Origin of the sequence: Acinetobacter sp. V110_1, from assembly GCF_031798975.1 — a bacterium.
In the GTDB taxonomy this organism is placed as follows: domain Bacteria; phylum Pseudomonadota; class Gammaproteobacteria; order Pseudomonadales; family Moraxellaceae; genus Acinetobacter; species Acinetobacter nosocomialis_A.
The window spans coordinates 980414-1211099 of the sequence record NZ_JAVQNN010000030.1 but is presented as its reverse complement, the minus strand read 5'-3'; the positions used below and the strand labels follow the sequence as shown (position 1 = coordinate 1211099).

Genomic DNA, 230686 nt, shown 5'->3' with positions numbered 1-230686 from the left:
GAGTACCAGATCGGGAATGAATGTTGCCTCACAATAATTTTTCCAATAATAAAAATTTTTTAGTTGCTGATTTCCTAAGTTATTCTGTCCCAATTGTGGGTGTAAATAAGAGAAATAATCTAGGATTGCTGAGGTTTCGGCCAAAATTGAAGATTGCTCGTGTTCAATAATTTCGAGGGTTGGAAATTTTGATAACTGATGCGGGGAGTTATTATTTTTGTCTTCGTCCGAATGATATTTAGTGATGAGCTCATAGTTGAGTCCTAATTCTTCTAAAAACCAAATAATGCGTTGAGAGCGTGAATTTTGTAAATGAAATAATCGAATTTGCATGTCATGTTCAAATTATAGTTTTGATCTAATTTTAGTATAGGGTAGAAAAGAGTTTAAGTATAATAAAATATTTATAAATCATAAATTTATAATATTTTATATGAGAAAATAAAAGCCACTGTATTTTTAGACAGTGGCTTTCTTAATGACCGCTATCCCTAGTGAGATCTTACACGGTAAAAGGCTGATGTTTGGTTCTTTTAATTTAGAACGTATAGCTTATACCTAATTGAACAGTACGTGATTCACCAGAATAGGCATATAAATTAAAAGCACTTTCATTATAAACTCTGTCAAAAATGTTCTTCACATCTAAGTTAAGGCGTAATTTTGGCGTTGCCTGATAATAAGACACGAGGTCGGTAACTGCATAGCCTTTCATGGTGTAGGTACTATTAGCTGTTTGACCTGCACGTTTATCAATATATTTTTGATTGATACCTAAGCCCCACCCTTGTAAAGGCCCATCCTGAAATTCATAGATATTTAAAAGATTAAAACTATTTTTTGGAATGTTGGCTAGAGCTGTTCCTTTTTGCAAAGTATTGTCTTTAGTTACTTCCGCATCTGTATAAGCATACCCACCAATAATTTTCCAGGCTGGTGTAATTTGACCAGCAATATTTAACTCAATGCCACGGCTACGAACTTTACCTGCTGCTACTTTATAGGCTGAATCAACAGGATCTAGGGTTAAGACATTTTCTTTATTGGCATAAAAAATAGCGGAATCAATCGATAACATATTATCAAGTGCTTGCCATTTAAAGCCTAACTCGTAAGCTAAACCTTCTTCAGGATCAAACCCGTCTCCATTACGGCTAGCACCAGTGTTTGGCTTAAAAGATTTTGCAGTATTACTGTAGATGGAAAGATCGCCACTGGCTTTATAGACTAAACCTAAACGTGGAATAAACGCGTTATGACTGGTATTCCAATTTGCGGTATTAGGTAATAAGTTCTTATAGTCATGCTCATAATGTTCAAAACGTAAGCCTAATAGTGCGCTTAAACGCTCATTTAAATCGACTTGGTCTTGTAAAAAAAGGGCAGTGGTTTTTAAATTTTCACGGTCATGTGTGGTTACACGATAAAGCTCAGGTAGAGGTTGCCCTAAAACAGGGTTGTAGATATTAATAGGGTAGCTACCGACATCTCCACTTGAACGAATAATGTATGACTTATAATCATAGTTTTCATATTCAAGCCCAGTAACTAAGGTGTTTGCTAAACCCAAAAACTGGAATTTACCTGTTAGATTAATTTGAGCATCGGTATCTTGCCACTTTAGTTCACGGTAGTTGTAATTTCGACCTAGCGTTTCCCCGTCTTTTTGAATTCCATTTGCTTCTACTGCATAGCCATGTAACTTGCCATTTAAATATTGCACACCAGCATTGAGCTTCCAGTCATTTCCAAGCTCGTGTTCAACTCTTAATTGAGCCATATTGTTATCATTATAAAGTCGGTTGTTGTCTTTACCCGTTTCCCATAAATAAGTGTCTGGTGAACTGATAAAAGACTTCTGACCTGCATAGCGTGTTTGGCCACGGTCAAGCGGATGTTGGTTTCTTAAAATATCGGCTTCAAATGTAAGTTTTGTTGTGTCAGAAGCCTGCCATTGAATGACTGGAGCAATGCCATAACGTTTAGATTCAACATGATCACGATAACTATCACCACCTTCTGCAATCACATTGAGGCGATAGCCAACGTTTTCCGCATTAGGTACAGTTCCTGTCGTGTCTACAGTGGTGCGATATAAACCTTCACTGTTGAGCTGGGCACCCAAAGTGGTTTGTTGTTCAGACTTTGGTGTTTTAGAAATTAAGTTAAAAGTACCGCCTGGGTCACCACGGCCATATAAGCTAGAAGAGGGACCACGTAAAACATCTATGCGTTCAATGGTATTACTATCTGGGACATTTGGATAACCACGGTTAATTGGGAATCCGTTTCGATAAAACTCGCCACTGGTAAAGCCACGGAGGTTAAAACCTGTTAAACCTTGACCACCAAAGTTATTAGCACGAGTCACGCCGCCAGCTAAATCAAGCGCGTCAATTAAACGAGTAGCGCCAATATCTTCAATTACTTTTTGGGTGACCACACTGACCGACTGAGGGGTATCTTTTAAAGCAATTTCACTGCGTGTTGCACTACTCGAGCTATCAACTTTATAAGTTTGATCTGATGCCTGTTGGGCTTTAATTTTAATAGTGGCAAGAGTAGTTGAAGAAGTGTCTGTATCTGCAAAAGCAGAGGAGATACAGCATAGTTGAGCAATGCTCAGGGAGAGGAGGCGAAGCTTAAGATCCATTTAAAACCTTGTTGATAATAAATATCAGTATAAAAATAAGAATTATTATAATGTAACTGTGTGTAAAAGGAATATGGAATCAGTGATAAATTTGCACAAGTGTATTTTATTTGGAAATATCAATGATAAAAATTAAAAACAAAAAAGATAGGGTTAAAAAATTATAAATTACAGCCTAAAATAGAGCATTAGATACATAGAACAATAGCTTTTAAAATCAAATAAATAATTTATAGCTAGCCGTTTTTAATTGTATTTTTAAAATCAAAATAGTTTTTATATTTATTTAGGGGAAATTCGATGTTTGCGATAGTTGGCATATTTTTAATAGCCATAATGATATTGGCGATTTTAAGTGTTTTAAAGAAAGGGGAAAGCAAGAATAGAAATGCAAAACGTAACCCAATCAAGGGAAAGCGTATCATTACTATGAATGAACAACCTACTTTTATGAAACTAAAGGAAGCTTTGCCGGAACATATTATTTTGGCGCAAGTTGCTTTCAGTGCTTTTATGACAGCGCAAGGATACGCGACGCGTAATTTATTTAATCGCAAAGTTGCTGATTTTGTTGTGTTAGATAAAGCATTTAATATCGTTGCTATTGTTGAACTAGACGATTCTAGTCATAAAGGGAAAGAAAAGTTTGATGCAGAGCGAGATACTTTAATTCAAGAAGCAGGTTTTAAAGTTATACGCTATAAACGAACACCAGAACTGGCACAAATACATCGTGATTTTAATATTGCATCGAGTTCATTAGCTCAAGTCCCAATAGAACCAGATTTAACAAAAACAAAGTTAATTGCTGATGCAATAATTATTGAGAGAGATGAGCCAACTATGCAACCTGCACAGCATATTAATGAAGTAAAGTTGAAATCTTGATTTTGAAAATATGGAACTTATCTCATGGATAAAATTTGAAGTGAGATAAAATAATTTGAAGCGATGATTCTTTGTAGAAAGAATATGGCGTCCCTACGGGGATTCGAACCCCGGTTACCGCCGTGAAAGGGCGATGTCCTAGGCCTCTAGACGATAGGGACGTTGAGGATGGCGGTATCTTAAGAAGCCGCCACCAAACTGTCAAGGAGGTAAGGTGACAGTTTGTTCAAAATATAGCAAAACAGTTCAGCAGTCTTCTGAGTATCGTATAAAGCAGAGTGTGCTTCTTTACCATCGAACTCGATTCCAGCTTGAATACAAGCTTTCGCAAGCACAGTTTGTCCAAACATAACGGCACTTAGCGTAACCGTATCCATGACTGAAAAACTATGGAATGGATTTTGGTTTTTCGTGCTTGTACGTGCAATTGCTGCTTGTAAAAAACCAAGATCAAAATGCGCGTTATGGCCTACAAGTACTGCATGAGTACAATGTTGTTGTTTACGAACTTCATTGACCGATTTAAAAATGCGACGTAAGGCAGTTCGTTCATCTTCAGCCATTGCTATACGCATTGGATTGAATGGATCAATACCAATAAAGTCGAGCGAACGGCGATCGAGGTTAGCCCCTTCAAAAGGGTTAATATGTGCATGAAATGCAGGACCAGGGACAAATTGTCCCTGAGCATCATACACAATTGGAATGCACGCGATTTCTAGCAATGCATCTGTCTGGGCATTAAAACCTGCCGTTTCAACATCGACAACAACAGGTAAGAAGCCACGAAAACGTTGGCCAATGACCGGGACAGAGGTTTCTTGTGTCACACTTTTCTCCATTGCAGCGTTTTCCCGGCATGCAGCGGGATAATTTTTTGATCATCTAAATAATCAAAAGATTCTGGAACGAGGTTATCTTCTTTAACCAAAGTAATGGTAGAAGTATTACGCGGTAGACCGTAGAAGTCTGCACCAAAGTGGCTAGCAAAACCTTCTAGGCGCTCTAATTTACCGACTTGGTCAAATGCTTGTGCATAAAGCTCAATTGCATTTGGTGCACTATAGCAGCCTGCACAGCCACAAGCATTCTCTTTTGCATTTTGTGCATGAGGGGCGCTGTCTGTACCTAAGAAAAACTTAGGATTACCGCTTGTCGCCACTTCAAGTAAAGTCGTTTGGTGTGTTTGACGTTTTAAAATTGGCAAACAGTAGAAGTGCGGTTTAATACCACCAACCAACATATCATTACGGTTAAATAATAAATGCTGAGGAGTGATTGTTGCTGCAACATTACGGTCTTGTTCTAAAACAAAGTGCGCAGCATCACTTGTTGTGATGTGTTCAAGCACAACTTTAAGTTTCGGGAACTGTTTCAATAATGGTGATAATACCTCATCTAGGAAGCGTTTTTCACGATCAAAAATATCTACATGATTGTGAGTCACTTCACCATGAAGCAATAACGGCACTTGATGCTCTTCTAATTGCTCAATAACTGCATAAACTTTGCGAATATCACTCACACCATTGTCTGAGTTTGTAGTCGCACCCGCAGGGTAAAGTTTAATTGCATTTACATGTTCTGATTCTTTAATTTTACGAACTTCATCTGGTGAAGTGTGATCAGTAAAATAAAGCACCATACGAGGGTCAAAATTATTGCCTTCTGGAACATGAGCAAGAATGCGTTCGCGATAAGCTAAAGCTTCTTCTACTGTTTTTACAGGCGGCACAAGGTTAGGCATACAGATCGCGCGAGCGAATTGTTTAGCCAAATCTGGAACAGTACGTTTTAATGCTAAACCATCACGTAAATGTGCATGCCAATCATCTGGCTGGAGCAGGGTAATAGAGTTCAAGGCAGTTCAAACTTCGAAATAAAACAAATGATAATCGATAAAGTGTGAAAATGGTAACGAGAATTACGGACAAATGGCAAAATAAAGCGCAGGGAGCTTTAAAAATTAATGTTATATTTTGTTAACGCGAAATATGTAGGAATCGACTAGTGGCGAATAGGGGAAATGTCCATCAATTACTCAAATCTAAAGAAGAAATCGAGTACTTGGTCACTCTACATACCCATCGTTACGCCAATATGCCTTTACCAACACAACTAGAAAAAAAATTCTGGTGTTTAAATCTTGATCGTACTCGGCAAAATATTTCGAAGTTTCTGGCAAGTGGTGTGCTCACTTATTTAATTTTTATTTTGTTAGCCCTTCCAACCGACTACTTAGTGATAGGCAAGCCTTATATTACTTTGGACTTTGTCCATTGTGTATTAAGTGCTATGAATATTGCATTCGCACTTTTACTATTTTGGATTTTTGCCAGATTCAAAAAACTTTCTGAGCACTTTTATTTTGCGGCCTGCGGCATCGTTTTCTTTAGCATTATTACGAGTGCTATGTTGTTGCTGAGTGTTGGAAATATGGCACTTAAAAATCAGTCGATGTTGCTTCTTTCTTTTTTATATATGCTTGGGTTTATCTTAAGCGGGATCAAACCACTCCATATGCTGTATGTAGGTTTATCCGCAGCAATACTGGTTTTTGTTTTTCTTAATTTATTAAACGTAAATTGTGATTATATCGCGCTGGGTCGTGCTTTATTTGGTACTTGTATTTTAGGTTTTTCAATTAGCACGATGCTCATCTCAAGAGAGCGAAGTCTTTTTTTAAATAACCAACTTGCTGAAATTAATGAGCAGATTTTACGGATAGAAGCATCTGAACTACTGCATTTAAGTCAGCAAGATGCGCTGACTCAAATTTCAAACCGTCGTACCTTTGATGAAATGTTTGATTTCTTCTATTACCGAGCAAATCAAGAGAAACGTCCTTTAGCTGTTTTATTTATTGATATTGATTTTTTTAAAAACTATAACGATTTTTATGGGCATCAGATGGGGGATAAAGTCATCTCATCTATTGCTTCTGCAATTAAAAATTCGATTCGTCATGTCGATTTTGTTGCGCGTTATGGGGGTGAAGAGTTTGTCGTACTATTACCTGAAACACCTGCACAGGGTGCTTATTCAGTGGCAGCAAATATTTATAAAGCCATTGAACGGCAAGCTATTCCTCATGCCGCTTCGTTAGTGTCGAAGTATGTCACTATCAGTTTAGGGTTCACCGTATATACGGGCGGATTAAAGATGGGACAAGATAACTTAATTCATGCAGCGGATCAGGCGTTATATCGGGCAAAGCAACTTGGCCGTAATCAAATTTACTATCAACCGTTACAAGTTGCAGAAATTGCCTAACTTAACTTTAAATATAAAAAAGCCACCTATAGAGGTGGCTTTTTTGACATTATAAGAAAATTATTTTTTCTTACTGTCTAATTGAGGGATTGCAGAACCTTGACCGATTGAAAGCAAGCCAGCATCTGTATAGATACCAAGTTTTGCACGTGTATCGGTAATGTCGAGGTTACGCATAGTCAACTGACCAATACGGTCCATTGGTGTAAACATTGAATCACCTTTTTCCATAGTTAAACGTTCAGCTTCGTACGTTAAGTTTGGAGATTCAGTGTTCATAATGGTGTAGTCATTACCACGACGAAGTTCAAGCGTCACTTCACCAGTAATGGCTTTAGCAACCCAACGCTGTGCAGTTTCACGAAGCATAAGCGCTTGAGAGTCGAACCAACGACCTTGGTAAAGTAAGCGACCTAAACGTAAACCATTAATGCGGTACTGTTCGATCGTATCTTCGTTATGAATACCAGTAACCAAACGCTCGTAAGCAATATGAAGAAGGGCCATACCTGGTGCTTCATAAATACCGCGAGATTTCGCTTCGATAATACGGTTTTCGATTTGGTCAGACATACCTAAACCATGACGACCACCAATACGGTTTGCTTCAAGAATAAGTTCAACCGGATTGTTAAAAGTTTGACCGTTTAACGCAACAGGGACACCTTCTTCAAAACGTACAGTGACTTCTTCTGGTTTGATTTCAACTTCTTCTTTCCAGAAAGCAACGCCCATAATTGGGTCAACGATTTTGATACCAGCATTTAGGTATTCAAGATCTTTTGCTTCGTGAGTCGCGCCCAACATGTTTGAGTCAGTTGAGTACGCTTTTTCTTTTGACATTTTGTAGTCAAAACCGTTGTCGATGAGGAACTGTGACATTTCTGCACGGCCACCAAGCTCATCAATAAAGTTTTGATCTAACCAAGGCTTATAAATTTTAAGATTTGGGTTAGTCAACAAACCATAACGATAGAAACGTTCAATATCGTTACCTTTATAAGTTGAACCGTCACCCCAGATGTTTACGTCATCTTCTTTCATAGCAGTAACGAGCATAGTACCTGTTACTGCACGACCGAGTGGAGTCGTATTGAAATAAGGAACGCCACCTGTACTGATATGGAATGCACCACACTGAATTGCAGCAATACCTTCAAGCGCCAATTGTAAGCGGCAGTCAATTAAGCGAGCTTTTACAGCGCCGTATTGTTCTGCTTTTTTTGGAATTGCATCGTAGTCATCTTCATCTGGCTGGCCTAAGTTTGCAGTATATGCATAAGGCTCAGCGCCTTTTTGTTTCATCCACAATAAAGCAGCTGAAGTGTCTAGACCACCGGAGAAGGCAATCCCAACTTTTTTGCCTACTGGTACATGCTGCAAGATAGTTGCATTATCAGTCATTGCTAATCCTAACATTTATGAAAAAGACCCCGTTGAGGTGGTCTCGAGAATTCTGAATGGCGGCTATTGTAGCACTATTCATGGTGCTTTTTTTGGCAAAAAAAGCATTAATTCACTTGTTATGATTGGTATTTATTATTTGAAGAAAACATAGGATTGTCTTCTTTATATATAGATTGACCATAATCTCGAATAAAAAATAATTCTTGGTCATCCAAAATCGTTAAAAAAGTATTAAAGTACTATGCAACAAGTTGCAAAAAATTATTGGGACGCAGCATGACAAGTTACGCCAATTTATTAAAACCATTACATTTAGGCTTCACTACCATTAAAAACCGTGTGGTGATGGGATCCATGCATACGGGGCTTGAAGACCGTTTTTTTAACTATCCAAAACTAGCAGCTTATTTTGAAGAGCGTGCAAAAGGTGGGGTTGGCCTGATTGTGACAGGCGGTATTTCTCCGAACCGTCAAGGTTGGTTGGCTCCAGCTGGCGGTACTATGAATAGCTTATTTGATATTCCTCAGCATCGCCTAGTAACGCATGCCGTCCATAAACATGGTTCAAAAATTTTAATGCAAATTTTGCATGCAGGGCGTTATGGTTATCAGCCATTTGTGGTGTCTTCAACAGCAATTAAATCGCCAATTTCACCGTTTAAACCGCGTCAGCTTTCTGAAAAAAATATTCTCAGCACCATTGAAGACTATGCGCAGTGCGCTGATATTGCTAAAAAAGCAGGTTACGACGGCGTTGAAATTATGGGGTCGGAAGGATATCTGATTAACCAGTTTTTAAGTCGCCATGTAAACCAGCGTACTGACCGTTGGGGCGGTGAAATTGAAAATCGTATGCGTTTTCCGGTTGAAATTGTGAAAGCAATTCGTGCAAAAGTTGGTGAAAAATTTATTATTTGCTTCCGTTTATCGCTACTCGACCTTGTGCATGACGGTAACACCATGCAAGAAGTAGTCACTGTTGCTAAAGCTTTAGAAAAGGCGGGTGTCACTTTATTAAATACGGGTATTGGTTGGCATGAAGCACGTGTACCAACCATTGTAACGTCGGTACCTCGTGCAGCATTTGTCGATTACACGGCTCATGTAAAACAACATATTTCAATTCCAGTCATTGCATCTAACCGTATTAATATGCCTGAAACTGCTGAAGAGATTTTAGCAAAAGGCAAGGCAGACATGATTCAAATGGCTCGTCCTTTATTGGCCGATGCTTTTTGGGTAAATAAAACTGCGACCAACCGTGTTGATGAAATTAATACTTGTATCGCGTGTAACCAAGCGTGTTTAGATCATGCATTTAAAAATAAGCGTGTGTCTTGTTTGGTTAACCCACGTGCAGGCCATGAAACAGAACTGGTCTATTTAAAGACTAAACAGCCAAAACGTATTGCCGTTGTAGGTGGTGGTGTAGCCGGTATGTCTGCTGCAACTGTGGCGGCAAGTCGTGGTCATGCAGTGACTTTGTTTGAAGCCAATAAAGATGTAGGTGGTCAGTTCAATTTTGCCAAGGTTGTACCAGGTAAAGAAGAATTCCACGAGACAATTCGCTACTTTAAAGTACAGCTTCAAAAAACAGGGGTAGATGTACGTTTAAACACTCGTGTAAATCGTGAGCAACTTGAGCGTGAAGGTTTTGACGAAGTTATTGTGGCAACGGGTGTAATACCACGTGCTTTAAAAATTGAAGGAAGTAATTCACCACAAGTTCTTTCCTATGCTCAAGTTTTACAAGGTGCAGAAGTTGGACAAAAAGTTGCAGTGATTGGGGCAGGTGGTATTGGTTTTGATGTATCTGAGTTTTTACTTAAACCACCACATCAGCCACAGCCTCAACCTTTAGCAGAGTGGCAACGTGAATGGGGTGTAGACCCAGATCCGAATTATATTTCTGAAGGTGGTATGCAGCCACCTGTGGTTGAACCAGCAATACGTGAAATTTATTTACTACAACGTAAAACAACATCTCTCGGTATTGGTCTTGGCAAGACTTCAGGTTGGGTACACCGTGCACAACTTAAAAAGCATGGTGTACGCATGTTACGTGGTGTGCAATATAAAGCCGTTACTGATGAAGGGCTTTGGATTGAACATAATGGTCAAGACCAGCTTTTACGTGTAGATACGGTCGTGGTGTGTGCAGGTCAAGAGTCGGTAAAAGACTTAATGCCAAAAGAAGGTGAGTCGACTATAGCGAACTACCATATTATTGGTGGAGCAAAGCTCGCAGCAGAGCTAGATGCGAAGCGTGCGATCAAAGAAGGAGCAGAATTAGCTGCTCGATTGTAAAATTGATGAAACAATATGCACTTGAACACAAAGCGATGATATTTTTCTTGAATAAAATGAATAAGCTTTGTATTCTTACGCACATGGAAGCGTGGCAGAGCGGTTTAATGCACCGGTCTTGAAAACCGACGAGGGTGTGAGTCCTCCGTGAGTTCGAATCTCACCGCTTCCGCCAAATTCGAAAAGCCCCTGTTAATAGCAGGGGCTTTTTTTATCTATGCTTTTACCCCCCCCCAAAAAAAAATAACCCACATCAAAATGTAGGTGCATTAATTCTTAGTTTATTAAAGGTGGAAAAATGAAAATAAAAAACTACACACCAACTAAAGGTTTTATATGGATTTTGCTTTTAATTATTTTTATAGCATGGCTTGTATATAAATGTGTTCCTTTAACAGAGAAAGATCAAGATGCTCTTATTCATTCAAATATGGAACGGGAAAGGATTAGGCTAGCTGAAGAGTTTGACTCTTATACACAAGAAGACTTCGCACGACTACCAAAATTTGACTCTCGTAAATATTTTTTAATAAAGCGTAGTGGTCGGTTTTGGTTAATATCAAGAAAATATTATGGTGCTAATGGTTTTACTATTAGAGTTATAGATATAGATAAACTAATAGGGAAAAAGTGGGAAGGTGATATTGTGGTGGAAGGTGGATTTCGAGTTTTTATGTATTCACCACAATATTATAATCGTAAAGCTGATTTTTTGAGTAGTGATGTGGCATGTAAATCAAATACATTTAGAAAGCTTTTTACGTGGAATGGGGTAATTATTAATATTGATGCTAATACCTATCCTAAAAAAATTACAGATAATCAATATTTAGATATTTGTCTAACTGCATTGAAAATTTTAAATGAAGAAGTAAAGGAAATACATTTTGTTAATTAATATAATTTAATTTTTAGTAAATTTTATCTAAAAATTATTTGAATATATATTGTATTTACTCATCAAATCATTACAGTAGATATTGTTAGGCTCTAATTTTTTACTATTTCAGGCTCAGTGTTTTTCACTAGAGCCATTTCAAGTTTTTGGAACGAGTTTTTTATTATAAAAATTTTAAAAATGTCTTTTGAAAATTTATTTTGTCTTAGCCTAACTAACTGGTCAGATTAAAATCAATTCGTAAAGTACTTAGTAAGGATAAGGCGACCAGTACTACCTATAAATATGTGCAACATCGAGTTGATGAGTGGTTATAATTGAGAGTGAGTTAATCAAGCTAGCAAATTTACTAGCTTGACTTTAAAAATATTATTTAACACTCGCCGTAACCATTACTTCTACTAATACTTGCGGACGTGCCAAATCTGCTTGAATAGCCGCGCGTGCTGGTGCTGCTCCATCTGGTAACCATGCTTCCCAACATTCATTGAACACTGCAAAATCTTCGGCAATATTTTTAATCCAAATTTGTGCAGTTAAAATACGGCTTTTATCACTACCAGCTTGTTCCAGTAAAGCATCAATTTTTGCTAGAACTTCTAAAGTTTGTTGCTTGGCATCAGCATCTAAAGTTGTTGGAACTTGACCCGAAACATACACTAAACCGTTATGAAGCACGCAACCTGATAAACGTGCATTTGTATCACTACGTTGAATATCATGACTCATTTTATTTCTCCAGAGATAAACCATCTAATATAATTGGCGAGGTTGCTTGGCTAATTAACTGACTAATGACCATGGCACAACCAGCAGCTAATGTGAAACCTAAACTACCTTGGCCAATATTTGCCCATAAATTCAAATATTTCGTGCGACCCAAAATGGGTAAACCTGTAGGGGTGGATGGACGTAAACCACTCCATTCTTGTGCTGTATTTACACCCAATAAATCGGGAAATGTTTTTCGTACCGTATCTTTCAATGCATTTATTCGCTCTTTTCGAATGTAGATATCTTGATAGCCAATATCGACCATTGCGGCAATGCGAAGCTGATTCCCCAATTTTGCATATACAATTTTATTTGCATAATCGGTCACGCTTATATTGGGTACAACATTGGTTTTTTCTGGGAATGGTAAAGTCAGGCTATATCCTTTTAATGGATAAACTGGGACTGAAATACCTACCGTATTAAAAATTGCAGTACTGCCATTGCCCGCAGCAACGACAAATTCATCTGCTTCTATACGTCCTTGATTTGTTTCAATTGCAGTAATTTTATTATTTTCTGCAAAAAAATCTGTCACTTCATGTGTATATAAACATGTGAAGTTACTACTCTTTTCTAGTGCTTTATACAACGCTAAACAAAATTTGTAGCAATCTGCTGTTTCATCATCAGGTGTATAAATTGAACCCACTAATGTAGATTCAATACCTTTCAAGGCAGGTTCAAGTTGAACGGTTTCTTCCGGTGAAAGCACTTTTTGTACAGTTGGATCTATCCCAGGGATTGCTTTTTTAAAAGCTTTTTCATCACGATGAATAATCATTTTTCCCGATTTTGCCCAGTCAAAATCATCAATTTCATCACGCCATGTAGACATAATACTTTGACTATATAGGGATAACCGTAAAATATGATTGCCGTTCACAATATTGTCTTTACGATTACATGCCATGAGGAATTGGAATAACCAAGACCATTGAAGAGGTGAAAAATTCAATTTAAAGTTTAAAGGTGAATGGGCTTTTCCTAACCATTGCAGCGCCTGAAATGGAATGCCTGCATCCGCTAAAGGTGCAACATAGCGATAACTGAGTTGACCACCATTTGCAAAACTTGTCTGGCAACCAATCTTGTCATTCGCTTCCACTATTGTAACTTTATGACCTGCTTGAATAAGTGCATAGGCTGTACTTAAACCAATGACTCCACCACCAATGACAACGACATGTTTTTTCATTCTTCCATGCTATATTTGCAACACACATTTGTATTAAAGAAGAAGAAAAAGGGTTAAACAAATGAGTTTTTACATAGTACTCATAACTTTTGGTTAATCGATGGCGTCATCGAGGCAATTTCTCTTTTTATTAATTCAATAAAATCTTCCGTCGCTTTGGTCGTACTTACATTGGCATTTTTTAAAATATAAATTGTGGTATATAAACTTGGTTTTACTGGGTGAATCATATGATTTGGTAAGGAGTGCGCAGCAGTATAAATATCGGTAATGCTACAGCCTAAACCTTCGCGTACCAGTTCACTCGCCATATAGTAGGTTTGTACATTCACAATACTTTTATTAAACGTTCTATACTTTTTTACGACTTGCATGAGGGAATCTGAGTAGGGTTGAATCCACCTGTTTTCATCAATTGAATGAATATCTTGCTTTGCATCAATAGGCTTAGAGTCAATGTAAACCAGAGGAATTTCCAGAACAGGTGTGGCAATAATGCCATGCTGAGTATGGGGCTGGAACGTCACCGCAATATCAATTTCACGTCTTAATAATTTTTGCTCTAGTGCTTGAGTATGATCGGTACCAATATTGACAAAAACATCAGGGTATTTTTTTAGAAATTTTGCAGTTAATTTGGGAATAAGGCTCAAACCTAAACTGGGTAAACATCCGAGTGTGATTTGACCTTGAGTATTTCTTGCTAAATTATCCGTCAACTTATTTAATTCATTTATTTTTTCATAAATTGGCTTAATTTCATCATATAAAGTATAGGCTTCTTTGGTTGGTTGTAATTTTCCTTTGACCCGTTTAAATAGAGCAAAACCAAGCCGTTGCTCTGCATGTTTGAGCAATTTACTTGCCGCAGGCTGTGAAATGCATAACGATGATGCTGCCTCTGTGAGTGAACCAAAAAGCATGACTAAATAGAATATTTCTAGGTGTCGAAGATTCATAAATGAGCACATAACTAATAGTTATAGGTAATCTATTAGAATTCATTATTTAATGTCAATGAACCCTTGTAAATTGGTATGAAATTCAATGCCCAATGATCAAGGAGTGATACATATGTCAGTTGAGCAATCTTCTATAACAATACCTAATATAAGGACACCTAAAAATATTGCCCTTATCACCATTATTATTCTTAGCTTTGCTTTAGCATTTTATGCAAAAGGCCTACCAATAGAGGAGGTTGGTTTAATTGGGTTGTTGCCTATTTTTGCCTTGGCGCTCTTAACTGTTATTGGTCTCGATATTGTCCTTGCTGTTATTATTGCAATTATTATCAGTGTGATAATGACATCCACCAGTGTATTTGAATTAGGTGGAATTCTTGCAAAGTCTACGGGCTCATTTATTGCGACTGTAGGTCTTATTATTATGTTGGGAGCCGGGGTTGGTGAAGTTGCCAATCGAACTGGTGCAGCGAAAGAATTGGTTAAATTTATTGTCCATAGAGTTGGGCTTTCAAGTATTCCTCGCGTCAAACTTGGCATCATGATTTCATCAGTTGTTATTTGTGGTTCATTGGGTACTATGGCAGGTGGTAATGCCATTATTGTTGCTGTCATTATTCCCATTGCTGCTGCAGTTGGTTTAACACCGCCCACCGTTGCATTACTTTTGATGACAGCAGGTTCTGTCGGTCTCTTTATAGGACCTTTTACACCAAGTACAGTGACTATCTTAGAGTTGGGAGGCTTGACCTACCCGCAATATTTGAGCACTTGTGCCATACCTATGAGTGTTGTCACACTTCTTACAGGTTGGTTCATGTCTGGCTATATTCAAAAGTGGACTTTTGGAAAATATACCTATAATGAAAATTTCTTAGAACCTTCTGAAAAAATAGAAAGTGCCTCTGAATTAAAAAGAAGTAAACGTGCAGCGATTGTATTTATTGGCACAATTATCGTGATGGCAATTCTTGGAATTATTTTTAAAGCAGGCTTTAGTTTTGCAATTATTGTGATGCTTACTGTTGCCACTTTAACTGGGTTAGTTGCAGGTTTTAGTCCTAAGCAGATTTTAGAAGCACTCTATGAGGGATGCGGTAAATTAGTCTGGATGTTTATTCTTTACTGGTTATACAATCCAATTTTAGTTCTTGTTGAAAAACTCAATGCTTATCAAACACTGTTAGATCATGCGACGCCGTATTTGGTCGACTTAAGTCCTGCTATGCTGTGTTTTGGTATTTTCTTATTTAATATTGTGGGGCATATTCCAGGGGCAGCTGTTGCACAAATGACTTTTACCAATAAAATTTTTGGACCAATTTTACTGGCAAATGGTGTTCCACCTGTAGCGGTTACAGCAGTTCTATTATCAAGTTCCCAAGTAGACTGGTTTGGTCCTTTTCCATCTTCTGATATGTTTGGTCAAATGGGGTTAGCACGTTCAAGTCAACTGAAATACATGCTATATGGTGGTTGGGCCATAGTGATCGCAAATATTCTACTCTTTGCGGTATTGTTTCAGATTTTGAATTAGCCCCTAAAAATTAAAGCTATTTCTTATTTAAATGAATTTTAAAAGCCTTTTGAACTAGAACGTTTAAGGGGCTTTATTTTTGCGACGATAACAAATTCATTTAACATAGTAGGAGTTTAAAATTCAATCTATTCACTTTTAATAAGAAGAAAACCCTTTACAGTCCAATCTAATCAATATTTTTAAAAATTATAATTTCTGATATTTTTTAAGAGGTAATGATCTTTATCTTTCTCAATTATGAAATTAAAGTTAGCTTTTCGCATGGAAATTTTTTTTATAGTTTGGACTATTTCATAGGGAATGGGGGAGTACTTCGTAATACCATTAATTTCATAAAATCCTTTTGACTTTCCATTATCTGTTTTTATACCATCTAACTCGCCATAAACTATTGTGATTTCTCTTTTATATTCCATTAAAAAATGCCAAATTGATGATGAATAAAAGCTATAAGGTTTGGAAATTTCATCTTTAAATTCATTTCCATATATTTTTTTGACTGCTTGATCTGAATATATTGCTGGGCATAACAAAATCAATCGATCAATTTGAAACTTTTTCGCTAAATTAATTGCAATATAACCGCCTAAACTATAACCAATAACAATATCCACTTTTTTTAGAAGGCGATAAAAAACCATACTTTCATTTATATTCTGAGATAAAGATGATTTCGTTTCACTTGTATTATTTAAACCACTTAAATTGAATGAAAGCGTTCCAATATTTTTACTTCTAAGTAGATTTTCCAAAGGACTTAAAGAACTCAAATCAGAGTTGCCACCATGTATCAGTAAAGCGATTTTCTGTGGAAAACCATCACAATAATTGAATTTAGCTTCTAATTCATAAGTACCAAAGTCATGTAGAAAGAAGAAAGAATTTTCTTTTTCAGTAGGTGCATTATTTTTTAACTTATGCGTAGGAAAATTCGTTACTTTAGAAATAGGATTAGAAAAATATCTATCTACAATTGATATAATTTCTTGTTTTTCCATAACTCATATTCCTATTAGAAGTGTTGAGAGTGCTCGCTTGTATAAAGTAAAATTGAGAACATAATGACATCATGGTTATATTTTTAAAAGTATAAATTATACTGTTTTAATAAATAAAAAACCTCTGTTTAAAATAAAAAAATCACTGAGTGAAGAAGTACAGTCAAAAAATATATTGTGTAGGGATTTGCCAATGTCGCGAACAAAAACTAAATGTTATATTTTTTTTAGACTCTAGATTAATGGTTTTTTCACTTTGTCTTATTTTTTAAAAAATAAATCTATAAAGATGTGGGAATCTGTTTTATATATTTTATAGATTTATTGAAAATTAATATAGTAAAGACTTTACCTCTAATTGGTCTAAATGAGTTTTTAAAGCAATATTATGTTTAAGATGTTTATTTGCTTTAAATGTATGCAATAACTATTTAGCTGCTAAAAATATGTAAGTAATAGGATAAAAATGTTAGAAACTGATGTTTTAATTGTTGGGAGTGGTCCGGCTGGTTCTTCTGCTGCACTTATGTTAAGTACTTATGGAATCAGAAATATCATAATAACTAAATATAGATGGTTGGCAAACAGTCCGCGTGCCCATTATATCAGTCAAAGAACCATGGAGGTTGTCCGAGACTTGGGGATCTCGGATGAAGTAATCGCAAAAGCAGCACCAAAAGAAGTTATGGGAGATGTTGTTTATTGTACATCTTTAACGGGTGATGAAATTGGACGTTTTCCTTATGGAATGAATCATCCAGAAAGAATGTCAGAGTATGCGAAAGCGAGCCTTTGTGAACAGTGCGATCTCCCTCAACACTTATTTGAACCTATTTTGCTTTCAAATGCTGCATCACGGGGTAGCCATCCAAGATTTGATACGGAATATTTATCTCATGTACAAGATGAGGATGGTGTAACTGTCACTGTTTTAGATAGATTAACTAAACAAACATACTTAATCCGATGTAAGTATTTAATCGGAGCTGATGGTGCAAGCAGCCAAGTCGTAAAAGATTTAGATTTGGCTATGGCTGGTAAAATGGGGAAAAGTGGCAGTATCAGCATTATTTTTAAAGCCGATTTAACCAAATACGTTTCACATCGACCTGGTTACCTCTGGTGGATTATACAACCTGGAGCAAACATTGGCGGGATTGGCCTAGGGTTGTTGCGTATGGTCAGACCTTGGAATGAATGGCAGATTGTTTGGGGTTATGACATTGAAAAAGAGGAACCATCTCTTACCGATGATGAGGCGATTGCAATTTGCAAGCAGCTTATTGGTGATAACGACATTGAAATAAACATAAGTAGTAAATCGTTATGGACAGTCAATGAAATGTATGCAGAGCAATATTCGAAAGGACGAGTTTTCTGTATTGGTGATGCTGTCCATCGCCATCCACCTTCTAATGGACTCGGTTCAAATTCATCTATACAAGATGCTTATAACTTATGTTGGAAATTAGCATTTGTATTAAATGGCAAAGCGGGTAGTGGTTTATTAGACAGTTTTAATGAAGAAAGAGCACCTGTTGGTGAGCGAATTGTTAAACGAGCGAATCAAAGTGTTAGAGAGTTCTCTACTATATTTTCTGCTTTAGAGTTAGATGGAAAGTACAGTACAGAGACAATGCAAAAAAGCATTAATGCTTTAAGTGAGAGTAATGAAAAAGGTGCTCTTAAACGCCGTGATTTAAGATCTGCAATTGAATATAAAGCTTATGAATTTGCTGCTTTAGGAGTAGAAACGAATGTACGGTATCATTCATCTGCAATTATTGGGGCAGAATATCATAGTGAAAATAAAATAGATTCTTGTCGAGATGAAGATCTTTATTACTATCCCTCATTTACCCCTGGCCATAAACTTCCTCATGTATGGTTAGTCAAAAATCATAGAAAAATCTCAATTTTAGATTTAATTGGAAATGGAAAGTTTACGCTATTCTGTTGGTTGCAAGGTGATAAATGGAAACTTGCTGTAGATAACCTGAATACACAGCTTAACTTGGATATTAAAGTTATACAGGTAGGCCCCAAAAGAGATGTCGAAGACTCTTATGGAGAGCTTTCACGCTCTTGGACTAATGATGAAAATGAATGCATGCTGATTAGACCAGACGGCTATATTGCTTGGCAAAGCAACAAAATTGAATCGGCGGACAATGAATTGCACAAAGCAATGTCATCAATACTTAGTTTGAATTAGTATTTCACTGCTTCACCAAATTCGAAAAGCCTCTGTTAAAAGCAGGGGCTTTTTTTATGTGAATGATTTAATGCTTAGAAACCTATATAAATATTTGGATTGAGGGGGGCAGAATTAGATTTCAGTTTAATTTTATCTTTCATAGTGTCTTGGGAATGAATCCTCATTTTCTACTATTTAATATTTAGCCTTTGTTTTTTCTCAAAATCATGAACCATTCGAATACGCTCTTCAGTTGCAGGATGAGAGGATAAAGTATCAAGAACAGCTGTAGATAATTTATTAGCTGAAGATTCTTCTTGAGAAGTTTGTGGATTGGACTGATTCTTTTTATCGATACTTTCTTCTGTTGTATCGCTTAAACGTTGTAAGAAATTTGCAAAGTGTGAGACTTCGATATGCTTTCTATCCATCAACTGTAAAGCATATCGATCGGCTTCGGACTCAAATTTCCGTGAGTAATTTGCACCAATCATAGCGGCTGGTAATGAGGTAAATAAGTCTGAATTATCTCCTGTCATTGCAATGTATAATATACTTAGACCTAAACTAGTTAACCCTTGTTGTAAACTATGGCGATAAACCAAATGGCCTTGTTCATGGGCTAATACGCCTAAGATTTCCTGATTAGTATGTGCCAATTTGATCAGTTCATCTGTGATAATAATTGTATTATTGGGTAGTGCTACAGCATTTGCCCCTAACTGATCGCCTTTACGAAAGACTAATTTAGCTGGTCTGTTTTCAGCAACAGTATTCAAATACTGTTTAGTAATTTGGTCTTTTTGGGTTTGTGTCAATTGGCTGGGTGCAGTCCAATTATTTAATACATAATTCTCGGCTTCATTGCCTAGTTTCTTTAAAGTATTCTCAGGTAATTGAAAAGCAAGATAATGAGATGTGGCTGGAACACCCCATTTGACTAGACTGATTGCGAAAGTAATCACAAAAATTACACTAAAAAGAATAAGACCCGGAGAACGTTCAAATTTCCAGATCGAATGTTGAACCTTTTTAGTTGCGTAATTAAACCATTCAGGTAATGCACTATGAAATTCAATTCGTGCATCATCAGATAATTCAATTACTGGGTGTAACTGTCCCAGCGCACCAATCAATTTCATATCAGTATATTGATAATGACGCTGTTGTTCTAATTGCTCACCATACCGAATTAAAACTTCAGATTCAGATTGAGCTGAAATCTGAGCACGGTGTGGTTTAGACACTAGGCCATCATAGAAAGTGATATCTACTGCGTGGGACATAAATTATTAAACTCAGATTATTATAAAGAGATGTCGATATCAAAAATATCACTGATTTCTTCAGCTAAAGCACTTTGCTCTTGTTGAGCTAGATTCATCATTTGATCTGGATCATCTAATAAAATTAAACTCATCGATTCAATCTGGTATTTGTGAATACGAACCGCAGCCCAAGCAGACATTAAACCTATGGTTAAGATTTTTACAATCCAGTTCGATGCTACAATCCATGCAAAACGCCATTGGTTACAGTCTGTTTTAAATTGACTGTTTCCAATTGTAGTATTGTTCCATGTAGTAATAAAAAGACGAGCAGCAATTAATGGATAAATAAATAATCCAATAAATGCATATACCATAACTATTCCGAAAATTATAGCGTTCGGTGAGAACCCAGAAACTGCTCCAGCAATAGCAAAGTAAATAGTTGAAAAAATAGCAATTATACCAATTGCAATAAAAAGGGGGATATAAACTGCAGCCATATATGCAGACCATTTCGCGTTTAATTTAAAATTTAATTGTCCAGCATATAAGTTGTTAAGATAATATTTTTTATATAGCCAAATAGCTACAGGAGTAAAGATTCCTAGAGTGAAAATATATACTAATATACTCAAAAGAAAGACTTTATAAGATTCTTTTATCGTTCCACCAAAATAAAAACGTGTATTGCCGAACTTACTATTTCTTGCAGTAAAACGCAAAGTAGCGCGAATTAGCCAAGGTACTGCTGTATATAATGCAACTAGTCCAACCACAGTCGCAATCATTGAATACTGTGATGAAATTGCAAATACTACGTAAATTCCTAATGCAATTAAACGTCCAATCAAAATCTTGGTTGGAATACCAGTAAAATCAAAGCGGCGTTCAAAAAATTCTGTATTACCATAGAAATAGCGTAAGCGACGAACTTTAGCCCAAGGCGCATATAAGCTTAAAGTAATAATAGTCAAAAGAATATTAACGATCCAGATTCCAAAATATTCTGAGGCATTACCATGAAACTTAAAATGATAAATTCCTGAGTGTGAAATTGGTGGAGTTGTAATATTTTGATCCTCATTTAAATCTTGAGGAAGTGAGGTTAAAGCTTGGTCTTGCATTTTATTCTCTTTATTGAAAATATATGATCATGAATGAAGGTAATAGATAATTAGAAAGCTATTGAGATTATTATATATTTTTTATGAATTGAAATAAATAGAATGAAAAGCGAGCAATAATTTATTAGCACTTTTCTGTTGAATTATTCGAGACAGAAAGCTTATCGCGAGAAGTATAAATAATAGGTTTAAAGGCATTGGTGACTTATTGTGATTGTAAATTTAGTAGTAATTCTAATTTGAACTGAAATTTTGCTGCATCATTCATTTCCTGTTGTTCACTTTACTTAGAATTAATACAAGTTATCTTGATAAAATTTATTGTTAGTAAAAACTTAAATAATAAAAAATAATTTATATAAATAGCTTATGTTTTTAATGTGACTTTTATCGCTTCCTCAAATTCGAAAGACCTGTAGAAGGAAAGGCTTTTATATGCAAAAAATATAAATTTCACCCGTATTTAGCTAAAAAGGTGATAACAAATCCTGAAAATTTCATATAAATCAAATATGTATGTGGTATTTGAAAAATGTTTATGTTTTCAATATGTTGCTGTGAGCATGACTATACATCAGAATTGAACAAGTTATTTGTAGAATATTCACTTGTTGATATATGATGATCCCATATTTAGAGGCTGTTTCAAAACATAATTCTATTGTTTAGCGAGCAAGTTCAAGGAATGAATAGTGCTGAATTCAGGCTTCTAAACCCTATATCTGGAAATTATTTCCGGCCAAATATTGCATTTCGACCCAATGGTTGGGAATGTCTCACTCTTTTGTAGGGTAGGCGTTTCCTATTTTAGGATTTACCTATGAAAAAATTATTTAGTGTATTGTTCAGCGCATCTGTACTAACACTGACTGCATGTAATAAACAACCTGCACAAACTGAAAATACTGCAACAACCAAAGACAAAACTGAGTCTGTTCGAACAATTAAACTGGTTTCAACAGGTTCAGATACGGATGTATGGAAATATGTTGCAACGCTTCCTGAGACTAAAGAAGCGGGTATTAAACTTCAAGTGACCAATTTGACTGACTATGTTGTGCTCAATACATCTGTTGCAAATGGTGAACAAGATGTAAATGCGTTCCAGTCGTTCAACTATTTGGCAGCATACAATGCTTCAAATCAAGCTAAAGTTGCTGCTGTTGCAACAACTTACTTGGAACCAATGAGTATTTATGCAAATAAAATTAAAACTGTTGATGAATTCCAACAAGGCGCGACCATTGCAATTCCAAACGATACTGCTAACGAAGCTCGTGCATTAATATTATTACAATCAGCTAAACTGATTAAACTTAAACCAAACTTTGATCCTGTAAAAGGAACTACGAACGACATTGCTGAAAACCCTAAAAATTTACAATTAAAACCAATTCAAATGACTACAGCAGTTCGTGTTAAAAACGATGTAGATGCAATTGTACTTGGTAATACATTGGCACTTGAGGGTGGTCTTAATGTAATGAAAGATGCTATCTTCCGTGAGCCAATTGATCAGTCTACTAAGCTTTATGTCAATTTATTGGGCGTAGCTGAAGCAAACAAAAATGACCCGATCTATACGAAACTTGGTGAACTTTACCACTTACCGAAAGTGCAAAAATTCGTGAGTGAAAAATTCGGTGGCACAAAAGTTGAAGTGAACAAGCCTGTTTCTGAATTTGCAGACATCAAATAAGTAATTTTTAGTTAAAATTATTTTTCAAAGCTAAGTCACGGTAATCGTGACTTAGCTTTGTTTTATTTAGTACATTGTATTTTAATTAAAATTTATTAAGTGAATTATTTATGGCTTTCTTTAATAATATATAATCATAATATAATTGTTGAATACATAAGAACATCAAGTTAATGAAATACTCAAGTGAACAAATTAAAAAAGCTTTATTGCTTACTCCATTGCCATTACTTTTATGGCATTTCTTTTTTAAATTTATGGATGTGGATAACGTTAGACTTAGCTTAGATATCTTTTCTGCATTTTTTCTTAGTATCGTAGGTTATAGTCTTGTTTATTTAGCTTATTGTATTTTGACCGTACCCTTTAGCTTTATTTTTTCCATTCTTTTAAATCATTATAATTATCTCAACATCTGGACCATCTGTATTAATTCGGTAATTATTACCTCGCTATTTTTCTTTTTCTTAGGATGGCTTTTTACAGGAGAAATTTCTCCAAAAATAAATTATATGGAATCTATGGAGGGAGAAGCATCTCCAAAATGGTGGATGATGTATACCGATATATCTTTTATTATATTCATATTATTTCCTGGTCTATGTTATTGGGGATTTTTAATTCTTCTTGAAAAGAAACAATCAAAGATTATTAGAGGTCGCTTTTCAAACTATTTCTAAAATCAACATAATCCTCCCTTATACAAAATACTTGTATAGTTTCAAAGCAGCCTATCACTAAGCTGCTTTATAAACCTCAAATTAACAATAACTTGTTGATTATTTAGCCTTACTTTTTTAATGATCTAATTTAAAACAAATGTCATTTTGTGTGCTTGACTGTAAGAGGGTTGGGAACTATTCTTTGCCTGCTGGCCACATTGCCAGTCGGTTTTGACGAACCGCAATCACACGAGTATCAGAATTATTCCTTCTGAGGGATAGTTTTGTGCAACTCCTCGTCTCCCTCTCGTAGCGGTAGGACGGAAGGGGGACACCTACGGGTGTGCTGGCCTCGTGTGACCAGTTCGTCAACCCCCTTTCGTTCTGCCACCATAATTTTAATGTTTTGGCAGAACTCCCAATAAAAAAGGAGTTGGCTTTGCACATCCATCATTTCTTGGCAACCTTTGCCAAAAGCTATAACGACACAACTTAACAATTTAAAGCAGCTTGATGCCCTTTAGGGTTTTCAGGCTTTAAGTCATTACGGCTCAAAAATTTGCATCAACAATAAAACTTGAGATGTGCCAAGCACAGTCTTTACGGCTTTGCTGTGCCTTTTTTTCTCCCAAAAGAGGCACAGGCTTTTTTCTCTTTTAGAAACAACAAGAACTTTATAACGGTAAAACTATGCGAAACTTAGAAACATCTTCCAAAAAAGTACACATTATTCGAACTGCCATCTGCCTCTTTACAACCTATGGGTTTCACACAGCAGGTGTAGACCTGATTGCGAAAGAGTCTGAAGTTCAAAAGGCCACACTTTATAACTACTTTCGTTCAAAAGAGGGTTTGATTGAAATGTGTATTGCCTTTCAAAAAAGCTTACTAAAAGAAGAAGTGCTCGCCATTATTTATTCAAGCGATTACCGCACATCAACCGATAAGCTTAAAGAAATTATAGTTTTACATGTTAATTACAACAGCTTATACCACTTATTACTTAAAGCCTTTTTTGAAATTAAAGTGGCTTATCCTCAAGCTTACCGTATGGCAGTTGAATATCGAAAATGGCTGCATCATGAAATTTTTGACTTGATTTTTAGTATTGAAACCCGTGACTTAAGGCCGAGTGCCGATATGGTTTTAAACCTAATCGATGGTTTGATGTTTGAGTTTTTAAGTACAGATTGTTTGGATGAAAGAGATGTGGTGGTGGAGCGGTTTTTTATGCCTGTGGGATAGGGGAAAAAACTCATACTAATTATTCAGTATATGACTTTAGGGGGATTTATTATGATTTGTTTTAATAATGATAATTTGAACTGTAGTACTAGGCCCTACTGAATTATTACTATTTACTTAAGTTTTAGCTTTATATTTTTTCTATAAAAATAGTTATAAAACTAAGGTTAAAACTGAAGTTAATACAAACGAGATAGACAAATCTGTCTATTTTTAATAAAATATAGTTGATTGTAACTCAAATTTATAAATAAAGTGATGTTTAATAATATTACCCAGATTTTAGAGAGTGTTGGTTTTCTCTCACAACATCGTTCGGTGTATCTCCAGTTTTCAGATGCATCCCTGAATAGTCAGGTCTTTTTACAACGCATAGATGGGCAACATTATCTTAATCAGGGCATGACAGCAGAGCTGATTTGTTTATCAACAAATGCTCATATTCCACTCAAAACATTTATTGGAGTGCAAGTCGCTGTTGACCAAGTAACAGACCGAGGAAATTTTTTCCGTACGACTGGTATTATTACTGGAGCATCTCAGGGACAAAGTGATGGTGCTTTAACTTTATATAAGCTCGCTGTAAGTGATCCAACTTATCTCTGGCATAAACGCAGAAATAGTCGTGTGTTTATGAACAAGAATGTAAAAGAAATTAGTGAAATTCTATTTCAGGAATGGCAGGGGAAAAGCCCATTATTTGCTTCTAGTCTGACTCTAGATTTGAGCGGCTTGAAACAGACCTACGATGTCCGTCCTTTTGTTATGCAGCTCAATGAAAGTGACTATGACTTTTTAACTCGCTTATGGCGTAGTGAAGGCATGAGCTGGCTCATTGACGAAGCTGAGCTTACTGTAGAGAGCAATACGGACCATATTCAGCCACAAAAATTACGTCTGATTGATGATAATAACCAATATGAAGCACTGACGAGAAGAGCGATTCGTTACCATCGCAGCAGTGCAACTGAACAATCCGATAGCATGACCAGCCTCATGGCTGATCGTAGTTTACAGCCGACCTCTGTTTTTGTGCAGCGCTGGCAGTCAGATGTATTAGAGCAAACTGATGGGGTAGGTAGTGTCCAAAGTAAACATCAACATAGCTCTAACTATGACAACCAGAGCTTAAGCCTCGAAGAAGCATGGCACTATAGTCCGGCATGGATGCAAGATTTAAAAGGCGAAGATGGGGCAACCTCAGCAAGTAATCAACAACTAGAAAAGTTCAATCAGAACCTAAGTGCTTACTACGATGCCCAGTCTAAGCAGTTTATTGCTAAAACCACAGTACGAGATACCCAAGTCGGCTATTGGTTTGAACTCAATGAACATCCTGAAATAGATCAGCATGACGGTGCAGATAAAGAGTTTTTAATTGTAGGTAAGAACTACTATAACCAAAATAATTTACCCAAAGATTTAAACCAGCAAATCCAGACTTTAGTTCAACAAAGTGATTGGCAAGCGAGTAATACCGACGAGCGCCAAGCCAATCAGTTGATTTTACAACGTCGTCATATTCCAACTACACCAGCGTATAACCCGCAAACTCATAGTCCTGCCACTCATCCACAACGTGCGAAAGTGGTGGGTCCTGAAGGTGAAGAAATCTATGTAGATGAATGGGGACGTATTAAAGTCCGTTTCCTGTTTACGCGTAGTGATGACCATAGCCATGATGGGGGGGCTGGAACCAATAACAATGACACCGATTCGGCTTGGATTGACGTTCTAACGCCGTGGGCTGGAGAAGGTTACGGTGCACGTTTTTTACCGCGTATTGGTGAAATTGTCGTTATTAACTTCTTTAATGGCGATATTGACCGACCGTTTGTGATGGGTCGAGTGCATGAGGCACAGCGCCATCCAACCAAATTTGATAACAAAGGTAAGCTTCCCGATACGAAAAAGCTGAGTGGTATTCGTTCCAAAGAAGTGTCGGGTGGTGGTTTTGGACAACTCAGATTTGATGATACATCAGGACAAATTAGTACCCAGCTACAAAGCAGTCATGGTGCAAGCCAGTTAAATCTGGGGAAACTGAGCCATCCTAAAGATAAAGCGGAAAGTGAAGATCGCGGAGAAGGCTTTGAACTGCGCACGGACCAATGGGGAGCTTTACGTGCGGGGCAAGGTTTATTGGTAACCACCTATAAACAGGATAATGCCAAAGGTGAACACCTTGATGCCGAAGTTGCCAAAAAGCAACTTGAAGGGAGTCAAACGAATAGTAAAGCACTGAGCGACATTGCTAAAAACCAGAAAACCGATGAAATAGAATCGATTGAGCAGTTAAAAGATTTTGCCTCACAAATTCAGCAACAAATCGCTAAATTTGAAAAAGCTTTACTACTTTTAAGTTCACCGGATGGCATAGCCTTGAGTACGTCCGAAGATATTCATATCTCGGCTGATGCACAAATCAATCAGATTGCTGGAGACAGCATCAATATAAGTACTCAAAAGAATGTCATTGCACATGCCCAAAATAAGATCAGCCTCTTTGCAGCGCAAAGTGGACTAAAAGCTGTAGCAGCACAAGGCAAGGTAGAAATACAAGCTCAGGCAGATGCGCTAGATGTGTTGAGCAAACTTGGAATTACAATTTCATCAACCGATGACAAGGTTATCATTAGTAGCCCGAAAGAAGTCAAAATTACGGGTGGCTCATCTCAAATTACCTTAAATGGCTCAGGAATCTTTCCGAAAACTGGCGGAAAATTCCAAGTTAATGCAGGGCAGCATTTGTTTATGGGAGGAGCGAGTGCAAACGCCAATGCTCCTGAGTTACCTAAAGCTAAACCTATGCAGGGAGCATTGGAGCTACTGCGGAGTTATGGTGGAGATAACTTCTTTAAGCAAAATAGCTATAAGGTCATTGATTCATTAGGTAAGCAAATTACGGGCAAACTTGATGGGAATGGTTTTGCACAAGTAACAGGTATTGCACCTGGACCGGCTAAAGTAGTTTTTGAGAAGGATAATACCAGTGCTTGGCTACAAAGCAGTGATTTTAATCGTAAATACACTTGGGCTGAGCCAGTCAAAAGTGTTCAAGGATTAATGAAAAATGCCCTAGGAGCAGTAGGCCAAAATACGATGTCTCAGTTGCAAAATAATCTTCTTTCAACTGATAAAAATAGTTTCAAAAACTTGGGTAAAAATACTTTAGATAATTTAGCTGGGCAAGCAGTAGGCCAGATTAAAAATCAAGTAACCAATACCGCGCTCAATACTGTTTCTAAACAACTTAATCTCAATTTATCTGCCGATCAAATGAAAAGTCTTGGTCAAATGGCGATAAACCCAAGCCAGTCTCTTGAAATGCTAAAAGAGCAAGGCCAAGGTTTTTTGAGTGATCAAATGACTGCAAAATTATCTAAGTCCACAAATCAAGATTCACCTATTCATCAAGGTGTTTTAGATAATTTTATTCAGTCAAAAAAGTAGTTTGGATGAATAGAGCGATCCAACATAGAAAAATATTGCTGTAATTGAATGAATTAAAGGTTTTATATTAATGGCTAAAGAGAATACACAACAGAAAGAAATTAAAAAACAACCTGCTGTTGAACTTGCTGTTTTTAACTTAAATAGCGTGACGGATGTAGCAGACTTGCAAATGGTCGCAAGTCAGGTTCAGCGTTATTTACAAGTGTGTGGAAACACCTCATTAGAACAAATAAAAAGTAAGGCCAATATAACCGCGGTTGCTAATATTTTTGCATTGACGGGTAGTGTACTAGATCTAATGCTCTTTGCCACAGATAAGAAAACTGGTGATGCTGCTGTACAACGTGGGGCATTACTTGCGGCAAATTTAATAGGTTTATTTTCAGAACCGAGTAATGAAGCTCATGCGCGCATGGCTTTACGTCCGATGTTTGGTTTAATGGCACAGTGCTTATATCGAGAAAATGGAAAAATTACAGAAACTGATATTAAGCGGTTCGGTTTACATCTCAATGCGATGATCGCTGGAGATTTAGAGAACTTTTTAAAAGAGACTCAAGCGAAGTTAAGCACTCTACTTGCCAGTGCTACGCCGTTGGGTATAACTATATTACAAAGCATGGCTACCCCACCAACAAATATAAATGTAGGAATAACCACTGCGGCAGGTGCAAGTGCAGAAAAACGAGATCCGAAACTCAAATTTACTAACTGGGCTGTTCCACTCATTGATTTATTAGGGAAGCCGAGCCAAGCAAATTTAACCCCAAAAATACAACCAAATATAACAAGTCGTTTGCAACACGAAGCAACTCAGGCTATTGCGGCTTTAGGTCAAGCTTTACAGCAACAAGCAAATGCTAGTCAAAAATATACGTTGGCATGGCTATTACAAGAAACATTGAAAGCTATACAAGCATTAGAAAACAAAGGTAATGCAAGTGTACCAATCAACCAGACGGGTGAATATGAACGGCATACGAAAGGAGACACTTTAGAGTTTGTAAGTTTGCAGGCAGATGCTTTAAATGCTCCTCCATGTGAAGGCCCTGATTCACAATCTGGAAAAAGTATTAGCTATTCAATTGGTGCTGAACGGGTTCAACATGCAGACTTCTATTTACCAAAAATAGGTTTTTCTTTTATACGGCAATATAACTCACAAATGGATGAGTTTGATCAAAGCATGGTCGGTGCACGTTGGATGATGCCATTTTCCAATATGATTCAACAAAATGCCCAAGGCTATCTATTTATTGATAGTAAAGGGCGAAAGCATCAACTGCCAGCATCTATTACATTTGAAACTTATGAAGTACCTTATGAGGGAATAATAGTACAACCTCTTAAAAATGGAGATTTGGTTCTAAACTTCGGTGGAAATTGGTCTTTTCAATTCCATCAGTTTTCAGTTGGCCAGCCTTATCAATTGATTCAACAATTCAATGAAAAAACACAAGAAAAGATTGACTTAAGTTATCTTATTTTTGAAAAGGTTGCTTATCTTCAATATGTTGATTTTCAATTAGAGCATGCCAAACACCAATTAAAATTTGCTTTTAATGAGCAAGTTAAAATTATGGCGGTGTTTTTAGATGATAAAGCCGAACCATTAGCACGTTATGAATACGATACCCAAGGGAACTTAATTAAAGCTATTGATCAGAATGGCTATACAAGAACTTATGAATATAACCACTTTCATCAACTAACGCGCTATACAGACCGTACAGGGCGTGGACAGAATATTCGTTATGAATCAACTGAAGCCAAAGCTAAAGCAGTAGAAGAATGGGCGGATGATGGTAGTTTCCATACCAAACTAAAATGGCACCCGCGCTTACGTCAAGTGGCGGTTTATGACGCCTATGATGTACCAACCTACTATTACTTTGACCTCAATGGGTTTACTTACCGCACACGTTTAGCGGATGGGCGTGAGTCATGGTATAGCCGTGATGGGCAAAAGCGGATTACTCGTCAAATTGATTTTGAAGGGCGAGAGACTCAACAGGAATATAATGATCAAGATCAACTTGTTAAAATTGTCCAGCCAAACGGTGGGATAATTCGTTTTGCATATAATGAACAGGGTAATTTAGTTGAAATTAAAGACCCAGAAGGCAGTATTTGGAAACGGGAATATGATGAAAATGGTAATCTTAGTAAGGAAATCAATCCATTAGGGCATATCACACAGTACAAATATAACAATGATAATCAACTGGTTGAAGTCATTGATGCAAAAGGTGGGGTTAAGAAAATTCAATATAATGAATTGGGGCAGATGATTTCATATACCGATTGCTCAGGTAAGAGTAGTACATGGGAATATGATGAAGATGGTGCACTGACAGCTCAACAAACTGCAAATAATAAAGTTGTACAGTATTTTTACAGTACCAAAGGCCGAGATAAAGGACAGCTGCAAAGTATTATTTATCCTGATGGGTTAAAAGAATACTTTGAGCATGATGAAGAAGGACGCTTACTTAAGCATATAGACACTAAAGGTTTAGTAACGGAATATAAGTACAATCAAGTTGGCTTATTAGAGCAGCGTATTGATGCCAATCGACATAGCGTAACTTATCAATGGGACAAACAAGGCCGCATTCAAAAGCTGATTAACCAGAATCAAGCCGAATATTTGTTTGGATACAATCCGTATGGATATTTGATACGTGAACAGGCCTTTGATGGAGAGGAAAAGCACTATAGTTACAATGAGAACGGAAGGTTATTTCAAATCCGTCAACCAAATATACTGACCGAATTTGACTATTATGCAGATGGGAAAATTGCTTCGAAAAGCTTTACCCATTTACATACAGGGCAGAAACAAACGGAACAATTTGACTATAACCTCAATAGCCAACTGAGCCGAGCCAGTAATGAGGTTAGCCAAATTGATTTCTATCGCAATGCACTTGGGCAGTTGGTTAGAGAGCACCAGCATTATAAAATTCCAGAGCTGAAACCGCTCACAGCAGTATTACATTATGAGTATGATGAGCTTGGAAATTTAATTAAAACAATTCGACCTGATGGACATACACTGAATCATCTTGTTTATGGTTCAGGACATATTTATGCAATTGGTTTAAATAACCAAGAAGTTGCTTCATTTCAGCGTGATGATTTGCATAGAGAAACAACACGATTACTAGCAAATGGGCTCATGCAAACTAAACAATATAATGATGTGGGATTACTGAGTTCACAGCTAATTCAACCTGAGCAAGAAACTCAAGACTATTTACAATATCAAGTATATAGACACTATCAATACGATCAAAACTATTTGCTTTGTCAAGTCGAAGATAGCCGTTTGGGTAAGCTCAATTATCAATATGACCCAATTGGGCGTTTAATTGCAGCTCAAAGTTTACATAAAACAGAAAGTTTTAATTTTGACCCAGCAGGTAACTTAATTGATTCTGACTCGGTAGTAAGCCCTGCACAAATTAAAAATAACCTTATTAAAGGTTATAAAGGTAAACACTACCAATACGATGCACAAGGTAATGTGACAGAGATTATTCAAGCGGGCAAAAACCTTAAACTGACTTGGGATAATCAAAACAGACTTATTCGAAGTGATAATAATGGTCTAGTTACAGAATATGGTTACGATGTCTTTGGTCGTCGACTCTACAAAAAAACAGCCAGAGCATTAACGTTATTTGGTTGGGATGGCGATTTAATGATATGGGAATCATTTAAATCTGCACAGACCAATTATACAAAGCACTATATTTATGAACCTGATAGCTTTGTTCCACTATTACAAACAGGTTATAAGGATTTCATTCAACTGATAGAAACTCCTGATTATCAGGAATATCAAACAAAACCATATTCTATTTATAAAGACACAGTATGGAATAGTACTACTCGGAAAAAACGTGCTGATTTAGAGCAAATCACATTTTACCACTGTGATCAGGTCGGAACACCACAAACCATGACCAATACTCGCGGTGAATGTGTATGGGAAATTCTCCAAGACACGTGGGGAACAGCATTAGAAATTAAAGCAGTAAATCAAGATAATCCATTTGAACAAAATAATTTACGCTTTCAAGGTCAATATTACGATCTGGAAACAGAACTGCACTATAACCGTTATCGTTATTATGAACCTCATAGTGCAAGATATGTGAGTAAAGATCCGATTGGTTTGAGTGGCGGAATTAATACCTCTGCTTATGTAAGTGATCCAACTCAATGGGTAGATCCGCGGGGGCTTGCATCAAATTCAATTGGATCATATGGAAGTGTAAAATCAGCATCAGATACATATGAAAAGTATGCAACAAGTAAAAGTTTAAAAGATGTAGCTGAAAGATATGCGGCAGGGAAATCTGTAGGCGGCTCAGCGACAGCAGGAGTTGGTGTTGGGATTTACGCTAATTATAAAGGTAATGGTGAAAGTACATTAACAATGGAACGAAAAGTAGGTTTAGGTTATGAGTATGGGGTTTTTGAACGTAATTACCATTACGGAGAAAGACAAGTTAATAGAGGTTATATAGAAGGGTGTGCGGCAACAGGAGAATCTAAATACTGTGCGGGCTCACATACTGATAAAATAAGCCCTTATATTTATAAAGATGAGTATAAGTCAAAAAGTAAAGCAAGAGGTATTACTATTAGTCAAGGTAAAGAAATGGTTGGTAATCCAAATGGCCCATCTATTATTCATGGTCCCGGTCATAGTTGGGATTTGGGAGCACATGGCTTCCCTTCAACATATTAAAGAGAAACCTGTCTAAATATAAAGATATTAGTTCATCTTGGATAATTCTTGAGCTGCATAAGAGTTTCCTGCTTCAGCAGACTTTTCAAACCAAGTACGGGCTAAGGATAAGTTCTTATCTACTCCTAGCCCGTCTTTATATATTTTCCCGAGATGGTATTGTGCATTGCTTTCGCCTTGATTTGCAGCTGCCAAAAACCATTTTTGTGCTTGAAGATAATCTTGTTTTATACCATCTCCGAGTAAGTACATAAGCCCTAAATTATATTGGGCATCAATATCTCCTTGGACGGCAGCTTTTAAATACCATTGAGAAGCTTCTAACTTGTTTTGAGTTACTCCTCTACCATGTAAAAACATAGTGGCAAGATTTGTTTGAGCATCTGAATCACCTGCATTTGCAGCATCTAAGTAGTATTTAATAGCCTTTTGATAGTCCTGCTTAATACCTAAGCCTTTACTGTAGAAATTTCCAAGTTCGTTTAAGGATGGAATATCACCTTGTACTGCAGCTTTCTCATACCAATATTTTGCTTTGATGTAATCTGGTTTAATATGCTTATTTCCCATGTATAATAAACCTAAATTATATTGAGCATTAACATAACCTTGATTTGCAGATAAAGTGTACCATTCAATAGCTTTTAGAATATTGGGTTGAATATCTTTATATCCTTCTGCATACATTACACCTAAATTGTACTGTGCTTCCGGATCTCCCTTTTCAGCTTTTGATCGGATATCATTTACATTAATATTATCTATATTATTCTGATTAGAGTGCTGTTGTTCATTATTGTCATTAGCTTGATTGACAGATTTTGCACAACCTGAATTTAAGATACTTAAAAGACAAACAGTTAGAAAAATTTTTTTTGATAACATCTTTTATCTCGGATAGATTAATGGGTGTTAATTTACTATATAGGAATTCTACTTGCTCAATTTGCAACGTAAAATAACATAAACGAAAAAATAACGTTTCAAAAAGAAGGATTTTCATAGATCAATTTAAGAAAAGATATGCCTATATCTATAGAAAATTATAATCTATCTAATTACTGATTTTAATAATAAGAATAATTTTATGATCATGTACATACTACTAAAGATTGAGAATATAATTTCAAAGCTTCACAAGACCAACAGTCAACTGTTGATCATAAATTACCAGCAGCTCCAAGAATTTCTCATGCTCCATCCCAAATAGGCTATCATCCACTTAATTTTCCAAATCAAGGCATGTTTTAAATGAGAGATAATATGAAATTTTTCTTATCAATATTTATATTTAGTACATTAACTTTGATGGGGTGTAATTCATCTAATGTAAAAGTTAAAAGTTCTAATAGTGAGTTAAGTAAATATCAAAAGAATGCAGAAAATGGTGACCCTATTGCCCAATACAATATGGGTGTAGTATATCAACAGGGTTTAAGTGGTGAGAAAGTAGATTTGGACAAGGCTGTTTATTGGTTTGAGAAAGCTGCTAAGCAAGGTGAAGAAGATGCTAAATATAATTTGGGTGTAATTTATATTAGTGATAATTCAAAATATAGAAATGTTAAAAAATCAATGGAAATTTTTTAGAAGGTATGGATAAAAATGACGCAGAATCAATTAATCAATTAGGAATTATATATAAAGATGGTATTGATACTTCTGTAGATTATAAAAAAGCGTTATCTTTATTTAAACAAGCAGCGAATTTAGGATCGAATAGTGCACAGTTTAATCTAGGGATAATGTATTTTAAAGGACAAGGTGTTAAACAAGATTTTACTGAAGCTAGAAAATGGTTTGAAAGAGCATATCAAACAGGTGAAAATATTGATGCGGCTTATACCCTTGCTGGAATGTATTATGAAGGGAGAGGAGGAAGTAAAGATATTGAAAAAGCACTAAATTTATATCAGTTCGCAGCTGATCATGGAGACCAAGAAGCTGCTAAAAATATAGAAATTATAAAAAAAGAATGTGGATGCTGATAAAAAATTATTAAATTGAACTGGGTTTAGATGAATAATATCTAAGCTCAGAACAGTATTTCATTAATTAAATATAATATTTTTATTATAATTGTTGTCGGTTTAATAAAAATAGATTTACTTTCTAAAATGAGCTTTTAGTAATTTTTTTAATAATTTGAGTCTATTATGATTAAATATTTAAATATCTTTATATTCAGCCTATTAGTAGGGTGTAATAGCCCTAATAGTTCGGCAAATTCTGAATTTGAAAATTTGAAGAGCGCAGCAGAACAGGGGGATATTCGGGCTCAGTCACAAATGGGAGATGTGTACTTATTTGGTGAATATGATTTAAATGTTGATTATGAAAAGGCTTTTAATTGGTATAAAAAAGCCGCTGATCAAAATGATGCAAAATCACAATATAATTTAGCAATAATGTACCTTAATGGTTATGGAGTAAAAAAGGACTTATCAAAATCTGTAGAATATTATAGAAAATCTGCTTTACAAGGTGATGCTGATAGTCAACTTCAATTAGGAATTAGATACCTAAATGGAGAGGGAGTTGAAAGAAATATAGAAACTGCAAAAGAATGGTTTCACAAAGCAAAATTATCTGGGAATCAAGAAGCTGATATTTATTTGGAAAAAGTGAGTAATTAATAGGTGATTTGAAAGTAATATGTTATAACTTATAGAAAATATATTATGCTAAATATAAATAGGAAATACGATAATTTATAGTAGATTATCGTATTTATTAAATTAGGCGATTTATTAGTTTAAAATATGAAATTTTTCTTATCAATATTTATATTTAGTACATTAACTTTGATGGGGTGTAATTCATCTAATGTAAAAGTTAAAAGTTCTAATAGTGAGTTAAGTAAATATCAAAAGAATGCAGAAAATGGTGACCCTATTGCCCAATACAATATGGGTGTAGTATATCAACAGGGTTTAAGTGGTGAAAAAGTAAATTTGGACAAGGCTGTTTATTGGTTTAAGAAAGCTGCCGAACAGGGTGAAGAGGAAGCTCAAGCTAATTTAGGTGTAATTTATTATACAGAGGGAACTAAATATACCAATATTCCTAAGGCTGTAGATATTTTTTCTGAGCTTTCGAAAAAAGATAATAGGGTAGCTCTTAATTTTTTAGGAAGAATGTATAAGGATGGAGTTGGTGTAAAACAGGATAATAATAAGGCTTTTAATCTTTTTAATAGCGCTGCTCTTTTGGGTGACTTAAGTGCACAGTTTAATTTAGGTAATATGTATTTTAATGGCGATGGGATCCCTTTAGATTATGAAAAGGCTGCCTATTGGTATAACAAAGCTATTATAAAGGGGAAAGATGGAGATGCGGCTAAAATACTTGCTGGAATGTACTATGAAGGAAGAGGTGTAGAAAAAAATATTAATAAATCAATTGAATTGCTTCAGATTGCTGCTGATCAAGGAGATCAAGAAGCTGCTAAAAATATAGAAATTATAAAAAGAGAGTGTGGTTGTTAATAAAGAATGTATTAAATTGGTCTGAACTAAGATAAATAACATCTAAGATCGGGGAAGAATATAATTAATAATTTAAAAAATATAGTATTCTAATTATTGAATTAACTTAGTTTTAAATTATTATTGGTTTTAGAGATTCTAATGAAAATTAAACTTATCGCTATTTTCTCAATATTATTGATACTTACAGGTTGTGGTAAGAAATATACGATTACACCTGATGAATTACCAGTTGCTCATGTTAATCAGAAATATCATCAGATGATTCATATTTCAGGTGGTAAAGTCGTTGACAATGATCGGCCATTGAACACAAATATTCCTGAAGATTTAGGAATAACAGTTCAACCTGCTAATGATCGAGATGGCTATAATATTATTGAGGTCAAGGGAGCTCCAAAGTATAAAGGTACATTTACAATTCATATTTGGGCTGGTTTTTATGCAGGGGGTAATAATGAGATCAATAAAACTTATAATTTTACAGTTCAGTAAAAAGAGACCTTAACTTTTAATAAGTGAAATAAAATTTCTATCCATTTAACAGGAAGAAGAGAGCCTAATGATGGGAAAATCTAATTACTATATTTACTCTATTAGTTTTTCAATATTATTAGTACTTACAGGCTGTGGTAAGAAATATACTATAACTCCTGATGTACTTCCAACAGCTCATGTGAATCAGGAGTATAGACAGCTTATTCAGATTTCTGGAGGTAAGGTTGTAGATAAAAATGCTGAATTAACTACAGATATACCAGAGGATCTTGGCATCACAGTCAAGCCAGAGAATGATTTATCGAGATACAACATTATAGAAATTAAAGGAAAGCCAAAATATGAAGGAACTTACAGTATAAGTATTTATGCTGACTTTTTTGGCGGTGGTAATAATGAAATTAAAAAAACCTATACTTTTAAAGTTGAATGAAAAGAAACATCATTTAGTATCTATACTTTTATGTGCGCCTTTATAGAAAAATTTAAAGTATCCTATTAAAAATATAGTAATACATGGTATTTTAATTATGATTGATGGTGCTAATTTTGTAGGACTTGCAGCAACAATAAAGACTTGATAAATAATTGAATTATGGCTTCTTATTACTGAGTTAACTATATATTCCTTTATTATTTTGAGCCAAACAACTTGTTTGGCTCTTATTTTGAGGTTAATTCCTATCTATTCAGACTGAGCTAAGTCACGTTCACGACATGATAATTCATAATAATTACCTTTTGGCAGAGAACGAATTTTAAAGCCATAGTAATCACTAGTTGACTCTATAGGTCCGATACTACATTGATTTGTTTTTGCAAATTTTTCAATCAATTTCAAATTAGAAGTTTGCTTAAATACAGCTCCCCAACCTTCACTCACACAACAGCCCACATATTCAGACATATATTCATCCGAAATGAGTACAACGTTTTGTCCCATAAATTCATAAGGCTTTTTCAGTTTGTATATATCGTTATAGTCTGCTCGTGAAATATTAGGTTTCTTGGCTAAAAAGCCTTTTTGTTTGAGTATTTGGAACTTTAAAAAATCCTGAGGCCCAGTACCCATTCCTCTATAAACCGAATTATTATCTTCTGCAAAGCTATACGAGCTAAACATACTGACTAAACTTAAAAATAATATTTTTCTCATTTTAAATTTCAAAAGTTATATGAGGCCGCAATTCTTTCATATCTTATGAGTAGCGTAAAGTAAATGACTGATTTTTATAGTTTACACATAAAATATAGTGTCGATAAAAGTTTGTTATTAAATTAAGTTTTCTTTGAATTAGATGAGATAAGAGGGGGAGGAAAGCAACCTAAATGATAACTTTCCTTTGTTTGAAAATTATGAGAAAAGCTTTAAAACTAAGCTTAATGAAATAGAGTTATTTCTTTACTTTAAAACGGTATTTACATTTTAGGCAGCGGTAGTCCTGAAATATATTTTTGTCGATCATTACACCTGCTTTTTTACCAAAAATATTGCCAACTACACCGCCAGTAATACCTGCACTGATTGCACCGACAAATGTGCCTACAGTACCGCCAACAATTACACCTAATGGTCCAGCTACAGTACCAATCGCTGCTCCTATAGAAGCACCTGTTGCAGCACCGCCTACGGTACCCGCTGTTGTTCCCGCAGCTGTTAATAAAACACCGCCAGTGGTTTTAAGTAGTTTGTCGTGATCACGTGTTTCAATTTCTGTAGAACCACACTTTGGGCATTGCAGCGTTTTTTCCATAAAATTTTTCCTGTCTTTCATCATTAAGTGACGCAGTGAATGGAGCAAAATCAGTAAAGTGGGTAAAGAACACGACTTATGGCGAAGCGTCTTTTTCCTAATTGGTGATCGCAACGATATACCTGGTCAGCCACGATTTTAGCTGAACATTGGCACAAATATTTATAGATCATGTAAACACTTGTACTTTAATAATCATCTCTTAAAAAGATCTTAAGCACCATTTTTAAATGAATAACCTGTACCTAGAAGTGACTAAGTGATGTGTGAATGATCAGAAACAAGATAAATATTTGGCTTGATCAGATTTGCAGTAAGAGCAAGCTTGTTTATAAGTTCCTAAAAAAAGAAAGGCTTATTCTGTTTGAATAAGCCTTTCTAGACATTCAAAGTGATTTATCTAATCTTAAAATTTTATATAAACCAAGCATTAAAGTAATCCAGATTGGAATCAAAATTACCGATTCTTTAAAACCTTGAGTCCACATAATGTATAAAATCATGCCGATAAAAACGAGCACGACATAATTGCTTAAAGGTGAAAATAGAGCAGGGAACTTGGCAACTTTGCCTTCAAGTTTCATAGCTTTTTTAAACTTTAAGTGGGTAAAGCTAATGATAGCCCAGTTTAAAACTAAAGCTGCAACAGCCATATACATAAGATGGCTTAAAGCTTCTTCTGGTACAAAATAGTTAAGTAAAACACATCCAAAAATCAGAATAGAAGAGAAAACAACAGCGGCTGTTGGCACGCCTTGTTTACTTACTTTTGCAAAAACTTTTGGGGCATTACCTTGGACCGCTAGTCCGTACAACATACGGCTGTTGGCATACATGCCGCTGTTATAAACTGAAAGTGCAGCAGTCAAAATAATAAAGTTAAGTAAATGTGCCGCCCAACCAATACCAAGCTGACTAAAAATCATGACAAATGGGCTTTTATCTAAACCACCAAGGTCTAGTTGGTTCCAAGGAATAAGCGACATAATAATTGCAAGGGAAGCCACGTAAAAAATTAAGATTCGAAAAATAACTTGGTTAATGGCTTGCGGAATACTTTTTTCCGGATTCTCAGCTTCAGCAGCGGTCATTCCAATCAGTTCAATACCGCCAAATGCAAACATTAAAAAGGCGAGCATATAAAACAAACCCGAAAAGCCATGTGGGAAAAATCCGCCATGCTGCCATAGGTTTGAAAAGCTCGCTATAGAGCCGTTGCCTGCTGTAAGCAATAAATATAAGCCAAACACAATCATTGCAATGACTGCGGTAACTTTAATAATGGCTAACCAAAATTCAGATTCGCCATAAAATTTAACATTGCCTAAGTTCAAGCACGTGACCAGTACAAAGAAAAATAAAACCGAAACCCACGCAGGTATATGAGGCCACCAATAATGCACATATTTAGCTACGGCGGTAAGCTCAGTCATAGCCACTAAAATGTACACTACCCAATAGTTCCAGCCCGATAAAAACCCGGGGAATCTTCCCCAGTATTTTTGTGCAAAGTAACTAAAGGAACCGACCACAGGTTCTTCTACGATCATTTCACCCATTTGGCGCATAATTAAAAATGCGACCAAACCGACAATGGCATAACCTAAAATAATAGAAGGGCCAGCAGACTGGATGACTTGTGCAGAGCCTAAAAATAAACCTGTCCCGACAGCGCCACCCATAGCGATTAGCTGGATGTGGCGATTTTTAAGTCCGCGTTTTAATTGGGAAGATGAGTTGCTCAAAATATATGCGCTGAATAAAAAAAAGCTGATGCTATTGTAATAGATTGGCTAGGGATAACCTAATTTGAAAAGGATTTTACTCAGCTAAATAAAAAAGGATCCGTACAAAGCTATACGAATCCTTTTTCTGAAAATTAGTAATTCTATAAATTAGAAAGACACCATTTTGCCCGGGTTAATCATTGCGCCGATACCATACATACTTTTTGCGAGTGGAATGACAACGGGAGCAAGGGTACGACCAAACATAATATTTTGATGGTCAATTTTAGATAACATTTCGAAGTCATTAGATTGCCCAACAAAGTCATTTGCAATGGCTTTACCAATACGTACCGTCTGTGCAACGCCGTGACCACTCCAGCCGTGAACAGCATAAATCGGGAACTTATTACCAAACTTCCGGCTATCGACTGCACCATTTACGGTTAAATCAGTTGTCCCACTCCAGACAAAATCCATTTCTAGATTTTTAATTTGAGGGAAAACCGTATGAATTCGATGTTCTAGATAATTTAAAGTTTTCTCTGGACCCCAACATGTTCCTGTGCCTTGGCCACCAAACAGTAAACGGTTATTAAACACGGGACGGTAGTAATCAATCTGGAACTGAGTGTCATAGACTGGATGCTCAAATGGCAGTAGCTCTTTTGTATCAAGCTCTAGTGGGGCAGTCGTCGCGACATAGGTGTAAAACGGAATAGTGGTATTGCTTTGTTCAGATAAAAGTTTAAACGAGGCATGGTGTACTGCTAACACCACAGACTTTTTAGCTTTTACGACAGCATTTGCTGTTTGAACATAAATACCATCTGTTTTTTCTACTATTGAAATAACTTCTGTTTGTTCATAAACAGTACCGCCGTTTTGGCAAAAACCATAAATTAAGCCGCGGTTTAAAGCCAAGGGATGGATCTGTCCACCTAACTCATCAATTAAACCGCCTGTATAGTAGTCCGACTTAATATAGTCCATAAGTTCGTGCTTACCTACAATACGGGTATGGTCTTCGCCTAAATATTTTCGGGCATCGGCACCCTGTGTTAAGCCAACCAAATGTCCTTCATGAACGGCGGCAGTAATATGGCCGTATTTTCGGTCAAAATCGAGCTGGTATTTTTCCGAGATGTCATCAATGAGTTGCATCGCTTCAGTAGAGGTAAAATGCCAAAGTTTTTTTGCATCTTCATAACCTAAGCGATCGGCCATTTCTTGAGCTTCCCAGCGTGCTAAACCAGGAGTAAGTTGTCCACCATTTCGGCCAGAAGCTGCGCTACCAATGCGGTTTTTTTCTAATAAAACCGTATCTACACCTTGTTCAGCTAGGTGTAGGGCAGTCGATGAACCTAATAAACCACCGCCAATAACCACGACATCACATTCAATGTCGGCATTTAAACTATCAAAGGTATACCAATCAGACAGTGAGCTTTCATAGTAGTTGGCTGGGTTATCTACCGACGCATCATTAACCGTGGCTGTATCAAATTTCGCATGTTTTGGATTTAACCAGCTCCACTCTTTGCCCACTTGTAGAGATTTACTTGGTTTGTATTCCACATCTTTTAAAAGCTGGGGTTTAGAAATAATTTTCATAGAGAAGTTCCTTAAAAAATTAATAAGCATTACTAATGGCAATACTTTGTTTTTTAATCGTTTTATAAATAAATAGAAGAATGCCTAAAGATAACCAGAAGCATCCAAAAATCAGTGAAGATGAGTCAAGATTGAGCCATAAGCAAATAATGCTAATGACCGATAGAAGCGGTAAAAATAGGTTTAGAAATTTATTTTTAAAACCTAAGCGCTGTTTATCTTTAATATAAAATTTCATAAAAACTGAGAAGTTGACGGCCGTAAAAGCAACGAGCGCACCAAAACTGATCAGGCTTACGACTTGAGCTAAATCTAAAAAAATAGCCGACATTGAAATAAGCCCGACAAATAAAACCGAGAAAAATGGCGTACCTAAAGAGCTATGGATGGTTCCAAAATACTTTTTAGGGAAAATATTGTCGGCGCCCATTATATACAGTAAACGCGAAGCACTGGCATGCGAGGCAAGACCAGAGGCGACTGTGTTCATAATTTGGCCGCATAAAAATATCGACTGAAACAACGCGCCGCCTACATAAAGCACAATTTCAGGAAGTGCTTCTGAAGGGTGGTGAAAACGAACATTGTTTGGAAAATAAAGCTGAATAAACCAAGCGGCTGTGAAGAAAATAAGCCCGCCAGTAAGTGTTGTTAACATGACTGCTCGAGGAATATTTTTAGTGGGTTGTTTGGTTTCATTTGAAAGAGTAGTGACTGCATCAAAACCTAAAAATGAAAAACATAAAACCGAAGCGCCAGCAACGAGCGGTAATAGCGATTGCTGACCATGCCATAGCGGAGCCAAGGTCAGCACGTGTTCATAACCTTGAGTTGAGCCAATACCACGAACCACTAAATATACAAAAATGACCATAAGGATAATCGGAGCAAACACAAACACGAGGCTTAAGTTGGCAAGTAATCGAATACGGAAACAGTTGACTAAAGTCACAAGGCCCGCCGATACCAGCACCCAAAACCAATAAGGCATACTCGGAATGAGTGCGGTGAGATAAATTGCAGCCAGTAACACATTAATAAGGGGTAATAACAGATAGTCGAGTAGAGAACACCAGCCAACGAAAAATCCACTTTTAGGCCCTAAACTTTCAGCTGTATAACTATAGGCCGAACCTGATCTTTCAGAATTTTTACTAAACCTCGCATAGCTCCAGGCGGTGAGCAGCATCGCGCCTAAAGCAAGTAAATATGCGAGAGGAACATGACCATTGGTAATTCCGGAAACAATACCGAAAGTATCAAAAACCGTCATGGGGGTCATATAGGCAATACCAATAATCGTGACTTGCCATAGTGATAGTTTTTTTAAGGAAGACGCTTTATTTTCCATGTCTTTTCAACCTCAAATTTCGTTATTTTTGCTTTTCATCCAGAAAGGCGATGCTATTTTTAGGCCAAAACTTCCCCTAGACTTGAATAAACAAGTCTGATTGAAGAAAGTTTGAACAGTAGCTAGAGGCTTAAAGTGCTATTTCACCTTGGTGGCACACTAAAGTTAGAATAAAGAGCTATTATTCTTTTCTTTTTAGATCACAACCAACTGGAAAGATGGACAGGGTCGCGAGAAAAACTGTTGAACAGCTTTTTCTTTAAATAAGGTTCCAGTTCGGATGCTAATGTCGTTTGAAGTAATGACCCGAGATGAATCATTCATAATGACTGCCTTTTGCTTGATATTTTTGAGTTTTGGCATAAGTAGCTTTTCAAGCGCCGAAACTAAAATATCGGTAGCAATGACACCAATAAACTGATCATGAATCATGACCGGGTGAGCAATGGTGATGGTGTAGGCGCCGTTACAAATATAATCAACGTAAGGGCCATGTATGCATGGGCTTTTATCTTGAGCAGGTTTGTGGAACCATTCAAAAGAGCGGAAATCTAAAAAGCGCTGCGCATTTTGGTAGTTTTCAAGTTTCGCTTGTTGTAACTGGTCTTCTTTTTTATACCACCATTCGAGTGTCCAGTAGTCTTGCTCGTCTTGCGTTGCTGGACTATAACTTGCAAAACCAGTTCCTTGACTATAATGGCTCTGATTTAGCGCATTTTTAATTTCCTTCTGCAAAGCAGAGCGTTCTGAAGTTGAAAGCTTAATATCTGCATTTTTTTCAGATGCATGCTTTGACAGAATTTTGCTTGCTTTAGCCGCCAGTGTTTCCGTAATAGTTGTTGTTTCCTCAACAACACTTTTTAATAAACTTTGAAGCTCTTCTATATCTAAATCTAAGTGCTGGGTCATTCCGATAACTCCTAAAATTCCATATTCCTAACTTGATTATTGATAAGCCATCTCATTTATTATTTTTATTCACTCGATAACTTATAGCGAAGCATTTGGTCAGTGAGCATTGAAACTATTTTTCTGGCTTGAATCACAGCTTCATTTTCATTGTTTTCAACAAAAGACGACAAAAGATGGTGATATTGTTTTACAACTTCACGGTGAAAATCGTTGTCTTGATAAAGCACGGCAATAAGGGGAGCCCATTCAGCCTGAATAGTGAGTTCCTGATTTGCCAGTCTTGCAGATTGGGCAAATGAGGTGAGTGTCAGCAAACAACGTAAATCAAGCTGTGCGCGTGTGTCTGCTTCAACGGCTTTCTCAAATTGTTCAATCAACTCTTTTATTTTGCCTAGTTCATATTCTGTGGTTCTTTGAGCGGCTAAATATGCACTATGACTTAAAATTGCACTGTGAAACTCGCCTAAATCGGCAAGATACTCATTTGAAGCTTGGCGCAATGGATGTTGGTTTAACAGTAAATCTGAAGGTAGCTCACAAACAAAACTTCCACCATTTCTGCCGCGACGTGTATCAATTAAACCTTTTACACGTAAAGTATTTAAAGCTTCGCGAACGGTAATGGGTGAAACGCCCATTAAACGTGCTAAGTCTGCTTCATTAGGAAGTTGTTCATTGCTTTTTAGCAAACCAGAGATAATTGCATTTTCCAAGCGTTCTACAACTTGTTCCGAACGAGTTGCTTGAGCAATAGGTGCAAAAATTATCGTATATGCTGACATGGCGAATTCTCTAAAAGCTAAGTCAAAAGACTTAGCTTAATGAAGCGGATAAATAATTATTAAAACACGCCATAACCATGGACAGCCTGTTCATCTTCAGGCACGGCTGGTATTGCATCCCAAAGTTCAACAATTTTGCCATTATCTACACGCCATAATTCAAAATAGGCATGTCGATTTCCGGCAATACTACCTTCGGAATGAGTCAATACAAATTGACCATCAGCAATGGAGCGATGCGTTTTTGAGTATACCAAACCTTGTCCTTCATTACGGATATTGTTCAAAAAATCAATGACGGCTTTAACGCCATCTCCAATATCTGGACTATGTTGAATGAACTGATCGCCGTGGGTGTATTCTTTGAAGGCATCGTAATTTCCATCAATTAATGACTCCTTAAAGAAAGACGTCACAATCTCACGATTTTTCTCTGGGTCATGGTGAGTTACGATTTCAGTTGGGCCATCTAATTGTGTTCTACCGCTTACATTCGGTGCAGCTTCTGCTACAAGCCCATCCCAATGCTCTACAATTTTACCGTCTTTTACTCGGTAAATATCAAAGCCAACCAAAGGGTTTTCATCTAATCCCTGAAAGCGGCCATGAATTGCAACCAAATCACCATCTGCGAGTACGCGTACAGCTTCGTGTTGCATGTCTGGGCAATCTTCTACTAATTGGCGAAGACCCGAAATACCATTTGCAACGAGTGGTGAGTGCTCTATAAAGTCTTCAGAAAAATAACGGTCTAGAGCAGCGGTGTCATGCAAATTAAATAACTCGTGGTGTGCTTTAGTCACCAAGTCTTTCATTTTTTGTTTATTCATTTTGATCTCCTTTCAAAACGCATTGTTATTATTCGTTTGAACTCATCACATGTTTAACGCGGGTATATTCTTCAAAACCGTAACCAGATAAATCTTTACCATATCCTGATTTTTTGAAGCCGCCGTGTGGCATTTCCGCAGTTAAAGGAATATGGGTATTAATCCAAACTGTACCGAAATCGAGTTCACGTGACAGACGAGTTGCGCGAGCATGATCTTTGGTCCAGACACTTGAAGCTAGGCCATATTCAACATCGTTGGCTTTTTCAATCGCATCATTTTCATCGGTAAATTTTTGAACTGTAATGACTGGTCCAAAAATTTCTTTTTGAATGGCTTCATCGTGTTGTTTTAAACCACTAATAACAGTCGGTTCAAAATAGAAGCCTGGGCGGTCTGCTTGTTTTCCGCCTGTTTCAACTTTGGCATGAGCAGGTAAGTTGTCGATAAACGCTTTAACATTTTTCAATTGGTTGGCATTGTTAAGTGGACCATATAGAGCGTCTTGATCATCTGGATCTCCAAAACGAGTATTTTTGGCAGCCTCAACGAGTTTAGCTAAAAATTCATCATGAACAGATTCAGCCACAATGACACGTGTTGCCGCAGTACAGTCTTGGCCTGCGTTGAAATAGCCTGTTAAAGCAATCATTTCAACGGCTTTATCAATGTCGGCATCTTCAAAAACCAGTACAGGTGCTTTACCGCCAAGTTCAAGGTGAGCTTTCGCTAAATTTGCTGCGGCAGAAGCGGCAACTTGTAATCCGGCACGCACTGAACCTGTAATCGAAACGAGAGCAGGCGTTTTGTGCGATACCACTTTTGAGCCTACCTGTGCTTGGCCTAACACAACGTTAAATGCACCTTTAGGGAAGAATGGTGCAGCAATTTCAGCAAGTAAAAGAGTACTTTCAGGAGTGGTATCACTTGGTTTGAGTACCACTGTGTTACCAGCAGCTAAAGCAGGAGCAATTTTCCAGATTGCCATCATAAGTGGATAGTTCCAAGGTGTAACTTGGCCAACTACACCGATAGGTTCACGGCGGATAGAAGAAGTTAAACCTTCTAAATATTCACCAGTTGCTGAGCCATCGAGTAAACGAGCCGCACCTGCGAAGAAACGAACTTGATCTGCCGATACACCCACTTCTTCAGATGCAATTAAGTGTTTTAACTGCCCTGTATTGCGGCTTTGAGCTTCAATCAAACGGTCAGCATTTGCTTCGATAGCATCCGCTAACTTAAGCAACGCTTTTTGACGCATTGATGGTGTACTGCGTCCCCAAATTTTAAATGCTTCTTTTGCAGCGGCATATGCTGCGTCAACTTCCGCATCGGTTGCATTGGGTGACTGTGCATAAACTTCACCAGTCACTGGGCTCACCAAGTCGAAGTAATCATTTCCGTTGCTAGCAACATATTCGCCGTTAATAAAGTGTTGTAGTTGAGTTTTAGCCATTTTCTTATACCCTGTCCTTCGGTTTTAACATATAACATATAATACTATATGTATTATGTTTTAAATTTTCTGTCAAATGCCTTGATGAGGGTAGTAAGTGAAAAAAGTGGGAATTTAAATCAAATTGGATTTTAAGTTTTTGATTTGATTATTTAAAAAAAATTAAAAATTTCTTGAGGATTTTTAGAATGAACTATGGTTGTGATGGTTTTTAATTTTCATAGAGGGTACTTAAGGAAATTTCTTTGTAGGAATGGGAGGGTGAGCCAAACTTTATGCTTAGCTCATCAATTCTTATTCTTTGAAGTTAAAGTGCTTTATCAGGTCTTATGACTCGCAAGCAGAATGCTAGTTTCACTGTTATAAATACCTGAAATATTCCTGATTCGTTCTAATACTTTATCGAAGTTTTCTAAAGTGTCGGAACGTAGCTCAACCAAAATATCCCATTTACCGTTGGTTTTATGCAGACATTCAACCGCACTTTCTAAGCGTAGTTCTTTAATCACAGACTGTGCTTTGGTGCCTTCAACCATAATGCTCATCCATGCACGGATAACGTTGCGTTCGGCATTTGGTTTAAAACGAACCGTATATCCGGTAATGATGCCCGAAGTCTCAAGATACTCCATTCTCTTTTTAATGGTTGCTCTTGAGACGTGAACTTTTTCGGCTAACTCGGTCACAGACATCCGTGCGTTATCTTTAAGTAAACCTAAAATAATTTGATCAATATTGTCCATAATGTCATTGTCAATTATCAAATTGGTAAAAAATAATTCATTTTTTGCTGAATTACAAATTTTGTGAATCAATTTGATTTTGAATAATAGGGACATTAGCTCACCCGAATAATTCAATTTAATGGACTAGATAAAATGAATAATTTTACAGTTTCTCGTAGCGACTTTAACGAGTGGATGGTTCCGGTTTTTGCACCGGCAAATTTCATTCCGGTACGTGGTGAAGGTTCACGTATTTGGGATCAAGAAAATAAAGAATATATCGATTTTGCAGGCGGGATTGCAGTAAACGCATTAGGCCATGCGCATCCAGTGGCAGTAAATGCATTAACAGAACAAGCTACAAAACTTTGGCATGTAGGTAACGGTTATACCAATGAACCAGTTCTACGCCTTGCTAAACAACTCACTGAAAATACATTTGCCGACAAAGTATTCTTCTGTAACTCAGGTGCAGAAGCGAATGAAGCAGCATTAAAGCTTGCTCGTAAAGTTGGACTCGACAGCGGTGTGGCAGGTAAAAGTGGCATTGTGGCATTTAATAATGCTTTCCACGGCCGTACTTTATTTACCGTTTCAGCAGGTGGTCAGCCAAAATATTCACAAGACTTTGCACCACTTCCAAACGGTATTAGCCATGTTGCTTATAATGATTTAGAAGCAGCTAAAGCAGTCATTAATGAACAAACTTGTGCAGTAATTGTAGAGCCTGTACAAGGTGAGGGTGGGGTAATTCCTGCTGACATCGAATTTTTAAAAGGTTTGCGTGCACTATGTGATGAGTTCGGTGCCTTGCTTATTTTTGATGAAGTACAAACTGGTGTAGGTCGTACAGGTGCACTTTATGCCTACATGAACTATGGTGTTACACCAGATGTTCTTACTACTGCAAAAGCATTGGGTGGTGGTTTCCCAGTCGGTGCAATGTTAACAAATGATAAATTTGCACCGCATTTCTCAGTGGGTACACACGGTACAACTTATGGTGGTAACCCGTTAGCAAGTGCGGTTGCAGGTGCAGTATTCGAGTTTATTAATACACCAGAAGTGCTTAACGGCGTTAAAGAACGTCATGACTACTATAAAAACGCTTTAAATCAATTAAATGAAAAATATGAAATCTTTGAAACGATCCGTGGTGAAGGTTTGCTAATAGGTTGTGCCTTAAAAGACAAGTTTGCTGGTAAGGCAAAAGATATTAATAATCTTGCGGGTGAGGAAGGTTTACTAAGTCTGATTGCTGGACCAAATGTTGTGCGTTTTACGCCGTCTTTAATTATTCCATTTGCTGATATTGATGAAGGCTTAAAACGGTTTGAACGTGCACTTGCTCGCTTTGTCGAAATTCAAAAGGATGAACAAGCCGCATGATGATTATTCGCTACATTGAACCTAAGGATGTTAATGATCTTTACCTTTTGGCTCAAAAAGCGGGTTTTGGTTTGACATCTTTACAGCCAAATATGGAAAAGTTGGCTGCACGTATTGAACGCGCCTGTAAAACGGTTGCGGGTGAATTACCAAAAGCAGATCAGGTCTATTTATTTGTTTTAGAAGATACTGAACTCAACAAAGTTGTCGGTGTTTGCGGTATTGAAGTCGCGCTCGGTCTAAAAGAGCCTTGGTATAACTTCCATGTGGGTACTCAAGTTCACGCTTCGGAACCTTTAAGTGTTTATAACGCTTTACCGACTTTGTACTTGAGTAATGACCATACCAACTGTAGTGAGCTTTGTACGTTATTTTTAGACCCAGACTATCGTTTAAATAAAAATGGCAAGTTTTTATCTAAAGTACGCTTCTTGTTTTTGTCCGCATTTCGCCAATACTTTGAAGAAACGATTGTGGCTGAAATGCGTGGCTATTCCGATGTAAATGGACAGTCTCCATTTTGGAATGCGGTAGGTCATAAATTTTTTAATATTGAATTTACCAAAGCGGACTATTTAAGCGGCATAGGGCAAAAAGCTTTTATAGCCGAGTTGATGCCGAGGCATCCGCTCTATGTCGATATGTTGCCAGACGATGCTAAAGCGGCAATTGGAATGGTTCATCCAAATACACGGCCAGCCTACAATCTTTTGCTAGAAGAAGGGCTTCGCTATAAAGGCTATGTCGATATTTTTGATGGCGGAGCAACACTACAGGCCGATATTGAAAATTTAAGGGCTATCAAAGAAAGTCAGATTTTAACTGTACAAGTTGTAGAGTCTACTGATTTAAGTCTAGGTGATGAACCTTACATTATTGCTAATGATGATTATGAAAATTATCGGGCAATTGTAGTGTATAGCGCACCTTATCAAAATCAAATACAGCTAAGTTTAGAGCAGGCTAAACAGTTAAATGTTCAAAATGGGGCAGAAGTTCGAATATTGAGTATTAATGTTCAACAGGCTTCTAAATCGAAAGCTGTAAATAGGCTGGAAAATACTCAGCATTTGCAAATGGCGGTTAATTAGGCAGTGAGTTTTTACAACTCACCACATTTTATGAGGAATATTATATTATCCCTGAGTCAAAAAATTGATATGGATATACATCATCTTAATTGAATGAATGGAACTTGTTATTTCATTTTAGATATTAAGATGGTGAGGCATAATGGGATAATTCTATGGTTTATATTTTATTGTTTTAAATAACTATTTTAAGATTTAAAAATGGAATTTACTAAATTATAAGTGGTTTTAATAATATTGGTAAGATGATTTATTCGGCTTAATCGAAGCTCATGTCACTCATATTATTAAAACATATTTATAACGGTTGCTATAAATTGGAGTTAATATTACATGAGTAATAATAAAGGAAAGCAGTTCCTGGAAGGAGACCTCCTAGGCAGTCAGCATATGACTGAGCAAGAAGAGGAAAAATTGCAACGCTCATTGACCAATCGTCATATTCAAATGATTGCGATTGGCGGTGCAATTGGTACCGGATTATTTATGGGTTCTGGAAAAACATTAAGTGTTTCTGGGACTTCAATTATTTTAACATATTTAATTATTGGCTTTTTCTTTTTCTTCGTGATGCGAGCAATGGGTGAGTTATTGCTTGCCAACACGAACTTTAAAACATTTGCCGATTTCGCAACCGCTTATTTAGGTCCATGGGCAGGTTTTTTTCTGGGTTGGTCGTATTGGTGTAACTGGATTATTACAGCGATTGCCGATGTGATTGTGATTGGAGGGTACATGCAGTTTTGGTATCCCGATTTACCGGTCTGGATCCCCGCATTTACCTCATTAGCCATATTAACCATACTCAACTTTGTGGCCGTTCGGCTGTTTGGTGAACTCGAGTTTTGGTTCTCACTCATCAAAATTACTGCAATTATTCTATTTATTCTTGCTGGTATTTATTTAATTGGGACCGGGTTTACTTCTCCAAATGGGGTTAAGGCCTCAATGAGCCATTTGTTTGAAACACAATCTATGTTTCCTTATGGTGTAACAGGTTTCTTAGCGGGCTTCCAAATTGCCATATTTGCATTTGTGGGTATCGAACTTGTTGGTACAACTGCTGCTGAAACCAAAGACCCGCATACCTCACTTCCTAAAGCCATTAATTCTATTCCTTTACGTATTTTATTGTTCTACGTAGGCGCATTGGTTTGTATTATTGCAGTTACCTCTTGGGCAAAAATTTCACCAGAAAAAAGCCCATTTGTGGAAATGTTTGCGTTAGTTGGCTTACCAATTGCGGCAGGTTTAATTAACTTCGTTGTGGCAACCTCAGCTCTTTCTTCGGCAAATAGTGGAATCTTTGCAACCAGCCGTATGTTATACGGTTTAGCGTTAGACAATGATGCACCGAAAAGCTTTAGTAAGTTATCTAAAAGAAAAGTTCCAATTAGAGGACTCGTCTTTTCAATGGCTTGTGTAACGCTTGGAACATCCATTTTGTTTATTGTTCCAAATGTTATGACTGCATTTACGATTATCTCAGCACTGACTTCAATTTTATGTATTTTTACATTTATGCTGATTGTGCTTTCATATATTTATTATCGTAAGAAAAGCCCTGAATTACATATCCAGTCAAAATATAAAATGCCGGGTGGCTTATTTATGGCATGGCTGACGATGCTATTTTTAGTTTTTACGATCGTCATTTTAGCTTTAGATCATGATACGCTGATTGCTTTAGAGTTTTCACCAGTATGGTTTATTGGTTTATTTATTGCTTATAAATATAAAAAGAAAAAGATGTTGCAGCTTGATATTTTAAAAGCACAAAAGGTTGATTATATTTAAATAAATTTTAGTGGTTTGATTAGAAATTTTATTATTTTAAACCCAATAAAAAAGCCTCATTACGAGGCTTTTTTCTATACTCTTTATTTAATATTTGGATCACCTTTTTTCAAGAAAAAGCGAATCGCTAATTTTTGTAGGAATGTTCCATAAGGAGGATGGAAAAGCTGAGTTGGAAAGAACCGATGACGAATAAAAACAGTTTTTGCATGAGAAAGTTCACGGAAACCTTCTTCACCATGATATGACCCCATGCCTGAGTTGCCGATACCACCAAAAGGAGCGTCATGGTTAACTACATGCCAACCCCAATCATTAATGGTCACACCACCCGAATGAGTCTCACGCAAAATACGATCACGTTCTATTGAACTATGCGTAAAGCAATAAAGGGCTAAAGGTCGTTCATCCGATTTTACATAGGTAATCGCATCATCTAAAGAATCATAAGCCACTACAGGTAAAATAGGGCCAAAAAGTTCTTCTTTCATAATGCGCATGTCTGGCGTGCAATTCAGCACAATCTGTACAGGCATTCTGCGACCTTGTTGGTCAAAGCTGTAAGTATCACAAGGAATAACACGTGCACCTTTTGCTTGTGCATCGGTCAAAATATCTTGAATACGTTTTAAATGGCGGTCATTTACAATCGATGTGTAATTTTCATTATTTGTGATGTTTTGACCAAACATTTTTATAAAGCTTGATTTCGCAGCATCTACAAATTCTTCAATACTTTCTTTTGGAACCAATGCATAGTCAGGCGCTACACAGATTTGACCACTATTTGTTGCTTTACCATGCGTAATACGTTTTGCAGCATCGGCAATCGGGTAATTGCGGCTTACAATAGCAGGTGATTTACCACCTAACTCAAGTGTCACAGGCGTTAGATTTTCAGCTGCAGCTCGCATGACGACTTTGCCAATGGCAGGAGAGCCAGTAAACACAATATGGTTAAATGGCAAAGTGGTGAATCTTGCTGGGTCTGTAATTTCTTCACCAAAAACCGCTACTTCATCTTCATTAAAGACTTCAGCAAGCATACGTCGAAGCATTGCATTGGTATTCGGGGTAATTTCAGGGAGTTTAATCATGACTCGATTGCCCGCAGCTAATGCGGCAATGAGTGGGCCAAGTGCTAAATAAACGGGGAAGTTCCAAGGAACAATTACACCAACCACGCCTTTAGGTTGGTATTGCACACTTAAACGGTTTGATAAAAATAAAAGCTCGGTACGGCGTTTACTTGGGCGCATCCAGCGGCGTAAATGATGAATCGCATGATCAGCTTCCAACACTGAGCCAAGTAAATCTAGTAGTTTAGATTCATCAAGTGATCTAGAACTAAAATCAGCATTAATCGCGGCAGCTAAAGCATCTTGATAACGAATAATTTGTTTTTTGAGTTGATGTAGCTTTGTGCGGCGTGACTCAAGACTTGGGTAGGGATCTGCCTCAAAATTGGCACGTTGTTTGGAAAAAATAAGTTCCATATGTTCAGTGGCAGAGCCGCTATATTCTTTTAAGGTAGACTGTTCCATTATTATTCCTTCCATACTTTTGCTTATCATACTTTATGCTTGAAGCGTCATATGGTCGATGTTAAATTGAGACAACAAGAGGTAGTTTAGTGCCATTATGCACGTCACTCTAGGGATGGTGCGAGTTAAATGCCTAAAAATATTTATAAAAATGCAAATAGTGTTATCGAAGGAAATTATGATAATACATCCTTAGGTGCCAATACATATTTGCTGGGTTTAACCAGTTTATTTGATGAAATGGGTTTGCAAGGCCATTCAATATCCGATGTTTTATCTGGCACAAATATTTCGCCAGATGCTATGAATCAATCCTCTTTATATATTTCGCAAGTCCAAAAAATTCAGCTATTTCAAAATATTCAAAAGCTATCAAATGATCCACTCATTGGTCTGCGCGCAGGGCAAAAGCAGCGATTGTCAGATTTTGGAGTGTATGGTTATGCGTTATATTCCTCACGTAATTTTAGACAAGCAGTCGAGCTTGGTATTCGACACATTAAGCTTGCAGGACCTATTTTAAAGAAGTCATTTTATATTCGAGATGATGTTGCCATTTTTGAAGGGCAGGACATTATTGCACTGGGTAAGCTGTTACCTTTGGTGTGCGAGTTTTGGTTTAGCTCTATGCAAACCCTAATTGAACGGGTGCTTGAAGGATCATTTCAAGCGAAGAAGCTTTTATTGCCCTATCCAGCGCCTGACTATGCAGAAGAATATGAAAAAGTGTTTCATTGCCCAGTTCGGTTTAATGCTGGAGTGATGCAATGGCACTTTGATTTAAAATGGCTCGATGTGCTTTGCCCAAATGCCAATCCGATTACTGCTGATATGTGTAAGTCGTTTTGTGAGCGGATGTTAGGTGCAGTTGAACTTGAAGAACCAGAGTTGGTGAAAACGATTCGTTTAATACTATTGGATGGAACAGGGCTTTTTCCATCAGCTCAAGAAATGGCTGAACGCTTACATATGTCAAAGCGGACCTTACATCGACGCTTGGCAGGCTTTGATTTAACCTATCAAGAGTTGTTAGATGAGACTAGGCGCCGTCTTGCCGATGAATACTTGCGAGAAACAACTTTAACCATAGACGAGATTGCGGAGAGAATTGGCTTTTCAGATACTTCTAATTTTAGAAAAGCCTACCGTCACTGGACAGGCATTTCGCCAAATGAGTATCGAATACAGTACCTAAATTAGATTAAGGTTTGTCTGTTGTTATTTAAACCGAGAGAGTAATTTTTTCTGCAAAAATGGATTACAGAGCAAAATGGCAAATAAAATAATAAATATGCCGATAATGCTAAACAGATCCGGTAATTCATGCCAAAAAACAAATCCCCAAATTCCAGCAAAAATAATGGCAATGTAATTCATGGGGCCAATTTGTCCTGCTGGGGCTAGGCTATAAGCATAAGACATAAAAAGTTGGCTAATGTTTGCTAAAAGTCCTGCGGCAATGAGTAGTGCTAGTTCATGCCAAGTGAAAATACGCCAATGCCAAAACATCGGAATAGAGGAAATTAAACTACCAAAAACACAAAAGTAAAAAACAATACGTTCAGGTGGTTCTGTACTGGTTAAAGCCCTTACGGTCACAAAAGCCATTGCTGATAAAAAGCATGCACCCAAGCCAATAAAAGATAGTGCATTAAATAAACCTTGGTCGGGTTTAGCGACAAATAAAACCCCAATGAGTCCAATAACAGCAGCAAAAATCATCGATTTGGTAATTTTTTCTTTTAAGAAAAGCCATGCAATCAGTGGAATAAAGATAGGCGATGAATAACTAAAAACCATGGCATTTGAGAGTTTTAAGTTCGCAATGGCATAGAAAAAACCATACATTGCCGCAAGTCCCACTAAGCTTCGCCACGTGTGCATCCACAGTTTATCGGTTTTAATAAAGTCTAAACCCTGTTTAAACAGCATCGGAATAAAAATAAATAAACCTACTGCATTTCTAAAAAACACGACGGTCGCATTGTCTACCGTTTGCGAAGCAAAACGAATGCACACCCCCATAATGGAAAATAATAATGCCGATGTCATAAGACAAAGCAGTGCCTTTCCAAGTTGAGTTGAGGGGAGATTTGGAGCAGTCTGATTTTGCATATCGAAATGAGTTTTTGGTTTTCGGTGTTATCTTAGCAGTGATGCAGGCATTGGATGAAATATCATTTGATAATGATTCAATAGTGATGCTTAGCAAAATAAAAAAGAGCTTATTTAAGCTCTCTTTTAATTTTATAGGATGTTATTTACAGCTAAAGTTTTCAGCTTTTTCACTATCGCCTTGACCATTGTAACGGGCAATCAGTGGGTAAGGACAAAGTGGACGGGTACGATCAGGTGCCCAATCTTGCGGAAGTTCAGTATTGACTTGACCACTTAGGTTACCTGCGCCGCGTGCCGTCGCAATGATTTTGTCAGGTGCTTGCCCATATTCGACCCAATTGACTAAAGCAGTTAGTGCATCAAATTGGTCGGTTGCAATGCCATCGCGGGTATGGTTCATACCCGGAACTCTAAAGAAACGCGCAAATTCAGGCGCTGTACCTTTCGCATCATTTTTATAGTGTTGTAGCAGTTGATCGTACCAATTTTGAGTGTCATCTACAGAGAAAACGCCATCTGCTGTGCCTTGTACCACAATCATTTTTCCACCGTGATTACGGAGTTTATCCAGATTGAGTTCATCGGGTGGCATCATGAAAGACATCGAACTTTCGGTATAGACATCATTGGTTGCTGATAGTTTTGGATAGTCGGTATCGAAGTTAAAATTAAAGGCAAATTGTCTAGAGTTTTGAGTCACAGTTGGGTCTGGTGGAACCTGAAAAAGAATTCCGACTGCAACGGGGTCACGCGCTGTTCCCACCGAAGATTCAAATTTCCAGCTTGCCCAGTTACTGCCGACTAAACCTGGGTCGAAAGGTTGGGTTGCATAGAGTGCTTGTCCAGCCGAATTTACAGGACCACGGTAAATGTTGGCTAATACATCAATTTGTTCGGTGCTTAAACAAGTACCATCTCTTGTGCTTGAGCAAACGGGTACATGCTTATGAATATCAAAAGCCGTACGGCAAGCCTCGACATCTTGAACCAAGCCATCTGCAATACCGTCTAAGGCATCGCATCGATCTAAAATCGCTTTTGCTAAAACTTTACGCTCCGTAAGAGTAAGAGCGGTACTTAGGTCATTTTCATCTGTTGCGACACGACGAAGCTGCTGTGCTGTATAGAGTTGAGCCGCGGCTGCACGAGGTAGGTGAAAACCTGGTGTACTCGCTAGAATTCCATCATATTGGTCGCCCAAACGGGTTGCGGCAATCATGGCATGACGTCCGCCGTTCGATGTGCCACCTGCATAGGAACGATCTGGCAATTTGCCATATGCGGCTTTAATTAGGTTTTTTGCCATAGGCGTGAGCTTGGTAATCGCACCGTAGCCGTAGTTAATTCTGGCTTGAGGGTCTAAACCAAACATTGGATTTTGTGAAGCGTTATGTCCGGCGTCGGAGGAAATAACAGCAAAACCATCATGCAGGGCATTGGTCAGTGGTCCACCGCTACCAACCTGACCTGTTGCAGGGACTAAATTACCATCGGTTCCGCCATTACCTTGGTAGAGAAAACGACCATTCCAGTCAACAGGTAGGCGCATTTCAAAACCAATTTGATAGGTTTGTCCATCGACAGGGCTTATACGTTGATCCATATAACCTTTAACCAAACAATGAGCGCCAATCGGTTTATTGGCGACAGTCAATGTGCCTGCCTCTTGAAGAGTGGAGGAGCTAATGACTGTATTGTTGTATTGAAATCCGACTAAGTCCGTACAGCTTCCTGTCATTTTTACGCCCACAGCAGGAGATAACTGCGGTGGTTTGGTTGTTGAGGAAATCGTTGTGTCATCATTATCACTTCCACAGCCTGCCAAAGAACCAAGCATGGCAAGTACTAAAGCGGAGTGGGTCAAAATTCGTTTATTGTTGGTGTAATTCATTTATTCATATCCTTATTGAATGAATGTTTGTAATTAATCTAAAACCAAAAAATTAGCTGTGCTTCGTGCAATCATTTTGTTGTTTTGCCAAGCTTCACTTTCGAGATTCAGTACAGTTTTGCCTTGTTTAATGAATCGGCATTTTGTAATGACTTCACCCACAGCACAGGGTCTTAAAAAATCCATCGTTAAGTTGATGGTGGTAGCGGGTTTACTGTCATTTGCAAGAAATGCAAAAAGTCCCATCACATCGTCGAGCATGGCGCAGATCATGCCGCCTTCAACGGTGCCGCGTGGATTGGTAAAGCTTTCTATCGCTGTGTAGTGGATGGTGATTTCAGTGTTTTCTTTATTCCAATGGATATTGTGTCCACCCAAATGGTGATGGATGGGCGGTAAGTGTTCTAAAATTTTTTGATCCATAGTGAAGGGTCCATCCTTTTTGTTGGTGTTATAAAAATTATTATTTCAGGGTATAGGCATCATAAATAACTGCTTTACCCAAGCGCATTGCACTACCTACCGCAACGGTCTGGTTAAGCCATGAGTATTTAGGTGAGCTGGTTTCAAACTGCATGGTAATTTTGAAATAGTAATTTTTCGGGTCGACATCTTTGCCTTGAGCAAGCTGTTTTAGTGTTTCTGCTGAGCCATGTCGGTAACCTTTGGTTTGAAGATAAATGAGAGCACCGTCATCGGTTTCTAACAAGTATCGCGTATCAATAATTGCCAATCCTTTACTGTCGACAATTTGCCAATCTGCACCATTATTTAAAATGTGGCCCTTAAGTGTTTTGCCTTCGAATGTCCCACCGGTAATGGGAATAATTCGGCGTTTACCTGCATCACTGGTGGTGCCTAACTCCCAAACAGGCGCATTTAAATCAACACTGAATTTTGCTAAAGGCTCAAGCTGAATAGGTGGCGGACTATATTGGGTTTCGGCATGAGTCAGGGCAAACAGACTCATTCCGCAGAGTAGAGTTACAACTTTCTTCATGATGAATTTCCCGAAATAAAAAGAGGTTCTATGTGTGACAGAACCTCTTGTTTTGAATTATTTAAATTTCCATGTGTAGTCAATGTTGATGCGGGTTTCGTTTACAGGTTTGATGTTGGCTGTAGAGAGCATGTTGTTGTCATAAATGGCATAACGCGCGCGTAACCCTAGATTTTTCAACCAGCCACTTTGAACGGTGTAGCCTAAATCAAAGTCTGTTTCTCGCTCTTTTAAATTGGTGCCACCTAAGTTAGGTGCATAAATATTGTGGCCTGTGGTGTAACGAGTCATGAAACGTAAACCCGGCACATAATCTTTAAAGTCATATTCATAGCGGAAGCTATAGGCTTTTTCTTTTGGGTTTAAAAACTCACCTGGCCATGTGTCAATGAGAAGCCCAGTTTCACCTCCTGTTAAATACGGAAAGGCGGTGTCGCCGTGATGCTGAAAAGTTCCGAAAATAAATTTATGGTTTTGATGTTTAAGTTCGAAATGCGCATGATAAAGGTCATTATCGACTAAGCCTGCTTTTGCTTGTCCATCATCTCGGCTGCGGTAGTAACGTAATTGAGAGCTAAGATTGGTGGTGTCATTAATTTTGTGTTGATGTAAGGCACCCACCATGGTTTGGTTATAAAGATCATCGACATCCATATAAAAAGCGGTGAGCTTGAGTGCGGGATTAAACTGATAGTTTCCACCTAAGTAATAAAGCCCATCCGTTTCAGCACTTTTAAAGCGTCCATTTACCCCTGAAATTTTAATTTTTTCATAGTTGGTCGAATCACGATGATTCACTTTATCGAGGTAGGCTGCCTGTAAATCAAAATCTTTAATATCTTTACTGGTCAGTGAAATGCCTCGATAGGTTTGAGGAAGCAAACGAGCAGGTGAAGCCACTAAAACTGGGTTCATCGGCATTAGCGTACCAATGCGTAGCTCGGTTTGGCTCATTTTCGCTTTTGCTGTGACCCCAATTTCGCCATAAGAGTCAGCAGGTTCATTGGTACGCGTGTCTCTAGGTAAGTTTCCTGTACCTCCGTGCTCGGCATCGGCATCGAGTTTAAAGCCTGCTGTTGCAAGCACATCCAGCCCGAAACCGACAGTCCCTTCGGTATAACCTGAATTGGCTTTAAGAATAAACCCTTGAGTCCAGTCCTTGGCAGCAGGGTAAGCAGATTGCTCTTGGTAGTCGCGGTCAAAATAGAAATTTCGTGTGGTGAGTTCTACTGAGCTGTTGTCAATAAAATTGCCAGCCCACACTGAACCAGAGAGCATAAGGGTAGAGTACATCCATAATTTCGACATAGCATTTCTTCCTGAAATAACATTTTTTTGTTTTCAATAAGGCATAGTTGTTGTGTCTGCCTTGTTTGGTTTTAAATCGAATTATTTTCCGAGCAGTTCTCGGGCCACGATTTCTTTCATAATTTCATTGGTTCCCCCATAAATTTTTTGTACCCGCGCATCCACAAAAAAGCGTGAAATCGGATATTCCTGCATGTAACCGTAGCCACCAAAAAGCTGAAGTAATTGATCAATCACTTCACATTGGGCATCGGTAATAAAGCATTTCAATGCGGCAACTTGAGTGATGCTTAACTGGTGTTGTTGATACAGCGCTGCACATTGGTCTACAAAAGCTTGAGCGGCTTTTGCTTTGATTTGAGCGTTTGCGAGCACAAAGCGTGTGTTTTGCATTTGGCTTAACGGCTGTCCGAAAGCTTTACGTTCCAAAACATAGTCTTTAGTAATTTCAATAGCCCCTAAAATTGACCCCAAAGCCATCATGGAAATGCTCAAACGCTCACGCGGTAACTCTTGCATTAAATAGGCAAAGCCTTGTCCTTCCTCACCTAAACGCTGAGTTGCAGGTACACAAACATCATCAAAAAATAGTTCGGCTGTATCTTGGGCATGCAGTCCAATTTTTTGTAAGGAACGGCCTTTTTTAACGCCATCTAACGCAGCATCGACTAATAAAATGGAAATGCCTTTTGCTTTGGCTTGCGGATCGGTTTTCGCCACCAGAACAATCAGGTCAGCATGCAAACCATTTGAAATAAACGTTTTTGAACCATTCACACGGTAGTGGTCATTTTCTAAAATGGCTTGAGTGCGTATGGCCTGTAAGTCTGAACCTGCATTGGCCTCTGTCATGGCAATTGCAGTGACGACTTCACCTGTCACCATTTTCGGTAGCCAATAACGTTTTTGCTCTTCAGTTCCAATATTTTGCAGATAAGGAGAGACCAACTCATTTTGCCCGCCAATCGCAACCGCCAAAGACGCAAAGCCAGCTTGAGCCGTTTCTTGAACCAGCATCAGTGAGTAGTGCACAGGAGCGCCGTAACCGCCATATTCCTCGGGTACATCGACGCACAAAAAGCCATTTTCCCCAAGACGAAGCCATAGATCACGTGGGATAAGACCATCGTGTTCCCACTGTTCATAATACGGAGCAACCTGTTCTTTTAAGAACCTGCGATAGCTGTCCCGAAATAGTTCAAATTCTGTATCGTGTGGCATGTTGAACCTTTTTTTGGCAAAAGTGAGGCTAAGGCCCAAACCGAAGTTTGAGCTTCCTTTTTTATTTCAATTGCTTATTGTTTTAAGGTGGGCACCCGAATAATCAGTGGGTTATCAGTCTGCTTTTGATAAAGCTCATCAATTAAAGCGGCACGACGCTTGGTAATACTGCTTTGATTGAGGTTGCCTTTATCAGTCACTTCGCCAGCATCGAGTTGAGGTGGCTCGGTCATTAAATAAAGCATTGAGACTGTGTTTGAACTGCCAGTCGCATCTTTATTAAAGGTTGTTAAAAATTGGCGGAACCATTGCTGGACTTTAGGATGCTGTAATATCTCTGCTTGAGAATGTTCACCAAGCTTAAGACCTGCATATTGAGCGCAAGCTTCTAATTTTGGAAAAATCAAAAAGCCAACCGCATTTAGGTTTGAACCAGTAATACAAACATCTTGGATGAGTAAGTTACCTTGAATGAGCACTTTGTTGCGTAATGTGCCCACATTCACAAAAGTACCCGTATTGAGTTTAAAGTCTTCAGCAATTCGTCCGTCATACATGAGACCTTTAGTTGGATCATTGACATCGACTAAACGAACGGCATCGCCAGTATGGAAAAAGCCTTCATCGTCAAATACAGTGCTTTGTTGGTCTGCCTTTAAACGCCAATAGCTTTTCATGACATGTTTGCCACGAACACAAAACTCAAGTTTGTCACCACATGGCACTAGCTTAATTTCACATCCCGGAGCAGGGTAACCAATAAAGCCAGCCATTACGCGTGGACCAGTTGTAAAAGCACAAGAGGGAGCAGTTTCAGTCATGCCCAAGCCGCTCATAATGCGGATTTTTTCTCCGCAATGTTGCTGAGCAATTTTATCGAGTCTGTTCCAGCCCGCTTCTGAAAGCGCTGCACCTGCAAAGAATAAAATTTTAACTTTGGCAAAAAAGCGGTCTCTTAATTCTTCATCTTTTTCTAAAGCTTCGGTGAGTTCTTCCCAGCCTTTTGGCACATTTAAATAAACGGTTGGAGAAATTTCTTTCAGATTGCGAATGGTTTCGTCAAATTTTCCTGCAACGGGTTTACCGTCATCAATGTAAATGGTACCGCCGTTATAGAGTGCAATGCCGACATTATGACTGCCGCCAAATGTGTGGTGCCAAGATAGCCAGTCGAGTAGGACAGGCGGCGTTTCTTCAAACTCAGGGAAAGTTTGTAATAACATTTGCTGATTAACACACAACATTAAATGCGTGGTCGGCACAGCTTTAGGCAATTTGGTTGAACCTGATGTAAATAAGAATTTGGCAATCTGGTTTTCATCAAGGGTTTGGTAAAACTCTTGAACATTTGAAACAGGCGTATCTAAAAGCGATTGAAAAGATGTGCAGATCTGATCGCCCACAATCCCTTTATTGGTCACCACTTCAATGTCAGGTGTAATACATGCCTGAATCGCTTTGGCAAAAGCTTGTCCATCGCTGGCATAGACCATACCAGGTGTAAGCACTTCAAACACATGTTTAAGTTTGCCAAAGTCTTGAGAAATAAGAGAGTAGGCTGGTGAAATTGCTGAAAAAGGCACACCTGCCAGCATGGCGGCCATAGACAGTGTTAAATGTTCGAGATCATTACCACTTAAAATGACCAGAGGTCTTTCTTGGCTTAACTTACGGTCATGTAATGCCTGAGCAATGTGCCATGCACGTTGTAAAACTTCTGCATAACTCAGTTTGACCCATTCACCTTGAGCATTGCGTTTTGCTGCAAAAATATGGTCTGGTTTAGTTTGTGCAAAATGAATTAAACGATCTGTCAGTTTTTGTGGATACGGTTTTAATTGCTCTTTTGGGCTGATATAGAGCGTGTCATCTTTGTGGTGATGATGAATATCATGTTGCCCTAATTTTACGAACCGTTCGCGGTCTTGTGATTGAGTGGCATTCATTTGCATTTCTTTCACTCCATGGAAAGCGCATCACTGCGCTTTATTTTTTGCATCATGCAATTTTTATTTAATATGTCTGTGTTCGCATTACCCTGACTAAATCGGGTAATGACGTGATTGGGTTTGAATGGTAATCCAGCGTAGTTCGGTAAATTCGGCAACAGAGACTTTACTACCAAAACGTCCGTAACCACTCGATTTTGTTCCACCAAATGGCATTTGAGCTTCGTCATGTACGGTTGCGCCGTTAATGTGACAAATACCCGAATCAATCTGTTGAGCGACTTCTAATGCCTGCGAAATATTTTGACTAAACACTGCTGAAGAAAGACCGAACTCGCTGTCATTTGCCAGTGCTACGCCTTCTTCAATGCTTGAAAAACGTTGAACTGTGCATACAGGCCCAAATGATTCTTCACGGTAAAGCAGCATGTCAGGTTTAATATTGAGTACCAGTGTCGGTTGCATGGTGGTGTCTTCAATATGAATGCCTAAAGGTAAGTCAGCACCTTTGTTTTGAGCATCTTCCAGCAAATGCTGAATGCGGTTTGCAGCACGGCGACTTTCTAAAACACCGAGTACATTGTCTTTTGAAGTTGGATTACCTGCCCGAATAGCGCGGGTTTTCTCAATCAGCTTTTCAATAAATTGGTCGGCAATTTTGTCTTGAACCAAAACACGTTCGGTCGACATACAGATTTGACCCTGATTAAAGAACGCTCCAAAAGCGACTGCATTTACGGCTTCATTAATTTCAGCTTCATTTAAAACCACGACAGGGGCCTTACCACCCAATTCAAGTAAAACAGGTTTTAAATATTTAGCCGCAGTCTCTGCAATAATTTTTCCGACTTTGGTTGAACCCGTAAAATTAATACGCTTCACGGCTGGATGAGAGACTAAACGCTCCACGATTTGTGGTGCATCTTCAGCGGCATGCGTAATTACATTCACCACACCTTCGCCAAGACCTGCTTCATGTAACACTTCACCAATTAAACGATGTGTTGCTGGGCAGGCTTCCGATGCTTTTAATACAACGGTGTTGCCACAAGCCAAAGGCATAGCAAGCGCACGTGTTGCCAAAATGACAGGGGCGTTCCAAGGTGCAATTCCTACAATCACACCACAAGGAACCCGCACACCCATTGCAAGATTGCCCGGCACATCTGACGGAATCAGACTTCCGTCAATTTGTGTGGTCATGGCTGCGGCCTCACGTAACATGTTGGCAGCAAGATGAACGTTAAACCCATACCATGTTGCAGTTGAACCTGTTTCTTGCATTCCAGTTTCAATGAATTGCTCGGTTTTTTGGTCCATTAGATCAGCTGCTTTTAACAAACGTAAGCGACGTTCGGTAGGCGAGAGTTTCGACCATATTTTGAAAGCTTGTTGTGCCGAGTCTATTGCACGATCAACATCTTCCAATGTTGCAGCAGCGGCTTTAGTTGCCACTGATCCATCAATAGGACTGATACGCTCAAAAGTTGCCTGATTTGATGCATCAACAGATTGACCGTGAATAAGTAACTGTACATTTTGCATGGGTTGTGTCCTTACATTGCCATTAGAGAATCAAAAGTTAACCAGTACGTTTATAGCTCTGTAAACCCGGTTTAATTGATTTTTCATCTAAAAATTGTTTCAAACCTTCTTGGCGACCGTTTTCCGTATCGCGGTGGATACATTGATCAAGTTTGGCATATAAGTAGTCTTCGTTTTGATCCCAAGTCAGTTCACGACAACGCTTAAATCCATTTTTAGCGGTACGAAGAACCACAGGGTTTTTCTCAAGTAGACAGTTTGCAAGCTCAGTCACTTCTGCTTTTAATTGTTCAAGCGGTACGCTTTTATTTACAAGGCCCATAGTTTCAGCTTCTTTACCACTAAAGGTTTTACCCGTCATGATGTAGTACAAAGAGGCACGGTGACCAACAGTGTCTGCCATTGCTTTGCTTACAAGGTTACCCGGTGGGATACCCCAGTTAATTTCAGATAAACCGAAAGTTGCTTCATCTGCTGCAATTGCGAGGTCACAAGCCACTAAAGGTGAGAAACCGCCTCCAAAGCACCAGCCGTTGACCATAGCAATCGTTGGTTTTGAATACATGCGAAGAAGTTGCCACTGCCAACGGCATGAGTCACGGCGAATACGTTCTTGATAAATTTCTGGCTGAGTATCGACTTCACGGAAATATTCCTTTAAGTCCATGCCTGCTGTCCAAGAATCGCCTGCACCTGTCAACACAAGCACACGTGCATTTTGATCAAGTTCTATCGCTTCAAGTACATCAATCATTTCACGGTTGAGTGTTGGGCTCATGGCATTTTTCTTTTCTGGGCGGTTTAGTGTTACCCATGCAATTCCATCTTCAACTTTAACATCTACTGTTTCCCAGCGGTTTTCATAACTCATCTTCATACTCCTTGAATGATTTTTAGCTGTTCTGGGATTTAATTTAATATCAGTTAAACTTACATTCAAGTCTTTTTTATAAAATTTCATAAATATTTTATAATTCATTGTATTTTAAATATTAATTAATTTTATTGATGATTTAATATAAAAATATGTTGATTTTTTAGTAAGTTTAACTGATATTTTTGGTGTGTTTAAACAATAATACACAAAGGGCTAAATGGAACGACTAGTCAATAAGGGATAACACAATGGAAAAGATATTAGGACAGTCTGCAAGGGCAAAAATCACGTTGCTATTATGCTTTGCAATAGCAATTTTTGAAGGTTTTGATCTTCAGTCAATGGGGGTAGCCGCTCCACGAATGCGGGCTGAGTTTATGTTGGACAATGGTCAGATGGCGTGGGCATTTAGTGCTGCAATTTTAGGAACACTACCAGGTGCCATATTAGGCGGTAGATTTGCCGATATTGTCGGGCGTAAGAAAATTCTGATTTTTAGTATTTTACTTTTTGGAATTATGTCTTTGCTAACGGCTTATGCTGCTAACTTTAGTTTGCTGTTACTCATTCGTTTTTGTACTGGTTTAGGAATGGGGGGGGCACTTCCGATGATGATTACATTGGCATCTGAAGCTGTACCTGATAAATATAAAGGTACCGCGGTAAGTATTATGTATAGCGGTATTCCTTTTGGTGGATTACTTACTTCTGTAGTTGCCATGTCGTTGGCTGGCGACGCAGAGTGGCGTCATATTTTCTATATTGGTGGGATTGCGCCTATTTTACTCATTCCACTGATTATGCGCTTTTTACCTGAGTCAAATGATTATTTACAACGTAAAGGTCAAGCGCAAAAAACGACTCCATTCTTGGAAGTTTTATTTGCCAAAGAGCGTCGTATGTCGACGATTCAACTTTGGGTAAGTTTTTTCTGTACGCTCGTTGTACTGTATTTCTTATTGAATTGGTTGCCGTTACTGATGGGCGCGCAAGGCTTATCGAAACTTCAGGCAAACTATGTGCAGATGGGTTACAACGTTGGCGGAATTTTAGGTTCAATCCTCATGGGTGTATTACTTGATAAATTACGAATGAGCTTTGTGATTAAGCTAATTTATCTCGGCATTTTATTTTCGCTTTGTTGTTTAGCAATTTCTCCGACCGTGGCTTTACTTGCACTTTCGGCAGTAGGTTGTGGTTTATTCATTGTAGGCGGACAATCGGCGTTGTACGGTTTGGCTGCCATGTATTATCCAACCGAAATGCGTGGAACAGGTGTAGGTTCAGCGGTTGCAATTGGGCGTATTGGTTCTTTTGCAGGACCTTTAATGGCTGGTTTTTTACTCTCGCTTGGCCAAAGCTCGACCATTGTGATTGGTTCAAGCATTCCGGTGATTTTAATTGCAGCGATCTCTGCATTACTTCTTGTCAAAAAACCTAAACAGCCTGTACATTTAGTACAAAGCTCAGGTGCTCGCTAAGTTTTAACGAAAGTATGGGGTTAGCGCCTCATACTTTCACTAAAGATTTTCTTATGATGATTGAAAGGTTATGGTACGTTCGAATTCAGTTCAAAAAAAAGTAGAAGATGAGCCTAAGTTAAGTTACATGATTGCTCGTGTTGACCGAATTATTAGTAAACATTTAACAGAACATTTAAAAGAGCTTGAGATTACCTTGCCGCAATTTACTGCACTTTCTGTTTTAGCTTCAAAAAGTAATGTATCCAATGCCAAACTTGCTGAGCGCTCTTTTATTAAGCCGCAATCGGCCAACAAAATTTTGCAAGATTTACTGGTCAATGGCTGGATTGAGAAAAAACCAGACCCAACACATGGTCGCCGTATTTTAATTACCCTGACTGAAAGCGGTGTCGAAAAGCTAAATAAATGTAATGAAGTGGTTTTAAAAGTTGAAGAAAAAATGCTTGAAGGCATTGATATTAACTTGGCTTATTTAATCCGTAATAATCTCGATATTATGGTCAATAATCTTAAAAACCTTTGATGAAAGGTAGTTTGCAATTTAATTTATTAAACTTAATAAAAATTCTTAAGCACTGATTCACACAGAAAATTTATTTCATTTTACAAATGAACTTGCTAGCATCGAAGTGACGTTTTTGGTGATGTGTGGCAGCGAATGTCTTCAGGACAACAAGTTTTACTTAAACTAAGAAAAATGATTATTTCAGGGGAACTTGAAGGCGGTGCCAGAATTGCCGAAATTCCGACTGCCGAGTTACTTGGTGTTTCAAGGCAGCCTGTTCGTATTGCCTTTCGCTTGCTCGAGCAAGAAGGCCTCCTCATTAAAAACCCAACTCGTGGTTACACGGTTCGTGAAATTTCAGAACAACTGGTTCATGATGCACTCGAAGTGCGTGGTGTGCTGGAAGGATTAGCTGCGAAAACTTTGGCAGAACAAGGTTTGAGCGAAGAGCAGAAAAAGACGTTGCAACATTGCATTCAAGAAACTGAAAAACTATTTAATGATAAAGACGAGTTTGGCGATGCTGAACTGGAACGTTATCACCATTTTAATGTCATTTTTCATGACACCATTATTGAGGGTGCGCAAAACGTCGCACTCATACAAGCCTTAGCAAAAAACAACCAATTGCCGATGGCTTCTGCTCAAGCCATTACCTATGACCAGAACCGAGCTTTGTCAGAATATCGCCGTTTGCACTATGCACATTTACAGCATTGCTCGATTTTTGATGCATTGGTCCATCGTCAGGCAGGACGTGCTGAAACCTTAATGCGTGAGCACAGTAGCGTGGTAATTTTAGGTGAAACGCTAAGAAATGTTCTCAGCGCTTAAGCTGAAATAAGTTCCTTTATTTCTGAATAAAGGAACTTAAATATTAAAGTTCAATCACAAGATTTTTAGTTTTTGCACGAGAACAGCAGGGCGTAAATTGGTCGTTCAAAGCATGTTCCTCATCGGTCATAAACATATCTCGATGATCAGGCGTACCTTCTACTACGTGGGTAATACAGGTCCCGCAAATACCTTGTTCACATGAAACTGGGATATCAAAACCATTTGCAATTAATGCCTCAGTAGCAGTTTGCTCTGGTAATACTTCAATTCGACGGCCCGTACCTTTAACTTCAATGGTAAAAGCTTCATCGCTAGATGTATCTACTTTTTGAGCGACAAAATGCTCTTGATGTAACTGTTCGCTGTGCCAGTCAGCTTGTTCGGCTGAGCTCATGACAAACTGCATAAACCCTGTAGGCCCACATACATATAAGTGTCTATTTGGTGAAGCTTGGCCTAAAACCTCTGCCATATTACATTCGGTATCTGGCTGATCTTGAATATGAAAATGAACTTGGTCACCAAAGTGCTCGGTTAAGTTGCCATAGAAAGCAATCATTTCATGACTACGAACAAAGTAGTGCAATTCGAAAGGAATATTGGCCGACTTAAGTCGATACGCCATCGATAAAATAGGGGTAATACCAATACCACCTGCAAATAAAACTGCCTGTTTTGTCTGAGGGTGAATCTCAAATAAATTACGTGGTTCACCAATCTTTAAATGATCGCCTTCACGATATTCAGTGTGGATGCAACGTGAACCACCGCGTGAATTGGCATCATGTAAAACACCAATGACATAACGATGCTTTTCACTGCAACAATTTGAAAGTGAATATTGGCGGGTGAGACCGTTTTTAAGATGCACATCAATATGTGCACCTGCTTCAAAATTCGGTAGCTCTGTACCATTTGCTGCAACCAATTCAAACGCACGGATGGTCGGGGTGAGCTGGTGAATTTTTTGAATAATAACGTCCATGTTCATACTCCTTTAAATAATCCGAATGTTTGGAAACTTCTGTACGGACGTTTCAGGAGGTGTTTTATTTTCTTCGGCAAGCAGTCGCTCAATCACCTTACGAGACTGTACACCGCCTGCGTCAATGTTGAGCATGAGTAACTTGCGATGTGGATTGCTTAAAATATTTTGCTGCTGTTGCTCCAGCATTTCTAAATCTTCAGTAAAGATTTTGCCTTGGCCTTCACGAATTTGATCGGTGAGTTCAGCATTATCTGGCTGGAAGTTACGTGCCATTCCCCAGAAATACCAGTGTGAGGTTTCGGTTTCTGGCGTAATAAAATCGACCACAATTGAGGAAACTTTTTTGTCACTTGGTGCGTAATAACCACCATGTCCAGCATGCGCTACACCTACTTCAATGTGGACATTACTTGGCGCAAAGAAGTGGCAACGTTGCCAACGGTCAACAGGTACATCATCTGCCAAGTGGTTACCACGAAGGGCCATTTGCCAAAATGGAGGTGCAATTACATTTTCCATATAGCGTTCGGTAATCACATGGTCGCCGTCAACTTTAGTGACAGGTAATGATTCATCAATCTCTTTTTGTCCGATGCTGCTTGAGTGAACATAGGTCTCGTGGGTTAAATCCATCAGGTTATCGACCATCAAGCGATAGTCACACTGAATGTGAAATAGGCCTCCACCATAGCTCCATTCAGGGTGATCTGCCCATTCTAAAGTTGGCAGTTTTGCTTCATCTGCTAAAGCTTTCTCGCCCGGCCATACCCAAATAAAACCAAACTTTTCAATAACTGCATATGCTTTGTTGCAAGGGAAACCATTTACACGTTGAGCTGGCATTGAAACGGTCTTTCCGTCACAGCCCATGACTAAACCATGATAACCACATACAAGGTTGCCATCTTCGACATAGCCAAGTGAAAGTGGGGCACCGCGATGGGGACAAAAGTCTTCAACGGCTGCAACTTGGTTTTCTTTGCCGCGATAAAAAACAATTTTTTCACCACAGATAGTGCGACCTAATGGTTTGTCTTGGATTTCTTCTGGGCGGCAGGCAACATACCAAGCATTTTTAATAAACATTTGTGACGACTCCTTATCACTTATTGGATCCAATTTATAATAAATAAAAATATTGGTCAATTGATAAGCAGTATATTTTTTAAAAATATTGATCTTTAGGTTTGGTTGTTATGTATGTTTTTTTAATGTCTCTACAGGCTTTTTGTGTTTCTTTTAAATTTTATGATCGAGATTTTTGTTAGCTTTTATTTGGATCCATAATTCTTCAATCCCATACTATATTTGGATAACTCTTGAAATTACAAATTTAAAAATAGATAAATAATTTATGGATCCATATTTTTTACTCTATAAATCTAGAATAAATTATAAATATATTTTTCAATTATTTAATCCGTTGTTAATTAAAATTTAAAAATATTGTTGATTTTTTGGATCCAAATATTCAGTATAGAAAAAGAGCAGGATGCTCAAAAAACAAATATTCCTCTAGGTCATTATGGATACGGATGTGCATAACCACCCAATCGCTCATATCAGCAATGTCGTGTGTATGTCTTATCCAAGGGAGATACACAAATGGAAAGAGACGTTCTAAGTGAGATCAATCAAAACAACATGAGCCGTTATCAATGGTTTGCTATTTTGATCTGTATTTGTCTCAATATTATTGATGGCTTTGACGTGATGGTAATGGCATTTACTGCTCCATCTGTGTCAGCAGAATGGTCACTTTCAGGTGCGCAAATTGGCTTATTGCTGAGTTCAGGCCTTTTTGGAATGGCTGCTGGTTCCATTTTTCTTGCACCTTTAGCCGATAAAATCGGTCGACGTTTACTCATCTTAGTTTGTCTTGTCATTGCAGGTCTGAGCATGCTGGGCTGTGCTTTTGTGCAAAGTCACGGCATGTTAGCCGCACTTCGGTTTATTACTGGAATTGGGGTGGGTGGCATCCTTGCGAGTAGTAATGTATTGGCGAGTGAATATGCCAATGCTCGCTGGCGCAGTCTTGCTGTGAGCTTAATGTCTACCGGTTATGGAATTGGCGCGACACTGGGCGGGGTACTATCACTTGCATTGATTGAGCACTTAGGTTGGCGCTCAATCTTTTTAGCAGGTGGGATTACAACCATTGGAATGCTGCTAATTAGCGCATGGTTATTACCTGAATCTTTAGATTACTTACTCGCAAAACGACCAAAACAGGCATTAGAACGAATTAATGCAACTGTAAATCGTATGGGGCTAAATGAATTACCAGTTATGCCGCATTATGAAAAAATCAGCACGCAAAATGGTAGTGAACTGGGCAAACTATTTGCTGGACAACTTGGATTTCAAACACTTTGTTTGTGGTTTGCATTCTTTTTAGTGATGTTTGGCTTTTACTTTGTCATGAGCTGGACACCAAAAATTCTTATTTCAATGGGGATGTCGCCACACCAAGGTGTAAGTACTGGCATTTTAATTAGTATTGGCGGGATTTTCGGGGCAGCCATTATTGGTTTATTAGCATCACGCATGAAAATTTTCTATGCCTTAAGTCTATTTTTAGGGCTAACCTCGGCATGTGTTTTCCTATTTGTCGCAGTCTCCGCTCAAGTCAGTGTTGCACTCATGGTTGGGTTATTACTTGGCACACTTATTAATGGCTGTGTAGCAGGTTTATATTCTATTTCTCCAACAATTTACGATGCTGAAATTCGTAGTCGCGGCGTGGGATATGCAATTGGTTTTGGACGAATTGGGGCAATTTTATCGCCAACGGTCGCAGGCATTTTTCTGGATAAAGGTATAGCACCCGCAACACTGTATGCCTATTACGGTGTGGTGTTTATTTTGGCTATTTTCCTGATTTTAAGTTTGGGCAATGCTTTTTACCGCAGTCAAAAAGAGCAAAACTACTCTCTTAAAACAGCACCTTAATCCATTAAAATTAAATAGTTGAGATAAAAATGAAAAAGACACCATTGTGGGTGGGGGTATGCTTGTGCCCATTATTTAGTCAAGTCGTACATGCCGAGTTTATTGCAGACAGTAAAGCTGAGCTGACACTTCGTAATTTTTACTTTGACCGAGACTATAAAAAAGACCCATATCCCTATACCGCAGCCAGAGATTGGGCGCAGGGTCTAATTTTTAAAGGGCAGTCTGGTTATACCGAAGGAACAGTTGGATTCGGTGTTGATGTGCTGGCAATGGCGGGTTTTAACCTGATGGGAAGTTGCGCTGATGACTATGCACGTAGTGGCTTATTACCAGTCAATACTGATAACTCGCGTGACGATTATTATGGAAAAATTGGTATTACAGGGAAGGCTAAATTTAGAAAAAATGAGCTTTTTGTGGGTGATCTGGTTCCGCAATTACCAACCATATTTTCATCGCCAGCGCGCTTGTTTCCACAGACTTATCGCGGTATTCGCTTTGTTTCAAATGAAATTCCAAATCTTCAACTCGAAGGGTTTTATGTCGATGAAGTGCGGCAGCGCGATTCCATTCGTTATACCGATGTTGGAACGGACAATATCAACCATCGTTTTGACAAAGCGGCAACTACTGATTCTTTTTATACACTAGGTGGAAGCTATCAGTTAAAGGATTACCGTTTACGTGCTTATCATGCTGAACTCAAAGATATTTACCAGCAACAGTTTTTAGGTTTTAACGGAAAACAACCTTTAAACGATCGGCTTAATTTTTTAAGCGATGTACGTTTTTTTAATAGTGAAGAAACTGGAAGCAAAAAAATAGGAGAGGTCGATAACCGCCATATTAGCGGCTTATTTGGTTTGAACTATCAAAATCATACGGTTTCTTTGGGTTACATGCAGTCGTTTGGTTCAACTGGTCTTCCATTTTTGTCGGGAACTGAAAGTCCAGTTGTGCTTGATTTTATGAGCTCGGACTATTCAAATAAAGACGAAAAAGTCTATTCGATTCGTTATGAATATGACTTTAAAAATGCGCGGATAGGTGATATTTCATTAAATGGACTACGCTTTATGACTCGCTACGCAAAAGGTGAAGATATTGATTTATTGCAATATGGCGACCAACGTTTTAAAGAAGAGTCGATGGAATTTGATTTGGGCTATAAAATTCCTGAAGGTAAGTTAAAAGGTTTGGGAGTGCGAGCTCGTTTTTCTCACTATCGCAACGATATGCCTACCAATATGACCTTTCATTCGACCAATGAAACGCGGTTGAATATTGATTACACTTTTAAGTTTTAACACTCAATATTTATTAAATTAAAGACAAGTTAAAACATTGTGAGCATCAATGTTTTAACTTTAGTTATCAACTTCACAAAATCACTCTATAATACCGCCAATCTTATTAAAGCCAATTGAGTCGTTCATTAAACACATGGCTTTAATCTCTCATTTTTTTAAGTCAATTTCTTCGCTGTGATTCGGCTTATATTTCAATATTTAGAATTTTATGTGTCTGTGCTGACACATAAAAATATTTAGGTGCCAGCATGGAAATCAAGGTTAATTATCTCGACAATCTTCGACAGGAAGCTAAGTTCGATGACTTTACGGTAATTGCCGATCAACCAATTCGCTATAAGGGTGACGGTTCGGCACCGGGCCCATTTGACTATTTTTTAGCATCGTCAGCATTGTGCGCAGCGTACTTTGTAAAAGTCTATTGTGCAGCTCGAGATATCCCAACCGATAACATTCGTTTATCGCAAAATAATATTGTTGATCCTGAAAACCGCTATAAGCAAACCTTTAAAATTCAAATTGAATTACCAGCCGATATTTCAGAGAAAGATCGCCAAGGGATTTTACGTTCGATTGACCGTTGTACTGTTAAAAAAGTGATTCAAACGGGTCCCGAATTTATTATTGAAGAAGTTGAAAGTATTGATGCAGATGCACAAGCATTGTTATTACCAAGCCTAACTTCAGAAAGCCATACCTATATTCAAGGTAAAGACCTGCCATTAGAAGAAACCATTGCCAATATGTCTGCCATTTTGGCAAATTTGGGCATGAAGATCGAAATCGCATCTTGGCGTAATATTGTCCCGAATGTATGGTCGTTACATATTCGTGATGCACAGTCTCCGATGTGTTTTACCAATGGTAAAGGTGCAACTAAAGAAAGTGCTTTAGCATCTGCATTAGGCGAGTTTATTGAGCGTTTAAACTGTAACTTCTTCTATAACGACCAGTTCTGGGGTGAAGATATTGCCAATGCTGAATTTGTGCATTATCCAGATGAAAAATGGTTTAAACCGGGTCCAAATGGTGAATTACCTAAAGAAATCTTAGATGAATACTGTCTTGAGATTTATAACCCAGATGATGAGTTGCTTGGCACACATTTATATGACACCAACTCAGGCAACGTAGAGCGTGGTATTTGCTCGCTACCTTTTGTGCGCCAGTCTGACGGTGAAGTTGTCTATTTCCCATCAAATTTAATTGAAAACTTGTACTTAAGTAATGGTATGAGTGCGGGCAACACTTTGGCAGAAGCCCAAGTTCAATGCTTGTCAGAAATTTTTGAACGTGCTGTAAAACATGAAATTTTAGAAGGTGAAATTGCACTTCCAGATGTTCCTGAAGACGTATTAGCAAAATACCCAAGTATTGTTGCTGGTATTAAAGGTCTAGAAGAGCAAGGTTTCCCTGTATTAGTTAAAGATGCATCATTAGGTGGCCAGTTCCCTGTAATGTGTGTGACTTTAATGAACCCACGTACGGGTGGGGTGTTTGCGTCTTTCGGTGCGCATCCAAGTTTTGAAGTTGCGTTGGAACGTAGTCTGACTGAATTACTTCAAGGCCGTAGTTTTGAAGGCTTAAATGATTTGCCTCAACCGACTTTCCAAAGTAATGCGGTCACTGAGCCGAACAACTTTGTTGAGCATTTTATTGACTCAAGCGGTTTGGTATCTTGGCGTTTCTTTAGTTCTAAATCTGACTATGACTTTGTTGAGTGGGATTTTTCTGGAGAAGGCGAAGAGTCGAATGCAGACGAAGCTGCAACATTGTTCGGTATTCTCGAAGAGATGGGCAAAGAAGTTTATATGGCAGTATATGAGCACCTAGGTGCGACCGCTTGCCGTATTTTAGTGCCGGATTATTCAGAAATTTATCTCGTTGAAGATTTGATTTGGGACAATACCAATAAAGCACTTTCATTCCGTGAAGATATTTTAAATCTGCATCGTTTGGATGATGAACAGCTTGAGGCGTTAGTTGAACGCTTAGAAGAATGTGAGTTAGACGATTACACCGAAATCACCACACTCATTGGCATTGAATTTGATGACAATACAGTTTGGGGACAGCTCACGATTTTAGAGTTGAAATTGTTGATTTACGTTGCTTTGCAGCAATTTGAAGAGGCAAAAGAGTTAGTCGAAACTTACCTGCAATATAACACTAACACCGTTGAGCGTGGTTTGTTCTATCAGTGCATGAACGTGGTGCTTGAAGTGATGTTGGATGAAGAACTGGAGCTTGAAGACTACCTGACTAATTTCCGCCGTATGTTTGGTGATACACGAATGGATGCGGTATTAGGTTCTGTCGATGGTAGTGTTCGTTTCTATGGCTTAACACCAACAAGTATGAAATTAGAAGGACTTGATCGCCATTTACGTCTGATCGAGAGCTATAAAAAATTGCATGCAGCTCGCGCTAAAGCCGTAGCGATGTAATTTAAAAAGCGAAATAAAAAAGCCTATTTTTAAATAGGCTTTTTTTATAAAACGACTCGCTAGTTTAAGCAGAAGCTTTAGTAATCTCTATGGTTTCTGCATCTGCTCTATAACCTTGTTGCTCATCCAAAGTATGTTTAGCCGGAATATAAGACATTGCGCGTTCTGCAAGAGCTGTAATGGTGAGACTTGGGTTAACGCCCAAATTTGCACCTAACATTGAGCCATCTACAACGTATAAGTTTTTATAGTTAAAGACACGGTTTTGTCCATCTACCACACCGCGCTCTGGGCTTGAAGCAATTGCACAGCCACCCATACAGTGCGCTGTAAAAGGTACATTAAACAAAATTTCGGTAATAGTCGTCATTGGATGACCATTAAACATTTTGGCAACTTTTTCGGTAAATGCATTGGCCTGTGGAATATACACAGGTAGCTTTTTACCTTCGCTCGATAATACTTTGCCAAAAGGCCAGAACCAATTACGTTTCAAGCGCATATTAATGGAAGCATCAGCTGTTTGCATCACCAAGAAGATTAAAGTTTGACGTGCAAAACTGACAGGGTTACTCATGCGAAGGAAAATAAATGGATGGCAAATAAGTGCCCATAACCAAAAGAAGATACGCGTCCAACCCGGTTTACCTTTAGCCATGTAAGTACACATAAGGCCCATGGCATCTGAACCAGTTTGGTAACGCGTCGCTTCAATGTGAGTGTCATGGTCAATGTAAATACTTGAACCAATGGCAACACCTTTGCTCATGTCGACATCTTTACCAAAAAAGCGAACGCCTAAAATCGACTCGGCATTAGTACGAACCCGATTGCCCAAATCATCAGAAACATTTGGCAGAGAACCAGACTGTTTTAAACGGAACAGCATTTCTTGCGTACCTAAAGACGATGCCGAGAAAATCACATTACGAACTCGCCAAGTACGGCGCTGCTTGTTAAACCATGAACTTGAACATTCAGTCGTAACTTCATAGCCATCGCTGCCATCGGCTTTACCATTGAGTGGTTTCACATCAACAACTTTGGTTTCTTCGTAAACCTTGGCACCATTTTTTTCGGCAAAGTACAAATAGTTTTTATCTAAGGTGTTTTTTGCGTTGTGTTTGCAACCTGTCATACAGCCGCCACATGCGGTACAGGTTCCGCGTTCTGGTCCTTCGCCGTTAAAGTACGGGTCAGGGTAGGTTTTACCACCTTGTTCACCTTCGGGTGGAAAAAACGTTGCAACACGAGTCGGTTTAAACGTATGTCCAACACCAACTGCATCGCCCATTTTTTTGAGCATGTGGTCGGCAGGACCGAAAATTTTATTATCAGTCACCCCAAGCATACGTTCTGCTTCAGCATAATGCTGTGGCATTTCATTTTTCCAGTCCGCTGCATCTGCCCATGTACCTTCATCCCAAATATGTTCAGGTGGAACCAGTAGGGTATTGGCATAGGTAATTGAGCCACCACCTACGGCGTTCCCGCAAATAATGGTGACATGGCGAAAAAAACGCATGTTGAAATAACCGAAAAGTTTCATGCCCGGACGCCAAATCCAGCGACGGGTATTCCAGTTATTTTTAGCAAAATCTTTAGCTTCCCAGCGTCGCCCCATTTCCATTACAGCAACAGAGTAGCCTTTTTCGGTTAGACGGCAAGCAGAAACACTACCACCAAAGCCTGAACCAATAATGAGGTAATCATAGTCATAATTGTTTGTTGTCATGCCGAGGACTCCTCTCTGGCGATATTTTTATATTGACTGAGTATATTTATCAATGAATTGCCCAATGCGCTCAATCGAGTCATTAGATTCATTTAGTATACCCGCGTGGAACTGAAAAACATGCCCGACTCGGTCATAAACCTTCAAATTCGTCGGAATACCATACTTTTCGGTTTGTTTAGCGAGCCGTTTTGCATCGTCTAATAAGACTTCTTCTGTACCGACATGAATTAAAACAGGTGGTAATCCAGTTAAGTCGGCATAGAGGGGGGAACAGGTTGGATCGGTTGCCGATTTTTGTCCGCAATAGTTTTTTGCACACCAAGCTAACCAGTCTTCTGACAGCATTGCATCTTGAACTGCATGAGTTTTCATCGTGCTTCCTGAAAGACTTAAGTCAACCCAAGGTGAAAGTAAAACTAACGCTGCTGGTAATGGTAACCCTGCGTCCCGTATCGCAATTGCAGTACTCAAACTCAGTCCGCCGCCAGCAGAATCACCCGCAATCACGAGTTTTTTCGGGTCTTGTCCTTGAGCAAGTAAAGCTTTATAGACTGCAACTATATCTTCAATAGCAGCAGGGTTTGTGTGCTCTGGGGCTAGTCGATATTCAGGTAACCAGACTTGTGCTTGAGCTGCATGACCAATTTGAGCAGCAAGCTTAGTGTGACTTTTTGAGCTACCCACCACATAGCCACCGCCATGTAAATACAAAATGCCGCGTCCTGATTGAGTCGTTTTGGGCTGAATATGAACTGTCGGTACTTGAGCGATGGTTTGCTTTTTTGTTTTATAGCCACGTGGCCCAAGCACAGTTGCACTTGCTGCATCACTACAAAAACGTTGTAGCTTTAGTGGTGTTTTAGGGGATAAAGCTGGACGTAGCGTGGTACGAATAGTCCATGCAAGAAGTTGCTTCATAATAAGGACTCATACTAAGCCTAATGTCAGTCAGCATCTCTTAAAATGAAGAGTATGCTGACCACTATTTTTATTTTGCTGATTTGTTGAGTAGGTGAGTTTGCAAGGCAGTCGCAGTTGCAAAAATCTTTTGGTAACCCTGTGGAAGAATACGTTGAATCACATCAACGGCTTTCGCATCGGCTCCGATCAGTAAGCGGCGACGGTCTTTACGCACAGCTTCTAAAATTTGTTGAGCGGCATCGTCAGCAGGGGTGCGAAGTAATTTATCGAAAGCATCCTGACTTTTTAAAGGATCCATTCCTAAAGACTGGACGCTATTATTCATGCGAGCAGCTTTGGCAATATTGGTACGAATACCACCCGGATGCACACAGGTCGCACTCACTCCAGCATTTTGTAGATCGAGTTCTTGGCGCAATGATTCAGTAAAACCACGAACGGCAAATTTACTGGCGTTATAAGCACTTTGGGTTGGTTGAGCTGTTAAGCCAAACATACTGGAAATATTAATAATATGTCCGTCACCACTTTGCTTTAAGTAAGGCAAAAATTCTTTAGTGCCATAAACGACACCCCAAAAATTAATCCCAATCAGCCATTCAAGATCTTCATAGCTCACACCTTCAGCCGTGCTACCTATTGCGACACCAGCATTATTAAAAATCAGGTTAACTTGGCCATGTTCATCTACAACTGCCTTTGCCCAAATTGCAACTTCATCACGTTTAGCCACATCGACTTTTTGTGTGGTTACCTTGACAGAATAGGGCGCTAACAGCTCGACTGTTTTAGCTAATCCAGCTTCACTAATATCGGAAAGTGCCAGATGGCAACCTTGTTTTGCGAGTGCAATGGCAAGTGCTTGTCCAATACCTGAACCCGCACCAGTCACAGCTGCAACTTTATTTTTAAAAGACTTCATAAAATTCTCCGTTTATTTTTCTCATTTCCTATGGTGAAGCTTGTTTAAGAAATAGCCGCAACCTGAGTGTAGTTTTCAACATCGAAGCGACGAGTACGTTGTCGATATTCAAGGGTAAAACCTGGCCAGTTATTGGTATTTTTTCCATCCGCAGTCTGATACCAACTGGTACAGCCTTGAGCCCATACGGTTTTTTTCATTTTTTCTTGAATGCTTTGATTAAACTCATGTTGAACTTCTGCACGAACATTGGTGAACAGAAGTTTGTTTTGTAGGGTTGTTTGAATGGCATCTAAAATATAATTTACTTGGCTTTCAATCATATAGACGATTGAATTGTGCCCAAGATTAGTGTTTGGTCCATACAACATAAAGAAGTTTGGAAAGCCGCTCACAGTTAAGCCGAGATAAGCTTCTGCCCCATCTTTCCATGTGTCTTTTAAGGTGCGACCATCAAGACCTGTAATCTGCATGGGCGCCATAAATTCCGTTGCGGCAAACCCTGTACCATAAATAATGGTATCGACTTCACGCAGATTTCCTTCAGTATCTAAAATACCGTTTTCAGTAATTTCTTGAATGCCCGTATTAATGACATCGACATGAGACTGGGTCAGTGTTTCATACCAATGGTTAGAAATTAAAATACGTTTACAGCCAATTGGGTAATCCGGCATAAGGCGGTGGCGTAACTTCCCATCTTTAACAACTTTACGGATGTGACGTTGGAATAAATATTCCACCAAAGGCATTTCATTGAGTGAAGTAGTAAAGGCCAGCAAACGAATTTCATGGTGCCCATATTGCAAAGCACGATCTAGACTTTGCAAAATCGGAAGTTTGCGGAAAGCTTTTTTCTCTAAAGGTTGGTAAACCCGATCTGGTTTAGGAATAACATACGGTGCCGAGCGTTGATAAACGTCTAGATGTGCTACTTGTTTGGCAATTTCAGGTACGAACTGAATTGCGCTTGCACCTGTACCAATCACAGCAACACGTTTGCCAGTTAAGTCATAATCATGATCCCAACGCGCTGAGTGAAAAGCCTTACCTTTAAAGTTTTCAATGCCTTTAAGTTTTGGATAAGCAGGGCGGTTGAGTTGGCCTACCGCGCCCACTAAGAATTCAGCTTCGAACTGTTCACCAGAAGTACTTTGAATGTGCCATACACCTTGCAGCGCATCAAATTCGGCACTGGCTATTTCAGTATTAAATTGAACATGTGGACGAATGTCATATTTTTCCGCACAGTGGCGTAAATATTGATAAATCTCTTGAGATGTTCCGTAGCGATTTTTCCAGCCTAGCTCTTGCTCAAAAGAAAAAGAATACAGATGAGAAGGCACATCACAAGCAGCGCCCGGATACGTATTGTCACGCCATACGCCACCAACATCGCTAGCTTTTTCAAAGAGCGTAAATTGTTCAAAACCTACTTGTTTGAGACGAATGGCAAGGCCTAGACCACCAAAGCCAGTGCCAATAATGGCGATGCGTACATTTTTATTTGAATTAGTAGACGAATTAAACATGGGCTGCTCTAAATCCTTAAAAACAGTGAGCGAAAAATCGCAATTTCCTGTATGCAGAATAGACGTTTATTTGCTTGATTTAGAGGATGGATGAGGACAAAATATTGTGATTCGAGGACATTCTGAGCAATACAGTGAAGTATGCATGGGCTTTTGAACGTAGTGTACATAGTGTTCGGTTAATGGCTGATTTTGCGGTGGAATCAGGCATTTCTTATCAGACGATTTTAAAAGGGACTGGGCTTAGCCAACAACAATTACTCGACCCAAATATGGTGGTGACAGGCCATCAGGAATTACAGCTCATTCAAAATTTGGTTGAGCAACTAGGAGACAGACCGACACTAGGCTTAGAAGTAGGTACACGCTATCATTTCACCACATTTGGGCCATTAGGTATGGCTCTGATGAGTAGTGCTAGCATTCGTGAAGCACTAGATTTGGCTTTAACCTATTTTACTTTAACTTTTGCTTTTACCCGCTTTGATGTATCCGATACACCACAGGGCGTCCGCATTGAAATTGATGAGCAAGATATTCCCTTATCAGTTCGTCAATTTATTATTGAACGAGATGCCGCTGCGCTCATTACGGTACAACGAGATTTGGTGCAGGATAACTTTTGCCAGTATTTGGCTTTTTCTTTTCAACCCAAAGGTGATGTTCAGCCTTATCAAGACTTATTTGGCGTAATACCAGCATTTGGCTCAGCTAAAAGCTTTGTAATTCTTGATCCACAAAAAGTAGATCAAAAGCTACTTATGGCAAATGATTTGGTGCTATATACAGCCGAAGAACAGTGCCGCCAAATATTAGAAAAACGTCAATTACAAAATAAATTTACAACCTTGGTGCAACAGCAACTTATGAATGTGCGAGGGGAAATGCCTTCTATGGAAATAGTCGCTGACCGATTGCATTTAAATGTCCGTACTTTACGCCGTCACTTGGCATCTGAAGGAATGACCTTTATTCAGATTCGTGAAGAAGTCAGACAAGTTTTAGCTGAGCAATATTTAGCATTACCAAAAGCTTCGGTTGAGCAGATTGCCGAGTGGTTAGGTTATGCCGAGCCTGCCAGTTTTATTCATGCCTATAAAAGATGGCATGGGAAAACACCTCATGCCATGCGGTTAAACAACTCATAAAAATTCTTTATTTCTTCAAACGCAGATGCAGTAAGCGTGTTGCCGATGTATGGCGTATATTGTCTGCGCGATTATAAAAATAACGTTCAGTGATTGCCTCACCAGATAGGTCTTCAATTACTTCAAAACCCATTTTTTCAACGGCCTGATGTAAATCTGAGGGTTTAAATTGGCCTAATAAAGGTTCTTTCAGTAAATGGGTAAACTGTGCAACGCCCATACTTCCAAGTCGCTCAATACCCTTTAATTCCTGAAAATCAGTTGAATAATCGAGTACTAGTTCACTACCGTTTGAAGCAAATTCAGCAATACTTTTTAAAGTTTGCAGGGTCGTTTGCGGGTTTAAATAATGAGTTGTGCCTAACCATGAAAAAAATGCAGGAGCAGATGAATTATAGACACTTCTAGTCAGAGCTTCAGAGATAGATTCTTTTTCAAAGTTAATAGCAACAAATTCAATCGTGGAGGGGAGTTCGCCTAGCTTTTTGAGCTTGGTTTGTTTAGTCGCTTGAGTATCTGGATGATCTACTTCAAAAATTTTTAACGTTGGATAATGCTGTGACTCACGTAGTACAAAAGAGTCTAGACCCGCCCCAACCAAAACATATTGCTCAATATTGTGTTGAACAGCCTGATCCAGTAAGTCTTCGGCATAACGAGAGCGACCGACCACTTGCCCGGTAAGTAAACCTAAAGTACGATTTAAAACCGAAGAATTCATCACTTTAACAATCAGTGGGTGAGAGAGCAGTTTTTTCCAGCCTTTACTCGTTAGTTCAAAAGCATAGGGATCTGAAAATACAGGGTTCGTCGTATTTTTAAAGTGATTTGCGCGTAAGGCAGCAGCAGCTTCGGCAGTACGGCTTGATTGACCTTCTTTCATCTTTAACCTGTTCTTTTATTTCTTGAAGATTCAATGAAGAAAGCAGTGTATTTTATAAAAAACAAAAATACACTGCTCATTCCTAACAACGGATTTGGTCAAAATTACAAGTTAATGTGTTTTTGACGTTTGATATGTGACTTCATAATCTTTTAAATCTAGATTTTTCAAACGTTGTTTTAGCTTTTTCAATGACCACGGCCAAGCTGCAAAGTTGCGACCGTTGGCATCAAGGTAATAACTCTTACATCCACCGCTATTAAATACCGTTGTTTGTAAGTGCTTTTGCACCAAGTCGTTGTGCTTTTTAATTACATCGGACTTAACGTTTAACTTGCTAATTCCTTTATTTTTAATTTTCAATAAGCCATCTACGATATAGTCGAGTTGTGCTTCTGCCAAACCAATAAACGAGTCATAAACCAGTACGTTAGGACCTAAAATTAAAAATGCATTCGGCACATTTTCAATGTTGGTTCCTAAGTAAGCTTCTGGTGAAGTGTTTTTCCATAAATCATTTAAACGTTGTCCTTTTTCATTAAACACACGTTTACCGATTGGTGGGTGAGATACTTCAAAACCTGTACCCCAAATAATCACATCAACTTCGTGGCGTTCACCATTGCCAGCAATAACAGTATTGCCTTCAACTTTTACTAAACCATGAGGAATTAGAGTCGTGTTTGGTGCTTGTAGTGCAGGGTAGTAGTTATTAGCAAACAAAATACGTTTACAGCCAATATCAAAATTAGGCGTTACGTTTTTGCGTAACTCAGGGTCTGCAATTTGCAGTTTAAGTAATTGCTTACCCAAAACATTTACTGGTTTTAGCGCAAGTGGATTACGTAAACCAAAGTTAATTGCATTCAACGTTAGCGCTACACTTTTACGCCAGCTCGCTTGAATAGACGGATATTTAGCAATGACGGATTTACTCAACTCGCCCAAGTCGGTATCTGGTTTTGGCAGTACCCAAGGTGCTGTACGTTGGAACACAAATAGCTCTTTTGCTTTAGGTTGAATCTGTGGCACAAACTGAATAGCAGATGCACCCGTACCAATCACGGCAATGCGTTTACCAGTTAAGTCATAATCATGGTTCCATTTAGCAGAATGGAACATCTCGCCTTTAAATGTTTCTAAGCCCTCAAGACGTGGAATTTGAGCCTCGGTAATTGGACCTGTGGCAAAAATAACGGTTTTAGATAAATATTGACCAGTAGTGGTATCAAGTATCCATACATGACGTGAGTCATCCCACGCTGCGTTAAGCAACTCGTTGTTAAACTCGATTTTAGATGTAACATTAAATTCGTTACTTACGTCTTCCAAGTAACTTAAGATTTCTGGTTGGCGTGCAAATAAATGGCTCCATTTTGCACTTGGGGCAAATGAGTACGAGTAAAGAGCAGAAGGTACATCACAGCCACAACCTGGGTAGGTATTTTCACGCCAAGTACCACCTACACGTCCTGCTTTTTCAATAATTTTGTAGTTGGTATAGCCAACTTGGTCGAGACGAATCGCTGTTGCAATACCTGAAATGCCAGCGCCCACAATAAAAGTATCGAAAATATGCTGAGGTGAATTGACAGCTTTTTTTGCTGATGCATTTGTTTTCATTTGAGCAGTCATATGTGTACTACCTATAAATTTCTTATTTAAATAATTTGTAAGACGTACCAAGGAACTTGGTATACAAGCTTGGAGATGCACGTTTCATGAGCCAGAATAACTTCGCATCGATTTGAGGAATGGTATAAAGTTCATCCTGATCAAGACGGTTAAGAGTGAGTTTGGCGACGTCATCACTTGTGGTGAGTGCATAGTTCATAAGTGCATGGTCTGCAAGCTTTGAATAGCGTCCGGGAATTCGACCATTTTTAATGATATTGGTCGGAACCAAAGTCGGGCACAGCACATTCACTTTAATATTGAATTTGCGAAGCTCAGCCGAAAGTGTTTCAGATAGCGCACGTACCCCCGCTTTAGTTACGTTATACGCAGTCATTTCTGGAGCAGCAGTATAAGAAGCCGCCGAAGCCACATTAATAATCGCGCCGTAACCTAACTTTTTGAACTTTGGCACAAAAGCATGACAACCATGAATAACACCCCAAAGGTTAATATTCATGACCCAGTTCCAGTCTTCTAGACTGAGTTCGTCAAACTTGCCACCCAAACCCACTCCTGCATTATTAATGACAAGAGTTACAGGGTGCCCAAGTAAAATTTCAGCAGTTTCTGCTAAATGATTTACTTGTTCTGCATTACCCACATCACAACGCATAGCAAAAGCTTTTGCGCCTTCTTGTTCAAGAAGCTTTACGGTTTCTTCTGCGGCTTCTAAATTAATATCTGCACACACTACGCTGCCACCACGTTTTGCCAGTTCAATTGCAAAACTCCGACCAATTCCGCTACCTGCACCCGTCACGACGGCATAAGCTTTTTGGCTTGGTTTAACTCTCTTTTTGCCAAATAAAATCATGATTCATCCCGAAATAGATTTAAGGAAAACCAGCCATTGAGTAGTGACTGGTTACAAGCCAATTAAGACATGCGTACAGGAGGGGTAAATTCCTTCACAAAGTAAGGAGCAATTGCGCCGCCTTCGCTTAGTAATTTGTTTTTGTAATATTCTAGATATTCAGTCGTATCATGATCATTTGGGTGGAAATCAGGGCGTAAGTAGTCAAGAATTTGACCAATAGTGCTACCAAATACGCCATCTTTTGGGCCAAAAATAAGTCCTACACCTCGGCGAGCGTCTTTCCAGAATTTTCTAGTTAACATTTCCTGTGGCTTTCTTAAAACAGGAATAAACAAGGTAGTCGCAGGGATTAGACCTAAAATAGTGAACAAAGCTAAGAAGAAACCAGAAGCTCGTAGTGGGTAGCTACCATTAAGTAATTGATAAACATCGTAGGCAATATCTTTATGCTCGGATTCTTCAAGCATATGCCACATCCATAACGCACGACTTTTCGCATCGTCCGAATAGTAAAAATTCTTTTCGTGCTTCATCATGTATTCAGCAAGTACAGCCGTAAAATGCTCAATACCAGCCATCATCGATAATTTCAGTGGTTGCGGGAATTTTAAAAACACATATTTGAAGAAGTTCTCGCCCAAGAAACGATATAAATCGACAGGGTATTCAACATCTTTAAGCGCATCGTTATATTCATTGTGCAATTTTGAATGGATGGCTTCTTGACCAATGAGGGAGGTAATGCGTTGCTTTAACACGGGGTCTTGAATAAATTCGCGGTGGTGACGAGCAGTTTCAATCACTAAATCTTCACCATAGGTTAGAAATACTGAAAGCGTAGCAAAAAAAAATCGTCGCAAATTGGTTGTCCATATAGAATCTGACATCAATTTCCTTTCCATCAAAACCAATATTTAAATGGCGGATTGGAATAGACTTTTTGCTGGCAAAATCTGGTAACTCGATTTCACGGTAAAATTTAATTTTGTTTAGTGATTTTTTAACTGTGGTCGAGATCATGGCGACACCTTCAGATCAATCAGTGATAGTGCGAGGTTGTCGAAAACCAAAAAGCTTTGACTTTCAACAGGGCACTGTAAATTCCATTTTCAAAAAGCAGTTTTCTCTGCTTACTGAGTACGGTGATGTTGCTCCGTTATTTGTTTGATTATTTGACTGAATAACGGAAAAAGAGGCGAACTTGGTAAAACGAATCAACCTCTTTTTAGATTTTTTCATATTAATCTGACTTTATGTTCGGATTCAATTCGGGTAACTTTTCAAGTTATTTAAGCTCAACGCCAATGTACGAATAAAATAAAAAACTAGTTTTATAATTTATTAATATATTGATTTTTATTTATATATTTTATTTTTTTTTTAATAAGTGCCTACTAATAAAAGAACTCACAACTATGTTTAGCCATACCTCTAAAGAAATTACTTCATGAAATTTGACAAGTATTCGGATTTTGTTTTTTTATTAGAGTAGGGCTAAATTACATGCTAATCTGAGCTTATGTTCGGATTATTTATAAGAAAATATGTCTACTCGAAAACCCCGTCAGGCACGAGCCAAAGTTACTGTCGATACTATTATTGAAGCAGGTTTTATTGCCGTAGCATTGCATGGACCAAGTGGTACCACTACACGTCATATTGCAGAAATTGCAGGGGTGAGTGTTGGGTCACTTTATGAGTATTTTAAAAACAAAGAAGAAATTTATGATGCGATGAATCACTACTTTGTGAGTGAAATTCTCGACATGATTAAAGAGCTAACTCCCACAATTTTAGAGTTGGAGTTAGAGCCTGTTATCGAAATGATCTTTTATACTTTTAGTGATTTATTAAAGAAAAATAATGACCGTTACTTAACCGTTTTACGTTATGCAGGTGAGTTGCAATACGACAAATATATTCCAAAAATTGAACAGGCTTTAATGGAAGTCATCATGAAATATATGATGCATAATCCTAAATACCTAAAAATTAATAATTTACCTGTCATTACTTATATTTGTATTAATAGCGGTATTTTTAACGTAGCAAGGCATCTGATTTTACCCAACCCATTTATTAGTTTTGATGAAATGGTGCAAGGGCTAACTACTATGATCATGAGCTATATCAATACTGAAATGGCAAAATCCGAAGACCAGTCGTAAGTTTTTGATGATTAATGTACATAAAAAAACACCTGCGTATATCTCTACGCAGGTGTTTTGTTGATTATGGCATGGTTGGAACTTCTTCCGGACGCATATCAAAAATCAGAATCTCAGCGTTGTCACCATTCGTAAATGATAACTTGCCTCCATCACGAATACGCGCAGCATCACCTGTGTTAAAGGTTTTACCGTTTACATCAATACGGCCTTTTGCCACATGAAGGTAAACATAGCGTCCTTCTGGAATTGCAAACTCTGCTGTTTCTTCGCCGTCAAATAGACCTGAATAAATATTAATGTCTTGTTTGATCGATAAAGTTTTTTCGCCACCTTTTGGTGAAATCATCAAGTGCAATTTACCGCGTTTATCTTCCTCGGAAATATGCAATTGTTGATAACCTGGTGTGGTGTTCACTTCATTTGGAACTACCCAAATTTGCAAGAAGTGCACGTTTTCTTGTGCAGAGTGGTTAAATTCACTATGAGCAACACCACGACCTGCGCTCATTAATTGAATATCACCAGGCACAATCACCGAACCAGTACCCATTGAATCTTTATGTTCTAATGCACCTTCAAGCACATAAGAAATGATTTCCATGTTGCGGTGAGGGTGAGTACCAAAGCCTTTCGATGGTGCAACGGTATCGTCATTAATCACAAGCAAATCTGAAAAGCCTACTTGTTTCGGGTCCCAATAATTTGCAAATGAAAACGTGTGTTTTGACTGTAACCAGCCATGATGTGCTGCACCACGCTCATGAGATAAACGCATATCAAACATGATTTATTATCCTCATTCAATTTTTTTCTCTGAATGCAGTTTATCGTTTTCATTTGTGCAATAAAGCTCTGAAAATAGAAAGCTTGGTGTGATTTTTGGAACGCTGAAATATTGAAATAAGATTTCTATCGAAGTAGGCATAATGTTTCATTTGTTATCTTTTAAAGCCATATTTTTATCCTTTTAGGACAAATGTCTTTTATTTGAATAATTATGAATAATAGTGGGTTATATAAGTTATTTGAAATTATCAAAAATATTTAAGTTGGCAAAAAGTTTCAATGTGGGTTGGCTTTTTTTGTCCTTGTTCGAGAGTTATATCAAGCGCACTATTTAATCTGATTTGGTGAACTTAACAATGCTTAAGTTCATAAAACATGGCAAGGCAGATGTATTCGAGCAAATTCTTGTTCTAGAGCAGTTAAAGATTGCAAGAAATAATCTAAAGACAACTTTATCTGCTTGATTCGACGCTGCCTTGTATTTAACAAATTTTATAGGGTGTCGAAAATGGTCGCTCAAGCTATCCGAAATGTTATTTCTCCTAAATCAGTTATAGCGCAGTATCAAAAGATAGACTTTTCAAATAAAGGATCTATCCCAATACGTCATCTAAATATCGGGTTTGATGGCAAAGAAATTGATATCGAGTTTTACGTCAATAACCAGTTTGCAACTTTGTTCTTTGCCACGCTTTCGGTTTTCTTGACCTATGGTGAAGATCTGGTGATTGAAACAGCTCGTCACCACCGTGAATTTATTCAAGATCCGATTTTAAAACAGCGTGTTACTTCCCTCATCGGTCAAGAAGCCATTCATTCAAAATTGCATAATGAGTTCAATGATGCAATTAAAGAGCTGGAATATCCGGTCGATTTGTATCGTTTCTTGGGCGAAAACTTCTTTAAATATGTGTTTTTAAAATTCCCGCAGCCATTAAAGCTTTCACTCATGGCGGGTATTGAGCACTTTACGGCAGTACTTGCCGAATACATGATGAAGCATGAAAAGAATTTTTATTATACCGATGATGCGAAAAGCCGTGCGTTATGGATGTGGCATATGCTTGAAGAGTCTGAGCATAAAGACATTGCCTATGATGTCTATCAGATTTTGAACGGTAACTATCCATTGCGTGCAACCGGCTTTTTAATGGCTTTCATCACCATTTTAGGGCTTATTCCAACCGCAACTTTATTGGTACCCGTACTGCGTAAGCCAAAAGAACTGTTAACCAGAAAATTCTGGAAAGACGCACGTCGTGGCGTCAACTTAATTTTTAGTCCAAAAGATGGCGTATTTGGCAGCACCATTGGCCAGATTTTTGATTACTTACGTCCTGACTTCCATCCAAATGACCATGATACGACTGAATATCTAGAATATTACAAAAACAAATTACTAAGCGAAGGCGGTGCGATTGCGCCTTACTTTGTGAAGGAATTTACTCCACCAGTTCGTGCAGTTTCATAAAGCTATTGGTCACGGCAGTAATACCCAAATTACTGCCGTCTCCCTAAAATTTTTTAGGATTTACTATGATTCTATTTGGTAAGAAAGGCCAGCCGAGTCGAAATGCATATGCGGTGGTGACTGGAGCAGGCAGTGGAATTGGTCGTAGCTTTGCACTTGAACTGGCAAAACGCGGTGGCAACGTGGTATGTGCGGATATTAATTTAGAAGCTGCTGAAGAAACCGTAAAGTTAATTGAACAGCTTGGACAAAAAGCATTTGCTGTCCAGTGCGATGTTGGACAAGCAGAACAAGTACAGGCTTTGGCTGATCAAGCAGAACAGTTATTAGAGCATCCGGTAACACTCATCATTAATAATGCGGGCGTAGGTTTAGGCGGTAAATTTGATGAAATGAGTTTGGAGGACTGGAAGTGGTGTATGCATGTAAACCTATGGGGTGTTATTCATGGTTGTCATGCATTTGTGCCAAAATTTAAAAAACTAGGTTACGGCGCAATTATTAATGTGGCTTCTGCCGCGTCTTATACTGCAGCACCAGAAATGAGTGTCTATAACGTAACGAAAGCGGGTGTATTGGCATTATCAGAAACCCTTTCAGCTGAGCTTCGCAAATTCAATATTAAAGTGAATGTACTTTGCCCGACTTTGGTGCCTACCAATATCATTAAAAATGGACGTATTCCAGGGCGCTATTCAAAACTTGCAGACCATGCACTCATGAACTATGCCATGACCACCAGTGATGCAGTTGCGACTTTAACATTGAACCGATTAGATCGAGGGCAGCTCTATACCACACCACAGATCGACGCCAAATTATTCTGGCTTATGAAAAGAACGTCTCCAACGCTATATGCAAAGTTCCTTGGGCTTTCGTATCAGTTATTTAAATAAAATTTTGTATAGGCAGAAAAATTATGGTCACTAAACCTAGAACAAATACACGTACACGTAAAGCCCAAGAAGTTGCACATATTTATGACACTTTTATTGTTGGTGCAGGTATTTCTGGCTTAGCTGCTGCAATTAAGCTAAATGAAGCAGGTTTAACTAATTTTAAAATTATTGAAAAAGCGAGCCGCGTCGGAGGTACTTGGCGTGAAAATACCTATCCGGGTTGTGGTTGTGATGTTCCATCATCACTTTATTCTTACTCCTTTGCGCCGAGCGCAAAATGGAGTCACTTATTTGCACGCCAACCGGAAATTTTAAGTTATTTAGAAGATGTAAGCCGTGAGTTTGATATTGAGTCTTTAATTAAGTTCAATACCGAACTATTAAAAGCAGAGTGGGATAACCAAAAAAATATCTGGAAGCTAGAGACGAGCTCTGGTTTGTATATTGCTAAAACAGTTCTATTTGCTACTGGTCCAATTACTGAAGCACAGATACCACGTCTTGAGGGTTTGGATACTTTTACTGGTGAAATGTTCCATTCAGTGAAGTGGAACCATGACTACGACCTTACTGGAAAACGTATTGCCGTAATTGGTACGGGGGCATCTGCCATCCAATTTGTGCCACAAATTCAACCTAAAGCCAAAGAATTGTTTGTATTCCAGCGTACAGCACCTTGGGTACTGCCAAAACCAGATACCGACTTAGGTGAGTTGAGTAAATCAATCATTGCGAAATACCCAAAAATTCAAGCCACTTGGCGCCAGACTGTAGCAGGCACCTTAAATGTCATCAATTTTGGTTTACGCAACCCAAAAGCTTTAAAGCCTGTCAATTTTGCTGCGAAACAATTGTTAAAATTACAAATTAAAGATCCAGTTTTACGTCAAAACGTAACGCCTAATTTTGATATTGGCTGTAAACGTATTTTGTTTGCTAACAATTACTACCCTGCACTACAAGCACCGAACACGACTCTGATTCCTCATGGTTTAGTAAAAGTTGAAGGCAATACGGTGGTTGCTGCCAATGGTGAACGCCACGAAGTTGATGTCATTATTTGGGGCACTGGATTTGAAGTATCTCACCCACCAATCGGTAAACGGGTACATAACGAAAAAGGGGAATGCCTAGCTGAGCTTTGGAAAGACTCATCACCAGAAGCCTACTTAGGAACCAACATTGAAAATGTACCGAATGCATTTCTTATGCTAGGGCCAAATGTTTTGGTTTATGACTCATTTATTGGTCTTGCTGAAGCACAACTGCAATATATTGTTGATGGTTTGCTACAAATGAAGGCAAAAGGTATTGCTAAGCTTTCAGTGAAATCAGAAGTAATTAAAAAGCATAATGAGCTTGTACAAAAACATCTGCAAACCACTGTCTTCAATAGTGGGGGATGTAAAAGTTACTACCTTGATGCCAATGGGCGTAACTTTGCTGCATGGCCGTGGTCTTTGAAAAAACTTAGAGAGCGGTTACATCATTTAAAGTTAGAAGAATATGATGTGATCTATGAAGCTGATTTGGTAAAAGCAAAACCAAAAGTGGAAGAAGTTGCAGGTTAATGACTTCGTAAAAGCCCATTTTGATTTATTGAAATGGGCTTTTTATTATCTAACGATTTAACAAATAAATTAATATTCAATAAATAATATAATGAAGTTAAAGTGAAAAATATATTTAAATATACTTCAAAATAAAAGTGGGGAAATAGCCTATATAACTTTCTGTTAAAAAAATATAGTTATTTTTAAAAATGAATTTTTAAGTGAAAAGTATTATTTTTAATCTTTTTTTAAATTGCAAATTGGAAAACATTTTTTATATCAATAGTTTGAGTAATTAATAATTATTGTAAATAAATGTGAAAATATTCACAAACTGGTTGTTTTTTGTTAAGATCATTAACATTAAAAACATAGAGATAATAATAATGATCAATAAAGTATTAATAGTGTTGTGTGTGAGTATCGTGTTTGTATTAGGGTATTGGGCATATTTAGATACCCAAAATAAAAGACATCAGGAACTCATGAGGATTATTCAGGAAGCTGAAAAAAATTTGCAGACGATTGAGCGAAATCCAAATCGTGTGAGTCATAGCAATTTAGCTTCATACAATTTGCAAAAATATATTAGTGATAAAAAAGTTTTTTTCTAAGCAGAATGGTTATTGTAATTTGCTTTAAAAAGTGTGCCATTGGTCATATCTTTTCATAAATTTTGATCATGTTGCTGTTGAATCTGTTAAACTTATTGAACGTATAGTAAAAAAGCTGCATAGGGGTTATGCAGCTTTTTTGTGTTTCAAGAGGGGCTGTGGCTATTTTCTGTGTATGAAAACAGACATCAAATGAGTGGCATATTTGTTGCTTCGTCTATTTAAGATTTTTGTCTAGAGATCTGAACAGAAAAACAAGATTGCTCAGATACCTACATAGAAGTACATATTCCACAGCTCAGATTTTGCATAGAGGCTACTTATGGCGGCGCCCAATTCTTCGGCAGGCTGGTTAGAGCGTTTATTTAAGTTAAGCGACAATAAAACCACGTTTCGAACAGAAGTTCTTGCTGGTGTAACTACATTTTTAACGATGTGTTACATCATCATTGTCAATCCACTCATTTTATCTGAAACCGGCATGGATCATGGCGCCGTATTCGTTGCGACCTGTTTGGCAGCAGCAATCGGTTGTTTAGTGATGGGTATTATTGCCAATTACCCAATCGCCTTGGCACCGGGTATGGGACTTAATGCTTATTTTACCTATTCGGTATGTATGGGTATGGGAGTGCCATGGCAGACAGCTTTAGCAGCTGTTTTTGTTTCAGGTGTTGTATTTCTTGCTATTAGCTTCTTTAAAGTTCGTGAAGCGATTGTCAATGCCATTCCAATGTCGCTTAAATTTGCGATAGGTGGTGGTATTGGTTTATTCCTCGCACTTATTGCGCTAAAAAATGCTGGAATCATTGTTGCAAACAAAGCGACATTAGTGGGGTTGGGCGATATTAAACAACCTACAGTGCTACTGGCTTTATTTGGCTTTTTACTCATTGTAGTTTTACATCAGCTCAAAGTCCGTGGTGCCATCATTATTAGTATTTTAGTGGTGACAGCAATTGCGACTGCTTTAGGCTTAAATGAATTTAAAGGCGTAGTGGGCCAGATTCCTTCTATTGCACCGACATTCATGCAAATGGACTTTAAAGGCCTATTTACTGCAAGTATGGTGGGTGTCATCTTTGTATTCTTCATTGTTGACTTGTTTGACAGTACGGGTACTTTAGTTGGCGTTTCACACCGTGCAGGACTTTTACAAGATGGTAAATTGCCACGTTTGAAAAAAGCACTATTTGCTGACTCTACTGCGATTGTTGCTGGTGCAGCATTAGGTACTTCATCAACTACACCATATATTGAATCAGCTTCAGGTGTAGCAGCAGGTGGACGTACAGGTTTAACCGCTGTCGTTGTCGCTGTCTTATTTATTTGCTGTTTATTTTTGGCACCTCTTGCTCAATCTGTACCAGGTTTTGCAACAGCACCAGCTTTATTGTTTATTGGTGTGTTAATGATCCAAGGGATCACACACATTGATTGGGATGATATTACAGAAGCTGTTCCAGCCTTTTTAACGATTGTATTTATGCCATTTGCCTACTCAATTGCAGATGGTATTGCAATGGGCTTTATCAGCTATGCATTAGTTAAATTATTCACAGGTAAGGCAAAAACTGTTCCATACATGGTATGGATTATTGCTGCTCTTTGGGTATTTAAATTTATCGCTTTTGGCGGTTAATACGATTTTTTATAATTTCCTTCTAGAACTATTTTAGTGATAGAGATATAAGAAGGAAATTATAGAAGGGTGTGTTTACCACACCCTTTTTTCTTTAGATGTGGAGTTAATATGAATCAAGTCGAGCTGATTCAGGCCTTACCAAAAGCTGAGTTGCATGTACATATTGAAGGTACTTTTGAACCTGAATTAATGTTTGCGATTGCACAGCGTAATCAGATTCAGATTCCTTACAAATCTGTTGAAGAAGTAAAGCAAGCTTATAACTTTCATAATCTTCAATCATTTTTAGATATTTACTATGCTGGTGCAAATGTTCTTGTTCATGAGCAAGATTTTTATGATTTAGCATGGGCATATTTTGAGAAATGTGCAGAAGATCGTGTCGTTCATACAGAAATGTTCTTTGACCCGCAAACCCATACCGACCGTGGTATTGCTTTTGCAACGGTCATAAATGGGCTTAAACGTGCGTGTGCTGACGCAAAAGCTAAATTTGGTATTAGCTCTCAGCTTATTATGTGTTTCTTGCGTCATTTAAGCGAAGAAGCTGCATTTGAAACGCTTGAGCAAGCTTTACCGTTTAAAGAAGACATCATTGCTGTTGGACTTGATTCAAGTGAAGTAGGCCATCCACCAGCTAAGTTTGAACGTGTTTTTGCTAAGGCACGTGAAGAAGGTTTCTTAATCGTTGCTCACGCAGGCGAAGAAGGCCCACCTGAATATGTATGGGAAGCTTTAGACTTGCTCAAAGTAAACCGTATTGACCACGGCGTGCGTTCTGAAGAAGACGAACAATTAATGGCTCGTTTAATTAATGAAAAAATGCCATTAACAGTTTGTCCTTTAAGTAACTTAAAGCTATGTGTCGTTAAGGATATGAAAGATCACAATATCCGTCGTCTTTTACAAAAAGGCGTACACGTGACTGTTAACTCGGATGATCCTTCATATTTCGGTGGATATATGAATGATAACTTCGTTGCTATTCAGCAAGCCTTAGATTTAAGTAATGATGAGTTGAAGCAACTCGCAATTAACTCTTTTGAAGCCTCTTTCATTTCAGATGAAGAGAAACAAAAGTGGATTTCAGAAATCCAAAAAATCTAAATAAAAAAACCGCCTGTGATAGGCGGTTTTTTTAACATTGAATTTATTTAGGTTGTTTAGTCATACTGTTTAAAACATTGTCTTTATCCACAAAGTGATGTTTTAAAGCTGCCAGAACATGTCCAACAATAAGCAAACCTGCAAACCATGAAATATAAATATGTAATGGTTTAACGATAGCTAAAAGCTCTGGATTGTCTTGTACTAAACGTGGTATTTCAAATAAATATAAAACAGGGGCAGGATGACCAGCACTCCAGCTAAATAAACAACCAGTGACAGGTAAAGCCACCAAAATCACATACAGTAATAAATGTCCGATGTGAGCAAGAGTCTTCATCGTTGGTGACATCGTGTCAGGCAGTTGTGGGGCTGGGTGGGTATAACGCCAGAATAGGCGAATAACCACTAAAAAGATAATGGTTGTGGCAATGTTTTTATGCAGTGTAATAACATCACCTTTAAAGCTGCCATCGGCATCGTAACTTAAAAAATTTCCACTATAGAAACCAATCACCCAAGCGGTAATGAAAATGATTGCCATGACCCAATGCAGAATCTGTGCAGTACGGGTGTAGTATTGAGAGGATGAGGCAGGCATAAAAGACCCTATTTTTTTGTCATTTTAGCGCTAGATTTTATGGGAAAGCACTGAATTTGAGAAATGTTGTTCTCGTAACGGAGCGTGCTATAAACAGAACGCTTTAATTGGGAAAAACACAGTCAATTTGAGCGAGAAAATAAGAGAGCTAGTTTGCATAAATGCATCAATTTATTTGTTTCTTCTAAGCACAAGTTTAGGCAAAATACGCGCTGCTTACGTTCGATCAAAGGAAAAAATGATGAAAAAATTGATGCTCGCTGTAGCACCAGTAGTTTTGGCTTTAACAGCATGTGCGACCACACCTGGTGCAGGTTCTGCAGAAACTGCAACTCAACAGTTAGGCATGACTGCATTAAAAGTTGCTGTAAATGCGAAATGTATTACAGAAATTAATAATGTCGCTGCATGGAAAACAGCAACAAAGCTTATGACTGCTGAACAACGTGATAGTATTCAAACTAATGTTTGTGGTTGCGTAAGTGAAAAGGTACCAAACAGTGTGACTGCAGTTGATTTGGCTACTGCTGCACTTGACCCAGCTGCACGTGCAACAGTTGTAAATCAAGTCGTTTCTAATACTGTAAATGCTTGCGTAGCAGAAGCTTTACAAAAGTAATTAATAATTTGAGTTTCAAAGAAGGCTGACTCATATTGATCGGCCTCTTTTTTATTGGAGTATACATGTTTGTTGCAGGCGTAGATGAGGCGGGGCGAGGCCCATTAGTGGGTTCAGTTGTTGCTGCAGCTGTTATTTTAGATCCGAACAATCCAATTTTAGGATTAAACGATTCTAAAAAATTAACTGAAAAGAAACGTGAAAAGTTGTTTATTGAAATTCAGGAAAAAGCTTTAGCATGGTCAATAGCGGAAGCGACACATGCGGAAATTGATGAGCTGAATATCTTGCAAGCAACATTTTTAGCAATGAAAAGAGCAGTGGAAGGCCTAAAAACACAGCCTCAAAAAGTCATTGTAGATGGCAACCAAATTCCCAAAGGAATCATTATTCCTTGTGAAGCGATTGTTGGGGGCGACGCTAGCCACGCCGAGATTAGTGCGGCGAGTATTTTGGCAAAAGTCACACGTGATCGCCAAATGGCAGAATTAGATCAGCAATATCCATTATTTGGTTTTGGAAAACACAAAGGTTATCCAACAAAAGCACATTTTGAAGCGATTGCAGCTCATGGCGTGATTGATCAGCATCGTCGTAGTTATGCACCAGTAAAACGTGCATTAGGGCTATAAATTTATATACTCCCAAAAAATTTAAAGCGACTATAAAGTCGCTTTAATTAGGGAGAGAATAACTTCATACTAACGATTGAAGTTTTTCTGTGCATAATTATCATCTTCATATGAAACTTGATAATCTTGATCAAGATGTTGAAGGTGTTCATGCATTGCACGTTCATGTTGAATACGTTGATAAATTTCTTCGCGATGAACAGAAACCTCTTTTGGCGCATTCACACCAATTCGAACCTGGTTTCCTTTGACGCCAAGCACAGTAACACTGACTTGATCCCCAATCATTAATGTTTCCCCGACACGGCGGGTCAGAATCAGCATGTTTATCTCCTTGCTAAACGCTTAAAACTGCAATATTGGTACCCAAATAAAAAGCTCAACCTCAGTTTTCAGTCAGATTCTAACAGAAATATGAGAACAAAGTCATATTTTGATAATCTCTGCCAAAAAACTTTCCGTTTAATATAACAGAGCCGCTATAAAAAAAACTATAGCGGCTCTGTGTTTTCTTTGATTATTGTCGGACAAGTAAACAGTTTTGAATGAATTCTTGACCGTTTGGTAAAATTAAGCGCGGGCGCTGCTTTCACCGTGTTCGCGATCTAAACCAAAAGCGGTATGTAGGCAACGAACTGCAAGTTCTAGATATTTCTCATCAATAATGACAGAAACCTTGATTTCAGATGTTGAGATCATAAGAATATTGATGCCTTCGTCTGCAAGGGCAGTGAACATCTTACTTGCGACACCAGCATGTGAGCGCATACCCACACCAACAATTGAAACTTTTACGATATCGTCACGTGTTGAAACTTCGCGTGCACCAATATTTTTGGCAGTTTCATTTAAGATTTTTTCAGCTTTCGCTAAATCAACACGGTTTACTGTGAAAGTAAAATCTGTTGTGCCATCTTCTTCAACATTTTGAACTATCATGTCCACTTCAATGTTGGCATCACTTACTGGTGATAAAATTTTAGAAGCAATACCTGGTTCATCAGGTACACCTAAAATCGTTAATTTTGCTTCGTCACGGTTAAAAGCAATACCTGCAATGATTGGCTGTTCCATATTGTCTTCTGCCTCAGTAGTAATGAGTGTACCTACATTTTCTTTAAATTCGTCGTCAAATGCGCCGTCTTCATCATTATCAAAGCTTGATAATACGCGTAAAGGAACCTGATATTTTCCGGCAAATTCTACTGAGCGAATTTGTAAAACTTTTGAACCTAATGATGCCATTTCTAGCATTTCTTCAAAAGAAATACGATCAATTTTCTTCGCTTTAGGAGCAACACGAGGGTCTGTAGTGTAAACACCATCAACGTCAGTATAGATTTGGCATTCATCTGCTTTCAGCGCAGCAGCAATGGCAACACCAGAAGTATCTGAACCACCACGTCCTAGAGTTGTTGTGTTTCCATTGGCATCAAAGCCTTGGAAGCCTGCAACCACAATAACACGGCCTGCATCTAGGTCATTGGTCATGACATCTGTGTCAATCGACTCAATACGCGCCTTGGTAAATGCACTGTCAGTTTTAATACCGACTTGACGTCCGGTATAGGATTTAGCTTCCACACCAATCGAATTAAGTGCCATAGCTAACATGGAAATCGTCACCTGTTCACCGGTTGAAACCATTTGGTCTAACTCGCGTGGGTCAGGTGTTTCGGTAATGGCTTTAGCGAGGGCAAGTAAGCGGTTTGTTTCACCACTCATTGCAGATACGACCACAACAACCTTGTGACCGTGATCATGCCAACGCTTCACACGACGAGCAACATTTAAAATGCGCTCGGGGGTACCCATAGAAGTACCGCCATATTTTTGAACGATTAATGCCATAGTTGTTCCATATAAGCCATGACCCTGAGAGGCTTTTCAGGGTCAGTTACACAAAAAGTGAAGTCTTATTTTTGTTCAAGCCAAGCAGGCAATGCTGCAATAACTTGTCCAAACTTCTCGTTAAGTGGCGCGCCACCTTGTGCTAAGTCAGGTTTACCACCACCTTTACCACCTAACTCAGTTGCTAGATGTTTGATGATGTCACCTGCTTTTAGATTTGCAGTGTATTGCGACGCGACTGATGCAAGCAGGCTGACTTTGTCACCCTCTACACCTGCTAACACAATCACTGCATTCTCTAATTTTGATTTCACACTGTCATGTAAGTTGCGAAGCGCTTTGGCATCAACACCTTGAACAGTGGTAATAAGCGTTTGACGACCAGCGATGGTTTGTACTTGGTCAATCAAGTCAGCCGCTTGGAAGTTTGCCAATTTCTGGTTGAGCTGTTCAATCTGCTTTTGTAGTGCAGAAACCAATTCTACATTGGCTTGTACACGCTCAACTGTTTGGTCTTTCTGTGCTTTGAGTAAGCTATTAATGTGCTGAATATCATTATCAGCTTTTTGTACCACTTCTAACGCTTTAGTACCAGTTACTGCTTCAATACGACGTACACCAGCAGCTACACCACCTTCAGAAGTGATTTTGAATAAACCAATATCACCGGTACGTTTTACGTGAATACCACCACAAAGTTCGATTGAGAAGTTTTTCTCATCAATGACTGAACCCATAGAGAGTACACGAACTTCATCGCCGTATTTTTCACCGAACAACATCATTGCGCCTTTTGCTTTCGCAGCTTCAATGTCGAGAAGTTCAGTCGTCACTGGAGTATTGGCAATAACTTCAGCATTTACGAGACGTTCAACTTGTTGTAATTGTTCAAATGAAACAGGTTGGTCATTTGCAAAGTCAAAACGTAAGATGTCGCTTGCAACTAAAGAACCTTTTTGTTGTACATGTGAACCTAAGATTTGACGAAGGGCAGCATGTAACAAGTGAGTGGCTGAGTGGTTGCGCGCAGTAGCTTCACGAATGTCTGCTTTAACAATCGCTTCTACATTTTGATTTGCTTTGAGGTTACCAACGGTCACAATACCTTGATGAACAAAGGCACCGCCAGACTTTTTGGTGTCTTGAACTTCAAAAATACCAGTTTCGTTTTTGAAGATACCCGTATCACCAATCTGACCACCACTTTCAGCATAGAAAGGAGTTTGGTTTAGAACGATAAGCGCTTCGTCACCTTCAGAAACTTCATCAACTTGTACGCCATCTTTATAGATCGCTACAATTTCGCCTTGACCAGTTGTGTTGATATAACCGTCGAACTGAGTTTCACCTTCGACTTTTACAATGTTGTTATAGTCAACTGCAAACTTACCAGCGTCACGCGCACGTTGACGTTGTGCAGCCATTTCAACTTCAAAGCCAGCTTCATCAATAATAAAGCCACGTTCACGTGCAATATCAGCAGTTAAGTCTGTTGGGAAGCCATAAGTGTCGTAAAGTTTAAATACAGTCGCACCAGGAATAGTTTTGTCTTTTAACTGAGCAAGTTCACCTTCAAGTAGTTTTAAACCTTGCTCAAGTGTTTTAGCAAACTGTTCTTCTTCACGAATTAAAGTTGCTTCAATAACATCTTTGCGCGCTGCAAGTTCTGGGTATGCATCACCCATAACTTCGATTAAAGGTTGCAACATTTTGTAGAAGAACGTACCAGTTGCGCCAAGTTTATTACCATGACGCACAGCACGACGAATAATACGGCGAAGTACATAGCCACGGCCTTCATTGCTTGGATTTACACCATCAGCAATTAAGAAACAGCAAGAACGTGCATGGTCTGCAACAACACGTAAAGAAGGCTGACCTTCGTCTTCAATACCAATAATGTTTGCAGCAGCTTTTAATAAGTGTTGGAACAGGTCAATGTCATAGTTTGAATTAACATGCTGCAATACAGCAGAAATACGCTCTAAGCCCATACCTGTATCTACAGATGGAGCTGGAAGAGGGTGAAGTACGCCATCAGCAGTACGGTTAAACTGCATGAAAACGTTGTTCCAGATTTCAATGAAACGGTCGCCATCTTCTTCAGGAGAACCAGGTAAGCCACCCCAAATGTGGTCACCGTGGTCAAAGAAAATTTCAGAACATGGACCACATGGACCAGTATCACCCATTGCCCAGAAGTTATCTGAAGCGTATTTTTCGCCTTTGTTATCACCAATACGGATAATACGTTCTGGTGCTAAACCAATTTCTTTATTCCAGATGTCATACGCTTCGTCATCGGTATGATAAACCGTTACATATAGGCGATCTTTTGGTAAAGCAAGCCATTGTTCGCTGGTTAAAAATTCCCAAGCAAATTTAAGCGCGTCACGTTTGAAATAGTCACCAAATGAGAAGTTACCTAACATTTCAAAGAATGTATGGTGACGAGCTGTATAGCCGACGTTATCTAAGTCGTTATGTTTACCGCCTGCACGTACACATTTTTGTGATGTCGTTGCACGTACATAATCACGTTTCTCAAGACCTAAAAAACAGTCTTTAAACTGGTTCATCCCAGCATTTGTAAATAATAAAGTTGGGTCGTTGGCAGGAACAAGAGAACTCGACGCGACACGTGTATGCCCTTGCGTTTCAAAGTAGCGCAAAAATGCTTCACGAATTTCAGCAGATGTCATTAAACGAGTACTCACAACCAAGTCACTCCATATTTTCGAATTTGGCTAAAAGCATCACCACAAGTTTGTTTGTTCACAAATCTCGCATGTGATACGGGGCTTATTTTTAAAAAACGCTAAATTGTAACGGAAAAACCCCACCGAACCAACGATTTTAGAGGGAATATCTTACAAAACTGTGATTTGGCTAAAAATCTATATTCAATTAGCCTTGACGTGTTTTACTATATGCCTTCTTTCGTTTCTGGTTTTGTAGATAAGGATAGGTCATGCAACGTATCGCCATTAATGGGTTTGGCCGGATTGGACGTAATGTTTTACGTGCCTGGTTTGAGAGCCCGAAACAATTTCATTTTGAAATCGTGGCGATTAACGATATAGCAGATGTACAGACATTGGTGCATTTATTTAAATATGATTCAACCCATGGTCGTTTTCATGGCAAAGTTGACATAGCTATTGAAAATGAAAAGATTTATTTAAATATTCAATCTAACCAAAGAAATTTGAAAGTTGAAGTTCTTCAGCAAAAACAACCAGAACTTTTACCGTGGGCAAGTTTGCAAATTGATGTTGTACTCGAATGTACAGGCTTGTTCCGTTCACATGCTGATGCAACACGTCATTTAGAAGCAGGGGCGAAGCGGGTCATTATTGGGGCTGCACCTTTTGACCATGTCGATGCTGCAATTGTCTATGGTGTTAACCATGCCGATGTAAAAGCGACTGATCAAATCATATCTAGTGTGTCATGTACGACACAGGCTTTGGTGCCATTGGTAAAAATTATTGATGATGCATTTGGTATTGAAACTGCGCTCATGACCGAAATTCATGCAGTAACAGCAGATCAGTCTGTGCTTGATCATGCGCATCGTGATTTACGTCGTGCTAGAGCTTCTGGGCAAAATATTATTCCGACTACGTCTAGTGCACTCGGTGCATTAAAGCGTGTAATGCCGAAAATGGAAGACCGTATTGATGGTTACTCAATTCGAGTACCTACCATTAATGTGGCTGCAATTGATTTAACTTTTATCGCACAATCTCCAATTACTGTTCATCATATTAATGAATTGCTAATCAAAGCTTCTCAAACAGATTATGCGGAAATTATGGCAGTGACTGATGAGCCACTAGTTTCAAGCGATTTTAATCATTCACCTTATTCACTTATTGTTGATTTAACTCAAACCATGGTTGTGGGACATCAAGCTAAAGTATTTGCTTGGTACGATAATGAATGGGGCTATGCAAATCGATTATTAGATTTGTGTGATTCTTTCTAAATTTAAAATAACTTAAGAAAGCTATTTAACCATTAAGGTTGGTTAGTTGGAAACAAGGTGATAGTTCAGATATTAGCCCTTTCTTTAGTCGAAGAACTTTAGTGCGTAACTAAATTGAATAAGGGTAAGGCATTGAATACTATTGTTTATTCTTATTATCTTCTTTTTGACTTTAGAGTTTATTCAGAAAGATTTATGCAAATTGTCAGGTGCATGGCACAAAGTATCATGCTACACTAAGAGAAATCGGGTGTGTTCCCGATTTTTTTATGTGGGGTCGTTCCACGTTGATCAGATTTTAGGCTTGAAATATGACCATTTCAGAGACATGGTTGCTGCCTGACGGGGTAGCAGATGTATTGCCGGAACAGGCGCAAGTCATTGAAAAACTTCGCCGTGAAGCTATAGATTTCCTCTCAGTAAGAGGTTATCAACTGGTATATACACCATTTATCGAATACATCGAATCGTTGTCTTCATTATCAGAATCAAATCAAGACCTGGATTTAGTAACTTTTAAGGTGATTGACCAGCTTTCAGGCCGTTTACTCGGTATCCGTGCTGATATGACACCTCAAGTTGCACGTATTGATGCACATGTAAGACCTGTTGAAGGGGTTGCACGTTACTGTTATGCAGGGACTGTATTACATACAAAACCACAAAATTTCAATGCGACTCGCGCACCTTTACAGTTAGGTGCAGAGCTATATGGCCACGATAGTATTGAAGCTGATGTTGAAATGGTCGATGTAATGCTTGGGCTCATTGAAAATGCCTATACATTGCAAGGCGCACATTTAGACTTAGGACATGTAGGGCTATTTCGCAGCTTGGTAAAATATGCCGGACTTTCTAAAAATGAAGAGCATGAGTTATCTGATCTTTATCAAAGAAAAGCATTACCTGAGTTGGCTGAATTTACTCAAAATTTAAATATGGGTTCAGACTTCTATGCACTTGGTCGCTATGCAAGTGATTTAGAAGCATTACAAACTCATTTAAGTACAGATATTTTAAAAGATGTTGAATTTGATGCTGCATTAAATGCACTCAAAACTACACTTGAACAAATTAAAAACCGTTGGCCAGCACTTAATGTTGGAATTGACGTTGTCGAACTTCGCAGTTACCACTATCACACTGGTTTGATGTATGCAGTTTATGCACCGAACCGTGCTGCACCTTTAGCGCAAGGTGGCCGTTATGATGGTATTGGTGAACACTTTGGTCGTGCACGTCCTGCTACTGGTTTCAGTTGTGATTTATATGCCTTAGGGGCAAATCAGTTTGCTGAAATTGAAACTGTGGTGGCACCCAAAGGTACTGATGCAGATTTGCTTAAAGCAATTGCAAATGCACGTTCACAAGGTTTACGTGTAGTTCAATTGTTAGGTAATGATAATTTAGGTTCTATTCCTTATGCGACACATCAGCTTGTATCGCAAAACGGTCAATGGAATATTGAAAAAATTTAAACGCCAGCGGTAAGTTTTTTACTGATGGTTTCCAATTTTAACAGCATGATGTAATGAGGCTATTATGGGCAAAAATGTTGTGGTACTTGGTACCCAATGGGGCGACGAAGGTAAAGGTAAAATCGTCGACCTGCTCACAGATCAAGCGGCTGCGGTAGTACGTTATCAAGGCGGACATAACGCAGGTCATACTCTTGTCGTAGGTGGTAAAAAGACTGTATTGCACCTCATTCCATCAGGCATTTTACGTGAAAACGTATTGTGCTTAATTGGTAATGGCGTGGTGCTTTCACCAGCAGCATTAATTGAAGAAATGGGAATTTTGGAAGCTGAAGGTGTTCCAGTTAAAGAACGTCTACGCATTTCTCCAAACTGTCCACTTATTTTGCCTAACCACATTGCTCTTGATCAGGCTCGTGAGAAGAAACGTGGTAACGCTAAAATCGGTACTACAGGTCGTGGTATTGGCCCTGCGTACGAAGACAAAGTAGCTCGCCGTGCAGTGCGTGTTGCTGACCTTGTTCGTGGTGGTGCAGCGTTAGAAGAAAAACTCCAAGAAATGCTTGAGTTACATAACTTCCAATTAACTCAGTTCTACGGCGTAGAAGCAGTTAAATTTGAAGATGTATTGGCTCTTTGCAACGAATGGCGCGAAGTGCTTGCTCCATTAGTGATTGACGTGACTAAAGTGTTACATGACTACCGCAAAGAAGGTAAGCCTGTAATGTTTGAAGGCGCTCAAGGCTCACTTTTAGACATCGACCACGGTACTTATCCGTATGTGACTAGCTCAAATACAACTGCTGGTGGCGTAAGCTCTGGTTCTGGTATGGGTCCTTTACATCTTGACTATGTATTAGGTATTACTAAAGCTTATACAACACGTGTAGGTGCTGGTCCGTTCCCAACTGAATTAGTTTACGATGCAGCAAGTGATTCTGGTGACCCAATTGGTAAACACTTGGGTACTGTAGGTCACGAATTTGGTGCTTCTACTGGTCGTCAACGTCGTTGTGGTTGGTTTGATGCCGAAATCTTACGTCGTTCTGTAGACGTTAACTCACTTTCAGGTATTTGCTTGACTAAACTTGACGTTCTAGACGGTTTAGAAGAAGTAAAAATCTGTGTAGGTTATGAAAATACTGATTCAGGTTGCGTAGGTTCTTCTGATGCGGTTTCTTTTGAATGCTTGAAACCAATTTATGAAACTATGCCAGGTTGGAGCGAGTCAACTGTTGGTTTGACTAGCATTGACCAATTACCTGCAAATGCTTTGGCTTATGTGAAGCGTATTGAACAATTAATCGAATGTCCGATTGATATCGTTTCAACTGGTCCAGACCGTGCAGAAACAATTGTTTTACGTCATCCATTCTCTGCTTAATTTGCAAAGATGATAAAAGCCTCCTGAAAAGGGGGCTTTTTTTATATCCGACTAAAGTGCAGTTTCGGTTTTGTCTAATTCAGATTAAAACAGAAATAAAAGTTATGTCATGGATGATGAACTAAAAATGAAATTACAACCCACTATTTCAAAAACTATTTTTTATTCTTTTTTATTTGCGATCGGTGGTTCGCCAACGTTGGCTATGTTAGTCATTTATGGTCAAAATTATAATCCTGACTTCTTTATGACAGCATTCATGAGCCTTTCTGTTCTGATAGCTTGTATCTTGATTCCGGTTGTTCTTATACAAAACAGTTATCTATTATGGAAAAGAACAAGCCCCTCTCTTGAAGAGAAAGTTAAGCCTTTAAGCCATGTCTATCTTGTCTTAAATATAATATGTTTACTGTTCTGGATTTATTTGATGACTTTATCTGCTTGATCGTTACATAAATACTATGATCGTGAAGAAATGAGAGATTCAAAGCTTGTGTGCTATTTCTTATAATAAGTGCAAAAGAATAAACAGTTTTTTTAACGATTTAGGTGAACCATGTTAATGAATAAAAAACTTTTTTTAAGCTTATGTGCTGCTGGTGTCGTAACAATTTCAGGTTGCGCAACAATGGCGGACATGGCAGGTGCAGATACAGCAACTTTAAATGCTCAATCTGCACAAGGTTTTACTAAAATGGTGCAGGAAGCACGGGCTAAAGGGACTTTAGATACAAGTTCAAGTACCTATAGCCGTATTAATTCTGTATTCAACCGTTTAAAACCTTATGCTGACCAAGTAAATCAAACAGGGCAGCCATTTAGCTGGCAGTTAGCTGTACTGAAATCAGATACTGTGAACGCGTACGTTGCACCAGGTGGCAAGGTCGTGTTCTACACAGGTATTGTAAATAAGCTAAACCTAACGGATGCTGAAATTGCAGCTGTTATGGGCCACGAGATGACACACGCCTTAGAAGAGCATGCTAAAAGTAAAATTGGTGCCCAGGCTTTAACTGATTTGGCATTAAATATTGGCTTAAGCTATGCAGGTGGCGGTAACGTTAACCAATTAGGAGCGGCTGCTGCACAATTAGGTTCACAAGTAGGGGTGGGCTTACCATATTCACGTAGTTTAGAGAGCCGTGCTGACCAAGGTGGCTTAATGCTAATGGCACGTGCGGGTTATAACCCAAATGCTGCTATTACTCTCTGGGAAAAAATGAACAAACTTGAAGGTGCTGGTGGTTCATCTTTCTTGTCTACTCACCCATCTAACGCTCAACGTATTAATGACATGCGTAAAAACTTACCTGCAGCATTAGCTATTTATAATGGCCGTAGATAAGTTTTAAAACTTTAAAATGAATGTAAAAACGGATGCTCAAGCATCCGTTTTTTGTTTTTAAGGGGCAGGGTTTGGCTGTTGTATATGAATGGCTTCAATGCCTTGTAAAATTTCTGGTGAAAGCTCGATTTCAAAAGCCTGAATATTTTCTTTCAGCTGATCTAAATTGGTCGCACCAATAATTGTGCTTGTTACAAAGAACTGCTGCTTAATAAAAGCCAGAGCCAATTGAGTCAGACTTAAACCATGCTTTTCAGCGAGCTGTGCATATTGTTCAGTTGCCCATTCACTTTGTGGATTACTGTAGCGGCTAAAGCGCGGAAATAGAGTAACGCGAGCATTTGCAGGTCGTGCTCCATTTCTGAACTTGCCAGTTAAATAACCAAAAGCAAGAGGAGAGTACGCAAGTAAACCTACTCCTTCATATTTGGCAATCTCAGACATGCCTATTTCATAGGTACGATTAAGCAGACTATATGGATTTTGCACACTTACAAACTTACTCACGCCTAAGTTTTCAGCGAGTTGTAGAAACTTCATGGTGCCCCAAGGGGTCTCGTTTGATAAACCAATATAACGAATACGACCTCGATTAATCTCTTTTTGAAGGGCAAGTAAAGTTTCTTCTAAGGGCGTAGTGTCATAATCATTGTGTGCTTGTTGGTTGCCATAAGCGAGCGTTCCAAAGAAGTTAGTATGACGTTCTGGCCAGTGCAGTTGATAAAGATCGATATAGTCTGTTTGGAGACGTTTAAGTGAACCATCAATCGCTTGTGAGATATGGCTACTATTGAACTTGGTATGGCCTTCTCGAATATGGGTTCCACCAAAGCCAGGACCTGCAATTTTTGAAGCAAGGAATACTTTGTCGCGCTGACCATGCTGTGCAAACCAATTGCCTAAAATGGTTTCAGTCGCCCCGTATGTTTCCGGTTTAGGAGGTACGGAATACATCTCTGCTGTATCCCAGAAATATAAACCGTGTTCTAAAGCGTAATTGAGCTGTTCGAATGCTTCTTGTTGAGTATTTTGCTCACCAAATGTCATGGTACCTAAGCAAATTTCTGGAAGGTTAATGCCAGTGTGACCAAGTGGTTTAAATTGCATACTGCGAAATCCTTGAGAAATTTTAAGTTAGCCTAACGGAAAATATGTATTCAACTTAAATCATAAAAACAGAATAGTTTGTAAGCTTTGTGTATTAACTCATTGTTGCATATAAAAAAAGCAAACCGAAGTTTGCTCTTTATTAAATAATTACGAGTAATTATTCTTCGTCATCATAGTCTTCATCAGTGACTGGGGTTTCTTCTAGTGAAGTATCAAAAATAAGAATAGCCTTACCATCTGTTTGGATCATACCTTGATCTTCTAAGGTCTTTAATACACGGCCAACCATTTCTCGTGAACACCCGACAATACGTCCGATTTCTTGACGAGTAATACGAATTTGACGACCATTCGGCAAGATCATTGCTTCTGGTTGCGAAGATAAGTCGATTAAGCAACGTGCAATACGACCAGACACATCAATGAATGCAAGGTCAGTCATTTTACGAGTTGTATTTTTTAAACGACGAACAAGTTGCGCGAAAACGGCATAGCTGAGATCTGGATACTGTTTGCTTAGTTCGTGGAAGTTGTCATATGAAATTTCTGCAATTTCACAGACATCACGGGTACGAACTTCAGCTGTACGTTGAGGGTTCGGTTCGAAAAGCCCCATTTCCCCAAAGAAGTCACCAGGATTCAAATATGCCACAACAATTTCACGCTCATCATCTTCACGTAAAATAATTGAAACTGAGCCTTTTAAAATTAAGTATAAAGATTTTGACTCTGTTCCGGCATCAACAATTGTGGTTCGTTTTGGATATCTGTTGATGTGAGCACGCTTTAACAATGCTTTAACGGATTCAGGTAGTTGCCCCGGAGATAAAGCATCTGTGCTGAGTTGTGAAAAATTTGAAGTCATGCTTGATATGTTCCGAATAGGGTAAACAATTCACACAAGCTCGAGATGAGCTATTACACAGAAGAGATGAAATTCCTTATCAACTCATTTTATGTTAGTGTACAAAACAAGGGCCTGTTGACATTTCACAGATGGTTGCGACATAAGACGATTTTTCTAGACGTTACGAAGCAAGAACTATGGAATTTAGTCATACTAAATAAATAGAGCTAAACAACGAAACGCACAAAAAATCTGGTCTTGCGCTGCACCTCAGATGCTTGAATCGCACCTCAGATTTTGGCTGAAATTTAACAAACTTTATTACAAAACTGGACAAAGGATTGCCCTTGTCTGTGTTTTGCGTTTTTATTTGGATTAATTTTTAGCTATTACGCAATCCATAGATGAAATGTCAACAGACCCTGCTTAAATTTATAATTTTTTTTGGGTAGTTGCAATGCAAACAAGTGTACATTGGCTAGAGAATGTTGCTTTTGAAGCGAAATCAGAGAGCGGTCATAGTGTAGTGATGGATGGCTCACCTGAGTATGGTGGTGAAAACCGTGGACCACGTCCTATGGAGTTGATATTAATGGGACTTGGTGGGTGTGCTTCGTTTGATATTGTGACTATTTTAAAGAAATCTCGTCAAGATGTGACGAATGTCGTATGTCAGCTTAAAGCTGAGCGAGCAGATGCGATTCCAGCCGTTTTCACCAAAATTCATTTGCACTTTGTAGTAACAGGTAAAGCTGTAAAAGAAAAACAGGTTGCAAAAGCAGTAGAGCTATCAGCTGAAAAATATTGTTCAGCGAGTAAAATGCTTTCTGATGGTGGCGTAGAAATTACTCACGATTTTGAGATTATTGAAGCTGCATAATTTCATGTGAATGCCTGAAAAAAGAAAAGCTAACAGTCATGTTGGCTTTTTTTATGATAAGAATAATTAAAAATAAAAGGAGAAATGGGGTGAATATCCGTTTAGCTCAATGGGAAGATACTGAGACTATATGCCACTTACTGAAACAAATGGGATATTCGCAGCCTTTAAAAGTAGTTGAGGAACAATTTCAAAGATTAAGTAAAGACCCGAATGCAATTACTTTGGTCGCAGCCGATGATTCGCATGTATATGGAGTTTTATCGCTTTATTTTATTCCACAAATTGCTTTAAAAGGGGACTTTGCCAAAATATGCTATCTATGCGTTGATGAGAATATGCGCAGCAAAGGTGTGGGGCATTTGCTTGTGCAAGAAGCAGAGCGGTTAGCAAGGCAACGTGGCTGTGACCGCATGGAACTGCATTCTGGAATGCAAAGACCTTTGGCACATCAGTTTTACCTAAGAGAAGGCTATGCAGAGGCACCAAAGTACTTTCGTAAACCGTTAAATTATTGAGCTCGGTTTAAAAAAAGCTGAGGATCTACCCGAGCATTGTTAAGACTCATACCCCAATGTAAATGAGGGCCCGTTACACGGCCTGTTTTGCCCACTAAACCTAAAGTTTCTCCTTGGCGGATATGTTGTCCCTTTTCTACTTTTATCGCGCTTAAATGGCAAAACATGCTAATTAAGCCTTGACCGTGATCAATTAATACAGTTTGTCCATTAAAGAAATAATTTCCTGTTTGAACGACTACGCCGTCTGCTGGAGCAATTACTTTTTGACCTACAGGCGCTGGGATATCTAGACCTGAGTGAGGCGCACGTTCTTCCCCATTAAAGAAACGTTTTCTTCCAAACGAGTTGGTAAATTTTCCTGAAGTTGGGCGTATAAATTTGGGTAAACTTTGCCATGAACTTGATGTAAAAGAACTATAAATATCATTTTGTTCTTTCGCTTCTTGAGCATAACGATCTAATTGACTTTGGTTGGGGTTTACGTAGTCTTGATTCGTGACTTTAATTCGTTGCTCAGCATAAGGATAAGACTTAACTTCTATTGGAATAGGAGCTTTATTGGTATTGAGCTGAACACTGCCAAGTGGGGTAGATAACGGAATACCAACTACAGCATAACGTTGATGGCCTTCCTGACTAACTAAAACCGGTTTCTGTTGAAAAGTAACCTGAGTAATATCGGCAGTTAATGGAATGACTGCAATTCCACCGGGTCTTCTTGAGTCTTGAGGAAGCTCGGCAAAACAGTAAAAAGGTATTGATGTAAAAAGCAAAGTAGAAATAAGTTTTTTTATCAACATAGCGACAATAATTTTCTAAAAGAATACTATAAATTATATCAGTAAGCTTTACTTAAAAGTTGTTTTAATTTTTTTTAATGATTTTATTTTAATTTTATTTATTATTTTATATTAATAATTGATGGCTTATTTTATGTGATTATATTTATTTTGTTTGTATTTTTCTTTTTTATATTTTAAATTATCTAAACTTAAATTTATATTGGGGTTTTTATTAATTCTTACTGTTTTTGTTTGATTTTAAATTTCTTGTTATTTTAAATTTTATTATGAATAATGCTTCTGTAATTAAATTTATAATCATAATTTTAATTATTATATAAAAATTTTAAAGGAACTAATATAATGTTAAATATATCTTATGAAGATCGTTTTACTGAAATATGGAAATATATGCAACGTGGGTTGGTTTATCCTTCACCCCATGCCATTTTTAGTACAGTTTGGCTAAATAAAGAAATTACGCGGGAAAGAATACGACAATTAATGATAGCTGTGCGTCAAGAGGTCAATAAGAATCCAGCACTTTCTAGTAAAAATACAACTTTGGCAATTGGTGTTTCTTTTGATAATTGGGATCTAATTTGTGAAAAAGATAAGTTGTCACGACCAAAGGGAATGCAATTACATTATCCTGAAGAAAAAAATCCAAATGTCTCAGAAGTTTTCTCTGATTCTAATGGGAGTTTTAAAAATTCGGATGGCGACATTTGGTTGCATGTAAAAAGCGATGATGCCGATGCGTGTACAGTATTACAGACATATATTGAGCATTTTTTAGCTTCAGATATTAAAGAAATATTTAGTCAAGTTACTGCTTCACAATCTAAAACAGGTCGCAATGGTAAGGTTTTAGGGTGTCGTTTTTCTGAAAATTTAAATAATCCATCTGATCCAATTTCACTTGCAAAACATACTTTAATTGGTGCAGAAGATATTGATCATTTTGGTGGCTCATACGTTCTATCTCAAAGATTTTTAATTAATTGGGATCAAATCAACATGATGTCAGAAGATCAAATTGAAGATTTGATTGGGCGTAAAACTGACGACACAATTATTCCAGACCGTGATAGCCGTTCGCACATTAAAGCTTCTCGTGTACAAGATGAAAATGGAAATACCACGCCTATTCTGCGTCTAGGTTTACCGTTTGGCCGTGCTGAATCAAATTCAAGTTTTAGAGTGCCAAAATCGGTAACTAAAGCCGATGAAGCAGGAATTTATTTTGCTGGTTTTGCAAAAACTGCTGCCATTTTAGAAGAAGTTATGGCAAGTCAGATTGGTGCAATAGAAGGCTTTATGAATGACCGTCTATTCAATAGCCTTCATTCAGACTTGGGAGGAATATTTTATATTCCAAGTTTAAAAGATTTAGCATTAGATGATGCGCCAGAATATTTAAATGATTTTAGTCGATTAGATAAAGATAACTGGAATTTTTTCCCAGGTATGGATTGGAATCGATTTGATCGCCATTATATGAACAGTTCAGATAATGGTTTGATGTACTATAATCATAGTAATTATCTTTTTAATATGGCAACTGGGTTAAATCCCCATAGTGAATTTTTTAAACCACCTTCTAATCGTATTTTAAGTTTACTTGAAAATACATTTTCTTTATGGCAAGACAACTGGTACTTCAACCGTAAACAAGAAGAAATTGAACGAGGGGTAGATTATTATATTGATGAGTTCGACATCAGTGATAAGCCTGAAAATATTATGGGTTTATCTATTATGCTGCGCAAAGGTTGGGCTATCCGATTAAGTTTGCAGTTATTCTCATCAGAAAACTATGGTTTCCGCGGACGGAAAATTTTATTAAAAAATGGTGAAATGATTCCATATTCAACTGGGCGTGAATGTGAAGGTAAAGTCATTTATGGATCAGATACCTATCGCATTATGCCAGATGAAATTATTGTGGGAGCTATGCCAAATCTGACCTTGGGTGAAGGTCGTTATGTCATGAAGTATTTGTCTGAAGAAGAGCGTCTTCAGGGCTTTTTGCGTAACTTAAGTGAAGCATCGGGGGTTGGGCATGTTATTCCAAATTATAAAAAGGCACTAGATTTAGGTTTAGCTGGTCTACAACAAGAAATTGCGAAACATGCAAGCAATGCCCAGACTCCAGAGAAAAAAGACTTCTATGAAGCTTCGAGATTAGCACTAGTTGGTATTTCTGAATATTTCTTAAATTACTCAAAGCTCGCATTTAAAGTCGCAGACCAGATGCAAAAAGGACAAGAGTTCGAAAGAGATAATTTAATTGAGATTGGTCATCGAATGGAAAAGTTATCGAAAGATAAACCGGACACATTTCTTGAAGCAGTTCAATTTATTTTCACATTGCATAGTTGTTTGCATTTAAATGGTGAGCCAACAGCATTTGGACGTATGGATCAGCTGTTGCAACCTTTCCTTGACAAAGATGCGATTCCGCCTGAAGAAGCACAGGAAATTATCGATGCCTTCTATATCAAGCTAGACGAAAAAGTACAACAGAACCGTATGTTTATGGAAGACCATCAACCTTTTGGTAATCTCGCAATGGGTGGTAGTTCGGGACCTTATCCTCAAGGTGCATCTTTGGGCCAATGGATTCAACAGATTACAGTTGGTGGTACAGTCGCTGATGGTGAAGAAGACTTTTCTAAAACCAAACCAGCTTATAATGAGGTCACAAAATTATTCATTCGTGCGTCAGGCCGTTTACCGTTAAATGCACCGTGTTTGTCTTTAAGAACTCGCAAAGATATTCCTGAAGAAATTTTAGAAGTGGCTGCGCATGCAATTTTATCTGGCGGTGCCCATCCAATTTTATTAAATGATGAAAAACTCATTCCTAGTCTTCATCAAAGTGGAGATGGCGTAGGGGGAGATGCGTTCTCTAATTTGCCAAATTGGAATTCTAAAGTCGATATCCGTTCAGCCCAAAATTATGCCTGTGATGGTTGTTATGAACCTCAGTTCCCTGGCGAAAACTGGTTTTCATTAGGTGGTTTCTCGACATTACAGCCTTTGGAATGTGCATTAAATCAGGGGAGAACAATTTCAAGTGCTGGGCAAAGCTATCTGTTTGGGCAAACTGTTTCACTAAATACGAAACCTGCCGATCAGATTGATAGTTTTGAAGAACTATTAGATCTATACAAACAGCATTTTGAATTACTCAATCGCAAGGCATTTAATGGGCAAATTCTGGGTTATGGTGCCAATACAGATATTTGTCCATCTCCAATTCTAAATGTTTTGATGGATGATTGTTTGGCTAAAGGTCAGGATTTTTATAGTGGTGGTGCTAAATATAATATTTATGGACCGTGTTATATCTCGCTCAGTAATACCATTAATTCACTATATGCCATTAAGGCAATGGTTTTTGATCCATTAACTGCGGTAACTACATTACCTGAGCTCTTAGAGTGCTTGTGTTGTGACTGGGGTTATAAAATGACTGAGCCTTTTATTAGTAATTTAGCTGGGCATGCTCGTATTGCTGCACAAGCTGATCGCTATAAGCGTTTACGAGAGATTGCTTTAGCACAACCGCGTTATGGACGAGGAAACTCTGAAGTCGATAAATTAGGCGATCAGATTGTTCAAATGATTGCTGAAATTTCAGTCGAAACATTTAGAAAACCATGGCCACAATTTGCGCAAAGTCTTAAAGGTTTAGCTGAACGTTATGGTTCAGAAGAGCATCCATTTGGTATTCAGATTCAACCCGGTGTGGGAACTTTTGAAAATCATGTGGAGATGGGGGCATGGAATGGGGCGAGCGCTGATGGTCGTCGTTTAGGTACAACAGTAGCATCAGATTTAAGTCCATCACCAAGTCCAGCAGATTTGGTTGTTGATCATCAAGTGGCTGAATTTAGCCGTGCTTTAAAAGGTTTTGACGGTACGGGTACAAATTTAATGGCCGATGGTGCACCTACAGACTTTAATATTCGTGAAGACTTTGGCGTTAAAGATTTGATCAAGATATTGAGACAATTCAGCCAAGGTGGTTCATCTAATATTTTAACGATCACGGTCGCTAACCCAGAAACATTTACTCAAGCGGTAACATCACCTGAGCAATATAATTTATTAAGAGTACGTACCGGTGGTTGGTCAAACTTCTTTACGTCGGTATTCCCTATCATTCAGGAACAGCATCAGCGTCGTCCAATCTCGACGCCAGATATTCCAAAAGAAAAAACAGAGCAAGCTAAGTGTCCGTTCCATCAATGGCATAATTGATTAGCCCTTTTATAAGGCAGTCTCTCAAGTGAGGGACTGCCTTCAATATTTTTAAATTTAACTATGCTAACTATTAAATATATTACGGCTTTAAAATTGCTATTTATGATAAAAATTCAGATGAAATATCAGGTTTTTGTTTTCTCTTAAAAAATATACAAAATATACTTGAAATAGATCACTCATAAACCCATATTATAATGGAGTTTTACTTATTGTTATTTTTATAACATTATGAAAAATATATAAAAATTTATTTGAAATCCGAAAAAGTGTTCCCATCTATTAGACAAGTACAAATTTGTTGTGAGGAATAACAAGAATGCGTTTTGAAAAATTTACAAACCGCTTGCAGCAAGCCCTTTCAGATGCTCAATCTTTAGCGATGGGTAAAGACCATACTGCTATTGCAGGTATTCATATTTTGAGTACCTTATTAGAAGAGCCTTCAAATATTAGCTTGTTGCAACAAGCAGGTGCACGGTTACCTGAACTTAAACAAAAGCTTGAGCAAGCTATAAAAGATGCTCCGACTATTGCTAATCCAACAGGCGATGTCAATTTAAACCCAGAAGCAGTTAAAGCGCTTAACTTGGCAGATCGATATGCGCAAAAAGCGGGTGATGAATTTTTGTCAACTGACTGGGTTTTATTGGGCTTGGCAGAAACTGGCGAAACAAAAAATATTTTAAGTGCCGTAGGTGTAACTCCCGACAGCTTACGCAAAGTAATTGAACATATTCGAGGTAGTGACAAAGTCATGAGTAATAATCACGAAGACCAACGTGACTCACTTAATAAATATACGATTGATTTAACTGAGCGGGCTTTATCTGGAAAACTTGATCCGGTAATTGGACGTGATGACGAAATCCGCCGTACCATTCAGGTTTTATCGCGTCGTACAAAAAATAACCCTGTGCTCATTGGTGAGCCAGGTGTCGGTAAAACCGCTATTGTTGAAGGTTTAGCACAGCGTATTGTGAATGGCGAAGTGCCAGAGGGTTTAAAAAATAAACGTGTTTTATCCCTTGACTTAGGCTCATTACTTGCTGGTGCGAAGTATCGTGGTGAGTTTGAAGAACGCTTAAAAGCTGTTTTAAAAGATTTGGCAAAACACGAAGGCGAAATCATCCTGTTTATTGATGAGCTACATACGCTTGTAGGCGCAGGTAAAGGCGACGGCGCTATGGATGCAGGGAATATGTTAAAACCTGCATTGGCTCGAGGTGAGTTACGCTGTGTGGGTGCGACTACTTTAGACGAATACCGCCAATACATTGAAAAAGATGCAGCTTTAGAGCGTCGTTTCCAAAAAGTACTGGTTGATGAGCCAAGTGTAGAAGATACCATTGCGATTTTACGTGGTCTAAAAGAGAAATATGCTACTCACCATGGTGTGCAAATTTTAGACTCAGCGATTATTGCTGCGGCGAAAATGTCTCATCGTTATATTACAGACCGTCAATTACCAGACAAAGCAATTGATTTGATTGATGAAGCAGCTTCTCGTATCAAAATGGAGATTGACTCTAAGCCTGAAGCTCTTGATAAGCTTGATCGCCGTTTAATTCAGCTAAAAATGCAATTGGAAGCGGTGAAAAAAGATGAAGATGCAGGCAGTAAAGCCGAAGTTACTCATCTTGAAAAACAGATCGCTGAAGTTCAGAAAGAATACAACGATCTGGAAGAAGTGTGGAAATCTGAAAAAACTTTGGTAGAAGGTACCAAACAGGCTCAGGTTGAACTTGATAAAGCGCGTATTGCTTTTGAAAAAGCTCAGCGTGAAGGTGATTTGGCTGAAGCAGCACGTTTGCAATATGGTGTAATTCCAGAGCTTCAAAAACAACTTGAGCAAGACGAAGTTGCTGAAGAAAACGAAGAGCCAAAACTCATTCGTACTAAAGTGACAGAAAATGAAATTGCTGAAGTTGTGAGTGCTGCAACGGGTATTCCAGTCGCTAAAATGATGCAAGGCGAGCGTGAAAAACTCCTTCATATGGAAGAGTTTTTACATGACCGTGTTGTTGGGCAAGATGAAGCTGTTGTTGCGGTATCGAATGCAGTTCGTCGTTCACGTGCAGGTTTATCTGACCCGAATCGTCCTAGCGGATCATTCTTATTCTTGGGACCAACGGGTGTTGGTAAAACTGAGTTGACCAAAGCATTGGCGAACTTCTTGTTTGACAGTGATGATGCCATGATTCGTATCGACATGAGTGAATTTATGGAAAAACATTCGGTTAGCCGTTTGGTTGGTGCACCTCCAGGATATGTGGGTTATGAAGAAGGTGGTGTTTTAACTGAAGCTGTTCGCCGTAAACCATATAGTGTGGTGTTGTTTGATGAGGTTGAAAAAGCGCATCCAGATGTATTCAATATCTTGCTACAAGTGTTGGATGACGGTCGCTTAACAGACTCACAAGGTCGAGTAGTAGACTTCAAGAACACTGTGATTGTGATGACCTCGAACTTAGGTTCACAAGATGTACGTGAGCTAGGTGAGGGTGCAACAGACGATGAAGTGCGTACCATTGTAATGAATGCGGTAAGTCAGCATTTCCGTCCGGAATTTATTAACCGGATTGATGAACTTGTGATTTTCCATTCACTCAAAAAAGCACAGATTCGAGGCATTGCTGATATTCAGTTGGATCGATTACGTTCACGTCTGGTTGATCGTGATATGAGTTTAACTGTAGATGACACTGCTTTTGATTTATTGATTGATGCTGGTTTCGACCCTGTTTATGGTGCGCGTCCATTAAAACGTGCAATTCAACAACAGATTGAAAACACATTAGCGCAAAAAATCTTGTCGGGTGATTTTGTCGCAGGTGATACCATTTTAGTGAAAGGTGAAAATGGTCATTTAGTCTTCGATAAAATGAAACTCAGCTAATCTTGTTCTGCTAAAACCGAAAAGAGAATATGGAAACATATTCTCTTTTTTTTATATTTAAATTTTAGGCTGATTTGAAGATACAAGCGTAATAATTGAGTTGGCTACTTTTTGCGTGAGTGTTTTAAGTTTTTGTTCGGCATGACCTGATAAAAAATAAGGATAATGATAAATACGCCCTTGGTAAGAAATGCAGATAAAAAAGGTACCTACAGGTTTTTCAGTAGTTTCACTACCACCATGTTTGAGTAAACCTGTACAACTTACAATAATATCAGCTTGGTCAAATAGGGTTTGACCCAGCTTACACATTTCTTCTGTAACCTGTGGTGATTCTGCCGTGTACATATCGATTAACTTTGGATCGACTTTTAAAATACTAATTTTAATGCTGGGGTCATAACTGACCAAACCGCCCAGTAAAATATCAGCACCACTATTTTTATGAATCGAAAACTGGCTGGTTAAGTAGCCCGAGCTAGCACTTTCAATAAATGCGACTTTAAGTTGGAGATCCTCTAGTAATTGGCAGCACTGCTGAAGCATTATTTCACCTCACATGGTGTGTATTTATAAATAAAATCAAATACAAATAAATTATAAAATCACAGTAAGTGATTTAGGAGAATGGTTCAAGTCTGAGATAACAATCTATAAAACAACTTGAATATTCACAAAAAGCCTGTGAAGAGTTTCCGGTTTTAAAATGATCAATGCTAATTATCGGGAAGTTTCTTTATAACATTGCGACAAGGTTAAAAAGTTGCTAGTTTGATTCGATATAACGAACAATAACAATTTTAGGAAGTAGCTAATGAATAATAAACAAGGGTATATGCTGGGAATTTTGAGTGGTGTATTTGTATCGTTATCAAATACATGGGCAGCACAACCAATGACGGAAAGTGCGCTTTCAACTCAAACAGGAGCGGTCACTACATCTTTACCCGTCATTATTGCTAAAGCTCAAGATGATGCCAAGAAACCTGAAACAGAACAGCATCAAGCTCGTAAAGAATTAGGAGATAATTATTTACAAGAAGTTCGCTGGAACTCATTACGATCGAGTGTGTTATCACCTTATCAAGAACAAAAACAAAATCAGGTGATAGATATTAAAGAAAAGAAAAAATTAGAAATGGTTGCGCTACCAGATAGAGCGGACCGTTTTACACGTTATGAGTTTGAACCGAAAAATGTACATGGCGAAGTTATCATTACCGTAAAGTAATGATAACTTTCTACCAAATTTATATTAGTTCAATCCTAAATGCTGAATTTTCCATGCACGGTGGATTTTTTGATTACGTTTAAAATCAAGTCCGATCGTTTCAGACGTAATTTCTTCAACGTCGTATAGCGCTTCAATTTCTTCATCCATCTCAAAGCCACGGTAGTTATTTGAGAAGTAAAGCGTACCTTCACTTGTTAAACGGTTCATTGCACGTTTAATAAGAGAAACGTGGTCGCGTTGTACGTCGAAAGTACCGTAGAACTTTTTAGAGTTAGAGAAAGTAGGTGGGTCAATAAAGATAAGGTCGTATTGTTCGTGACCTTCTTTTAGCCACTCAAAACAGTCACTTGCAAAGAACATGTGTTGTTCATCTGCATGATCTACAGTTAAACCATTTAAAACGAAGTTTTCTTTAGACCAGCTCAAGTACGTGTTCGATAAGTCGACACTTGTAGTACTTGCAGCACCGCCTAAAGCCGCATGTAAGCTGGCTGTAGATGTATAACTATATAAGTTCAGGAAGTGTTTACCACGAGCTTCTTGAGCAATACGTAGACGCATTTGACGGTGGTCAAGGAATAAACCTGTATCAAGATAGTCAGTCAGGTTTACTAAAATTTTAGCTTTACCTTCTTGAACGATAAAACGTTTTGAAGCTGTACTTTGTTTCGTATATTGATTGGTACCTGTTTGACGAGCACGCGTTTTAATAAAGATCGCATCGCGGTTTAAACCAGTCACAGCACGAATTACAGCAAGCGCTAAATTAAAACGTTTTTTTGCTTTTTCAGGATCGATAGTTTTTGGTGGCGCATATTCCTGAACATGTAAGCGATCGCCATATAAATCTACAGCGACATTAAAGTCAGGTAAGTCGGCATCATATAAACGTAAGCAATAAATATTTTCTTTAGTAGCCCATTTTTTTAAGGCAGTCATATTTTTTTGCAAACGGTTCGCAAAGTCTTGAGCTTCTTCTATTTCAACTGGTTGAGCTTGCCAAGTTGCTAAGAATGGCTGTGTTACTTTTTCTGGTTTGATTGCACCGAAACGAATGTAAATTGGTAACTTACCATTCATTAAACGTAAAGTTTCAGGCGCTTCAAAAGCTAAAACATCTGCTTGTTCAATTTGAGCTGCAATAATGGCTGCATATTGATTTGGGAAATGTTTTTGTAAAAGTGCAGATAGACCTAAATAAAGAGAGCGGTTTGATGCTTTATCACCTAAACGTTCGCCATATGGAGGGTTGGTCACAATAAAAGCTGTTTTCTTTTCAGCGGCAAAATCAGGCCAGTCAGCTAAAGTACGTTCTTCAATTTGGATTTGGCCTAGGAGTTTTTCAAAGCCCGCCGCAATAATATTTTCGCGTGTTGCTTTTACAGCTTCCCAGTCCGCATCAAACGCATAAAACTTAGGTAGTGGCTGCTCAAGGGCTTTTTCATGACGCTCTGCTGCTTCAGCTTTGAGCGAAAGCCAAAGTTCACGGTCATGACCATGCCAGCCATTAAAGCCAAAACGGCGAACAAGACCAGGTGCGCGATCAGTTAAAATCATTAATGCTTCAATGATAAAAGTACCTGAACCACACATTGGGTCGAAGATAAGCTCTGGATTACGTTCTTTGAGCTTAGCTTTTTGTAAAATTGCTGCAGCAAGGTTTTCTTTAATCGGTGCATCCGTCATATAACGACGGTAGCCGCGTTTATGTAATGAGTCACCAGATAAATCTAGGCAATAAGTATGTTCAGTTTTACCTGCAAGCACATATAACGTAATTTCTGGTTGTTTTGTATCAATACTTGGACGACGGCCTACAGCTTCCATAAAGGAGTCAACCACACCATCTTTTGCTCTAAGCGTTGCAAATTGGGTATTAACTTTAATTTCACGCTCTGCATGTAAGCGAATAGCGAAGGTACTTTGTGGTGCAAAAATAAGTGACCAGTCAAAGCTCATTGCACCTTCGTAAAGCTCTTCTGCTACATCACGTGCATCATGAGTGTGTTCAAGTTCATAAGTATGAATTGGAAGTAAAACACGAGAAGCGAGACGTGACCACATACAAATGCGATAAGCATGCTCAAGCGTTCCTTCAATGATTAAACGTCCAGCTTTACGTTCTGTCACTTTGGTGCCAAGCTGTTCTATTTCTTCTTGTAAGAGGCTTTCTAAACCATCAGCACAAGTAATCCAATAGTGGTTTAAACGTAAAGATGTATTCATAAACTCGATTGACCAAAACATATAAATATTAACGATGCAAAGTTTAACTTATTTTGATGTGTAAAGGTTTTTAAATTATTGCAACCTATCACTTGGCAACCAATAAACTGATATTTAAAGCTTAAAAAACAAAAACTGGTATGTATTTTGCTAAATCTCTATGAGTAAAACTTATTTAATAAATGGTTTTTAACCAATTTTATGATTTAAAAAGCATAGGAGAATATAAATGAAAGATATGATGGGGAATGGTTTTGTAACCAATGCGGAAGCTTTTTCAGTGTCCACACAAATATATGTACGTATGCGTAGGGTCACGGGGCGAGTCATAGATGCATTGTATGTGGTCCAAAATAAAGATTATGCAAAGTATGTAATGGCGTTAGCCTTGGAAACAGATGATGATGAATTAAAACGATATGTTGAGCGATTAAATTCATTGACTGACTCAATACCAGAGTTTCCTAAAAAACAAATCACTAGCAATGTTCAGTTGAGCGAAGAAACAGAAATCACGGCTGAAGACATTTATCGGGCACAAGTTCCACATCATTATATTGGTGCTTTAAGGTAATCTTGGCATGGCCCTAAATTTTCTGGTCAATTTAGGGTCTTATTCTGTAAAGTTCTTCTGCGAAAAAGCTGGAATTCAGCTACACTATGCACGTTTTCGCGATTCGACCCATAGGAATCCATTATGCATATTGCAGCGTTGCATCAACCGAGCCAGGTTCAGCTCAATCAAGACGGAAATTTAAAACATTTTTTAACGATTGAGGGCCTTTCAAAAGAAAACCTCACTAAGATTTTAGATACCGCGCAAAGCTTTTTAGACGATAATAATAATTTAATCAACCGCCCGCTTTTAGAAGGACGGACGGTGATGAATCTCTTCTTTGAAAATTCGACTCGTACCCGTACTACTTTTGAAGCAGCAGCAAAGCGTTTGTCTGCCAATGTATTGAACATTGATATTGCACGTTCAAGCACATCTAAAGGTGAAACTTTACGAGATACGCTTTGGAACCTTGAAGCAATGGCTGCAGATATATTTGTAGTCCGCCATTCATCTTCGGGTGCTGCACATTTCATTGCTAAAGATGTATGTCCAAAAGTCGCAATTATTAATGCTGGAGATGGGCGTCATGCTCATCCAACGCAAGCGATGCTTGATATGCTCACGATTCGCCGTGAAACTAAAAAACCATTTGAAGACTTGAGTGTTGCCATTATTGGTGACATTAAACACTCTCGCGTAGCGCGTTCAGATGTGGCTGCACTTCAAACTCTCGGCTGTAAAGATATTCGTGTGATTGCTCCGAATACTTTATTGCCTGTTGGTTTTTCAGAATATGGTGAGCATGTTCGTTTGTTTAATAACATGGACGAAGGCATTACTGGTTGTGATGTGATTATTGCTTTACGTATTCAAAATGAACGTATTGATTCACCAGCGTTATCTTCGCAATCTGAATTTTACAGAATGTATGGCTTAAACAAAGAGCGCCTTAGTTTAGCTAAACCGGACTGTATTGTTATGCATCCTGGTCCAATGAACCGTGGTGTAGAAATTGATTCGAGTATTGCCGATGGTGAACAGTCTGTGATTTTAAAACAAGTCACTAACGGTATTGCAGTTCGTATGGCTGTACTGGCGTTGTCTATGCAAGGGCAACTTCAAGAACAAGGTTTAATTGAAGCGATTGCGTTGTAAGGATGGATCACATGAGTATTGTAAAAATTGAAAATGTACGTGTGTTAGACCCAATCCAAAAAACAGACAGCGTACAAACTGTATATATTCAAGACGGTAAGTTGATCGCTCCAGTTGAACAGGTTGAACAAATCATTGATGGTCAAGGCAAATGGTTAATGCCAACCATGGTTGATTTGTGTGCACGTCTGCGTGAACCAGGTCAGCAACAGCATGGTACGCTTAAATCTGAAGGGAAGGCTGCACGTGCTAATGGTATTTTGCATGTCATTACCCCACCAGACTCAAAGCCAATTGTTCAAGACAATGGTGCCCTCATTCATGGCTTGGTTGAAAAAGCTTGGCTTGATGGTGGTATTCACATGCATATCATTGGTGCTCAGACTCAAGGCTTAAATGGTAAGCAACCAGCAAATATGGCAGGCCTTAAAAAGGGTGGTTGTACTGCTGTATCAAATGCGAATGCTGCTTTTGAAAATGATGATGTTGTTGTACGTACATTAGAGTATGCCGCTGGTCTTGGTTTAACAGTCGTGTTCTATGCTGAAGAACCGCAACTTGCTAAAGATGGCTGCGCTCATGAAGGTTTTATCGCATCGCGTCAAGGTTTGCCGATGATTCCTGCAATTGCTGAAACTGTAGCGATTGCAAAATACCTGCTTATGATTGAAGCAACAGGTGTTAAAGCTCACTTCGGTTTGTTGTCTTGCGGTGCGTCGGTTGAATTAATTCGTGCAGCAAAAGCAAAAGGTTTACCTGTCACTGCCGATGTAGCAATGCATCAGTTGCATTTAACAGAACAATTAACTGATGGCTTCAATTCACTTGCACATGTTCGTCCACCATTACGTTCTGAGCAAGATAAAGAACTTTTACGCCAAGGTTTAAAACAAGGGGTCATTGATGCAATTTGTACACATCATGAACCTTTAAGCAGTTCAGCGAAAATGGCACCATTTGCTGAAACTCAACCGGGTATTAGTGCATTTGATACTTATGTAGCTTTAGGTATTCAGCTTATTAACGAAGGTTTGTTTGAGCCGCTTGAGTGGGTTACTAAAGTAACAAGTGCTCCTGCACAGGTAGCAAACATGACTGCGCGTTGGCAAGCTGAAGCAGGGTGGGTGTTAGTCGATCCTGAATTAAGCTGGACCTTAAGCAAAGACACTATTTTATCGCAAGGGAAAAATACGCCATTACTAGGTCAAAACCTTACTGGTAAAGTATTACAGACTTTTGCTATATAGTTTCTAACAGCTAAAAGCTTATTCAAAATATAAACAGGCAGATCATAATGATCTGCCTATTTTGTAAATACTCGATGGAAAATTGTATATAAATTATTTAAAAGACAACAAAAGATTTCGAGCGCATTAGAATAAAAAACTATCAGCAAATAGAAGTATTTGAATAATCAAAAGTTGCTGGTTACGACTTATAAGATTCGGGAGAATAACCAATGTCGATAAACCCTATAGAACTGCTTAAAGAAAAAGTATCATCAACAATATTAAACAACCAAGATGGATTCTTGGGCGACAAAACAAATGCTTTATCTAAATTTTATCCAATCTTACTTTCATTATTAGCTGCTAAACCTGATCTTATTGGACAATTGAAAAACAGTGTGGCTCCATCATTATCAGATCTTTTTTCTCATAATGACCAAATTAAAAATACTGTACTGACTCATTTAAGTGGTACTGCGCCATCTGCTGAGATTGAAAGTACACTTAATAGTGCAATCAAACCTAGTCTTAATACGATTTCTGATATCGCTGGAAGTGATCAACAAAGCATTGTGAACTATTTACGTCAGCATGCTGAAACGATTCGCTCATATTTGCCGGGGTGGGCAGTTGGGCTTTTGGCACCATTAGGTATTGGTGCGGGTTTATCATCAGTAACTTCATCAACAGCACCTCCACTTGCAGCAGCAACGGAAACGACTGGTAAATCTCGTGGTTTCTTACCAATTATTGCGCTTATTATCCTTGGGTTATTAATTGCGTGGTTATGGCGCTCTTGCCATCATAAAGAGGCGACACCTGTACCTGAAACTGCTCCTGCAAGTGGTGTAGCGGTCGCAGCTGCTGCACCTGCTACCTTAACTTTAAATACAGATGATAAAGGGGCTGTGAGTCAATGTCAGGCAGGCATTGGTGATCAGGGCTTCTTGGCAACTTTGCAAACCCAAGTTAAAAAAGTTCTTTCAGCGACTAAAGACTGTAACGTCGATACTAGCCAAACTTATGCTGCTGCATTTACCGATAAAGATGCATTAGCGGGTGTACTCGGCGCATTAAAAGGTGTTCCAAATGCGTCTTTAGAGTGGGTAGGCGACAAAATCACATTGAAAGCGGGTGATGCTGCAGCTTTAGAAGCTTTAACTGCAAAAGTAAAAGCACTCGTTCCTCATACTGAGGTTGTTTCAACTGCACCACAAACAGCTGAGCAATCTGTAAGTAATAGCTTAACTGCTTCACAAACTGCTTTAGGCTCAATTGACCCGAACAATGTAGATGTAAATGCTTTGGTTAAAGCGCTTAACCTACAAATTATTAACTTTGCGAGTGGTTCAAGTGAAATTCCTGCAGATAACAAAGCCATTCTTGACCAAGCTGCAACACTGTTAAATAAAGTGACTAGTGTGAAATTAAACGTAGGTGGCCACACTGACTCAACAGGTAATGCTGCTGCCAATAAAGCCCTTTCTCAACGCCGTGCACAAGCGGTCGTAGATTACTTGGTTTCTAAAGGAGTAGATGCATCTAAACTTGTTGCTGAAGGTCATGGTTCAGAAAACCCTGTTGCAGAAAACACAACTGAAGAAGGACGCTTTAAAAACCGTCGTATTGAGTTTTCAGTAGCTCAATAATCAATAGATTCATAAAAAAATCTGATTTTATTGAATTCTGATTTGAAAAAAGCTTCTCATTTTGAGAAGCTTTTTTTATAGAGATCAATATTGTTGGGTTGACATGAAAATCAGTTTGTTAGGAAGTGGCCGTGTTGCTTTTCATTTGGCAAAGGCACTTTTGGCTAAGGGACATAACATCGTACAAGTCTATGCACGTGATTTTGAGAAAACCCAAAAGTTTGCAGAGCAAATTCAAGCGAAAGCATGTCAGTCTCTTCAAGAGTTTCAACCAAGTGATTTAATTATTCTAGCTGTTTCAGACAGTGCTATTGCTGAACTTGCAACGCAGGCACACGAGTTATTTCCCGAAACGCTTATGGTTCATACTTCAGGTAGTACCAATATTGAAGTTATTAGTAATATTCATAAAAAAGCTGGAGTGTTTTACCCTTTGCAAACTTTCAGTCTTGAAAGAGACGTTGATTGGCAAGCCACACCATTATTTGTAGAGGCGACCAATAAAGATGATTTAGCAATAATCTCTGATTTAGCAAATAGCCTAAGTAATAGGGTATATCAATACACCTCAAAACAACGTTTAACTTTACATTTAGCGGCTGTGTTTGCCTGTAATTTTAGTAACTACTGTTTTGATATGGCTAAACAGATTGTGGATGCAGAACAAGTCGACTTTAGCTTGCTTTATCCATTAATTGTGGAAACAGCAAAAAAAGCCACTGAAAATGATCCGAAACAAATGCAAACTGGGCCTGCGGTAAGGGGAGACCAGAATATCTTGGCAATGCATCAGGGGTTATTAGCCCAAGCAGAACGGGATGATTTAAAACAGGTCTATCAACTTTTAAGTGATGGCATCGTGAAGCGCCATCACTCAGTTTAAAGCTTATTTAAAATTAAGGTTCGCCGTTATTTCCCCATTTCAAGAAACCCGCACGTTGATTTAAATGTTCAAAATATTGATCGACATGTTTAAGCGTTGGATGGTCAAAAGGAGTAGCCTTCCAACGTTGTACAGACAGACCAATTGGAATATCAGCTAGAGTAAACTCAGTACCTGCAACATAGGCTTGAGTTTTTGCAAGTTGTTGATCGAGAATCTGCATATGATGATTCCAGTTCTCAATACCTTGTTGTAATAAGTTTGGATCTTGATGATCTGGAGAATGTCTAAGTAGAGACATAATCGTATAAGTCCAGCTGTTATTTAGCTCGATCGCTTGCCAATCAATCCACTGGTCAACAAAGAATCTTTCTTTTGCTTGAGTCGGGTAAAGTTTATGCTCTTTATCGTAAGCATTGGCGAGATAACGGATAATACTGTTGGACTGCCAAAGGACTAAATCGCCATCTAAAACAACAGGAATTTGACCATTTGGGTTTAATTGCAAATATTCAGCTGATTGAGCAGAACGAAAGCCTCGACCCCAATCTTCTCTTTCATATTCAAGATTTAATTCTTCACACAGCCATAAGACTTTGCGAACGTTAATTGAGTTATCGCGTCCTAAAATTTTTAACATATTGTTTTCTGACTTTTCGTGAATTTCAGTAAATTGAATGTAATACAGATTCTTTGGTTTTTTAAGATTTAATAATAAAAAAGATACCAGAACAAATACTAGCTATAAGAGCATAATTTTTTTGATATTTATTATTCTTTTGTGGTGAAAATATACAGACAGTTTTGTATAGTAAGTGTTAAAATAATGTATTGAAAATGAAAATATAAATTCTGAATGTTTCTTAATTTTACAATTGATGATCAATACAAGATCATAGGGGAAGGCGTAATCCAAGTAGGTTGGTTTCTGGTAGATGATAAGTCTGCATTACTTTATGAACCACCTTATCGAATGCGTTCAAAATCTGAAACCAAGCATGCGAAGTCAGCGAGTCGTTGTCCTGCAGTATTACAACTTGAAAGTCGCTACTTCGTGGTGAATTGTCCTTTTGATTTTCATTTAAGATTCACCCGAGATGCAAACGGAAAACCGACTTTAGTTAATGTATTAGGCGACCAGTCACCTGTTCGAGCCAATAAATTACGTGAGTTGCTAACGTTGGTAAATGAAAATGAATGGCGTACACCCCAAGTGCCGATTCTTCAACTTAAATTACCTTACTGTTTTATAGCTGATGAAGTTGTGTATTTAACGCAACTCGATGCGTTTGGACATTACCGTAAAAATCCCTTACCTGGAACTATTTTTGGTGGACGTTTCCCAATTCATATTTGGCCCAGACCATTAATGTGGGCGTTTGAATGGCACGACACATCAAAGGATTTAATATTAAAACGTGGTGACCCTTTATTTTACTGCCAGTTTGATGGTTTTGATCCATCACGAACGGTTAAGTTAATTCAAGCAGAAAAAACTCCTGAGCTTATGCATTATATTGAACAAATATCTGGTGTTGTAAATTATATGAATCAGACATTTAGTTTGTTTAATGAAGTAGAGAGAATAAGGCCAAATAAATTACTCGAGAGTGGAAAATTATAAGTAAAATCAATTTTTTTATAATATTTTGTTGATGTATTAAATCCCAACTAAAGTTGGGGATATTTTTTAATAAATAGATTTTATGCTAATTAATAGAGCTTTTAATTATAAGATGAATTTTAATTTTCTTTTAATATCTATTTTAAGTTTTAGTATTTAATTAGCAAAAATCAGAAACCTTATTAAAAATCTTAAATCGAATTAATGATTAAACAGGGGAAATCATATGAGTACAATCCAAAATTTAACAACTAAGCAAATTAAAGAGTATCAAGACCTAATACTAGCACAAGGTATTAATGCTGTTCCTGGTGTTTATAATGTACTAAATAATATCGGCTTTGGTTATGCTGGTTGGGCATTTGGTGTATCAACCGGGAATACTATAACAGGTACAGGAGCATTGGATTTTATGCAGGAGACAGCTCATCGCTTGGGGACAACGATTAGCGCTGAAACCGTTGAAAAAATTCGAGTTGGGATGCTTAATGGTTATTTAAATGCTTTACTGGAAAAGGCAATTAATAATGGAGGTTTTGTTAATGAAGAAATAGATTTTCCAAAAATACGAGAATTTCATATGCAGGTTTTTAATGCTAATGGTTTAAACATTAATTATTGGACATTAGAAACACCCATGAAAATTATTATGGAAAACTTTGGTATTGATGTTGTTAACCAAAAGTGGAAGGAAATAACAGAAACTGAAGGCAAAGCTCCAGCTGGATTATTGAGTAGTTCGGTACTAGTAGATTGGGTTACAGAGGCTAGCCATGGAACAATTAATTTAGATAAAAACGATAATTTAATTACTCGTTCTGAGTTATTGATTCATCCAGAATCGCGATTAAAAATTGAGCAAACTAAAGATGTATCAGATTATTCGAATGATGCAGAAGAATGGCTGGCTAGACTATCCTTAGGGGGTTTTGGTTCTGTAGGGCATTATTTTTTAAATAATTTTTTTGGTGAGGATAACTATTGGGCTGTTGGTGATCAAGATAAGATTGATCAAAACGATATATTATCAGTTGAGTCTGGTACAGATGTCTCCTATGTCTATGGCTTGGGGGGAAATGATAGAATATATGGTTTAGAGACAAATTCTAATTTCATTGGATTATACCATTCATCTTATAGTACAAAAGATCGTTTCTATGGTGGGACAGGAAATGATGAACTTTATGGTGGTAGTAATCGAGATCAACTTTATGGTGGACTTGATAATGATCATTTATACGGTGGAAAGGATAATGATCACTTAGAGGGCGGAGAAGGAGATGATATTTTAGATGGCGGAGAAGGAGATGATATTTTAGTTGATGAGAAAGGTGATGATACTTATATTTTTGATGGAAAATATGGATACGATACCATCTATGATTTAGATGGTAATGGTCAAATAAAAATAGATGGTGTGGCTATATCTGTTGGTGAAAAAATTAATAATAAACTTTGGAAAAGTGCTGATGGACAATACACGATAGCGTTAGTCGATGATTTCGATGGTGTAACGACAACACAAAAAATAGTAATTAGTAAAGAAAATGATAATAAAAGTATTACTGTAAAATACTTTAATAATGGTGAGTTAGGCCTCAATTTTGGTGATTTAGAGAATAATAGTACTCCACCATCTGATACCTCGATTTATGCCTTTGGAACAGACGGTAATAATATTATTTTTGGTGAACGTTATGTGGCAAGTTTTGCAGGAAATGACTTTATTCATTCTACTAATGAAAATGCTGTCATTATTGCCGGTGATGGTAATGACTTAATTTCTACAGGCCAAGGGGATGATGTTATTTATGCTGGAGTAACTACATCAGAACAAGATAATAATATTATATTTTCTGGAATTGGTAGAGATCAGGTTTATGGAGGTGCTGGTAATGATATTATTATGACCTCAAATAGATTGGATGCAGTAAAAGAACCCTTATTAAATCAAATTGGAAATGCAAATAGTGGGGCCACAGAGTTAAATAAAGAATATAATATTTTAAACTTTAATTTTGAACTGGATTTAGATAAGAATAATAAATTTTCATATTATATATATAATAATTTAGGGAAATCTACAGAGCAGATTCTTCCTTTTTTCGATATTTATTATACAGGCCAATATGGTAAATACTATCTTTATAACTTTATAGAAGCTTTAAATTATGGTCATGGTTACGCAGGAAGTGATATTGCTTATGGCGGTCTAGGAAATGACATTATTTTGGGTTCATCTGATAAAGACTTTCTATATGGTGGAGAAGGAGATGATGCTATTTATGGATTGGATGGCAGTGATTATCTATATGGTGGTGATAATAACGATACCCTATATAGTGGGGATGGAAGTGATGAACTAATAGGTGGTAGTGGAAATGATGAGCTTGTTGGTGGGCTTGAGCGAGATACCCTATATGGTGGTGAAGGCGACGATATTATCGAAGCCGATTTAAAAGATTTGGAAGGTAAGTTTGCTCCACCAATTGAATCTGAAAATTATAATCGTTTCGGTGATGATTTAGTTTATGGCGGTGCAGGAAACGATAAGATCTTAGGAAACTTAGGTAATGATGAAATTTATGGGGATGATGGCGATGATGAAATTTTGGGAGATCACCTGACATTAGAAGGGAAATATCATGGCGATGATAGATTATTTGGAGGTAATGGTGATGACAAAATATGGGGGAATGGTGGAAAAGATATAATTGAGGGTGGAAGCGGAAACGATCATATTTCAGGAGATTATGTTTCATTAGATGGTGTATACCATAGCGAAGATACTTTATATGGTGGAGATGGTAACGATACGATTTTGGGGCAAGGTAACGCAGATTACATTTTTGGAGGCGATGGTGATGATTTAATTACAGGAGATGATTCGGATTTAGATGGACAATATCATGGAAATGATGAGATTCATGGGGATGATGGTAATGATGAGATTAATGGAGATGGTGGAGATGATGAAATCTATGGGGATAAGGGAAATGATAGGGTTTCTGGGGATAATTCAGCTCTAGATTCTCAATATCATGGTAATGATAAAATCTACGGTGGTTTAGGAGATGATCTGTTATGGGGGGATGGAGGTTCTGACATTATTTATGGGGGAGTTGGTAGCGACTATATAGAAGGAGATAATACTCAGTTAGATGGACAATATCACGGTGATGATACGCTTTATGGAGATGCTGGTAATGATAATATCCATGGTGATGGTGGTTCGGATATTTTATATGGAGGTGATGGAGATGATCACCTTGTAGGTGATGTAACTGATGATCGTACTTCCGATGGTAATGATCAACTTTATGGTGGAAGTGGAAAAGATATTTTATTGGGTTTTGATGGTAATGATATTTTAGATGGAGGAGCGGGAGATGATATTATTTATGGTGGAAAAGGCAATGATACTTTTATAAGTAATGAAGGGAATGATCAATTAGCTGGGGGCGAGGGAAATGATACATACCATATTCAAGTAAGAGATTCGGAAATTAATATTTTAGATAGTTCTGGAGAAAACCACTTTTATTTAGAAGGAAATTTTAATCTTTCAAATATAAATATCTATCATTATAATAATGCAGTTAGTCTTATTAGTCCAACAATAAGTCAAGATCCTGATGCTGTTTTACCCCAGTTTAAATTAACTTTTTTTGATGATAGTGAAACTCAACCAACAATTGATGGGGGAATTGTCACAGATGAATATGGAAACAACGTTACGGGTGGTTATAATCAATATCTTCATTTTAATCGTAATGAATATAATATAAATACAAATTTAAATAATACAATTCAGAATGATTATGTTATTCATCTTGATACCTATTTAAAAGAACGTGAAGGATTAAGTTATAAAATTTTGAATACCTCTTGGCATGGAATCCAAGGGTTATATCTAATTTTCACTAATAGTTATATTAAAGATGATAATTTAATTTATGAAAATTCCGATTTAAGTGACATTGTTGATATTCAACAGATTAGAAATAATGTTGTTTCGTATGGGCAATATCAGGCCAATGAATATCACTTGTTAGGAGGAAATGATCAAACAACAGGCTCTGAGAGTGAAGATATTGTTTATGGTGGAATTGGCGATGACACTATCAAAGGTCTTGGTGGTTCAGATCAGCTCTTTGGCGATGAAGGGGATGATAGGTTAGAGGGGAATACTGGCAATGACTTTATTAGTGGGGGCACTGGTAATGATCAACTCTTTGGTGGTGAAGGTGATGATCAGTTAGAAGGTGGTGAAGGTGATGATCAGTTAGAAGGTGGTGATGGAAATGACATTATTGAAGGTGGTGATGGAAATGACATCATTAAAGGTGGAAATGGTAATGATATCATTAAAGGGGGCATTGGCAATGATCAACTTTTCGGTGGTGTTGGTGAAGATCATTTAGAAGGTGGGGAGGATGATGACTATTTAGAAGCTGGCGACGGAAATGACATTATCGAGGGCGGCACTGGCAATGATCAACTTTTTGGAGATATTGGTAGAGACGTGCTTTACGGTGGAGATGGTGATGATAAATTATACGGTGGAGATGATAATGATATTTTAAGTGGAGGAAAAGGTAATAATATTTTAGAAGGAGGAAATGGGGAAGATATTTATTTGTTTGATATATTTAGTCAACAGAATACTATCTATGATGGGGATGATAGTATATTAAAGTTTAATGGAATAACTTCAAAAGATGTAATAATTGAAGTGGTGAAAGATGATTTAAATATTCATTATAATGAAAGTTCATTAGTTACAATTTCTAATTTTATATTGAAAGGGAATATCAAGGAAATTCAGTTTGATGACTTGACTCTAACAAAAGATAAGTTGAATGAGTCAATAACAATAACAAAACTAGGAGATGGTGGTGATAATTACTTGGGTGGCTCTGCTGAGTTTAATAATATCATGTATGGTGGTGATGGTAATGATAATTTATCTGGTGGAAAATTATTAAATTATCTTTATGGTGGAAGTGGTAATGATTCATTCCAAGTAAATTATTCATACTCTCAATCAGAATTTAATTTATTTGGTGGGTTGGGTTATGATTCATACAATTTAAATTTAGGTACAAAAACTTGGATTGAGGATGAAGACTATCTTGGGGTTGTAAATGTTGATTCACAAATCTATTTTACATTAGTAGGTAATGTTTTTATTCGCTCACCAAATAGCAGTTCTGCTGAATTAATATCTCAAAATAATGGACATACAGAATATAAATACACATTGAATAATAGGCCGTTACTTCAAGCAACTTATGATTATCATTCTAAAACATTTACTCTCATGAAGGATGATTTGTTTGTTTTTGGGTTAAAAAATATAAACGCAGCTAGTGATTTAAGTTTATATAAAAATATGAATATTAGAATCGATGGTGAGGATGTTTATCATACTAATGCTACTTATAGTCATTATCTAGCTACTGAATTTAAACTAACAGATTTTATTTCATCTATTGGCGATGTGAAATCTATTTATGATGATAGCGATAATGTAATTGATGGTTTTGGAAATTTAAATAATTTAATTTATGCAGGAAATGGCAAAAATATTATTTTAACTCAAAGTGGGAATGATACCATTTATTCAGGAAGTGGAGCAGACACTATAGATGTTGGTAGTGGAAATAATAAAGTTGAAAGTGGTGATGGTGATGACCAAATAACTATAGGTCAAGGGAAGAATTATATAATAGCAGGCGCTGGAAATGATATTATTCTAGGTGGAAAAGGTGAAGTATATGGGGGTGAAGGCAATGATTATATATCTATAGAAAGTGGTGATGTTTATGGCGGTAATGGTGATGATACTCTTGTTGCTGGAAAATTAGGTAATTATTTAGATGGTGGGGATGGAGCAGATCATCTGATAGGAGGGTCAGGTGATGATATCTTTATTGTGGATGAACAAGATACTTATGAAGAAAATGATCAAAATGGTGGTTACGATACAATTTATATTGCTAAAAATTTTGATCTTGCATTAAATAATTTTGAGGCTGTTACATTATTAGGTAACCAGAATATTAATGCCTATGGAGATGAATTTGATAATAAATTAATTGGCAATAATGGCAATAACTATATTGACGGTCGTGCAGGTAGTGACTATATGCAAGGAGGTATAGGTAATGACTATTATGTTGTTGATACAACCGAAACCATTGAAACTGATGATAATGGTGTTACTTACATTATAGATGGAGACCAGATTGTTGAAGATATTGATGGTGGTATAGATACTCTTGAACGTTGGGAAGATGCACGCTTTATTAGTCAAGATGAAAATGGAAATCCAGTTTTAACAGATAGTTATAAAATATTAGAAAATAACATCGAAAATCTTATTTTAAAAGGTAATGCTAAAACAGGATTTGGTAATGATCTTGATAATATCATTGTTGGAAATGAGCAAGATAATTATATTGATGGTTTAGCCGGAAATGATACTTATATTTTTAGCCGAGGTGGTGGTACGGATACCTACAGCTTTGAAGATAATGTTGATGCTGTAAATATATTAAAAATTCAAGGTTATTCAGCTAATGATGTATCTGCTCAAAAATATGGCGATAGCGTATATCTTAGTTTTAAAGGTACAAATGATCATATTTGGCTTTCTAATTATTATATTGCAGATACCGAAAATACCACCTATAAGATGGATCAGATTAATTTTGATTCTGGAGTGATTTGGGGTGTTGATGATATTAACACATTAGTTAATAGAGCCTTAACAAACCATGCACCAACTGTTAATGCAGCTATACCATTAATTACAAGTAATCAGGGAACTGAATTTAGCTATAAATTTGCTAATAATATTATTGTTGATCAGGATAGCTGGGATTCTTTGAGTTATAAAATTACTTTAACGACTAAAGATAGTAGTGGACAATACCAATCTATTCCATCATGGTTAAGTTTTGATACTGCAACACAAACTTTATCTGGTACTCCTCCTACTAATGTGACTGGCAACTTATCGTTCTTTTATTGGGGAACAGATATGTATGGTTATAGTACCGCCACCTCATTTAATTTAAAAGTTAGTCTACCGAACCAAGCTCCAACATTGTTAAATGCAATTGCAGATCAAAGCGTGACGGATGCTAAAGCATTTAGCTATACCGTTCCTGCAACAACATTCAAAGACCCTGATGGTGATACATTAACGTATTCGGCTACCTTAGAAGATGGCTCTCCATTACCATCTTGGCTTAGTTTCAACCCAACTACAAGAGTGTTGAGTGGCACTTCACCTGATAACACAATGCCGCTAAATATTAAAATTACAGTCAAAGATATTGCTAACCAATCAGTTTCTGATGTGTTTAAGCTAACATTTGTTGTTCAAAATCAAACAATAAATGGAACAAGCAATGCTGATACGTTATATGGAGCTTCAGGAAATGACACCCTAACAGGACAAGCAGGTAATGATATTCTCTATGGGCAGGCAGGTAATGATACTTTAAATGGTGGTACTGGTAACGACACAATGTACGGTGGAAAAGGTGATGACACTTATATTGTGGATAGTACTGCTGATGTTATTAGTGAAAGTGTGAATCAAGGAACTGATACTGTCCAAAGTAGTGTTACTTACACATTAGTAAATAATGTGGAAAATTTAACCTTAACAGGCACTACAGCAATTAATGGTACAGGTAATGCACTCAATAATGTGATTGTTGGTAATAGTGCAATTAATACTTTAACTGGTGGCGCAGGTGATGATTATCTGGATGGAGGAGTTGGTGCAGATAAATTATTAGGTGGAACAGGTAATGACTCTTACGTTATTGACAATACAGGTGACATTGTCACGGAAAATACCGGTGAAGGGATAGATACTGTTCTTAGTTCAATTACTTATACTCTCGGTAATAATCTTGAAAATCTAACATTGACTGGATCAACAGCAATTAATGGTACAGGTAATGCGCTCAATAATGTACTTGTTGGTAATAGTGCAATTAATACTTTAACTGGTGGTGCAGGTGATGATTATCTGGATGGAGGAGCAGGAGCTGATAAGTTACTTGGTGGTTTAGGTAATGATACTTATGTAATTGATAACTCTGGCGATACTGTTACAGAAAATGCTAGTGAAGGTATAGATACGGTTCTGAGCTCTATTACTTATATATTAGGCAGTAATTTAGAAAATTTAACTTTAAGTGGTTCAACAGCCATTAATGCAACAGGTAATACATTAAATAATACTCTTACAGGTAATAGTGGAATAAATGCTTTAAATGGTGGAGCTGGTAATGACATTCTGGATGGACAAGGTGGAAATGATCAACTTACCGGTGGAACTGGGGCTGATACCGCACTATATCAATTATTAGTTCAATCTGATGCTCTGGGTGGAAATGGTACAGATGTCTGGTCTGATTTCACTATTGGTAATACCTCATCAAATACAAATGCAGATAAAATTGATATTGGTGATCTGTTAATTGGTTATTCTGGTACTTATAGCTTTACTAGTTTGGAACCATTTATAAAAACTGTTGTGAGTGGTTCAAATACACAGTTATATATTGATAGGGATGGTGCAGGAACGACGTATAGTAGTTCATTGTTGTTAACATTGAATAATACAAACGTTAATTTAAATGATCTAATCAATAACCAGCAAGTTATTATTTAAAAATTAGGGCGATGAGACCAAAATTATTTTTGGTCTTTATCTTAAGTTATTAATTTATTTAAAAGATTAAAAAAGGCATTAAATACTAATATTTAATGCCTTTATTTTTTTGTCTTTAGTAGTTAAATTTTACTTAATCTTTTTAAAGATAAAGTCATTAATCTTATGACCTGACTCAATACCACGGCGCTCAAACTTAGTCACAGGGCGCCATTCTGGTCGAGGGTAACTGTTGCCTTTACCAGCTAAATTTTCAAGATCTGGACGATTGTCTAGTACATCAAGCATCCATTCTGCATATGGTTCCCAGTCTGTTGCTGCGTGGAATGTACCACCAAGCTCAAGTTTCTGTTCAACCAGTTGCATACGCTCATGAATAACAAAACGGCGTTTGAAATGACGTTTCTTTTGCCAAGGGTCTGGGAAGTAAAGTTGTACACAGTTGATACTGTTGTCAGGCATTTCACGTAAAACTTGAATCGCGTCTGCATCGAGTACACGTAAGTTTTTAAGTTCCGCTATACCTGCTTCATATAAACATTGAGCAATACCAGGTACGTGTACTTCAATACCTACATAGTTGCGTTCAGGGTTGGCTTTTGCCATAAGCACTAATGAACGACCCATACCAAAACCGATTTCAACAGTTAAAGGACGTTCTGGATGTTCGAAGTGCTGACGTAAGTCACCAACGGGGTATTCCAAAATTAAATCGCGATGTTGTTCTAATGCCGTGCGTTGAGACGTATTAAGTGGTGCTGAACGACGCATAAACGTCACAATTTCACGGTGTTCAGGCAAATTGTCTAAGTCTGCAATTTGCGTTTCTAACTGATCGATCGACATAACCTTGGCAATATTGAAATTCAAATGCGGTATTTTAAGTCTTCAGGTGGTCAAGTCAAATATTTCGGTGTTTTTCTTCATGTAGATGTCATGATCAATATTTAATCTAAGAAGCTAATTAAAACTCACATGAACAATTTTACTCATGAAAACTTTTCAGTTAAGAACACTTTCGGTTTTTTTAAGTGCATTTGGTGCATTTTCATATAGCTCAGTTGCTCAAGCACAGCTTATGTTTAGCCAGTATGTTGATGGCAGCAGTAATAAAAAAGGGTTAGAGATTTATAACCCAGATGGAACTACTGTTAACTTAGCAGACTATGAAATTCAACAGTTTAATAATGGTGGTACTGCAAAAACGGTGACTTTCCGTTTACAGGGTACACTTGCGAGTAAGCAGAAGTTTTTAGTGGGCCGCTCAGAGCTGCAAACTGAACTTGGCAATAAAGTAAATCAAGTAGCTGCCTTGTCTTTTAATGGTGATGATGCAGTTGTACTCGTTTATAAAGGCACACCTGTCGATCGTTTTGGACGTATTGGTGAGCGACCTGAGGCAGGTTGGGGAACGGCTGTTTCAAGTTTGGGAAATAGTTTTAAACGTATTGAAACTGAAAATCCAGCTTTAAGTATTGACCCAACCGCAGCATTTGATTTGGACCACTCATGGACAGCATGGGCAAACCGAAATGATTTTTCAAATCTATCGGGTTCTACTACTCAGCCGCCGGTGCAAACGGTGAGTTGTTCGAGCTCAGATACACCCATTGCCGATTTAGCAACGTCAACACAAAACCAGACTTATACAGTGCGTGGCGTGATTACTGCTGACTACCGTTATGCCAATGGTTTCTCAGGCTTTTATATTCAAACACCTGACACCAAAGCACGTGCGAATGTAAGTAATGCCATTTTTGTTTATATTCCAAATAGCAGCACGGTAAAAGGTGGCCAAGTTGGTGATGAGGTTATTTTAAGAGGTCGTTTAACAAGCTATCAAAACCAGCTACAAATTGATCAATTACAGCAGGATATTCAAAGCTGTAATAGCAATATGGCAAATCAGGTTCAGCCGATTAGCCTTGAACTCCCGTTTGCTAGTTTAACGGGCGGCTCAATTAATTCACCGCAGCGTTATCAAGGTATGTTGGTTAAACTACCTCAGACTTTAACGGTGAGTGAGAACTATAATTATGGTCGCTATGGTGAACTCTCATTAAGCTTAGGTCGCTTATACATTCCAACCAATTTATATCCTGCCTTGTCGCCAGAAGCGAAAGCTTTAGCTCAGAAAAATTTATTATCAAAAATCATTTTTGATGATGGGTATAACAACCAAAACCGTACTCCGTGGTTACCGACAACTTTTAGTGCTGCCAATACATTACGTTCAGGTTATCAGCTTAAAAATGTTGAAGGGATTTTAGAGTATCGTTTTAATGGCTGGCGCGTACAGCCAGTACTTGGACGTACGCAACCAGAAGTAGTTACTCAAACCAATCCACGTCAGGGTGTCATCACAAAAAATGCCAATCATATTCGTGTAGCTTCATTTAACGTTTTGAACTATGACAATGGTGCAACAGGCTTCCCAACAGAACGTGGTGCAAACACACAAGCAGAGTTTGATAAACAGCACCGTAAAATTGTGAGTGCATTAAAAGCGATTGATGCTGATGTGTACGGTTTAATGGAAATAGCCAACAATGGTTATGGTTCAAATAGCGCAATCGCTCATTTAACCAGTGCATTAGGTCCAGACTGGAAATATGTAGTTCCTGAAAATTTAGACCGTTTAGGTGGCGATGTTATTGCTGTTGCGATTGTTTATAACAGTAAGCGTGTGAAGCCTTTAAACAAACCAGTTGTGCTTGATTTGGGCGATAAAAATCGAACGACCTTAGCACAGACTTTCCAAGCAGTTCGTGGCAATAAAACGTTTACCGTTATTCCAAACCATTTGAAGTCAAAAGGCTGTACTGGAGTTGATGTTAACTCTACGGATGCGGACCAAAAAGATGGCCAAGGTTGTTGGAACCCGACTCGTGTAAAAGCAGTTGATCAAATTGTGCAGTGGCTCGCGAAAAACCCGACACAAGTTCCTAAGCAAAATGCTTTACTTGTTGGGGATATGAATAGCTATGCAAAAGAAGAACCTATTTTAGCCTTTGAAAAAGCCAATTATAAAGTCTTACTCAATGACGCTAAGGTTGGGCAAGGCGCTCAGGCATATAGCTATGTGTTTGGCGTGGCAAGTGATGCAAATGGCAATGGTGGAGCGGGTAACTTAGATCATGCAATTGCCGATGCAGATTTATATCCAAAAGTAGTTCGTACGTTTGCTTGGCATATCAATGCTGATGAGCCAACAGTTCTAGACTACAACGAAGAATATAAAACCGATGAGCAAAAGGCGCTGTTTTATGGCGAAGATGCCTATCGTTCTTCGGACCATGACCCTGTCATTGTCGATCTAGATTTAAATGGTAAAGACTCAAGTCATCCTGATAATGGCAACAAAAATCCTATTCTGGATTTCTTAAACCAATTAGTGGAATGGTTTAGCCAACTTTTTAAACGTAATTAACGGTAAAAAATGCGTGATGGGAATGTGTTTTATCATATTTTAAACAATCGTCACGCAAGACAACTTGCAAGGTCCAACTTTTTCAAGAATATTAGATAGTGTAAGTAATTTATAAATTTACGCTTTTTTACAATTAAGGAATTGTACAAACCTTGCAGGTTTTTTAGAAGCAATTTAAAACGTTAATGTAAGATAAGAAGGATCAGATATGAAATTATATTATTCGCCAGGCGCATGTTCTTTAGCTGCACATATTATTTTAAATGAAATTAATGTTGATTTTGATTTAGAACGAGTAAATTTAAAAACACATAAAACAGAAAAAGGTGCAGATTATTACGAAATTAACCCGAAGGGCTATGTACCAGCTTTAGAAATTAACCCAGGTTTGATTTTGACTGAAAACGTGGCGATTTTACCGTTCCTTGCTCAGCATGATCCTAAACAAGATTTGATTCCTCCTTCAGGCTTAGGCCGTGCGAAAGTGTTGGAATGGTTGGGTTATTTGAACTCTGAACTACATGATGCTTATGCGGTATTTTTTGGGGCGCCGTTAACAAATGATGAAAAGACCAAAGCTTATGCTGAAATCGACCGTCTTTTAAAATATATCGATAATTATTTGGCTGAGTCGGATTATGACTATTTAGTAAATGATAATTTTGGTCCAGCTGATGCATATTTATTTGTTTTAACAAATTGGTCAAATTCAATTGAGCATGATTTAACGCCGTATAAACATATTATTGCATTACGTAATAAAGTTGCTGAGCGCCAATCTGTACAAATTGCGATGCGTGATGAAGGTTTAATTTCATAAACGATTTTAAACCTATTAAAAAAGCCCCTAATCAATAGGGGCTTTTTTATGTTGAATATAACTTAGTGTTGAGCTTTTTCTTTTACATCAGCAGCTGCATGTTCAACAGCTTGAGCTGTGTCAGCAGTTGCTTTACGCGCAGTCGCTTCAGTTTGTGCAGCAGCATTTGCAGTTTTATCGGCAGCGTGGTCAGCAGCAGCATCAATTTTAGCTGTAGCATTGTCTGTAGCAGTTGCAATATCGCTCGCAGCTTTGTCACCCGCAGATTTAATATCAGCGGTTGCTTGTTTAGCAGCATTTTCTAAATGTTCACCTGTAGTCGCGCCAGTTTCTGGAGCTTTATCTTTATTACAACCAACAAGGGCAACAGTCGCAGCAAGACCTAAAGCAACAAGTAATTTATTCATTGTGTTTTTCCTTCTAATTCATGGCATCCAAAATTATGGATGTCTAAAATATAAACATAAAGTAACTGATTAATAAAGATCAAAAATTGTTAAAAAGTTGTAACTTCAATATTAAAAAAGCCTAGCATTTTGCAATGCTAGGCTTTCGTTCAAGAAGAAGGAGCTAACCAGTTTTACTGCCCAGAACGAATGATGTAATCAAACGCAGAGAGTGATGCTTTAGCACCTTCACCGGTAGCAATAATGATTTGCTTGTAAGGCACAGTGGTACAGTCACCCGCAGCAAATACACCTTGCACATTGGTTTCGTTGCGGTCATTCACAATGATCTCACCACGATTAGTTAACTCAACTTCACTGTCTTTCAAGAAGTCAGTGTTTGGTAATAAACCAATCTGTACAAAGATCCCTGCAAGCTCTACCACATGCTCTTCATCAGTCGCACGGTCTTTATATTTAAGGCCAGTCACTTGTGAGCCATCGCCTAACACTTCTGTACTTAAGGCATTCATAATCACAGTTGTGTTTGGCAAGCTATGCAATTTGTTTTGCAAAACTTGGTCAGCACGTAGTTTTGTATCGAACTCAACCAAAGTTACATGTTCAACAATTCCTGCAAGGTCAATCGCAGCTTCAACACCCGAGTTACCGCCACCAATCACAGCAACACGTTTACCTTTGAATAATGGGCCATCACAGTGTGGGCAGTACGCAACGCCACGGGTACGATATTCTTGCTCACCCGGTACATTCATTTCTCTCCAACGTGCACCTGTAGAAAGGATCACTGTTTTCGATTCAAGCTTTGCACCGTTTTCAAGTTCAACTGCAACCAAGCCATTTGCAGTCTGGTTCGCGCCTGTGATTTTGCTGACACGTTGCAGGTTCATGATATCAACATCATATTCACGAACGTGTGCTTCCATCTCGGCAGCAAACTTAGGACCTTGAGTCTTTTGCACAGAAGTGAAGTTTTCAATGTCCATGGTATCCATCACCTGACCACCGAAGCGTTCAGCTATGATACCTGTGTTAATACCTTTACGTGCTGCATAGATTGCTGCTGTTGCACCCGCAGGTCCACCACCAATCACCAATACATCAAACGCATCTTTGGCATTGAGTGCTGCTGCATCTTTTTCAGCTGAGTTGGTATCAAGTTTTGCCACGATCTCTTCAAGCGTCATACGACCTTGACCAATGTGTTCGTTGTCTTGGAATACCATTGGTACAGCCATGATTTTGCGTTGTTCAACTTCGTCTTGGAAGAATGCACCATCAATCATGGTTGCTGTAGTGTTCGGGTTATAAATCGCAATCAGGTTCAGCGCCTGTACTACATCCGGACAGTTATGACAGCTTAAAGATACAAACACATCAAAGTTAGCTTTGAGGTTTAAACCTTTAATCTGGTTCAGCAATTCATCAGAAACTTTAGGTGCATAGCCAGACACTTGTAACAGAGCCAAGATCAAAGATGTAAACTCATGACCCATCGGTAAGCCTGCAAAGAACACACGAGGCTGTTCACCTGCTTTAGCCACACCAAAGCTTGGACGACGTGTATTGTTGCCATCAAAACGGGCAGTTACCTTGTCAGAAAGCTCAGCGATTTCTGTCACAAGTTCTTTAATTTGAGCAGCTTTATCTGATTCATCTAAAGCAGCAACTAATTCGATTGGACTTTCTAAACGTTCTAAGTAAGCTTTTAATTGAGTTTTAATGTTTTGATCTAACATCTGTTTTTACTCCAATGCATCCAAATTCTTTCAATAGATGCATAGTACGTTAAAACAATAAATAGGTAAAACAGTATGTTTTTATATATTTGATCGGTTTTTTGAATTATTAAATCTATTCATAAATAAGATCAATAATTTATCTCTAAATGCTCTTTATTACTCTTTTTTATCTTTTAAAGTGAAAGTATTTAAAAATTTATATATGTTATATGGCTGTAAAGATTTTATGTCATAACATTAAAAGGTACTTTCATGTCATTGCAACGCGGCATTTATCAGCATTATAAAGGTAATCTCTATCAAGTTTTTTCTGTGGCAAAACACAGTGAGACTGAAGAAGAGTTAGTCGTTTATCAGTGTCTTTATGGTGACTATTCAACTTGGGTTCGACCACTGAATATGTTTACTGAAACTGTGCAAATGGCTGACGGAAGTATCGTGCCGCGTTTCAAGTTAATTCAAAGCACTTAACTCAAACGACCTTCATATAAAATAACGATTTAAAAGGGTGAATATATGCCAAATACTTTTTTCTTACAAAGAGTTGCCGATTTATATGACACCTTTAAACAGCATGATTCACAGCAATCTGATCGTTTACAACGATACCGTAATATAGAAGTAGAATCTGCAAAATTAATTTCGCAATTTATTCGCATGCAACAAGCCAAGGCTATATTAGAAATTGGTACTTCGACAGGGTATTCAACTTTATGGCTAGCTGAAGCCGCTCAGGCCACTGGTGGGCAGGTGACTACGCTTGAAATTGATGCAAAGCGAAGTGCTGAGGCGAAACGCCATGTTGCTGAATTAGAACTCAGTGAAATTGTTCAATTTTGGGTTGGAGATGCAGCCGATTATTTAAAAGAAGCAAACGAAGTTTATGATTTTATTTTGTTAGATGCTGAACGTGACGTATATGAAAGTTATTGGCCAGATTTAAAACGTTTAATTAAGCCTAAAGGTGGAGTTTTAGTGGTTGATAATGTGATTTCTCATGCAGCAGAAGTAAATTCTTTTTTATCTTTAATTAAAAAGGATGCAGATTTCATGAGCAGTATTGTGCCTGTGGGCGCAGGTTTATGTTTAGTAGTCACAAAATAATTTTACTGAAATCGTTTTATATTCCAGTTGGGCCTGTTTTGAACAGGCCTTTTTTATATTTGTTATGAGGCAATCACCAAAGAGAGTCGTGTAAAGTGCAAATTAAATTCTAAATATTTATGTACAAAAGCGGCTTTATCCGTTGAACGTAATAAATTGTCATAAACAAATTCCGGAACAGGATGATATAGTTCTCCCGAACCATCGCTATAAAATATTTTTAAATGACGCGATGTCGCATTGTATTTCCATGAAGTGACGACCGCTGTATTTACCATAAATGTACCCCTTTATTTCATATCAAACTTACTCAAAAATTAACCAGTTGTTTATTTGACATTACTCAATGTTGAGGTCGCGGGGAAGGGCATAATTGTAAAAGTATCAGTAGAAAATGTGATGTGCTTATTCAAAACAAAAGAACCACCCGATAAAGGGTGGTTCTTTGAGTTTTTAAAATCTAAGAGAGATTAGATTTTACCAACTAGGTCGATAGATGGAGCAAGAGTTGCTTCGCCTTCTTTCCATTTAGCTGGGCAAACTTCACCTGGGTGAGCGTGTACGTATTGAGCAGCTTTTACTTTACGAAGAAGTTCAGATGCGTCACGGCCGATACCACCAGCGTTAAGTTCAACGATTTGGATTTTACCTTCTGGATCGATAACGAAAGTACCACGGTCAGCTAAACCTTCAGATTCAATAAGAACGTCGAAGTTTTTAGAAAGAGTCCAAGTTGGGTCACCAACTAATGGGTATTGGATTTTTTTGATTTCTTCAGAAGTGTCGTGCCAAGCTTTATGAGTGAAGTGTGTATCAGTAGATACAGCGTAAATTTCAACACCAAGTTTTTGGAATTCAGCGTAGTTGTCAGCTAAGTCACCAAGTTCAGTTGGACAAACGAAAGTGAAGTCAGCTGGATAGAAGAATACAACAGACCATTTACCTTTAAGGTTAGTTTCGTTAACTTCAACAAATTGGCCGTTGTGGTAAGCAGTTGCTTGGAAAGGTTTAACTTCAGTATTAATCAAGCTCATCATTGTCTCCATGATTGAGGTTTATATTTAAACTTGTTTACGAGATGTAGAATAAATAAAAATTCTTTATTGGGGAAATAGTATTTTTACATGACTAAAATCGGAAAATTGAATAAGTGATAAATTTACGATTTCTAAGTCCCCAAACACTGTATTCGATTTGACTGCAAAAACATGTAAATCAAATGACAGTTATCGTAAAAGAAACTTGCATAACAACATGAAGTCTAGCGAGTCAAAATTCAAGGGTAAAATTTTAAAAAATTAAAAATATATAAAAAACCAACTGTTTTACCTGAAGAGCATTAAAGCGTAAAATAGCGGATTGTTGAATTTTCAGGAAAATTTATCTGTGCTGAATGGTTTAAATATAGATCAATGGGTGATGGCGAGAGATCGTTACCGTTTAAATCGTTTGCGTAAAGATAAAAAAGCCGATACTTCAGAGATTGAAAAATTATTTGAACAGTCTAATGCAAAAGTTAGACAGCGTTTTGAACGACTACCTAAAATTAAACTGAATCAGGATTTACCTGTTTCGCAATATGCTGACCGTTTAATTGAAGCGATTCAAAAGCATCAAGTTATTATTGTGGCTGGTGAAACAGGTTCGGGTAAAACTACTCAGCTTCCTCAAATTGCAATGCTAGCAGGTCGTGGCTTAACAGGTATGATTGGTCATACCCAGCCACGTCGTTTAGCTGCACGTAGTGTTTCTCAGCGTATTGCAGAAGAAGTTGGCGAAAAGCTTGGCGAATCGATTGGTTTTAAAATCCGTTTTAATGAACAAGGCTCGCAGGACTCTATCGTACGGTTAATGACCGACGGTATTTTGCTTGCCGAGTTAGGCAATGACCGTTTCTTGTCTAAATATGACACGATCATTATTGATGAAGCGCATGAACGCTCACTCAATATCGATTTTATTATGGGTTATTTAAAGCAGTTATTGCCAAAACGCCCAGATCTAAAAGTGATTGTGACTTCGGCAACTTTAGATGTAAATCGTTTTAGTAACTACTTTAATAATGCACCAGTTTTTGAAGTAGAAGGTCGTAGCTATCCAGTTGAAGTACGTTATCGTCCAATTTCAGAGATGAATATTGGCGGCAGTGACGACGATGAGTTTGATGATTTTGAAGAAAATCTACCTCGAGCAGTTGTACAGGCAGTTGAAGAATGTTTTGCTGATGCCGAAGCAAAAGGTCACCCCGAACATGCCGACATTTTAATTTTCTCAAGTACAGAACAAGAAATTCGTGAGTTGCAGGAAACCTTGCAAAAGTATGGGCCGAGACACACCGAAATTTTACCGTTGTATGCACGCTTAGCAGTTTCTGAACAACAAAAGATTTTTAGTCCGGGTGGAAAAGGTCGTCGTATTATTATTGCGACCAACGTGGCCGAAACTGCACTGACGGTTCCAAATATTCGTTATGTAATCGACAGTGGTTTTGCACGTATATCGCGTTATAACTATCGTTCACGCGTACAACGTTTACCCATTGAAGCAATTTCTCAAGCAGCAGCCAATCAGCGTAAAGGGCGTTGTGGTCGTATTGCTCCGGGTGTGTGTATTCGTTTATATAGCGAAGAAGACTTTTTAAGTCGTCCTGAGTTTACCGAGCCTGAAATTAAACGAACCAACTTAGCATCTGTTATTTTGCAAATGCAGAGTTTAGGGTTAGGTGAGTTAGAAAACTTCGATTTCATTGAGCCACCAGATTTCCGCCTTGTAAATGATGGCCGTAAGTTGCTGATCGAGTTAGGTGCGCTTAACGAGAAGAAAAATGAGCTGACCAAAGTTGGGCAAATGATGGCTCGTATGCCAATTGACCCACGGCTCGCGCGTATGATTGTGGGTGGTGCTCATTTTGGTGTGCTTAAAGAAATTTTAGTGGTTGTCAGTGCGCTTGCAGTGCAAGACCCACGTGAGCGCCCTGCCGACAAACAAATGCAGGCTGACCAAAAGCATGCCTTATTTAAAGAAGCAGATTCAGATTTTCTGTTTTATTTAAAACTTTGGGAGACTTTAAATCCTAAAGGTGAAGCAGGCATGTCTGAAAACAAACGTCGTCAATTTGCCAAGCAGCACTTCTTAAGCTGGTTACGTTTACGCGAATGGAAACAGACACATAAACAATTGGTTGAGTTAGCTGAAGGTTTAAAACTGAGTTTTAATGAAAAACCTGCGAACTATGAAAACTTGCACCGTGCATTGCTGACAGGTTTATTGTCTTTTATTGCCAATAAAACTGATGAACGTAATATCTTTATGGCAGTGCGTCAGCAAAAGGCGAAAGTCTTTCCTGCCAGTACTTTGCACAAAACTAATACTGCTTGGGTGATGGCTTTTGAGATGGTGGAAACCTCTCAAGTGTACTTACGTACTTTAGCCAAAATTGATCCTGAATGGATTTTGCTTGCTGCACGTGATTTATTGAAATATCACTATTTTGAGCCGCATTGGTCTAAGAAAGCAGGGATTGTAAATGCGTATGCGCAAATTTCGCTGTTTGGTTTAATTATTGAACCAAAGCGCTTAATTAATTTTGAGAAAGTTGACCAGCCTGCTGCTCATGAAATTTTCTTACGTGATGCATTAACCACAGGTAACCTAGGTACAGTTCCGCCATTTTTAAAACACAATTTGCTTAAACTTGAGGAAGTAGAGCGAGTTGAAGATAAATTGCGTCGCCGTGATTTAGTAGTAGATGAAGAAACAATTTATCAGTTCTATGCCTCTAAAATTCCAGAAGAAATTGCAAGTCGAAGTAGTTTTGAAGACTGGCGTGCAACGGTTGAAGCAAAAAATCCACGTTATTTATTTATTGACGATGATGCGCTTTGGCTCAATGACCGCCCAACCACGCAGCAATTCCCTGATCATTTACATAATGGGCAGCTACGTTTAGCAACGACATATCATTTTGACCCGAGTCATGATGAAGATGGTGCCACTGTTCAAATTCCTGTGCAGGCGCTGCCTCAAGTTGATGAAAATATGTGGTCATGGGGAATTCCGGGTTGGCGCCAAGATTTAATTGAGGCATTACTGAAAGCTTTACCTAAAGACAAGCGTCGTAATGTAGTGCCTATTCCTGATACGGCTCGTAAGCTCATGCAAGGCATTGATGCTGTACATTTGCGTGAACATATTTTTAGTTATTTAGCTTTTGCCTTACGTGGTGAGCAAATTACTGACAAAGATTTTTCGTTTGAACGTATTGATCCATATTTGGTGCCTTTCATTAAGGTGATTGATGAAAAAGGTAAGCTGATTGCGAAAGGTCGTGATTTACCTGAGTTAAAAGCACGTTGCCGAGTGGAAACACATCGTCCAGTGAAACAGCAAAAAGGCGAGTTTAAAGATTTTCCTGAAAACTTTACTTTTGAGGCTTCTCATAAAGTCACGGGCGTTGTAGTTAAACAATTTCAGGCTTTAGTTCCGACCAAGGCTTTTGCTGACCTCGAAGCTAAAGATGAATCAGGCATTGTTATTCAAACGTTTAACGATCAAGCTGAGGCGATTAAACAGCATCGTGAAGGGATTATTCGTCTGGTACATATGCAACTTGGCGATTTGGTTCGCCAGTTGAAAAAGCAGATTTCAAAACCGCTTGCTTTGGCATATTCACCTTTGGGTGATAAAGCTAAGCTTGAGCAGATGTTGGTCTATGCAACGTTGCAAATGGCAATTACAACTTTGCCAATTAATGCAGATGAATTTAACAAACTGCTCGAGCAGGTCAAAAAGCAATTTTTGAGTCATGGTCAACAAGCACTTGAGCAGTTAAGTGATATTTACATTCAGTGGCAGCAAATCCGTCGTCAGCTTTTAGTACTTGATGCAGGAGTGTTTGGACGCAGTATTGATGATATTGAAGATCAGCTAGATTTAATGTCACTTAGCAATTTTGTTTATTGCCAACCCGTCGATCTTTGGCAGGAATATCCGCGATATTTAAAAGCGCTGCTATTGCGTTTAGATCGATTGCCAAATAATCTACAGCGAGATCATGCCGCTATTGATGATGTCGATCCATGGATGGACAAGGTATTTAAATTCAAAAACGATCCAAAAATCAAAGAATTGTATTTGATGTTGGAAGAATTCCGCATTTCTTTATTTTCTCAACCGATGAAAACCAAGATGCCTATTTCGCCAACTCGACTGCAAAAGTTATGGGATCGTTTGGGAATCAGTTAAGATAGATCGGGGTCTGTTTATGCTGTTGTTTAGCCTACAACGCAATTTATAAATGAAAGATTAACAGACCCTATTCATTTTTTTAGGAGTTTTACATGGGCATTCGTATCACAGGTACTGGGTTATTTCACCCAACAGAAATCATTTCTAATGAAGAACTGGCCGACAGTTTAAATGCTTATGTGGAACAATATAACCAAGAGAATGCAGAGAAAATTGCAGCAGGTGAGCTAGAAGAATTACGTGGTTCTAGTGCTGAATTTATTGAAAAAGCGTCTGGTATTAAGCGCCGTTACGTGATTGAGAAATCAGGTATTCTTGATCCAAATCGTTTGCGTCCTCGTTTGTCTGAACGTTCAAATGATGAACTTTCACTTCAAGCAGAGTGGGGCGTCATTGCTGCGAAACAGGCAATGGAAAATGCAGGCGTAACTGCTGAAGATATCGATGTTGTGATTTTGGCATGTTCAAACATGCAGCGTGCTTATCCAGCAGTTGCAATTGAAATCCAGTCAGCACTTGGCATTCAAGGTTATGCCTACGACATGAACGTTGCATGTTCAGCTGCTACTTTTGGTTTGAAACAAGCGGCTGATGCAATTCGTTCGGGTGCTCGTCGTGTTTTATTGGTGAACGTTGAGATTACATCGGGTCACCTAGACTACCGTAACCGTGATTGTCACTTCATTTTTGGTGATGTTGCAACGGCTTCTATTATTGAAGAAACGACTACTAAAACTGGTTTTGAAATTTTAGATATTCATTTATTTACTCAATTTTCAAACAACATTCGCAATAACTTCGGTTTCTTAAACCGTAGCGAAGATGCAGTGGTTGACGACAAGTTATTCCGTCAAGATGGCCGCAAAGTATTTAAAGATGTTTGTCCGTTAGTGGCAAAAATCATTAATGCGCAGTTGGAAAAAATGCAGTTAACTGCAAACGATATTAAGCGTTTCTGGTTACATCAAGCCAATGCCAACATGAATGAACTAATCTTGAAATATGTGGCTGGTAAAGAGGCAGATCTAAGCCGTGCCCCAATTATTCTAGATGAGTTTGCTAATACCTCTTCAGCAGGCGTTATTATTGCTTTACACCGTACAGGCCATGAAGTAGATAATGGCGAGTATGGCGTGATTTCATCTTTCGGCGCTGGTTATTCAGTCGGTTCGATTGTTGTACAAAAGCATGTTGCTTAAGCTACAAGATTAATTAAAAAAACGCTCGTAAGAGCGTTTTTTTATGAGCGAAATAATATAAAAAAGCGGGCCAAAATTAGCCCGCTTAGATTGAATAAAAAGTTATTAAAACTTTTTGGTGTAGTTTACAAACAAGCGGTCTTCACCAAAGTCATTGCCATGTTTAACGTTGTAATCAATACGAATATATTGCAGGGCAACGCCTTTTAAGAAGGGTTGCTGAAACGCATAGTTTAAAATCACATTCGACTCGGTTTCATGGTTTTTCTCACCATTGGCTGTTTTAAAGTCATGTCCGTAAACATATTTCACCATCGCATTTAAGCCCGGTACATAATCTTTAAAGTCATAGCCGTACATCACATGGTAAGACTTTTCGTCTTCTTTAAAGAAACCTGTTGCATTCCAGTTAATGAAATAAGTCTCTGGCAAAAAGCCATCCGGTAAAGGGTAAGCCGACTCACCGATAATTTGTTGATAACCTAAACCAAAGGTATGATTTTTTACTTTGAGTGTTTCTAGCACCCCAATGTTTTGTGCATCAATATCAAAAGTATTGCCGTCATCTTTTGCATTGAAATATTTAAACTTAGACGTAAGAGCAAAGTTAGGTTGTTTCCAATTATGCTCAAGCCCTACATAGTGTTTGTTGTAGAGGTCTTCTAAATTACCAAAGTAGTATTCGCCCTTGAGTGACGGCGTGAATTGATAGCGCAGATCTAAGTAGTTCAGGCCATCAGATTCTTTGGTAATTCCATTTGCCGTAAAGGAAAACTTTTTAAAATCTTCTTCATTTCGTGGCGACACTTTTTCAACGCGACCAATTTCAGCATAAAGCTGATCTGAAAGTTGCGACTTAAGATTGGTTCCCCAATAAGAAGCAAGTAATTGTCGGCTGGCATCGACAGCTGTTACAGGTAAATCTAACCAGAGTTCACCGACACTTAAAAGGGTTTTGTCATATCCCAGTTTTAAAGTTGCACCATATTTTAAAAAGTCCGATGCTTGTGACTGAGTTTCTTTATTAAAAGGCAAAACTGTATCAGCGACGTGTTTGTCTGAACTTAGACGTACAGCGTATTGAACAGAAGCATCAGCCCCAATCGTGATTGGTTTGTCTGCAATTTGCAGTGGGGTGTCATGCATTTTCGATTTATAAAATAAAGATGCTGCCTGAGACCAGCTACCCGTATCTTTGAGGGCATCATTATCAAAATTACGGTTGATATAGGCATTTTTTAGCGTGAATTTCCATTCATCTTCGGGCTGCTGATTTGGATTTGCAGCGAATGAATTGCCACACATCAACACTAAGGTCGCAAAAGTTAAAGCACATGGCTTAAAGCGGTGTAATAATTCCATAATCCATTTCCAAAAAGATGCGCCAGTCCTCGGCGCATGTATTTTTACTGCTGGGTAAGCGTGTTTTGAGGGTTAAAAGTTGATGGCGTTTGTGCGGCAACAGAGGCTTTTAGATTGACCATAAATATTGCAAGTGCAGCAATCACACCTGGAATTGCAATCGCTAAGAAATTCATTTGGTGAGGAAGCTCAAGAGTGAGTAGGGCTCCGGTTAAAACTGGTCCGATAATCGCACCAATACGGCCAATTCCAGATGCCCAGCCCATGCCTGTTGAACGAAGTGCCGTCGGATAGAACTGTGCAACGAAGGTATAGAGTAAGATTTGCGAACCAATTGTGGCAGCACCAGCAATCGCAATCAGACTATATAAAATAAATTGTGGACTATTAATGCCAAGCAGAATTAAAGCTGCTGATCCCACAATAAACATGATCGTAATAACAGGTTTTAAATGGAATCTGTCTGCTAAAGCACCGCCACCAATTGCACCGACCATGCCGCCAATATTGAGTGCAAACAGAAATAACATGCTCGCACCTAAAGAATAGCCCGCTTGCAGCATGAGTTTAGGTAACCAGCTTCCTAAGGCATACACCATGAGTAGGCACATAAAGAAAGCAATCCAGAACATAAATGTGCTGAAGGTACGACCCTGTTGGAAAAGCGCACGGACAGGTGCATCTGTTGTGGTGCTCTCGTTTAATACTAGTTGAGTATTGGCGTTTACCTGAGTTTGAGGCGCAATTTTACTCACAATACCTTTCGCCTGCTCGCTATGGTTTGATTTCACTAAAAAGGCGAGAGATTCTGGCAAAAAATTCCAGATGAGTGGGAGCAGCAACAGGGGAATACCCGCAATTAAAAACATGATTTGCCAGCCCATGTCTTTCACGAGCCATGCACCAAGTAGCGCTGATGTCATGCCGCCAATTGCATAGCCACTAAACATAATTGCGACTAATGTACTGCGGATTTTTTTGGGTGCGTATTCGGTCATAAGTGCGACGACGTTTGGCATAACGCCACCAATCCCAAGGCCTGCAATAAAGCGCAAAATAGCAAACTCAGTTGGTCCTTTGGCAAAGGCACCAATAAAGGTAAATCCGCTGAATAAGGTGACACAAATCAGGATGGTTTTTTTACGTCCCAGTTTGTCTGAAAGTGTGCCGAAAATCATGGCACCAAACATCATCCCGAATAGAGCAGCACTGGCGAGTAAACCAGCTTCTACCGCAGTTAATGACCATTGTTGCATTAACAGAGGAAGAGCAACCCCATAAATAACTAAATCATATCCATCAAAAATAATAATAAGTAAGCACCAGATTAAAACTTTCCAATGAAAAGATGTAAAACTGGCTTTATCAATTAACTCATTAATATTAACTTTGCTCGTGTCCATTTTCTTCACCTCCAATTTGTGAAGCATCGCGTTATTTTTTAATAAACTATTTTGTTATTGGATTAGAGTCAAAAACCTAATTGATATATCTTTATGTCTTTAAGGTATTGTGCTTTTGTTGATTTAATTATTTGAAAAATATGTATTTATTTTTATTTTTTTAGCTGTCTTTGTTGTGTCTTTAAAATGGGGTTAAATATTGTATTATGAGAATTTTAAGGATTTTATAGATGTTTTTTTATAGATTTTATTGATGATAATCACAGCTAAAAATATACCTAAATTTATATTATGAGTTGAAGTAAAAATATAAAAACAAAATACTAAAGTCTATTATTTGATTATTTTAGAAATTGATCTTAAAAATGAAATTTAATCTATATTCAATAAAAAATCGCAAAATCAGAATTAGCAAATTATTTGCATCCTGATTTGGCGATTGAGGCTTTATTTTAGTGGCGGGTGCTTAGATAAAAAACTTAATTTGTGGCTGAAGTTGAACGTGGTGTGAGAATGAAATGGGCGATTACACCAATACAAATACCCCAAAAGACTGAGCTTAATCCAAGAAAATGCATGCCCGATGCTGTGGCTAAAAAGGTAATAAGAGCAGCATCACGTTGACTGTCATTTTTCATGGCAACAGAAATATTGGTGGCAATTGCTCCAAGCAAGGCTAAACCTGCCAGTGCTGCAACCAACTCTTTAGGAAGTAAGCTAAATAGCATGACAATACTGCCAGCAAATAAGCCTCCTAAAATATAAAAAATCCCATTGGCGATTCCTGCGATATAGCGTTTTTCTTTCAGTTCATGTGCATCTTTACCCATACATAAAGCTGCAGTAATTGAGGCAAGCACAATCGTAATACCACCGACACAGGCAACAGCTAAAGAGGCAATACTGGTGACAGTAATAATGGGTTTGGCTGGTGTGTCGTAACCGCTGAGTTTCATAATCGCCATACCTGGTAAAAATTGGCCGGTTAGGCTGACTAAAATGAGAGGAACAGCGAGGTTGAGTGTTGAGTTCCATGTCCATTCTGGGCTAATCCACTGTGGAATAGCTAAACTAAAACTTATATCAACCGGATTCATTTTTCCTAAAATAAGGCTCAATAAAACTCCAGCAGCTAACACCCAGATCATGGTGTAGCGCGGCATTAAACGTTTGGCAATTAAAAAGACAATGAGCATGCTAAAGACAATAAAAGGCATGCTATCAGACGCAGTAAATAGGCCAATACCGAATTGAAAAAGAATACCTGCCATCATGCCCGCAGCGACGTCTTGCGGAATCCACTTTAGTAACTTGTCGAAATAACCAGTAACGCCAATTAAAAAAATAACGATGGCGGAAGTAATATAGGCGGCTACCGCTTCATTCAACGAGATGTTTGGAAATAGGGTAACTAATAGGGCAGTGCCCGGTGCTGACCATGCGGTTATGACAGGAGTTTTATATTTAATCGAAAGATAAATACCTGAAACGGCGGCACCAATTGAGATTCCCCAAATCCATGACACCATCATGTCGGTGGACACATGGGCGCGCTGAGCAGCTTGGAAAAAAATAATCAGTGGGCCTGAGTAAGAAATTAAAACCGCAAGAAAGCCCGCAACTATTGCTGATATGGACCAGTCATTTTTTAATGTCTTGAACAGGGTCGCCATGTGTGATTGCCTCCATGCAAATCATGTTATTTACCCAATCATATAAAAAGATCAGGGTTAACCCTGATCTCCACCTCCGACTGAAATAACCGATCCGGTCATATAGGATGCTTCGTCTGATGCAAGAAATAAAATTGCATTTACTTGTTCTTGAATTGTGCCATAACGGCCCATAAATGTTCGATCTATGGTTTGATCAACCACTTGCTGCATCCAGTCTTTTTCATTTTGACTTAACGGATTAGCATTACGTGGTACTTTGCGAGGTGGGGCTTCGGTTCCACCCGTCGCAACAGCATTGACTCGAATTCCATCTTTAGCATGTTCAAAAGCAAGCGATGCTGTTAGAGCATTTACACCGCCTTTAGATGCTGAGTAGGGAATACGGTTAATACCACGGGTTGCAATTGAAGATACATTTACAATAACCCCCGATTGTTGCTTAATCATGGTAGGTAACACAGCGCGGCAGCACCATAAAGTTGGAAACAATGAGCGATTTACTTCCTTAATGATCTCTTCTTCAGAAAACTCTTCAAAAGGTTTCATCCAGATCGCGCCACCCACATTATTAATCAGGATATCTACCCGACCATAGTGTTCAATGGCTTTTGCAACTACCGCTTGCGCGCCTGCATAGGTTTCAAGGTCAGCATTAATCGTGACAGCATCGCCACCCGCGCTCTGAATTTCTTTGAGAACGTCTTCAATATATTCAGAGCGGTCAGCCATGATGACTTGGCCGCCTTCAGCTGCAACTTGCAGTGCCACGCCACGGCCAATACCTTGGGCACTACCCGTAACAATCACGACTTTATCGGTAAATCTTTGACGGTTTGACATAGATAACTTCTCCACCTTGAATTAGTTTGCAGAGAATTTTTCAAACAAGAAATTAGCAGGTTTGATATTTTCAGTTTCTAACCAGCCACGTACCGCTTCTACCATTGGTACTGGTCCACATAGATAAACATCGACGTCGCCACCGTTTAACCATTCACTTTCAATATGACCAGTGACATAGCCTTTACGCTCATGGTTGCTCTCAGGGCTTGCGACCACAGTTCGATATTCAAACCATGGGAATTTCGCCTGCAACTCATTGAGTTTTTCTAGAGCAACCAAATCAAAGTCATTGGTTACACCAAAGACTAAACGAACTGGCTGTTCTGAACCTTTTTCTTCAAGCACTTGTAGCATTGACATAAATGGGGCAATGCCAGTACCACCTGCGAGCATCAGCACTGGACGCGCTACATTACGTAAATAGAAGCTACCGAATGGGCCGGTAAATGTCATTTTGTCGCCAGCTTGGGCATTTTTACTCAAGAATTCACTCATTTTGCCGTTCGGTACGTTACGTACCACAAAGCCCGTTAAACGATTGCCCGGTTTTGAGCTAAATGAATATGAACGTGTTTCGCCAGTTTCAGGAATTGCAACGTTAACGTATTGGCCTGCAAGAAAATGAATATCCGGTTGACCTTCATCAAGTTGAATATCAAATGTGATGGTTGAGTCTGATAAATTTTCAACGCGAGCTAATGTGCCTTGGAAGCTATGAATTGCAGTTTTACAAACATCTGACGAGGCTTGAATTTGAAATACAGCATCTGAGGTTGGGCGACATTGGCAAGCAAGAATATAACCTTGCTCAGCTTCTTCTGGTGTTAATGCATCTTCAATATAGGTTTCTTCTGGCATGTCATAACTACCGGACTCGCAAAATGCGCGGCAAGTTCCACATGCACCGTCACGGCAATCCAAAGGAATATTAATTTTTTGGCGATAGGCTGCGTCAGATAGGGTTTCGCCTTGAGCTACGTTAATGAAACGTGTAACACCATCTTCAAATTGAAGTGCGATATTGTGGTTTGACATGGCATGTATCCTACAAAATATTTGAAACTTTTACCCTCAGCCAACAGTCCGTTTAACTGAGGGGGTATGTCTTAAAGGTGGTAGATATCAATGACTTGGTTGATGTAGTCATTTTTCAAAACGACATACTTGCTCAAGATCTTTGGTTGATCACCTGAAAAATCGATCACATAACGTGACATACCGAAATAGCTGTAATTTGTCTTGTAACGGAAACTCAAGGTATTCCAGTTAAAGCGAACCGTGACTTTGTCGCCGTCGCGCTCTACGACTTCAACGTTGGCAATATTGTGGCTTGTGCGTGTGTCTGGCATGGTTGCAGATGAACGCTCAGTTTTAATACGGAACACACGATCTTCTAAACCTTGACGGTCTGGGTAATAAATAAGTGAAATTTCAGATTGTGGATTTTCAGTTAATTTATCGTCATCATCCCAAGCTGGCATCCAGAAAGAAGCTTCGGGTGCATAGCATGCAATCCAGTCATCCCATTGTTCATCATCTAAAAAGCGAGCTTCACGATAGAGAAACTGAGCAATATTTTCTAAAGTTGCTTTGTCTTGAGCGCTCATGCTGTTTCTCCCTGATCAGCAATTTCTTTCTCTGATGCAATTGCGTGTTTCATGGTTTCTAACCAATATTGATGTTGGGCAAGGTAAAGACCTTCATCTTCTGTTTTGATACCACTTAACATTGGTTTTAAACCAATTTCGTTTGCTGCATCATCTGGTCCATAAATCCAATGTTTTGAACCACGGCACATGTCATTCCATTCAAGTGCGATACCTGCGTAGCCTGCCTGACAAGCGCGGAATTCTTCTAAATCGTCTGGCGTTGCCATGCCTGAAGCATTAAAGAAATCTTCATATTGACGGATACGACGTGCACGAGCTTCAGGTGCTTCACCTTTAGGTGCGATACAGTAAATGGTGACTTCGGTTCTATTGACAGAAAGTGGGCGAAGTACACGAATTTGTGAACCGAATTGATCCATCAAATAAACGTTTGGATAGAGACACAAGTTGCGTGAACGCTCAATCATCCATTTCGACATTGCTTCACCGTATTTTTCGGTGTATTCGTCTGCTTTCGGGAAGTTTGGACGGTCTTCTGGGTTTGCCCATTGTGTCCAAAGCAACATGTGGCCATTTTCAAAGCCATATGAGCCACCGCCTTGTTTACCCCAAGAACCTGCACTCATCGCACGGATGTTATCGGCAGCTTGAGTTTCTTTACGGTGTTGAGTTGTTGCAGCATAGTTCCAGTGAACAGCAGAAACGTGGTAACCATCGGCACCATTTTCAGCAGTGAGTTTCCAGTTGCCTTCGTAGGTATAAGTAGATGAACCACGTAAAACTTCTAAACCATGTTCAGACTGGTCAACAATCATGTCGATGATTTTGGTGGTTTCACCCAAGAACTCTTCAAGCGAAGGAACATCAGGATTTAAGCTGCCAAACAAAAAGCCTTTATAGTTCTCGAAGCGAGCTACTTTTTTAAGGTCGTGTGAGCCGTCTTGATTAAAACAGTCAGAGTAACCAGCTTCGCTTGGATCTTTAACTTTTAGAAGTTTGCCTGAGTTGTTAAAAGTCCAGCCATGGAAAGGGCAGGTATATGTTGCTTTGTTACCACGCTTGTGACGGCAAAGTTGTGCTCCGCGGTGTGAACACGCATTGATCATGGCATTCAATTCGCCGTTACGGTTGCGGGCAATAATGACTGGCTGACGACCAATGTGAGTGGTGTAGTAGTCATTATTATTTGGAATTTGGCTTTCGTGTGCTAAGTAAACCCAATTACCTTCGAAGATGTATTTCATTTCGAGGTCAAATAGGGCTTCGTCAGTAAATACTGAGCGATGAAGTTTAAATTCACCTGTATCGATGTTATCTACAAGTAATTCATCAATACGGTCAAGATGGCTAGTATTGATTACAGGAATACGTGGCATGTCCGTTCTCCGACTTTCCAAAAGTGTGGAAGTCACCAAGGCCTTAGCTACGATCTACAAGGTCTTGATATCCTAATATTGTCAATGAAGCGCATGAGTGCGCTGGGTGTTTAACCGTGAATTGATGAAGATGAATCACTGGAAGATTGGCAAGAAGGCTTTTCACAAAGCAATTCATCACTTCATCGGTTTGTTGCTTGTATATACCTTAAAAGAATGGTTAAACTGTGTCTAAGACTGAATTTGCATTTTTTTATATCTTAAAGGTATGGATGCCTGATGGAACTAAGACACTTACGGTATTTTGTGGCTGTTGTTGAAGAGCAGAGCTTTACAAAAGCTGCGGAAAAACTATTTATTGCTCAACCACCTTTGAGTCGACAGATTCAAAATTTGGAAAGTGAGCTTGGAATTCAACTGTTTGAGCGTGGAAGCCGTCCTTTACAGACAACCCCAGCCGGACATTTCTTTTATCAGCACGCCCTTAAACTTTTGTCGAATGCTGAAGAAATAAAAAGTATGACCAAACGTATTGGACTGATTGAACGTAGTGTGACGATTGGTTTTGTTGGGTCTTTACTCTATGGCTTACTGCCTCGAATCATTTATTTATTTCGACAACAACAACCTCATTTGAATATTCAATTGATGGAGTTAAGTACGACCGAACAACTACAGGCATTAAAAGAAGGACGTATTGATGTTGGATTTGGACGCTTAAGAATTAGTGATCCTGCGGTGAGAAGAATTCTTTTACGTAAAGAGCGTTTGGTAGTGGCAGCACATACCAGCCATCCAATTGCACAGCGCACGGAAGGGGTATATCTAGCTGACTTGATTGATGAAAAGATGTTTATGTATCCCACTTCGCCGAAACCCAATTTTTCGACCCAGCTTTTGAATATTTTTGCCGAACATAGTTTGGTTCCAAAAAATATGCATGAGATACGAGAGATTCAGTTGGCTTTGGGCTTAGTGGCAGCGGGAGAAGGGATCTGTATTATTCCAGCAAGTGCCGATACCATTCGGTTTCCACACTTAAACTATATTCCGATTTTAGATAACGGCGCAGTCAGTCCGATTTTTATTACTGCTCGTGCAATGGACCGAAGTGAAGACTTACAATCATTGTTCGATTGTATTTATCAGGTTTATGACTTGGAAGGGATACCTTATCAGCGAACTGTCTTTACACTCGATCAGAACCCGATAGATGATTCAAACGGTATCGATTTTTAAATAAAGAGAATGCATAGCCTCAAAGGTTGAAGCTATGCGGTTTTATATCTTATTGCACTTTCGCTGGGAAACCATCTTCTTCAAGTGCTTCGGTAATTTTATCGACGCTTTCACTGCTTTCAACAGTCACAATTTTGCTCGCTAAGTCTACATCTACTTTTGCATTTGGATCGATGTCCTGAATTGTTGCTGTCACACCACGTGCGCAGCCACCACAAGTCATATTTTCAATAAGTAGTTTCATGTTCATACTCCATCAAGAATGAGATGTTTGTTTGGATAACACTGAGTCTAAACCTTGTCATGATTGTAAGGTCAAGACCAAATTTTTAAAAAAATATGCTTGACCTTCCCATGATGGGAATCTGTATGCTCAATACAGAATATTAAATTTTGCAGATTTGCAGAGGTGTTTGATGGACTCAAAAAACACGAAATTGCCAGCATATAGTGAAACACTTCCAATCGAAGGCATGACCTGTGCCTCGTGTGTAGGTCGTGTCGAAAAAGCACTTAAGAAAGTTGAAAATATTGAGATTGCCAATGTTAATTTGGCAACAGAAAAAGCCGTTGTTTATTCAAATCAACCGATTCAGCGCGAAGCACTGGTTAAAGCAGTTGAACGAGCAGGTTATGATGTTCCAAAAGCTGCACCAGTAGAATTGTCTATTGAGGGCATGACCTGTGCATCTTGTGTTGCACGTGTTGAAAAAGCCCTTAAAAAAGTAGATGGCGTTCAAGAAGCTACCGTCAACTTGGCAACAGAGCAGGCTTGGGTGCAGGCAGATTCATCAGTCAATGTCGAAGACTTAATTCGCGCTGTTAAAAAAGCAGGTTACGACGCAAAAGCATCAAAAAAAAATCAAGATGAGCAACTCGACAAAAAAGCGTCAGAGTTAGATCAGCTTAAAAAAGATTTGATCATTTCGGTTGTATTGGCTTTACCTGTGTTTATTTTGGAAATGGGTTCACATCTCATTCCAGCTTTTCACATGTGGGTCATGCACACCATTGGTCAATATAATAGCTGGCTTTTACAGTTTGTTTTAACCACATTAGTACTCGTTTTCCCTGGTCGCCGTTTTTACCAAAAAGGGATTCCAGCCTTATGGCGTTTAGCGCCCGATATGAACTCGCTAGTCGCTGTTGGAACTTTAGCTGCCTACAGTTTCTCAGTCGTGGCAACCTTTATGCCGCAGGTTTTACCACAAGGCACGGTCAATGTTTACTTTGAAGCGGCTGCTGTAATTGTCAGTTTAATTTTACTCGGACGTTATTTTGAAGCCAAAGCCAAAGGACGAACCTCGCAAGCTATTCAACACCTAGTAGGAATGCAGCCAAAAACAGCCCGTATTCAGCGTGACGGTCAAGTTGTGGAAGTTGCAGTTGCCGAAGTGGTCAGTGGAACTATTGTAGAAATTCGTCCGGGTGAACGTGTGCCAGTCGATGGGGAAGTAGTCGAAGGGCACAGCTACATTGATGAATCTATGATTACGGGTGAGCCTGTTCCTGTTGAAAAGAAAATAGGAGAGCAGGTGGTCGGTGGTACGGTCAATCAAAACGGAACACTGAACATTCGGGCAACCGCTGTTGGTTCTTCTTCTGTACTTTCACAAATTATTCGCATGGTTGAACAAGCCCAAGGTTCTAAACTTTCGATTCAGGGTTTGGTCGATAAAGTCACCATGTGGTTTGTACCGGCTGTCATGCTAATTGCTGCAATTACTTTCTTGGTCTGGTTTATTTTTGGGCCAGAACCTGCGCTCACTTTTGGTTTGGTGAATGCTGTTGCGGTACTGATTATTGCGTGTCCATGTGCGATGGGACTCGCAACACCAACTTCTATTATGGTTGGTACTGGACGTGGTGCTGAGTTAGGTGTCTTGTTCCGTAAAGGTGAAGCTTTGCAGCTTTTACAAGAAGCACAGGTAGTTGCCGTTGATAAAACGGGCACACTGACCGAAGGTAAACCGACACTGACTGACTTTAATGTGCAATCTGGCTTTGAACGTAAACAAGTGCTGACTTTAGTGGCTTCGGTCGAAGCTAAGTCTGAACACCCGATTGCTCTCGCGATTGTTCAAGCAGCAGAAAATGAAGGCCTAAACCTATTACCAGTAACAGCATTTAACTCGATTACAGGTTCAGGTATTGAAGCGGAAGTTTCAGGCCAAAAAGTACAAATTGGTGCAGATCGTTATATGCACCAACTTGGTTTAGATACCAGCTCATTCCAAGCGATTGCTGCTCAGTTAGGTGAAGAAGGTAAAACACCGCTTTATGTTGCTATCGATCAGAAACTTGCAGCAATTATTGCCGTGGCAGATCCAATTAAAGAAACAACCTATGCTGCGATTGAGGCCTTGCATCAATTAGGTCTTAAAGTTGCCATGATTACAGGAGATAACCGTCATACGGCGCAAGCGATTGCTAAGAAGTTGAACATTGATGAAGTTGTGGCAGAGGTTTTACCCGACGGCAAAGTGGACACAGTTCGCCAACTGCAAAAACAATATGGTCGTTTGGCTTTTGTTGGTGATGGTATTAACGACGCACCAGCCTTGGCGCAAGCAGATGTTGGCTTAGCCATTGGTACAGGAACAGATGTTGCTATTGAAGCTGCCGATGTGGTGCTGATGTCAGGGAGTTTAAAAGGCGTACCGAACGCAATTGCGTTAAGTAAAGCCACCATGCGAAACATACGTCAAAACCTGTTCTGGGCATTTGTATATAACGTTGCACTTATTCCAATTGCAGCAGGTGCACTATATCCAGCATTTGGTGTGTTACTTTCACCTATGTTTGCAGCAGGCGCGATGGCACTTTCTTCGGTTTTTGTTTTAGGCAATGCATTACGCTTAAAACGTTTTCATGCGCCAGTACAGTAAGGGTGCTGAAAATCAACTTTTGGTTTAAGATCATGACAGCAGGTCTTAAACCAAATTTGATATTTGAGGTGTGAGATGAATATCGGTCAGGCATCCAAACATTCGGGCATTTCAGCGAAAATGATTCGCTACTATGAAGAAATCGGTTTACTTGAAGCAGCTCAGCGTTCTGCTTCTGGCTATCGCATTTATTCAGAAACAGATCTTAAAACTTTAAACTTTTTAAAACATGCCCGAGAGTTAGGTTTTTCATCTGAACAGATGAAAGAGCTTATTTCGCTTTGGAAAAATACCGATCGGCAGAGTGCAGAGGTGAAAGCCTTAACCGTAAAACACATTGCCGAATTAAAACAGAAAATTGCCCATCTACAAGAAATGGTCAATATTTTGCAGGCTTCAGCCGATGATTGCTGCGGTAACCAACAAGCTTCTTGTGCCATCTTAGATCATATTGAAAAAGGTGTGGGTGTAAGCTAAAACTTATTAAAATAAAAAGGAAAAATGATGACTTATACAGCTTCTTGTCTTTGTAATGGCATTCAATTCAACATTAATGCCGAATTAGAGCCCATCATGGTTTGTCATTGTAAACAATGCCAAAAAGCCCAAGGTGCTGCTTTCGCTGCCATTACTCAAGTACAAAAAAGTGATCTAAATATTGTACAGGGTGAAAACCTGTTACAGGCTTATTTTGCATCGCCTAATAAAAAGAGAGTGTTCTGTAAAACCTGTGGTTCACCTGTCTGGAGTGAACGTCTAGATAAACCTGATGTAGTGCGTTTAAGGGTAGGACTCATTAATGAACAAATATCGACATCAGTCATTTCTCATGCTTTTGTGTCTTCAAAAGTGAAGTGGTATCCAATTTGCGATAGTGCTCGCCAATATCAAAATGGGGTAGAAAACCCTTAAATATTAAGGTTGGATTGTATTTTATTCATTTGTAAAAAAACGTGAACAGCACTAGCCATGAATAAATAATGTGCTATAACTGTACTTAAGGTAATCGTAATATCTCCTCGATCCACAGGGAAACTTGGGACAGGGCAAAAGATACGATAAGACCTTACATATAGCTAGCAAAGAGCATGTAAGAAATGGATAGACACAAATCTTAGATTGCTCACCGTTGCAGAAAAGCCCGTGAAACGGGCTTTTTTAATGCCTGTAAAAGCTATTTCTTATTTGTGAAGATCATAGATTTTTAAACTATTTATGAAAAAGTAATGTAAAAATAACAAAATATTTTAAATATACAGACTATTCTGTATTGCAATTTATTTTTATTAAAGGTACATTGAGTCAACGGTTTAAAGTTCAAGCTTAATAATGAACTCATGGTCGTTGTGGGAGATCTAAGAGCCTGCATTTTCCCCAAGATGCGGGTTTTTTTTATGCCTAAAGAAAAGTATTTATTTATCTCATCTAAAATTTTAATTTTCTAATTTTTAAATTTTTAAAACCTACGAGCCGAATAGATCGTAGGTTTTTACGCTAACTAGAAGTTAAGCACGATATGCCTGACAAGCTTGGGCACATGCTAAACATGCTTTTGCACAAATCTGGCAATGCTCATGTTCGTGTTTACTACATTCAGCTGCGCAAAGTTGGCATGCACTGGCACATAATTGCATAGCTTGTTCAGCAAGCTCCGAATGTCTTAACTCTAAAGATGTGCATAGCTGACAGGTTTCTACACACGTTAAACAGTGTTTAATACATTCACGCATCATATGCACATGTTCTTCTTGTAAACATGCTGAGGCACAATGTTTACAAGCAAACATACATTCAATGCATGCTTGAATAGAGGTAGATGCTTGACTAAACAGAGAAGGGGTTGGTTCTTGTGAGCTATTCATTTTAATATTCTCCTTTTGAAAGGCTATTATTAAAAAACCGAATATTTTTATCTTTTTTCATTTTATAAAATCATTTTTCCTATAGGGCACTTTGAAATGAAAGGTCTACAAATGCTCAATAAGTGATTAACTTCGTATAAGAATGTTACATGTACTTTTCTAATTAAAGTTTTGAAAAATGATGAAGTACGAAGAAAAAACTCTTCAAACAAGACATAAAATTTATTTCGATATAATACTTTTGGCTAATTTTTTAATGAATGAAAATTAGGCAAATTATCAGTGTGAACTTTAAGGGCACACGTAATGGAAAACATTGAACAGTACGCTCACGGAGCTGAGCATGAAGTCCACGTACACTGCAAACGATCATTAAGTACATTAATACTGAGCCTGTTTGTGTTAATTGCGACTGGTCGTTAAACGAAAAAGCACCCAAGGGTGCTTTTTCCGTATCTACTGACTTTGCTAGATAATTTTAAGAGCTTATAAAGCCGCGCCGTTTTTTATAGGCCTTACGATCATAAGAGGGTATATTGGACTTTTGAAGGTCAATAGCTAGTTGTTTCTTACGTTGAAATTGCACTTCATTTAAAAGTGCATCATAGATTTTGGGACGGTCAGTTTTAAACTTTTCTACATCCAATGGAATTTTACTTTCCTCTTTAACAATATACAAAACAGAACCATTGGCATTCGTTTCATATATTGTCCAACCAACCCGTACTGTATAAAGACCGGTTTTCTGATCCTTTCCTAAATAAGATTTAAAACCATCCGGATGTGGGCGAACATAAGCATTCATCATGCATCCTCCATCAACTATTTAATTCGATGAAAGCGGCGATTAATGAATTGATGGGGAACAATACATCTATTCAGTAAAATCACGATTTTCACTTGTATATATATTGATCAATTTAGCAATTTCAAGGCGTATGATATTTCTTTTCGATGGAGGGAAAATAAGAGAAGTTGATTGAAAAGTACTCAAAAATAACGATTTAATTTTAAAAAATAAATCATTATGCAGTTAGAAGTCATTTTTTAAATTAGAGTAGTATTTTTAAAAATGTGTGACGCATTTTGCAAATTAAAAATTAAATAAATTATAATGAACCAAGATTCACTTTTTAATAAGCTACTAATTTTAAAAAATAAAAATTATTTGTAATATTTCTTGTTACAACGATTTTGTCGACAATATAGGACTGTTTTTGACATATTTCGCCTAGCGTAATCAATCGAGTTTTTAGCCTATGGTGTCATTTTTGTTTATTGGGCTTGTGGTCACTATTTTGCTGACTCCAGGACCAACAAATACATTATTAGCCTCGGCTGGCATACAGGCAGGGGTAAAGCATTCACTTAAGTTAATTCCGGCAGAGGTAATAGGTTACCTAATCGCAATTACCTCTTGGGGTGTTTTACTTGAGTCAGTATCTCATTTCATTCCATGGCTTCCAGCCATATTAAAGCTGATCAGTGCGGGTTTCATCCTTTATCTTGCTTTTAAACTCTGGATGACATCCACTGAAGATATTAAATTAGACCGACCACTCATTACGCCAAAAGCTTTATTTCTTGCAACACTTTTAAACCCGAAAGCTTTACTCTTTGCTTCGGCGATTTTTCCACATGCAGCGTGGGAAAATCCGCATTTGTATTTTATTCACATTGTTGTCTTTTTATCTTTAATTACTCCAATTGCTTTTTTATGGATTATGTTTGGAACAGTCCTTATTTCAAATAAAGTAACTTGGTTAAATCAACGCAATTTACAACGTACAGCTGCATTTATTTTAACTTTCTTTGCCATGCCAATCGGCTATTCTGCGATTAGCTCATTTTAAACTTAACCCATTATTTATATTAAAAAATTTATTTTTCAGGAGATTTTTATGAAAAGATTAAAAGTAATTATCAAGGACCAATTTGATAAAGAATTAATTGCTTTGGCAAAAGTTAGACCCATGAATGACCATGTGCTTGAGCTTCATAAAAGTGTAGAACATATTGAAATTGATGATGAGATTATTCTACCCAACATGGATTTACTTTATGAAAATCCAAAAGATGGGAAAATTTATAAACTAGTTGGTCCATTCAGTGAGGAATAACTCTTAAATTAAATTTAACAATAACCATGAGTTGACTTTGTGTTTTTAGGGCCTTAGATGGTGAAAATTAAGCCAAACTAACGTATAGACACAATTAAAATATTGAACATCGAAAGTCGTTATGGGACTATGTTTTTGCAAAAATGTGACCTAATCCTCATTTTTGCATTTCAGGACTAAGTGGTGTTCACTAAGCCCATTTCTTCAATGAGAAGTAGAAATGGGCTTTTTTTATTGCAAATTATTCTTTAAATGTTTCATCTAAAGCTTGTTGAACAGCTTCGATTCGAGATTTACACGCTTTATAAGCACTAATCGATTCTTCAACAATTTTCATTAAATTATCAATATCTGGGCTTTCCTGAGACTCAAGTAATTCAGCATTTCGTTTTAAGATGGCATGACCTTCTTTGAAAGACAGTTCTTTTTCATTCATTAGGAATTACCTCTGTAATATTGGCCTCAATAACACCATCTTGCATTTCAATAGTAACGGCCGAGCTTGAGATTTGATGAACAGAACGAATTGCTTTGCCTTCAGATCTTACAATTGCATAGCCTTTGGCTTGAATCTGTTTCGGGTTTTGCAGAAGAATTTCTCGCATAAGCGCTTCGGTTTGTGTTAAAGAAAATTTAACCTGTTGCTGTGAAACAAATTGAATGCGTTCTTTCATTTGTTCGAGGAACTGGTGAGCAGAATTAAGTTGGCCTTGGGCAGAAGATTTAATATGTTGTAAATATTGATCACTCTTACTTTGATAAGTCGTAATTTGATGTTGAGACAAAAGTTTAATTGTTTGTAGGTTGTCTACAGCTTCTTGTACACGTTCAACAATATGGTTGCGAATACCCGCAATCACTTTACTTGGAGTATCAAACGAACGGTGTGCGATCTCATCAAGGATGGTACGGTCTTTTTCATGTCCGATACCAACCCAAATCGGTACGCTACGTTTACAGAGTAGGGCCGCAAGCTCATAATCATTTAAATAAGCTAAGTCATTTACAGCACCACCACCACGAATAATTACAATCAGATCGGGTGGAAAGTTATAACTATTTGCCCATTGCTTTAACCCTGTTGCCAATGACTCCATAAGGCTAATGGCAGCCGTATTTCCCTGAAAGGTGGCACTTTGATAAACAAAATGGCAAACCCCATTTCGCTCAAGGGCATCTGCATCTTTTTTAAAGTCCCCCAAACCTGCAGCATTTTGAGGAGCAATCACTAAAACATTTTGAATATCAAAAGGAGTAGGGAGAAGTTTATTCTTATGAATTAAACCTTCTTGAGTTAAACGCTCCACAATTTGTTGATAACGTTTTGCAATTTCCCCAAGTGTAAAACTTGAGTCAATCTCTTCTATATTGACTGAAAATCCATATTGCGGATCAAAACGCGCTCTAATTTTAATTAAAACGTTTAAGTCACTTGCTAACTCAATTCCTGTTTCTCGTTCAAACTTAAGAACAATTTTACTCGCTGAAAATTTCCAAATGGTTGCTTTACAACTGGCGATGACTTTATCCGTATCTGCATCTTTCTCTGCAAGCTCTAAATAGTAATGTCCACCTTTAATATTTAAATTACGAATCTCTGCTCTAACCCATACCGGTTCGTCAAATGTCAGGCGTATCACTTCCTGCACAGTGCCGAGATATTCGCTGAGTGAGAACTGGGGATCAGACATATAAACTATAAATAATTGGATGAAACTAGATAGTATAAAAGCTATCCAAGCAAGGCAATTGATGTCTATGAATATCGGGTTCTATTTAAAATAAATACAACAATTTAAAGAACTAAAAGTTAGAAATTGATATGCTAATTTAGACTAAATGGTTAAAATGAAAAATTAATAAAAAGATAATTGTTAATAATTACAACCGATTAAAAAATAAAGTTTGCTTTATAAAATATATAGGCGTATAAAGCTTACTTCCAATTGCGGGGTGGAGCAGTCTGGTAGCTCGTCGGGCTCATAACCCGAAGGTCGTTGGTTCAAATCCGACTCCCGCATCCAAAAATATTATGCTCTGTGATGTACTACTTTTCGTGATACGAACTCATGAAAAGCAATTAGCTTATAAATAACCCTATATCAAGCTAAATATTAAATTCTAGACGAATTGTCCATACCTTAAATCTAGCGTTCTAATTAAATACCGTCAAATCACATGAGCTCAGTAATGAGTGAATACGATTGTGAATATAGTAAATGAGTGGCAAATTGCCACAGCCGTAAATGGCAATGAAATTAATGTGAGGATCATTCCTCATGTGCGTAAGCAAAACTCACTTGATGGCTATCGTTGGGTAGAGGTTGGAAAGAAAATTCAGCTTCAAACTGGTGAAGAAATTGAGTTGAACCAAGATGGTAAAAGCTTCTATGCCGGATTTAATCAACTTTATCGTTTAAATACATATTGTTGATAAAACTATGGTAATAAAGCAAAAAAACCTATCCCTTTTAAAAGAGATAGGTTTTTTTATATCTAATGGAAAAATAAATAATTAAAGTTATAAACAAGTAAACTACATGAAAGCGATGAAATTATTATTTTAACTATATTTAATAACTAAATTAACCGGCCCGCCAGAACTGACGGCCCATCACTTTAAAGTTTTTTCCGTTCTCTTCAGTGACACGGCGATCTCTAAATTTTTCATTTAAGCTATGCAAAATTAAAGAGCCATCTGCTTCTTTAAAAATTTGTTTAATCATTCCCTCGCCAGCGAAATAAACTGCATAGATTTCTCCATCAATCACTTCTGTTTGGGAAATATCAATACCGACCAAATCTCCATCTTTGATGTAATCGGTCATGCTATCGCCCTTAGCTTTAATAATGCGCATGCATTCCTGAGGAACACGCTTTTCTTTAAAGAAAGAAGCAGGGAAAGGAATTTTTCCATTAATTGCATCAAAATGAAATTCGATTGATTCGCCTGTACCACAAGAAAAACTTGCTTCAACGACTTCAATCCACACATATTGATCTACTACATCACTACTGACAACGGTAGGACTAAATACATCACTTTCTCTAAAAGAATCTTCTGTGTTACCAGTAGTGAGCCAATAAGCGTCTACACCTAAAAACTGTGCAATGAGTGGAAGAAAAGCAGATTTTAAGTTCTTTCCCGATTCTAAAGCTTGATAAGCAGGCTGAGACATTTTTACTGCTTCAGCAACTTCTGCCTGAGTTTTCTTAGCTTTAATCCTTGAATCTTTTAAACGGTCTTTAAGAGCCATAATGATCGCACCAGCTAACTTATAACAAATATATAACTTAAGTTATATCTAGTAAAACAACTGTAGTTATTGACTAATAATAACTATAGTTATAATATCAGTTATAAGAACTCATTGATAGAACGAATCAAATATTTTACTTAAGTATATTTTTAATTTTTATCAATGGCTTAGTAAGTAGTGATATTTATTCTGCCTCACTGGACGACAGAATATAAAAAATGGCGATAGTGAATCAGTGGTAGAGATCGGCTATCAAAAACAAAAAATGAAATAAAAAAAGCCCGATTCCGTGGATCAGGCTTAATGTTCGTCGATAAAGGGTATCAAGAACATGAAGAATCTAACAAAGAATTTAATGGCTCACAAAAGTTTCCGATATACGGCAGCGTGTTATCTCAACTTTTTGGTCAAAAAAAGATAAGTCATTGATGTATGCCAGTTTTAAGAGAAAAAAGAACGGCTAAGCTAACTGTGGTTGTGTAGCAGATTTTTATAAAAATATGAGAAATAACAATGGAGTAATCAAGATTATTTTTCAAATTTTAAGTATGAGACAGGATTAAATTATGGAAAATTTTTTAACATTAAATGGACTAGCTTCTGCTTTTAAGCTTTATGGTACGGTCATGATGATTGCTTTAGCTGTGAGCTTAGTCGTAGCAGTGGTTCTAATCATGCGTTTTCCTCGTTCACCTCAAGAATGGGTAGTCGGTTTGATTTGCACTATTGTCTCAAGCTTGACTGGTGGCTCATTCATTATCATGAAATGGGACTTGCATGAATGGGTGACAGATATATGGGGCATGATCACTTTAGGTGGATTCTTCTTTATTTGTGGCTTACCTGGCTGGGCAATTGTGAGATGGATATTTAACTTCATTAATAAACAAGAAGGGAAAACCATTGTTGAAGTAATGAAAGACTTAAAAAAAGCAAAAGATGATATTCAAAGTTAATACCTAACAATGAGTTTTATAAATGAGGACAATCCCATGAATATTGAACAATATTTAGATGCACTTATAAAACGTGAAGGTAGTTATGTAAATGACGTCCTTGACTCTGGCCATGCTACTAAATATGGCATTACGCAAGCAGTTGCACGTAATTATGGATATCAAGGTGAAATGAAGGATTTACCTTTAGAGATCGCAAGAGATATTTATAAGAACCAATATTGGCTTGAGCCGCGATTTGATCAAGTTAATTTGATTAGTCCGATCATTGCTGAAGAGCTACTCGATACAGGAGTAAATTGCGGTATTGGTTTTACAAAACCACTTCTACAGCGTGCTTTGAACTTGTTAAACCGGCAAGGGAAAGAAGGTTGGGCGGATCTTAAATTGGATGGGGAATATGGACCCTCTACATTACAGGCTTTATCAATCTATATAAAGAAGCGCGGTAATGAAGGTGAACGGGTATTAGTACGTCTTCTGAATATTATGCAAGGCCAACGCTATATTGCAATTACCGAGAAAAATCCAAAGTATGAGCAGTTCTTTTATGGATGGCTTGCTAACCGTGTGAACTTATAAAAAGACCAACTTGTTAGAGCTGTTTTTAAGCATATAGGCTACAAAACATTTAACAAGCTGGTCCATTCTGCTTTTTATAGGAGTACAAACTTTTTATTGAGTAATAAGTAAAATAGCGAGAAGAAAGAAAATACAACCACTGACTTTATTCAGTTTTGCAAAATTATTTCCGGCAAGCATTTTCTCTTTAAAAATAGAAGAAAAGTTGGCATAAACTAAATGAATCAAAAATCCAATAAAACAAAAGGTTAAAGATAAAACCAGAAACTGATTTAATATTTCTTTTTTAATATCAATAAACTGTGGAAAAAGGGCAATGAAAAAGACAATTGTTTTTGGATTAAGTAGTGAAGCAAACAATCCTTGATAGAAAAGTTTTGATTTCTTTATACCTTTCTCATCATGTTCAGTTTCGAGTAAATCTTGTGTTGGGGATTTTTTTATGAAATTTTTATAGCCTAAATACATAAGGTAAAAGGCCCCAATAAACTTTAAGACCGTGAAGATCGTAGGATTACTGGTAATGATAAGCCCGACTCCACTTGCAGAAATCACAGCGATAATGAACATACCAATGATTAAACCGCTAATACCGAATAAAGCGGTACGGACACCATAGTTAATTGAATTTGTTACTGTAAATAAAACGCCTGGTCCTGGGCTTGATAATGTAAGAAAAGCAATGGTTATAAAAACTAAGAGACCATTCACGGAGTTACTTCCTGTTTATCATCAACATGTTAAGCTGCACACGTACTTTAAAGTAGAATAGGTGAAGTGTATATAGACAAGTCTGTATATTTTATAAAAAAGTAAAATATTTTAATTATTCCTAAAAGTAAGTGTTTGAGCTTATAGCAAAGCTTAAAAATCTATAGAAGACAAAATTTTATCTTGTAAAAAATAAGATATATTTAATTAATATATTGATGTTAAATCAATAAAATAACTTGTAAATAATTTTTTAAAATCAATGAACAAGATAAGAATGGAGGGTCTTAAATTAAGTAAAAAATCAATTAATCAAGATAGAGATTGCAATTCGTTAAGAAGCGTGTATAGTCGACTTTAACTACAAAAATATTCATGTAACCCTAAATCTCTCTTTTCGCAGTTTTATTTATAATCCTCCGTATATTATTAGATATTTAAGTAGAGTGTATATTTTTTAGTTCAATTGGTTCACCCAATAACAAATGATAATGTTTTTAAAAAATTAGGATTAATTTATGTCTAATACTACTGGTACAGTAAAATGGTTTAATGAAACTAAAGGTTTTGGTTTTATTCAATCTGATGAAGGTAAAGATGTTTTTGCACATTTTTCTGAGATTCAAACACAAGGCTTTAAAGTTCTTTTAGAAGGTCAGCGTGTTCAGTTTACTGTGACACAGGGTAAAAAAGGCCCACAAGCTTCGAACATCACAATTGTGACGAATGCTTAAATAACGTAATTTGATGATTTTATTTGGTTTATTTTTTGGCGATTTGCTCAATTAAATAACATGAAATCATCTACGTAGTTAAAAAACCCACTTTTTCCTTTGTGGGTTTTTTATATAAAATATTAAATAAGTTGATTATTTGTTTTATATAATATAAAAATTAAATTTATGTTTTATAAGTTAACATTATAACTGGTATAAAAATGGATATTTGTATTGGCGGTATTTTAAACGGTAAAGTAAGAAAAAATAATGAAAATTGTTTCTGTGTTGGAAACCCTCATTCAGATGATGTCACTGAGTACCATAAGCAATACTTTCATTTAAATGGAAAGCTTTTGTCATTTTGGGTGTGCAGTGAAATCAATTTTCAAGAAGCATCACGAATAGCCGAGAGTTTCTTAAAAAAAGAGCAAAGATCGTTAAGTGAATGTTAAATAAAAACACTTTAAGCTTGGCAACTATAATGCTTAAATCAGATAAGCTAAAAATAATTTTTAATTACATATTTTTAACAATTTAGATTAATTTGTTATTCATAACGTCATAAGTAATAGGGTAATCTTAGCTCAAAATATGATTTTGTTGTAAAATTAAACTTAACATTCATAAAAATTTATTAAATTTTTATTGTATTAACGGTCCATGACTTAAGTCATAAATAATATTTCTTTTTGTAGTATATCTAAAGGAAGGAAATAATTCTAAATGTTGAATATAGTACAACCTAATATTTGCTTTATTGGCAGCAGTAATTTGTCTTTAGCTTTAATTGGAGGTTTGGTTTTAAAAGGATTCCAAAAAGAAAAAATTAATCTTATAGAGGAAGTAAAGTTTGATAATGAAATTATTCTAAAGCAAAAACAGCATGAGGTAAAAAAGGCTGATATCGTTGTTCTATTACTAGACCCAAAAAACCTAAAAGCTATACTGGCGCCATTAAAAAAATGGCTAGCTGATAAAACAATAGTATCGATGATGGCTGGGGTTAATATTAAACAACTAGTAAGTATTACGGGTTCAAAAAAGATTATAAGAGTCATTTCTAACCCACCAGTATTAACTTATACGGGTACCCATGTGCTGATTGGTTCAGAATATCTAGAGCCTTTAGATAAAGAAGTAGTTGAGACAATTTACTCAGCAACAGGGAAGACCTATTGGGCAAACTCAGAATCGGAAAGTGATGCCATTATTGCTTTATCAGGTTCAGGCCCAGCGTACTTCTTTTATATTCTCGACAGTATGGTCAAAACAGGTGTTTCAATGGGGCTAGATAAGCAGTTCGCTTTAGATCTCGCACTACAAGCAGCCTCAGGTGCCGTAGACATGGTCCGTAAAAGTAACGTTCAGCCAAGTGAACTATGCGGGAAGGTGACACTGGCTAATGGAATTACCGAATCTGCTTTACGAATGTTTGAACTAGGAAACCTTTCCGATGATATCCGGCTGGCTTTGAGAGCAGCTTATCATCGTAGTAAAGAAATAAGTCTCGAGATTAATGCTGAGATTGCTAGGCATAGCTTTAACTGATAACCAAGTACCTTTCAATTTGGAGATAACTTATATTTTGAAAGGTACTTTTTATACTTAATAAGTCATTTAATGCCCTAAGAATGAAGCATATAATTACTTATACTGGTTCATAATCAAAGCTGTTTTTATATGAGTATCTAGTTTAAATTATGGAATTTGCAAGAAATATTCCCAAATAATGTAACCCAAACCAAACCCTAGCATTGAATAGAGTGTGATAATAAATAATACAAAACTAGCTTTATTTTTCTTTCTTAAAAAATTCATGTTAGCTACCTCGTGTCTAGATGTTTACTATCATGAAGAAATACAATGTGTAATCATAGATACAGAATTTTTTCAAAAAAATATAACAGATGAAGAAGTGTTATAAATTACTCTTTAATTAAGTTTTTCTTTAAATTTGTAAATCGAAAGACGTTAGGGATCTTAAGTCTAATTTTCAGTAGAAAAAATATAAAAATGGGTTTCCTATTGATTTATAAAAATATTATATTGAACTAGCTGTTGAAAAACAATCATTTACAATTGAAAGGAAATATTTCTAATTGGTTAGAATTATTAAATAAAATTGCGGATCAGTTAACGGAATTTTAATTTTTTTGTGGTTCATTTTGGTGCCATTTTACATAATACAGATAGTTTTTACATTGAAATCAAATTTGTTTTCACTCCATTACAATTAATTCTTCATAATCAAACTATGAATTTTTTTATTTTCAATTGTTTATAAGAATATTGAGGAGGAAGAAATGCCAAAGTATTTAGCTATAGCAGATAAAGTATACAAGGAAATTAAAAAAGACAATTTATTTACAGAAGACACCATTCAAAATTTAAACTGTTTAATTAGCTTAATTCGTAAAGCAATTAAAGGTACTGAGTTCAAACTGAAGTACAATTTTATAAATTTTGAAGAATACTTAAATCAATTTAATAAAGAAAAGTCAGTTCATATTGATTTAAGTCTGATGCCAAAGTTTCAAAATGAAGGTGAGTTTATTTTATGGCTTGCTGGTTTCATTGAGCGAATGACAATTGGAGGTAAAGAAAAGTTGCCTCCAATTTCAAACTATATTCCGAAAGGCTTTAGAATTGATAAAGCCGAGATTCCTGTTGCTGCTGAACCAGCTAAAGAAGAAAATGCAGAGATGATCATTAATTACTTTAAATCTGAGGACTATATTAAGAACAATAAAATATCCTCATAAAATATAGAAGTATTCATCCACCATACTTCTATATCTCGCTGATAAAATTCAGCTACCGCCTTCTGGGGCGGTTTTTTTGCTTTAGAAATCTTGATTATATAGATTAAAAATGTCAGAAAATATGGAAATGTTCTATAAAGAAATAATAATGATTTAAAAAATAGTAAGTTAAAGATTATATTGTTATTTTTATTAAAATATTTTTCACATAAAAATACGCTTAAATTACGTATAGAAACATTTACTCGTACATAATTTTCAAAAAAATAGGAAGATGACGAGATGAATGAGAATGCTGAACTCATTAAATATTTAGATATTGCTGAAAATGTTTACGCAAATATTTATGAAAAGTACCAGATTACGGATAACCCTGTGACAAATCTCAATAGGGTTATGGCGGAAATTAGAAAAGAAGCTGAGCAAATCAATTTAAAGTTAAAATATAGCAAAATTGATTTCGAAGAATGTTTAAGTAAGCCTCTTTCTGAAAGAGAGATAAAAGTTGACTTAAGTCTGCTTCCACGCTTTGAGTATCGAGATGAATTTATTTTATGGCTAGCTAATTTTATTGGAAATATTAGCGTGCAGAAGAAATTTATAAAACAAAACTATCAGTTTAATTAGCGCTATAAATTTTTAGTTCCCTAAAGCCTTAAATAAGTTTCTATAGATTAGCGATATAAAAAGAACAAAAAAGTGCACCTTTTAGAGGTAACTTTCATGAAGAATATTACGGAAAAATCGCTTTTTGATGTCTTTACACAGCATCAAGCCTATCTTTATCGGGCATCCTCAAGATCGGTAAATGAGCTTTTTAGATTTTTTAACGATGAAACACTCGTTATGCTTGATCTTTTGGCTGATTTAATAAAAGAGCTTAACCAGACTGAAAGGGCAGCTCTTGCGGGTGGCGAATACACAACTCGTCACCTTAAAAATATCCAACTTGTTATTTCTGATTGGTTTAATTCAGTGAGCGATGTTCTACCAGAAATGTTTGCTCATTCGGCAACGAGTTTGGCTGTTTATGAATCAAATTATATGGCTAAGCTATTTGGTAAAGTCATTAAAGATTTAGAAGGAGAGCACCTCTATAAATTGATAAAACGCGTTCCATTAGCTGGTGGTGCCTTAGTTGATGAATCTTTGACTCAAATTAGTGAGAATGCCCGTCAAAGAATTGAATATGTTATTCGAGATGGAATGAATACCGGCATGACACCTCAGCAAATTATTAAGCGTATTACTGGTGCGAAACGTCTTAAGTATGAAGATGGATTGCTCAACAGTACCAAAATTGATATTGAACGTATTGTCAGAACCCTACGGAGCCATATTTCAAATCAGGTTTATTTATATAACTTTAAAAAATTTAATTTTGAATATGTCGGATTTGTGAGTGTGTTAGACGGAAGGACATCTAAAATTTGTGCCGCAATTGATGGTTCAATTTGGAAATTGAATGACCCAGCGAAAAGGGTTCCACCTTTGCATCCCAATTGCCGGAGTATTCTGGTACCAGTAAGTAAGGACGGCAGGCTTATTGGGAACCGATCTTTTATTATGGATGAAAGGAGAGTGCGAGACATTCCTAAAGATGAACGGGCTCAATTAATGGGCCAAATAGATGCAAATATTTCCTTCAAAGAGTTTTTCAAACTGACCGATAATTTTTTCCAAAAAGAATGGTTAGGTCCTAAACGCTATAAATTATATAAAGAAGGACAATTTGATTTTGATAAATTCTTTGATCCAAAGGGGCGGCTTTACACTCTGGATGAGTTGAGGGAACTTGATGAGCGAACGTTTAAAGTACTTGGACTGTAGCTTGGTAGAGACCAAAATTAACCTTTTGCAACTTAATTTTTAAAGGAGAGCTTGTTACCCTTGCGCGTGAAATTAAGGTGAGACTATGAAATTTATATTCCTCTTTATGAGCGCTATTACTCTTCCATGCTATGCAGCATCTGAAACTATGCAAATGCATTATTGTCATCTTGTGGAAAATGCGGCAAAAGGAGTTATGGATGCAAGACAACATGATGTGCCAGTGACTGAACTACAAGAGATTGCTAGCCATCTTGAAGAAGCAGAGGCAAAGCAACTTTATCAACAGCTCATTGATACAGCATATTCTTCAAAGTTGTTTGAAGATCCTTTAACTAAGACAAAAGCTGTTGAAGACTTTCAAACTACATGGCATGAAAAATGTTTAACGAAAAGTTCTATAGGCTGAGCTATACATGTAAATCGAACCTACTCATGGAGTAGGTTTTTTTGTTTAGTTAATACAATAAAAAGAAAAGTACTGCAGGTGAAAACATAGATGGGGCTAGCTGTTATAAAAAATAAATTCCAAGCTTAGCATTGCAAAACGGATTTAACGTTTATGACATCATGATGAAAAGATTCTACATAAAAAATATCTATAACAAATTAAAGACTAATCCTGTCATTTAACAATTAAAGGTATGCATTATAGAGAAGCTTTGTAGCTTATTTTTACTCTTAATTTAAGCTTAAGGCTTGGGCTTTTAGATATCGGCTAATCGTTAAGTATGTTTGGAGAACATACAATGATGAATCATGAAAGTTTATCTAAAAGTCTAAGTAAAGCTCCAGAAGTCACATTACTGTTCTGGATCATTAAAATTGCAGCTACAACCTTAGGGGAGACTGCAGGTGATGCGCTATCTATGTCCCTTAATTTGGGATATGTAATTAGTACAGCTATTTTCGCAGTGATATTTGCAGTTTTTGTTGGTCTGCAAATTAAAGCCAAGCAATATAATTCATTTTTTTATTGGGCGACCATTATTGCCACGACTACTTTGGGAACCACAATTGCCGATTATGTGGATCGGACTTTAGGCGTGGGCTATGCAGGGGGGAGTTTAATATTACTTATTTTATTAGGCCTTTCTCTGTTTATCTGGTATTTAAGCTGCGGCACAATATCGGTAAAAAGTATTCAATCTGCTAAAAGTGAAGTCTTCTATTGGTTAACTATTATGTTCTCTCAAACATTAGGGACAGCATTGGGTGACTGGACTGCGGATACTCAAGGGTTAGGGTATACGAGCGCTGCTTTAATTTTTGGTACTTTATTGCTGGTATTAGCGATCTGCTATTTTTATACCAAAATCTCAAGAACTTTATTATTCTGGTTGGCCTTTGTTCTTACTCGACCACTCGGGGCGGTTTTAGGTGATTTCCTCGATAAACCTATTGCACATGGTGGATTAGAGCTAAGTAGATTTACGGCGTCTTTTGTTTTATTTGCTTTTATTGTGGTTTGTTTAATGGTCTTTAAACCTAAAGCAGCAGAGACAGCGCATTAACTTAACTGTTAAAAATGACCACATTATTCTGTTGGGTGATGTGGTTTTTTTTTATTTGAGCGAAAAAGGTTAAATGAAACCTTGTTAACACTTTATTTTGGACGTAAAAAAGCCCTTGCTCGAAAGCTAAGGGCTTAGTCATTCATTGATCTAGCAATGAACTATATAAGGCTCATCTCATACTAAGCTCAGTATATATGAAATTGGGTCAATAAAGAAGGTGATGTATAGCAGATTATCTTGAAGAACAACAAGCAAAATTACCTAGAACAGCTGCAAGCAAAACAATTTTATCAAAGGATGTTGATTTATTTGTCACATAAGTAAATAGGAAAAGTTATGAAAAGATTAAACCACTTTATTGAAAACTTCTCAGCTATGGTTTTATCTGAGAGTTGGGATTTGTAATAATGTTTAAATTAATCGAAAGCAGAGTTGCTGTCTTAATTGCAATCTCAACTTTTTTTATGATTCTACTCCTAAAGTATCTATCTTTATTGACTTTATTTATTTCAATGGGTGCAAAGATCTGATGTCTTTGTATTTATTTAAACAATAGTAATTGAGATTTTTGCTGTAATTGCTTTCATGACAATTAATGTGTCCAATAAGACAGCGAAGGAAAGAGCAGCTTTAGATATAATTATCGATGATTATCGAGACACAAATTTATTCGAAGCAAAAACAGATATATATGATTATCATTGATAATACTGTCGAGTATAAGCTGCGAAATCTAGATGTTTCTAAGAATGCTTTAGCTGAAAATTTGTCGTTCATATGATTCCGATTTGAAAGAAGACGATAAAAGATTAAAAAAAGAACCTCATGTTGGTTCTTAATAGAGATGAGTTCTATTCCAGTGTCATCAAGACAGGTTTGTTAGATGAGGTTTTATTCAAAAGAGTTCATTATGCGAATATTATAAAATTATGAGATAAGATTTATCCAACAGTTAACCAAATAAGACAAGTAGCGAAAAAAGATACTTTGTTTATGGACTCGGAAATATTGGCTGCGAGATGGAAAGCTAATCCGCTAAAAACAGATGATATTAAGTGACTGCCTTAGAGTGGTTCTTTATTGCACCATTATTAATCACTTGCTAAATTACTTATAAACATAGGGGTATTTTATGGAACAAAAAGTTTTAGGGACTTTATTCGGTATTGAATTACATAATCCAGTAATTAGATCTGAAATTAGATCACTTATTAAAGCAAAAAATGAATATGCGAATAAAAAAGCAACTGAGGAAAATTTAACATTCAAACAGGCACTACTAGATGCTGGAGATGTGATTGATGAATTTCTAGGAGCTCTTAATGAAGAGGACAGCAAAAAGTTTGTTGACTTGTATGCAGAAGAGTTACTTGCTGCCCAAGATGAAAATTTAGATCTCAAGAAAATTGAGAACTCCTCAGAGGCTGAAAGCTATCATTTACAAGCACAATTTATATTTAACGAGCTTTCAGCAAATTTAAAAGTTTATGGTTCGAATTCAGCTTTAACGGGAGCGAATCCAGCTAATGTGGGCCTAGCTTTAGAATATATTGATCGCAGCTTAGAACTTGAACCTGAAAACCCTATATATCTAAATTTAAAAGGGTTACTTATATGGAATGGCTTAGGTGATAAAGGATTAGCAAAGCCATTTATTGAAAAAGCTGCAAAACTTGATCCAAGAAATATTACCATTCAACATAATCTTAAATCTTTGCAAGATCCTAATGGGTGCTTTATTGCTACTGCTGCATTTGGAACTCCATTAGCATATGAAGTAAATGAGTTAAGATATTGGCGTGATACTTCTTTAACTAATCATTTATTAGGCAAGTTAATAATCCAGTTTTATTATAAAGTTAGTCCACCAATTGCGAAACTTATCAAAAAAAGCCAGATTACAAGGTCGTTCATTAGGGTATTATTGAAGCCAGTCATTAGATATGTTTCAAAAGTAAATAAATCTAAGACTATTAATTAAAATTAGAAATATGGATAAATTCATGAAAAAGATAATTGTGTTGAGCTTTGCTATTTCCTTAAATGGCTGTGTTACTTCAGTAACTCAAATGATGAATAATAAATAGAGTAATAGTGTAGATGGCTAAACAAAGAAGGCTTCTTAAAACTCCACCAGAAAAATTGCATGAACTTCTACAGATGCAAAAATTTATTGATGAAGAAATCATAATGGAACTGAGTGCGGATCGGACAACAGCATCCTACAGGACAAGGGTGGTTATGGATGAACTGATGACAACTATCCCAGGATTGGAGTTGAAACTAATATCCAACAGAAGCCCAAATGGATTTGTTTATCATAGTTTTTCTTTAATATTTAACGTTATCAACCATTCAGATGTTTTTGTGCAGCTTGAAATTGAACCAAGCGACAAGTTGAGTCATCGTAACGAGGACGGTTCAGAAATTTATGGTGCTCATTGGTATATAATCGGAGAAACGACCAAAGTTAAGGATGATGAATCTTTTGATTGGTATAATTGGTTTAAAGAATTTAGAATTAAGACCAATTTAACTATCTTTGGTCAGTGTCATCAACCATTTGAAGGAGAGCTTATATGAGTAATGTTGCTAGCATTATCCAGTCATTGGGCTCTGAGTGCTTTGATAAAGACAAAGAGTGGCTGGGCGTAACTACACCACACTTTTTTGCTGATGGTAGACCTTCAACCTATTATATTAAGACCTCAAAAGATCGTGTTTGGATTCGTGATGTTGGTTTAAACATGAGAATGTTTGCAGATAATTTGCCAATGCCAGATAAGGCAAGGGAAATTATTAAACGTCAAATCAATCAAACTTCAGACAGTATTCTATTTAATGGAACTGAATTGCAGATTGAGGCTTCAATCGCGGAACTCAAACCAGCAATAAGTGCTATGCTTGGCCTATTATCTCGAATTACATCATATTGTCCTAGTTCTTCTGAGGAACAATCTTTTGATGAGGTTGTGACTAAGATTAAAGGCTTCTTATTTTTGCAATATGGGAGTAGCTTGGAGCAAAATATTGATGTACTTGGTGCCTCTGGAGCTAAACATCATTTTGCTTTTAAAGCAGGATCAAAATTTATTGATGTGTGTGAGCCAACCTCTGAAAATACAGGGAAGCTACTGAGAAAAGGTTTAGACCTATCCAATTTTGTGGAAAATTTATCATTACAAGTTTTTATGGATGATAGAGAAAAGAGTAAAGTCTTTAAAAGAGAAGCGGAGATATTATCAAATCTATACGCCGTAACGCCGATCAGTAGAGTTTTGAACCTAACCTCCTAACAAACCGAAACATACACTAAAAATACCCTCAAGTATGAGGGTATTTTTATGAAAAAGCTTACTCTTTTAGGAATAATTATTTTAAGTTTAGTGAGGTGCATAACTGCAGAAATTGTACCTATAGGTGCTGATACTTATATGATTTCGCAGACTTCAGCAGGAGTTATATTTAGGAGTATGAGCTCATTAAAAACAGGGGTGATAAATCGAGCTACTGAATATGCTTCTTCTCAAAATAAAATTGCCGTACCCATTGCAGAAATAGTTACATGTTGTTTTCTTCGTTATGCCAAAATAATTTTAAATATTAGTTATTAAGACTCATTCGATAAGAAACAGTTGGGCGTAATTTATTTTAGCTAACCAATAAAAAAACCACCTAATTCTTTCGAATTAAGTGGTTTTTGAATTTTGGAGCGGGAAACGAGACTCGAACTCGCGACCCCAACCTTGGCAAGGTTATGCTCTACCAACTGAGCTATTCCCGCAATGTGAGCACATTATAGAGTGTTTCATTAAAGTGTCAACACTCTTGTGATCTAATTGAACGTTTAATCAGCACGACGCCAAACTGTACCTTGACGAGTGTCTTCAAGAACGACACCTTGGTCGAGCAAAGACTGACGAATAGCATCTGCTTTCGCAAAGTCTTTAGCTTTTTTCGCATCAACACGTTGTTGAATAAAATCTTCAATTTCAGCATCAGACAAAGCAAGCGCTTCTTGTCCAATATCTGATTTTAAGAAATCATCTACATTGTGTTGTACCAAACCTAAAATGTTGGTGAGGTGACGTAATGTCGAATAAAGCACAGTCGCTTGGTCAGCTTGCTCTTCTTTTACAGCACGGTTTAACTCTTTGTTAAGTTCAAACAACACAGCCATTGCTTCGGCAGTGTTGAAATCATCACACATTGCATTGTTAAAACGTTCAATAAAGCTTTGATCAAGCGTTTCAGTTGTCGTTTGACCATACACTTGTTTGTAAGCTTTAAATGAATGATAGAAGCGAGTTAAAGAAGTTTTTGCTTCTTTAAGTGCTACATCAGAGAAGTTCACAGGACTACGATAGTGTGAAGACACAATAAAGTAGCGGATCACTTCAGGGTGGAATTTCTCCATCACGTCACGAATCGTAAAGAAGTTGCCTAAAGACTTAGACATCTTTTCACCATCAACGTTAATAAAGCCAACATGCATCCAATAGTTTACATATTGTTCACCAGTCGAAGCTTCACTTTGCGCAATTTCATTTTCATGGTGTGGGAACATTAAATCTGAACCACCACCATGAATGTCAAAGTGATTGCCTAAGCAGCAAGTCGACATTGCAGAGCATTCAATGTGCCAACCCGGACGACCATTACCCCAAGGAGATGCCCAAGATGGTTCATTTTCTTTGGCATGTTTCCAAAGTACAAAGTCAAAAGGATGTTTCTTTTCAACTTCTACATCAACACGCTCACTTGCGCCTGCTTGCATATCATCAAGCTTACGGCCAGAGAGGCGACCATATTTTTCAAATTTGGTCACTTCAAAATAAACATCGCCGTTTGAAGCAGGGTAAGCAGAACCTTTATTGACCAAATTGCCAATCATATTTTGCATCTGATCAATATATTCAGTCGCTTTCGGTGCTTCATCTGGAGCTAAACAGCCTAGGTTCGCTGCATCTTCATTCATAGCGTCGATGAAACGAGTGGTGAGTTGTTGAATCGTTTCACCATTTTCATTCGCGCGTTTGATGATTTTGTCGTCAATGTCGGTAATGTTGCGAATGTAGCGAACTTTCCAGCCTTGACTACGCAAGAAACGGATAATGTAGTCAAATGCAACCATAACTCGAGCATGCCCGATATGACAGTAGTCGTAAACGGTCATACCGCAGACGTACATATCGATCTGACCTTCTTTGCGAGGTACAAATTCAACTTTTTTTCGTTGCTCAGAGTTATATAAAACAAACGGTTGCATAAGGGTTTTCAAACACTCAACAAAAATAGTGTTACATCATAACTGATGCATCATTTTTAAAAAAGTTTTATGCATTAATTTTATAAGCTTGTGAAATCTTATACATTTAAAAACGTGTAACTGATTGAGTTATGCTAGAATGCCCCCAAATCTTTTGATTAAAATCACCGATCTCAATTGAGAGATCAGATCAATTATTTTGAGTCAAACTCGTATGCCTAATCCTACAGATTTCCAAAGCAGTGCATTAGCTACATTGCGTATTGAGCAACAAGCCATAGATGTATTAGCAACACAAATTGATGACCGTTTTAACCGTGCTTGCGAAGTACTGTTGCAGTGTAAAGGTCGTGTTGTGATTACAGGTATGGGTAAATCTGGGCATATTGGTCGAAAAATGGCGGCGACATTTGCCTCTACAGGGACGCCGTCTTTCTTTATGCATCCTGGTGAAGCAGGCCATGGCGATTTAGGTATGCTGGTTCGTGGCGATGTGCTTATTGCAATTTCCAACTCAGGAAAAAGCGATGAAATCATGATGCTCATGCCACTGATTAAACATCTTGGCGTACCTATGATTACGATTAGCCGTACTGATAAAGGCCCAATGCCACAAAATGCTGATATTGCTTTAACGTTAGGTGAGTCCGACGAAGCTTGTCCTTTAGGTTTGGCACCAACTTCAAGTACGACAGCCACTTTGGTTTTAGGCGATGCTTTAGCGGTAGCTTTACTTGAAGCACGTGGTTTTACTGCTGATGACTTTGCGCGTTCGCATCCGGCAGGTGCATTAGGTAAGCGTTTGCTTTTACATGTAAAACATTTAATGCATACAGGTGAAGAGTTACCAAAAGTTTCACCTGAGACTCCAATGAATCAAGTGCTTTATGAGATTTCAAATAAGCGTTTAGGTTTAACGACAATTGTTGATGAACAAGACCACTTGCTTGGTATTTTCACAGATGGGGACTTACGTCGTCTCATCGATAAACAGCAAGGGTTTGATGTGAATTTACCTGTATCTGAAGTAATGACAAAAAAACCGTCAACTATTTCTCAAGAAGCACGTGCTGTAGAAGCGTTACAACAACTTAACCAGAAAAAAATCAGTCAGTTTGTGGTGGTCGATGACCAAAATAAAGTGATTGGTGTAATTAGTATGCATGATCTTATTCAGGCAGGGGTGAATTAATCCATGGCATCTTATGCATTGTTAGAACAAGCACGTCATTTGCAGGCATTGGTTCTGGATGTTGATGGTATTTTAAGTGATGGCTTTGTGACGTTAACCAACACGGGCGATGAAATTAAATCATTCGATATTCGTGATGGTTTGGGTATGAAACTTGCGCAACAAGCGGGTATGAAAGTCATCATCATAACAGGCCGAAAAAGTAATATCGTCGATAAACGCATGTCTGACTTAGGTGTTGATTTAGTTTTTCAAGGTCGTGAAGATAAAGGCTCAGCACTTCGCGAAGCTTGTGCACAGTTTAATATTTTGCCTTCAGATTGCTTATATATGGGCGATGATTGGCCAGATCTTTCAGCCTTTGCGATTGCCGGAATGAGTGTTACGGTTCCAAATGGACATGAAGAAGTACGCCGCCGTGCACACTTGGTGACCCAAGCCATGGGTGGTCGTGGAGCTGTTCGTGAAGTCTGTGATATGTTGCTGATCGCAAAAGGCATTTACCAAGAACTTCTTGAAAAATATCTTGCAGTACCGCATTAATAACAAGATTACTTAAAAGGTAGGCTATTCCTGCTCATGGATACCAGAGTTTTATATATTGTTGCTGTAGTCGTTGCTGCTGTGAGTGGTGGTTACTACTACTATAGTGGCAAAGCAAAAAAACTGGACATTGGTTCGGCGAAGAATATGACTTATTCAGCGCAGGGCGTCCATTTGACTCAAACTGATGACAAAGGCAATTTGTATATTCGTGCTGAAGTTCGTCAGCTTGAGCAGGATATGCAACAAAAAACGTCAAAGTTGGATCAACTTAATGCCTCTATGTATAAATTAGGTAAAGTTGATGCAACATTCTTTGCTAAACAAGCTTATGGCTATGATGATAATCAAAAGGTTGTTTTATCGGGTGATGTGGTCGCAACCAAGATCGCACCTCAAGGAACAATTGAGTTCCAAACCGATGAATTAACTGGTTATCCAAAGACTCGAGATATTGAAACGAATTATCAAGTGATTGTTCAATCTCCGCAAGGCGAGTTTGTGAGTAAAGGATTAAAAGGCAATTTGAATAACGGTCAGTACGAATTTTTTAATATTCGAGGAAAGTATGCACCAAAGTCTTAATTTAAAACGTTCTTCAGCTTTCCTAAAACAAGCTGCGGTAATTACATTCGTTGCTTTATCATCTGCTTCGACTTTTGCTTTGCCGTCTGACCGTAATCAACAAATTTCATTGGTCGCAGACCGTGCAACTTATAATGACAAAACTGGTTTGACGACTTACACGGGTAATGTTGTGATTGAGCAAGGTACGATGAAGCTTCAAGCTGACTCAATTGTTGCGAATCTAAACTCGAAACGTGAAATTCAAGTGATTACCGCAAAAGGTCGTCCAGCTAAGTTCCAACAGCAAATCAGTGCCAATAAAGGCGTTGCACGTGGTGAAGGACAAACCATTGTTTATAATGCAGACACAGGCATTATTACTTTGTCTGGTGGCGCATATTTATATCAAGATGGTTCAAGTATTCGTGGTAACTCTCTGAAATATAGTATGAATAAAGGCGATGTTGAAGCTCAAGGTTCTACTTCAAACCGCGTACAAATTATTATTCCACCTTCAAGTTCGAAAAGTTTCCCAGGAGCGCGTGACTAATGCAGCAAGCTCTTCAACAACCGCAAACTTTGTGTATTAAACACTTAGCCAAAAACTATAGTAAGCGTTGGGTTGTCAAAGACGTCTCTTTTAGTATGCAAAGTGGACAGATTGTTGGTTTGCTTGGTCCTAACGGTGCGGGAAAAACGACCAGTTTCTATATGGTCGTTGGACTCGTGCGTATGGATAAGGGCGAGATTCATCTTGATGACTTGGATATGTCAGACCTAGCTATGCATGAACGCGCGCGTAAAGGTATTGGTTATTTGCCTCAAGAAGCTTCTATCTTTAGAAAATTGACAATTGCTGAAAATATTATGTCGATCTTAGAGACGCGTAAAGATTTGAATAAGCAGCAACGTCAACAGCGTCTTCATGAGTTGCTCAATGACTTTAAAATTAGCCATATTAAAGACTCATTAGGAATGAGTGTATCGGGTGGTGAACGCCGCCGTGCGGAAATTGCGCGTGCTTTGGCAGCAGACCCTAAATTTATGCTCTTGGATGAACCGTTTGCTGGTGTCGACCCAATTTCAGTGGGTGATATTAAAGATATTATCCAGACTCTAAAAGACCGTGGCATTGGTGTACTCATTACCGATCACAATGTACGTGAAACTTTAGCGATCTGTGAGCGTGCTTATATCGTAAGTGAAGGCTCAGTGATTGCTGAAGGCACACCACAAGAAATTTTAGACAACGAACAAGTACGTAAAGTCTATTTGGGTGATGATTTTACAGTTTAATTAAAGTCATTAATCTAATTGGTTAAAAAGAGGTCAAGGCCTCTTTTTTGTTTTTTGATGTTTTATAAATAAAAACAACTACATATACCACTCATTTAATAAAAAAATAATGTGTGATTTATTCGACCAATTATGCTGTTTTCATTGAAAAACTATGTAGAATGGAGATGCTTTTAAACGATAACAAACAAGATCAACAAGATAAGCATGATTGGATATAACCAAAGAAGAGTAGAAGGGAAATGTAGAAAGCAGGCTTTCCTGAAAGGGCTGATGCTTCTAAGTACGCTACATGTACCTGTTGTGATATATGCTGCTAAACCAAGTGAGCAATACCACACCCTGAAAGAAAACTTGTCACAACTTTTTGTCCCTAAAAGTAGTGATGATTTCAAAGTTGCCAAGATGCACGAGCTGAGTAATTTCAAGCTAGATCGTTCTATTGTGCAGGAATTTCCAACTGTTCAACTTAATGATAAGTCGGCTTCATCTTTTTCCAACTTGCCATCTCGAACGATGACATTGCAAGATGCGGTAAAAATTGCCATTCAACGTAGTCCAGATATTTCACAATCTATTGCAACTTTAGCGGGTCAAAATTCAGGAGTTGACGTTGCTAAAGCCGGTTACTATCCCCAGCTAGCAGGCGGGATTTCAACTGGTGATTTAAGCAGTGGAGAGCGTGGTAGGCAGCTACTTACTTTAAGTGCCACTCAAATGCTTTATGATTTTGGTAAAGTCAAATCAGGTGTTGATGTTGAGCAAGCTAAGGTTCAAGTTGAACAAGCCAATGTTTTGGTCAGTGTTGATACTCTAGCTTTGGATGTTGCACAAACTATTGTCAATATTCAGCGTTATCTTCAGCTTAATAAAATTGCTGAGCAGCAAATTGCCGGTATTCAACGCATTCAAGACATTGCTAATCTACGAGCAAACGCCGGTGTCGCAAGTCAGGCAGACCCAATTCAGGCGCAATCATACTTACAAGCAGCGCAGTCTACCTTGATTGCTCAGCAATCATTGTTACGTCAGTATCAACAGCATTTAAGAACACTACTCGGTGCAGATGTTACTCGTACTGGATGGATTATTTCCGAAGATCTAGTCAAGCAATCTGATCTTTATGGTGAGCCTGAGTTTAATACTATTCCTAAAATGATCGCCGCACAGGCAAGTGTTGAGGTCGCTAAAGCACAAAAAGAACAAACCCGTTTAACACGCTATCCGACCTTAGCCGTGAAAGGCTCAGTCAGTCAGGCGCTTAACGGTAAAAACCCAAATAATGACAAGGATGATGGTTTATATAGTTCGGTTATGCTTGAAGCAACAAGTCAGTTTTACCAAGGTGGTGCAACCGCTTCACAAGTAAAAATGGCAAGTTATGCAGAAGAAGCGGCTAAATCTAAAGTCAATTCTGTTTATTTAGATGTGTTAGATCAAATTAGAACAAGTCGTGAACAAATTGAAAATAAACAACGTCAAATGCAGGTTTTGGCGAGTCGCCAAGCAACGACGGTTCGTACACGTGAACTGTACCAAGAACAATATAAGCTCGGTACTCGCTCACTGGTCGATTTATTAAATGCTGAACAAGCCATTCATAGTGCAAACTCAGAACTCGAATCAGCACGTTATGACATTTATAACAGCATTGTTCAGTACATTGCAGCAACAGGACGTTCCCGCCAAGCCTATGGCTTAAATAATATTTCAATTCAGGGGTTCGAAGTACAACCATGATGACAAAAATAAATTACCAGCCTTGGTTACAGGCGGTCTTAACTATTGCCAAACACTATCGAATAGAACCGTCAGAAGAAAGAATTCGTTTACAACTTGATTGGAACCAAAACCAGAATCTAGATGATGTCTTACAGTTAATGACACGTCAGGTCGGTTTAAATCTTCGTAAGGCTCCATTTTCTTTAGACTTGTTAAACCCATGGCGTTTGCCAGTTATGGTGGAGTTTAATGATGGGCAAGTTGGTGTAATCGATAAAGCAGATACACAAGGCAATGTCAGTATCCAGTTCAGTGGAGATCAGGGCCTTTCTCAAAATTTATCATTAGACGTTTTAAAAACGACGCTGAAAAACGTCTATATTTTGCGTCCAGAAACGTCTATTCCAGATGCGCGTATTGATGAATATATCAAGCCGTACGAAGCAAACTGGTTCTGGTCCATCGTGTTAAGAGACTGGAAGCGTTATATCGATATTATGTTTGCCTCTTTAATTGCCAATATTCTGGCACTGGCAACCATTATTTTTTCGATGCAAGTCTATGACCGTGTTGTGCCATCTCAGTCGATTCCGACTTTATGGGTTCTGGCAGGTGGTGTACTGATCGCGGCTCTTTTTGAGTTTACCTTGCGTGTTTCGAGAGTGTATTTATCCGATATTATTGGTAAACGTGCCGACTTACGTGTCTCAGACCGTGTATTTGGCCATGCTTTACGTATTAAAAATAAAGATCGCTCGAAATCTACAGGCAGTTTTATTTCCCAGATTCGTGAACTCGAAGGTGTTCGTGAACTGGTGACTTCGACCACCATTAGTGCAATTGCAGATTTTCCATTCTTTTTCTTGTTCCTGATTATCTTTGCGATTATTGGTGGGAAAATATTCTGGGTCATGCTGCTTGTTGTACCTCTTATGATTTTGCCGGGTATTCTGGTGCAAAAGAAATTGGCTCAGCTTGCTCAAGAAGGGATGAGAGAATCTTCAATCCGTAATGCAATTCTTGTAGAAGCAGTTCAGGGTATTGAAGACATCAAACTATTACGCGCTGAATCACGTTTCCAAAACCAGTGGAACCACATGAATGAAGTTTCAGCCGACATTGGTATGAAACAGCGTAAAATTGTGGGTACGTTAATGGCTTGGACTCAAATGGTTCAGGGTTTAACTTACGCTATTGTGGTTTTAGTGGGCTGTTTTGCGGTAATGGAAGGGGAAATGACCACGGGTGCACTCGTTGCGTGTTCAATTCTTTCGTCACGTATGTTGGCACCAATTGCCCAAATTACAGGGGTTCTAGGTCGTTTACAGCAAGCAAAAGTTGCGAAACAAAGTCTCGATGAGCTCATGCAACGTCCAATTGATCAAGCTGATCGTGCTCATTTAGTTCATAAAGCTGTTTTAAACGGTAATTACGAATTAAAAAATGTAATGTTCCAATATGGTGATGACGACCCAAAACCAAGTCTTGCAATTCGTCATTTGCAAATTCGTGCTGGTGAAAAAATTGCAGTTTTAGGCCGTAATGGTGCTGGTAAGTCAACCTTGCTTCAGCTTTTATCTGGCATGCAATCTCCAACTCAAGGTGCTGTGCATTTAGATGGTTTAGATCTTTCTTTAATTGACCCATCTGATGTACGCCGTGATATGGGACTACTAAACCAAAATGCCCATTTATTCTACGGAACAATCCGTGAAAACTTGACCTTGGGTGCACCGCTTGCAACCGATGAAGATATTCTTCGTGCTTTGGTCGTGACAGGCGCATTACCTTTTATTCAAGAGAAGAAAGAAGGGCTAGATCACTTAATTTTAGAAGGTGGTGTCGGTTTCTCTGGTGGTCAAAAACAAGCTTTATTACTTGCACGTTTACTAATTCGTCAACCTAATATTCTATTGCTCGATGAACCAACAGCAGCCATTGATGATGTTGCCGAGAAGCAACTGATTGATCATCTAAAAGGCTGGCTGGCGCATCGTACATTGATTGTGGCAACACACCGCCGCGCTGTTTTAGAACTGGTTGATCGTATTATTGTCGTGAATGAGGGCAAGATCGTAATGGATGGACCAAGAGATCAAGTACTTAATCAATCAACAGCCCAACAAAAACAAGTAAGCCAAGGGGGATAATTCATGAGCGAACAACAACAAGAACTCACCCGTTCAATGAATGTATCTTATAGTGAACCACCATTACCGCGTGCCAGTTTAGTGATTTGGATTGTAGGTATTGGGCTCGTTAGTTTGTTTATTTGGGCATGGTTTTTCCAGTTAGAAGAAGTATCTACAGGTACAGGTAAGGTTATTCCATCGTCTAAAGAACAGGTCATCCAGTCTTTAGAGGGTGGTATTTTAACTAAGCTGAATGTACAAGAAGGTGACATTGTTCAAAAAGGCGAAATCCTTGCTCAATTGGACCCAACCCGTTTTGCGTCAAATGTAGGTGAGTCGAGATCTTTATTGATTGCAGCTCAGGCAACCGCCGCGCGTTTACGTGCGGAAGTAAACGGTACACCGTTAGTTTTTCCTGAAATTGTAGCGAAAGATCCAAAGCTTGTGCATGAAGAAACAGCATTGTATGAGTCTCGTAGAGCTGATTTACAGCAAACGCTTTCAGGTTTAAAGCAAGCATTAGAGCTGGTTCAACAAGAACTCGCTATGACTGAACCTTTGGTTGCTAAAGGTGCTGCCAGTGAAGTCGAGGTTTTACGCTTACGCCGTGAAGCGAATGATTTACGCAATAAAATGAACGATGCACGTAACCAATACTACGTTAAAGCTCGTGAAGAGTTATCTAAAGCAAATACTGATAGCCAAACTCAACAACAAGTCGTGATGGGGCGTAATGACAGTTTAGAGCGTGCTGTATTTAGAGCACCTGTGCGTGGCGTTGTAAAAGAAATTACAGTGACAACGCATGGTGGTGTTGTTCCGCAAAATGGTAAGTTAATGACGATTGTTCCAATTGATGAACAGTTGCTCATTGAAGCACGTATTTTGCCACGTGACATTGCGTTCATTCGTCCTGGTCAAGAAGCTTTAGTGAAGATTACAGCTTATGACTATTCAATTTATGGTGGTTTAAAAGGTAAAGTTACTGTTATTTCTCCAGACACGATTCGTGATGAAGTTAAACAAGATCAATTCTACTATCGCGTTTATATCCGAACTGATACAGACAAGCTCTACAATAAACAAGGTAAAGCTTTTGGTATTACACCGGGTATGGTGGCAACGGTAGATATTCGTACTGGTGAGAAAACTGTACTCGATTACTTGCTTAAACCGTTTAATAAAGCGAAAGAAGCATTACGAGAAAGATAACAGAAGAGGCCCCGAAATTCGGGGCTTTTTTTATAGGTTTGCTTCTACTAAATTCACGCTATAATTTGATTTTTATTATGCTTTATTTAATTTATGGCTTTTACGATTGCAGCACAGGTTACATTTGAAGAAGAAATTAAAAAAAGTAGATTTCAGGCGATTGCTGCGCCAGTAGAAAATGAACAGCAAGTGAAAGAATTTTTAGAGCTCAATAAAGATATATCGACCACCCATCAATGTTGGGCGTGGAAAATTGGACATAACGTTCGCTTTAATGATGATGGTGAGCCATCTGGTACAGCAGGACGTCCAATCTTGGCTACGATTGAAGGTAATGACTTAACGAATACCATCGTTATGGTGAACCGCTGGTATGGCGGTATAAAACTGGGAACAGGTGGTTTAGTACGGGCTTATGGCGGTTGTGCTGGGCAATCATTATTATTAGCTGAGCGAATTGAACTCATTGCAAAGAAAACCATTCACTTTTCTTGTCATTTTAATGAATGGGCGATTTTTCAATATGAGCTTACGCAGCAGCAAATAGAATATCAGGAAACTTATACCGCAACAGGTGTAGATATTGAAGCGAGACTGCAAGTCCACCAAATTGAACCCCTTGCTTTGAAACTCCGCGATGTCACTCGTGGCCGTGAAGAATTAAAAGTTGAGGAGGAATTAACTGATGAATGACTCCTTACTCAAATACCGTGAGCAACATAAGCACCGTTTAAATTATATGCCGTGGTTATATTGGACGCTAAAGCCTAAACATCGTGCTTGGGCAGAAGAATGGCAAAAAGAATATCAGGCATATTTAATGGATATGGAAACAGTCGAGATAGGAGAGAACTGTTTTATTTCACCGCTAGCCCATATTTTTGCCGAGCCGGGTCGCAAAATTACGATTGGTGATAATTGTTTTATTGCAGCCGACTGTAGTTTACATGGACCGCTTGAGATCGGTAACGAAGTCGCTATTAACCATCATTGTATTTTAGATGGTGGTCGAGCTGGTATCAAACTACATGATCAAGTGCGTATAGCTGCTTATTGTCATCTCTATGCATTTGATCATGGTATGCAATTAGACCGTCCGCTTTACCAACAGCCTGTTACTTCCAAAGGAATCGAAATTGAAAAAGATGTTTGGCTGGGGGCGCATGTTGGAATTAAAGACGGTATTAAAATTGGTAAACATGCTGTTATTGGGATGAATAGTATGGTCACCAAGGATGTCGAACCCTACCATATTGTGGGGGGAAACCCAGCAAAATTTATCCGTTTAAGAGAATAATACAGTCTTAAGAGTGTAATAAAATGTTTGATCTATAAACAAAAAAGCGGATTTTAATACATAAACCTTAACATACGGATTTTTATCTATGTTAAGTTAAAGCTAAGTTATAGAAAAATCTCCAAGGCAAATAGACCTGAAGAAGAGAGGCAAAAATGAACCGTGTGATTGCGTGTATTGACTCATCACCTTGTATTAATGCTATTGCAGATGCAGCGGCTTGGGTTGCGAAAGCGACTGGACGAGAGCTTGTGTTATTACAAATTCTAGATTATTACCCAGCAAGTTATCACTTAGGTGAAATTAGCGGTGTAATCGGCTTTGAAAGCAATGCAATGTTGCTTAAAGAGTTGGCTGAATTAGAGCAAAAACAAAGTGAACTGGCTTTAGATTACAGCAATAATTTACTCAGACATATCTCTGACTTAATTAAAGAAAAACACGGTATCACCTGCTCAAAAATTCAGGAAAAAGGGGATTTTTTAGAGCAAAGTTTTAATCTCTTACATGAAAACGATATTGTTATCTTGGGCAGGGTGGGTGAAAGAGCTGCCGAAAAACATAAACCTATTGGTAGTAATGTCGAAAACTTTATTCGTGGCGCAAATTGCACAGTTTTGACCATTGGCGAAAACTTCAAAGTACCGACACGTTTTATATTCGCCTATGAATATTCGCCTACGTGTCAAAAAATGATGCGCCGTATTGCACAAAGTGATCTGTTACGGACTTTGCAGTGCCATTTAGTGTATGTGGGCGACCATCCTGAAATATTGAATGAGCCAGAGCATTACCTGAAAGAGGCAGGCCTAGATGTAGTGACTGTTTACCGATATGGTGATGTAGCCCAAAATATTCTTGAATATCAACAAGAGCACGGCATTCAAATTATTGTGCTCGGTGCATTTAGCCATAGCAAAATTCATCAGTTCTTCTTGGGAAGTATTGCAACGACCATCTTCCGGAACGCGACTGTGCCTTTACTTGTGGCTAAATGATGAGATCAGCATATAGTTATCCGCAAATCTTGTGGATAACTATATGGAAAAGCAAGGGTAATAAAAGTAATTGATTGATTATAAATAACAAAATAAAAAAGATGATTTTTTGATCATTATTTCACAATTGCAATCGCGAAGCCGTCATGACCTTTTGAGCCAACCGTTTGTAAAGCTGTGCAAGACAGAATTTGCGGGTGGTTTTCTAGAGCTTTAAAGGTTTCACGGATACCTTCAATACTTGGTTTTTTGTTTTCAGGATTCAAAATATCACCAGCACGAATAACATTGTCTAGCACAATAATCGTGCCTGATTTTGAGAACTTAAGGCTGAGTTCTAGATATTCCGGATAGCCCTGTTTATCGGCATCAATGAAAATAAAATCAAAAGGTTCAATTGACTGTGGGTCAATTGCAGAAAGTATATCTGCAGCGCGGCCTGCTTTTAGCTCAACTTTTACAGGAAGGTTGGCATGGTCAATATTTTTTTGAGCCATTTCTGCGTGAGTATCACGGCCTTCAATGGTAAGTAAATAGCCATCTTCAGGGAGTGCGCGTCCTAACCAAATCGTACTGTAAGCAGCAAAGGTTCCAATTTCTAATACACGCTTGCACTTATTCATCTGAATGAGCATTTGCAAGAACATCCCTTGGTTTGGAGCAACTGCAAGATGATTTGAAAAGCCGTGTTCGTCGGTATTTTTTAATGCAAAGTCGAGTCGAGGATCTTCGGGAATTAAATGTGAGTCGATATATTCGTCAATGTCTGTCCACAACTGCTGCATAGTCAAATTTACCTGTATGTTGATAGGCGTATTTTAAACGTTTATGACTAGAGTGCAAAAATCTTCGGATTAAGAAATTTTGGTTGATTAGGGAATGAACAAATTAGCAGTTAATTTAAGAGTGTTTCTTTATGAGAGCATTTAAAAGAGAGGAATAAAAAATCCCCTTATACTTGAATGCATAAAGGGATTTTAATTTTAGAAATTACACATTGAAGTATTGCGGGTTAAGTCAGGTCCCCAAGTACGATAGCCTTGAGTATCAATATGGATTTGTCCTGAACTATATAAACCAATACCTAAGTTTAAACTTTGACCATGTTGGGCCCAGAACTGACACAATTTAAACTTGGTGTTTTCAATAAACGCATAGTCTTGTGGCTGTGGAACTTCTGGTCCAATACGGAAATCGATGGCAGAGTTAAACAAATGTTTAGAAGAACTTGCACCACCAGCACATTGGTTTAAAGGTAAGTCACGATAAACCGAAGTCACTTCAAAGTCGGTTAAAACTTTGGCAGCAATTAAATATTTAAAGACACGTAAGGTTGATAAAGAATTATTCCAAAGTTCGCGGTTTGGTACAGCGTATTCCGAACTGCCACATTTTTGCCAATCACGAGCTGATCTTAATAATTCAAAACTTGGTACGATGCCTGCTACATCATGACGTGCTAGAAATTTTTCATACTCGCGGACGCGTTCATAATGATCGCCAGCATTTAACCAAGAGCGATAGGAAGCAGGCTCAACTTTAGGCGGTATAGGACGTTCGATAATAACGCGTTCTTGAGGAATGAAGATGCGTTTACCACTTGGAGAGGTTTTGCCTGTTGTTGTGTGTTGGGGAGAGCTGGCACAACCCACCATAATCGCAGGGATTATGCATAGGGGCAGCAGACTCTGCAAAAACTTCCGCATAAGAAAAATCAAAAGCTTAATAAATATTGCGCCTATTTTAATGCAAAACAGTGCACAAATTACGAGGAATTTGCAATGAAATGTTTGAATAGGGTATAAAAAAGATCAGCGGTTGCTGATCTTTTTTGAAATTATTTTTCTAGATACTGTAACTTATCTGGTTTGCCGTTCCATTCTTCACGGTCAGCAGGTTGGTCACCAATTTGAGTAATGTTAGGCCATTTTTGAGAAAGTTCAGCATTTAATTCAATAAATACTTCTTGACCTTCCGGTAACTCATCTTCAGAGAAAATTGCATTTGCAGGGCATTCTGGTTCACACAATGCGCAGTCAATACATTCATCCGGATTAATCACTAGGAAATTCGGACCTTCGTAAAAACAGTCTACAGGACAAACTTCTACGCAATCTTGGTATTTACATTTAATACAATTTTCAGTGACAACAAAGGTCATGGCGACAGCTACCTAAAAAATATGGTTTCATTTCGAATAGCTTATTTTAGGCAAAAAAGGGGTAAACAAACAATTGCTTTTATTGATATTGTTTATTTATACATATGAAGATAAGTTAATACTTTGATATTTAAAACAATGTTGTAGGCTTAAGATCAGCCAAATTGTAAAATTAAAATAATAATATGTTTTTAAAAACAACAACTTGAATAAATTTTTTCTGATGACTTTAAATGTCATTTGAATCAAGGTATCTATTTGATTAGATACCTTAAATACAACTTTCACCTTTGAAATTTGTTTTACGGCACATTGATAGCTAAAAAATTGCTAAATAATGAACCTTAAAGCATACAAAGCAAATGAATGTCCTCTGGTTCTAACTCCCATAATTGCCGATCTGGGTGTTTTAATAGTGTCGCACCATGCTTCATATAAAAGTCGACTGTACGTTTACTTGGCGTAGCTGAAATATAAAGTTGAAGAGCGCCTAGTTGCTTGGCCGATTCTTTTGCCGCTTGCATGAGCTTTGCACCAATACCTTGACCTTGTTGATCGGCATCGACATAAAAATATTGCAGTAATTTTGCATCGGGATAATCAGCAATGTGTTGATTCGATACGACACTAATGCCCACGAGCTGTTCAGTCGCATTAAAAGCACCTACAAATGAAGCACCTTGTTCATAGAGTTCTTTTAATTTTGGTGGATCATTTTCTAAATGATATGCATCCCAATGCTTAACATCATAAAAACAATCTGTTAATTCGAGTTGATCTTGTTTTTGTATGTAGAGTTGGGTAATCAGTTCACGTCGGCTAATTTGTTGCCAAATTAAATCGATCTCTGTGTATTGTAGTGGCCTTAAGAAAATAGAAATTTTATTCTCCTTCAAGTAAGAGCAAACATGCCCATAGACATGTTTGCTCAATTAATAATTATGATTTGAGCGCAGCTTTTAGCTCATAAAGTTGTTCAAGTGCTTGGCGAGGCGTCAAGTTATCGACTTCAATTTGCTTAAGTAAGTCTAGGGCAGGAGACGATACTTCGATTTCAATCACTTTCTCTATGACTTGAGTATTTGATTTCGCGTCCGAATCTAAAGTTGCAAACAAGTCATCTTGAACACTAGTTTGTAAGTGTTGCTGTTGTTGCTTCTCTAAAATGCGTAAACGTTTTTGAGCTTCTTTAATGACATTGGCAGGAATACCAGCTAATTTCGCAACTTGTAAACCGTGACTTTGACTTGCAGGTCCTTGTTGAACTTTATGCAATAAAATCAGGTTGCCGTTAAGTTCTTGTGCAGTCACATGATAGTTATCAATTCCTGCTTCACTACCTAACTCAGTCAATTCGAAATAGTGTGTGGCAAATAGACATAGACATTTTACGCGCTTGGTTAAATCAACCACACAAGCCCACGCTAAAGAAAGTCCATCGTAGGTACTGGTACCACGTCCAACTTCATCCATTAACACCAAAGACTGATTGGTTGCATGGTGCAGAATTTGCGAAGTTTCTGTCATCTCAACCATAAATGTCGATTTACCCGTCGACAAATCGTCGGCTGAACCAATACGCGTAAAAATACGGTCAATAGGGCCAAGTTTAGCTGCTCTTGCCGGCACATAACTACCGCAGTAAGCCAGTAAACTGATTAATGCAGTTTGACGCATAAAGGTAGATTTACCGCCCATGTTTGGACCAGTAATAATCGCCATACGGTGCTGCACATCAAGGAACGTATCATTTGGTGTAAATGGTGCTTTACTTAACGCTTCAACTACAGGGTGACGGCCACCTTGAATTTTAATACCTGTTTCTGGGGTAAATTCAGGACGAGCCCAATTGTTTAAACGTGCTTGATGAGCAAAGTTTGCAATTACATCAATGTGTGCAATTGCTGAGCTCATCATTTGTAGGTGAGCAATATTTTCACGAAGGTTTTCAAGTAAAGCTTCAAATAATGCTTTTTCACGCGCTAATGCACGAGATTCACTTGATAAAACTTTATCTTCAAAGCTTTTTAGCTCAGGCGTAATGTAACGCTCTGCATTTTTTAATGTTTGACGGCGAATATAGTCGGCAGGGGCTTGCTCAGCTTGAGCACGTGTAAGCTCAATGTAGTAGCCACTCACACGGTTATAGCCGATTTTTAAGGTATTAATGCCCGTGCGTTCACGCTCTTTTATTTCTAAATCAATGAGGAATTGGCCTGCATGATCACGAATTTGGCGCAATTCATCGAGTTCAGCATCATAACCCTCTGCAATTACATTGCCATCACGAAGTAATACAGGCGGATTTTCGACAATGGCTGCCATTAAATGTTGATGCAACGATTTAAAGTCACCTAATTCCTGATCAAGTTGTCCTAGTAATTTAGACTTTTTCGATTGAATAACAGGCGCTAAAGCATTTCTTAAAAATGGAATTTGCGCGCAAGCATGACGAAGCTGAACTAAATCGCGTGGTCGAGCACTACCCAGCGCAACACGGCTAAGAACACGTTCAATATCACCAATTTCTTTAAGTACTAAACGGACAGGAGTTTCATGGTAGCCTTGAATGAGTTGTTCAATCGCATCTAAACGGGCATCGAGTAATGCCGTATCGCGAACAGGCTGCATAAGTGTGCGGCTGAGTAAACGGCCACCCATTGCAGTTTGGCAGTCGTTCACCAGTTGGAATAATGATGTGCCATGTTCAAACAACGGTTCAATAATTTCTAAATTACGGCGCGTGATTGGGTCGAGCGCAATAAAGTCTGTGCTTTGTTCCAACAAAATTGAACGAATATGCGGTAACGCCGTTTTCTGAGTTTCTTTGGCATAATGAATAAGTGCCGCAGCAGCAGCTTTAGCTAAAGGTAATGGATCGAGTCCGAAACCAGAAAGCGTTGATACAGAGAACTGGTCACATAAGGTTTTTTGTGCATTATTTAAATTGAAGTCTACATTTGGGCGCTTAGTTACAGGGCAATCTAAATGCTTTTTAATTTGTTCGATAATGTTCGGATCAACCAGATCTTCATCAATCAAAATTTCACTTGGCATGAGGCGTGCCAGTTCAATTGGAAGTTGTTCAGGTTTGTAGTCTTGTTGTTGAACTTTAAAAATACCCGCGCTTAAGTCGAGTAAAGCAAAACCGATTTGATTTTGATGAATACATAGCGCAACAAGGTTGGATGACTGATAGCTTGTGAGTAGTGCGTCGTCAGTTAATGTACCAGGTGTAAGAATACGAACAACTTTACGCTCAACAGGACCTTTACCAGTGACTTCACCGACTTGTTCGCAAATGGCTACAGTACGGCCTGCTTTTACCAAACGTGCTAAATAACCTTCGGCTGAATGGTAAGGAACACCAGCCATTGGAATTGGATTACCGTTTGCTTTACCGCGATGGGTTAGGGTAATTCCTAAAAGTTTGGCTGCTAAATGAGCGTCTTCAAAGAAAAGTTCATAAAAGTCGCCCATACGATAAAACAGCAACGCATGTTGATAATCTTTTTTGACCTTGAGATATTGCTGCATCATTGGAGTGTGGTTAGAGAGATCGGCCATGATTTCAGCGCTATTCATGCGTAATAAACCCTTAAAAAATCAATAATATTTTACGTTTGGTCATCTAGCCAATTCTACCAACTTCTGTGTGAATTGGACTTAATCTAAGAAAAAAGTATACCTTTTCGTGTACTTTTTTTATGTCAAAATTGAGTCAACAGTGTGAGAGCCTAACTTAATTTCTCACGGTTGCCATCTTAACAAATTGAGACTGATTGGCAAAAAGGATTCCTAAAATGAGCGAGGAAATAAACAGCAAAAAGAAAATAACCTTATCAGCTTGAACAATAAATAAGATAAAGATTGGCGAGCCTGATAATGGTCATAGTTTACTAGTGTATATAAATTAAATATAAGTCGGGATGCTGTGGCTGCTCAAGTGAAGAGGGTAGGAAGTGATATATTCTAAGATTTTAAATACAAAGTCGCATAAACCGATCACGCTGAAAGACAATATTTCAGCGTGATCGTTTCTTAAAAAAGAATATCCGAGCTAATGCTATTTTTTATAAATAAGGAATATGCAATCGTGTAGTGATTATTTCTTATCCTCTGGTGGAGCATTCACAATCTCCTGAATATGCACAAGTGCATTTCTTACCGCAGCACCGCCCGCATAAAACAACATTTGCAATATGGTTTCGATGATCTGTGTTCTGCTAGCTCCAGCGTTAAGTGCTGCTTGGGTATGGGCTTTCAGTTGTGGTACTGGATGTCCGAGTGTGACACATGAAGCAATTACCACCAACTCACGGGTTATTGGGTCAAGTCCCTCACGACTCATAATGCCGCCCATTGCCCATTCAATAGTAATATCCGTGAAGTCAGGGCAGATATCGGCCATATCCTGACGTAAAGCTTCGCCCGCTCCATTTCCATACAATTGATTAAACAGCATTAGTCCGCGTTGGCGTAGTTCAGGTTGTGTGATCATGTTGCTTCTCTAGTTAGGAGGAAGCACTAATTAAATAACAATGTATAACTTAGAAAAACATGCTAAAACTTGCATTACTATCAAGTGATACTTGTTAATCATGAATAAACTCGAAAGCATGGCGGTTTTCGTTCGCGTGGTAGAGAAAGGTAGTTTTACTACCGTTGCCGAGGAAATGCGCATTAGTAGTACCATGATCGGACTGCACATTAAAGGACTGGAGCAGCATTTAGGTGTGCGTCTTTTGAACCGTACCACCCGAAGGCAAAGTCTGACTGATTTTGGTCAAGATTATTATCAACGTTGTAAGCAAATTCTGGCAGATATTCTTGATGCAGAATCTCTGGCATCACGTCAGCATCAACAACCACAAGGCTTGTTGCGTATTGCTTGTCCAATTTCACTGGGCGTCCATGTGCTAACAGCATTGAATGCCCGCTTTCAGGCAGATTGGCCTGAAGTCACTTTGGATATTCGCCTGAGTGATCGCCCGTTGGATATGGCTGAGGATGGTATTGATGTGATGCTGAAAATCGGTGAGCTAGAGCAGGTTAATTCCATGGTGGCGCGGCGATTGGCCGATTATCGCTCCGTGGTCTGTGCTTCACCCACCTATATACAAGCTTTCGGTGAACCAAAGCATCCTAATCAGTTGATTAATCATCGCTGCCTTGGTTTTGCCCATCCGCTTGCTAGTGATCATTGGCAATTTATTGATGCGGGTAACATGTTAACGGTTTCGGTGAAACTGGTTACGTCGATTAACAATGGTGAAGCACTACGGTATGCTGCTTTACAAGGTTCAGGTATTATCATGCAACCTGAGATACTCTTGGCGGACGATCTACGATCTGGAAAATTAATACGTCTGTTTAGTCATATGGACACACCCGTTAGACCAGTTCATCTGCTTACTTTTGCAGACCGCCAACAACTGCCCAAAATTCGCCATTATGTTGACTATGTGTATAAGAATCTGAGTCAATCTCTGATTGATTATTAAGCTAGTCATTTACTTGAAAATGAATGTGATGAAAATTTTTATAACATACATCTGGAAACGCAACATGATGCTGATCTGGAAAGATTACTAGAAGGTAATGGGATGCGTAAATTAATATTCTTATGTTATATAGTGAGTACTTGTGTGTTTGCAAAACCTCAAGTGCTCAAATTTTCTCAAGAAGATTTAACCGAAGATAGAAAAATAAAATTATGTGAATTATTCCCAGAAGACTGTATTAATAGCAATATTTGGGCATTGAAAAGAATAGAAGGTAATGAATATTATTTTATTTCACAAGAAAAAATATATTTCCTTCAGGAGCAAAATAATAATTTTAGAATCATAAATCATTGGGATTTTTTAAACTACATACCCAAAGAATCTAGACCTAATTGGTTTGGTAATGGAAAAGTATTAGGAGTATCTGTAAATAATGCTCTATACCCGATTGATAAAAATAATTTTGCTATTGGGGTACGTTATGGTTGGGGCGATAATCTACAAATCGAGGGCCTAGTTCAAGAAAATAAAATGGATTTTGTAAAGTTGGAAAAAGATGGAAGATATACATCGCTTATAGATAATGTACCTTATTATTATTTTTTAATGACATGGCATTGTTTAGATGGTGAACTAGACTCAGATCCAAAAGCGAAGTGCATTGAAAATGAGGAATTTAATCTTGATGTCAAATATCTTGAACCCAAAAAATGGGAAATGACAATGAAATTTGAAAGAGATCCTTCACCATTCTCTAAACATAAAGCATTTCAGGTTCATCAGTCTTTCATTGTCAACTTAAATAATTCTAACGAAATAAGGGTTCCTGAGGAGTGGTTAAAGTATTAATAGGGGAAGTGCTGCGCGCCATAAGTTTAGTTTGAGTAGAAGAAAGGGTGACGATTGGCAGTCCTGATAAAACTGACATAGGTAAATATGCCGATTTCAGAATGCATATGAAATGATAGGTTTTATAAGGATACATGCCCCAATTTCTGCTGTATGAAATCTATAAGCGCTCTTGTTTTAGCAGGCAAATAACGACGATCTGAATAAAGTGCAAACAATTGCAGTGGCGCTACTGCTTGTTCAAACTCAATCTCGATCAGGCGACCGTCACTAATATAAGGTTGGCAAGCTTGTTTCGATAAAATTGCAAACCCGATCCCTGCTACAGCAGCTTGGCCTGCCATTTCTCCGCTGTTCACCCGATAGTGTCCTTGAACCTTGATGGTCTCGAACTCACCCTTTTTATTAACAAATTGCCAAGGAGCACCTTTGAGCGCACTGACTGTTGTAATACACGGTAACTCTTCAAATTGTTGAATATGAGTAGGTATCCCATAACGCTGAATGAGAGAAGGGGCTGCCACAATGGTGCAAGGGATAGTCACCAGATGACGAGCGATATAGTCACTGTTATCCATTTGACCACGGCTAATAATAATAGCTAAATCCAGATCATCTCGCAGAGACTCAAAACCTGACAAATTTGTGACACAGCTTATTTCTAAGTCTGGATACTGACAGGCAAATTCTGCAATAACAGAACCTAACAATGCAGGGCCTATTTCAGTGGGAATACAGATTCGTAAAGGACCTTTGAGTTGCATTTGCCGCAATGTTAACTCTGTCTCCGTTTGCTCAAGAGCTTCGAGTAATGGCTTTGCTCTGGTATAGAGTAGCTGCCCCGCCTGAGTGACTTTCATATGTCGAGTGCTGCGCTCAATGAGCTGAAGATCGAGTTTTTCTTCTAACTGAGAAATACAGCGACTCACGTTTGATGTCGGCATTTCAAGGAGTTTCGATGCACCCACAAAACTTTCTCTTTCAACCACAGCAACGAATACTTTCAGGGTATTAAAATCCAGAGCCGGACGCATCAATTGTCCCATATTTGATAATAATAAGTGCTATTTCTACCATATAATAAACACTATTGATAGTAGTTAAACTCGGACATCTTTTATCTATAGGTTACTGCGATGTCCCTAGCCACACAGACGTTTAATCATAAAGCTCTCATGCGGATGGCCACTGTAATTGCTATCGTCCAGTTCGCGAATGCACTGGAATATATGGTGTTTAATCCTATTTTTGTTTTTATGGCAACAGATTTTGCAGTACCAGTATCATTCTCAGGTTATGTTTCAGGGATGTATACGCTTGGCGCCGTCCTTTCGGGAATTATTGCTTTTTACTGGATTGATCATTTCAATAAAAAGCGGTTTTTAATTATAAATATGGCGCTGTTAGGTCTACTAACACTTTTGACTACCTGTACATCTAGTTTTAGTCTTTTACTTGCACTTCGATTTTTTGCCGGGTTGGTTGGTGGTACCACCATGGGAGTGGGTATCAGTATATTAATAAACAACGCACCGCCTAATTTACGGGGAAAAATGTTGGCGACGGTGATCGCGTCATTTTCAATAGTAAGTATTGTCGGAATGCCCACGATATTATTTCTATGCACTCACTATGGTTGGCATGTGGCTTTGTGGCTCATAAGTGCATTATGTGTGTTGGCGTTGCCATTAATTGTATCGTTTATACCCAAAGACCAAGTCTCTTTAGATACGCTTCGTGCGCCGCCTTTAGATGCAGATACTATACTGTTCGCCTCTGGTAATGCGCTCGTACAGTTTAGTCCTATGCTGGTCATACCTATTTTGGCACCCTTAATGATTCAGCAGTTGGGCGCTTCGCAAGACCTACTGCCTTGGCTATTTTTTTGTGGGGGCGTGATGGGTTATTTATCTACAAAAATAACAGGGGCGTTAACCTCCCGTTTTTCTACTTTGGTACTGGCTACAGGTTCAACTATTGTCTTTATACTGAGTTTGCTAATACTAATGCTAGGCTACCAGCATGCAGCATTATTTATTAGTTTATTTCTCAGCGCATCTTATAGTCGTTTGGTGTCATCTTCGGTGGTTACGATTCGGTTTCCTAATGATCGGCAACGAGCTGGATTCTCTTCATTACAAACATCAATCATGTATCTGATGACAACCGTCGCATTTTTCCTATCCGCTTTTCTATTACCAGACCATGACATGGCACCACAAAGTGTAAATAAGTTACTGGCGTTATCGGCAATTTCAGCAGCAGGGTTCCCAATATTGGTTATCATTCTGCAAAAGAAGCTGGCTAAACGTGTGCCCATGAGCTAATTCTAAAGCCACTATTTTTCCGTACATTAAAATAGTGACGATTAAAAAAATTGGCCTCTGGCTCATTACCCATTTTCTTGAAATTACATTTAGGCGTTCTGGTACATGAGCCGTGAAGGTCAAATACTTATTAAAATTTTCCTTGCCTCAATAGAGAGACAATATATTTCCTTCCAAAAAAATATATACTATGGGGGAGTATCATCAAAAGACCATAAATATGGAAATTAACAGTAATTTAGAACGCTACCACTCTCATCAGTTCGATGAAGGAAACCCGCTGGCTCAAAAGAAAATTTTGATTGCAACGATTTTAACTGCCGTGATGATGGTCTTTGAAATTGTGGGTGGCTGGGTCTTTAACTCCATGGCTCTTTTAGCTGATGGCTGGCACATGAGTTCACACATGGTTGCTCTAGGGTTGGCTTATGTGGCTTACAAAATGGCTCGTCGTTATGCCTACGACAAACGCTTTAGTTTCGGAACTTGGAAAATCGAAATTTTGGGTGGGTATAGCAGTGCAATATTATTAATGGTCGTTGCACTTTTGATGGGGTTTCAATCTATCGAACGGTTACTCCATCCTGTTGATATTCATTATAATGAAGCGATTTCTATTGCTGTTGTAGGTTTAGCAGTCAACTTAATCTGTGCGTGGTTATTACATGATAATCATGAACATCACCACCATCATGACCATGACCATGACCATGACCATGAGCATAGTCACCACCATCATCATGATCACCATCACGATTTAAACCATAAAGCTGCGTTTCTACATGTGGTTGCCGATGCCGTAACGTCTGTATTAGCCATAGCCGCACTTATAGCAGGTAAATATTTTGGTTGGAATTTTTTAGATGCTTTATTGGGTATTGTAGGGGCGATACTTGTTGCGCAGTGGTCGTGGGGACTTTTGCGTGACACAGGAAAAACTTTATTAGATGCTGAAATGTCACATCCAGTTGTAGCTGAAATACAAGAAGTGATTGAGCAATTGTCCCAAGTAAAAATTACAGATTTACATGTATGGAAAGTCGGTAAAGGAAAATTTTCATGCATTTTGGCTTTAGAAACAGACCGAACAGATTTAACACCTGATTCAGTTAAAAAAGCTTTGTCTATCCATGAAGAAATTGTACATGCCAGTGTAGAAATACATTTTATCTAGTCAATAAAGAGAGCTTTAAAACAGACTGTGAATTTTTAGAGCTCTTGATCATTTTGTCTGACTATCTCTGTAGAGTTCGGATGAAATCACTGGTAAAATCCTCAGCATTGTCATTGGGGAGTAGCCATTCCTAGTACCCGCTAGGAAGACCACGTCAACAAACTTGAGATGAGTATCTCATGGCGTGTTCAGCCACTGTATATACAGTAAGAGCTAGGCGAGACCTTTGGCCGCAACGTACTTTGCTAGTCGGGCGAGGAGCGTTGTCGCGCCAATGGTTTCTTATTTCGCCCGGCTGGAACTATTCCTATGCTCCTCACGTTCATCTTATTCTTTTTGTCCGCCGCGGCAATTTACCTAGCCTGTGAATATTTCGTCAATGGTATTGAATGGTTTGGTAAACGTCTTAATCTTGGTGCAACCGCAGTAGGTTCAGTACTCGCAGCTTTTGGTACAGCGTTACCTGAAAGTGCGGTGACCTTTATGGCCGTTGTGTTTGGTAATACCCCAGAACAAAAAGACCTTGGTGTTGGAGCTGCAATGGGTGGTCCATTGGTTCTAGCAACCTTGGGTTACGCCGTTGTAGGTCTGGTATTAATTCTTCATCGTAAAAAGTTAGCTCGAACTTCGCATAAAGTACAAGTTGATTACGGTCGCTTAAGCCGAGATCAAGTCTCTTTCCTTGCCATCTTTGTTTTAAAAGTAGCACTTGGTTTAGTCGCGTTTGCCATTAAGCCTTGGTTAGGTATTCTATTTTTAGCGGCCTATGCAGCTTATGTTTGGCGTGAGATTAAGGAAGCAGATACATCTGCCGATGAAGAGGAACTTGAACCTCTCAAGTTTCGTCCAAACGCAGCCGAACCGTCACTGGAGTGGGCTGGCCTACAGGTATTGGTCGCTTTAGTCGTCATTAGTATTGCGTCGCATACTTTTGTGGCTCAGCTTGAAGCAATTGGTACAGCGCTAAGTTGGCCACCACATTTGGTTGCTTTATTACTGAGTCCAGTTGCGACCGAATTACCTGAAATTATGAATGCGCTGATTTGGGTACGCCAAGGTAAAGAGCGTTTGGCTTTAGCGAACATTTCTGGTGCCATGATGATTCAGGCCACCATACCAAGTGCTTTGGGTATATTTTTCACACCGTGGCGCTTTGATACGTTGCTACTAGCATCTGGCATTATTACTGCACTGGCGATTGTGTTTTTATGGAATTTATTCCGCCGTGGTGCGGTCGATGATCGATCATTAGTTGCAGTAAGTGCTTTATATGGCGTTTTCGCAGTTTTGGTTGTGATTTATCTCTAATACACATTCATGCGTTGCAAGGTGACCAGCGCGTTTCAGCTATTTTCATGACTATTGAACGGCTAATCTTATACACTCACGGGTGTATAAGATTACGATACAGAAAATTCTTTAGAATTCGCCTAATTTTTCACTAGTTAGAGGCTGTACCTGAGCCGCAGACGCATGTATCGTTAAGTCTTGATACTTTAAAATTAAAAAGTGTTCGAAACGCAGTATCGTTCAGTTAAACCGCTGAACTGTAGCAACGCTGTTGAAGAACACCAAATCTCAAAATGAATAGTACAAATAAGAAAGGAATAAAATATTACGTTTTATTGGTAAATATTGAGATGGAGTATCAATGACCAAGCTGGGGGTCTTTGAAGAAATATTTTACGGTTGATTTATTTATGATAGCTTCATCTTACTTTAAAAAACGCAAGAAAAATTACCGTAACGTAAAAGACCAGCAGCTTACAATTGCAGCCAAAGCAAATATCTTTATTTGTATTATTTTTTGTTTGTTTTGGACCATTTATTTCGCATTTGCACACATGTGGCTGATTGTTTGTATGGATATTGGTTTCACACTGGTTTCCATGTTTAGCCTTTTTCTCATTTATAAAAACCGCATTTCGGCGGGCATACTTTTATCACAAGCGGTTCTACTGATTTTCCCAGTCGTTTTTTGCCTGTTTTTCGATATTGCTACCCCTCATCGGCCTCAAGTGGCGCATTTATTTTTGCCTGCCGGCGCAATACTGGGGTATTTAAATTACCGCCGTGATCCAAGCTTTTTACAAATCATTTTAATTTTATTATCGATTGGGTGTTTTATATTTTTTAGTGGTACGTCTTTTACGCTTAATAGCGCAGTACCTTTGTCGGAAGATATCCGTAATCATGGTGGGTGGATTGCAACTTGTGTGGCTACTCTCATGATTTGTATATCAATTTATACCATGCAGTTAGAGATACAAATAGAAAATAGCATGGTGCATGACCTACGTTTAGCACTCAGCAAAGAACAATTTGAGCTTTTCTATCAACCGCAAATCAATTCCTCTGAACAATTAATTGGCGCAGAAGCCTTGTTAAGATGGCATCACCCAACTTTAGGGTATATTCCTACGCAAGATTTTATTCCTGCAGCAGAAAGTTTTGGATTAATGCCAGAGATAGGCGAGTGGGTGTTAGTTCAAGCCTGCAAAGTTTTACAAGACTGGAGCAAAAAAGAGGAAACTAAAGATCTTACACTTTCAGTCAATATTAGTGCTGACCATTTCATGCAACCACTTTTTGAGCAAACTATAATCGCTATGGTTGAAAGATATGGCATTACTCCATCTCGACTCATTTTAGAAATTACTGAAAATATAGCCTTAAATAACTGTGCAAGCATGATCGAAAAAATGAATTTCTTGTCTAGACATGGCATTCAGCTTTCACTTGATGACTTTGGTACAGGTTATTCATCTTTAAGCTATTTACAGAAAATGCCCATTAGCCAAATCAAAATTGATCGTAGCTTTGTAGAGGCAGCTTTGGATGATAAACGCAGCAATAAACTGGTCACGGGTATTATTAAAATTGGTCTAGATTTAAACCTTCGCGTGCTGGTAGAAGGTATAGAAACGGCTGAACAATTTAGTGCTTTTAAAAGTAATGGCTGTACCGAGTTTCAGGGCTTTTTATGGGGCTGTCCGATGCCTTTAAATGACTTTATCAAACAGTTGCCGCATTTTAATAAATAAGCAAAATAGCTTTTGATAAGAAACGTAGTTGATAAAAGAGATTTGATTTTATTTGTTGGAAAGATAACGCAATGAAGTTTGATATAGCGCTCTTTCTCTATTGAAATTAAATAAAACTTAAAAATAGCTGTTTAATAGCCATAAAGCAACATAATATCAACAATACTTACTCAATGTTACACAAACCTACAAGTTGAAATATAACTTGAATCATACTTACTTTGAGAGACCACCTAATACCGCTTCAAAGATAAGGGAAAAACCTTAATGCCACAATACTTAGCTATTGCAGAAAGTGTGTATAGGAAAGTTAAAGACGTTGAGCTTTTTTCAGATGACACTATTGAAAATCTTAATAATTTAATGATTTTTATACGCAAAGAGATAACGGGGAGTGTATTCAAATTAAAGTATAACTACATTGATTTTGAAGAAGCTTTAACAAAACCATTAAGTGAATGCAAAGTAAAAATAGATGTTAGCCTTATTCCACACCATAGTATGGAGGACGAATATATTTTATGGCTAGCTGGATTTATTGAAAAAATTACGGAAGGTGGGCCTAGACCACCGCCACCTATTAAGAAATATATTCCTGAATTTATTAGCCTCGAGTCAGAACTAGATTTTTTGAATATTCCAAAGGAAAAAGTTTTAAATGAAGGCGAAGAAATTAAGAACTATTTTAATTCGGAAACATTTATCAAAACTTTGAAAAAGTAATTGTTGAATGCACTCATCAATAAAAGCCGCCTTATAGCGGTTTTTTATTGAGTTAAAGAATAATGAGTGACTTTTAGCTTTTAATGATTTCTAGTGAACAAAATCTTTAAAAATTTTCTTTATTTGTTCTATAGTGATGAAATCTTAAACTTTTGAATAGAACGTTGTTATGGCAAGAGAATATAAATATTACCAAGTAGGATCTACTCACTACAACCTTGAACAAGTTGTTAAATTTACAACCAGTGCCGATTTGAGATCTGTTCTAGTTCGGTTTACAGATGGCTCAGAAGTAGAGTTTACTTTTGAAAGTGAAGATGAGTATTCAGAGTTTCTGCAAGTGATGAGAGGGTTAGCATTTTAATTTTTGTATATAATTTATATAATCATTAAAGTAGTTAAATTTTTATAAGTAATTGTTATTTAAAATATAATAAGGAAATAAATATAAGAGGTAATGTTCAGGAAATCTAAATCTTCTAAAGAAAATAAGTCTAATATTAAGACACACTTTGCAAACGCGTGTAGATTCGGGGTGTGTTAGCATGATTTCCTATACCTCTAGATATTTACAGTATGACGAAATCTGAACCGCAGTATCAATCTGGGCAGTTTCAATTTTCCTTTCTATCATTAAAGTATTGGGGTATCTGGTTTACAGCTTTTACTCTTATGTTTCTTGCGTACTTGCCTTGGGCAATCCAGTGGCGTTTAGCAAAACTTTTTTCAAAAATTGCTTGGACTCTATTAGCTTCAAGAAGAAAAACAACTTTAAGAAATTTAGAAGCTTGTTTTCCTGAAAAAACACCTGAGCAAATTGAAACCAAAGCCAAGTCAGTTTTTACAGATACAATGATTGGTATATTTGAAGCCTTAAATGCTTGGTATTGTCCTGCATGGTTTAAAAAAAGGGTTCATATAAAAGGTTTAGAACATCTGGAACAGAATCGGGATAGGGGTGTTTTGTTGTTAGGCACACATAGCACTTTATTAGATGCTGGAGGCGCTGCTTGTACCTTATTTTTCGATATGGATGTGGTGTATAGACCCCAAAATAATCCTTTTATGGATTTTCTCATTCATCGTAGTCGTGCTCGGGTTTATAAAAACCAAATTGCGAAAGACAATATGCGTAGCTTAATTGCGAAACTGAAAAATGGTCATGCAATCTGGTATAGTCCTGATCAGGACTTTGGTTTAAAGCAAGGTGTCATGGCATCATTCTTTGGAATACAAGCCGCAACAGTAACGGCCCACCGAAGACTCATGGACATTTCAAACGCTGTCGCAATCCCATTATATTTTTATAGAAGTGGGGATATTCGAGACCCTCAATACAATGTACTGATTGAGCCTAAACTTGAAAATTTCCCAAGTGAATGTGAAGTGAATGATGCTGAACGCGTCAATAAAATTATTGAAAACCAAATTCGAATCGCGCCAACACAGTACATGTGGTTTCATAGACGGTTTAAAACTCGTCCTGTCGGTGAGGCAAAGTTCTACTGATAGATTTTGCTTTCATTATTTAAGATTGAGTTGCTTCTTATCTTTGCTTAATAGCTTACACTCTAGTACAGATCATCACTTGTAACTAGCTACCGACTTATGTCTTACTTTAAATTCCAGTACTACAATAAAAAGGAATTTTGTATGAAGTACATTAAGTATATTTTCGCTGCATTGGTCATCGCGCTTTCAGCTCCGACCTTTGCACAAGACCATGGTTATCGCGAATCACATCATGGTTATGGTCATGCTTATCATGGTTCGCACCATGGTTATGGGCATAGTTATCATGGTTCACATCATGGTTATGGTCATGCTTATCGTGGTTCACATCATGGTTATTATGGCCCGCATCATGGCAAAGGCTACTATCATAATAAAGCCCATGGCGATCATGGGTCTGATATGCATAGCCACGGGCGTGGTCATTGGTAATTCAACTCATTACAAAAAATCCCGCAATATTTTGCGGGTTTTTTATGGTTCAATCTGAACAAGTTATAGCATCTAATTTAATTGTTTTTAAATTTTCACTTGAGTTATCTGTCTATGTCCAATGCTTCACCTCTACAACTTAGAAATAACTGATTTTGATGCCAAGCCAACTGTCCTGAAACAATAGTTGTATCAACTTCATAGCGAAAGCTTTTGTTTTGAAATGGAGTCCAGTTACATCGCATATAGTTTTTTTGATCTTTAACAGTAATAGCTTCTTTATTTTCTCTAAGCAGAACCAAATCTGCCCAGTAGCCTTCGCGTATATATCCTCGATCTTTGAGTTTAAATAAATCAGCGACTTGGTGTGATGTTTTCTTCACCATTGTTTCTATATTTATTTTTTTATCTGCTACAAGTTCCATGAGTGCAGGAATAGCATGTTGAACTAAAGGAAGGCCAGATGGTGCTTTTAAATAGGATTGTTGTTTTTCATCCCATGTATGTGGTGCGTGATCTGTACAAATAATATCTAAGCGATTAGTTTGAGCGATGGCAGTGATAAGTGCATCTTTGTCTTGTTGGGTTTTAATGGCTGGATTACATTTAATTAAGTGCCCCAGAACAGCATAGTCTGATTCATCAAAACTAAGGTGATGAATGCATACTTCCGCAGAAATATGCTTTAAATTTAAGGGCAAATCTTTAAACAAACATAACTCTTTGGCTGTACTAATATGTAAAACATGCAGTTGAGTTCCATATTTTTCTGCTAAAGACACTGCTAAACTTGAGCTTTCAAAGCAGGCTTGTTTATCCCGAATTTTAGGGTGCATATGTGCTGGAATGTTTGCGCCATATTTCTCAAAATATAATTTTTCTCTTTCTTTAATGCGCGGTGTATATTCGCAGTGCGTTAAAAGAATGGTCGGGACATTTGCAAATAAACGTTCAAGCACTTGTGGGTCATCTACCAACATATTGCCAGTAGATGCGCCCATAAAAACTTTTACACCGCTGATGAGTTTGGGATTAAGCTGTTCAATAATATCTAGATTTTCAGAACTTACTCCAAAATGGAAGGCATAATTTGCCATGCTATATTGCGCAGCAATTTGCTTTTTTTGCATTAAGGCATCTAAAGATAGGGTTGCGGGATTGGTGTTTGGCATATCCATATAACTGGTAATACCCCCAATGACCGCCGCCATAGATTCTGAAGCAATACTGCCTTTATGTGGTGAACCCGGATCTCTAAAATGGACTTGATCATCGATCATTCCTGGAATTAACCAGTTCCCGTTCGCATGAATGGTTTTAGCATTAACAACATGAGAAATTGATGGAGCAATTTTTTCGATTCGTCCATCTTGAATGAGTACATCTACAAATTGCTGTTTTCCTTCATTTACTAAATTGGCATCACGGATAATAATTTTAGAATAGGGTTTAAAACTCATTGTGTAATGCCTTATAGCCTTTAACTAATTCAATATTTGTAGAGACGACACTCTCTGAAAATTCACTGATAGAAATATCAACCGGAGGGTATTGGTTTAAGTCAGTTTTAGAGTTGATGTAGCTCATTGCTGGGACATAAAAATGGTTAGGTAAATCACGGCCATCGACCACTGCGTTATGACGAATAGCGCTGTAATTACCGACCTTACAGTTAAATATGACGCTGTTAAAACCCACAAAAACATGGTGACCAATTTCACATGGCCCATGAATAATTGAACGATGAGCAATTGATGTATTTTCACCAATCACAACTAATGCACCAGCTTTGGAATGAATCACAACACCATCTTGTATGTTGGAATTTGCTCCAATAATAATTGGCTCCATCTCTCCATTTTCGTCGGTTTCATCGGCACGAATCACCGCATAAGGGCCAATAAATACATTGGCATGAACAATGACTTTGCCGCAAATAATAGCGGTCTGATCGACATAAGCCGATTGGTCAATCACAGGGAGATGACCAGATGGATTTTTACGTAGCATGGGATAACCGTTTAAATATATTTACTTAAATTGAATTAAATGAGTGGTCTAGAGTTACCACTGCCATGTCCCTTGGGCCACAGCATCATGTGCATGTAAGCTTTCTGCATGAGTCACTTTAAACTTGAAACCATGAATATTTTTATGATGTATAAATGAACCATAAAGGCGTCTTAAAGCATCTTCGCAGAACATTAAATTTTGACCGTTGGCAACGGCAAAAGCCTGTTCATCAATACGTTTTACCGCCGTTTGTACAGGAGTCATTAAGGCCAGTTCAGCTCGGTTTATAAACTCGATGAGTGGAATATCTTGAAGGTTTTGATCTAGTTTGAATTGCAGGCGGGCAAAACTTCTTTGGCTATGTGGCGTTGCTGCAATTGCATCTGTGGTATTTAACCAGTTCATAATGTCTTGTGGGTCAAGCCGAATTTCTTGGTTTTGTAAGGCCGACTCAAACCGTTGTTGAATAATATTTCTTGAAAGTGCAGCAGAGCATGGGCAGGTTGAAGAATAGGGGATCTCGACTGTTAATTCTGCCTCAAATTGATGATTAGAAAGTTGGCACGACAAAACAAAAGGATAACTTTTCCATCCTGAAAGCTTGCTGACTAATGCTGGTCGCTCGATATAAAGCTGACTGTGAATTTCAACTTTGGCATGCTGCGATAAATCTTGATGGCTGTCTAAAAAGTCTTCTAAAACTGATTTTAAAGCAGGCATATTTATGTTTTCGAGTGATGTTAACTCTAAAAGTCGTGTGTATAGACGCGACATATGAATGCCTTTTGCTAAAGGATCATCCAGACTGACATAAGCATTTACGTGGCTTGGGCATAGGGTATTTTCAATTCGGACTGGTAATGCAATGTTTTCCATGCCGACCCAATCAAGGCGGTGGCTATAGACATTTGGTAAAGTTGGCTCGGCAGATATATCTGGGAGAACAAGATTCATTTATTAGCGGCTTATACTGTGATATTAATGTTATGTTATAACATAACATTAATGAGTAGCAAGTTTGCTATAGGATTTAATGGAATTAAAGAATATTGAATAAGTATAAATAGATAGGTAAGCTCCTCGACTCTTTTCGTCGCGGTAGGACGGGAGAGGGACACCTTCGGGTGTGCTGGTTGAGTGACTAGTCTGTCAACCCTTTCTCGTTCTACCACCATAACTTTAATGTCTTGGTAAAACTCTCCATAAAATATGCTTAAACCTCCTGATGGTATAATTTATTGATGTATACGAAGAGGGGAGAAAATAGTGTCTTACGCATGTCCATGCTGTGGTTATCTTACATTTGATGAATTACCCTATGGTTCTTTTGACATCTGCGCAGTTTGTTTTTGGGAAGATGATAACGTTCAGAATGAAGATCCTGATTATATGGGAGGAGCAAATGGTATTAGCTTAAATATGGCTAAGCAAAATTTTCAATTATTTGGAGCAATAAAAAAAGAATTGATACGATATACCCGTAAACCACTTGAAGAAGAAATCCCCCGATAAATAAATATAATTGTATAAATGGGATGCAATAAACTTACATATTTACATTCCCTGTTTTGATTCAATTTATTTGACATTTTTAAAGCAAAAATAATAGCCATTTAGCCTTATGTTAGTTTTTTATAAACCCCAAATTAACAATAAATTTTAATTATTTATCCTTACTTTTTAATGATCTATTTTAAAACAAATGTCATTTTGCGTGCTTGACTGCAATAGGGTTGAGCACTATCCTTTGCCTGCTGGCCACATTGCCAGCCGGCTTTGACAGGCTGATTTAGACCACATCAGAATTATTCCTTCTGAGGAATAGTTTCGTGTGTAAGCTCCTCGTCTCCTCCCGTAGCGGTAGGACGGGAGAGGGACACCTTCGGGTGTGCTGGCGTCTAACCAGTCTGTCAACCTTCTCTCGTTCTGCCACCATAATCGTTTGACAGTGATTCGGTAGAACTTCTTTAGACATGAGGAGTCCTCTATGCGTACTAATTCTTCTTTATTGGCCTTTGCCAAATTCTCTCTGCCCATACCACTTAAAAAGTCTATAAAACGGTTTAATCGACTCTAGGTTTTCTACGCCTTAAGACTCGTTACGACTAAAAATCATAGCAACAATAAACCCGAGATAGGCGAGCACACCATTACTGTGCGGCTTCTGCATGCCTGTATTTAGCACTCAATTTAAGAGTGACGGCATTTCTATCTCTTTTATATACAACAAAAAATTATTTTAATCGGTAAAACTATGTCAACTTTAGAACTATCTTCTAAGAAATTACAGGTTATTCAAACCGCAATCCAACTCTTTACCACTCGTGGCTTTCACACCTCAGGCGTAGACCTGATTGCTAAAGAAGCCAACATCACCAAATCCACGTTTTACAAATATTTTGGCTCGAAAGAACGCTTAGTCGAAATGTGCATCGCCTTTCAAAAAAGCTTACTCAGAGAAGAAGTGCTCGCCATTATTTACTCAAGCCGTTACTACACTTCAAAAGACAAACTTAAAGAAATTATTGTTTTACATACCAATTTAAACAGCCTGTATAACCTTTTGCTTAAAGCTATTTTTGAAATAAAACTGCTTCATCCGCAGGCTTACCGTATGGCGATTGAATATCGAAAATGGCTGCGCCATGAAATTTTTGATCTGATTTTTAGCGGAGAAATTAATGAGCCAAAATTTGATGCCAACATGGTAGTAAACCTGATTGATGGTTTGCTGCTACAGGTTTTAAGCTCGAACAGCATTGAGCATAGGGATATAGCCGTAGAGTGCTTTTTTAAGTCGACTTGTTTGAAGTAAAGGGGATTATTTAAATAATAGGATATATGGTTTGCTTGGGGTTTTGTGAGATGAGCAGACCATAGACGCCGTGCGATGAGGTGTGTTATTTTGTTTTGCGCTAATCGTAAATAGATTACGTATATCATAATTAAAATGAAATTAATTTAAAGCGCCTCATGGAGAAAGGAATACCATGAAAGAAGTTGCATTGAGTGATTTGATCAATCAGCAGAAAGTTGGACCTTATCAAAAATTTATTCTGGTTACCTGTTTACTGCTCATGATTATGGATGGTTATGACATCCAGTCCATGGCTTACGCAGCCCCAATGATTATAGAAGACTGGGGCGTTCAAAAAACCATGCTAGGCGTTGTGTTTAGCGCAAGCTTATTTGGCTTATTTGTCGGATCATTTTTATTAAGTTCACTTTCCGATCGGTTTGGTCGCCGTCCGATACTACTGATTTCGACCTTTATGTTTTCGGTATTAATGCTGTTGACACCCCATGTAGGTAATATTGAACAACTGACCGCAATCCGCTTTGTTACAGGAATTTTTTTAGGCGGTATCATGCCAAATGTGATGGCTTATAGCTCCGAAATTGTTCCATACAAATCTCGTATTTTTACCATGATGGTCATTTCTTGTGGCTATACAGTCGGCGCAATGTTGGGAGGCGGTATATCCGCCTTACTCGTTCCTTGGGGCGGTTGGCAGTCGATTTTTTATTTTGGCGGAATTATCCCTCTAATCATTTTCTTTATTACATACTTTAAGATGCCAGAATCTTTATATTTTCTGAGTGAAGATAGCAAAAACACACCTAAAATTTTATTTTGGTTAAAGAAATTTTATCCTGCATTAACATTCAATTCAGAAATAAAAATCATTAATAACACTGAAGTTGAGGTTAAAAAGTCGCCACTAGAATTGTTTAAAAATCAGCGCGCATTTTTTACCTATTCCATCTGGATTATCAGTATTTTAAATATGATCAGTCTCTATTTTCTGGCGAATTGGCTACCTACTTTAGCCAAAGAGTCAGGTCTTTCATTAAATCAGGCATTAATGATTGGTTCCACCTTACAGTTAGGCGGAACGATTGGTAGTGTGGTGATGGGACTTAAAATTGATAAGACAGGATTCTATAAAGTACTCATTCCTGTTTTTATAGTCGCCGTGATGAGTGTTGCTTTAATTGGCTATGCTGTTAGCCATATTGCTTTACTATTTATAATTATTTTTATAGCTGGCTTCGCAATTGTTGGTGGGCAGCCTGCTATTAATGCCTTATCTGCCAGTTATTATCCAGTTTCACTTCGTACTACAGGGGTAGGCTGGAGTATTGGAATTGCTCGTTTAGGGTCGGTTATTGGGCCGCTATTTGGTGGGTATCTCTCTCAATTTTTGGTCATTACCCATTTGTTTGTGATTGCTGCAATACCTTCGCTCTTCGTCATTATCATGCTGATTGTTCAGGCTAAATACCGATCATAACAATGTCTACATACATCATTTATATAGTGTACATATAGACCGTAATTATGATCGGTGAGTAGCTAAAGAGAGTGGGTCACAAGCTAGTTCAAGAGTTATTTAACTCGATACCACGTTTGGTTTCGGCCAATTGCAGAAATACCAATGTAGCCACGCGCGGTAAGTTTTTCACCATCAGGTGATACAGTTACGCTAAAGCGATAGGTCTTGTCTGACTGAGGGTCGAGAATAGATCCTTTGTCATATTTATTTTTACCTATACTTTTTAAATTTTTGACGATGGTTAAACCAATTAAAGATTTGTTTTTATAAGTACCTTCACACATCGTACATTTGTTGGCTTCGCTTGGAACAAGGATTTTTTCAATATTCGCAGAGAGAAGACCGTTTTTGTCTTCGCTAAATCTGACTAGTGCTCTAGGTTGATTGGTTGCATCATCAATGGTTTTCCAAACACTGCCATGTAGTTTGTCCGAAGCAAACGAATGAATCGAATAAAAGCTAAGTAAAAGTAATAATAAATATTTTTTCATATCAATGGATTCTCGATTTAAAAGTGGATGATTTTAGCCGCTAGAATTATTCATTTTAAATTTAACTTCACAGTTTTCTTAGTATTTAATCTATAAGCTAAACAATATGTAAAGTTATATTCTATCGGGCCTTATATTATTTTGATGCCTTTTTTTATGCAATTGCGAGAATGGACAGAATTATTCGGTTTTTAAAGATTTTTATTTCTCCATGCTTTTTACACACTTCTTCAATGCTGTATACACAAAGAAGTGAATAATGAGATTTATAAATTTTTAAGTTTAAAAGCTGTTTATGACACGTCCTCAATTGAACCTCAAAAAGAAAATAGGCTTAGTTTTATTAGGATTTGTTGCTTTGTATTGGATCTCGTTTCCTATTCTTCCTTTTCTAGATATTCCTTATAAAGCAGCCGTGATCACAGGGTTGATGGTACTAGGAGGTTCTATTTTTAATTGCAATTGCTCTATTAGGTAAGGAATATTGGGCTAAGATCAAACAATGGTTTTCTAAAGTATTTAGAAAAATAAAACCCAAAGAAAATTAATTTATAGTGAATGGAAATAAAAAATATTAACTACTTTTTAAACTAAATAAATTACGTTTAATTCATCACAAATTATAAGAATAATATGAAAATCATGTGATTATTATCGATTGACAGTAGGCGATATTAAGTTTTATAACTTAATGACCCTGAAACTGTTTCTTTAGTAAAACAGAAAAATGACAATATAAAGATGAGTAGAAATTAGAACAAAAAAAGATAAGGAGAAGAAATGAAAGTCATTAAATACGCCTTATTTTCCTTTATGGGAGTGTTGATAATAAATAACGCAGAGGCTGGAAATGCATCTACTTCCTTAAAGGTGAGCTTAACCATTGTAGACACTTGTGAAGTTTCAACCCAAGGAAATTTAGACTTTGGTTCAGTTGTACGCGCTCAGCCAGTCGCTGCTGCAAGAACCGATGTATCTGTCCAATGTAGCCAGAATACACCATATCAAGTGGCGGTTACCTCAGACAATAACTTTGAACTTAAGTCAGCCACCAGTCCAGCATCTGTGGCATATGTGCTGTATCAAGATGCTGGTCATACTCAAATTTGGAGCGGGGCAGGAAGTAATATACACTCAGGTGTAGCAACAGGTATGAAAGAAAATATTCCTATACATGGGGTAATTACATCGAGTACTAATGTTCAGGCTACAAAGTATGAAGATTGGGTACGCGTAAATGTTGTTTATTAATTGCAGCTCTACAAAGTGTAATGAGAAACCTTGAGAGCTGGATAAATAGTTTTATTTATTGGTAAGCCATTCAATTGAGGCATCAAATAGCTTTAAGCCATCGTCAGATAGATTGGTAAAGGTGTCATTGTTAAGGAAGAACATAAGACGTTTTGCAGGTGCTAAAGATTCATAGTCCATGGTTGCACCTTTCTCATATCCCCAAATTGCTACTTTTTCAGGTTGGCCATAAATCGTTGCGATAATGGTGGCACCTAAACCCGGCTTACCCCAACTCATAGGCGCTTGAGCTTTATATACATTGCGGGTTCCGGCTGGAAGATGCGCAGACAATGGATGTGGTGCATTGACCAACCACAGATAACGTTCTTTCTCGACTTCGCCAAAATCGTTATTAATGCGTTTACCTGTCATAGCCAAGTCATCAAGATAATCGTTTTCCCACGTCATGAGTGGAAGGGGAAGTTGACGCCAACCAGATTGAAGGTTTTTAGAAGCAACCGTAGATGAAATAATGACTAAGTCTGTGTTCTTTAAACTATTTGGTGAAACAGATTGATCTAATACCTCAACTTGATAGCCCTTGCTTTGCAAGTATTTTTGAATGGCAATATCGGTATTTGCAGAAGCACTTTTAACTTGAGAGATGAGGGCAATTCGTGTTTGAGCATAAATAGAAGATGTCCATACACAGAGTGCACTGACCATCATCATGATAGAAAGAAGCTTTTTCATAATGTTCTCAAAAGAGCAGTACTTTAGACACTGCTCTGATCCCATGTTTTAAAATTTAAAGGTTGCACGTAATACCGCTTGGCGAGAGTCACCTTGAGACACGGCTAAATTATTGACGCTAGCTGTGTAGTAGGTTTTGTCAAAGATATTATTTAAATTAAATTGGAACGTAACCGCTTGTTTAGCAATGGTCGTGTCATAACTGACAAAAGCATTGGCAAGAGTATAGTCTGGCAGGTCAAAGGTATTTTCAGAATCGCCCGCACGTTTACCCACATAATTACCGCTTACGCCAAAACGTAAATTACCGTTGTAAAGTTCACCATAGTTATAGGCCAATGCTAAAGAAGCAGTGTTTTTCGCTACATTATTTAAGCGATTGCCTTCAAGGCCACTTTCATCTTCAGTCACTTTCGCATCTGTATAAGCATAGGTGAGAGTCGCATCAAGCTGGTCGGTTACACGTCCTGTTAGGTCAAGTTCAGCACCTTTAGAACGTACAGCACCTGTCGTATGCAGTTCAACTTCACCAGTTGATGAGTTAGTCACTTTAGCTAAAACGTTACGTTTTTTAATATCGTAGAGTGCAAAGTTTGCTTTAACACGGTCATTTAACTCATATTTCGCGCCAACTTCATAAGACTTGGCTTGTTCAGGTTGAACATCAGAGTTAATGACAGCATCGCCACCCAAAGGTGCAATAGAAGAAGACGGTTTAAGTGACTCGGTATAGCTACCATAGAATGAAAGCTGGTCATTCCATTTATAAACTAAACCTGCATGTGGAAGCCAAGCATCATCATTGGTATTGGTATTTTCTTTAAACGGTCTGCCACGCCCAGCAGTTTGCTGATAGTTCAGGTAACGTCCACCAAGTACAGCAATCCATTTTTCATTTAAGTGAATTGCATCTTGTACATAAAAACCGTAGGTATGCAGTTTATCGGTTTGGTCACTATCTGATGCCACAACATTTTGAGATGGCTCGACAGTTCCAAAACTTGGATTTAAATAATCTAAAGTTGAAGTATTGCCACGAACCATATCTGGACGGAAATACTTACGGTATTCGATGTCTGAACCGAACTGAATATCATGCTTTAAACCAAACAGGTTGGTTGAACCATTAATATATGCTTGAGCATTACTGTCTACGCTTTGGGCATTTAAAGTCGCATCGGTACGGCGTGTCACGGTGTGTTTAGTTGTATCTAACTTGGTTACACGTAACTGGTTAGCATCGTAGGTTTCGTAGTTGTAGGTATAGCCGAAGTGAGCTGACCAGTTATCATTAATTTGGTGATCAACTAAAAGTTGCGCCAAATGATCTTCACCTTTCATTTGGTTAAACGCTTCATCTAGACGTTGGTATTTAGAGATCGGTAGGGCTTTATTGGTTTTCGGGTCAAAAACGGTAGAGCGGTCAAAAGGTACATCAAAGTGACGATATTGATAACTCAGGTTCACTTTAGTTTGACCATTATCCCATGCGACAGACGGAGCAATTAAAGTCTGTTTGAGATTACCAAAATTACGCCAATAGTCAGCGTCGGAATGATCTGCAATAAAGCGATAAGCAAAGTTACTATCGCTAATTGCGCCTGTGGTATCTATGCTTGCACCTAAACCGTTTTTGCCCGCAGCAAAGCTTGAACCGTAAACGGAAAGTTCAGTTTTCTGGGTAGTCTCAGGTTTTTTTGTAATGACATTGACCACACCACCCGGGTCCATAATGCCATAGAGTAATGAAGATGGACCTTTTAAAACTTCGACTTGTTCAACTGCCGCATTCATGGTTCGGCCTTGCACAATTGGCATACCATTTACGGTAATTGAACCGTCACGGTTATCACCAAAGCCGCGTTTCATTACGGTGTCTTGTGTACCGCCTAAAGTATTACCCTGCGTAATGCCGCTGACTTGGGTCAGTGCATTGTCCAAGTTTGCAGGCAAATAATCTTTCATGTATTGCTTAGATACAACGTTTACGGTTTGCGGGCTTTCTAAATTTTTTTGTTTGCCTCTGAGGGTCGACGCCGTTTGTGTTGCGATATAGCTTGAGTCTGTTTCAGCCTGAACCTTAATCGTTTCTAGTTGCGCTGGTTGAATCGCGGTTGCTTCTGCCCAAGACATCATCGGAATGAGGGATAAAAGTAAGGGGCTACTATGTTTTAAAATTTCAACAGTAATTAAATTTTTACGCGGGGAGAAAGCAAACATAAGTATACCTAAGTGATATAAAAATCGTGAAAGGCTAAAAAAGAGCGACTATTCAAGCGAACAAACAGGAGTGCCGACTAGACTTAAAAAAGTGTGTAAAGTATATATAAATGAGACTCATTTGCAATGGTTTGCAGGCAATAAAGCCTCAGGAAAAATTAATAACAATTTAACTTTTTAATAAGATTATCTTTTATGCTCGGCCACTCTTCATCAATAATGCTGAATCTGACTGAATTTCTTTTTCTTCCATCAGGCATGATTCGCTCATTTCTAACCACACCTTCTTTCTGGGCACCGAGTCTTAAAATCGCATTCTGGGATTTTTCATTAAGTACATCTGTTGTGAACTGAACTCTAATGCAATTTAGCTCTTCAAAGGCATATTGAAGCAACAAATATTTTGCTTCTGTATTTGCGTATGTTCGCTGCCACGATTTTGAGTACCAAGTACTTCCAATTTCTAACTTTAAATTTTTTCTATCTATTTTCCAAAATCTGGTAGACCCAATAATTTTTCCTGTAGCAATGTCTTCGACTACAAAAGGAAGAACCGTACCCGCTTGGTAACCTTCTAGTGCATGCTGAATATAGTCATTTACTGTTTCTGCTGAAGGAACTACAGTGAAAGGAAGGTTCCATAGTTCTCCATCTGAAGCAGCGTTAACAAGGTCTTTTGAATCTTCAATAGTTAATATGCGCAGTCGTATACGATGGCTTGAAAGCGTTATGTTTAAAGGCATAACAGAGGTCCTAGCTAAAAGGTACTAAATAAAGAGGTCTATCCCAATCTTATTTAAATCGACTATTAAGATCGCCACTTGAAACCGAAGTATTGAGCGAATGAAAATTGCCTGACTCGGCAATCGCACTTGCTGTTTTAATAAAACCATCCCAAGCTGAACGTGCTAATGCACCACCAAGGCTAATACGTCTTACACCCAAGTCTGCAAGTTCTGCTGCCGTTAAATCACTATCCCAACCAATTAAAACATTTACTGGTTTTGGTGAAACGGCATTCACCACAGCGATGATTTGTTCACGAGTTTTAATACCAGGCGCATACAGGCAGTCAGCACCAGCCTCTGAATATGCTTTCAACCTGTTAATGGTGTCTTCTAAATCGGGTACACCCACAAAGAAGTTTTCAGCACGACCAATAAGCATGACGTTAGTTCCACTTTGGTCGATTGCTAAGCGAGCTGCTCGTATTCTTTCAACTGCGTCAGGAATATCACGAAGCGGCTTTTCACTATTTCCCGTTGAATCTTCAATAGAAATACCCGCTATACCTGTATCAATTGCCATTAGAACATTTTCAATGACGCCTTGAGTGGTATCTGAAAAGCCACTTTCAAAATCAGCATTTATAGGTAGGTTGGTGGACTGAACCATATAACGTAAATGTGCCAAGGTTTCATCTCGGTCGAGTTGACCATCGGCCTTTCCGCAAGACCATGCATAACCTGAGCTTGTTGTTGCCAGTGCTTTATAGCCCAGTTGTTCGAGTATTTTTGCACTGCCTGCATCCCAAGGGTTGGGTAAAATAAAGCATCCGTCTTTATGGAGATCGTGGAAAATTCTTCTTTTCTCATGGACTGAATTTTTCATTATTTCGTACTCTTTTAATGTATTTACTTAAACTTAGCCACTCAATTTTGCCTTTAAACTAAGAGCTTGAAAGACCAACTCAAGTCGAATGACTATAACAACTTTTTAACGTATACAAATACAACCACTTCTTAATTTCAAATAAGAAAATCAAAATAAAGTCATGTCCATTTTGGAGATATTGATTATAGTTTTCTTGAGTTTATATAAATCTGTTTATCGTCATAAAAAATCATAGTGAGGGTTTTATTATTTTTGTAGTTAACAGGGGAGAACGAACCAGAAACTATTTTATGTCTAATAAGGATCCGCTATGAAGAACACTTACTTAGTTACAGGCGCTACGAAAGGTATTGGAAAAGCAATTAGCGACGAACTGTCCTTGCAGGGACATCACGTCATTGGCATTGCCAGAAATATCGACTATATAGACTTTCCCGGACAGCTTTTTAGTTGTGATTTATCCAATATAGAACAGACTGAAGAAACCTTAGCATTGATTGCTAAATCTCATGTCATACATGGAATCGTAAATAACTCAGGAATTAGTTTGCCCCAACCTTTGGGCCAGATTTCCTTCCTTGCCTTAGAGGAAGTTTGGAACTTAAATGTAAGAGCGGCTATACAAGTGACTCAGCATTTTGTTGCGCAACTAAAAGAACAGCGCTTTGGGCGAATTATTAATATTGGCAGCAGGGCAATTTACGGAGCAAAACAACGGACAGCATACTCGGCAGCAAAAAGTGCATTGGTCGGGTGTACTAAAACTTGGGCACTTGAGTTGGCTGAGTTTGGAATAACGGTAAACTGTATCGCGCCGGGGCCAATTGAAACGGAACTTTTTAGAAAAACCCGACCCGTTGGAAGTGAAGCTGAAAAAGCGATATTAGAAAGTATTCCTTTGGGAAGAATAGGTACTCCACAAGATGTTGCACATGCAGTCGCTTTTTTATTGTCAGATCATGCGGGCTTTATTACCGGCCAAGTTCTCAATGTTGATGGTGGTGGAAGCTTATAGATAATTGTAAAAGTGCTTAGGTACTAAAAATTTAAACTTCATCTTGTCTAGTTTTAAGAAAAGATGAAATTGTTCATAGGAAAACCACATCCTATGAAAGGTATGACTTTGTAATTTTAATTCATTCTAAATGGCAGACGTAATCAATCACTTCATCTGTGATAATTTTAAATTTACTATTTTCGGGAACATTAAAAGATTCACCACTTGAATAGACTTTAGTATCCGGATCATCGCCAATTTGAACACTACATTTCCCCGAAATGATCTCAATGCGTTCAGAAACGTGGGTTTTAAAAGTTAACGCTTTTTCTGTTGGAAGAATCACCCCTAAAGTCTTTTTTGTACCATCTTCAAGTTCAATAACATGACTAATAGAGTGTCCTTCGTAATGAACATTCGCTTTTTTTGTTATAGACACAGCATCAAATTGATTTGGCATTTTTTGTCTCTTTTATTGTACCGAATATGTACAAGATAATAATAAAAGCTCATCTAAACTTTCAAGCTTTAAAAATAGATTGTTAGGTGGACAATAGAAATAAATGCGTCTCGAACGCGCGGAGATCATTTAAAATATCGGTAAATATCTTTTTTATTAAAATTAGAATAACAATCTAATATATTGTTCATTGATTTGATTTATTGCAAATACATAGTGCAGAGAAGCTTGAAGGTATGAAGTTAAATTTAGATAAATATGACCGTGTAATATTAGATCTTCTACAGAAGGACTGCACATTGGCAATAGGCGATATTGCGGAAAAGGTAGGATTAAGCAACACGGCTTGTTGGCGCAGAATACATAAAATGGAAGAAGAGGGTATTATTCGTGCAAAAGTCGCTTTGCTAGACCGTAAAAAACTCAACATTAATGTGATTGTGATGGTGTTTATTAAAACTGCTCAACACAATATTGAGTGGATTCAAAAATTTCACTCTCATATCTATAGCATAGATGAAGTTATTGAAGTGTATAGAATGGCAGGTGAAACAGATTATTTACTTAAAGTCGCCGTATCGGATGTTGCTGAATTCGATAAAGTTTATAAAAAATTAATTGAAATTAATGGCTTGGCTGATGTGAGTTCTAGTTTTGCCATGGAGCAAATTAAATATACGACAGAACTTCCTTTAAATTTTTTCTAATAAAAACTGCAAATACTATTAAAAATTAAGGACCAGCAAAAATGCTAGAAGCTAAGCCTTATTTACGTTCGGTACAAATTAAAGCAAATATGCAGGCAGACTGGTCAATTTATCCTTTTACGATACCAGCCGTTAATGATATTGAACAATTAAGTTTCCATCCAGAC

The 230686-nt window shown here is 38.0% G+C and carries 196 protein-coding genes, 4 tRNA genes, 6 pseudogenes and 1 riboswitch (2 of these 207 cut by a window edge); of the genes and pseudogenes, 114 read left to right on the top strand and 92 right to left on the bottom strand.

Annotated features, from left to right (window positions below; all coding sequences use genetic code 11):
• Positions 1-333 carry the start of a glutathione binding-like protein gene (locus RMA95_RS16605; protein WP_191105552.1) on the bottom strand. Its footprint begins 351 nt before the window's first position, so only the first 333 of its 684 coding nucleotides appear in the window; its start codon is at positions 331-333; the stop codon falls past the left edge of the window.
• Positions 334-538: 205 nt separating this feature from the next.
• A complete protein-coding gene (locus RMA95_RS16600) occupies positions 539-2653 on the bottom strand; it encodes a TonB-dependent siderophore receptor (protein ID WP_311072000.1) in 2115 nt (704 codons plus the stop codon).
• Between the two features lie 300 nt (positions 2654-2953).
• On the opposite strand from RMA95_RS16600, the gene RMA95_RS16595 reads away from it, so the two are divergent.
• Positions 2954-3541, top strand: a complete 588-nt coding sequence (locus tag RMA95_RS16595; protein WP_311071998.1) for a DUF2726 domain-containing protein — start codon at positions 2954-2956, stop codon at positions 3539-3541.
• A gap of 85 nt (positions 3542-3626) precedes the next feature.
• On the opposite strand, the gene RMA95_RS16590 is transcribed toward RMA95_RS16595, so the two are convergent.
• The 3 genes from RMA95_RS16590 to pyrC form a co-directional block, all read right to left on the bottom strand.
• Positions 3627-3702 (bottom strand) — tRNA-Glu (locus RMA95_RS16590).
• An 18-nt stretch (positions 3703-3720) separates the two neighbouring features.
• Positions 3721-4383 (bottom strand): ribonuclease T, encoded by a 663-nt coding sequence (rnt, locus tag RMA95_RS16585; RefSeq protein WP_204389336.1) that lies wholly within the window; start codon positions 4381-4383, stop codon positions 3721-3723.
• On the bottom strand, positions 4368-5402 hold the full coding sequence (pyrC, locus tag RMA95_RS16580; protein ID WP_087606784.1) for a dihydroorotase: 1035 nt from the start codon (positions 5400-5402) through the stop codon (positions 4368-4370). The genes rnt and pyrC overlap by 16 nt, the downstream gene beginning before the upstream one ends.
• A 149-nt stretch (positions 5403-5551) precedes the next feature.
• Between pyrC and RMA95_RS16575 the strand changes: the two genes are divergently transcribed.
• Positions 5552-6814, top strand: coding sequence for a diguanylate cyclase (locus RMA95_RS16575; protein WP_263613217.1), 1263 nt, complete (start codon positions 5552-5554; stop codon positions 6812-6814).
• Positions 6815-6874: 60 nt separating this feature from the next.
• Here the strand turns inward: RMA95_RS16575 and argG are convergent, their stop codons facing one another.
• Entirely contained in the window at positions 6875-8233 is a 1359-nt protein-coding gene (gene argG / locus RMA95_RS16570; protein ID WP_086496291.1) for an argininosuccinate synthase, read from the bottom strand.
• 264 nt (positions 8234-8497) lie between these two features.
• On the opposite strand from argG, the gene RMA95_RS16565 reads away from it, so the two are divergent.
• From RMA95_RS16565 to RMA95_RS16555, 3 genes are all read left to right on the top strand, one after another.
• Positions 8498-10528: an NADPH-dependent 2,4-dienoyl-CoA reductase gene (locus tag RMA95_RS16565; RefSeq protein ID WP_311071991.1), complete on the top strand. Its 2031-nt coding sequence runs from the start codon at positions 8498-8500 to the stop codon at positions 10526-10528.
• A gap of 85 nt (positions 10529-10613) precedes the next feature.
• Positions 10614-10703: transfer RNA gene (locus RMA95_RS16560), tRNA-Ser, on the top strand.
• Between the two features lie 123 nt (positions 10704-10826).
• Positions 10827-11426 carry a hypothetical protein gene (locus tag RMA95_RS16555; protein ID WP_311071989.1) on the top strand — a complete coding sequence of 200 codons (600 nt, stop codon included), beginning with the start codon at positions 10827-10829 and terminating at the stop codon, positions 11424-11426.
• Positions 11427-11795: 369 nt separating this feature from the next.
• Here RMA95_RS16555 and RMA95_RS16550 read toward each other — a convergent pair whose 3' ends face one another.
• From RMA95_RS16550 to RMA95_RS16540, 3 genes are all read right to left on the bottom strand, one after another.
• Positions 11796-12155, bottom strand: coding sequence for a RidA family protein (locus RMA95_RS16550; RefSeq protein WP_311071987.1), 360 nt, complete (start codon positions 12153-12155; stop codon positions 11796-11798).
• A 1-nt stretch (position 12156) separates the two neighbouring features.
• Entirely contained in the window at positions 12157-13398 is a 1242-nt protein-coding gene (locus tag RMA95_RS16545; protein ID WP_311071985.1) for a D-amino acid dehydrogenase, read from the bottom strand.
• A gap of 80 nt (positions 13399-13478) precedes the next feature.
• A complete protein-coding gene (locus tag RMA95_RS16540) occupies positions 13479-14357 on the bottom strand; it encodes a LysR family transcriptional regulator (RefSeq protein WP_290013523.1) in 879 nt (292 codons plus the stop codon).
• A gap of 115 nt (positions 14358-14472) precedes the next feature.
• On the opposite strand from RMA95_RS16540, the gene RMA95_RS16535 reads away from it, so the two are divergent.
• Entirely contained in the window at positions 14473-15900 is a 1428-nt protein-coding gene (locus tag RMA95_RS16535; protein WP_311071983.1) for a gluconate:proton symporter, read from the top strand.
• Between the two features lie 182 nt (positions 15901-16082).
• Here RMA95_RS16535 and RMA95_RS16530 read toward each other — a convergent pair whose 3' ends face one another.
• Positions 16083-16901, bottom strand: coding sequence for an alpha/beta hydrolase (locus tag RMA95_RS16530; RefSeq protein ID WP_311071982.1), 819 nt, complete (start codon positions 16899-16901; stop codon positions 16083-16085).
• 466 nt (positions 16902-17367) lie between these two features.
• On the opposite strand from RMA95_RS16530, the gene RMA95_RS16525 reads away from it, so the two are divergent.
• Complete coding sequence (locus RMA95_RS16525) at positions 17368-19116, top strand: FAD-dependent monooxygenase (RefSeq protein ID WP_311071980.1); 1749 nt, start codon at positions 17368-17370, stop codon at positions 19114-19116.
• Positions 19117-19289: 173 nt separating this feature from the next.
• Here the strand turns inward: RMA95_RS16525 and RMA95_RS16520 are convergent, their stop codons facing one another.
• Together RMA95_RS16520 and RMA95_RS16515 are read right to left on the bottom strand one after the other, a co-directional pair.
• Positions 19290-20384 carry a M48 family metallopeptidase gene (locus RMA95_RS16520; protein WP_311071978.1) on the bottom strand — a complete coding sequence of 365 codons (1095 nt, stop codon included), beginning with the start codon at positions 20382-20384 and terminating at the stop codon, positions 19290-19292.
• 20 nt (positions 20385-20404) lie between these two features.
• Positions 20405-21493: a YjgN family protein gene (locus RMA95_RS16515; RefSeq protein WP_311071976.1), complete on the bottom strand. Its 1089-nt coding sequence runs from the start codon at positions 21491-21493 to the stop codon at positions 20405-20407.
• A gap of 820 nt (positions 21494-22313) precedes the next feature.
• Here RMA95_RS16515 and RMA95_RS16510 point away from each other — a divergent pair.
• From RMA95_RS16510 to RMA95_RS16490, 5 genes are all read left to right on the top strand, one after another.
• Positions 22314-23192, top strand: coding sequence for a MetQ/NlpA family ABC transporter substrate-binding protein (locus RMA95_RS16510; protein ID WP_311071974.1), 879 nt, complete (start codon positions 22314-22316; stop codon positions 23190-23192).
• A gap of 173 nt (positions 23193-23365) precedes the next feature.
• Entirely contained in the window at positions 23366-23872 is a 507-nt protein-coding gene (locus RMA95_RS16505) for a hypothetical protein (RefSeq protein ID WP_311071973.1), read from the top strand.
• 672 nt (positions 23873-24544) lie between these two features.
• Positions 24545-25099: a TetR/AcrR family transcriptional regulator gene (locus tag RMA95_RS16500; protein ID WP_311071970.1), complete on the top strand. Its 555-nt coding sequence runs from the start codon at positions 24545-24547 to the stop codon at positions 25097-25099.
• A gap of 258 nt (positions 25100-25357) precedes the next feature.
• The gene (locus tag RMA95_RS16495) at positions 25358-28552 is read left to right on the top strand and encodes a type VI secretion system Vgr family protein (RefSeq protein ID WP_311071968.1); all 3195 of its coding nucleotides are present in this window, start codon (positions 25358-25360) and stop codon (positions 28550-28552) included.
• Positions 28553-28622: 70 nt separating this feature from the next.
• Entirely contained in the window at positions 28623-33317 is a 4695-nt protein-coding gene (locus RMA95_RS16490) for an RHS repeat-associated core domain-containing protein (protein ID WP_311071966.1), read from the top strand.
• Between the two features lie 27 nt (positions 33318-33344).
• On the opposite strand, the gene RMA95_RS16485 is transcribed toward RMA95_RS16490, so the two are convergent.
• The gene (locus RMA95_RS16485) at positions 33345-34202 is read right to left on the bottom strand and encodes a tetratricopeptide repeat protein (RefSeq protein WP_107973765.1); all 858 of its coding nucleotides are present in this window, start codon (positions 34200-34202) and stop codon (positions 33345-33347) included.
• A gap of 366 nt (positions 34203-34568) precedes the next feature.
• On the opposite strand from RMA95_RS16485, the pseudogene RMA95_RS16480 reads away from it, so the two are divergent.
• The 5 genes and pseudogenes from RMA95_RS16480 (at position 34569) to RMA95_RS16460 (ending at position 37736) form a co-directional block, all read left to right on the top strand.
• Positions 34569-35305 (top strand): annotated as a pseudogene (locus tag RMA95_RS16480) (tetratricopeptide repeat protein).
• A gap of 168 nt (positions 35306-35473) precedes the next feature.
• A complete protein-coding gene (locus tag RMA95_RS16475; RefSeq protein ID WP_311071963.1) occupies positions 35474-35953 on the top strand; it encodes a tetratricopeptide repeat protein in 480 nt (159 codons plus the stop codon).
• Between the two features lie 126 nt (positions 35954-36079).
• Entirely contained in the window at positions 36080-36805 is a 726-nt protein-coding gene (locus tag RMA95_RS16470; RefSeq protein ID WP_311071960.1) for a tetratricopeptide repeat protein, read from the top strand.
• A gap of 141 nt (positions 36806-36946) precedes the next feature.
• On the top strand, positions 36947-37300 hold the full coding sequence (locus tag RMA95_RS16465) for a hypothetical protein (protein WP_311071958.1): 354 nt from the start codon (positions 36947-36949) through the stop codon (positions 37298-37300).
• A gap of 67 nt (positions 37301-37367) precedes the next feature.
• Positions 37368-37736, top strand: a complete 369-nt coding sequence (locus RMA95_RS16460) for a hypothetical protein (RefSeq protein WP_311071956.1) — start codon at positions 37368-37370, stop codon at positions 37734-37736.
• 252 nt (positions 37737-37988) lie between these two features.
• On the opposite strand, the gene RMA95_RS16455 is transcribed toward RMA95_RS16460, so the two are convergent.
• The 10 genes from RMA95_RS16455 to RMA95_RS16410 form a co-directional block, all read right to left on the bottom strand.
• Positions 37989-38459, bottom strand: coding sequence for a hypothetical protein (locus RMA95_RS16455; RefSeq protein WP_311071954.1), 471 nt, complete (start codon positions 38457-38459; stop codon positions 37989-37991).
• Positions 38460-38697: 238 nt separating this feature from the next.
• Positions 38698-39057: a hypothetical protein gene (locus RMA95_RS16450; RefSeq protein WP_000416091.1), complete on the bottom strand. Its 360-nt coding sequence runs from the start codon at positions 39055-39057 to the stop codon at positions 38698-38700.
• 386 nt (positions 39058-39443) lie between these two features.
• Positions 39444-40802: an amino acid permease gene (locus tag RMA95_RS16445; protein ID WP_263613247.1), complete on the bottom strand. Its 1359-nt coding sequence runs from the start codon at positions 40800-40802 to the stop codon at positions 39444-39446.
• Positions 40803-40952: 150 nt separating this feature from the next.
• Positions 40953-42398, bottom strand: a complete 1446-nt coding sequence (locus tag RMA95_RS16440) for an FAD-dependent oxidoreductase (protein WP_311071952.1) — start codon at positions 42396-42398, stop codon at positions 40953-40955.
• 19 nt (positions 42399-42417) lie between these two features.
• Complete coding sequence (locus RMA95_RS16435; protein ID WP_311071950.1) at positions 42418-43749, bottom strand: APC family permease; 1332 nt, start codon at positions 43747-43749, stop codon at positions 42418-42420.
• Positions 43750-43944: 195 nt separating this feature from the next.
• Positions 43945-44658: a cache domain-containing protein gene (locus tag RMA95_RS16430; RefSeq protein WP_049064971.1), complete on the bottom strand. Its 714-nt coding sequence runs from the start codon at positions 44656-44658 to the stop codon at positions 43945-43947.
• A 65-nt stretch (positions 44659-44723) separates the two neighbouring features.
• Entirely contained in the window at positions 44724-45443 is a 720-nt protein-coding gene (locus RMA95_RS16425; protein WP_086495971.1) for a FadR/GntR family transcriptional regulator, read from the bottom strand.
• Positions 45444-45502: 59 nt separating this feature from the next.
• The gene (locus tag RMA95_RS16420; protein WP_311071946.1) at positions 45503-46273 is read right to left on the bottom strand and encodes a nuclear transport factor 2 family protein; all 771 of its coding nucleotides are present in this window, start codon (positions 46271-46273) and stop codon (positions 45503-45505) included.
• Positions 46274-46301: 28 nt separating this feature from the next.
• A complete protein-coding gene (locus RMA95_RS16415; RefSeq protein ID WP_311071943.1) occupies positions 46302-47732 on the bottom strand; it encodes a gamma-aminobutyraldehyde dehydrogenase in 1431 nt (476 codons plus the stop codon).
• A 320-nt stretch (positions 47733-48052) separates the two neighbouring features.
• Complete coding sequence (locus tag RMA95_RS16410; protein WP_191106786.1) at positions 48053-48475, bottom strand: Lrp/AsnC family transcriptional regulator; 423 nt, start codon at positions 48473-48475, stop codon at positions 48053-48055.
• A 135-nt stretch (positions 48476-48610) separates the two neighbouring features.
• On the opposite strand from RMA95_RS16410, the gene RMA95_RS16405 reads away from it, so the two are divergent.
• The 3 genes from RMA95_RS16405 to RMA95_RS16395 all read left to right on the top strand — a co-directional run bounded on the left by RMA95_RS16405 (position 48611) and on the right by RMA95_RS16395 (position 52734).
• Positions 48611-49846, top strand: a complete 1236-nt coding sequence (locus RMA95_RS16405) for an aspartate aminotransferase family protein (protein WP_311071941.1) — start codon at positions 48611-48613, stop codon at positions 49844-49846.
• Positions 49843-50937 (top strand): arginine N-succinyltransferase, encoded by a 1095-nt coding sequence (gene astA, locus RMA95_RS16400; protein WP_311071940.1) that lies wholly within the window; start codon positions 49843-49845, stop codon positions 50935-50937. The genes RMA95_RS16405 and astA overlap by 4 nt, the downstream gene beginning before the upstream one ends.
• 333 nt (positions 50938-51270) lie before the next feature.
• Positions 51271-52734, top strand: a complete 1464-nt coding sequence (locus RMA95_RS16395; RefSeq protein WP_311071939.1) for an amino acid permease — start codon at positions 51271-51273, stop codon at positions 52732-52734.
• 83 nt (positions 52735-52817) lie between these two features.
• On the opposite strand, the gene RMA95_RS16390 is transcribed toward RMA95_RS16395, so the two are convergent.
• Entirely contained in the window at positions 52818-54278 is a 1461-nt protein-coding gene (locus RMA95_RS16390) for a coniferyl aldehyde dehydrogenase (RefSeq protein ID WP_311071938.1), read from the bottom strand.
• A 129-nt stretch (positions 54279-54407) separates the two neighbouring features.
• On the opposite strand from RMA95_RS16390, the gene RMA95_RS16385 reads away from it, so the two are divergent.
• Positions 54408-55478, top strand: coding sequence for an AraC family transcriptional regulator (locus RMA95_RS16385; protein ID WP_311071937.1), 1071 nt, complete (start codon positions 54408-54410; stop codon positions 55476-55478).
• An 18-nt stretch (positions 55479-55496) separates the two neighbouring features.
• On the opposite strand, the gene RMA95_RS16380 is transcribed toward RMA95_RS16385, so the two are convergent.
• The 9 genes from RMA95_RS16380 to RMA95_RS16340 form a co-directional block, all read right to left on the bottom strand.
• Positions 55497-56393 carry a DMT family transporter gene (locus tag RMA95_RS16380; protein ID WP_104918994.1) on the bottom strand — a complete coding sequence of 299 codons (897 nt, stop codon included), beginning with the start codon at positions 56391-56393 and terminating at the stop codon, positions 55497-55499.
• 142 nt (positions 56394-56535) lie between these two features.
• Entirely contained in the window at positions 56536-58287 is a 1752-nt protein-coding gene (locus RMA95_RS16375; RefSeq protein ID WP_311071934.1) for a tannase/feruloyl esterase family alpha/beta hydrolase, read from the bottom strand.
• A 33-nt stretch (positions 58288-58320) separates the two neighbouring features.
• The gene (locus tag RMA95_RS16370; RefSeq protein ID WP_311071933.1) at positions 58321-58710 is read right to left on the bottom strand and encodes a PaaI family thioesterase; all 390 of its coding nucleotides are present in this window, start codon (positions 58708-58710) and stop codon (positions 58321-58323) included.
• A gap of 40 nt (positions 58711-58750) precedes the next feature.
• The gene (locus tag RMA95_RS16365; protein WP_311071931.1) at positions 58751-59287 is read right to left on the bottom strand and encodes a DUF3237 domain-containing protein; all 537 of its coding nucleotides are present in this window, start codon (positions 59285-59287) and stop codon (positions 58751-58753) included.
• Between the two features lie 57 nt (positions 59288-59344).
• Positions 59345-60595 carry an OprD family porin gene (locus RMA95_RS16360; RefSeq protein ID WP_215901162.1) on the bottom strand — a complete coding sequence of 417 codons (1251 nt, stop codon included), beginning with the start codon at positions 60593-60595 and terminating at the stop codon, positions 59345-59347.
• 81 nt (positions 60596-60676) lie between these two features.
• A complete protein-coding gene (locus RMA95_RS16355; RefSeq protein WP_311071926.1) occupies positions 60677-61816 on the bottom strand; it encodes an acyl-CoA dehydrogenase family protein in 1140 nt (379 codons plus the stop codon).
• Between the two features lie 74 nt (positions 61817-61890).
• Positions 61891-63777 (bottom strand): feruloyl-CoA synthase, encoded by a 1887-nt coding sequence (locus RMA95_RS16350; protein WP_311071924.1) that lies wholly within the window; start codon positions 63775-63777, stop codon positions 61891-61893.
• 81 nt (positions 63778-63858) lie between these two features.
• Positions 63859-65310 (bottom strand): aldehyde dehydrogenase, encoded by a 1452-nt coding sequence (locus RMA95_RS16345; RefSeq protein WP_311071922.1) that lies wholly within the window; start codon positions 65308-65310, stop codon positions 63859-63861.
• Between the two features lie 37 nt (positions 65311-65347).
• The gene (locus tag RMA95_RS16340; RefSeq protein WP_171056853.1) at positions 65348-66187 is read right to left on the bottom strand and encodes a p-hydroxycinnamoyl CoA hydratase/lyase; all 840 of its coding nucleotides are present in this window, start codon (positions 66185-66187) and stop codon (positions 65348-65350) included.
• A gap of 248 nt (positions 66188-66435) precedes the next feature.
• Here RMA95_RS16340 and mhpT point away from each other — a divergent pair, with 248 nt between their 5' ends.
• The 3 genes from mhpT (at position 66436) to RMA95_RS16325 (ending at position 69010) form a co-directional block, all read left to right on the top strand.
• Positions 66436-67668, top strand: a complete 1233-nt coding sequence (gene mhpT / locus RMA95_RS16335) for a 3-(3-hydroxy-phenyl)propionate transporter MhpT (RefSeq protein ID WP_013198528.1) — start codon at positions 66436-66438, stop codon at positions 67666-67668.
• A gap of 70 nt (positions 67669-67738) precedes the next feature.
• A complete protein-coding gene (locus RMA95_RS16330; protein WP_005070428.1) occupies positions 67739-68194 on the top strand; it encodes a MarR family winged helix-turn-helix transcriptional regulator in 456 nt (151 codons plus the stop codon).
• A 123-nt stretch (positions 68195-68317) separates the two neighbouring features.
• On the top strand, positions 68318-69010 hold the full coding sequence (locus RMA95_RS16325; protein WP_199942468.1) for a GntR family transcriptional regulator: 693 nt from the start codon (positions 68318-68320) through the stop codon (positions 69008-69010).
• Positions 69011-69053: 43 nt separating this feature from the next.
• Here RMA95_RS16325 and RMA95_RS16320 read toward each other — a convergent pair whose 3' ends face one another.
• Together RMA95_RS16320 and RMA95_RS16315 are read right to left on the bottom strand one after the other, a co-directional pair.
• Positions 69054-69998 (bottom strand): PDR/VanB family oxidoreductase, encoded by a 945-nt coding sequence (locus RMA95_RS16320; RefSeq protein WP_311071915.1) that lies wholly within the window; start codon positions 69996-69998, stop codon positions 69054-69056.
• Positions 69999-70010: 12 nt separating this feature from the next.
• Positions 70011-71087 carry an aromatic ring-hydroxylating dioxygenase subunit alpha gene (locus RMA95_RS16315; RefSeq protein WP_311071913.1) on the bottom strand — a complete coding sequence of 359 codons (1077 nt, stop codon included), beginning with the start codon at positions 71085-71087 and terminating at the stop codon, positions 70011-70013.
• A gap of 519 nt (positions 71088-71606) precedes the next feature.
• On the opposite strand from RMA95_RS16315, the gene RMA95_RS16310 reads away from it, so the two are divergent.
• From RMA95_RS16310 to RMA95_RS16300, 3 genes are all read left to right on the top strand, one after another.
• The gene (locus RMA95_RS16310) at positions 71607-72953 is read left to right on the top strand and encodes an MFS transporter (protein ID WP_311071910.1); all 1347 of its coding nucleotides are present in this window, start codon (positions 71607-71609) and stop codon (positions 72951-72953) included.
• 29 nt (positions 72954-72982) lie between these two features.
• Positions 72983-74263 carry an OprD family outer membrane porin gene (locus RMA95_RS16305; RefSeq protein WP_311071908.1) on the top strand — a complete coding sequence of 427 codons (1281 nt, stop codon included), beginning with the start codon at positions 72983-72985 and terminating at the stop codon, positions 74261-74263.
• A gap of 251 nt (positions 74264-74514) precedes the next feature.
• Positions 74515-76713 (top strand): OsmC domain/YcaO domain-containing protein, encoded by a 2199-nt coding sequence (locus RMA95_RS16300; RefSeq protein ID WP_311071906.1) that lies wholly within the window; start codon positions 74515-74517, stop codon positions 76711-76713.
• Between the two features lie 64 nt (positions 76714-76777).
• Here RMA95_RS16300 and RMA95_RS16295 read toward each other — a convergent pair whose 3' ends face one another.
• From RMA95_RS16295 to RMA95_RS16280, 4 genes are all read right to left on the bottom strand, one after another.
• On the bottom strand, positions 76778-78448 hold the full coding sequence (locus RMA95_RS16295) for a GMC family oxidoreductase (RefSeq protein ID WP_311071904.1): 1671 nt from the start codon (positions 78446-78448) through the stop codon (positions 76778-76780).
• Between the two features lie 27 nt (positions 78449-78475).
• Positions 78476-79369 carry an alpha/beta hydrolase gene (locus tag RMA95_RS16290; protein ID WP_311071902.1) on the bottom strand — a complete coding sequence of 298 codons (894 nt, stop codon included), beginning with the start codon at positions 79367-79369 and terminating at the stop codon, positions 78476-78478.
• A 70-nt stretch (positions 79370-79439) separates the two neighbouring features.
• Positions 79440-80294, bottom strand: coding sequence for an SDR family oxidoreductase (locus RMA95_RS16285; RefSeq protein WP_311071900.1), 855 nt, complete (start codon positions 80292-80294; stop codon positions 79440-79442).
• A gap of 44 nt (positions 80295-80338) precedes the next feature.
• Complete coding sequence (locus RMA95_RS16280; RefSeq protein ID WP_311071899.1) at positions 80339-81826, bottom strand: NAD(P)/FAD-dependent oxidoreductase; 1488 nt, start codon at positions 81824-81826, stop codon at positions 80339-80341.
• A gap of 134 nt (positions 81827-81960) precedes the next feature.
• On the opposite strand from RMA95_RS16280, the gene RMA95_RS16275 reads away from it, so the two are divergent.
• A complete protein-coding gene (locus tag RMA95_RS16275) occupies positions 81961-82974 on the top strand; it encodes an AraC family transcriptional regulator (RefSeq protein ID WP_311071897.1) in 1014 nt (337 codons plus the stop codon).
• Between the two features lie 7 nt (positions 82975-82981).
• On the opposite strand, the gene RMA95_RS16270 is transcribed toward RMA95_RS16275, so the two are convergent.
• From RMA95_RS16270 to RMA95_RS16255, 4 genes and pseudogenes are all read right to left on the bottom strand, one after another.
• Positions 82982-83857 carry a class I SAM-dependent methyltransferase gene (locus tag RMA95_RS16270; RefSeq protein WP_311071896.1) on the bottom strand — a complete coding sequence of 292 codons (876 nt, stop codon included), beginning with the start codon at positions 83855-83857 and terminating at the stop codon, positions 82982-82984.
• A gap of 111 nt (positions 83858-83968) precedes the next feature.
• On the bottom strand, positions 83969-85492 hold the full coding sequence (locus RMA95_RS16265) for an NAD(P)/FAD-dependent oxidoreductase (protein WP_311071894.1): 1524 nt from the start codon (positions 85490-85492) through the stop codon (positions 83969-83971).
• 22 nt (positions 85493-85514) lie between these two features.
• Positions 85515-86348 (bottom strand): SDR family NAD(P)-dependent oxidoreductase, encoded by an 834-nt coding sequence (locus tag RMA95_RS16260; RefSeq protein WP_004702815.1) that lies wholly within the window; start codon positions 86346-86348, stop codon positions 85515-85517.
• Positions 86349-86410: 62 nt separating this feature from the next.
• Positions 86411-87371: pseudogene (locus tag RMA95_RS16255) on the bottom strand (metal-dependent hydrolase).
• Between the two features lie 524 nt (positions 87372-87895).
• On the opposite strand from RMA95_RS16255, the gene RMA95_RS16250 reads away from it, so the two are divergent.
• The gene (locus tag RMA95_RS16250; RefSeq protein WP_110982452.1) at positions 87896-88519 is read left to right on the top strand and encodes a TetR/AcrR family transcriptional regulator; all 624 of its coding nucleotides are present in this window, start codon (positions 87896-87898) and stop codon (positions 88517-88519) included.
• A gap of 64 nt (positions 88520-88583) precedes the next feature.
• On the opposite strand, the gene RMA95_RS16245 is transcribed toward RMA95_RS16250, so the two are convergent.
• Positions 88584-89306, bottom strand: a complete 723-nt coding sequence (locus RMA95_RS16245) for a pirin family protein (RefSeq protein ID WP_000459995.1) — start codon at positions 89304-89306, stop codon at positions 88584-88586.
• A 510-nt stretch (positions 89307-89816) separates the two neighbouring features.
• Between RMA95_RS16245 and RMA95_RS16240 the strand changes: the two genes are divergently transcribed.
• From RMA95_RS16240 to RMA95_RS16215, 6 genes are all read left to right on the top strand, one after another.
• Positions 89817-90779, top strand: coding sequence for a metal-dependent hydrolase (locus RMA95_RS16240; protein WP_311071889.1), 963 nt, complete (start codon positions 89817-89819; stop codon positions 90777-90779).
• Positions 90780-90844: 65 nt separating this feature from the next.
• A complete protein-coding gene (locus RMA95_RS16235) occupies positions 90845-91675 on the top strand; it encodes an SDR family NAD(P)-dependent oxidoreductase (RefSeq protein WP_311071888.1) in 831 nt (276 codons plus the stop codon).
• A gap of 23 nt (positions 91676-91698) precedes the next feature.
• Positions 91699-93249, top strand: a complete 1551-nt coding sequence (locus RMA95_RS16230) for an NAD(P)/FAD-dependent oxidoreductase (RefSeq protein WP_311071886.1) — start codon at positions 91699-91701, stop codon at positions 93247-93249.
• A gap of 368 nt (positions 93250-93617) precedes the next feature.
• On the top strand, positions 93618-93845 hold the full coding sequence (locus tag RMA95_RS16225) for a hypothetical protein (protein WP_000608974.1): 228 nt from the start codon (positions 93618-93620) through the stop codon (positions 93843-93845).
• 322 nt (positions 93846-94167) lie between these two features.
• Positions 94168-95487: an NCS2 family permease gene (locus RMA95_RS16220; protein WP_263613276.1), complete on the top strand. Its 1320-nt coding sequence runs from the start codon at positions 94168-94170 to the stop codon at positions 95485-95487.
• A gap of 111 nt (positions 95488-95598) precedes the next feature.
• Entirely contained in the window at positions 95599-96597 is a 999-nt protein-coding gene (locus tag RMA95_RS16215; RefSeq protein ID WP_245149409.1) for an adenosine deaminase, read from the top strand.
• Positions 96598-96640: 43 nt separating this feature from the next.
• Here the strand turns inward: RMA95_RS16215 and RMA95_RS16210 are convergent, their stop codons facing one another.
• Entirely contained in the window at positions 96641-97198 is a 558-nt protein-coding gene (locus RMA95_RS16210; protein WP_212285558.1) for a cytochrome b, read from the bottom strand.
• A 241-nt stretch (positions 97199-97439) separates the two neighbouring features.
• On the opposite strand from RMA95_RS16210, the gene RMA95_RS16205 reads away from it, so the two are divergent.
• Together RMA95_RS16205 and rnhB are read left to right on the top strand one after the other, a co-directional pair.
• A complete protein-coding gene (locus tag RMA95_RS16205; protein ID WP_311071882.1) occupies positions 97440-97817 on the top strand; it encodes a hypothetical protein in 378 nt (125 codons plus the stop codon).
• A gap of 65 nt (positions 97818-97882) precedes the next feature.
• The gene (gene rnhB, locus RMA95_RS16200; RefSeq protein ID WP_087606204.1) at positions 97883-98449 is read left to right on the top strand and encodes a ribonuclease HII; all 567 of its coding nucleotides are present in this window, start codon (positions 97883-97885) and stop codon (positions 98447-98449) included.
• 69 nt (positions 98450-98518) lie between these two features.
• On the opposite strand, the gene csrA is transcribed toward rnhB, so the two are convergent.
• The 3 genes from csrA to alaS all read right to left on the bottom strand — a co-directional run bounded on the left by csrA (position 98519) and on the right by alaS (position 103002).
• The gene (gene csrA / locus RMA95_RS16195) at positions 98519-98773 is read right to left on the bottom strand and encodes a carbon storage regulator CsrA (protein WP_000906487.1); all 255 of its coding nucleotides are present in this window, start codon (positions 98771-98773) and stop codon (positions 98519-98521) included.
• Positions 98774-99019: 246 nt separating this feature from the next.
• Positions 99020-100300: an aspartate kinase gene (locus RMA95_RS16190; protein WP_263613279.1), complete on the bottom strand. Its 1281-nt coding sequence runs from the start codon at positions 100298-100300 to the stop codon at positions 99020-99022.
• Between the two features lie 65 nt (positions 100301-100365).
• On the bottom strand, positions 100366-103002 hold the full coding sequence (alaS, locus tag RMA95_RS16185; protein WP_311072314.1) for an alanine--tRNA ligase: 2637 nt from the start codon (positions 103000-103002) through the stop codon (positions 100366-100368).
• A 269-nt stretch (positions 103003-103271) separates the two neighbouring features.
• Between alaS and RMA95_RS16180 the strand changes: the two genes are divergently transcribed.
• From RMA95_RS16180 to RMA95_RS16160, 5 genes are all read left to right on the top strand, one after another.
• The gene (locus tag RMA95_RS16180; RefSeq protein ID WP_311071878.1) at positions 103272-104291 is read left to right on the top strand and encodes a type I glyceraldehyde-3-phosphate dehydrogenase; all 1020 of its coding nucleotides are present in this window, start codon (positions 103272-103274) and stop codon (positions 104289-104291) included.
• A 311-nt stretch (positions 104292-104602) separates the two neighbouring features.
• Positions 104603-105769 carry an ATP phosphoribosyltransferase regulatory subunit gene (locus RMA95_RS16175; RefSeq protein WP_032011696.1) on the top strand — a complete coding sequence of 389 codons (1167 nt, stop codon included), beginning with the start codon at positions 104603-104605 and terminating at the stop codon, positions 105767-105769.
• A gap of 64 nt (positions 105770-105833) precedes the next feature.
• Positions 105834-107153, top strand: coding sequence for an adenylosuccinate synthase (locus tag RMA95_RS16170; protein WP_100191889.1), 1320 nt, complete (start codon positions 105834-105836; stop codon positions 107151-107153).
• Positions 107154-107280: 127 nt separating this feature from the next.
• A complete protein-coding gene (locus tag RMA95_RS16165) occupies positions 107281-107598 on the top strand; it encodes a hypothetical protein (protein ID WP_263613281.1) in 318 nt (105 codons plus the stop codon).
• A gap of 117 nt (positions 107599-107715) precedes the next feature.
• Positions 107716-108498, top strand: a complete 783-nt coding sequence (locus RMA95_RS16160; RefSeq protein WP_263613282.1) for a M48 family metallopeptidase — start codon at positions 107716-107718, stop codon at positions 108496-108498.
• Positions 108499-108555: 57 nt separating this feature from the next.
• Here the strand turns inward: RMA95_RS16160 and RMA95_RS16155 are convergent, their stop codons facing one another.
• Positions 108556-109605, bottom strand: coding sequence for an NADP(H)-dependent aldo-keto reductase (locus RMA95_RS16155; RefSeq protein WP_311071876.1), 1050 nt, complete (start codon positions 109603-109605; stop codon positions 108556-108558).
• A gap of 160 nt (positions 109606-109765) precedes the next feature.
• Positions 109766-110473: a cAMP-activated global transcriptional regulator CRP gene (crp, locus tag RMA95_RS16150; protein WP_000203217.1), complete on the bottom strand. Its 708-nt coding sequence runs from the start codon at positions 110471-110473 to the stop codon at positions 109766-109768.
• Positions 110474-110737: 264 nt separating this feature from the next.
• Here crp and RMA95_RS16145 point away from each other — a divergent pair.
• The 3 genes and pseudogenes from RMA95_RS16145 to RMA95_RS16135 all read left to right on the top strand — a co-directional run.
• Positions 110738-110818, top strand: a pseudogene (locus RMA95_RS16145) (hypothetical protein); the annotation flags it as partial.
• Positions 110819-110912: 94 nt separating this feature from the next.
• Positions 110913-111335 carry an OsmC family protein gene (locus RMA95_RS16140; RefSeq protein ID WP_001195082.1) on the top strand — a complete coding sequence of 141 codons (423 nt, stop codon included), beginning with the start codon at positions 110913-110915 and terminating at the stop codon, positions 111333-111335.
• 89 nt (positions 111336-111424) lie between these two features.
• Complete coding sequence (locus RMA95_RS16135; protein WP_263613284.1) at positions 111425-111853, top strand: GNAT family N-acetyltransferase; 429 nt, start codon at positions 111425-111427, stop codon at positions 111851-111853.
• Here RMA95_RS16135 and RMA95_RS16130 read toward each other — a convergent pair.
• Complete coding sequence (locus tag RMA95_RS16130; protein WP_263613285.1) at positions 111847-112656, bottom strand: M23 family metallopeptidase; 810 nt, start codon at positions 112654-112656, stop codon at positions 111847-111849. The genes RMA95_RS16135 and RMA95_RS16130 overlap by 7 nt on opposite strands.
• Before the next feature lie 345 nt (positions 112657-113001).
• On the opposite strand from RMA95_RS16130, the gene RMA95_RS16125 reads away from it, so the two are divergent.
• Complete coding sequence (locus RMA95_RS16125; protein ID WP_311071874.1) at positions 113002-116910, top strand: Dyp-type peroxidase; 3909 nt, start codon at positions 113002-113004, stop codon at positions 116908-116910.
• Positions 116911-117232: 322 nt separating this feature from the next.
• Positions 117233-119812, top strand: coding sequence for an ATP-dependent chaperone ClpB (gene clpB / locus RMA95_RS16120; RefSeq protein ID WP_311071872.1), 2580 nt, complete (start codon positions 117233-117235; stop codon positions 119810-119812).
• Positions 119813-119869: 57 nt separating this feature from the next.
• Here clpB and RMA95_RS16115 read toward each other — a convergent pair whose 3' ends face one another.
• Positions 119870-120358 carry a CinA family protein gene (locus RMA95_RS16115; RefSeq protein WP_263613288.1) on the bottom strand — a complete coding sequence of 163 codons (489 nt, stop codon included), beginning with the start codon at positions 120356-120358 and terminating at the stop codon, positions 119870-119872.
• Positions 120359-120626: 268 nt separating this feature from the next.
• On the opposite strand from RMA95_RS16115, the gene RMA95_RS16110 reads away from it, so the two are divergent.
• Positions 120627-121043 (top strand): hypothetical protein, encoded by a 417-nt coding sequence (locus RMA95_RS16110; protein WP_263613289.1) that lies wholly within the window; start codon positions 120627-120629, stop codon positions 121041-121043.
• Positions 121044-121067: 24 nt separating this feature from the next.
• Here RMA95_RS16110 and rlmKL read toward each other — a convergent pair whose 3' ends face one another.
• Positions 121068-123272 carry a bifunctional 23S rRNA (guanine(2069)-N(7))-methyltransferase RlmK/23S rRNA (guanine(2445)-N(2))-methyltransferase RlmL gene (gene rlmKL / locus RMA95_RS16105; RefSeq protein WP_311071869.1) on the bottom strand — a complete coding sequence of 735 codons (2205 nt, stop codon included), beginning with the start codon at positions 123270-123272 and terminating at the stop codon, positions 121068-121070.
• 229 nt (positions 123273-123501) lie between these two features.
• Here rlmKL and RMA95_RS16100 point away from each other — a divergent pair, with 229 nt between their 5' ends.
• The 5 genes from RMA95_RS16100 (at position 123502) to RMA95_RS16080 (ending at position 128747) form a co-directional block, all read left to right on the top strand.
• A complete protein-coding gene (locus RMA95_RS16100; RefSeq protein ID WP_311071866.1) occupies positions 123502-123846 on the top strand; it encodes a hypothetical protein in 345 nt (114 codons plus the stop codon).
• Positions 123847-123969: 123 nt separating this feature from the next.
• Positions 123970-124986, top strand: coding sequence for an aspartate carbamoyltransferase catalytic subunit (locus tag RMA95_RS16095; protein WP_263613292.1), 1017 nt, complete (start codon positions 123970-123972; stop codon positions 124984-124986).
• Between the two features lie 11 nt (positions 124987-124997).
• Complete coding sequence (locus tag RMA95_RS16090; RefSeq protein ID WP_263613293.1) at positions 124998-126233, top strand: dihydroorotase; 1236 nt, start codon at positions 124998-125000, stop codon at positions 126231-126233.
• 212 nt (positions 126234-126445) lie between these two features.
• Positions 126446-127864: an OmpA family protein gene (locus RMA95_RS16085; RefSeq protein WP_311071863.1), complete on the top strand. Its 1419-nt coding sequence runs from the start codon at positions 126446-126448 to the stop codon at positions 127862-127864.
• Positions 127865-127967: 103 nt separating this feature from the next.
• Positions 127968-128747, top strand: a complete 780-nt coding sequence (locus tag RMA95_RS16080; RefSeq protein ID WP_311071861.1) for a F420-dependent NADP oxidoreductase — start codon at positions 127968-127970, stop codon at positions 128745-128747.
• 13 nt (positions 128748-128760) lie between these two features.
• On the opposite strand, the gene RMA95_RS16075 is transcribed toward RMA95_RS16080, so the two are convergent.
• Positions 128761-129387, bottom strand: coding sequence for a glutathione S-transferase (locus tag RMA95_RS16075; RefSeq protein WP_311071860.1), 627 nt, complete (start codon positions 129385-129387; stop codon positions 128761-128763).
• 216 nt (positions 129388-129603) lie between these two features.
• On the opposite strand from RMA95_RS16075, the gene RMA95_RS16070 reads away from it, so the two are divergent.
• Positions 129604-130371, top strand: a complete 768-nt coding sequence (locus RMA95_RS16070; RefSeq protein WP_311071858.1) for a hypothetical protein — start codon at positions 129604-129606, stop codon at positions 130369-130371.
• 226 nt (positions 130372-130597) lie between these two features.
• Positions 130598-139072, top strand: coding sequence for a putative Ig domain-containing protein (locus tag RMA95_RS16065; RefSeq protein ID WP_311071856.1), 8475 nt, complete (start codon positions 130598-130600; stop codon positions 139070-139072).
• A 129-nt stretch (positions 139073-139201) separates the two neighbouring features.
• Here RMA95_RS16065 and trmB read toward each other — a convergent pair whose 3' ends face one another.
• A complete protein-coding gene (gene trmB / locus RMA95_RS16060) occupies positions 139202-139918 on the bottom strand; it encodes a tRNA (guanosine(46)-N7)-methyltransferase TrmB (RefSeq protein ID WP_019457446.1) in 717 nt (238 codons plus the stop codon).
• Between the two features lie 145 nt (positions 139919-140063).
• On the opposite strand from trmB, the gene RMA95_RS16055 reads away from it, so the two are divergent.
• Both RMA95_RS16055 and RMA95_RS16050 read left to right on the top strand, forming a co-directional pair.
• Positions 140064-142502 carry an ExeM/NucH family extracellular endonuclease gene (locus RMA95_RS16055; protein WP_311071853.1) on the top strand — a complete coding sequence of 813 codons (2439 nt, stop codon included), beginning with the start codon at positions 140064-140066 and terminating at the stop codon, positions 142500-142502.
• 208 nt (positions 142503-142710) lie between these two features.
• Positions 142711-143322 (top strand): glutathione binding-like protein, encoded by a 612-nt coding sequence (locus tag RMA95_RS16050; protein WP_000781338.1) that lies wholly within the window; start codon positions 142711-142713, stop codon positions 143320-143322.
• A 62-nt stretch (positions 143323-143384) separates the two neighbouring features.
• Here RMA95_RS16050 and RMA95_RS16045 read toward each other — a convergent pair whose 3' ends face one another.
• A complete protein-coding gene (locus RMA95_RS16045) occupies positions 143385-143729 on the bottom strand; it encodes a hypothetical protein (protein ID WP_191108487.1) in 345 nt (114 codons plus the stop codon).
• 173 nt (positions 143730-143902) lie between these two features.
• A complete protein-coding gene (ahpF, locus tag RMA95_RS16040; RefSeq protein WP_311071852.1) occupies positions 143903-145468 on the bottom strand; it encodes an alkyl hydroperoxide reductase subunit F in 1566 nt (521 codons plus the stop codon).
• Positions 145469-145723: 255 nt separating this feature from the next.
• Here ahpF and RMA95_RS16035 point away from each other — a divergent pair, with 255 nt between their 5' ends.
• A complete protein-coding gene (locus RMA95_RS16035; RefSeq protein ID WP_032006575.1) occupies positions 145724-145942 on the top strand; it encodes a DUF1653 domain-containing protein in 219 nt (72 codons plus the stop codon).
• Between the two features lie 45 nt (positions 145943-145987).
• Positions 145988-146575, top strand: coding sequence for an O-methyltransferase (locus RMA95_RS16030; protein WP_311071850.1), 588 nt, complete (start codon positions 145988-145990; stop codon positions 146573-146575).
• Between the two features lie 62 nt (positions 146576-146637).
• On the opposite strand, the gene RMA95_RS16025 is transcribed toward RMA95_RS16030, so the two are convergent.
• On the bottom strand, positions 146638-146853 hold the full coding sequence (locus RMA95_RS16025; RefSeq protein WP_311071848.1) for a KTSC domain-containing protein: 216 nt from the start codon (positions 146851-146853) through the stop codon (positions 146638-146640).
• Positions 146854-147045: 192 nt separating this feature from the next.
• Positions 147046-147609, bottom strand: coding sequence for an alkyl hydroperoxide reductase subunit C (gene ahpC, locus RMA95_RS16020; protein ID WP_003652649.1), 564 nt, complete (start codon positions 147607-147609; stop codon positions 147046-147048).
• Positions 147610-147961: 352 nt separating this feature from the next.
• On the opposite strand from ahpC, the gene hrpA reads away from it, so the two are divergent.
• Together hrpA and RMA95_RS16010 are read left to right on the top strand one after the other, a co-directional pair.
• On the top strand, positions 147962-151819 hold the full coding sequence (gene hrpA / locus RMA95_RS16015; protein WP_311071842.1) for an ATP-dependent RNA helicase HrpA: 3858 nt from the start codon (positions 147962-147964) through the stop codon (positions 151817-151819).
• 95 nt (positions 151820-151914) lie between these two features.
• Positions 151915-153021, top strand: a complete 1107-nt coding sequence (locus RMA95_RS16010) for a beta-ketoacyl-ACP synthase III (RefSeq protein WP_013198471.1) — start codon at positions 151915-151917, stop codon at positions 153019-153021.
• Between the two features lie 105 nt (positions 153022-153126).
• Here RMA95_RS16010 and RMA95_RS16005 read toward each other — a convergent pair whose 3' ends face one another.
• The 7 genes and pseudogenes from RMA95_RS16005 to benA form a co-directional block, all read right to left on the bottom strand.
• Entirely contained in the window at positions 153127-154383 is a 1257-nt protein-coding gene (locus tag RMA95_RS16005) for an OprD family outer membrane porin (RefSeq protein WP_311071839.1), read from the bottom strand.
• 44 nt (positions 154384-154427) lie between these two features.
• Positions 154428-155786 (bottom strand): aromatic acid/H+ symport family MFS transporter, encoded by a 1359-nt coding sequence (locus RMA95_RS16000; protein ID WP_311071837.1) that lies wholly within the window; start codon positions 155784-155786, stop codon positions 154428-154430.
• 479 nt (positions 155787-156265) lie between these two features.
• A complete protein-coding gene (gene benE, locus RMA95_RS15995) occupies positions 156266-157459 on the bottom strand; it encodes a benzoate/H(+) symporter BenE (protein WP_311071835.1) in 1194 nt (397 codons plus the stop codon).
• Between the two features lie 57 nt (positions 157460-157516).
• Positions 157517-158302, bottom strand: a complete 786-nt coding sequence (locus RMA95_RS15990) for a 1,6-dihydroxycyclohexa-2,4-diene-1-carboxylate dehydrogenase (RefSeq protein ID WP_311071833.1) — start codon at positions 158300-158302, stop codon at positions 157517-157519.
• Positions 158303-158323: 21 nt separating this feature from the next.
• On the bottom strand, positions 158324-159340 hold the full coding sequence (benC, locus tag RMA95_RS15985; protein WP_017386347.1) for a benzoate 1,2-dioxygenase electron transfer component BenC: 1017 nt from the start codon (positions 159338-159340) through the stop codon (positions 158324-158326).
• A gap of 52 nt (positions 159341-159392) precedes the next feature.
• Positions 159393-159912 (bottom strand): annotated as a pseudogene (benB, locus tag RMA95_RS15980) (benzoate 1,2-dioxygenase small subunit).
• Positions 159909-161291, bottom strand: coding sequence for a benzoate 1,2-dioxygenase large subunit (benA, locus tag RMA95_RS15975; RefSeq protein ID WP_004642043.1), 1383 nt, complete (start codon positions 161289-161291; stop codon positions 159909-159911). The pseudogene benB and the gene benA overlap by 4 nt, the downstream one beginning before the upstream one ends.
• 106 nt (positions 161292-161397) lie before the next feature.
• Here benA and RMA95_RS15970 point away from each other — a divergent pair, with 106 nt between their 5' ends.
• Together RMA95_RS15970 and RMA95_RS15965 are read left to right on the top strand one after the other, a co-directional pair.
• Positions 161398-161526, top strand: coding sequence for a hypothetical protein (locus RMA95_RS15970; protein WP_080758582.1), 129 nt, complete (start codon positions 161398-161400; stop codon positions 161524-161526).
• 44 nt (positions 161527-161570) lie between these two features.
• Complete coding sequence (locus RMA95_RS15965) at positions 161571-162530, top strand: LysR family transcriptional regulator (protein ID WP_000423274.1); 960 nt, start codon at positions 161571-161573, stop codon at positions 162528-162530.
• A gap of 49 nt (positions 162531-162579) precedes the next feature.
• Here the strand turns inward: RMA95_RS15965 and RMA95_RS15960 are convergent, their stop codons facing one another.
• Positions 162580-162780 (bottom strand): heavy-metal-associated domain-containing protein, encoded by a 201-nt coding sequence (locus RMA95_RS15960; protein ID WP_114204047.1) that lies wholly within the window; start codon positions 162778-162780, stop codon positions 162580-162582.
• 166 nt (positions 162781-162946) lie between these two features.
• Here RMA95_RS15960 and RMA95_RS15955 point away from each other — a divergent pair, with 166 nt between their 5' ends.
• The 3 genes from RMA95_RS15955 to RMA95_RS15945 all read left to right on the top strand — a co-directional run bounded on the left by RMA95_RS15955 (position 162947) and on the right by RMA95_RS15945 (position 166330).
• Positions 162947-165418 (top strand): heavy metal translocating P-type ATPase, encoded by a 2472-nt coding sequence (locus RMA95_RS15955; RefSeq protein WP_311071830.1) that lies wholly within the window; start codon positions 162947-162949, stop codon positions 165416-165418.
• A gap of 75 nt (positions 165419-165493) precedes the next feature.
• Positions 165494-165895 carry a Cu(I)-responsive transcriptional regulator gene (gene cueR, locus RMA95_RS15950; protein ID WP_004642046.1) on the top strand — a complete coding sequence of 134 codons (402 nt, stop codon included), beginning with the start codon at positions 165494-165496 and terminating at the stop codon, positions 165893-165895.
• A gap of 27 nt (positions 165896-165922) precedes the next feature.
• Positions 165923-166330: a GFA family protein gene (locus tag RMA95_RS15945; RefSeq protein ID WP_311071826.1), complete on the top strand. Its 408-nt coding sequence runs from the start codon at positions 165923-165925 to the stop codon at positions 166328-166330.
• Positions 166331-166923: 593 nt separating this feature from the next.
• On the opposite strand, the gene RMA95_RS15940 is transcribed toward RMA95_RS15945, so the two are convergent.
• Both RMA95_RS15940 and RMA95_RS15935 read right to left on the bottom strand, forming a co-directional pair.
• The gene (locus RMA95_RS15940) at positions 166924-167280 is read right to left on the bottom strand and encodes a four-helix bundle copper-binding protein (protein WP_263613310.1); all 357 of its coding nucleotides are present in this window, start codon (positions 167278-167280) and stop codon (positions 166924-166926) included.
• A gap of 478 nt (positions 167281-167758) precedes the next feature.
• On the bottom strand, positions 167759-168088 hold the full coding sequence (locus RMA95_RS15935; protein WP_311071824.1) for a hypothetical protein: 330 nt from the start codon (positions 168086-168088) through the stop codon (positions 167759-167761).
• A 451-nt stretch (positions 168089-168539) separates the two neighbouring features.
• On the opposite strand from RMA95_RS15935, the gene RMA95_RS15930 reads away from it, so the two are divergent.
• Entirely contained in the window at positions 168540-169133 is a 594-nt protein-coding gene (locus RMA95_RS15930) for a LysE family translocator (protein WP_016804773.1), read from the top strand.
• A 48-nt stretch (positions 169134-169181) separates the two neighbouring features.
• Entirely contained in the window at positions 169182-169400 is a 219-nt protein-coding gene (locus tag RMA95_RS15925; protein WP_311071823.1) for a hypothetical protein, read from the top strand.
• A 241-nt stretch (positions 169401-169641) separates the two neighbouring features.
• On the opposite strand, the gene xseB is transcribed toward RMA95_RS15925, so the two are convergent.
• Complete coding sequence (xseB, locus tag RMA95_RS15920; protein WP_263613313.1) at positions 169642-169836, bottom strand: exodeoxyribonuclease VII small subunit; 195 nt, start codon at positions 169834-169836, stop codon at positions 169642-169644.
• The gene (gene xseA, locus RMA95_RS15915; protein WP_311071821.1) at positions 169829-171091 is read right to left on the bottom strand and encodes an exodeoxyribonuclease VII large subunit; all 1263 of its coding nucleotides are present in this window, start codon (positions 171089-171091) and stop codon (positions 169829-169831) included. The genes xseB and xseA overlap by 8 nt, the downstream gene beginning before the upstream one ends.
• A gap of 256 nt (positions 171092-171347) precedes the next feature.
• On the opposite strand from xseA, the gene RMA95_RS15910 reads away from it, so the two are divergent.
• A tRNA-Met gene (locus tag RMA95_RS15910) sits at positions 171348-171424 on the top strand.
• Positions 171425-171603: 179 nt separating this feature from the next.
• Complete coding sequence (locus tag RMA95_RS15905; RefSeq protein WP_025465682.1) at positions 171604-171834, top strand: hypothetical protein; 231 nt, start codon at positions 171604-171606, stop codon at positions 171832-171834.
• Between the two features lie 151 nt (positions 171835-171985).
• Here the strand turns inward: RMA95_RS15905 and RMA95_RS15900 are convergent, their stop codons facing one another.
• Positions 171986-172657 carry a LexA family transcriptional regulator gene (locus RMA95_RS15900; protein ID WP_002048763.1) on the bottom strand — a complete coding sequence of 224 codons (672 nt, stop codon included), beginning with the start codon at positions 172655-172657 and terminating at the stop codon, positions 171986-171988.
• Positions 172658-173286: 629 nt separating this feature from the next.
• On the opposite strand from RMA95_RS15900, the gene RMA95_RS15895 reads away from it, so the two are divergent.
• Complete coding sequence (locus RMA95_RS15895; RefSeq protein ID WP_272480772.1) at positions 173287-173616, top strand: hypothetical protein; 330 nt, start codon at positions 173287-173289, stop codon at positions 173614-173616.
• A 36-nt stretch (positions 173617-173652) separates the two neighbouring features.
• Entirely contained in the window at positions 173653-174198 is a 546-nt protein-coding gene (locus RMA95_RS15890; protein ID WP_311071818.1) for a glycosyl hydrolase 108 family protein, read from the top strand.
• 93 nt (positions 174199-174291) lie between these two features.
• Here RMA95_RS15890 and RMA95_RS15885 read toward each other — a convergent pair whose 3' ends face one another.
• Positions 174292-174909, bottom strand: a complete 618-nt coding sequence (locus tag RMA95_RS15885) for a LysE family translocator (protein WP_263613319.1) — start codon at positions 174907-174909, stop codon at positions 174292-174294.
• 518 nt (positions 174910-175427) lie between these two features.
• Here RMA95_RS15885 and RMA95_RS15880 point away from each other — a divergent pair.
• The 3 genes from RMA95_RS15880 (at position 175428) to RMA95_RS15870 (ending at position 177176) form a co-directional block, all read left to right on the top strand.
• Positions 175428-175643 (top strand): cold-shock protein, encoded by a 216-nt coding sequence (locus RMA95_RS15880; protein WP_236753953.1) that lies wholly within the window; start codon positions 175428-175430, stop codon positions 175641-175643.
• 203 nt (positions 175644-175846) lie between these two features.
• Positions 175847-176080: a hypothetical protein gene (locus RMA95_RS15875; protein ID WP_263613320.1), complete on the top strand. Its 234-nt coding sequence runs from the start codon at positions 175847-175849 to the stop codon at positions 176078-176080.
• Between the two features lie 271 nt (positions 176081-176351).
• Positions 176352-177176: a pyrroline-5-carboxylate reductase gene (locus RMA95_RS15870; protein WP_263613321.1), complete on the top strand. Its 825-nt coding sequence runs from the start codon at positions 176352-176354 to the stop codon at positions 177174-177176.
• Positions 177177-177326: 150 nt separating this feature from the next.
• Here RMA95_RS15870 and RMA95_RS15865 read toward each other — a convergent pair whose 3' ends face one another.
• A complete protein-coding gene (locus tag RMA95_RS15865; protein ID WP_263613322.1) occupies positions 177327-177446 on the bottom strand; it encodes a hypothetical protein in 120 nt (39 codons plus the stop codon).
• Between the two features lie 485 nt (positions 177447-177931).
• Between RMA95_RS15865 and RMA95_RS15860 the strand changes: the two genes are divergently transcribed.
• The 10 genes and pseudogenes from RMA95_RS15860 to RMA95_RS15820 all read left to right on the top strand — a co-directional run bounded on the left by RMA95_RS15860 (position 177932) and on the right by RMA95_RS15820 (position 185351).
• Positions 177932-178390 (top strand): hypothetical protein, encoded by a 459-nt coding sequence (locus tag RMA95_RS15860; RefSeq protein WP_311071813.1) that lies wholly within the window; start codon positions 177932-177934, stop codon positions 178388-178390.
• Positions 178391-178672: 282 nt separating this feature from the next.
• Positions 178673-179017, top strand: a complete 345-nt coding sequence (locus tag RMA95_RS15855; RefSeq protein ID WP_002048765.1) for a hypothetical protein — start codon at positions 178673-178675, stop codon at positions 179015-179017.
• A 96-nt stretch (positions 179018-179113) separates the two neighbouring features.
• Positions 179114-180220 carry a minor capsid protein gene (locus RMA95_RS15850; RefSeq protein ID WP_311071811.1) on the top strand — a complete coding sequence of 369 codons (1107 nt, stop codon included), beginning with the start codon at positions 179114-179116 and terminating at the stop codon, positions 180218-180220.
• 85 nt (positions 180221-180305) lie between these two features.
• Positions 180306-180629, top strand: coding sequence for a hypothetical protein (locus RMA95_RS15845; protein WP_233930160.1), 324 nt, complete (start codon positions 180306-180308; stop codon positions 180627-180629).
• A gap of 340 nt (positions 180630-180969) precedes the next feature.
• Entirely contained in the window at positions 180970-181734 is a 765-nt protein-coding gene (locus tag RMA95_RS15840; RefSeq protein ID WP_311071808.1) for a hypothetical protein, read from the top strand.
• An 828-nt stretch (positions 181735-182562) separates the two neighbouring features.
• Positions 182563-182796: pseudogene (locus RMA95_RS17670) on the top strand (DUF4760 domain-containing protein).
• 73 nt (positions 182797-182869) lie between these two features.
• Positions 182870-183718 (top strand): CFI-box-CTERM domain-containing protein, encoded by an 849-nt coding sequence (locus RMA95_RS15835; RefSeq protein WP_311071807.1) that lies wholly within the window; start codon positions 182870-182872, stop codon positions 183716-183718.
• Between the two features lie 119 nt (positions 183719-183837).
• Positions 183838-184320, top strand: coding sequence for a hypothetical protein (locus RMA95_RS15830; RefSeq protein WP_287083341.1), 483 nt, complete (start codon positions 183838-183840; stop codon positions 184318-184320).
• Positions 184317-185033, top strand: coding sequence for a hypothetical protein (locus RMA95_RS15825; RefSeq protein ID WP_287083342.1), 717 nt, complete (start codon positions 184317-184319; stop codon positions 185031-185033). Before RMA95_RS15830 ends, RMA95_RS15825 begins: the two co-directional genes overlap by 4 nt.
• A gap of 48 nt (positions 185034-185081) precedes the next feature.
• Positions 185082-185351, top strand: coding sequence for a hypothetical protein (locus RMA95_RS15820; RefSeq protein ID WP_311071803.1), 270 nt, complete (start codon positions 185082-185084; stop codon positions 185349-185351).
• Between the two features lie 94 nt (positions 185352-185445).
• Here RMA95_RS15820 and RMA95_RS15815 read toward each other — a convergent pair.
• A tRNA-Gly gene (locus RMA95_RS15815) sits at positions 185446-185521 on the bottom strand.
• A gap of 63 nt (positions 185522-185584) precedes the next feature.
• Positions 185585-187006, bottom strand: a complete 1422-nt coding sequence (cysS, locus tag RMA95_RS15810) for a cysteine--tRNA ligase (protein ID WP_311071802.1) — start codon at positions 187004-187006, stop codon at positions 185585-185587.
• Between the two features lie 214 nt (positions 187007-187220).
• On the opposite strand from cysS, the gene RMA95_RS15805 reads away from it, so the two are divergent.
• From RMA95_RS15805 to RMA95_RS15755, 11 genes are all read left to right on the top strand, one after another.
• The gene (locus RMA95_RS15805; RefSeq protein WP_311071801.1) at positions 187221-188198 is read left to right on the top strand and encodes a KpsF/GutQ family sugar-phosphate isomerase; all 978 of its coding nucleotides are present in this window, start codon (positions 187221-187223) and stop codon (positions 188196-188198) included.
• 3 nt (positions 188199-188201) lie between these two features.
• A complete protein-coding gene (locus tag RMA95_RS15800) occupies positions 188202-188741 on the top strand; it encodes an HAD family hydrolase (RefSeq protein ID WP_004709751.1) in 540 nt (179 codons plus the stop codon).
• Positions 188742-188777: 36 nt separating this feature from the next.
• Positions 188778-189326: an LPS export ABC transporter periplasmic protein LptC gene (gene lptC / locus RMA95_RS15795; RefSeq protein ID WP_311071800.1), complete on the top strand. Its 549-nt coding sequence runs from the start codon at positions 188778-188780 to the stop codon at positions 189324-189326.
• Positions 189310-189858, top strand: a complete 549-nt coding sequence (lptA, locus tag RMA95_RS15790; protein ID WP_263613332.1) for a lipopolysaccharide transport periplasmic protein LptA — start codon at positions 189310-189312, stop codon at positions 189856-189858. The genes lptC and lptA overlap by 17 nt, the downstream gene beginning before the upstream one ends.
• Complete coding sequence (gene lptB, locus RMA95_RS15785) at positions 189858-190604, top strand: LPS export ABC transporter ATP-binding protein (protein WP_002051056.1); 747 nt, start codon at positions 189858-189860, stop codon at positions 190602-190604. Before lptA ends, lptB begins: the two co-directional genes overlap by 1 nt.
• 273 nt (positions 190605-190877) lie before the next feature.
• Positions 190878-192344 (top strand): TolC family protein, encoded by a 1467-nt coding sequence (locus RMA95_RS15780; protein WP_263613333.1) that lies wholly within the window; start codon positions 190878-190880, stop codon positions 192342-192344.
• Complete coding sequence (locus tag RMA95_RS15775; protein WP_263613334.1) at positions 192341-194476, top strand: type I secretion system permease/ATPase; 2136 nt, start codon at positions 192341-192343, stop codon at positions 194474-194476. The genes RMA95_RS15780 and RMA95_RS15775 overlap by 4 nt, the downstream gene beginning before the upstream one ends.
• Positions 194477-194479: 3 nt before the next feature.
• Positions 194480-195670, top strand: a complete 1191-nt coding sequence (locus tag RMA95_RS15770; RefSeq protein WP_263613335.1) for an HlyD family efflux transporter periplasmic adaptor subunit — start codon at positions 194480-194482, stop codon at positions 195668-195670.
• A 93-nt stretch (positions 195671-195763) separates the two neighbouring features.
• Entirely contained in the window at positions 195764-196363 is a 600-nt protein-coding gene (locus RMA95_RS15765) for a YigZ family protein (protein ID WP_311071799.1), read from the top strand.
• Positions 196356-196967: an acyltransferase gene (locus RMA95_RS15760; RefSeq protein WP_311071798.1), complete on the top strand. Its 612-nt coding sequence runs from the start codon at positions 196356-196358 to the stop codon at positions 196965-196967. The genes RMA95_RS15765 and RMA95_RS15760 overlap by 8 nt, the downstream gene beginning before the upstream one ends.
• Before the next feature lie 155 nt (positions 196968-197122).
• Positions 197123-197965 (top strand): universal stress protein, encoded by an 843-nt coding sequence (locus RMA95_RS15755; protein ID WP_263613338.1) that lies wholly within the window; start codon positions 197123-197125, stop codon positions 197963-197965.
• 116 nt (positions 197966-198081) lie between these two features.
• Here RMA95_RS15755 and RMA95_RS15750 read toward each other — a convergent pair whose 3' ends face one another.
• The 6 genes from RMA95_RS15750 to RMA95_RS15725 all read right to left on the bottom strand — a co-directional run bounded on the left by RMA95_RS15750 (position 198082) and on the right by RMA95_RS15725 (position 204627).
• Positions 198082-198750 carry an O-methyltransferase gene (locus RMA95_RS15750; protein WP_002051063.1) on the bottom strand — a complete coding sequence of 223 codons (669 nt, stop codon included), beginning with the start codon at positions 198748-198750 and terminating at the stop codon, positions 198082-198084.
• A gap of 198 nt (positions 198751-198948) precedes the next feature.
• A complete protein-coding gene (locus RMA95_RS15745) occupies positions 198949-199671 on the bottom strand; it encodes a D-Ala-D-Ala carboxypeptidase family metallohydrolase (RefSeq protein ID WP_263613339.1) in 723 nt (240 codons plus the stop codon).
• 131 nt (positions 199672-199802) lie between these two features.
• Positions 199803-200126 (bottom strand): ferredoxin FdxA, encoded by a 324-nt coding sequence (fdxA, locus tag RMA95_RS15740; RefSeq protein ID WP_002051033.1) that lies wholly within the window; start codon positions 200124-200126, stop codon positions 199803-199805.
• A 344-nt stretch (positions 200127-200470) separates the two neighbouring features.
• Positions 200471-201001 (bottom strand): GNAT family N-acetyltransferase, encoded by a 531-nt coding sequence (locus RMA95_RS15735; protein ID WP_263614958.1) that lies wholly within the window; start codon positions 200999-201001, stop codon positions 200471-200473.
• Between the two features lie 64 nt (positions 201002-201065).
• The gene (mutS, locus tag RMA95_RS15730; RefSeq protein WP_311071797.1) at positions 201066-203711 is read right to left on the bottom strand and encodes a DNA mismatch repair protein MutS; all 2646 of its coding nucleotides are present in this window, start codon (positions 203709-203711) and stop codon (positions 201066-201068) included.
• Positions 203712-204231: 520 nt separating this feature from the next.
• The gene (locus RMA95_RS15725; RefSeq protein ID WP_200028804.1) at positions 204232-204627 is read right to left on the bottom strand and encodes a carboxymuconolactone decarboxylase family protein; all 396 of its coding nucleotides are present in this window, start codon (positions 204625-204627) and stop codon (positions 204232-204234) included.
• Between the two features lie 100 nt (positions 204628-204727).
• On the opposite strand from RMA95_RS15725, the gene RMA95_RS15720 reads away from it, so the two are divergent.
• Positions 204728-205630 (top strand): LysR family transcriptional regulator, encoded by a 903-nt coding sequence (locus tag RMA95_RS15720; RefSeq protein ID WP_311071796.1) that lies wholly within the window; start codon positions 204728-204730, stop codon positions 205628-205630.
• Between the two features lie 144 nt (positions 205631-205774).
• Positions 205775-206482, top strand: coding sequence for a hypothetical protein (locus RMA95_RS15715; protein ID WP_311071795.1), 708 nt, complete (start codon positions 205775-205777; stop codon positions 206480-206482).
• A 122-nt stretch (positions 206483-206604) separates the two neighbouring features.
• Here the strand turns inward: RMA95_RS15715 and RMA95_RS15710 are convergent, their stop codons facing one another.
• On the bottom strand, positions 206605-207516 hold the full coding sequence (locus RMA95_RS15710; RefSeq protein ID WP_311071794.1) for a LysR family transcriptional regulator: 912 nt from the start codon (positions 207514-207516) through the stop codon (positions 206605-206607).
• 102 nt (positions 207517-207618) lie between these two features.
• Between RMA95_RS15710 and RMA95_RS15705 the strand changes: the two genes are divergently transcribed.
• From RMA95_RS15705 to RMA95_RS15670, 8 genes are all read left to right on the top strand, one after another.
• Positions 207619-208809, top strand: a complete 1191-nt coding sequence (locus tag RMA95_RS15705) for an MFS transporter (protein WP_311071793.1) — start codon at positions 207619-207621, stop codon at positions 208807-208809.
• Positions 208810-209029: 220 nt separating this feature from the next.
• Positions 209030-209983 carry a CDF family Co(II)/Ni(II) efflux transporter DmeF gene (dmeF, locus tag RMA95_RS15700; RefSeq protein ID WP_311071792.1) on the top strand — a complete coding sequence of 318 codons (954 nt, stop codon included), beginning with the start codon at positions 209030-209032 and terminating at the stop codon, positions 209981-209983.
• A 99-nt stretch (positions 209984-210082) separates the two neighbouring features.
• Positions 210083-210282: riboswitch (yybP-ykoY riboswitch) on the top strand.
• 10 nt (positions 210283-210292) lie between these two features.
• Positions 210293-211291 (top strand): sodium:calcium antiporter, encoded by a 999-nt coding sequence (locus RMA95_RS15695; RefSeq protein ID WP_311071791.1) that lies wholly within the window; start codon positions 210293-210295, stop codon positions 211289-211291.
• A 362-nt stretch (positions 211292-211653) separates the two neighbouring features.
• Complete coding sequence (locus tag RMA95_RS15690; RefSeq protein ID WP_311071790.1) at positions 211654-213027, top strand: EAL domain-containing protein; 1374 nt, start codon at positions 211654-211656, stop codon at positions 213025-213027.
• A 267-nt stretch (positions 213028-213294) separates the two neighbouring features.
• Positions 213295-213750: a hypothetical protein gene (locus tag RMA95_RS15685; protein ID WP_311071789.1), complete on the top strand. Its 456-nt coding sequence runs from the start codon at positions 213295-213297 to the stop codon at positions 213748-213750.
• 169 nt (positions 213751-213919) lie between these two features.
• On the top strand, positions 213920-214114 hold the full coding sequence (locus tag RMA95_RS15680) for a hypothetical protein (protein WP_139887838.1): 195 nt from the start codon (positions 213920-213922) through the stop codon (positions 214112-214114).
• A gap of 212 nt (positions 214115-214326) precedes the next feature.
• Positions 214327-215259: a lauroyl acyltransferase gene (locus tag RMA95_RS15675; protein WP_311071788.1), complete on the top strand. Its 933-nt coding sequence runs from the start codon at positions 214327-214329 to the stop codon at positions 215257-215259.
• 144 nt (positions 215260-215403) lie between these two features.
• Positions 215404-215694, top strand: a complete 291-nt coding sequence (locus RMA95_RS15670; RefSeq protein ID WP_311071787.1) for a hypothetical protein — start codon at positions 215404-215406, stop codon at positions 215692-215694.
• A 104-nt stretch (positions 215695-215798) separates the two neighbouring features.
• Here RMA95_RS15670 and RMA95_RS15665 read toward each other — a convergent pair whose 3' ends face one another.
• From RMA95_RS15665 to folE2, 3 genes are read right to left on the bottom strand one after another with little or no spacing between them, the layout of a single operon-like run.
• A complete protein-coding gene (locus RMA95_RS15665) occupies positions 215799-217154 on the bottom strand; it encodes a dihydroorotase (RefSeq protein ID WP_311071786.1) in 1356 nt (451 codons plus the stop codon).
• On the bottom strand, positions 217144-217704 hold the full coding sequence (locus RMA95_RS15660; RefSeq protein ID WP_311071785.1) for a carbonate dehydratase: 561 nt from the start codon (positions 217702-217704) through the stop codon (positions 217144-217146). The genes RMA95_RS15665 and RMA95_RS15660 overlap by 11 nt, the downstream gene beginning before the upstream one ends.
• A gap of 54 nt (positions 217705-217758) precedes the next feature.
• Positions 217759-218661 carry a GTP cyclohydrolase FolE2 gene (gene folE2 / locus RMA95_RS15655; RefSeq protein ID WP_311071784.1) on the bottom strand — a complete coding sequence of 301 codons (903 nt, stop codon included), beginning with the start codon at positions 218659-218661 and terminating at the stop codon, positions 217759-217761.
• A gap of 312 nt (positions 218662-218973) precedes the next feature.
• Here folE2 and RMA95_RS15650 point away from each other — a divergent pair, with 312 nt between their 5' ends.
• The 3 genes from RMA95_RS15650 to RMA95_RS15640 all read left to right on the top strand — a co-directional run bounded on the left by RMA95_RS15650 (position 218974) and on the right by RMA95_RS15640 (position 222002).
• Positions 218974-219219, top strand: coding sequence for a CPCC family cysteine-rich protein (locus RMA95_RS15650; RefSeq protein ID WP_311071783.1), 246 nt, complete (start codon positions 218974-218976; stop codon positions 219217-219219).
• Between the two features lie 742 nt (positions 219220-219961).
• Positions 219962-220522 carry a TetR/AcrR family transcriptional regulator gene (locus RMA95_RS15645; RefSeq protein ID WP_263613350.1) on the top strand — a complete coding sequence of 187 codons (561 nt, stop codon included), beginning with the start codon at positions 219962-219964 and terminating at the stop codon, positions 220520-220522.
• A 175-nt stretch (positions 220523-220697) separates the two neighbouring features.
• On the top strand, positions 220698-222002 hold the full coding sequence (locus RMA95_RS15640) for an MFS transporter (RefSeq protein WP_311071782.1): 1305 nt from the start codon (positions 220698-220700) through the stop codon (positions 222000-222002).
• A 95-nt stretch (positions 222003-222097) separates the two neighbouring features.
• Here RMA95_RS15640 and RMA95_RS15635 read toward each other — a convergent pair whose 3' ends face one another.
• A complete protein-coding gene (locus RMA95_RS15635; RefSeq protein ID WP_114271505.1) occupies positions 222098-222535 on the bottom strand; it encodes a DUF2147 domain-containing protein in 438 nt (145 codons plus the stop codon).
• Between the two features lie 295 nt (positions 222536-222830).
• Here RMA95_RS15635 and RMA95_RS15630 point away from each other — a divergent pair.
• Together RMA95_RS15630 and RMA95_RS15625 are read left to right on the top strand one after the other, a co-directional pair.
• A pseudogene (locus RMA95_RS15630) lies at positions 222831-223083 on the top strand (transporter suffix domain-containing protein).
• 232 nt (positions 223084-223315) lie between these two features.
• Positions 223316-223786: a spore coat U domain-containing protein gene (locus tag RMA95_RS15625; protein WP_311071781.1), complete on the top strand. Its 471-nt coding sequence runs from the start codon at positions 223316-223318 to the stop codon at positions 223784-223786.
• 51 nt (positions 223787-223837) lie between these two features.
• Here RMA95_RS15625 and RMA95_RS15620 read toward each other — a convergent pair whose 3' ends face one another.
• The 4 genes from RMA95_RS15620 to RMA95_RS15605 all read right to left on the bottom strand — a co-directional run bounded on the left by RMA95_RS15620 (position 223838) and on the right by RMA95_RS15605 (position 228352).
• The gene (locus RMA95_RS15620) at positions 223838-224521 is read right to left on the bottom strand and encodes a hypothetical protein (protein ID WP_311071780.1); all 684 of its coding nucleotides are present in this window, start codon (positions 224519-224521) and stop codon (positions 223838-223840) included.
• A gap of 48 nt (positions 224522-224569) precedes the next feature.
• Positions 224570-226741 carry a TonB-dependent siderophore receptor gene (locus RMA95_RS15615; protein WP_311071779.1) on the bottom strand — a complete coding sequence of 724 codons (2172 nt, stop codon included), beginning with the start codon at positions 226739-226741 and terminating at the stop codon, positions 224570-224572.
• Between the two features lie 158 nt (positions 226742-226899).
• Positions 226900-227484 carry a GNAT family protein gene (locus tag RMA95_RS15610; RefSeq protein ID WP_311071778.1) on the bottom strand — a complete coding sequence of 195 codons (585 nt, stop codon included), beginning with the start codon at positions 227482-227484 and terminating at the stop codon, positions 226900-226902.
• Between the two features lie 49 nt (positions 227485-227533).
• Positions 227534-228352: an isocitrate lyase/phosphoenolpyruvate mutase family protein gene (locus tag RMA95_RS15605; protein WP_311071777.1), complete on the bottom strand. Its 819-nt coding sequence runs from the start codon at positions 228350-228352 to the stop codon at positions 227534-227536.
• A gap of 313 nt (positions 228353-228665) precedes the next feature.
• Here RMA95_RS15605 and RMA95_RS15600 point away from each other — a divergent pair, with 313 nt between their 5' ends.
• Complete coding sequence (locus tag RMA95_RS15600) at positions 228666-229370, top strand: SDR family oxidoreductase (protein ID WP_311071776.1); 705 nt, start codon at positions 228666-228668, stop codon at positions 229368-229370.
• A 121-nt stretch (positions 229371-229491) separates the two neighbouring features.
• Here RMA95_RS15600 and RMA95_RS15595 read toward each other — a convergent pair whose 3' ends face one another.
• Entirely contained in the window at positions 229492-229812 is a 321-nt protein-coding gene (locus RMA95_RS15595; protein ID WP_004702576.1) for a pyrimidine/purine nucleoside phosphorylase, read from the bottom strand.
• A 236-nt stretch (positions 229813-230048) separates the two neighbouring features.
• Here RMA95_RS15595 and RMA95_RS15590 point away from each other — a divergent pair, with 236 nt between their 5' ends.
• Entirely contained in the window at positions 230049-230519 is a 471-nt protein-coding gene (locus RMA95_RS15590) for an Lrp/AsnC family transcriptional regulator (RefSeq protein WP_004702573.1), read from the top strand.
• Between the two features lie 41 nt (positions 230520-230560).
• On the top strand, positions 230561-230686 hold the start of the coding sequence (locus tag RMA95_RS15585) for an AAA family ATPase (protein WP_311071775.1). The gene runs 603 nt beyond the window's last position; the window shows 126 of its 729 coding nt (coding positions 1-126); its start codon is at positions 230561-230563; the stop codon falls past the right edge of the window.

Excerpts from the sequence above, each read along its gene's own strand:
- RMA95_RS16600 (WP_311072000.1), bottom strand. The coding sequence starts at position 2,653 with ATGGATCTTAAGCTTCGCCTCCTCTCCCTGAGCATTGCTCAACTATGC.
- RMA95_RS16595 (WP_311071998.1), top strand. The coding sequence starts at position 2,954 with ATGTTTGCGATAGTTGGCATATTTTTAATAGCCATAATGATATTGGCG.
- rnt (WP_204389336.1), bottom strand. The coding sequence starts at position 4,383 with ATGGAGAAAAGTGTGACACAAGAAACCTCTGTCCCGGTCATTGGCCAA.
- argG (WP_086496291.1), bottom strand. The coding sequence starts at position 8,233 with ATGTTAGGATTAGCAATGACTGATAATGCAACTATCTTGCAGCATGTA.
- RMA95_RS16565 (WP_311071991.1), top strand. The coding sequence starts at position 8,498 with ATGACAAGTTACGCCAATTTATTAAAACCATTACATTTAGGCTTCACT.
- RMA95_RS16555 (WP_311071989.1), top strand. The coding sequence starts at position 10,827 with ATGAAAATAAAAAACTACACACCAACTAAAGGTTTTATATGGATTTTG.
- RMA95_RS16550 (WP_311071987.1), bottom strand. The coding sequence starts at position 12,155 with ATGAGTCATGATATTCAACGTAGTGATACAAATGCACGTTTATCAGGT.
- RMA95_RS16545 (WP_311071985.1), bottom strand. The coding sequence starts at position 13,398 with ATGAAAAAACATGTCGTTGTCATTGGTGGTGGAGTCATTGGTTTAAGT.
- RMA95_RS16540 (WP_290013523.1), bottom strand. The coding sequence starts at position 14,357 with ATGAATCTTCGACACCTAGAAATATTCTATTTAGTCATGCTTTTTGGT.
- RMA95_RS16535 (WP_311071983.1), top strand. The coding sequence starts at position 14,473 with ATGTCAGTTGAGCAATCTTCTATAACAATACCTAATATAAGGACACCT.
- RMA95_RS16530 (WP_311071982.1), bottom strand. The coding sequence starts at position 16,901 with ATGGAAAAACAAGAAATTATATCAATTGTAGATAGATATTTTTCTAAT.
- RMA95_RS16525 (WP_311071980.1), top strand. The coding sequence starts at position 17,368 with ATGTTAGAAACTGATGTTTTAATTGTTGGGAGTGGTCCGGCTGGTTCT.
- RMA95_RS16520 (WP_311071978.1), bottom strand. The coding sequence starts at position 20,384 with ATGTCCCACGCAGTAGATATCACTTTCTATGATGGCCTAGTGTCTAAA.
- RMA95_RS16515 (WP_311071976.1), bottom strand. The coding sequence starts at position 21,493 with ATGCAAGACCAAGCTTTAACCTCACTTCCTCAAGATTTAAATGAGGAT.
- RMA95_RS16510 (WP_311071974.1), top strand. The coding sequence starts at position 22,314 with ATGAAAAAATTATTTAGTGTATTGTTCAGCGCATCTGTACTAACACTG.
- RMA95_RS16505 (WP_311071973.1), top strand. The coding sequence starts at position 23,366 with ATGAAATACTCAAGTGAACAAATTAAAAAAGCTTTATTGCTTACTCCA.
- RMA95_RS16500 (WP_311071970.1), top strand. The coding sequence starts at position 24,545 with ATGCGAAACTTAGAAACATCTTCCAAAAAAGTACACATTATTCGAACT.
- RMA95_RS16495 (WP_311071968.1), top strand. The coding sequence starts at position 25,358 with ATGTTTAATAATATTACCCAGATTTTAGAGAGTGTTGGTTTTCTCTCA.
- RMA95_RS16490 (WP_311071966.1), top strand. The coding sequence starts at position 28,623 with ATGGCTAAAGAGAATACACAACAGAAAGAAATTAAAAAACAACCTGCT.
- RMA95_RS16485 (WP_107973765.1), bottom strand. The coding sequence starts at position 34,202 with ATGTTATCAAAAAAAATTTTTCTAACTGTTTGTCTTTTAAGTATCTTA.
- RMA95_RS16475 (WP_311071963.1), top strand. The coding sequence starts at position 35,474 with ATGATTAAATATTTAAATATCTTTATATTCAGCCTATTAGTAGGGTGT.
- RMA95_RS16470 (WP_311071960.1), top strand. The coding sequence starts at position 36,080 with ATGAAATTTTTCTTATCAATATTTATATTTAGTACATTAACTTTGATG.
- RMA95_RS16465 (WP_311071958.1), top strand. The coding sequence starts at position 36,947 with ATGAAAATTAAACTTATCGCTATTTTCTCAATATTATTGATACTTACA.
- RMA95_RS16460 (WP_311071956.1), top strand. The coding sequence starts at position 37,368 with ATGATGGGAAAATCTAATTACTATATTTACTCTATTAGTTTTTCAATA.
- RMA95_RS16455 (WP_311071954.1), bottom strand. The coding sequence starts at position 38,459 with ATGAGAAAAATATTATTTTTAAGTTTAGTCAGTATGTTTAGCTCGTAT.
- RMA95_RS16450 (WP_000416091.1), bottom strand. The coding sequence starts at position 39,057 with ATGGAAAAAACGCTGCAATGCCCAAAGTGTGGTTCTACAGAAATTGAA.
- RMA95_RS16440 (WP_311071952.1), bottom strand. The coding sequence starts at position 42,398 with ATGAAAATTATTTCTAAACCCCAGCTTTTAAAAGATGTGGAATACAAA.
- RMA95_RS16435 (WP_311071950.1), bottom strand. The coding sequence starts at position 43,749 with ATGGAAAATAAAGCGTCTTCCTTAAAAAAACTATCACTATGGCAAGTC.
- RMA95_RS16430 (WP_049064971.1), bottom strand. The coding sequence starts at position 44,658 with ATGACCCAGCACTTAGATTTAGATATAGAAGAGCTTCAAAGTTTATTA.
- RMA95_RS16425 (WP_086495971.1), bottom strand. The coding sequence starts at position 45,443 with ATGTCAGCATATACGATAATTTTTGCACCTATTGCTCAAGCAACTCGT.
- RMA95_RS16420 (WP_311071946.1), bottom strand. The coding sequence starts at position 46,273 with ATGAATAAACAAAAAATGAAAGACTTGGTGACTAAAGCACACCACGAG.
- RMA95_RS16415 (WP_311071943.1), bottom strand. The coding sequence starts at position 47,732 with ATGGCTAAAACTCAACTACAACACTTTATTAACGGCGAATATGTTGCT.
- RMA95_RS16410 (WP_191106786.1), bottom strand. The coding sequence starts at position 48,475 with ATGGACAATATTGATCAAATTATTTTAGGTTTACTTAAAGATAACGCA.
- RMA95_RS16405 (WP_311071941.1), top strand. The coding sequence starts at position 48,611 with ATGAATAATTTTACAGTTTCTCGTAGCGACTTTAACGAGTGGATGGTT.
- astA (WP_311071940.1), top strand. The coding sequence starts at position 49,843 with ATGATGATTATTCGCTACATTGAACCTAAGGATGTTAATGATCTTTAC.
- RMA95_RS16395 (WP_311071939.1), top strand. The coding sequence starts at position 51,271 with ATGAGTAATAATAAAGGAAAGCAGTTCCTGGAAGGAGACCTCCTAGGC.
- RMA95_RS16390 (WP_311071938.1), bottom strand. The coding sequence starts at position 54,278 with ATGGAACAGTCTACCTTAAAAGAATATAGCGGCTCTGCCACTGAACAT.
- RMA95_RS16385 (WP_311071937.1), top strand. The coding sequence starts at position 54,408 with ATGCCTAAAAATATTTATAAAAATGCAAATAGTGTTATCGAAGGAAAT.
- RMA95_RS16380 (WP_104918994.1), bottom strand. The coding sequence starts at position 56,393 with ATGCAAAATCAGACTGCTCCAAATCTCCCCTCAACTCAACTTGGAAAG.
- RMA95_RS16375 (WP_311071934.1), bottom strand. The coding sequence starts at position 58,287 with ATGAATTACACCAACAATAAACGAATTTTGACCCACTCCGCTTTAGTA.
- RMA95_RS16370 (WP_311071933.1), bottom strand. The coding sequence starts at position 58,710 with ATGGATCAAAAAATTTTAGAACACTTACCGCCCATCCATCACCATTTG.
- RMA95_RS16365 (WP_311071931.1), bottom strand. The coding sequence starts at position 59,287 with ATGAAGAAAGTTGTAACTCTACTCTGCGGAATGAGTCTGTTTGCCCTG.
- RMA95_RS16360 (WP_215901162.1), bottom strand. The coding sequence starts at position 60,595 with ATGTCGAAATTATGGATGTACTCTACCCTTATGCTCTCTGGTTCAGTG.
- RMA95_RS16355 (WP_311071926.1), bottom strand. The coding sequence starts at position 61,816 with ATGCCACACGATACAGAATTTGAACTATTTCGGGACAGCTATCGCAGG.
- RMA95_RS16345 (WP_311071922.1), bottom strand. The coding sequence starts at position 65,310 with ATGCAAAATGTACAGTTACTTATTCACGGTCAATCTGTTGATGCATCA.
- RMA95_RS16340 (WP_171056853.1), bottom strand. The coding sequence starts at position 66,187 with ATGAAGATGAGTTATGAAAACCGCTGGGAAACAGTAGATGTTAAAGTT.
- mhpT (WP_013198528.1), top strand. The coding sequence starts at position 66,436 with ATGGAAAAGATATTAGGACAGTCTGCAAGGGCAAAAATCACGTTGCTA.
- RMA95_RS16330 (WP_005070428.1), top strand. The coding sequence starts at position 67,739 with ATGGTACGTTCGAATTCAGTTCAAAAAAAAGTAGAAGATGAGCCTAAG.
- RMA95_RS16320 (WP_311071915.1), bottom strand. The coding sequence starts at position 69,998 with ATGGACGTTATTATTCAAAAAATTCACCAGCTCACCCCGACCATCCGT.
- RMA95_RS16315 (WP_311071913.1), bottom strand. The coding sequence starts at position 71,087 with ATGTTTATTAAAAATGCTTGGTATGTTGCCTGCCGCCCAGAAGAAATC.
- RMA95_RS16310 (WP_311071910.1), top strand. The coding sequence starts at position 71,607 with ATGGAAAGAGACGTTCTAAGTGAGATCAATCAAAACAACATGAGCCGT.
- RMA95_RS16305 (WP_311071908.1), top strand. The coding sequence starts at position 72,983 with ATGAAAAAGACACCATTGTGGGTGGGGGTATGCTTGTGCCCATTATTT.
- RMA95_RS16300 (WP_311071906.1), top strand. The coding sequence starts at position 74,515 with ATGGAAATCAAGGTTAATTATCTCGACAATCTTCGACAGGAAGCTAAG.
- RMA95_RS16295 (WP_311071904.1), bottom strand. The coding sequence starts at position 78,448 with ATGACAACAAACAATTATGACTATGATTACCTCATTATTGGTTCAGGC.
- RMA95_RS16290 (WP_311071902.1), bottom strand. The coding sequence starts at position 79,369 with ATGAAGCAACTTCTTGCATGGACTATTCGTACCACGCTACGTCCAGCT.
- RMA95_RS16285 (WP_311071900.1), bottom strand. The coding sequence starts at position 80,294 with ATGAAGTCTTTTAAAAATAAAGTTGCAGCTGTGACTGGTGCGGGTTCA.
- RMA95_RS16280 (WP_311071899.1), bottom strand. The coding sequence starts at position 81,826 with ATGTTTAATTCGTCTACTAATTCAAATAAAAATGTACGCATCGCCATT.
- RMA95_RS16270 (WP_311071896.1), bottom strand. The coding sequence starts at position 83,857 with ATGAAAGAAGGTCAATCAAGCCGTACTGCCGAAGCTGCTGCTGCCTTA.
- RMA95_RS16265 (WP_311071894.1), bottom strand. The coding sequence starts at position 85,492 with ATGACTGCTCAAATGAAAACAAATGCATCAGCAAAAAAAGCTGTCAAT.
- RMA95_RS16260 (WP_004702815.1), bottom strand. The coding sequence starts at position 86,348 with ATGATTTTATTTGGCAAAAAGAGAGTTAAACCAAGCCAAAAAGCTTAT.
- RMA95_RS16250 (WP_110982452.1), top strand. The coding sequence starts at position 87,896 with ATGTCTACTCGAAAACCCCGTCAGGCACGAGCCAAAGTTACTGTCGAT.
- RMA95_RS16245 (WP_000459995.1), bottom strand. The coding sequence starts at position 89,306 with ATGTTTGATATGCGTTTATCTCATGAGCGTGGTGCAGCACATCATGGC.
- RMA95_RS16240 (WP_311071889.1), top strand. The coding sequence starts at position 89,817 with ATGGTCGCTCAAGCTATCCGAAATGTTATTTCTCCTAAATCAGTTATA.
- RMA95_RS16235 (WP_311071888.1), top strand. The coding sequence starts at position 90,845 with ATGATTCTATTTGGTAAGAAAGGCCAGCCGAGTCGAAATGCATATGCG.
- RMA95_RS16230 (WP_311071886.1), top strand. The coding sequence starts at position 91,699 with ATGGTCACTAAACCTAGAACAAATACACGTACACGTAAAGCCCAAGAA.
- RMA95_RS16225 (WP_000608974.1), top strand. The coding sequence starts at position 93,618 with ATGATCAATAAAGTATTAATAGTGTTGTGTGTGAGTATCGTGTTTGTA.
- RMA95_RS16220 (WP_263613276.1), top strand. The coding sequence starts at position 94,168 with ATGGCGGCGCCCAATTCTTCGGCAGGCTGGTTAGAGCGTTTATTTAAG.
- RMA95_RS16215 (WP_245149409.1), top strand. The coding sequence starts at position 95,599 with ATGAATCAAGTCGAGCTGATTCAGGCCTTACCAAAAGCTGAGTTGCAT.
- RMA95_RS16210 (WP_212285558.1), bottom strand. The coding sequence starts at position 97,198 with ATGCCTGCCTCATCCTCTCAATACTACACCCGTACTGCACAGATTCTG.
- RMA95_RS16205 (WP_311071882.1), top strand. The coding sequence starts at position 97,440 with ATGAAAAAATTGATGCTCGCTGTAGCACCAGTAGTTTTGGCTTTAACA.
- rnhB (WP_087606204.1), top strand. The coding sequence starts at position 97,883 with ATGTTTGTTGCAGGCGTAGATGAGGCGGGGCGAGGCCCATTAGTGGGT.
- csrA (WP_000906487.1), bottom strand. The coding sequence starts at position 98,773 with ATGCTGATTCTGACCCGCCGTGTCGGGGAAACATTAATGATTGGGGAT.
- RMA95_RS16190 (WP_263613279.1), bottom strand. The coding sequence starts at position 100,300 with ATGGCATTAATCGTTCAAAAATATGGCGGTACTTCTATGGGTACCCCC.
- alaS (WP_311072314.1), bottom strand. The coding sequence starts at position 103,002 with ATGACATCTGCTGAAATTCGTGAAGCATTTTTGCGCTACTTTGAAACG.
- RMA95_RS16180 (WP_311071878.1), top strand. The coding sequence starts at position 103,272 with ATGCAACGTATCGCCATTAATGGGTTTGGCCGGATTGGACGTAATGTT.
- RMA95_RS16175 (WP_032011696.1), top strand. The coding sequence starts at position 104,603 with ATGACCATTTCAGAGACATGGTTGCTGCCTGACGGGGTAGCAGATGTA.
- RMA95_RS16170 (WP_100191889.1), top strand. The coding sequence starts at position 105,834 with ATGGGCAAAAATGTTGTGGTACTTGGTACCCAATGGGGCGACGAAGGT.
- RMA95_RS16165 (WP_263613281.1), top strand. The coding sequence starts at position 107,281 with ATGAAATTACAACCCACTATTTCAAAAACTATTTTTTATTCTTTTTTA.
- RMA95_RS16160 (WP_263613282.1), top strand. The coding sequence starts at position 107,716 with ATGAATAAAAAACTTTTTTTAAGCTTATGTGCTGCTGGTGTCGTAACA.
- RMA95_RS16155 (WP_311071876.1), bottom strand. The coding sequence starts at position 109,605 with ATGCAATTTAAACCACTTGGTCACACTGGCATTAACCTTCCAGAAATT.
- crp (WP_000203217.1), bottom strand. The coding sequence starts at position 110,473 with ATGACTTCAAATTTTTCACAACTCAGCACAGATGCTTTATCTCCGGGG.
- RMA95_RS16140 (WP_001195082.1), top strand. The coding sequence starts at position 110,913 with ATGCAAACAAGTGTACATTGGCTAGAGAATGTTGCTTTTGAAGCGAAA.
- RMA95_RS16130 (WP_263613285.1), bottom strand. The coding sequence starts at position 112,656 with ATGTTGATAAAAAAACTTATTTCTACTTTGCTTTTTACATCAATACCT.
- RMA95_RS16125 (WP_311071874.1), top strand. The coding sequence starts at position 113,002 with ATGTTAAATATATCTTATGAAGATCGTTTTACTGAAATATGGAAATAT.
- clpB (WP_311071872.1), top strand. The coding sequence starts at position 117,233 with ATGCGTTTTGAAAAATTTACAAACCGCTTGCAGCAAGCCCTTTCAGAT.
- RMA95_RS16115 (WP_263613288.1), bottom strand. The coding sequence starts at position 120,358 with ATGCTTCAGCAGTGCTGCCAATTACTAGAGGATCTCCAACTTAAAGTC.
- RMA95_RS16110 (WP_263613289.1), top strand. The coding sequence starts at position 120,627 with ATGAATAATAAACAAGGGTATATGCTGGGAATTTTGAGTGGTGTATTT.
- rlmKL (WP_311071869.1), bottom strand. The coding sequence starts at position 123,272 with ATGAATACATCTTTACGTTTAAACCACTATTGGATTACTTGTGCTGAT.
- RMA95_RS16100 (WP_311071866.1), top strand. The coding sequence starts at position 123,502 with ATGAAAGATATGATGGGGAATGGTTTTGTAACCAATGCGGAAGCTTTT.
- RMA95_RS16095 (WP_263613292.1), top strand. The coding sequence starts at position 123,970 with ATGCATATTGCAGCGTTGCATCAACCGAGCCAGGTTCAGCTCAATCAA.
- RMA95_RS16090 (WP_263613293.1), top strand. The coding sequence starts at position 124,998 with ATGAGTATTGTAAAAATTGAAAATGTACGTGTGTTAGACCCAATCCAA.
- RMA95_RS16085 (WP_311071863.1), top strand. The coding sequence starts at position 126,446 with ATGTCGATAAACCCTATAGAACTGCTTAAAGAAAAAGTATCATCAACA.
- RMA95_RS16080 (WP_311071861.1), top strand. The coding sequence starts at position 127,968 with ATGAAAATCAGTTTGTTAGGAAGTGGCCGTGTTGCTTTTCATTTGGCA.
- RMA95_RS16075 (WP_311071860.1), bottom strand. The coding sequence starts at position 129,387 with ATGTTAAAAATTTTAGGACGCGATAACTCAATTAACGTTCGCAAAGTC.
- RMA95_RS16070 (WP_311071858.1), top strand. The coding sequence starts at position 129,604 with ATGTTTCTTAATTTTACAATTGATGATCAATACAAGATCATAGGGGAA.
- RMA95_RS16065 (WP_311071856.1), top strand. The coding sequence starts at position 130,598 with ATGAGTACAATCCAAAATTTAACAACTAAGCAAATTAAAGAGTATCAA.
- trmB (WP_019457446.1), bottom strand. The coding sequence starts at position 139,918 with ATGTCGATCGATCAGTTAGAAACGCAAATTGCAGACTTAGACAATTTG.
- RMA95_RS16055 (WP_311071853.1), top strand. The coding sequence starts at position 140,064 with ATGAAAACTTTTCAGTTAAGAACACTTTCGGTTTTTTTAAGTGCATTT.
- RMA95_RS16050 (WP_000781338.1), top strand. The coding sequence starts at position 142,711 with ATGAAATTATATTATTCGCCAGGCGCATGTTCTTTAGCTGCACATATT.
- RMA95_RS16045 (WP_191108487.1), bottom strand. The coding sequence starts at position 143,729 with ATGAATAAATTACTTGTTGCTTTAGGTCTTGCTGCGACTGTTGCCCTT.
- ahpF (WP_311071852.1), bottom strand. The coding sequence starts at position 145,468 with ATGTTAGATCAAAACATTAAAACTCAATTAAAAGCTTACTTAGAACGT.
- RMA95_RS16035 (WP_032006575.1), top strand. The coding sequence starts at position 145,724 with ATGTCATTGCAACGCGGCATTTATCAGCATTATAAAGGTAATCTCTAT.
- RMA95_RS16030 (WP_311071850.1), top strand. The coding sequence starts at position 145,988 with ATGCCAAATACTTTTTTCTTACAAAGAGTTGCCGATTTATATGACACC.
- RMA95_RS16025 (WP_311071848.1), bottom strand. The coding sequence starts at position 146,853 with ATGGTAAATACAGCGGTCGTCACTTCATGGAAATACAATGCGACATCG.
- ahpC (WP_003652649.1), bottom strand. The coding sequence starts at position 147,609 with ATGAGCTTGATTAATACTGAAGTTAAACCTTTCCAAGCAACTGCTTAC.
- RMA95_RS16010 (WP_013198471.1), top strand. The coding sequence starts at position 151,915 with ATGGGCATTCGTATCACAGGTACTGGGTTATTTCACCCAACAGAAATC.
- RMA95_RS16005 (WP_311071839.1), bottom strand. The coding sequence starts at position 154,383 with ATGGAATTATTACACCGCTTTAAGCCATGTGCTTTAACTTTTGCGACC.
- RMA95_RS16000 (WP_311071837.1), bottom strand. The coding sequence starts at position 155,786 with ATGGACACGAGCAAAGTTAATATTAATGAGTTAATTGATAAAGCCAGT.
- benE (WP_311071835.1), bottom strand. The coding sequence starts at position 157,459 with ATGGCGACCCTGTTCAAGACATTAAAAAATGACTGGTCCATATCAGCA.
- RMA95_RS15990 (WP_311071833.1), bottom strand. The coding sequence starts at position 158,302 with ATGTCAAACCGTCAAAGATTTACCGATAAAGTCGTGATTGTTACGGGT.
- benC (WP_017386347.1), bottom strand. The coding sequence starts at position 159,340 with ATGTCAAACCACAATATCGCACTTCAATTTGAAGATGGTGTTACACGT.
- benA (WP_004642043.1), bottom strand. The coding sequence starts at position 161,291 with ATGCCACGTATTCCTGTAATCAATACTAGCCATCTTGACCGTATTGAT.
- RMA95_RS15965 (WP_000423274.1), top strand. The coding sequence starts at position 161,571 with ATGGAACTAAGACACTTACGGTATTTTGTGGCTGTTGTTGAAGAGCAG.
- RMA95_RS15960 (WP_114204047.1), bottom strand. The coding sequence starts at position 162,780 with ATGAACATGAAACTACTTATTGAAAATATGACTTGTGGTGGCTGCGCA.
- RMA95_RS15955 (WP_311071830.1), top strand. The coding sequence starts at position 162,947 with ATGGACTCAAAAAACACGAAATTGCCAGCATATAGTGAAACACTTCCA.
- cueR (WP_004642046.1), top strand. The coding sequence starts at position 165,494 with ATGAATATCGGTCAGGCATCCAAACATTCGGGCATTTCAGCGAAAATG.
- RMA95_RS15945 (WP_311071826.1), top strand. The coding sequence starts at position 165,923 with ATGACTTATACAGCTTCTTGTCTTTGTAATGGCATTCAATTCAACATT.
- RMA95_RS15940 (WP_263613310.1), bottom strand. The coding sequence starts at position 167,280 with ATGAATAGCTCACAAGAACCAACCCCTTCTCTGTTTAGTCAAGCATCT.
- RMA95_RS15935 (WP_311071824.1), bottom strand. The coding sequence starts at position 168,088 with ATGATGAATGCTTATGTTCGCCCACATCCGGATGGTTTTAAATCTTAT.
- RMA95_RS15930 (WP_016804773.1), top strand. The coding sequence starts at position 168,540 with ATGGTGTCATTTTTGTTTATTGGGCTTGTGGTCACTATTTTGCTGACT.
- RMA95_RS15925 (WP_311071823.1), top strand. The coding sequence starts at position 169,182 with ATGAAAAGATTAAAAGTAATTATCAAGGACCAATTTGATAAAGAATTA.
- xseB (WP_263613313.1), bottom strand. The coding sequence starts at position 169,836 with ATGAATGAAAAAGAACTGTCTTTCAAAGAAGGTCATGCCATCTTAAAA.
- xseA (WP_311071821.1), bottom strand. The coding sequence starts at position 171,091 with ATGTCTGATCCCCAGTTCTCACTCAGCGAATATCTCGGCACTGTGCAG.
- RMA95_RS15900 (WP_002048763.1), bottom strand. The coding sequence starts at position 172,657 with ATGGCTCTTAAAGACCGTTTAAAAGATTCAAGGATTAAAGCTAAGAAA.
- RMA95_RS15895 (WP_272480772.1), top strand. The coding sequence starts at position 173,287 with ATGATGATTGCTTTAGCTGTGAGCTTAGTCGTAGCAGTGGTTCTAATC.
- RMA95_RS15890 (WP_311071818.1), top strand. The coding sequence starts at position 173,653 with ATGAATATTGAACAATATTTAGATGCACTTATAAAACGTGAAGGTAGT.
- RMA95_RS15880 (WP_236753953.1), top strand. The coding sequence starts at position 175,428 with ATGTCTAATACTACTGGTACAGTAAAATGGTTTAATGAAACTAAAGGT.
- RMA95_RS15875 (WP_263613320.1), top strand. The coding sequence starts at position 175,847 with ATGGATATTTGTATTGGCGGTATTTTAAACGGTAAAGTAAGAAAAAAT.
- RMA95_RS15870 (WP_263613321.1), top strand. The coding sequence starts at position 176,352 with ATGTTGAATATAGTACAACCTAATATTTGCTTTATTGGCAGCAGTAAT.
- RMA95_RS15865 (WP_263613322.1), bottom strand. The coding sequence starts at position 177,446 with ATGAATTTTTTAAGAAAGAAAAATAAAGCTAGTTTTGTATTATTTATT.
- RMA95_RS15860 (WP_311071813.1), top strand. The coding sequence starts at position 177,932 with ATGCCAAAGTATTTAGCTATAGCAGATAAAGTATACAAGGAAATTAAA.
- RMA95_RS15855 (WP_002048765.1), top strand. The coding sequence starts at position 178,673 with ATGAATGAGAATGCTGAACTCATTAAATATTTAGATATTGCTGAAAAT.
- RMA95_RS15850 (WP_311071811.1), top strand. The coding sequence starts at position 179,114 with ATGAAGAATATTACGGAAAAATCGCTTTTTGATGTCTTTACACAGCAT.
- RMA95_RS15845 (WP_233930160.1), top strand. The coding sequence starts at position 180,306 with ATGAAATTTATATTCCTCTTTATGAGCGCTATTACTCTTCCATGCTAT.
- RMA95_RS15840 (WP_311071808.1), top strand. The coding sequence starts at position 180,970 with ATGATGAATCATGAAAGTTTATCTAAAAGTCTAAGTAAAGCTCCAGAA.
- RMA95_RS15835 (WP_311071807.1), top strand. The coding sequence starts at position 182,870 with ATGGAACAAAAAGTTTTAGGGACTTTATTCGGTATTGAATTACATAAT.
- RMA95_RS15830 (WP_287083341.1), top strand. The coding sequence starts at position 183,838 with ATGGCTAAACAAAGAAGGCTTCTTAAAACTCCACCAGAAAAATTGCAT.
- RMA95_RS15825 (WP_287083342.1), top strand. The coding sequence starts at position 184,317 with ATGAGTAATGTTGCTAGCATTATCCAGTCATTGGGCTCTGAGTGCTTT.
- RMA95_RS15820 (WP_311071803.1), top strand. The coding sequence starts at position 185,082 with ATGAAAAAGCTTACTCTTTTAGGAATAATTATTTTAAGTTTAGTGAGG.
- cysS (WP_311071802.1), bottom strand. The coding sequence starts at position 187,006 with ATGCAACCGTTTGTTTTATATAACTCTGAGCAACGAAAAAAAGTTGAA.
- RMA95_RS15805 (WP_311071801.1), top strand. The coding sequence starts at position 187,221 with ATGCCTAATCCTACAGATTTCCAAAGCAGTGCATTAGCTACATTGCGT.
- RMA95_RS15800 (WP_004709751.1), top strand. The coding sequence starts at position 188,202 with ATGGCATCTTATGCATTGTTAGAACAAGCACGTCATTTGCAGGCATTG.
- lptC (WP_311071800.1), top strand. The coding sequence starts at position 188,778 with ATGGATACCAGAGTTTTATATATTGTTGCTGTAGTCGTTGCTGCTGTG.
- lptA (WP_263613332.1), top strand. The coding sequence starts at position 189,310 with ATGCACCAAAGTCTTAATTTAAAACGTTCTTCAGCTTTCCTAAAACAA.
- lptB (WP_002051056.1), top strand. The coding sequence starts at position 189,858 with ATGCAGCAAGCTCTTCAACAACCGCAAACTTTGTGTATTAAACACTTA.
- RMA95_RS15780 (WP_263613333.1), top strand. The coding sequence starts at position 190,878 with ATGCTTCTAAGTACGCTACATGTACCTGTTGTGATATATGCTGCTAAA.
- RMA95_RS15775 (WP_263613334.1), top strand. The coding sequence starts at position 192,341 with ATGATGACAAAAATAAATTACCAGCCTTGGTTACAGGCGGTCTTAACT.
- RMA95_RS15770 (WP_263613335.1), top strand. The coding sequence starts at position 194,480 with ATGAGCGAACAACAACAAGAACTCACCCGTTCAATGAATGTATCTTAT.
- RMA95_RS15765 (WP_311071799.1), top strand. The coding sequence starts at position 195,764 with ATGGCTTTTACGATTGCAGCACAGGTTACATTTGAAGAAGAAATTAAA.
- RMA95_RS15760 (WP_311071798.1), top strand. The coding sequence starts at position 196,356 with ATGAATGACTCCTTACTCAAATACCGTGAGCAACATAAGCACCGTTTA.
- RMA95_RS15755 (WP_263613338.1), top strand. The coding sequence starts at position 197,123 with ATGAACCGTGTGATTGCGTGTATTGACTCATCACCTTGTATTAATGCT.
- RMA95_RS15750 (WP_002051063.1), bottom strand. The coding sequence starts at position 198,750 with ATGCAGCAGTTGTGGACAGACATTGACGAATATATCGACTCACATTTA.
- RMA95_RS15745 (WP_263613339.1), bottom strand. The coding sequence starts at position 199,671 with ATGCGGAAGTTTTTGCAGAGTCTGCTGCCCCTATGCATAATCCCTGCG.
- fdxA (WP_002051033.1), bottom strand. The coding sequence starts at position 200,126 with ATGACCTTTGTTGTCACTGAAAATTGTATTAAATGTAAATACCAAGAT.
- mutS (WP_311071797.1), bottom strand. The coding sequence starts at position 203,711 with ATGAATAGCGCTGAAATCATGGCCGATCTCTCTAACCACACTCCAATG.
- RMA95_RS15725 (WP_200028804.1), bottom strand. The coding sequence starts at position 204,627 with ATGATCACACAACCTGAACTACGCCAACGCGGACTAATGCTGTTTAAT.
- RMA95_RS15720 (WP_311071796.1), top strand. The coding sequence starts at position 204,728 with ATGAATAAACTCGAAAGCATGGCGGTTTTCGTTCGCGTGGTAGAGAAA.
- RMA95_RS15710 (WP_311071794.1), bottom strand. The coding sequence starts at position 207,516 with ATGCGTCCGGCTCTGGATTTTAATACCCTGAAAGTATTCGTTGCTGTG.
- RMA95_RS15705 (WP_311071793.1), top strand. The coding sequence starts at position 207,619 with ATGTCCCTAGCCACACAGACGTTTAATCATAAAGCTCTCATGCGGATG.
- dmeF (WP_311071792.1), top strand. The coding sequence starts at position 209,030 with ATGGAAATTAACAGTAATTTAGAACGCTACCACTCTCATCAGTTCGAT.
- RMA95_RS15695 (WP_311071791.1), top strand. The coding sequence starts at position 210,293 with ATGCTCCTCACGTTCATCTTATTCTTTTTGTCCGCCGCGGCAATTTAC.
- RMA95_RS15685 (WP_311071789.1), top strand. The coding sequence starts at position 213,295 with ATGCCACAATACTTAGCTATTGCAGAAAGTGTGTATAGGAAAGTTAAA.
- RMA95_RS15680 (WP_139887838.1), top strand. The coding sequence starts at position 213,920 with ATGGCAAGAGAATATAAATATTACCAAGTAGGATCTACTCACTACAAC.
- RMA95_RS15675 (WP_311071788.1), top strand. The coding sequence starts at position 214,327 with ATGACGAAATCTGAACCGCAGTATCAATCTGGGCAGTTTCAATTTTCC.
- RMA95_RS15670 (WP_311071787.1), top strand. The coding sequence starts at position 215,404 with ATGAAGTACATTAAGTATATTTTCGCTGCATTGGTCATCGCGCTTTCA.
- RMA95_RS15665 (WP_311071786.1), bottom strand. The coding sequence starts at position 217,154 with ATGAGTTTTAAACCCTATTCTAAAATTATTATCCGTGATGCCAATTTA.
- RMA95_RS15660 (WP_311071785.1), bottom strand. The coding sequence starts at position 217,704 with ATGCTACGTAAAAATCCATCTGGTCATCTCCCTGTGATTGACCAATCG.
- folE2 (WP_311071784.1), bottom strand. The coding sequence starts at position 218,661 with ATGAATCTTGTTCTCCCAGATATATCTGCCGAGCCAACTTTACCAAAT.
- RMA95_RS15645 (WP_263613350.1), top strand. The coding sequence starts at position 219,962 with ATGTCAACTTTAGAACTATCTTCTAAGAAATTACAGGTTATTCAAACC.
- RMA95_RS15640 (WP_311071782.1), top strand. The coding sequence starts at position 220,698 with ATGAAAGAAGTTGCATTGAGTGATTTGATCAATCAGCAGAAAGTTGGA.
- RMA95_RS15635 (WP_114271505.1), bottom strand. The coding sequence starts at position 222,535 with ATGAAAAAATATTTATTATTACTTTTACTTAGCTTTTATTCGATTCAT.
- RMA95_RS15625 (WP_311071781.1), top strand. The coding sequence starts at position 223,316 with ATGAAAGTCATTAAATACGCCTTATTTTCCTTTATGGGAGTGTTGATA.
- RMA95_RS15620 (WP_311071780.1), bottom strand. The coding sequence starts at position 224,521 with ATGAAAAAGCTTCTTTCTATCATGATGATGGTCAGTGCACTCTGTGTA.
- RMA95_RS15615 (WP_311071779.1), bottom strand. The coding sequence starts at position 226,741 with ATGTTTGCTTTCTCCCCGCGTAAAAATTTAATTACTGTTGAAATTTTA.
- RMA95_RS15610 (WP_311071778.1), bottom strand. The coding sequence starts at position 227,484 with ATGCCTTTAAACATAACGCTTTCAAGCCATCGTATACGACTGCGCATA.
- RMA95_RS15605 (WP_311071777.1), bottom strand. The coding sequence starts at position 228,352 with ATGAAAAATTCAGTCCATGAGAAAAGAAGAATTTTCCACGATCTCCAT.
- RMA95_RS15600 (WP_311071776.1), top strand. The coding sequence starts at position 228,666 with ATGAAGAACACTTACTTAGTTACAGGCGCTACGAAAGGTATTGGAAAA.
- RMA95_RS15595 (WP_004702576.1), bottom strand. The coding sequence starts at position 229,812 with ATGCCAAATCAATTTGATGCTGTGTCTATAACAAAAAAAGCGAATGTT.
- RMA95_RS15590 (WP_004702573.1), top strand. The coding sequence starts at position 230,049 with ATGAAGTTAAATTTAGATAAATATGACCGTGTAATATTAGATCTTCTA.